231 protein-coding genes, 1 tRNA gene and 5 pseudogenes are annotated in these 228,151 nt (G+C 38.7%); 113 read left to right on the forward strand and 124 right to left on the reverse strand.

Annotated elements, in window-relative coordinates; translation table 11 throughout:
- Window positions 1-220: 220 nt before the first annotated feature.
- The 9 genes from VB691_RS05330 to VB691_RS05370 all read right to left on the reverse strand — a co-directional run bounded on the left by VB691_RS05330 (window position 221) and on the right by VB691_RS05370 (window position 7,882).
- Complete coding sequence (locus VB691_RS05330) at window positions 221-1,165, reverse strand: F0F1 ATP synthase subunit gamma (RefSeq protein ID WP_323290436.1); 945 nt, start codon at window positions 1,163-1,165, stop codon at window positions 221-223.
- A gap of 71 nt (window positions 1,166-1,236) precedes the next feature.
- Entirely contained in the window at window positions 1,237-2,748 is a 1,512-nt protein-coding gene (gene atpA, locus VB691_RS05335; RefSeq protein ID WP_323290437.1) for a F0F1 ATP synthase subunit alpha, read from the reverse strand.
- A 45-nt stretch (window positions 2,749-2,793) separates the two neighbouring features.
- Window positions 2,794-3,351, reverse strand: a complete 558-nt coding sequence (atpH, locus tag VB691_RS05340) for an ATP synthase F1 subunit delta (RefSeq protein ID WP_323290438.1) — start codon at window positions 3,349-3,351, stop codon at window positions 2,794-2,796.
- 2 nt (window positions 3,352-3,353) lie between these two features.
- Window positions 3,354-3,890 (reverse strand): F0F1 ATP synthase subunit B, encoded by a 537-nt coding sequence (locus VB691_RS05345; RefSeq protein WP_323290439.1) that lies wholly within the window; start codon window positions 3,888-3,890, stop codon window positions 3,354-3,356.
- Between the two features lie 29 nt (window positions 3,891-3,919).
- Entirely contained in the window at window positions 3,920-4,351 is a 432-nt protein-coding gene (locus VB691_RS05350) for a F0F1 ATP synthase subunit B' (protein WP_323290440.1), read from the reverse strand.
- Between the two features lie 84 nt (window positions 4,352-4,435).
- A complete protein-coding gene (gene atpE / locus VB691_RS05355) occupies window positions 4,436-4,681 on the reverse strand; it encodes an ATP synthase F0 subunit C (RefSeq protein WP_323290441.1) in 246 nt (81 codons plus the stop codon).
- A gap of 256 nt (window positions 4,682-4,937) precedes the next feature.
- The gene (gene atpB, locus VB691_RS05360) at window positions 4,938-5,696 is read right to left on the reverse strand and encodes a F0F1 ATP synthase subunit A (RefSeq protein ID WP_323290442.1); all 759 of its coding nucleotides are present in this window, start codon (window positions 5,694-5,696) and stop codon (window positions 4,938-4,940) included.
- 51 nt (window positions 5,697-5,747) lie between these two features.
- Window positions 5,748-6,167, reverse strand: a complete 420-nt coding sequence (locus tag VB691_RS05365) for an ATP synthase subunit I (protein WP_323290443.1) — start codon at window positions 6,165-6,167, stop codon at window positions 5,748-5,750.
- A 461-nt stretch (window positions 6,168-6,628) separates the two neighbouring features.
- Window positions 6,629-7,882, reverse strand: a complete 1,254-nt coding sequence (locus VB691_RS05370) for a DNA (cytosine-5-)-methyltransferase (protein ID WP_323290444.1) — start codon at window positions 7,880-7,882, stop codon at window positions 6,629-6,631.
- A gap of 504 nt (window positions 7,883-8,386) precedes the next feature.
- On the opposite strand from VB691_RS05370, the gene VB691_RS05375 reads away from it, so the two are divergent.
- The 8 genes from VB691_RS05375 to VB691_RS05410 all read left to right on the forward strand — a co-directional run bounded on the left by VB691_RS05375 (window position 8,387) and on the right by VB691_RS05410 (window position 15,816).
- Complete coding sequence (locus VB691_RS05375) at window positions 8,387-9,010, forward strand: type I restriction endonuclease (protein WP_323290445.1); 624 nt, start codon at window positions 8,387-8,389, stop codon at window positions 9,008-9,010.
- A gap of 292 nt (window positions 9,011-9,302) precedes the next feature.
- Window positions 9,303-10,694 (forward strand): malic enzyme-like NAD(P)-binding protein, encoded by a 1,392-nt coding sequence (locus VB691_RS05380; protein WP_323290446.1) that lies wholly within the window; start codon window positions 9,303-9,305, stop codon window positions 10,692-10,694.
- A gap of 37 nt (window positions 10,695-10,731) precedes the next feature.
- Window positions 10,732-11,514: a M15 family metallopeptidase gene (locus tag VB691_RS05385; RefSeq protein ID WP_323290447.1), complete on the forward strand. Its 783-nt coding sequence runs from the start codon at window positions 10,732-10,734 to the stop codon at window positions 11,512-11,514.
- A 1-nt stretch (window position 11,515) separates the two neighbouring features.
- The gene (locus VB691_RS05390; protein ID WP_323290448.1) at window positions 11,516-12,385 is read left to right on the forward strand and encodes an SWIM zinc finger family protein; all 870 of its coding nucleotides are present in this window, start codon (window positions 11,516-11,518) and stop codon (window positions 12,383-12,385) included.
- 28 nt (window positions 12,386-12,413) lie between these two features.
- Entirely contained in the window at window positions 12,414-12,914 is a 501-nt protein-coding gene (locus VB691_RS05395; protein WP_323290449.1) for a DUF29 domain-containing protein, read from the forward strand.
- 20 nt (window positions 12,915-12,934) lie between these two features.
- Window positions 12,935-13,459 carry a hypothetical protein gene (locus tag VB691_RS05400; RefSeq protein WP_323290450.1) on the forward strand — a complete coding sequence of 175 codons (525 nt, stop codon included), beginning with the start codon at window positions 12,935-12,937 and terminating at the stop codon, window positions 13,457-13,459.
- A gap of 229 nt (window positions 13,460-13,688) precedes the next feature.
- Window positions 13,689-14,567, forward strand: a complete 879-nt coding sequence (locus tag VB691_RS05405; protein ID WP_323290451.1) for a tetratricopeptide repeat protein — start codon at window positions 13,689-13,691, stop codon at window positions 14,565-14,567.
- A gap of 436 nt (window positions 14,568-15,003) precedes the next feature.
- Window positions 15,004-15,816, forward strand: a complete 813-nt coding sequence (locus tag VB691_RS05410; protein ID WP_323290452.1) for a phytoene/squalene synthase family protein — start codon at window positions 15,004-15,006, stop codon at window positions 15,814-15,816.
- 69 nt (window positions 15,817-15,885) lie between these two features.
- Here the strand turns inward: VB691_RS05410 and VB691_RS05415 are convergent, their stop codons facing one another.
- From VB691_RS05415 to hflX, 3 genes are all read right to left on the reverse strand, one after another.
- Window positions 15,886-16,113 carry a DUF167 domain-containing protein gene (locus VB691_RS05415; RefSeq protein WP_323290664.1) on the reverse strand — a complete coding sequence of 76 codons (228 nt, stop codon included), beginning with the start codon at window positions 16,111-16,113 and terminating at the stop codon, window positions 15,886-15,888.
- 128 nt (window positions 16,114-16,241) lie between these two features.
- Window positions 16,242-16,679, reverse strand: a complete 438-nt coding sequence (locus tag VB691_RS05420) for a pentapeptide repeat-containing protein (RefSeq protein ID WP_323290453.1) — start codon at window positions 16,677-16,679, stop codon at window positions 16,242-16,244.
- A 195-nt stretch (window positions 16,680-16,874) separates the two neighbouring features.
- Window positions 16,875-18,578, reverse strand: a complete 1,704-nt coding sequence (gene hflX / locus VB691_RS05425) for a GTPase HflX (RefSeq protein ID WP_323290665.1) — start codon at window positions 18,576-18,578, stop codon at window positions 16,875-16,877.
- Window positions 18,579-18,736: 158 nt separating this feature from the next.
- Between hflX and dnaB the strand changes: the two genes are divergently transcribed.
- Window positions 18,737-20,068 carry a replicative DNA helicase gene (dnaB, locus tag VB691_RS05430; protein WP_323290454.1) on the forward strand — a complete coding sequence of 444 codons (1,332 nt, stop codon included), beginning with the start codon at window positions 18,737-18,739 and terminating at the stop codon, window positions 20,066-20,068.
- A complete protein-coding gene (locus VB691_RS05435; protein ID WP_323290455.1) occupies window positions 20,037-20,801 on the forward strand; it encodes a hypothetical protein in 765 nt (254 codons plus the stop codon). The genes dnaB and VB691_RS05435 overlap by 32 nt, the downstream gene beginning before the upstream one ends.
- On the opposite strand, the gene VB691_RS05440 is transcribed toward VB691_RS05435, so the two are convergent.
- Window positions 20,798-23,014, reverse strand: a complete 2,217-nt coding sequence (locus VB691_RS05440; protein WP_323290456.1) for a glycosyltransferase — start codon at window positions 23,012-23,014, stop codon at window positions 20,798-20,800. The genes VB691_RS05435 and VB691_RS05440 overlap by 4 nt on opposite strands.
- Before the next feature lie 611 nt (window positions 23,015-23,625).
- Here VB691_RS05440 and VB691_RS05445 point away from each other — a divergent pair.
- The gene (locus tag VB691_RS05445) at window positions 23,626-24,399 is read left to right on the forward strand and encodes a carbonic anhydrase family protein (RefSeq protein WP_323290457.1); all 774 of its coding nucleotides are present in this window, start codon (window positions 23,626-23,628) and stop codon (window positions 24,397-24,399) included.
- A 30-nt stretch (window positions 24,400-24,429) separates the two neighbouring features.
- Here VB691_RS05445 and VB691_RS05450 read toward each other — a convergent pair whose 3' ends face one another.
- The gene (locus VB691_RS05450; protein WP_323290458.1) at window positions 24,430-25,782 is read right to left on the reverse strand and encodes a CmpA/NrtA family ABC transporter substrate-binding protein; all 1,353 of its coding nucleotides are present in this window, start codon (window positions 25,780-25,782) and stop codon (window positions 24,430-24,432) included.
- 99 nt (window positions 25,783-25,881) lie between these two features.
- Here VB691_RS05450 and VB691_RS05455 point away from each other — a divergent pair, with 99 nt between their 5' ends.
- From VB691_RS05455 to VB691_RS05470, 4 genes are all read left to right on the forward strand, one after another.
- Window positions 25,882-26,103 (forward strand): type II toxin-antitoxin system HicA family toxin, encoded by a 222-nt coding sequence (locus tag VB691_RS05455; RefSeq protein WP_323290459.1) that lies wholly within the window; start codon window positions 25,882-25,884, stop codon window positions 26,101-26,103.
- Window positions 26,103-26,312, forward strand: a complete 210-nt coding sequence (locus tag VB691_RS05460; protein ID WP_323290460.1) for a type II toxin-antitoxin system HicB family antitoxin — start codon at window positions 26,103-26,105, stop codon at window positions 26,310-26,312. The genes VB691_RS05455 and VB691_RS05460 overlap by 1 nt, the downstream gene beginning before the upstream one ends.
- Window positions 26,313-26,494: 182 nt before the next feature.
- Entirely contained in the window at window positions 26,495-26,824 is a 330-nt protein-coding gene (locus tag VB691_RS05465; protein WP_323290461.1) for a hypothetical protein, read from the forward strand.
- Window positions 26,825-26,843: 19 nt separating this feature from the next.
- A complete protein-coding gene (locus tag VB691_RS05470; RefSeq protein WP_323290462.1) occupies window positions 26,844-27,275 on the forward strand; it encodes a hypothetical protein in 432 nt (143 codons plus the stop codon).
- A 37-nt stretch (window positions 27,276-27,312) separates the two neighbouring features.
- Here the strand turns inward: VB691_RS05470 and VB691_RS05475 are convergent, their stop codons facing one another.
- Complete coding sequence (locus tag VB691_RS05475; RefSeq protein WP_323290463.1) at window positions 27,313-29,967, reverse strand: chloride channel protein; 2,655 nt, start codon at window positions 29,965-29,967, stop codon at window positions 27,313-27,315.
- Between the two features lie 306 nt (window positions 29,968-30,273).
- Between VB691_RS05475 and VB691_RS05480 the strand changes: the two genes are divergently transcribed.
- Window positions 30,274-30,492 (forward strand): DUF2949 domain-containing protein, encoded by a 219-nt coding sequence (locus tag VB691_RS05480; RefSeq protein WP_323290464.1) that lies wholly within the window; start codon window positions 30,274-30,276, stop codon window positions 30,490-30,492.
- 81 nt (window positions 30,493-30,573) lie between these two features.
- Entirely contained in the window at window positions 30,574-30,906 is a 333-nt protein-coding gene (locus VB691_RS05485) for a hypothetical protein (RefSeq protein WP_323290465.1), read from the forward strand.
- Between the two features lie 18 nt (window positions 30,907-30,924).
- Here VB691_RS05485 and VB691_RS05490 read toward each other — a convergent pair whose 3' ends face one another.
- The 3 genes from VB691_RS05490 to gcvT all read right to left on the reverse strand — a co-directional run bounded on the left by VB691_RS05490 (window position 30,925) and on the right by gcvT (window position 34,785).
- On the reverse strand, window positions 30,925-31,875 hold the full coding sequence (locus VB691_RS05490) for a lysylphosphatidylglycerol synthase transmembrane domain-containing protein (RefSeq protein WP_323290466.1): 951 nt from the start codon (window positions 31,873-31,875) through the stop codon (window positions 30,925-30,927).
- A 172-nt stretch (window positions 31,876-32,047) separates the two neighbouring features.
- Complete coding sequence (locus tag VB691_RS05495) at window positions 32,048-33,454, reverse strand: DUF2079 domain-containing protein (protein WP_323290467.1); 1,407 nt, start codon at window positions 33,452-33,454, stop codon at window positions 32,048-32,050.
- Window positions 33,455-33,675: 221 nt separating this feature from the next.
- The gene (gene gcvT / locus VB691_RS05500; protein WP_323290468.1) at window positions 33,676-34,785 is read right to left on the reverse strand and encodes a glycine cleavage system aminomethyltransferase GcvT; all 1,110 of its coding nucleotides are present in this window, start codon (window positions 34,783-34,785) and stop codon (window positions 33,676-33,678) included.
- Window positions 34,786-34,827: 42 nt separating this feature from the next.
- On the opposite strand from gcvT, the gene VB691_RS05505 reads away from it, so the two are divergent.
- Complete coding sequence (locus tag VB691_RS05505) at window positions 34,828-35,280, forward strand: nitrate reductase associated protein (RefSeq protein ID WP_323290469.1); 453 nt, start codon at window positions 34,828-34,830, stop codon at window positions 35,278-35,280.
- A 125-nt stretch (window positions 35,281-35,405) separates the two neighbouring features.
- Here the strand turns inward: VB691_RS05505 and VB691_RS05510 are convergent, their stop codons facing one another.
- The 10 genes and pseudogenes from VB691_RS05510 to VB691_RS05555 all read right to left on the reverse strand — a co-directional run.
- Window positions 35,406-35,702 (reverse strand): shikimate dehydrogenase, encoded by a 297-nt coding sequence (locus tag VB691_RS05510; RefSeq protein WP_323290470.1) that lies wholly within the window; start codon window positions 35,700-35,702, stop codon window positions 35,406-35,408.
- A 67-nt stretch (window positions 35,703-35,769) separates the two neighbouring features.
- The gene (locus tag VB691_RS05515) at window positions 35,770-36,075 is read right to left on the reverse strand and encodes a shikimate dehydrogenase (RefSeq protein ID WP_323290471.1); all 306 of its coding nucleotides are present in this window, start codon (window positions 36,073-36,075) and stop codon (window positions 35,770-35,772) included.
- Window positions 36,076-36,234: 159 nt separating this feature from the next.
- Entirely contained in the window at window positions 36,235-37,077 is an 843-nt protein-coding gene (locus VB691_RS05520) for a formylglycine-generating enzyme family protein (protein WP_323290472.1), read from the reverse strand.
- 71 nt (window positions 37,078-37,148) lie between these two features.
- Window positions 37,149-38,045, reverse strand: coding sequence for a cytosolic protein (locus VB691_RS05525; RefSeq protein ID WP_323290473.1), 897 nt, complete (start codon window positions 38,043-38,045; stop codon window positions 37,149-37,151).
- A gap of 147 nt (window positions 38,046-38,192) precedes the next feature.
- Complete coding sequence (locus VB691_RS05530) at window positions 38,193-40,127, reverse strand: serine/threonine phosphatase (RefSeq protein ID WP_323290474.1); 1,935 nt, start codon at window positions 40,125-40,127, stop codon at window positions 38,193-38,195.
- 109 nt (window positions 40,128-40,236) lie between these two features.
- A complete protein-coding gene (locus VB691_RS05535; RefSeq protein ID WP_323290475.1) occupies window positions 40,237-41,649 on the reverse strand; it encodes an alanine/glycine:cation symporter family protein in 1,413 nt (470 codons plus the stop codon).
- A 4-nt stretch (window positions 41,650-41,653) separates the two neighbouring features.
- Window positions 41,654-42,274, reverse strand: coding sequence for a CPP1-like family protein (locus VB691_RS05540; RefSeq protein ID WP_323290476.1), 621 nt, complete (start codon window positions 42,272-42,274; stop codon window positions 41,654-41,656).
- A 201-nt stretch (window positions 42,275-42,475) separates the two neighbouring features.
- The gene (locus tag VB691_RS05545; RefSeq protein WP_323290477.1) at window positions 42,476-42,757 is read right to left on the reverse strand and encodes a TatA/E family twin arginine-targeting protein translocase; all 282 of its coding nucleotides are present in this window, start codon (window positions 42,755-42,757) and stop codon (window positions 42,476-42,478) included.
- A 193-nt stretch (window positions 42,758-42,950) separates the two neighbouring features.
- Entirely contained in the window at window positions 42,951-43,145 is a 195-nt protein-coding gene (psbH, locus tag VB691_RS05550; protein WP_323290478.1) for a photosystem II reaction center phosphoprotein PsbH, read from the reverse strand.
- Between the two features lie 134 nt (window positions 43,146-43,279).
- A pseudogene (locus VB691_RS05555) lies at window positions 43,280-44,161 on the reverse strand (RNA-guided endonuclease InsQ/TnpB family protein); the annotation flags it as partial.
- Window positions 44,162-44,165: 4 nt separating this feature from the next.
- On the opposite strand from VB691_RS05555, the pseudogene VB691_RS25810 reads away from it, so the two are divergent.
- Together VB691_RS25810 and psbN are read left to right on the forward strand one after the other, a co-directional pair.
- A pseudogene (locus VB691_RS25810) lies at window positions 44,166-44,255 on the forward strand (transposase); the annotation flags it as partial.
- 102 nt (window positions 44,256-44,357) lie between these two features.
- Window positions 44,358-44,489, forward strand: a complete 132-nt coding sequence (gene psbN, locus VB691_RS05565) for a photosystem II reaction center protein PsbN (RefSeq protein ID WP_323290479.1) — start codon at window positions 44,358-44,360, stop codon at window positions 44,487-44,489.
- 18 nt (window positions 44,490-44,507) lie between these two features.
- On the opposite strand, the gene VB691_RS05570 is transcribed toward psbN, so the two are convergent.
- From VB691_RS05570 to selD, 10 genes are all read right to left on the reverse strand, one after another.
- Window positions 44,508-45,854, reverse strand: coding sequence for an O-antigen ligase family protein (locus tag VB691_RS05570; protein WP_323290480.1), 1,347 nt, complete (start codon window positions 45,852-45,854; stop codon window positions 44,508-44,510).
- Window positions 45,855-45,981: 127 nt separating this feature from the next.
- Window positions 45,982-46,812, reverse strand: coding sequence for a hypothetical protein (locus VB691_RS05575; RefSeq protein ID WP_323290481.1), 831 nt, complete (start codon window positions 46,810-46,812; stop codon window positions 45,982-45,984).
- Between the two features lie 188 nt (window positions 46,813-47,000).
- Entirely contained in the window at window positions 47,001-47,564 is a 564-nt protein-coding gene (locus tag VB691_RS05580) for a DUF2808 domain-containing protein (protein ID WP_323290482.1), read from the reverse strand.
- A 219-nt stretch (window positions 47,565-47,783) separates the two neighbouring features.
- Window positions 47,784-48,722: a GDP-L-fucose synthase gene (locus VB691_RS05585; RefSeq protein WP_323290666.1), complete on the reverse strand. Its 939-nt coding sequence runs from the start codon at window positions 48,720-48,722 to the stop codon at window positions 47,784-47,786.
- Between the two features lie 88 nt (window positions 48,723-48,810).
- On the reverse strand, window positions 48,811-49,899 hold the full coding sequence (gene gmd / locus VB691_RS05590; RefSeq protein WP_323290483.1) for a GDP-mannose 4,6-dehydratase: 1,089 nt from the start codon (window positions 49,897-49,899) through the stop codon (window positions 48,811-48,813).
- A 258-nt stretch (window positions 49,900-50,157) separates the two neighbouring features.
- Window positions 50,158-50,892: a sugar transferase gene (locus VB691_RS05595; protein ID WP_323290484.1), complete on the reverse strand. Its 735-nt coding sequence runs from the start codon at window positions 50,890-50,892 to the stop codon at window positions 50,158-50,160.
- Window positions 50,893-50,967: 75 nt separating this feature from the next.
- Window positions 50,968-52,128, reverse strand: coding sequence for a glycosyltransferase (locus VB691_RS05600; RefSeq protein WP_323290485.1), 1,161 nt, complete (start codon window positions 52,126-52,128; stop codon window positions 50,968-50,970).
- Window positions 52,129-52,289: 161 nt separating this feature from the next.
- Window positions 52,290-53,720, reverse strand: a complete 1,431-nt coding sequence (locus tag VB691_RS05605; protein WP_323290486.1) for a glycosyltransferase family 2 protein — start codon at window positions 53,718-53,720, stop codon at window positions 52,290-52,292.
- Window positions 53,721-53,889: 169 nt separating this feature from the next.
- A complete protein-coding gene (locus VB691_RS05610) occupies window positions 53,890-54,528 on the reverse strand; it encodes a histidine phosphatase family protein (protein WP_323290487.1) in 639 nt (212 codons plus the stop codon).
- A complete protein-coding gene (gene selD / locus VB691_RS05615) occupies window positions 54,525-56,807 on the reverse strand; it encodes a selenide, water dikinase SelD (protein ID WP_323290488.1) in 2,283 nt (760 codons plus the stop codon). Before selD ends, VB691_RS05610 begins: the two co-directional genes overlap by 4 nt.
- Before the next feature lie 99 nt (window positions 56,808-56,906).
- On the opposite strand from selD, the gene VB691_RS05620 reads away from it, so the two are divergent.
- The 4 genes from VB691_RS05620 (at window position 56,907) to VB691_RS05635 (ending at window position 60,773) form a co-directional block, all read left to right on the forward strand.
- Window positions 56,907-57,233, forward strand: coding sequence for a hypothetical protein (locus tag VB691_RS05620; RefSeq protein WP_323290489.1), 327 nt, complete (start codon window positions 56,907-56,909; stop codon window positions 57,231-57,233).
- A gap of 11 nt (window positions 57,234-57,244) precedes the next feature.
- A complete protein-coding gene (locus VB691_RS05625; RefSeq protein WP_323290490.1) occupies window positions 57,245-57,967 on the forward strand; it encodes a 16S rRNA (uracil(1498)-N(3))-methyltransferase in 723 nt (240 codons plus the stop codon).
- A 15-nt stretch (window positions 57,968-57,982) separates the two neighbouring features.
- Window positions 57,983-59,065: a tetratricopeptide repeat protein gene (locus VB691_RS05630; RefSeq protein WP_323290491.1), complete on the forward strand. Its 1,083-nt coding sequence runs from the start codon at window positions 57,983-57,985 to the stop codon at window positions 59,063-59,065.
- Between the two features lie 457 nt (window positions 59,066-59,522).
- Window positions 59,523-60,773, forward strand: coding sequence for a DUF3747 domain-containing protein (locus VB691_RS05635; protein ID WP_323290492.1), 1,251 nt, complete (start codon window positions 59,523-59,525; stop codon window positions 60,771-60,773).
- A gap of 417 nt (window positions 60,774-61,190) precedes the next feature.
- On the opposite strand, the gene VB691_RS05640 is transcribed toward VB691_RS05635, so the two are convergent.
- On the reverse strand, window positions 61,191-61,358 hold the full coding sequence (locus VB691_RS05640; protein WP_323290493.1) for an EAL domain-containing protein: 168 nt from the start codon (window positions 61,356-61,358) through the stop codon (window positions 61,191-61,193).
- 135 nt (window positions 61,359-61,493) lie between these two features.
- On the opposite strand from VB691_RS05640, the gene VB691_RS05645 reads away from it, so the two are divergent.
- The 4 genes from VB691_RS05645 to accD are packed head-to-tail and all read left to right on the forward strand — an operon-like array spanning window position 61,494 to window position 63,771.
- On the forward strand, window positions 61,494-61,706 hold the full coding sequence (locus VB691_RS05645; RefSeq protein WP_323290494.1) for a hypothetical protein: 213 nt from the start codon (window positions 61,494-61,496) through the stop codon (window positions 61,704-61,706).
- Between the two features lie 7 nt (window positions 61,707-61,713).
- Entirely contained in the window at window positions 61,714-62,523 is an 810-nt protein-coding gene (locus VB691_RS05650) for a prepilin peptidase (protein WP_323290495.1), read from the forward strand.
- 32 nt (window positions 62,524-62,555) lie between these two features.
- Complete coding sequence (locus VB691_RS05655) at window positions 62,556-62,783, forward strand: hypothetical protein (RefSeq protein WP_323290496.1); 228 nt, start codon at window positions 62,556-62,558, stop codon at window positions 62,781-62,783.
- 43 nt (window positions 62,784-62,826) lie between these two features.
- Window positions 62,827-63,771, forward strand: a complete 945-nt coding sequence (gene accD, locus VB691_RS05660) for an acetyl-CoA carboxylase, carboxyltransferase subunit beta (protein ID WP_323290497.1) — start codon at window positions 62,827-62,829, stop codon at window positions 63,769-63,771.
- Between the two features lie 408 nt (window positions 63,772-64,179).
- On the opposite strand, the gene VB691_RS05665 is transcribed toward accD, so the two are convergent.
- The 4 genes from VB691_RS05665 to VB691_RS05680 all read right to left on the reverse strand — a co-directional run bounded on the left by VB691_RS05665 (window position 64,180) and on the right by VB691_RS05680 (window position 68,345).
- Entirely contained in the window at window positions 64,180-65,079 is a 900-nt protein-coding gene (locus VB691_RS05665; RefSeq protein ID WP_323290498.1) for a DMT family transporter, read from the reverse strand.
- A gap of 31 nt (window positions 65,080-65,110) precedes the next feature.
- Window positions 65,111-66,118 (reverse strand): DNA (cytosine-5-)-methyltransferase, encoded by a 1,008-nt coding sequence (locus VB691_RS05670; RefSeq protein ID WP_323290499.1) that lies wholly within the window; start codon window positions 66,116-66,118, stop codon window positions 65,111-65,113.
- Between the two features lie 45 nt (window positions 66,119-66,163).
- A complete protein-coding gene (locus VB691_RS05675) occupies window positions 66,164-66,985 on the reverse strand; it encodes a hypothetical protein (RefSeq protein WP_323290500.1) in 822 nt (273 codons plus the stop codon).
- Between the two features lie 433 nt (window positions 66,986-67,418).
- Complete coding sequence (locus VB691_RS05680; RefSeq protein ID WP_323290501.1) at window positions 67,419-68,345, reverse strand: Sll0314/Alr1548 family TPR repeat-containing protein; 927 nt, start codon at window positions 68,343-68,345, stop codon at window positions 67,419-67,421.
- A gap of 192 nt (window positions 68,346-68,537) precedes the next feature.
- On the opposite strand from VB691_RS05680, the gene VB691_RS05685 reads away from it, so the two are divergent.
- A complete protein-coding gene (locus VB691_RS05685) occupies window positions 68,538-69,167 on the forward strand; it encodes an ABC transporter ATP-binding protein (protein WP_323290502.1) in 630 nt (209 codons plus the stop codon).
- Window positions 69,168-69,245: 78 nt separating this feature from the next.
- On the opposite strand, the gene VB691_RS05690 is transcribed toward VB691_RS05685, so the two are convergent.
- Window positions 69,246-69,878: an ImmA/IrrE family metallo-endopeptidase gene (locus VB691_RS05690; protein ID WP_323290503.1), complete on the reverse strand. Its 633-nt coding sequence runs from the start codon at window positions 69,876-69,878 to the stop codon at window positions 69,246-69,248.
- Window positions 69,865-70,227, reverse strand: a complete 363-nt coding sequence (locus VB691_RS05695; protein ID WP_323290667.1) for a helix-turn-helix transcriptional regulator — start codon at window positions 70,225-70,227, stop codon at window positions 69,865-69,867. Before VB691_RS05695 ends, VB691_RS05690 begins: the two co-directional genes overlap by 14 nt.
- Window positions 70,228-70,391: 164 nt before the next feature.
- On the opposite strand from VB691_RS05695, the gene VB691_RS05700 reads away from it, so the two are divergent.
- From VB691_RS05700 to VB691_RS05710, 3 genes are all read left to right on the forward strand, one after another.
- Window positions 70,392-71,372: a hypothetical protein gene (locus tag VB691_RS05700; protein ID WP_323290504.1), complete on the forward strand. Its 981-nt coding sequence runs from the start codon at window positions 70,392-70,394 to the stop codon at window positions 71,370-71,372.
- 29 nt (window positions 71,373-71,401) lie between these two features.
- Window positions 71,402-72,499 (forward strand): hypothetical protein, encoded by a 1,098-nt coding sequence (locus VB691_RS05705; protein WP_323290505.1) that lies wholly within the window; start codon window positions 71,402-71,404, stop codon window positions 72,497-72,499.
- Between the two features lie 241 nt (window positions 72,500-72,740).
- Window positions 72,741-74,363, forward strand: coding sequence for a peptide chain release factor 3 (locus VB691_RS05710; protein ID WP_323290506.1), 1,623 nt, complete (start codon window positions 72,741-72,743; stop codon window positions 74,361-74,363).
- 105 nt (window positions 74,364-74,468) lie between these two features.
- On the opposite strand, the gene VB691_RS05715 is transcribed toward VB691_RS05710, so the two are convergent.
- The 4 genes from VB691_RS05715 to VB691_RS05730 all read right to left on the reverse strand — a co-directional run bounded on the left by VB691_RS05715 (window position 74,469) and on the right by VB691_RS05730 (window position 76,949).
- The gene (locus VB691_RS05715; protein WP_323290507.1) at window positions 74,469-74,867 is read right to left on the reverse strand and encodes a TIGR02588 family protein; all 399 of its coding nucleotides are present in this window, start codon (window positions 74,865-74,867) and stop codon (window positions 74,469-74,471) included.
- Window positions 74,864-75,757, reverse strand: coding sequence for a TIGR02587 family membrane protein (locus VB691_RS05720; RefSeq protein ID WP_323290508.1), 894 nt, complete (start codon window positions 75,755-75,757; stop codon window positions 74,864-74,866). Before VB691_RS05720 ends, VB691_RS05715 begins: the two co-directional genes overlap by 4 nt.
- An 81-nt stretch (window positions 75,758-75,838) precedes the next feature.
- Complete coding sequence (locus tag VB691_RS05725) at window positions 75,839-76,780, reverse strand: isoaspartyl peptidase/L-asparaginase (RefSeq protein WP_323290509.1); 942 nt, start codon at window positions 76,778-76,780, stop codon at window positions 75,839-75,841.
- A gap of 13 nt (window positions 76,781-76,793) precedes the next feature.
- A complete protein-coding gene (locus VB691_RS05730; protein WP_323290510.1) occupies window positions 76,794-76,949 on the reverse strand; it encodes a DUF2256 domain-containing protein in 156 nt (51 codons plus the stop codon).
- A gap of 92 nt (window positions 76,950-77,041) precedes the next feature.
- Here VB691_RS05730 and VB691_RS05735 point away from each other — a divergent pair, with 92 nt between their 5' ends.
- The gene (locus VB691_RS05735; protein WP_323290511.1) at window positions 77,042-77,362 is read left to right on the forward strand and encodes a metalloregulator ArsR/SmtB family transcription factor; all 321 of its coding nucleotides are present in this window, start codon (window positions 77,042-77,044) and stop codon (window positions 77,360-77,362) included.
- Window positions 77,363-77,621: 259 nt separating this feature from the next.
- Here VB691_RS05735 and VB691_RS05740 read toward each other — a convergent pair whose 3' ends face one another.
- Window positions 77,622-78,602 (reverse strand): PEP-CTERM sorting domain-containing protein, encoded by a 981-nt coding sequence (locus VB691_RS05740; protein WP_323290512.1) that lies wholly within the window; start codon window positions 78,600-78,602, stop codon window positions 77,622-77,624.
- Between the two features lie 291 nt (window positions 78,603-78,893).
- Between VB691_RS05740 and arsB the strand changes: the two genes are divergently transcribed.
- The 10 genes from arsB (at window position 78,894) to VB691_RS05790 (ending at window position 86,221) form a co-directional block, all read left to right on the forward strand.
- Window positions 78,894-80,039 (forward strand): ACR3 family arsenite efflux transporter, encoded by a 1,146-nt coding sequence (gene arsB / locus VB691_RS05745; RefSeq protein WP_323290513.1) that lies wholly within the window; start codon window positions 78,894-78,896, stop codon window positions 80,037-80,039.
- Window positions 80,040-80,057: 18 nt separating this feature from the next.
- Window positions 80,058-80,687 carry an arsenical resistance protein ArsH gene (gene arsH / locus VB691_RS05750; RefSeq protein WP_323290514.1) on the forward strand — a complete coding sequence of 210 codons (630 nt, stop codon included), beginning with the start codon at window positions 80,058-80,060 and terminating at the stop codon, window positions 80,685-80,687.
- The gene (gene arsC, locus VB691_RS05755) at window positions 80,684-81,082 is read left to right on the forward strand and encodes an arsenate reductase, glutathione/glutaredoxin type (protein ID WP_323290515.1); all 399 of its coding nucleotides are present in this window, start codon (window positions 80,684-80,686) and stop codon (window positions 81,080-81,082) included. Before arsH ends, arsC begins: the two co-directional genes overlap by 4 nt.
- A gap of 247 nt (window positions 81,083-81,329) precedes the next feature.
- A complete protein-coding gene (locus tag VB691_RS05760; RefSeq protein WP_323290516.1) occupies window positions 81,330-82,529 on the forward strand; it encodes a glutathione S-transferase family protein in 1,200 nt (399 codons plus the stop codon).
- 11 nt (window positions 82,530-82,540) lie between these two features.
- Window positions 82,541-82,879, forward strand: a complete 339-nt coding sequence (locus tag VB691_RS05765; protein WP_323290517.1) for a cupin domain-containing protein — start codon at window positions 82,541-82,543, stop codon at window positions 82,877-82,879.
- A gap of 190 nt (window positions 82,880-83,069) precedes the next feature.
- Window positions 83,070-83,465: a hypothetical protein gene (locus VB691_RS05770; RefSeq protein ID WP_323290518.1), complete on the forward strand. Its 396-nt coding sequence runs from the start codon at window positions 83,070-83,072 to the stop codon at window positions 83,463-83,465.
- Between the two features lie 3 nt (window positions 83,466-83,468).
- Complete coding sequence (hpsP, locus tag VB691_RS05775) at window positions 83,469-84,638, forward strand: hormogonium polysaccharide biosynthesis glycosyltransferase HpsP (protein ID WP_323290519.1); 1,170 nt, start codon at window positions 83,469-83,471, stop codon at window positions 84,636-84,638.
- A 115-nt stretch (window positions 84,639-84,753) separates the two neighbouring features.
- Window positions 84,754-85,578, forward strand: coding sequence for a metallophosphoesterase (locus VB691_RS05780; RefSeq protein ID WP_323290520.1), 825 nt, complete (start codon window positions 84,754-84,756; stop codon window positions 85,576-85,578).
- A 54-nt stretch (window positions 85,579-85,632) separates the two neighbouring features.
- Entirely contained in the window at window positions 85,633-85,917 is a 285-nt protein-coding gene (locus VB691_RS05785) for a hypothetical protein (RefSeq protein ID WP_323290521.1), read from the forward strand.
- A 172-nt stretch (window positions 85,918-86,089) separates the two neighbouring features.
- Window positions 86,090-86,221 carry a hypothetical protein gene (locus VB691_RS05790; RefSeq protein ID WP_323290522.1) on the forward strand — a complete coding sequence of 44 codons (132 nt, stop codon included), beginning with the start codon at window positions 86,090-86,092 and terminating at the stop codon, window positions 86,219-86,221.
- A gap of 66 nt (window positions 86,222-86,287) precedes the next feature.
- On the opposite strand, the gene VB691_RS05795 is transcribed toward VB691_RS05790, so the two are convergent.
- The 3 genes from VB691_RS05795 to pcrA all read right to left on the reverse strand — a co-directional run bounded on the left by VB691_RS05795 (window position 86,288) and on the right by pcrA (window position 90,443).
- On the reverse strand, window positions 86,288-87,517 hold the full coding sequence (locus VB691_RS05795) for a glycosyltransferase family 4 protein (RefSeq protein ID WP_323290523.1): 1,230 nt from the start codon (window positions 87,515-87,517) through the stop codon (window positions 86,288-86,290).
- Between the two features lie 47 nt (window positions 87,518-87,564).
- The gene (locus VB691_RS05800; RefSeq protein WP_323290524.1) at window positions 87,565-88,053 is read right to left on the reverse strand and encodes a thioesterase family protein; all 489 of its coding nucleotides are present in this window, start codon (window positions 88,051-88,053) and stop codon (window positions 87,565-87,567) included.
- Window positions 88,054-88,121: 68 nt separating this feature from the next.
- Window positions 88,122-90,443 (reverse strand): DNA helicase PcrA, encoded by a 2,322-nt coding sequence (pcrA, locus tag VB691_RS05805; RefSeq protein ID WP_323290525.1) that lies wholly within the window; start codon window positions 90,441-90,443, stop codon window positions 88,122-88,124.
- A 438-nt stretch (window positions 90,444-90,881) separates the two neighbouring features.
- Here pcrA and trxA point away from each other — a divergent pair, with 438 nt between their 5' ends.
- The 3 genes from trxA (at window position 90,882) to VB691_RS05820 (ending at window position 92,164) form a co-directional block, all read left to right on the forward strand.
- Window positions 90,882-91,205 carry a thioredoxin gene (gene trxA / locus VB691_RS05810; RefSeq protein ID WP_323290526.1) on the forward strand — a complete coding sequence of 108 codons (324 nt, stop codon included), beginning with the start codon at window positions 90,882-90,884 and terminating at the stop codon, window positions 91,203-91,205.
- A 181-nt stretch (window positions 91,206-91,386) separates the two neighbouring features.
- Complete coding sequence (locus VB691_RS05815) at window positions 91,387-91,755, forward strand: ferredoxin-thioredoxin reductase catalytic domain-containing protein (RefSeq protein ID WP_323290527.1); 369 nt, start codon at window positions 91,387-91,389, stop codon at window positions 91,753-91,755.
- A 7-nt stretch (window positions 91,756-91,762) separates the two neighbouring features.
- Window positions 91,763-92,164, forward strand: a complete 402-nt coding sequence (locus tag VB691_RS05820; protein ID WP_323290528.1) for a DUF309 domain-containing protein — start codon at window positions 91,763-91,765, stop codon at window positions 92,162-92,164.
- Between the two features lie 13 nt (window positions 92,165-92,177).
- Here the strand turns inward: VB691_RS05820 and VB691_RS05825 are convergent, their stop codons facing one another.
- Window positions 92,178-92,741 carry a Uma2 family endonuclease gene (locus tag VB691_RS05825; RefSeq protein WP_323290529.1) on the reverse strand — a complete coding sequence of 188 codons (564 nt, stop codon included), beginning with the start codon at window positions 92,739-92,741 and terminating at the stop codon, window positions 92,178-92,180.
- Between the two features lie 49 nt (window positions 92,742-92,790).
- Here VB691_RS05825 and VB691_RS05830 point away from each other — a divergent pair, with 49 nt between their 5' ends.
- Window positions 92,791-93,435 (forward strand): CatB-related O-acetyltransferase, encoded by a 645-nt coding sequence (locus VB691_RS05830; protein ID WP_323290530.1) that lies wholly within the window; start codon window positions 92,791-92,793, stop codon window positions 93,433-93,435.
- Window positions 93,436-93,531: 96 nt separating this feature from the next.
- On the opposite strand, the gene groL is transcribed toward VB691_RS05830, so the two are convergent.
- A complete protein-coding gene (gene groL / locus VB691_RS05835) occupies window positions 93,532-95,211 on the reverse strand; it encodes a chaperonin GroEL (RefSeq protein ID WP_323290531.1) in 1,680 nt (559 codons plus the stop codon).
- Between the two features lie 453 nt (window positions 95,212-95,664).
- On the opposite strand from groL, the gene VB691_RS05840 reads away from it, so the two are divergent.
- Window positions 95,665-96,156, forward strand: a complete 492-nt coding sequence (locus VB691_RS05840) for a Uma2 family endonuclease (protein WP_323290532.1) — start codon at window positions 95,665-95,667, stop codon at window positions 96,154-96,156.
- A gap of 29 nt (window positions 96,157-96,185) precedes the next feature.
- Entirely contained in the window at window positions 96,186-96,752 is a 567-nt protein-coding gene (locus VB691_RS05845) for an NUDIX hydrolase (RefSeq protein WP_323290533.1), read from the forward strand.
- On the opposite strand, the gene VB691_RS05850 is transcribed toward VB691_RS05845, so the two are convergent.
- On the reverse strand, window positions 96,739-97,308 hold the full coding sequence (locus tag VB691_RS05850) for a hypothetical protein (RefSeq protein WP_323290534.1): 570 nt from the start codon (window positions 97,306-97,308) through the stop codon (window positions 96,739-96,741). The two genes, VB691_RS05845 and VB691_RS05850, sit on opposite strands and share 14 nt — an antisense overlap.
- A gap of 79 nt (window positions 97,309-97,387) precedes the next feature.
- Between VB691_RS05850 and VB691_RS05855 the strand changes: the two genes are divergently transcribed.
- Entirely contained in the window at window positions 97,388-97,876 is a 489-nt protein-coding gene (locus VB691_RS05855) for a crossover junction endodeoxyribonuclease RuvC (protein ID WP_323290535.1), read from the forward strand.
- A gap of 18 nt (window positions 97,877-97,894) precedes the next feature.
- Here the strand turns inward: VB691_RS05855 and VB691_RS05860 are convergent, their stop codons facing one another.
- Entirely contained in the window at window positions 97,895-98,713 is an 819-nt protein-coding gene (locus VB691_RS05860; protein ID WP_323290536.1) for a carbon-nitrogen hydrolase family protein, read from the reverse strand.
- 177 nt (window positions 98,714-98,890) lie between these two features.
- Here VB691_RS05860 and VB691_RS05865 point away from each other — a divergent pair, with 177 nt between their 5' ends.
- The gene (locus VB691_RS05865) at window positions 98,891-99,175 is read left to right on the forward strand and encodes a peptidase (RefSeq protein ID WP_323290668.1); all 285 of its coding nucleotides are present in this window, start codon (window positions 98,891-98,893) and stop codon (window positions 99,173-99,175) included.
- On the opposite strand, the gene VB691_RS05870 is transcribed toward VB691_RS05865, so the two are convergent.
- From VB691_RS05870 to VB691_RS05895, 6 genes are all read right to left on the reverse strand, one after another.
- A complete protein-coding gene (locus tag VB691_RS05870; RefSeq protein WP_323290537.1) occupies window positions 99,172-102,546 on the reverse strand; it encodes a tubulin-like doman-containing protein in 3,375 nt (1,124 codons plus the stop codon). The genes VB691_RS05865 and VB691_RS05870 overlap by 4 nt on opposite strands.
- Window positions 102,547-102,680: 134 nt before the next feature.
- On the reverse strand, window positions 102,681-103,583 hold the full coding sequence (locus VB691_RS05875; RefSeq protein WP_323290538.1) for a VWA domain-containing protein: 903 nt from the start codon (window positions 103,581-103,583) through the stop codon (window positions 102,681-102,683).
- A gap of 144 nt (window positions 103,584-103,727) precedes the next feature.
- Complete coding sequence (locus VB691_RS05880; RefSeq protein WP_323290539.1) at window positions 103,728-105,323, reverse strand: ABC transporter substrate-binding protein; 1,596 nt, start codon at window positions 105,321-105,323, stop codon at window positions 103,728-103,730.
- A 162-nt stretch (window positions 105,324-105,485) separates the two neighbouring features.
- Window positions 105,486-106,415, reverse strand: coding sequence for an FTR1 family iron permease (locus tag VB691_RS05885; RefSeq protein ID WP_323290540.1), 930 nt, complete (start codon window positions 106,413-106,415; stop codon window positions 105,486-105,488).
- A 31-nt stretch (window positions 106,416-106,446) separates the two neighbouring features.
- The gene (locus VB691_RS05890; protein WP_323290541.1) at window positions 106,447-106,881 is read right to left on the reverse strand and encodes a ferritin-like domain-containing protein; all 435 of its coding nucleotides are present in this window, start codon (window positions 106,879-106,881) and stop codon (window positions 106,447-106,449) included.
- A gap of 296 nt (window positions 106,882-107,177) precedes the next feature.
- A complete protein-coding gene (locus VB691_RS05895) occupies window positions 107,178-107,378 on the reverse strand; it encodes a hypothetical protein (protein ID WP_323290542.1) in 201 nt (66 codons plus the stop codon).
- Window positions 107,379-107,544: 166 nt separating this feature from the next.
- Here VB691_RS05895 and tyrS point away from each other — a divergent pair, with 166 nt between their 5' ends.
- Entirely contained in the window at window positions 107,545-108,768 is a 1,224-nt protein-coding gene (gene tyrS / locus VB691_RS05900; RefSeq protein WP_323290543.1) for a tyrosine--tRNA ligase, read from the forward strand.
- 114 nt (window positions 108,769-108,882) lie between these two features.
- Here the strand turns inward: tyrS and VB691_RS05905 are convergent, their stop codons facing one another.
- On the reverse strand, window positions 108,883-109,173 hold the full coding sequence (locus VB691_RS05905; protein WP_323290544.1) for a nucleotidyltransferase family protein: 291 nt from the start codon (window positions 109,171-109,173) through the stop codon (window positions 108,883-108,885).
- Window positions 109,174-109,445: 272 nt separating this feature from the next.
- Complete coding sequence (locus VB691_RS05910) at window positions 109,446-109,910, reverse strand: DUF29 domain-containing protein (RefSeq protein ID WP_323290545.1); 465 nt, start codon at window positions 109,908-109,910, stop codon at window positions 109,446-109,448.
- A 342-nt stretch (window positions 109,911-110,252) separates the two neighbouring features.
- On the opposite strand from VB691_RS05910, the gene VB691_RS05915 reads away from it, so the two are divergent.
- The 3 genes from VB691_RS05915 to VB691_RS05925 all read left to right on the forward strand — a co-directional run bounded on the left by VB691_RS05915 (window position 110,253) and on the right by VB691_RS05925 (window position 112,427).
- On the forward strand, window positions 110,253-110,978 hold the full coding sequence (locus VB691_RS05915) for a PEP-CTERM sorting domain-containing protein (RefSeq protein ID WP_323290546.1): 726 nt from the start codon (window positions 110,253-110,255) through the stop codon (window positions 110,976-110,978).
- 139 nt (window positions 110,979-111,117) lie between these two features.
- A complete protein-coding gene (locus tag VB691_RS05920) occupies window positions 111,118-112,197 on the forward strand; it encodes an alpha-hydroxy acid oxidase (protein ID WP_323290547.1) in 1,080 nt (359 codons plus the stop codon).
- A gap of 20 nt (window positions 112,198-112,217) precedes the next feature.
- Window positions 112,218-112,427 carry a DUF29 family protein gene (locus VB691_RS05925; protein ID WP_323290548.1) on the forward strand — a complete coding sequence of 70 codons (210 nt, stop codon included), beginning with the start codon at window positions 112,218-112,220 and terminating at the stop codon, window positions 112,425-112,427.
- Window positions 112,428-112,456: 29 nt separating this feature from the next.
- Here the strand turns inward: VB691_RS05925 and VB691_RS05930 are convergent, their stop codons facing one another.
- Genes VB691_RS05930 through VB691_RS05940 form a run of 3 tightly spaced genes read right to left on the reverse strand, consistent with a single transcriptional unit; the run spans window position 112,457 to window position 115,239 of the window.
- Window positions 112,457-113,464 (reverse strand): M23 family metallopeptidase, encoded by a 1,008-nt coding sequence (locus tag VB691_RS05930; protein ID WP_323290549.1) that lies wholly within the window; start codon window positions 113,462-113,464, stop codon window positions 112,457-112,459.
- A gap of 44 nt (window positions 113,465-113,508) precedes the next feature.
- Window positions 113,509-114,636, reverse strand: coding sequence for a DNA-processing protein DprA (dprA, locus tag VB691_RS05935; RefSeq protein WP_323290550.1), 1,128 nt, complete (start codon window positions 114,634-114,636; stop codon window positions 113,509-113,511).
- A gap of 12 nt (window positions 114,637-114,648) precedes the next feature.
- A complete protein-coding gene (locus VB691_RS05940) occupies window positions 114,649-115,239 on the reverse strand; it encodes a tetratricopeptide repeat protein (protein WP_323290551.1) in 591 nt (196 codons plus the stop codon).
- 136 nt (window positions 115,240-115,375) lie between these two features.
- On the opposite strand from VB691_RS05940, the gene VB691_RS05945 reads away from it, so the two are divergent.
- The 5 genes from VB691_RS05945 to cobO all read left to right on the forward strand — a co-directional run bounded on the left by VB691_RS05945 (window position 115,376) and on the right by cobO (window position 119,790).
- Complete coding sequence (locus VB691_RS05945) at window positions 115,376-116,380, forward strand: 2-hydroxyacid dehydrogenase (RefSeq protein WP_323290552.1); 1,005 nt, start codon at window positions 115,376-115,378, stop codon at window positions 116,378-116,380.
- Window positions 116,381-116,397: 17 nt separating this feature from the next.
- Window positions 116,398-117,183 (forward strand): Rpn family recombination-promoting nuclease/putative transposase, encoded by a 786-nt coding sequence (locus tag VB691_RS05950; RefSeq protein ID WP_323290553.1) that lies wholly within the window; start codon window positions 116,398-116,400, stop codon window positions 117,181-117,183.
- A gap of 348 nt (window positions 117,184-117,531) precedes the next feature.
- On the forward strand, window positions 117,532-118,149 hold the full coding sequence (locus tag VB691_RS05955) for a nucleoside triphosphate pyrophosphatase (RefSeq protein WP_323290554.1): 618 nt from the start codon (window positions 117,532-117,534) through the stop codon (window positions 118,147-118,149).
- A gap of 30 nt (window positions 118,150-118,179) precedes the next feature.
- A complete protein-coding gene (locus VB691_RS05960; RefSeq protein WP_323290555.1) occupies window positions 118,180-119,043 on the forward strand; it encodes a DUF4231 domain-containing protein in 864 nt (287 codons plus the stop codon).
- Between the two features lie 129 nt (window positions 119,044-119,172).
- Complete coding sequence (gene cobO, locus VB691_RS05965) at window positions 119,173-119,790, forward strand: cob(I)yrinic acid a,c-diamide adenosyltransferase (protein ID WP_323290556.1); 618 nt, start codon at window positions 119,173-119,175, stop codon at window positions 119,788-119,790.
- Window positions 119,791-119,793: 3 nt separating this feature from the next.
- Here cobO and VB691_RS05970 read toward each other — a convergent pair whose 3' ends face one another.
- Together VB691_RS05970 and VB691_RS05975 are read right to left on the reverse strand one after the other, a co-directional pair.
- Window positions 119,794-120,315, reverse strand: coding sequence for a hypothetical protein (locus VB691_RS05970; RefSeq protein WP_323290557.1), 522 nt, complete (start codon window positions 120,313-120,315; stop codon window positions 119,794-119,796).
- Window positions 120,316-120,800: 485 nt separating this feature from the next.
- Window positions 120,801-121,286: a low molecular weight protein-tyrosine-phosphatase gene (locus VB691_RS05975; RefSeq protein ID WP_323290558.1), complete on the reverse strand. Its 486-nt coding sequence runs from the start codon at window positions 121,284-121,286 to the stop codon at window positions 120,801-120,803.
- A 147-nt stretch (window positions 121,287-121,433) separates the two neighbouring features.
- Here VB691_RS05975 and VB691_RS05980 point away from each other — a divergent pair, with 147 nt between their 5' ends.
- Entirely contained in the window at window positions 121,434-122,846 is a 1,413-nt protein-coding gene (locus VB691_RS05980; RefSeq protein WP_323290559.1) for an SGNH/GDSL hydrolase family protein, read from the forward strand.
- A gap of 122 nt (window positions 122,847-122,968) precedes the next feature.
- Window positions 122,969-123,889 carry an ROK family protein gene (locus VB691_RS05985; RefSeq protein ID WP_323290560.1) on the forward strand — a complete coding sequence of 307 codons (921 nt, stop codon included), beginning with the start codon at window positions 122,969-122,971 and terminating at the stop codon, window positions 123,887-123,889.
- A gap of 49 nt (window positions 123,890-123,938) precedes the next feature.
- Here VB691_RS05985 and VB691_RS05990 read toward each other — a convergent pair whose 3' ends face one another.
- Window positions 123,939-125,291, reverse strand: a complete 1,353-nt coding sequence (locus tag VB691_RS05990) for an AAA-like domain-containing protein (RefSeq protein WP_323290561.1) — start codon at window positions 125,289-125,291, stop codon at window positions 123,939-123,941.
- A 434-nt stretch (window positions 125,292-125,725) separates the two neighbouring features.
- On the opposite strand from VB691_RS05990, the gene VB691_RS05995 reads away from it, so the two are divergent.
- Complete coding sequence (locus VB691_RS05995) at window positions 125,726-126,355, forward strand: hypothetical protein (protein ID WP_323290562.1); 630 nt, start codon at window positions 125,726-125,728, stop codon at window positions 126,353-126,355.
- Here VB691_RS05995 and VB691_RS06000 read toward each other — a convergent pair.
- A complete protein-coding gene (locus tag VB691_RS06000) occupies window positions 126,290-127,075 on the reverse strand; it encodes a hypothetical protein (RefSeq protein ID WP_323290563.1) in 786 nt (261 codons plus the stop codon). The two genes, VB691_RS05995 and VB691_RS06000, sit on opposite strands and share 66 nt — an antisense overlap.
- A 301-nt stretch (window positions 127,076-127,376) precedes the next feature.
- Here VB691_RS06000 and VB691_RS06005 point away from each other — a divergent pair, with 301 nt between their 5' ends.
- Window positions 127,377-127,820 (forward strand): Hsp20/alpha crystallin family protein, encoded by a 444-nt coding sequence (locus VB691_RS06005; protein WP_323290564.1) that lies wholly within the window; start codon window positions 127,377-127,379, stop codon window positions 127,818-127,820.
- Between the two features lie 34 nt (window positions 127,821-127,854).
- Here the strand turns inward: VB691_RS06005 and VB691_RS06010 are convergent, their stop codons facing one another.
- The 3 genes from VB691_RS06010 to deoC form a co-directional block, all read right to left on the reverse strand.
- Window positions 127,855-129,474, reverse strand: coding sequence for a glycoside hydrolase family 3 N-terminal domain-containing protein (locus VB691_RS06010; RefSeq protein WP_416244759.1), 1,620 nt, complete (start codon window positions 129,472-129,474; stop codon window positions 127,855-127,857).
- Between the two features lie 14 nt (window positions 129,475-129,488).
- A complete protein-coding gene (gene rbfA, locus VB691_RS06015) occupies window positions 129,489-129,881 on the reverse strand; it encodes a 30S ribosome-binding factor RbfA (protein ID WP_323290565.1) in 393 nt (130 codons plus the stop codon).
- Between the two features lie 98 nt (window positions 129,882-129,979).
- A complete protein-coding gene (gene deoC, locus VB691_RS06020) occupies window positions 129,980-130,654 on the reverse strand; it encodes a deoxyribose-phosphate aldolase (protein WP_323290566.1) in 675 nt (224 codons plus the stop codon).
- A gap of 486 nt (window positions 130,655-131,140) precedes the next feature.
- Here deoC and VB691_RS06025 point away from each other — a divergent pair, with 486 nt between their 5' ends.
- From VB691_RS06025 to gloA, 7 genes are all read left to right on the forward strand, one after another.
- Entirely contained in the window at window positions 131,141-131,332 is a 192-nt protein-coding gene (locus VB691_RS06025) for a DUF3285 domain-containing protein (protein ID WP_323290567.1), read from the forward strand.
- Window positions 131,333-131,344: 12 nt separating this feature from the next.
- Window positions 131,345-131,902, forward strand: a complete 558-nt coding sequence (gene ybeY / locus VB691_RS06030; protein ID WP_323290568.1) for an rRNA maturation RNase YbeY — start codon at window positions 131,345-131,347, stop codon at window positions 131,900-131,902.
- A gap of 75 nt (window positions 131,903-131,977) precedes the next feature.
- A complete protein-coding gene (locus tag VB691_RS06035; protein WP_323290569.1) occupies window positions 131,978-132,490 on the forward strand; it encodes a diacylglycerol kinase family protein in 513 nt (170 codons plus the stop codon).
- Between the two features lie 45 nt (window positions 132,491-132,535).
- Window positions 132,536-133,132: an aminodeoxychorismate/anthranilate synthase component II gene (locus tag VB691_RS06040; RefSeq protein WP_323290570.1), complete on the forward strand. Its 597-nt coding sequence runs from the start codon at window positions 132,536-132,538 to the stop codon at window positions 133,130-133,132.
- Window positions 133,133-133,152: 20 nt separating this feature from the next.
- On the forward strand, window positions 133,153-133,941 hold the full coding sequence (locus tag VB691_RS06045; RefSeq protein WP_323290571.1) for an MBL fold metallo-hydrolase: 789 nt from the start codon (window positions 133,153-133,155) through the stop codon (window positions 133,939-133,941).
- A gap of 164 nt (window positions 133,942-134,105) precedes the next feature.
- Entirely contained in the window at window positions 134,106-135,776 is a 1,671-nt protein-coding gene (locus VB691_RS06050; protein ID WP_323290572.1) for a mechanosensitive ion channel family protein, read from the forward strand.
- Window positions 135,777-135,792: 16 nt separating this feature from the next.
- The gene (gene gloA, locus VB691_RS06055) at window positions 135,793-136,224 is read left to right on the forward strand and encodes a lactoylglutathione lyase (protein WP_323290573.1); all 432 of its coding nucleotides are present in this window, start codon (window positions 135,793-135,795) and stop codon (window positions 136,222-136,224) included.
- A gap of 66 nt (window positions 136,225-136,290) precedes the next feature.
- Here the strand turns inward: gloA and ppk1 are convergent, their stop codons facing one another.
- The 3 genes from ppk1 to VB691_RS06070 all read right to left on the reverse strand — a co-directional run bounded on the left by ppk1 (window position 136,291) and on the right by VB691_RS06070 (window position 139,893).
- On the reverse strand, window positions 136,291-138,462 hold the full coding sequence (gene ppk1 / locus VB691_RS06060; RefSeq protein ID WP_323290574.1) for a polyphosphate kinase 1: 2,172 nt from the start codon (window positions 138,460-138,462) through the stop codon (window positions 136,291-136,293).
- 107 nt (window positions 138,463-138,569) lie between these two features.
- Entirely contained in the window at window positions 138,570-139,295 is a 726-nt protein-coding gene (locus VB691_RS06065) for a peptidylprolyl isomerase (protein WP_323290575.1), read from the reverse strand.
- 31 nt (window positions 139,296-139,326) lie between these two features.
- Window positions 139,327-139,893 carry a photosystem I assembly protein Ycf4 gene (locus tag VB691_RS06070; RefSeq protein WP_323290576.1) on the reverse strand — a complete coding sequence of 189 codons (567 nt, stop codon included), beginning with the start codon at window positions 139,891-139,893 and terminating at the stop codon, window positions 139,327-139,329.
- 911 nt (window positions 139,894-140,804) lie between these two features.
- On the opposite strand from VB691_RS06070, the gene VB691_RS06075 reads away from it, so the two are divergent.
- Window positions 140,805-142,232, forward strand: coding sequence for a PEP-CTERM sorting domain-containing protein (locus VB691_RS06075; RefSeq protein WP_323290577.1), 1,428 nt, complete (start codon window positions 140,805-140,807; stop codon window positions 142,230-142,232).
- A 109-nt stretch (window positions 142,233-142,341) separates the two neighbouring features.
- Here the strand turns inward: VB691_RS06075 and pyk are convergent, their stop codons facing one another.
- Window positions 142,342-144,114, reverse strand: a complete 1,773-nt coding sequence (gene pyk / locus VB691_RS06080; RefSeq protein ID WP_323290578.1) for a pyruvate kinase — start codon at window positions 144,112-144,114, stop codon at window positions 142,342-142,344.
- 191 nt (window positions 144,115-144,305) lie between these two features.
- On the opposite strand from pyk, the gene VB691_RS06085 reads away from it, so the two are divergent.
- Window positions 144,306-145,007 carry a metallophosphoesterase family protein gene (locus VB691_RS06085; protein ID WP_323290579.1) on the forward strand — a complete coding sequence of 234 codons (702 nt, stop codon included), beginning with the start codon at window positions 144,306-144,308 and terminating at the stop codon, window positions 145,005-145,007.
- On the opposite strand, the gene VB691_RS06090 is transcribed toward VB691_RS06085, so the two are convergent.
- Window positions 145,004-147,064, reverse strand: a complete 2,061-nt coding sequence (locus tag VB691_RS06090; RefSeq protein WP_323290580.1) for a thioredoxin domain-containing protein — start codon at window positions 147,062-147,064, stop codon at window positions 145,004-145,006. The genes VB691_RS06085 and VB691_RS06090 overlap by 4 nt on opposite strands.
- A 208-nt stretch (window positions 147,065-147,272) precedes the next feature.
- On the opposite strand from VB691_RS06090, the gene VB691_RS06095 reads away from it, so the two are divergent.
- The 3 genes from VB691_RS06095 (at window position 147,273) to VB691_RS06105 (ending at window position 149,185) form a co-directional block, all read left to right on the forward strand.
- Window positions 147,273-147,980: a hypothetical protein gene (locus tag VB691_RS06095; protein WP_323290581.1), complete on the forward strand. Its 708-nt coding sequence runs from the start codon at window positions 147,273-147,275 to the stop codon at window positions 147,978-147,980.
- A 139-nt stretch (window positions 147,981-148,119) separates the two neighbouring features.
- Window positions 148,120-148,356, forward strand: coding sequence for a DNA-directed RNA polymerase subunit omega (locus VB691_RS06100; RefSeq protein ID WP_323290582.1), 237 nt, complete (start codon window positions 148,120-148,122; stop codon window positions 148,354-148,356).
- Between the two features lie 94 nt (window positions 148,357-148,450).
- Window positions 148,451-149,185, forward strand: coding sequence for a GUN4 N-terminal ARM-like repeat domain-containing protein (locus VB691_RS06105; RefSeq protein WP_323290583.1), 735 nt, complete (start codon window positions 148,451-148,453; stop codon window positions 149,183-149,185).
- 40 nt (window positions 149,186-149,225) lie between these two features.
- Here the strand turns inward: VB691_RS06105 and VB691_RS06110 are convergent, their stop codons facing one another.
- Together VB691_RS06110 and carA are read right to left on the reverse strand one after the other, a co-directional pair.
- Window positions 149,226-149,717, reverse strand: coding sequence for a DUF1622 domain-containing protein (locus VB691_RS06110; RefSeq protein ID WP_323290584.1), 492 nt, complete (start codon window positions 149,715-149,717; stop codon window positions 149,226-149,228).
- A 22-nt stretch (window positions 149,718-149,739) separates the two neighbouring features.
- Window positions 149,740-150,882 (reverse strand): glutamine-hydrolyzing carbamoyl-phosphate synthase small subunit, encoded by a 1,143-nt coding sequence (carA, locus tag VB691_RS06115; protein ID WP_323290585.1) that lies wholly within the window; start codon window positions 150,880-150,882, stop codon window positions 149,740-149,742.
- 194 nt (window positions 150,883-151,076) lie between these two features.
- Between carA and VB691_RS06120 the strand changes: the two genes are divergently transcribed.
- The 5 genes from VB691_RS06120 (at window position 151,077) to VB691_RS06140 (ending at window position 155,444) form a co-directional block, all read left to right on the forward strand.
- Entirely contained in the window at window positions 151,077-152,069 is a 993-nt protein-coding gene (locus VB691_RS06120; RefSeq protein WP_323290586.1) for a transposase, read from the forward strand.
- 369 nt (window positions 152,070-152,438) lie between these two features.
- The gene (locus VB691_RS06125) at window positions 152,439-153,326 is read left to right on the forward strand and encodes a pentapeptide repeat-containing protein (RefSeq protein WP_323290587.1); all 888 of its coding nucleotides are present in this window, start codon (window positions 152,439-152,441) and stop codon (window positions 153,324-153,326) included.
- A 217-nt stretch (window positions 153,327-153,543) separates the two neighbouring features.
- Window positions 153,544-153,624, forward strand: a tRNA-Leu gene (locus tag VB691_RS06130).
- Window positions 153,625-153,796: 172 nt separating this feature from the next.
- Window positions 153,797-154,120: a hypothetical protein gene (locus VB691_RS06135; RefSeq protein ID WP_323290588.1), complete on the forward strand. Its 324-nt coding sequence runs from the start codon at window positions 153,797-153,799 to the stop codon at window positions 154,118-154,120.
- Between the two features lie 121 nt (window positions 154,121-154,241).
- A complete protein-coding gene (locus VB691_RS06140) occupies window positions 154,242-155,444 on the forward strand; it encodes an SGNH/GDSL hydrolase family protein (protein WP_323290589.1) in 1,203 nt (400 codons plus the stop codon).
- Window positions 155,445-155,631: 187 nt separating this feature from the next.
- On the opposite strand, the gene tilS is transcribed toward VB691_RS06140, so the two are convergent.
- On the reverse strand, window positions 155,632-156,597 hold the full coding sequence (gene tilS, locus VB691_RS06145) for a tRNA lysidine(34) synthetase TilS (RefSeq protein WP_323290590.1): 966 nt from the start codon (window positions 156,595-156,597) through the stop codon (window positions 155,632-155,634).
- A gap of 107 nt (window positions 156,598-156,704) precedes the next feature.
- Here tilS and VB691_RS06150 point away from each other — a divergent pair, with 107 nt between their 5' ends.
- From VB691_RS06150 to VB691_RS06165, 4 genes are all read left to right on the forward strand, one after another.
- Window positions 156,705-158,846 carry an HAD family hydrolase gene (locus tag VB691_RS06150; protein ID WP_323290591.1) on the forward strand — a complete coding sequence of 714 codons (2,142 nt, stop codon included), beginning with the start codon at window positions 156,705-156,707 and terminating at the stop codon, window positions 158,844-158,846.
- A 27-nt stretch (window positions 158,847-158,873) separates the two neighbouring features.
- Window positions 158,874-159,740, forward strand: coding sequence for an HAD-IIB family hydrolase (locus VB691_RS06155; protein ID WP_323290592.1), 867 nt, complete (start codon window positions 158,874-158,876; stop codon window positions 159,738-159,740).
- The gene (locus VB691_RS06160; RefSeq protein ID WP_323290593.1) at window positions 159,737-160,639 is read left to right on the forward strand and encodes a carbohydrate kinase; all 903 of its coding nucleotides are present in this window, start codon (window positions 159,737-159,739) and stop codon (window positions 160,637-160,639) included. Before VB691_RS06155 ends, VB691_RS06160 begins: the two co-directional genes overlap by 4 nt.
- Window positions 160,640-160,857: 218 nt before the next feature.
- On the forward strand, window positions 160,858-162,834 hold the full coding sequence (locus VB691_RS06165) for an alpha-amylase family protein (protein WP_323290594.1): 1,977 nt from the start codon (window positions 160,858-160,860) through the stop codon (window positions 162,832-162,834).
- 46 nt (window positions 162,835-162,880) lie between these two features.
- On the opposite strand, the gene dusA is transcribed toward VB691_RS06165, so the two are convergent.
- Both dusA and VB691_RS06175 read right to left on the reverse strand, forming a co-directional pair.
- On the reverse strand, window positions 162,881-163,864 hold the full coding sequence (dusA, locus tag VB691_RS06170; protein WP_323290595.1) for a tRNA dihydrouridine(20/20a) synthase DusA: 984 nt from the start codon (window positions 163,862-163,864) through the stop codon (window positions 162,881-162,883).
- A gap of 10 nt (window positions 163,865-163,874) precedes the next feature.
- Entirely contained in the window at window positions 163,875-164,573 is a 699-nt protein-coding gene (locus tag VB691_RS06175) for a Uma2 family endonuclease (RefSeq protein WP_323290596.1), read from the reverse strand.
- Between the two features lie 205 nt (window positions 164,574-164,778).
- Here VB691_RS06175 and VB691_RS06180 point away from each other — a divergent pair, with 205 nt between their 5' ends.
- The 10 genes from VB691_RS06180 to VB691_RS06220 all read left to right on the forward strand — a co-directional run bounded on the left by VB691_RS06180 (window position 164,779) and on the right by VB691_RS06220 (window position 174,092).
- Entirely contained in the window at window positions 164,779-164,937 is a 159-nt protein-coding gene (locus VB691_RS06180; RefSeq protein WP_323290597.1) for a hypothetical protein, read from the forward strand.
- 179 nt (window positions 164,938-165,116) lie between these two features.
- Entirely contained in the window at window positions 165,117-165,503 is a 387-nt protein-coding gene (ebsA, locus tag VB691_RS06185) for a type IV pilus biogenesis protein EbsA (protein ID WP_323290598.1), read from the forward strand.
- Between the two features lie 26 nt (window positions 165,504-165,529).
- A complete protein-coding gene (locus VB691_RS06190; protein WP_323290599.1) occupies window positions 165,530-166,591 on the forward strand; it encodes a phosphotransacetylase family protein in 1,062 nt (353 codons plus the stop codon).
- Between the two features lie 163 nt (window positions 166,592-166,754).
- Window positions 166,755-167,852, forward strand: coding sequence for a hypothetical protein (locus VB691_RS06195; protein WP_323290600.1), 1,098 nt, complete (start codon window positions 166,755-166,757; stop codon window positions 167,850-167,852).
- Between the two features lie 18 nt (window positions 167,853-167,870).
- Window positions 167,871-168,149, forward strand: a complete 279-nt coding sequence (locus tag VB691_RS06200; protein ID WP_323290601.1) for a hypothetical protein — start codon at window positions 167,871-167,873, stop codon at window positions 168,147-168,149.
- A gap of 290 nt (window positions 168,150-168,439) precedes the next feature.
- Window positions 168,440-171,364: a tetratricopeptide repeat protein gene (locus tag VB691_RS06205; RefSeq protein ID WP_323290602.1), complete on the forward strand. Its 2,925-nt coding sequence runs from the start codon at window positions 168,440-168,442 to the stop codon at window positions 171,362-171,364.
- Between the two features lie 22 nt (window positions 171,365-171,386).
- Complete coding sequence (locus tag VB691_RS25815) at window positions 171,387-171,632, forward strand: DUF4160 domain-containing protein (RefSeq protein ID WP_416244772.1); 246 nt, start codon at window positions 171,387-171,389, stop codon at window positions 171,630-171,632.
- Window positions 171,616-171,897 (forward strand): DUF2442 domain-containing protein, encoded by a 282-nt coding sequence (locus VB691_RS06210; RefSeq protein ID WP_323290603.1) that lies wholly within the window; start codon window positions 171,616-171,618, stop codon window positions 171,895-171,897. Before VB691_RS25815 ends, VB691_RS06210 begins: the two co-directional genes overlap by 17 nt.
- Window positions 171,898-171,993: 96 nt before the next feature.
- Window positions 171,994-172,161 carry a hypothetical protein gene (locus VB691_RS06215; RefSeq protein WP_323290604.1) on the forward strand — a complete coding sequence of 56 codons (168 nt, stop codon included), beginning with the start codon at window positions 171,994-171,996 and terminating at the stop codon, window positions 172,159-172,161.
- Between the two features lie 296 nt (window positions 172,162-172,457).
- Complete coding sequence (locus tag VB691_RS06220) at window positions 172,458-174,092, forward strand: alpha-D-glucose phosphate-specific phosphoglucomutase (RefSeq protein ID WP_323290605.1); 1,635 nt, start codon at window positions 172,458-172,460, stop codon at window positions 174,090-174,092.
- 106 nt (window positions 174,093-174,198) lie between these two features.
- Here VB691_RS06220 and VB691_RS06225 read toward each other — a convergent pair whose 3' ends face one another.
- Together VB691_RS06225 and VB691_RS06230 are read right to left on the reverse strand one after the other, a co-directional pair.
- Window positions 174,199-175,590 carry a DUF697 domain-containing protein gene (locus tag VB691_RS06225; RefSeq protein WP_323290606.1) on the reverse strand — a complete coding sequence of 464 codons (1,392 nt, stop codon included), beginning with the start codon at window positions 175,588-175,590 and terminating at the stop codon, window positions 174,199-174,201.
- Between the two features lie 75 nt (window positions 175,591-175,665).
- Window positions 175,666-176,163: a 2TM domain-containing protein gene (locus tag VB691_RS06230; RefSeq protein WP_323290607.1), complete on the reverse strand. Its 498-nt coding sequence runs from the start codon at window positions 176,161-176,163 to the stop codon at window positions 175,666-175,668.
- Window positions 176,164-176,493: 330 nt separating this feature from the next.
- Between VB691_RS06230 and VB691_RS06235 the strand changes: the two genes are divergently transcribed.
- From VB691_RS06235 to VB691_RS06255, 5 genes are all read left to right on the forward strand, one after another.
- Window positions 176,494-177,006 (forward strand): inorganic diphosphatase, encoded by a 513-nt coding sequence (locus VB691_RS06235; protein WP_323290608.1) that lies wholly within the window; start codon window positions 176,494-176,496, stop codon window positions 177,004-177,006.
- A gap of 535 nt (window positions 177,007-177,541) precedes the next feature.
- On the forward strand, window positions 177,542-177,901 hold the full coding sequence (locus VB691_RS06240; RefSeq protein ID WP_323290609.1) for an NAD(P)H-quinone oxidoreductase subunit M: 360 nt from the start codon (window positions 177,542-177,544) through the stop codon (window positions 177,899-177,901).
- A gap of 5 nt (window positions 177,902-177,906) precedes the next feature.
- Complete coding sequence (locus VB691_RS06245; protein WP_323290610.1) at window positions 177,907-178,140, forward strand: DUF6737 family protein; 234 nt, start codon at window positions 177,907-177,909, stop codon at window positions 178,138-178,140.
- A gap of 124 nt (window positions 178,141-178,264) precedes the next feature.
- Complete coding sequence (locus VB691_RS06250; RefSeq protein ID WP_323290611.1) at window positions 178,265-178,684, forward strand: BlaI/MecI/CopY family transcriptional regulator; 420 nt, start codon at window positions 178,265-178,267, stop codon at window positions 178,682-178,684.
- Window positions 178,685-178,686: 2 nt separating this feature from the next.
- Window positions 178,687-179,541, forward strand: coding sequence for a M56 family metallopeptidase (locus VB691_RS06255; protein ID WP_323290612.1), 855 nt, complete (start codon window positions 178,687-178,689; stop codon window positions 179,539-179,541).
- Between the two features lie 81 nt (window positions 179,542-179,622).
- Here VB691_RS06255 and VB691_RS06260 read toward each other — a convergent pair whose 3' ends face one another.
- Both VB691_RS06260 and VB691_RS06265 read right to left on the reverse strand, forming a co-directional pair.
- Window positions 179,623-180,213 carry a M23 family metallopeptidase gene (locus VB691_RS06260; protein WP_323290613.1) on the reverse strand — a complete coding sequence of 197 codons (591 nt, stop codon included), beginning with the start codon at window positions 180,211-180,213 and terminating at the stop codon, window positions 179,623-179,625.
- 203 nt (window positions 180,214-180,416) lie between these two features.
- On the reverse strand, window positions 180,417-181,241 hold the full coding sequence (locus VB691_RS06265) for an acyl-CoA desaturase (RefSeq protein ID WP_323290614.1): 825 nt from the start codon (window positions 181,239-181,241) through the stop codon (window positions 180,417-180,419).
- Between the two features lie 241 nt (window positions 181,242-181,482).
- Between VB691_RS06265 and VB691_RS06270 the strand changes: the two genes are divergently transcribed.
- Window positions 181,483-182,718: a methionine gamma-lyase family protein gene (locus VB691_RS06270; RefSeq protein WP_323290615.1), complete on the forward strand. Its 1,236-nt coding sequence runs from the start codon at window positions 181,483-181,485 to the stop codon at window positions 182,716-182,718.
- A gap of 98 nt (window positions 182,719-182,816) precedes the next feature.
- Here the strand turns inward: VB691_RS06270 and recA are convergent, their stop codons facing one another.
- From recA to VB691_RS06290, 4 genes are all read right to left on the reverse strand, one after another.
- Window positions 182,817-183,860: a recombinase RecA gene (gene recA, locus VB691_RS06275; protein WP_323290616.1), complete on the reverse strand. Its 1,044-nt coding sequence runs from the start codon at window positions 183,858-183,860 to the stop codon at window positions 182,817-182,819.
- Window positions 183,861-184,067: 207 nt separating this feature from the next.
- Window positions 184,068-184,520: a DNA-binding protein gene (locus tag VB691_RS06280; protein ID WP_323290617.1), complete on the reverse strand. Its 453-nt coding sequence runs from the start codon at window positions 184,518-184,520 to the stop codon at window positions 184,068-184,070.
- Window positions 184,521-184,777: 257 nt separating this feature from the next.
- Complete coding sequence (locus VB691_RS06285; protein ID WP_323290618.1) at window positions 184,778-185,908, reverse strand: HetZ-related protein 2; 1,131 nt, start codon at window positions 185,906-185,908, stop codon at window positions 184,778-184,780.
- A 405-nt stretch (window positions 185,909-186,313) separates the two neighbouring features.
- Window positions 186,314-186,832: a PadR family transcriptional regulator gene (locus VB691_RS06290; protein WP_323290619.1), complete on the reverse strand. Its 519-nt coding sequence runs from the start codon at window positions 186,830-186,832 to the stop codon at window positions 186,314-186,316.
- A 162-nt stretch (window positions 186,833-186,994) separates the two neighbouring features.
- On the opposite strand from VB691_RS06290, the gene VB691_RS06295 reads away from it, so the two are divergent.
- Both VB691_RS06295 and VB691_RS06300 read left to right on the forward strand, forming a co-directional pair.
- The gene (locus VB691_RS06295; protein WP_323290620.1) at window positions 186,995-188,458 is read left to right on the forward strand and encodes an efflux RND transporter periplasmic adaptor subunit; all 1,464 of its coding nucleotides are present in this window, start codon (window positions 186,995-186,997) and stop codon (window positions 188,456-188,458) included.
- Between the two features lie 51 nt (window positions 188,459-188,509).
- Window positions 188,510-191,632, forward strand: a complete 3,123-nt coding sequence (locus VB691_RS06300; RefSeq protein ID WP_323290621.1) for an efflux RND transporter permease subunit — start codon at window positions 188,510-188,512, stop codon at window positions 191,630-191,632.
- Between the two features lie 21 nt (window positions 191,633-191,653).
- Here VB691_RS06300 and VB691_RS06305 read toward each other — a convergent pair whose 3' ends face one another.
- Window positions 191,654-191,806, reverse strand: a complete 153-nt coding sequence (locus tag VB691_RS06305; RefSeq protein WP_323290622.1) for a hypothetical protein — start codon at window positions 191,804-191,806, stop codon at window positions 191,654-191,656.
- A gap of 109 nt (window positions 191,807-191,915) precedes the next feature.
- On the opposite strand from VB691_RS06305, the gene VB691_RS06310 reads away from it, so the two are divergent.
- Both VB691_RS06310 and VB691_RS06315 read left to right on the forward strand, forming a co-directional pair.
- Window positions 191,916-192,197, forward strand: coding sequence for a hypothetical protein (locus tag VB691_RS06310; protein WP_323290623.1), 282 nt, complete (start codon window positions 191,916-191,918; stop codon window positions 192,195-192,197).
- Window positions 192,198-192,278: 81 nt separating this feature from the next.
- Window positions 192,279-193,772 carry a UDP-N-acetylmuramoyl-L-alanyl-D-glutamate--2,6-diaminopimelate ligase gene (locus VB691_RS06315; protein ID WP_323290624.1) on the forward strand — a complete coding sequence of 498 codons (1,494 nt, stop codon included), beginning with the start codon at window positions 192,279-192,281 and terminating at the stop codon, window positions 193,770-193,772.
- 72 nt (window positions 193,773-193,844) lie between these two features.
- Here VB691_RS06315 and VB691_RS06320 read toward each other — a convergent pair whose 3' ends face one another.
- Window positions 193,845-194,765, reverse strand: a complete 921-nt coding sequence (locus VB691_RS06320; protein WP_323290625.1) for a c-type heme family protein — start codon at window positions 194,763-194,765, stop codon at window positions 193,845-193,847.
- A gap of 312 nt (window positions 194,766-195,077) precedes the next feature.
- On the opposite strand from VB691_RS06320, the gene VB691_RS06325 reads away from it, so the two are divergent.
- A complete protein-coding gene (locus tag VB691_RS06325) occupies window positions 195,078-195,962 on the forward strand; it encodes a phosphate/phosphite/phosphonate ABC transporter substrate-binding protein (protein ID WP_323290626.1) in 885 nt (294 codons plus the stop codon).
- Between the two features lie 3 nt (window positions 195,963-195,965).
- On the opposite strand, the gene hisD is transcribed toward VB691_RS06325, so the two are convergent.
- Window positions 195,966-197,267 carry a histidinol dehydrogenase gene (gene hisD, locus VB691_RS06330; protein ID WP_323290627.1) on the reverse strand — a complete coding sequence of 434 codons (1,302 nt, stop codon included), beginning with the start codon at window positions 197,265-197,267 and terminating at the stop codon, window positions 195,966-195,968.
- Window positions 197,268-197,631: 364 nt separating this feature from the next.
- Here hisD and VB691_RS06335 point away from each other — a divergent pair, with 364 nt between their 5' ends.
- Window positions 197,632-198,687: a hypothetical protein gene (locus VB691_RS06335; RefSeq protein ID WP_323290628.1), complete on the forward strand. Its 1,056-nt coding sequence runs from the start codon at window positions 197,632-197,634 to the stop codon at window positions 198,685-198,687.
- Here the strand turns inward: VB691_RS06335 and rnc are convergent, their stop codons facing one another.
- The 5 genes from rnc to VB691_RS06360 all read right to left on the reverse strand — a co-directional run bounded on the left by rnc (window position 198,688) and on the right by VB691_RS06360 (window position 202,091).
- Window positions 198,688-199,398 carry a ribonuclease III gene (rnc, locus tag VB691_RS06340; protein ID WP_323290629.1) on the reverse strand — a complete coding sequence of 237 codons (711 nt, stop codon included), beginning with the start codon at window positions 199,396-199,398 and terminating at the stop codon, window positions 198,688-198,690.
- Between the two features lie 79 nt (window positions 199,399-199,477).
- Window positions 199,478-199,960 carry a DUF29 domain-containing protein gene (locus VB691_RS06345; RefSeq protein WP_323290630.1) on the reverse strand — a complete coding sequence of 161 codons (483 nt, stop codon included), beginning with the start codon at window positions 199,958-199,960 and terminating at the stop codon, window positions 199,478-199,480.
- A gap of 38 nt (window positions 199,961-199,998) precedes the next feature.
- On the reverse strand, window positions 199,999-201,468 hold the full coding sequence (locus tag VB691_RS06350; protein WP_323290631.1) for a TldD/PmbA family protein: 1,470 nt from the start codon (window positions 201,466-201,468) through the stop codon (window positions 199,999-200,001).
- Between the two features lie 129 nt (window positions 201,469-201,597).
- Window positions 201,598-201,855: a Txe/YoeB family addiction module toxin gene (locus VB691_RS06355; protein ID WP_323290632.1), complete on the reverse strand. Its 258-nt coding sequence runs from the start codon at window positions 201,853-201,855 to the stop codon at window positions 201,598-201,600.
- Window positions 201,852-202,091, reverse strand: coding sequence for a hypothetical protein (locus VB691_RS06360; RefSeq protein ID WP_323290633.1), 240 nt, complete (start codon window positions 202,089-202,091; stop codon window positions 201,852-201,854). The genes VB691_RS06355 and VB691_RS06360 overlap by 4 nt, the downstream gene beginning before the upstream one ends.
- A gap of 212 nt (window positions 202,092-202,303) precedes the next feature.
- Here VB691_RS06360 and VB691_RS06365 point away from each other — a divergent pair, with 212 nt between their 5' ends.
- The gene (locus VB691_RS06365) at window positions 202,304-202,612 is read left to right on the forward strand and encodes a carbon dioxide-concentrating mechanism protein CcmK (RefSeq protein WP_323290634.1); all 309 of its coding nucleotides are present in this window, start codon (window positions 202,304-202,306) and stop codon (window positions 202,610-202,612) included.
- A 79-nt stretch (window positions 202,613-202,691) separates the two neighbouring features.
- On the forward strand, window positions 202,692-203,048 hold the full coding sequence (locus VB691_RS06370; RefSeq protein WP_323290635.1) for a BMC domain-containing protein: 357 nt from the start codon (window positions 202,692-202,694) through the stop codon (window positions 203,046-203,048).
- A gap of 18 nt (window positions 203,049-203,066) precedes the next feature.
- Here VB691_RS06370 and VB691_RS06375 read toward each other — a convergent pair whose 3' ends face one another.
- Together VB691_RS06375 and VB691_RS06380 are read right to left on the reverse strand one after the other, a co-directional pair.
- Window positions 203,067-204,245, reverse strand: coding sequence for a CIA30 family protein (locus VB691_RS06375; protein ID WP_323290636.1), 1,179 nt, complete (start codon window positions 204,243-204,245; stop codon window positions 203,067-203,069).
- Between the two features lie 120 nt (window positions 204,246-204,365).
- Window positions 204,366-204,704, reverse strand: a complete 339-nt coding sequence (locus VB691_RS06380) for a thioredoxin family protein (RefSeq protein WP_323290637.1) — start codon at window positions 204,702-204,704, stop codon at window positions 204,366-204,368.
- 269 nt (window positions 204,705-204,973) lie between these two features.
- On the opposite strand from VB691_RS06380, the gene VB691_RS06385 reads away from it, so the two are divergent.
- Window positions 204,974-206,236, forward strand: a complete 1,263-nt coding sequence (locus tag VB691_RS06385) for a transposase (RefSeq protein WP_323290638.1) — start codon at window positions 204,974-204,976, stop codon at window positions 206,234-206,236.
- A gap of 262 nt (window positions 206,237-206,498) precedes the next feature.
- Here the strand turns inward: VB691_RS06385 and VB691_RS06390 are convergent, their stop codons facing one another.
- Window positions 206,499-207,215, reverse strand: coding sequence for an NnrU family protein (locus VB691_RS06390; protein WP_323290639.1), 717 nt, complete (start codon window positions 207,213-207,215; stop codon window positions 206,499-206,501).
- Between the two features lie 149 nt (window positions 207,216-207,364).
- Between VB691_RS06390 and VB691_RS06395 the strand changes: the two genes are divergently transcribed.
- On the forward strand, window positions 207,365-208,366 hold the full coding sequence (locus tag VB691_RS06395) for a LysR family transcriptional regulator (RefSeq protein WP_323290640.1): 1,002 nt from the start codon (window positions 207,365-207,367) through the stop codon (window positions 208,364-208,366).
- Between the two features lie 35 nt (window positions 208,367-208,401).
- On the opposite strand, the gene VB691_RS06400 is transcribed toward VB691_RS06395, so the two are convergent.
- From VB691_RS06400 to gap, 6 genes are all read right to left on the reverse strand, one after another.
- A complete protein-coding gene (locus VB691_RS06400; RefSeq protein ID WP_323290641.1) occupies window positions 208,402-209,619 on the reverse strand; it encodes an ATP phosphoribosyltransferase regulatory subunit in 1,218 nt (405 codons plus the stop codon).
- Between the two features lie 71 nt (window positions 209,620-209,690).
- Window positions 209,691-210,476: a biotin--[acetyl-CoA-carboxylase] ligase gene (locus tag VB691_RS06405; RefSeq protein WP_323290642.1), complete on the reverse strand. Its 786-nt coding sequence runs from the start codon at window positions 210,474-210,476 to the stop codon at window positions 209,691-209,693.
- A 5-nt stretch (window positions 210,477-210,481) separates the two neighbouring features.
- Window positions 210,482-211,384: a hypothetical protein gene (locus VB691_RS06410; RefSeq protein WP_323290643.1), complete on the reverse strand. Its 903-nt coding sequence runs from the start codon at window positions 211,382-211,384 to the stop codon at window positions 210,482-210,484.
- Window positions 211,385-211,522: 138 nt separating this feature from the next.
- Complete coding sequence (locus tag VB691_RS06415; protein WP_323290644.1) at window positions 211,523-212,791, reverse strand: lipid-A-disaccharide synthase; 1,269 nt, start codon at window positions 212,789-212,791, stop codon at window positions 211,523-211,525.
- An 18-nt stretch (window positions 212,792-212,809) separates the two neighbouring features.
- On the reverse strand, window positions 212,810-213,295 hold the full coding sequence (locus VB691_RS06420) for a Bdr protein (RefSeq protein WP_323290645.1): 486 nt from the start codon (window positions 213,293-213,295) through the stop codon (window positions 212,810-212,812).
- 100 nt (window positions 213,296-213,395) lie between these two features.
- Entirely contained in the window at window positions 213,396-214,433 is a 1,038-nt protein-coding gene (gene gap, locus VB691_RS06425) for a type I glyceraldehyde-3-phosphate dehydrogenase (protein WP_323290646.1), read from the reverse strand.
- 307 nt (window positions 214,434-214,740) lie between these two features.
- On the opposite strand from gap, the gene VB691_RS06430 reads away from it, so the two are divergent.
- The gene (locus VB691_RS06430) at window positions 214,741-215,361 is read left to right on the forward strand and encodes a Uma2 family endonuclease (protein WP_323290670.1); all 621 of its coding nucleotides are present in this window, start codon (window positions 214,741-214,743) and stop codon (window positions 215,359-215,361) included.
- A gap of 92 nt (window positions 215,362-215,453) precedes the next feature.
- On the opposite strand, the gene VB691_RS06435 is transcribed toward VB691_RS06430, so the two are convergent.
- The 6 genes from VB691_RS06435 to VB691_RS06460 all read right to left on the reverse strand — a co-directional run bounded on the left by VB691_RS06435 (window position 215,454) and on the right by VB691_RS06460 (window position 223,083).
- Window positions 215,454-215,981, reverse strand: coding sequence for a tetratricopeptide repeat protein (locus tag VB691_RS06435; RefSeq protein WP_323290647.1), 528 nt, complete (start codon window positions 215,979-215,981; stop codon window positions 215,454-215,456).
- A gap of 27 nt (window positions 215,982-216,008) precedes the next feature.
- On the reverse strand, window positions 216,009-216,782 hold the full coding sequence (locus VB691_RS06440) for a transporter substrate-binding domain-containing protein (RefSeq protein ID WP_323290648.1): 774 nt from the start codon (window positions 216,780-216,782) through the stop codon (window positions 216,009-216,011).
- Window positions 216,779-217,768, reverse strand: a complete 990-nt coding sequence (locus VB691_RS06445; RefSeq protein ID WP_323290649.1) for a diguanylate cyclase — start codon at window positions 217,766-217,768, stop codon at window positions 216,779-216,781. The genes VB691_RS06440 and VB691_RS06445 overlap by 4 nt, the downstream gene beginning before the upstream one ends.
- A gap of 49 nt (window positions 217,769-217,817) precedes the next feature.
- Window positions 217,818-221,411: a response regulator gene (locus VB691_RS06450; protein ID WP_323290650.1), complete on the reverse strand. Its 3,594-nt coding sequence runs from the start codon at window positions 221,409-221,411 to the stop codon at window positions 217,818-217,820.
- Window positions 221,412-221,473: 62 nt separating this feature from the next.
- Window positions 221,474-221,854: a hypothetical protein gene (locus VB691_RS06455; RefSeq protein WP_323290651.1), complete on the reverse strand. Its 381-nt coding sequence runs from the start codon at window positions 221,852-221,854 to the stop codon at window positions 221,474-221,476.
- A 143-nt stretch (window positions 221,855-221,997) separates the two neighbouring features.
- A complete protein-coding gene (locus tag VB691_RS06460) occupies window positions 221,998-223,083 on the reverse strand; it encodes a pentapeptide repeat-containing protein (protein WP_323290652.1) in 1,086 nt (361 codons plus the stop codon).
- A gap of 270 nt (window positions 223,084-223,353) precedes the next feature.
- Here VB691_RS06460 and hisIE point away from each other — a divergent pair, with 270 nt between their 5' ends.
- Window positions 223,354-224,010 carry a bifunctional phosphoribosyl-AMP cyclohydrolase/phosphoribosyl-ATP diphosphatase HisIE gene (gene hisIE, locus VB691_RS06465; protein ID WP_323290653.1) on the forward strand — a complete coding sequence of 219 codons (657 nt, stop codon included), beginning with the start codon at window positions 223,354-223,356 and terminating at the stop codon, window positions 224,008-224,010.
- A 184-nt stretch (window positions 224,011-224,194) separates the two neighbouring features.
- Here the strand turns inward: hisIE and VB691_RS06470 are convergent, their stop codons facing one another.
- The 8 genes and pseudogenes from VB691_RS06470 to VB691_RS06505 form a co-directional block, all read right to left on the reverse strand.
- The gene (locus VB691_RS06470; protein WP_323290671.1) at window positions 224,195-224,404 is read right to left on the reverse strand and encodes a nucleotidyltransferase domain-containing protein; all 210 of its coding nucleotides are present in this window, start codon (window positions 224,402-224,404) and stop codon (window positions 224,195-224,197) included.
- A gap of 9 nt (window positions 224,405-224,413) precedes the next feature.
- Complete coding sequence (locus VB691_RS06475; RefSeq protein ID WP_323290654.1) at window positions 224,414-224,551, reverse strand: hypothetical protein; 138 nt, start codon at window positions 224,549-224,551, stop codon at window positions 224,414-224,416.
- A 10-nt stretch (window positions 224,552-224,561) separates the two neighbouring features.
- Complete coding sequence (locus VB691_RS06480; protein ID WP_323290655.1) at window positions 224,562-225,050, reverse strand: ureidoglycolate lyase; 489 nt, start codon at window positions 225,048-225,050, stop codon at window positions 224,562-224,564.
- A gap of 22 nt (window positions 225,051-225,072) precedes the next feature.
- Complete coding sequence (locus VB691_RS06485) at window positions 225,073-225,960, reverse strand: alpha/beta hydrolase (RefSeq protein WP_323290656.1); 888 nt, start codon at window positions 225,958-225,960, stop codon at window positions 225,073-225,075.
- 103 nt (window positions 225,961-226,063) lie between these two features.
- Window positions 226,064-227,173 (reverse strand): ATP-binding protein, encoded by a 1,110-nt coding sequence (locus VB691_RS06490; RefSeq protein ID WP_323290657.1) that lies wholly within the window; start codon window positions 227,171-227,173, stop codon window positions 226,064-226,066.
- Between the two features lie 11 nt (window positions 227,174-227,184).
- Window positions 227,185-227,310, reverse strand: a pseudogene (locus VB691_RS06495) (PIN domain nuclease); the annotation flags it as partial.
- A gap of 92 nt (window positions 227,311-227,402) precedes the next feature.
- A pseudogene (locus tag VB691_RS06500) lies at window positions 227,403-227,534 on the reverse strand (nucleotidyltransferase family protein); the annotation flags it as partial.
- A 30-nt stretch (window positions 227,535-227,564) separates the two neighbouring features.
- Window positions 227,565-228,151, reverse strand: a pseudogene (locus VB691_RS06505) (WD40 repeat domain-containing protein); the annotation flags it as partial.

Raw genomic sequence — 228,151 nt, forward strand, 5'->3', positions numbered from 1 at the left:
TAAGGCTTTAGCCTGTATTCATTTATTAATTTTACATGGCAAGTTCGGTAGAACCGTTTTTTCTAATTCTCTGATCATTTTATAACAAATATCCAAAGATGAATAAATCTTGTTTTATCAAGCTTAGTTTATAAATCTTATTGATAGTAATAATGAATAAAAAAGCGTCTAGAATGACATCTAAACGCTGATAATTCTTGACAAAAATTACCTCGAAATCTTACAAGGCGTTCGCACCAGCAACCACTTCCATTAACTGTTGGGTAATGGCAGCCTGACGCGCTTTGTTATAAGATAAGGTCAAAGTTCCAATGAGTTGACCTGCATTCTCACTGGCATTACTCATGGCAGTCATCCGCGCAGCTAATTCACTAGCGGCCGATTCTTGTAAAGCTCTGAGTAATTGGTTATTGATATATAAAGGTAACAAAGAATCCAGAATTTGCACCGGATCTTGTTCAAAAATCATGTCCTGGGAAAAGGTACTCATTGTCTGGGTGACGGTTTGCCTTTCTACCTGTAATTTACCTTCACGGGTAATCAAGCGGAACATTTCATCATCTTCCACTTCTAACCCTTGCATAGTCAAAGGTAACAAAGTTTGTATCACAGGACGGGAACTAATTAGGGAGACAAAACGAGTATAAATTAACTCTACCCGATCTACCGTTTCCGATAAAAACAAGGATAGCAATTCATCCGCAATGCTTCCCGCCTCATCTGCTGTGGGAATTTGGTTCAACCCAGTATATTTTTTCTCAATGGGGGCTTCCCGACGAGAAAAATATTGAGTTGCTTTCCGTCCCACCGTGACTAAACGGTAACTAATTCCTTGACTCTCTAACTCCTTAATCCGCTGTTCAGCACGACGGATGATGTAATTATTGTAGCCTCCACATAAACCGCGATCGCCAGAAACCACCACAAGGGCCACTGTTTTGACGGTTCTTTGTTGTAATAAGGCTAGATTAACATCCCCGAATTGTAAACGGGTCAGCAAATTATAGAGAACGTTGGCCAAGGCATCAGCAAAAGGCCGAGTAGAGATAACTTGTTCTTGGGCGCGACGCACCTTAGCGGCTGCCACAAGACGCATAGCTTCAGTAATTTTCTTGGTATTTTTGACCGACTGAATGCGATCGCGGATAGCTTTAAGATTGGCCATAATATTCCAGTGATCGATTATCCGTTATTCTTTTATGCTGTAGGGGCGAAAGGTTATTCGCCCCCAGTTAATTAAGCAGCAAAAGCCTGTTTGTACTCCTTAATGGCTTCTTTGAGCAAGGTTTCTGCTTCATCGGTGAGTTTCTTCTCACTGTTGACGATTTCAGCATATTTGGGCTTGCTGGTTTTGATATATTCCCGAAGTCCAGAGGCAAAGTCAGTGGCTTTATTAACAGGAATCTCATCAATATAGCCATTGAGTCCCGCATAAGTAATTGCCACCTGTTCCCACACCGCTAGGGGTGAGTTTTCGGGCTGTTTGAGAATTTGACGTAATCGCTGACCCCGTGCTAACTGCGCTTGGGTAGCAGCATCTAAGTCAGAAGCAAATTGAGAGAAAGCTTCTAATTCAGCAAACTGAGCTAATTCTAGCTTTAACTTACCAGCCACCTGTTTCATGGCTTTAGTTTGGGCCGCTGAACCCACCCGACTCACAGAGATACCTGCGTTAATGGCAGGACGGAAACCAGAGTTAAACAAGTCACTGGACAAGAAAATTTGTCCGTCTGTGATAGAAATAACGTTAGTGGGAATGTAGGCTGATACGTCACCCGCTTGGGTTTCAATCACAGGTAAAGCCGTCATGCTACCACCACCAAGCTTATCACTCAGTTTAGCCGCCCGTTCCAATAAACGAGAGTGGATGTAGAATACATCTCCAGGATAAGCTTCCCGACCTGGAGGACGTTTCAACAACAAAGATAATTGACGGTAGGCTTGAGCTTGCTTAGATAGGTCATCATAGATAACCAGGGTAGCCTTCCCTTTATACATGAAATATTCTGCTAAGCTGGCTCCGGTATAGGGGGCCAAATATTGAAGGGTTGCGGGGTCATTGGCGTTAGCAGCAACCACAATGGTATAGGCCATAGCACCTTTTTCTTCCAGGACACCAATTACCTGAGCCACAGTAGAAGCCTTTTGACCAATCGCCACATAAACACAGATTACGTCTTCTGACTTCTGGTTAATGATGGTATCAATGGCGATCGCAGTTTTACCCGTTTTCCGGTCACCAATAATTAATTCCCGTTGTCCTCTGCCAATAGGAATCATAGCATCGATAGCCGTAATCCCTGTTTGCATCGGTTCACAAACGGATTTACGAGCAATAATACCAGGAGCAGGAGATTCAATTAAGCGAGTTTCTGAGGTATTGATATCCCCTTTGCCATCTAAGGGACGACCCAAAGAGTCAACCACCCGACCAATCATTGCGTCCCCTACGGGAACCTGAGCAATTTTTCCGGTAGCTTTAACGGTACTGCCTTCTTGAATATCTAAGCCTGTCCCCATTAAAACGGCCCCTACATTGTCCTCTTCTAAGTTAAGAGCAATGCCGATGGTTCCGTCTTCAAATTCTAGGAGTTCACCAGCCATAGCCTGTTCTAAGCCATAAATGCGGGCGGTTCCATCTCCAACTTGCAGAACAGTTCCCACGCTGGAAACTTGAACGCTTTGGTCATAGGACTCAATTTGCTGGCGAATAATGCTGCTGATTTCGTCGGGTCTGATACTAACCATAGTGAGATCTTTTCAGAAATTAAATGGATTACAATGAGAAACAGTTTAAGAAGCACCGCCAAGAGTGAGGCCGATGCGGCGTAGTTGTCCACGAAGGCTGGCATCAAAGACTTGGGAGCCTACCTTGATGATGACACCCCCAATTAAATCAGGGTCAGCATAGGTCTTCATTTCAACGGAACGGGCCCCCGTTAAGACTTTAATTTTATCGCTGACAGCCCGACGTTGATCGTCGTTTAATTCTGTTGATGCTGTCACCTCAGCTAAGACAGTATTGGTCAATTTTCTGAGTAGGGCCAGATATTGCTGACAAATATCTTCTAGGAAGGTAATTCGTCGCTTATCAACCAAAAGCATGACAAAGTTCCGCAAATAATGATGGATATCCCGTCCGAGTATCCGAGTTAATACGGCTCTTTTATCCTCTTCTTTAATGATGGGAGAGCTAACAAATGCCCGTAAATCTGAGGAATCTTCCAACATTTCCAAAATCGCGCGACAGTCTTCGCCGATAGACTCCGTAATGTGGTGAGACTCAGCAAGGGACATGAGGGCTTGAGCATAAGGCTCAGCAATTTCCCGACTTAACAGTGATCCTTTCACAATTAACCTCCTAACTGAGCGATACTGCGATCAATAAGGCGTTGTTGTGCGTCATAATTAACCCGTTCTTTGAGCAGACTTTCCGCTTTCATTACTGCCTCTTCCGCAATTTGCTTTTTCAACTGAGCGATCACCCGTTCTTGTTCAGAGGAAAGATCAGACTCGGCTGTTTCTTGAAGACGAGCGATATCTCGTTCACATTGGGCAGCAATTTCTGTGGCCATGACTTTGGCTCTTTCTTGGGCCTCTTGGCGAATACGTTCCCCTTCTGCTTGTGCTTGGGTTAATTTTTTCTGTTCTGAGGCTAAGGCAGTAACAGCTTTACGTTGTCTTTCTTCCACCTCTTGAATGGCCTGGGCAATTTGGTTACGGCGATCGCTGAGAATTTTTCCTACAGCTTTACGGCCATAAAAAAACAAAACGCCCACCAGAATGGCCAGGTTAAAGATGTTGCTTTCTAAGAAGTCGAAGTGAAATCCGATTAAGGCTTCGCCTTCTGCGTGACTTTCTGTGGCTAATAATAAAAAAGAATCGATCATACCGGTTTATCACTCAACAGACGGCATCGTTAATTTACAAATTCAGACCCTAGGAGTTTTTCTAGAATTTGACGGCTTAAGGCATCAACTTGTTGTTCTAGATTCCTTAGAGCATCTTGGCGTTGCTGCTCAATTTCTTGGGCAACAGCTTCTTTCTTGGCCTGGGCTTGTTTTTGGGCAGCGGCCATGGCATCAGTCGCAATTTTTTTGGCATCAGCCTGAGCCGTCCCAATAATCTCTTGAGACTGCTTACGAGCGTCTGCCAGTTGTTGCTCGTATTCTTGAGCAAGCTTTTTAGCTTTAGTCAGCTTTTCTTGCTCATCCGTCTCTTGTTTACGGATATAGTCAGCCCGTTCATCTAACACCTTATTTAAAGGCTTGTAAAAAATTGCGTTGAGGATAATCGCCAACACAACAAATTGCAATGCCATCATCGGCAAGGTTGCATCAAAATCAAACATGGTTCACCCATCCACTTCCAATCTAGTTCTAGCTTTTTTGACGTAGAGACAGCCTCAAAGCCGTCTCTACTACCCGATTAAGTTCTAAATGAAGGGGTTAGCAAATAAAAGAACGAGAGAAATAACCAGACCATAGATGGTGAGGGATTCCATGAACGCTAAAGTTAACAATAAGGTTCCGCGAATTTTACCTTCAGCTTCGGGCTGGCGAGCAATACCAGAAACAGCCTGACCGGATGCGTTTCCTTGACCAATACCAGGGCCGATAGCAGCTAAACCTACAGCTAGAGCAGCAGCGATAACAGAAGCAGCAGCAACAGTTGGATTCATGTTAATTCTTCCTCGATTTTATTGATAGAACAAATTGCAAGCTAGTTGTCAGCTTAAGAATTTAGGAGCGCGAAGTTTCCAAGCAAGACTGCGGATACAGCAGACTGATTTGTGTTCTGTGGTAACTTAGTCGTCGATGGAAATTGTTAGAATTAACTTCCTCTCGGACTTCTCTGTTATTGTCTTACGTTTTGGGCATTTTTGTGCAACAGAATCTTGATTCGTGATACATTGTCTGCCTTTGATGATTTTTCCCTTACCCGTGTTCTTCTTCTTCTTCCGACTCAATGGCCTCATGAATATAGGCCCCGGCTAAGGTGGCAAACACTAGGGCTTGAATGGCGCTGGTAAATAATCCTAAGGCCATTAGGGGTAATGGCACCAATAAGGGGACTAAAAATACAAGAACGCCCACCACCAGTTCATCAGCTAAGATGTTACCAAACAGACGGAAGCTTAGGGAGAGGGGCTTGGTGAAATCTTCTAAAATTTTAATGGGCAGGAGAATGGGAATGGGTTGGATATAGTTGGCAAAATATCCTAATCCTTTCTTACTCAAACCAGCGTAAAAGTACGCTAGAGAGGTGAGCAGCGCAAGAGCAACAGTTGTATTAATGTCATTAGTCGGTGCTGCTAATTCCCCTTCAGGAATTTCAATCAGTTTCCAAGGAATCAGGGCCCCTGACCAGTTAGAGACAAAAATAAACAAAAATAGCGTCCCGATAAAGGGCAACCATTGCCGATAGTGCTTTTCTCCCAGTTGGTTTTTCGCCAAGTCCCGCAAAAATTCCAGGACATATTCCATGAAATTTTGCATTCCACCTGGAACCATTTGACCTTCTTTCGGCTTGGCAGCAAGGGAGGCGATGACTAACAGGGCAATGACAAACCAGGAGGCGAGAAATACCTGCCCGTGTAATTTTAAGTTGCCAATTTCCCAGTACCAGTGCTTACCTACTTCTAAGGCAGCTAGGGGTAAGGTATCTAAAATGCGTGAACCATCTAACATTGTCATTGGGTAAATTTTACCGATTCTGGTGACGGAAATCGTTGATTTCCTCTTGTTTTACTCGCTTTTTGGCTCTGGAGCCATAACACTTTGTATTGTGTAGGCGATGATGGCGACTTTATAGGTCAAAAATCCCAGGAAAACTGGGACGATGTGCAGTTCTTGCCATTGACTGGCTACAATGATCATGGCGGCGACTAAAGCAAGTCCTTTACCGCCAACCCTTTGACCTGATGTGCCGATTTTTTCTACTTCTCCAGCCAGCAATTTTAAGTAAATAATGCCGACACAAGCCCCCAAAAGGTAATTAAGGGCTAAATTGAGAGAATAGAAGATCCAGACGCAAATAAAAATAATTCCGGTGAAAACCAAGCTCAACAGCAACAAAGTGCGTTGTAGCTGATAGTAGTCTTTCATGGAATCAGTATCGTCTGAAACCGTTGCGGCTATTTCGGTTGGGGATTCAGTCAATGGCATACAGTCACAGGGTTCGATTAGACTAGGTTATCCTTGATTCAGGTTCTGACTAATCAAGTTATTTGGCTGACATTGACACTCGTTAACTCAGCCGAAGGTATAATATCACGTTGAGGCGACAAGATGAACAGTCGGCGGTTGAGTTCCCGTCAAGGACTTCAGATAATTTTAGGGGTTTAGGGGTTCAAATGTTTAAATAGTATCTTTGTCAAATAGAATTAGGTCAATAAAAATACTAATTTTAGGTAGCCTATAATTTAGAAAAATATCATCAACTAATGGATCTGGAAAATGGATATTCACCACAGAGGATGTTACAAATCCTGCGTGATAGGTGTGAATATGTTATTAATAGAGGCTCTACATTAAATAATCCACATATACCAGCATCATATTTTAATGGTTGGGAGAAAATTATAGATAATCATGCAAGCAAACTAAGAAAATTATTAGATAAATATTTAGATTAATGCGTTTAATAATTCCTTGGCAACATGATAGGCCATAGGAGGAGCAACGGAATTGCCTATTTGACCAAGTATCATATAAACTGCGCCATTAAATACCCAAGATTTGGGAAAACCTTGCATAATGCCACAATCTTGAACAGACAACCTAAAGTGTCCATTTTTTGTGACAAATTGATTAGCACTTAAACGATCTTTTGCAACACCATTCGGCCATATTTCAAGCTTTTCCCATTGTTTTTGTGCAGAAACACTACTTAATATTGAAGTTGTATGTCTAGGGCCAGTTAAACCACTTCTTATTGTAGGGGATAAAGCATCATACCCAATATTAGGTAAACCGAGTGCTTCACGAACACCCATACATTTTAAAAGACTATCATCTGAAATAAGCTCATCAAATAAAGATAATTGTTGTGGGTTCTGATGGTTTTTATTTGATAATAAGTGAGAAAAATCATGAGTTGATTTTGGGATAACAAACTTTTTCGATATTTTATCTTTCCTCAAACCAACCAAAAATACTCTGTCCCTTTTTTGCGGAACTCCAAATGAAGCTGCACTTAATTCAAACATAAAAATCTTATAATCTTGAGATAAGGGTGATATAATTCTTTGATTTAGATAGGTTTCAAATTTTTTATTGGTTAAAGCTTTGACATTTTCAGCAACAAAAGCTTTGGGTTTAATTTCTAAAATAGCTCGAATAAACTCAGGAAATAAATCTCTATCATCTTCACTTCCCCTTTGATATCCGGCCAGAGAAAAGGGTTGACAAGGTGGCCCACCATGAATCACATCAATTTTATCTTTTAATAATTTCCAATTTTTATTTCTAACATTACCATCCTCACCGTAAAAAACATTCCACTTAGGACGATTTTGAACAATGGTTACTGCTGCATCTCTCATGATTTCATAAGATTCGTAATGTTGAAAACCGGCATGATCAAACCCTAAATCTAAACCACCGCCTCCACTAAATAGCGAAAGAACCTTAAGATGATTTTGTTTGAGTTTTGGCATTAAATCTTCAGGATTTAATTTAGGGACATTAATTTTATGTATTGGGGGAGGGCCATCACCATTTAAAGCTTTAATTTTAGCTTGATGGGATGCAATAGAGCGTTGTCTAAACACTTCTCTTTCTTCATCAGTTAAATTGCGGCCTATATACCAGTTAGCATCAGTTCCTTCAAAATAATGACCAATGTGTTTGTTGGTTTTTCTCTGTTCTATTTCTTTCATTTCTCGATATTTAGTTTATGATTATTTGGTTATCTCATTATTTTAAGTTTAGCCCTCTCTATTGACAAATACACACTTTGCGTATTTTGTCAAATTTAGTTTTTTTGCTGTAACAAAAATATACAAAAAGCTCCCTGATTTTCGGGCATTTTAGCGGTGATTTTTTGAGTTGAGGGGACGCTTCAATAATTTTTTTAACGAAGTAATCAGGGTTTGAAGGTGTTTTTTCCAAAAAATAGATATAAAAACCCATCATGAAAATTAGACTATAGCGCAAAAATGGCGGAAAGTCGTTCACAAATAAAAATTATTCTCAATAAAATATTAAGTTTTATTACAAGTAACGGAATGTAAATTAGGAATTTTAAAAGCAATAGGGGGTAAATGAAAAGTTTTGCTTATCAAACCTGAGTTTTCTGTCGAACATTTGAGGAGTTCAAAAATTCTCATTGAGAAAGAGAACTACAATAGAACAAAATTGTCATTTTATTTGTTATTTAAAATATGTCCACTGCCATCACAGAAGCCATAACAACCTTAGCAGAAGCAGAGAAACGATTTAATTTACATCGTGTTGAAAATGAGCAGTTTTTTGAAGAATGGCGCATAAATTTACCGGAGTTAACAGATACAGAAAAGATAGCTTTGAATGATTTACGGAGACGTTATATTTATCAAAGATCCGAAGGACATTTATTAGAAGGAACTGTAACCTTATTATTGGCTTCTCCTTTGTTAATGATTGCGGGGTTTTATGATCCACCATTTAAGATTAAAGCCGAACAATCTGTGCAAATTAGGCTTAAGGATGAAGAAGAAGTGTTACAAGGAAGAATTGATGTCTTAGTGCTTCATGATCAACTTTGGATCATTATTTTAGAATCAAAAAAAACAACCATTTCTGTGTGGTCAGCTTTACCTCAAACCCTCGCTTATTTAATGGCAAACCCTCAAAAAGAACATCCCAGTTATGCCATGATGAGTAATGGTGATGAGATTATTTTTGTTAAGTTGATGCAAAAAGACTCGACTCAATATGCTCTCTCCAGAGTCTTTGCTTTGTTTACCTCAAACCAGGAACTTTACCAGGTGTTACAAATTTTAAAAAAATTAGCAAATATTTTGTAACAAGTCTCCCAAATCATAGATTTTTTACAAGGAATTGACGAAATATTTGTCCGTCAATTCCTTATAGCCCCTCAAAACGTTCTCAGAAAGAGCGTCTCCTAGACGAATCTTGAAACAAATGGGAAGTCTGAGGCAATAAGGATAAGGTTTAGGTTTAATGGTAATGATGACGACTTTTGTAGTCATCATTCACGCATCAGCACTGCCTGTAGAGTCAATTCATGAATTGACCCTAGGAAAACACTCAAGTTAATAAGTATTGATTTATCTTCATCCGAAGCTCAGGAGTTAAATGGCCAATCTCAACCCAAATGCAAGTTATAGCCTCGCGTTAAGCATTGAATTACCCAATATTGCTGGAACCCTCTCCAATGTTACCCAAGCGATCGCCGGAGCAGGAGGCAGTTTAGGGCAAATTTCTCTAATTGAACATACCCTAAAAATTACCCGCAGAGAAATCACGGTAGATGCTTCGAGCGAAGAACACGCCGAGAAAATTGTCTCAGCAGTCCGAGAAATTCCCAATGTCAAAGTGATCAAGGTTTCTGACCGTACCTTTGAACTCCATCGTCAGGGAAAAATCACCGTTAACAGTCGCCTTCCCTTGTCCTCCCAGTCTGATCTGGCCATGGCCTATACTCCAGGAGTAGGACGAATTTGTACAGCGATCGCCCGTGAACCATCCAAGGTCTATGAACTCACCATTAAACATAACACCGTTGCCGTGGTAACTGATGGCAGTGCGGTGTTAGGCTTAGGAAACTTAGGCCCAGAAGCTGCTTTACCTGTGATGGAAGGAAAAGCCATGTTATTCAAAGAATTTGGCGGTATTGATGCCTTTCCTATCTGTTTAGCTACCCAAGACACAGAAGAAATCATCGAAACCGTCAAACGCATTGCTCCTGTGTTTGGAGGTGTTAATCTCGAAGATATTTCCGCCCCCCGTTGCTTTGAAATTGAACGAAGACTAAAGCAAGAATTAGATATTCCCGTTTTCCATGATGACCAACATGGGACAGCCATTGTCACCCTGGCGGCCCTATTTAATGCCCTGAAATTAGTCCAGAAGTCCCTAGAATCGGTGCGAATTGTAATTAATGGGGCGGGGGCTGCTGGAGTGGCCATTGCCTCTTTATTACGGGCTGCGGGGGCAACCACCATCTGGTTATGTGACTCCAAAGGCATTCTTTCCAACTCTCGCACCGACTTAAACCCCCAAAAACAAGCCTATGCAGTCAATGCCAGTGGCTCTTTAGCGGATGCGATGAAGGGATCTGATATATTTTTAGGAGTGAGTGCGCCTGGAGTTGTCACACCAGAGATGGTACGTTCGATGAACAAAGATCCCATTGTCTTTGCTATGGCTAACCCTATCCCTGAAATTCAGCCTGAATTGGTCACAGATGACGTAGCAGTGATGGCAACGGGGCGTAGTGACTATCCCAATCAAATCAACAATGTGTTAGCCTTTCCTGGGGTATTTCGTGGGGCTTTAGACTGTCGGGCCAAAACGATTACCGAGCATATGTGTTTAGAAGCGGCCAAAGCGATCGCCTCTTTGGTAACATCAAATAACTTAGATCGGGAACATATTATTCCTTCGGTGTTTGATGATCGGGTTTCCCCTGCGGTGGCCAGTGCGGTGAAATTAGCTGCCCGTCAAGATGGGGTAGCGACTCAGTAAACTATTAAGAGGGGACGCGGAGAGGGACTAAATATCAATGAAAAATGAACAAAAAACCATCGGGCAACCAAACTCCATCGATGATATTCCTGAAGCTTTAAGAGATACCCCAACTCATCAATCTCTATCGCAACCAAAATTAAGGTTAATTATTGCAGGAATAATCGGATTTGGGGTGGTGGTATTGGGCGGTTTATTGATGTTACGTCCTTCCTCCCAACCTTCAATCACTTCTTCCCCCACTTCCCCTATTAAAGTGAGTCCCTCCCCTGATGCGATCGAAAATATTCTCGGACATTTACCCTATGAAGAAGCGAACCCATCAGCATTAAAAGCCATTACCACTGATGGACGAATTAAACTGAGAATTAATGCGGCTGAAAGTTTTCGGAAAATGCAGCGAGACGCGAGAGCAAAGGGTATTATTTTAACCCCTATTTCTGGGTTTAGAACTGTTGCTGAGCAAGAATATTTATTTTTTGAAGTGAAACGTCAACGCAACCAAGAAACTCGCAAACGGGCGGAAGTGAGTGCGCCACCAAAATATAGTGAACATCATACAGGGTATGCCATTGATATTGGAGATGGCAATGTTCCGGCCAGCAATCTTAGTCCGAGTTTTGAACAAACGGCGGCCTTTCGTTGGTTAGAAAATAATGGGGCAAAATATAGTTTTGAACTCTCTTTTCCTAAAAATAATGCTCAAGGAATTAGTTATGAACCTTGGCACTGGCGATATGTAGGTGATCCTGATAGTTTAGAAACATTTTATAAGGCGAGAAATTTACCAGCAAAATCTTCTACTCAGGGAGCTAATTAAAATGACAAGAGCAGATTTATTAAATAATCAAGATCCGAATTTACTGCAACAAGAATGGTGGGTACAACGTTGGTTAGAATTATTAGATTCTTATCGGTTTAAAAAACGGTTGGAAAGGGCGAGAATTTATGCTAGAGAAGGCAATGTTTTAAGTATTGAGTTTGAGGGAGGGCAAGTTTTAGCTAAGGTGCAAGGAAGCGAAGTTGAACCCTATCAAGTGTCTCTTTCTCTTGATCCTTTTACTGATGAAGACTGGAATTATGTGATGCAAACCCTATCAGAAAAAGCTGTTTTTTCTGCTCAACTTTTAGCGGGAGAAATGCCGAATAATATTGAAAGGGTTTTTACCCAAAATGGCTTAAGTATTTTTCCGTTTCAGTTATCTGATGTTAGATCTTATTGTAGTTGTCCCGATAAAGCAAACCCCTGTAAACATATTGGGGCAATTTATTATCAATTAGCTGATCGTTTTAGTGAAGATCCTTTTGTTATATTTCAATTAAGAGGCAGATCAAAAGCGCAAATTTTAGAAGGTTTACGGGAATTACGTTGTCGTCAGATTGAAGAAAATGGAAGCAAAATAGAAGAAAACCAGCAAAAAGAAGCTAAGAAAAGCAACAAAAAGACTAAAATTTCTGAGCCATCTAATGAGTTAGATTTAACAGCATTTTGGCAGTATGATCAACCTTTAGATCCCTCTTTAGTGGTTATTGTTCCGCCTTCAGATGGTCAAACAGTTTTAGATGTTTTAGGGCGAATTCCTTTAGCTCATGAAGAAGCAAAAATCGTTAAAGATCATTTACAACAAGTCTATCAAACTGTTAGTCAACAGGCAATGATAGCAGCTTTAAATGTTAATAGTGATCATTAAAAAGCAAGAGACAAGAGGTAAATTAAATATGACTTTATCAAACAAATTAGAGCTTCAAGATCAGGCAAAATTATTGTATGATACTGAACTACAATTATGGATTAATAAAACTATTAATCAACTAGAAAACAGACAATTTGAGCAACTTGATATTGAACATTTAATTGAGGAGTTAAGAGACTTGGGGAAATCAGATAAAACCAGTCTTATTAGTAATTTAAAGATTTTAATCGCTCATTTACTAAAACTTAAGGTTCAATTTGATGCACCGGAAACCATTAAATATAGTTGGTATAATTCAGTTGATGAACATCGGGAACGTATTCAAGATTGTCTCAATGATAACCCATCTTTTAATAATTTTCTACCAGAAGCCATTGAAAAAGCCTATCCTAATGCTCGTAAACTAGCAATTAAAGAAGGTAAACGAGCAACCAGGGGAATTCGCATTCCTCAAGAGAATGATTATTTAATCAGTTGTCCTTTTACAATTAAACATCTTTTAGATGAAAATTTTTATGGTATTTAATTAAATTTAGGTGATGACTATTGTATTTAATTTGTCCTGGTATTCATGAGCAAGAATTAACCAATCAATTTATTAAAAATGCTCTTAATAAATCTGATAATTTATTGGTATTTCCCACAGATAAATATCCGGCTTATTCTGGGTTTCATATTTTACAATTTATCCAAGAAAACTGTAAAAATACCTCTCAGGAATTAATGATAATTAGTTTTAGTGCGGGGGTAGTTGGTGCCATTAATGCCGCTTGGGGATGGCAATTAAAAGGAGGTACAATTAAGGGGTTAATTGCCTTTGATGGGTGGGGTGTTCCTTTAATCGGTAAGTTTCCCATTTATCGCGTCAGTCATGATGAATTTACCCATTGGAGTTCTGAAATTTTAGGCACAGGAAACCTGAGTTTTTATGCTGATCCATCCGTTGAACATTTAGACTTATGGAGATTTCCCCACAGGGTGAAAGGTTGGATGGTAGAAATAAATTCTCATGGGAAAAAGTTCTTATCTGCGATGTCTTTAATTGAGTTTTTGTCCTTAATTCTGTTTTAGTAGGGGCTTAATATGATTAACTCAGATCTTGCACCAACACCGAAAAGCTAAAAAAATCCGATTTTTAAACCGTTAAACCCTGATTCTTTGGTTGAAATTTAGGCAAAAAATCGGATTTTTGGTTCAGTGCAAGATCAGGGTTTAACGGTGTTAAACCCCTACGGAAGATGGCGGGGCAGTCAATCCTAAACTAAGCTATGGTTGTTGAAAATGCTAGGATCTTTCTCGGTTGACGAAAAATCCTCAATTTACCCCCCGCGCAATCATGTTCCGTCGTCTCGTCCCTATTCTCCTAACTGTCTCTCTCTTAGCAACGCCCCAAATAGGGGTGACACAAACCATTGATCAATTATTTGATCAAGCAAATACAGCCTATGATCAGGGCAAATATACAGAAGCAGAACGCATTTTTAGGCAAGTAATACAAATTGATCCGAATAATGCTGATGCTTACACCAAATTATGCAATGTTTTAGATGATCTAGATAAATTGGATGAAGCCATTGCAGCCTGTCGTCAAGGGATTAAACTCAATCAAGAGAACAGTTATGCTTATTTTTTAATGGGCTTTGTTTTAGCAAAACAAAATAAATTAGATGAGGCGATCGCCGCTTACCAACAAGCGATAAAACTGAACCCTGACGATGCTACTGCTTACAACAACCTGGGCATTGCGCTGTCAGATCAAGGGAAATTAGATGAGGCGATCGCCGCTTACAGTAAAGTGTTAGGTTTACCGGATCAAAAAGGAAAGGTTGCTAATACTCACACCCTTGGTCACAATAATTTAGGTTTCGTTTTCCAACAACAAGGGAAATATCAAAAAGCCATTGCTGAGTATGAAAAAGCCATCAAACTAGATCCTAACTATGCTACTGCTCAAAATAACCTCAAAGAAGCCCAACGTCTCTTAGCAATAGCGAATGTTCCTATCCCTCCTAATAATAATGAAACAATTAATCTTAGTTTGCTTTCTCCTCATCAATTATTTATGAATTTACCTAAACTTGAAAAAAACAACAAATCAGCAGACTGGTTTAGAAAAGATCTTGATGTCAAAAATGTACAATTTACTCGCTATGAAACCACAGGAACAGTTACCGATTAAATAAAAAATTCTACCATTTTAAAAGGAGAAATTCGTTTAGGGAAAGAAAAACTAGAACTACAAAATGAGCAATTTTTAATTATTAACTCACCAAAATCAGGCATTAAAAAGATTAGATCCCTAAAAGACAAAATCTTGAGGATCTGCTAAATTCAGAAAAACTGTATAACAAGTTACAATATTTTAGCCAATGAGTCAGGAGTAAATCAAAACCTATCTATTCCCCTGACTCACCAAAGGAAAATGAATAATTGCGGCAAATTTTGGCGAACCATAATACAATGGACACCATCTTTATTAAAATCGCGTCCTAATCTCTAACTCGCATGGTAAAATCCAAAATTTCCGTATGTCAGGAACTTCACAATAGTTTAGTGGGATCTCACAAATAAGTAAGTGTATGCTAAAGCTTAAGTTGGCGTGAGGAGTTAAATGAATGAATTTACGAAATAATGCCCTGAAGACCCTTAAAGAAACGAGTCGAACCTTCTATATCCCGATTAGCCGTCTTCCAGATAGCTTACAGGATGCCGTTGCTTCTGCCTATCTGTGTATGCGTGCTATTGATGAAGTGGAAGATCACCCTGACCTCAATAACTTTACCAAAGCTAAAATCCTGCGCCAAATGAGCCTTAATTTACAGGCAGCGAGGGAAAACTCTGGAGTAGAGGATTTTTCGGCGGGATTGATGCCTTATAGTCATTGTCTACCAGATGTGACGCTACGGTTAGGACAATGGGCTTTACTAGCCCCAGATTCTATCGCCCCTCGGATTTGGGATGCTACGGCGGCCATGGCCGATCGCATGGCCTACTGGGCCGAAAATAACTGGACAATTCGCACAGAAGCCCATTTAGACCAATATACTTTTAGTGTGGCCGGGTCTGTTGGACTGCTGTTATCGGACTTGTGGGCATGGTACGATGGCACCCAAACCAACCGAAGCTATGCTATTGGGTTTGGTCGAGGATTACAGGCTATTAACATTATCCGTAATCATCGGGAAGATTTACGCCGTGGTGTTAATTTTATCCCCCAAGGATGGCGCATTGAAGATGTTCACCAATACGCCCGTTATAACCTCAAATTAGCCGATCTCTATGCCAAATCTTTACCCTCTGGCCCGGCCTTAGATTTCTGTAAAATTCCTTTAGCTTTGGCCTATGGAACCCTGGAAGTCATGGCATTAGGGAAAGAAAAACTCAGTCGAAGCGATGTAATGGCCTTGGTACAGCAAGTTACTCGCTAATTATTCCCAATACTGATTGTTTTGTTAAGTCTCTCTTCGGAGAGATTATTTTTTTTTAGTTAAATCCCTTCAGTCAGCTTTCTCAATATAAATCAATTTATAACGGGAAGATGTACCAGATTTAATCAAAATTTGGGATTTAGGCACATCAAACCGTTTGGCTAAGATTTCGATTAATTCACGATTCGCTTTACCATCAACGGGGGGAGATTTTAAAGAAATGATTAAACTGCCGTCACCAGATTCTTCTATTTTTTGCTGTTTGGCGTTGGGTTTAACTTTAACTTGGAGTTTCATCATAATTGGGCCCAAAATCCCGCCTTATGAGGACGAAACGCTTTTAAGGCAAGGCTTAAATCCCCAAATACCCGTTACTTTCAACAACTTCTAACTGGCTACTGAGCGAAGTCGAAGTGCTGACTTCGTTATGGTTCTTCTCCTCCAATACCAATCCCTGTATTGTAGATTTGGGCATTGGTAATATTAAGATTTTCCATTGATGCTCCTGTAACATCGGCATCATAGATCATGGCTTGAGTAAAGTTAACATTATCCAGATTAGCGTCATTAAGGCTGGCATTCGTTAACATAGCACCCGTTAAATCAGCCCCTTTTAAGTTAGCACCCGTTAAATCAGCCCCTTCTAGGTTAGCTTCTGTCAGGTTAGCCCCCTTCAGGTTAGCATCTCTTAAGTCCGCCCCAATTAAATGAGCATATCTTAAATCTTCATTAGACAGATCACAGGCTTTACATTGCCCTGTTTCTAGCAATTGTTGCACCTGGACTGGATTGCCCGCCATCACTGGACTAGCTAATATAAGGGGAGTGACGATTAATAATGTGCTTAAAATGTTGCGTTTCATGGTTGATCCTCCTCGCATCCCTTGTTCTCTCTATTCCCAATGTACTCAACTAAAAGGGGAATACCCTCCCCCTATCGGGTTATTTTTTTTGTTCCAGTTTTGAAAGCCCATCTTAGATTAGTGAGTGACATCCTCCCACGCACGTCGCTTTGCTTTGTGCGGGGAACCTCCCTAACTCACGATAGGGCATTCCTGTTAACTAACCGCCGCATAGTTCACCAATTGACCCAATTTTTGCCGTAAGGTTTCTAACCCCAACCGTTGACTGGCAGAAATAAACACCCCTAGGGGATACTCTTCTTGGGCCAGTCTCAGAGTATCACTCTCTGCTGTATCAATTTTATTAAACGCCAGGAGAATAGGCCCAGGAACTAAAGGCATCTCTTGTAAAATCTTCATCACCGATTGAATATGATGTTGCCAGGCCGGATGAGATAAGTCAACCAGGTGCAACAGTGCATCTGCTTCTGTTACTTCCTCCAAGGTAGCGCGAAAGGCATCTACTAAGGAGGGGGGCAATTCATGAATAAATCCCACCGTATCCGTTAACAGGATAGTATAGGGTTCTCCTGTGGTGCTATCCATACCCGAAAGACGACGAGTAGTAGGGTCAAGGGTAGCAAATAATTGATCTGCGGTGTAAACTTCCGCATTGGTTAAAGCATTAATCAGGGTAGACTTACCCGCATTGGTATAACCTACAATAGCCACGCTAGGAATTTCCTGTTTCTGTCTCTGTAGACGGAGACGGGAACGGTGGGCCTGAAGTTGGTCAACTTCTTGCTGTAAACGGGAAATACGCCTTTGAATAGCCCGACGTTCCGTTTCTAATTTCGTTTCCCCAGGGCCTCTTGTTCCAATACCACCCCCTAACCGGGACATGGCTTGACCGCGACCCACCAATCGGGGCAACATATACTCTAATTGGGCTAATTCTACCTGTAATTTACCGGCCCGTGATTGGGCCCGTTGAGCAAAAATATCTAAAATAACTTCAGTGCGATCAACTACGCGAACCCCTAATTGAGATTCTAGGTTACGGACTTGGGCCGGGGAAAGATCCCGATCAAATACCACTAAATTTGCCCCCAAAGTTTGCACGCGCAGGGCAATTTCTTGGACTTTTCCCGTTCCTACAACAGTTTGAGGATGGGGTTTATTCCTTTTCTGCCGCAAGGTTTCCACCACTTCGCCCCCTGCGGTGTCTACCAGTCGTGCAACTTCTGCTACGGTTTCCTCAAAGGCATGATCGCTCATTTTGTCGGTTTGCAGGCCCACGATCATCACCCTTTCGGAGTCTCCTTCAACCTGTTGGGCCGTGTATTCTCGCCGAAATTCTGCTTCTAACCCTTCCACTAAACCCCAAAAATCTTGTTCTGTTAGGGTTTCTAGGGTCATGGCCGCAGAAACCGTCCAATAGTATTCCTGGTTGGGGTTGAGGTCTGAGGCGGGCAATAAATGGGCAATGTAGGCCTCTTTTACATAGCCTGTAGCCCCCCCACCCTGTCGCATTTTTCCTTCTCCTGTCACCGGAAGCATAACTAAAGCATCGAGTCGTTGTAAGACCATCGCTGTTAAGCTAGACTCGTTGGGAGGTTCTGCTTTCAGTTTGGTGGCAATACAACGAATGCCGCACAGTCTTTCTACACCGTAACGGGGCAATTCTAAGGGGGGTATTTGGGTTTGTCGCGGAGTTCCTACCCCGATCCGAATGACTTGGCCACGACGGTTAATATAAGCACAAACGGGTTGACCTAGATCTGAACTGACGGCGGCCAGTCGTTGGGCAAATTCTGGGGTGGTTAGGCGATCGCCGGCCAACTTTTGATGATAGAGTCGTTTTAATTGCTTAATCTGACTGGGTTTCAACCCTTGCAGATTTCCATAGATGGTATCGATAGGCGCACCTCTTAGAATTATTGCTATAACTTTTTATTGTAGTACGGTTTTTTAAGAGAGTGCAGAGAATTGTTAATTTTAGATTATTTTTATTTTTTTTGACATCTCAAGTCTCATGCTATAGTACATAATTATCTAAAGAATCTTTATTGTTGTCTATGGTTATTAATAAAACCCTTCCTCCCCAAAATATTGAAGCAGAAGAGTCCATTCTGGGTGGTATTTTAGTCGATCCCGAAGCCATGGGACGGGTGGTGGATTTAATCAATATAAAAGCCTTTTATGTGAAAGCCCATCAAGAGATTTATGAGGCAGCATTAAAGCTTTATAGTCAAGGACAACCAACAGATGTTATGACGGTTAAAAGTACCCTTGAGGATCATTATTTATTAGAACAAGTTGGGGGAATTGATAAGTTAATGCAGTTGGTTGATCGCACTGTTTCTGCCGTAAATATTGATCGCTATGCGGTGTTAGTCATGGATAAATATTTACGCCGTCAGTTAATTGTTGCGGGCCATGAAATTGTGGATTTAGGATTTGAGACAACCCAAGAATTAGATCTGGTTTTAGATGAGTCGGAAAAGAAGATTTTTAGTTTGACACAAAAGCGACCTCAAGAGGGGTTAATTCCTATTTCTGATACCATTATTAAAACCTTTAATGAGTTAGTAAAACTTCAGGAACAAACGTCACTTCCTGGCATTGAAACTGAGTTTTATGAATTAGATGGTATCACAGGAGGACTACAAAGATCGGATTTAATTATTATTGCCGGTCGGCCTTCGATGGGAAAGACAGCTTTCGGATTAGGTTTAGCAGCAAATATTGCTAAAAAGCATGATTTACCTGTGGCAATTTTTAGTTTAGAAATGTCGAAAGAGCAGCTTTCTCAGCGTTTATTAGCGTCAGAAGCTGGTATAGAAAGTAACCGTTTACGCTCAGGAAGATTTGCACAAAATGATTATGAAAAAATCAGTATTGCTATGGGAACTTTATCCAATTTACCCATTTATATTGATGATGCTGCTAATATTACTGTGATGCAAATTCGTTCCCAAGTTCGCCGTTTATTAGCAGAAAAAAAGGGAGAATTAGGCTTAGTTTTGATCGATTATTTACAATTAATGGAAGGTGGGAGCGATAATAGAGTACAAGAACTATCAAAAATTACCCGTTCTCTTAAAGGGTTGGCCCGTGAAGTTAAGGCCCCTGTTATTGCTTTATCTCAGTTAAGTCGGGCTGTTGAATCGAGGAATAATAAACGTCCAATGATGTCAGATTTACGAGAAAGTGGTTCTATTGAACAAGATGCGGATTTAATTATGATGTTATATCGTGATGAATATTATAATCCTGATACAGTTGATCGAGGGGTTGCTGAAATTATTGTCACTAAACATCGTAACGGGCCAACGGGAACAATTAAGCTGTTATTTCAAGCCGAATTAACTAAGTTTGTCAATATGCACAGAAACACCAATTATTAATACTTATGAAATCAAAAAATCTCTTATATTCTTACGTCTTTTTTTTGATGTGGGATGGGAATTTGAAACATTTTGGACTTATTTAATCATTATATTTTGTTTGATTTTAGTGCTTTATTCTCTTTATTTTATGTATAAAAAAACAGTTTTAAAATCTTGGTTATTTGTCTTTTGTTTAGTTTTTATTCAAATATTTTTTTTACTAGGGCCAGATTTATTATGGGGAGGAATTAGATCTCTTTCTCCTCGTTATCTCATTCCTTTTTACCTGGGAATTAATCTTTCTGTTGCTTATTTGTTAGGAATTAAATTGATTACGTCAAGCAAAATAATGACTAAAATTTGGTCTATTATTACGATTATTATCCTTTCTTTAGGAATTATTTCCTGTGTGATTAATTCACCAAAAGAAACTGCTTGGACAAAGGTAATTAGCTACAGTTTACCTCAAGTTGCTCAGATTATCAATAAAACGGACTCTCCCTTACTCATTAGTAACGATCAAGGTTATCATCCTGGTAATATTATGGCATTAAGTTATTTACTGAACCAAGAAGTTAAATTTCAGTTACTTTCACAAGAGAAAGGATATCATCTTCCTAAAGGTTTTCAATCAATATTTTTGCTAAGTCCAACGGATGAATTTAAACTTAATTTGGAAAGAGAAACCAAAGTGAAAGCAAAATTAATGTTTAGTGATACTTATCTTAAGTTATGGAAAATTGAGGTTTAAATTAAACGTTTAAAGATCGAGGTTAAACCTTTATATCTGAGAAGTAATTTCAGCATTAATACAAGGGAAACAAATTCACCTGGGGCTTTTTTATATTCTTGGAATTGCCAACGATTGGGAGTACAATATAATAGGTATATCAGTTTTTTTTGTTGTTCTAAAGTTAAGTCTAAGAAGTAAATTTTGATCTCATTTTGATGATTTGTAATTTTTTTCTCAATCATTTCGCTAGGAAGTTTTAAGCCTTCAATCTCTAACAAAAATTGCTCCGGTAAATTACAATTACTATTTAATACTAAAGTTGCTCCTTCTTCTGATATTGTTTTAGTTTTTCCTTCTAAAATGGAATTTTTGTTAATGATTTTAACTCGTTTAGATAGGGAAAAATTTTGAAACAAACTTGATTGAGGTTTCTCATAAAAAGCTAATAAAGCAACCCCAATAGTAATAACATTATACAAACTCCAATAAAAACCTGGATTAATTCCAGCAGTTGATATAATTGTTTTCTGTAAACTCATTCCTAAACTAATTAAGTTCATACCCAAAAAAATAATTACGGGAACTGCTAATTTCCATTGATAAACATAACGCTTTCGAGAAACCCCTTTTGGAGTTACAGAAAACTTATTATCAAAGGGACGAAGCATCACTTTAATTGTATTAATGGCCGTTGGGAAACAGTGGGTTAAGTTATAAACATCTGAAAATAATACCGAACGCGCTTTTAAACTTAACCAATATAATACCGTAAAACTGACAGTATAATAAGGCAAAAACATATAAATAAACTCATCAGAAGTGACTTGTATAAATGAAATATTAAATACAGAATAAAGAAAAGGACAAATTAAAAAGAAACAACGAGATAGAGGACTAAACCAAAATAATAATCCTTCAAAATTAACTAATCTTTGAACAAAAGTTAAATTAGGAATAATCAGGGGATTTTCTTTAATAAAAAATGCTTGTAATGTTCCCCTACCCCATCTTAATCTTTGAGAAATATGAGATGAAATACTTTCTGCTGCTAAACCAGCACTTAACTTTTCATTGAGATATAAAACATCATATTTGTTTGCTAAAAGGCGTATTCCAGTAAAATAATCTTCACTAATAGATTCAGTAACAAACCCCCCAACTTCTTCTAAAGCACTACGTCTAACGACGAAGGAAGTTCCTGCACAAAGAACGCTATTTACACCATCTCTCATTAACTGAATTTGACGATAAAATACTTCTTCTTCTGCATTTAAAGCCTGATCTAACCCCAAATTTCTGGCAATTGGATCAGGATTATAAAAATGTTGGGGGGTTTGAAGTAAGGCAGTTTTCCCATTCTGAAAAAAACCAATTGTTCTGACAAGAAAGTTAGTCGTCGGCACAAAATCAGCATCAAAAATAGCAATTAACTCTCCATTTGTTTTTGTTAAAGCATGATTTAAGTTACCTGCTTTTGCATATAAATTATCTGGTCTAGTGACATAATAACACCCTAATTCTTTGGCTAATTGTTCAATTTCTGGTCGATTTGTATCATCTAAAACATAAATTTTTTTGTGTTGATAATCTAAAGCTTGACAACCAATAATCGTCCGCTTCAAAATAAAACTAGGTTCATTATAAGTAGGAATAAAAACATCAACAGAAGGGCAATATTCTTGATTGATAACTGCCTGACTGTAATCATTTGCTTCTTGTTTACGTTCTTTACTTGTAAACATAAATATTAATTGGATAAATCCCCCCAAAATTGCAATAAATTCTAGTAAAAATAATCCTAGACTAAACATCCCATTGACAGGATCATTAAAGTTGAGGGTAGAAAGCGATCGCCAACTAAAATAACGGAGAATTAAAATTAATAGAATTGTGACAATAATTCCCCTTGACCAAGGTTTAGGAAAAGGAGATAATTTCATGATTATCTGTACAAAAATAAATAAAATTATTGTTGGTAAATACAAATAAAAACCATGAATAAATTCGGGGACTTGTACCCAAACTGGCGGATTTTCTTGCCAATAATTTAACTGGTTAAATAGTTGCATAATATGAGATTCCCCTAACAACCATGCAACGGCGATCACAGCTAAAGATAGCCAGATTCCTAGGAATATAAGTGTTGCTGTATATCGAGGGAAAATAATCCGAAAAGAAACAGGACTTTTCAATGTTTTACCTTGACTTGAAATGAATTTATTATTTGCCATAATGACTTACTATCCTGAATGTTAGGAGATTAAATAACCAAAATTTTCTGTTATTGAAGATTAATAATATCATATTTAATATTATCTAGGTTTTTATCGTGGCAAACAACCGTATACTTACGCCATTTCCAGATACAATCAATCTCATAGATACTCAATTTATTGGCGTTTTTTAGGTGATGAATATCGGGAAAAATTAGGTAATTTATTCCTGATCATTAGTTTAACTAAAACTCTGATTATTCTTTGTATGATTAGATACTTTTTTCCTGAAAGTATTCTTTCCATGAGAAGAAAAAATCACGAAACTTTAACATCTTGATAAGAGGGTTAAGGTAGATAGTAAAATTAGGTAATCATAGAGTATTTTAATCATAATCTTTTCATTATTAGCTCTGATTCTCAGTTATTATTAAATCAGTAAAAGGTTAAATTTTGGTGAGAAATAGATGAGAATTGACCCTAAAATTTTGTTGACATCAGGATAAACCTATGCTGTGGGGTAATATCAAAGGTTGATAACAATAGCTGAGTGATGTACTTGGTGATATCAAAAGATTATGCTATTGTTAAGGATAAGGATTTTCTCATAAAAAAATAGGAGCTAATCTATGAAGCGGCGTACCTTCGTCAAAGCAATTCCGCTAGGTTTAGCAGGGGCAACATTTAGCCTCAATTTTCCGTCTTTAATAGCTGCTGTTGCTGGTGAAAAGCATACAGATTGGAGTTATGATGATCCTGAAAGTTGGGGATATTTATCTCAAGATTATCAAGTGTGCAGTCTTGGAAATCAACAGTCTCCCATTGATTTGCAATCACCCATTTCGTCTGAATTACAACCTATCGAGATTGTTTATCAGGACATTCCCCTAAAACTTCTTAATAATAGCCATACCATTCAAGTTAATAGTAATTCAGACAATTATATTATTATTGACGGTGAAAAATTTGACCTCTTGCAGTTTCATTTTCATCATCCCAGTGAGCATACAGTGACGGGAAAAACTTACCCCATGGAAGTACATTTTGTTCACAAAAATAAAGAAGGTTCTCTGGCGGTTTTAGGAGTATTTCTGCAAGAAGGCCAAGAAAATGCTATTCTTAAATCAATTTGGGAAGCTATGCCATCTCATAAAAGTGAAGAAAAACTGATTGAAGGAGTCAAAATTTCTCTAGCTCAACTGTTACCAAATGATCAGACAATGTATCGCTATTTTGGTTCTTTAACCACACCTCCATGTTCAGAAATAGTTCATTGGATAGTGTTTCAAAATCCTCTAGAGATTTCCTCAACACAAATTCATAAATTTAAGCAAATTTTCCCCTTAAATGCTCGTCCTATTCAACCATTAAACCGCCGTTTTCTGTTATCTTATTCGGAATAATGTAAGGGAAAAAATACGTTTGCCCCTAACTTAAACAAAGCCAAAAAATTGAGGACGACTCGCACGAATAGGAAACTGATTCAAATAGGCCACAGGTTGACTAGGATCAAATGCTCTGCCATCAATAAAAGCCGTGGCTGGTTCCTGTTTCATTGTATCACTCGGCAGGGCAATATTTAACCCTTTGGCTACTTCTTCATAGAAAGTGACAGGATAAATTTTATCTAACAATTTATCCGCATCTTTGGGATAATCAGAACTATCTAATTGATGCCAACGAACCATTTGAGTTAACATCCAAACAGCATGGGAACGCCAAGGATAATTAGCATTATCTTTGTCCTTGAGATAGGTAGCCTCTCGATGATTAAAAATCGTAAAATCAGGAATAGTTTGTTGATATTTCTCTGACACTTCACTACTATAAGAATACTTGCCTTCTAAAGTCGGTTTAATTAGGGTAGCATCCAAGTTTAAATAGTTAGGTTTAGCTAAAATTTCGGAAATTTCTGTATAATTATTAGAGCGATCGCAATATTGACAAGCCTCAATTAAAGCTGCCATTAATGCCTTTGTAGTCGTGGGATTTTTTCTAGTCCAACCATCCATAGTGGCTAAGATTTTGTTAGGATGTCCCTGCCAAATATCCCGACTAATATGAGTAATAAATCCCGCCTTATTTAAGACCGTTTGTTGATTCCAAGGGGCAGAAACACTATCACCATCAATCATACCCGCTTGTAGTTTATAAACCATCTGAGAAGCCGGAAATTCTACTAATTCTACTTCAGAATCAGGCATTAATCCCAACGCAGACAGCCAATAACGGGTTAAATAGGCATCCATCGAAAATTTAGAATCTACGGCAAACTTAGCAGATTTTTCCCGATTTCTGAGATAGTTTCTCATTCCTACTTCAAAATCAGCAAAATTAAAATAATCCACCGAGGGACGAATTCCCGCTTCCCAAGCTTTTTGGGTTAAAGCGATCGCACTCCCATTAAGGTTAAGATTCATCAAGGAGATTAAGGGGGCTTGCTTTTCCCCTAACTGTGCCATCATGGGGAAAGAATAGGGGAGTTGTGCCGCATCAGAACGCCATTCTAAGAGGTCTTTTTCCACCGCTTCCCAGGTATCATAACGTTTCAGGGTGACAGTCAAGCCATAACGCTCAAAAAGCCCCTTTTCCTGGGCGATAATTAGGGGGGCAGCATCTTGAGTTGGGACAAATCCGAGAATTAGGTTAGGCTTTTCTAAGGAACCGAGATCAAGGTTTTTTTGTTGGTTGTTGGGGGAAAATATATCAAGGTTGCTGCAAGCGGTGAACCCTAAACCTGCGAGGCCTAAGCTGGTGTATTTAAGAAAGTTACGGCGTTTCATCATATTGGGCAAGAAAATTATAAGTTTTTTATTAAAGGTAGCAGTTATTATCAAGTTATGGTTGTTGAGTCAGACCATAGGATAGAGTATCATAGAATACCCATGCCCAGGAAAATTCGAGAGTTCAAAACTCAGATTGCACGGTTCGGCTTTATTTATTTACCCAAGCGTGGGAAAGGGAGTCATGAACGTTGGCGACATCCTCTGTTGAGGAAAACATTAACCATTTCAGGTAAAGATGGAGATGATGTACCACCTTATCTGGAAAAACAGCTAACAGCATTATTAGCTAAATTAGAAGAAATAAGGAAGGATAACAATTAATGAGTCAATATAGTATGATCATTCAGTGGTCTGATGAAGATCAGCTTTTTCTAGTAACAATTCCAGAGTTTTCTGAGCGTGTTTTCATGCCTTGTACTCATGGTAAAACTCGTGAGGAGGCAATTCACAATGGCGAAGAAGTAATCGAAATGTATTTAGAAGCTTGGCAAATTGAAGGAGAATCTATTCCTAAAGTTAGTCGATTGTAAATCATATAATTAGTGATGCTTTTTTAATAGATAAACCTCCCAATAGCAAACATCCTTGATCAATTAATAATTAATAATTAATAATTATTAATTATTAATTGATAATTGATTATTGATTATTATTCATTTCTCTCGACTGAGGCTATAATATAAGTGAAACAAGATCTAGAAGGTTTAGAGTTATGGAAAATCCCAATCAAGCTGAAAATAGTATTAGACTAAACGATACTTCTCAAATGAAGGTTTATGGTATTTCACAAGGCGAAAATGTTATCAGACAATTGAAAAATGTTGAGGTTAGTGTCAATAAATCTATAAGCACTGTTATAATTGACAAAGAAGTTGAAAATCTTCTCAACTGGCTTGCAGAGCAGCAGGGTATTAGTCCTGAAATTGCTTTAAAAAAAGCCGTAGTAACCGCAGCTTATCTTCATGATCTTACAACCAGCGAAGGCGGTGAATTGCTAGTTAAACGTAAAGATAATTCTGTTGGCAAAATTGTCTTAAAGTAGAGATTTGTGAATTGTTTAAATGATGTCAATGGAATCTGAAGAACAAAAAGTATCTCCTTCTGAATCTTCCTCTGAGAAAAATCGCACCTCTGCCTTTCCAAATAGTGAATTGATTAAAAGTTATGTTCAAACTCAAGATTTTGATCTTAAAAACTTATTCCCTTCTCAAGTAGAGACAGGTATCAAACTTGAGGAGAGACAAGAGACAACCCGTTCACAATTAGCCACTTTCTTAATCAAAATACTTGCCGGGACATTAATTGCCAGTTTTTTGCTAATTATTATTTTGATAATTATGTCTGGTTTTATAGATGAGAAAAAGATAACATCATTTGAGAAAACCAGTGCTTTAGTCAAAGATTTGATAACATTTATATTGACTGCTCAGACAGGTTTAATTGGTACAGCCCTTGGCTTCTATTTCGGTTCTAGAGGTAGTAATTCAGATTAATTATTGAAGATGAAAAAACAAAATAAAAGGCTATTATTTAAGGAGATTGTTCTAATGATCCCCGTACTAAAATAACTGTACTTTCAACTTTTTGAGCAATCATTTTAGGAATATTGCCATGAATAACCTGTTCTAAAAGTCCCTCTCGACTCACCCCTAACATCACCACATCACAACTTTCTGCGCTGGCCAAATGTACCACCGCATCAGCAACAGATTGAGAACGAATCGGTAAAGGAATTACAGGACGATCAATCTGTTCTTTTAACCCTTTGGCTATTGCTTCTAAATGTTGATAATTCGGGGCAGATTTAGCGGGGGAAAAAACTTGACATAACCAAATAATGGGGGAACGAGAACGAGTATATAAATGAGTTAATCCAGGTAATAATTCTAGGGCCCTTTTGGAATTTGGCCCACCAGCAATAGGAATTAACCAAGTTGCATCCTTATCTAATTCTTGAGGATAAGCATCCTTTCGTTTCCCCAACTTAACTAAGACTAATTCACAAGAGGCCTTGCGGATCAAAATATCCACCACATGACCAAAAACAGCCCCAGGAGTGCGAGTATTGCCCTTCCATTCCAAGATCATTAAATTGATGTGTCGTTCTCGAATCGTGTCTAAAATCGTTTGGGCAATATCATGGGCCACACGGATTTGCGTATGTACCGGAATCTGATGATGACGGCCTAATCGTTCGGCCCTCTGTAATAATTGACGACTATGTTGAGTAATTACAGAGGTTTGGGCGGGATCACTGTGTTTTGGCACTTTAATCACCTGTAAACATTCTATTTCTTGATTTTGTTGAGTAGCGATCGCCGCCCCAATTCTAAATAAAGATGTAGCCGTATCTGGGTTAACTAAAGGCAATAAAATCCGACCATCACCCGCCAAAGGGGCGCGAGTTTGATAAGCGATGTAAGAGGGTTCTGGCATAGCCTCATTGAGATCCCCATCATTCCCCTCTAACTGGTTAGCCTCGATGCGAATAATATCCGTGCGGGTAATAATTCCCACCAGTTTACTGCCTTCCGTCACAGGAAGACGGGATAATTGATAGCGGTTTAGCAAATAGAGAACATCACTTAAAAATGCCTCTGCTTGTACCGTAATAGGACGGGGTGTCATAAATTCCCGTAAGGCAGTTTGGCCTGAATGTTGGGCCAAATTAGCCAGATCACTTTGAGTCACAATCCCCACTAACTTACCATTTTCCATGACAGGAAAGCCCCGATGACTCGATGTAGACATGGCCTGTAACACCTCATCCAAAGTGAGATTACTGGGTAAAGTTTCTACATTAGATTGCATCACCCTAGCGGCCGTTAAGGTTGAGAGAAAATCCTGTGCCGTAGGAGTTGCATTAATAAAAATTCCCTGATCCCCTAGCATCCTTTCATATAAAGACCCCCGTGACATACTTTCCGCCACGATATAGGAAACGGCGCAACTCAGCATCAGGGGCAGAACAATATTAAAATCTGTATTTAATTCAAAAACAATGACAATAGCTGTTACCGGAACCCTAACTACGGCGGTGAAAAACGCTCCCATTCCCGCCAAAGCATAGGCAGATTGTACCCCATTTCCCGTCACCAAATGTTCAAAATCTCCCACTAAATAGCCCAAAGCAGCCCCTAAAACTAAAGCAGGGGCGAACAAACCCCCTGGTGCATTGGAACTATAGGCCAACATAGTGAGGAAGAAATGAGCAATAAAGGCTAATAAAATGGTGCGTCCATTCAACTCACCCATCACTAAAAAGCCTTGTAACCCCGCATTATCGAGAAAAAATGGGGGTAAAAACGAGACAATGACACCAGAAATCATGCCCACTAGGCCAATGCGCCAAGATAAAGGCAACTTGAGGCGACGCTGTATTTGTAGGCTAAACAGTAGCCCCCGATTAAAAAACGCTCCCAAAACCCCGGCTAAAATACCTAACAGGAGATAAAACGGAATATCAGATACAGCAAAACTTATATCAGGAAGATCGAGTAAAGATGAAGGAAATTTGAGATTAGTCGATTGCAGCACCAGGGAAACCACTGCCCCGGTAAATGAGGCGACAATAGCGGTTTCTAGGGTTAACCCAGACACATCCCGCATCAATTCTTCAATCACAAATAATACCCCGGCAATGGGGGTACTAAAGCCCGCAGCTAGTCCAGCGGCTGCCCCTGCTGCAATCATTTGTCGTCGATGTTCCGGGGAAGTAGGAACCCAACTACTAAGTTGGGCCGCTAAGGCGGCCCCAATATGGACGGTAGGGGCCCGACGGCCAAGGGTTAAGCCGGCCCCTAAGACTAAGATAGTGCCAATCATCTTAACGACAGCAACCCGTAGGGAGAGGGGAACGGAATATCTGGCTAAAGCCCCTTTAACTTGGGTAATTCCCCCTCCTGCTGCGGTGGGAGAAGTTTGTTCAATTAACCACCCGGCTAAGTAGCCAAAACTTAACCCTACCAGGGGTAATACCCAGATGGCCCCAAATTGATTAGCTAGGGCGACACGCCACCCTCCTAGCCATCCGATGCCCTCTTTTAAAATTAGGGCAGCGACGGCGGACAGAAATCCGATAATACAAGCTTCTACCAAGGCATAGCGGGGATCAGTGGCACTCATCCCGAAGTGTCTCGATTTTACCCATTGGTAGAGGCGTTGGGGAATTAAATGAGGCTGCATGGATTACCCGGATTGCGCCAGTCTCTTTTATCATAAGGGATTATTTTCCGCTTGTTTGATTATTGCTGACATTTATCTAATCCCTGTTTTAGTTTACAGCATTAATACGGAATGATTCGGTTGTTTATCACCTAGAGAAAAAATTACTTAATCAATCATCAACAAATTACTGAGTGAGACTACGGAAACCTTGATTATACGGGGAATTAAAGCCGTGTTTTTTCGGCTGTATTCCCTGGGTTATTTCTCTACAATCGAATTTAGAAATTGAAATTAACCAGATGATTGATATCAAGAGAAAAAAAGATGATTAATGACTCTCAATCCCAACTTATCGAATTTTTACGCAATAAACTGGCTATTCCAACTGAATCTTTAAAAATGGCCGTCCGTTTTACGGAATCTTCTGTTGGATCTCTCCCTATGATTCTTTGGCAATATGGGTTAATTGATTTAAACCAATTAGATCAAGTTTTTGATTGGATAGAAAAAACCGAACAACGTGAGTTGGATTTTGGATTTTAGATGAATGTCTAATCTACTATATTGCTTTATTAATTAGATTTTTCCGATTGTTACTAACCTTAATTAGCGAGGACTTATCTGATGTATCAACCTTGTCTTCCACCCGATGATTTACCTTCTTTAGATCCCAGTTATCGTCAACTTTCTTGGGAATTAGAAGAAGTTGCTGGCGAACTTTTTTATAAGTATTGTGATCCCATTACCCAAGATTTATTATCTCGATGTGGGTGGGATGTTACCACCGCAGGGAAAGGATTAACTCTAGTGATTCTTTGTCCTAATTCTGATCTAAACTGGCAAGTTTTACAATCTATTCCTTTGTTAGCTGAGAGTTTACAAGAACTTAGTCCTTGGGCAAAAATTCGGATTTATCCCCCGGCAGGAATGGGTAGCGCGATGGAAGTTATGATTTAAAATACAACATTTTAAATCTTATTTTTTCGCGGAAATTTTGCCCATTGCTCCCATCATTTGTCCCAAAAAAGGGAGTCCAATAATGGCAGGAAGAAAATACCGAGACGTACATAATAATCCTAATGCTGCTCCCGTTGCAGCATCAAAATAAGGCTGATAAAAGAATATTAAAGCTGCGTCACGGGTTCCCACACCCGCAAATGTTAGGGGTAATAATCCGGCTAAAATTGCTAAGGGAGATAGGGCTAAATTGACCCAAAATGGGGTAAATGCTCTTAGTGCTAGAATGAATAACCAGATTTGTAATAGATGTAAAAACCAAATAAAAATGGAGGTACTGGCAATTTTGAAAAGTTGTTGTTTGTCTCCCCAAAAATAATTGTGCATTTCTTCCCAAGATGCTTGTAAATTCTGGAGTTTTTGCTTAATCTTTTTTGGGGCTATTTTTTGACTCAAGATAAAAAATATTTGGGCAAATTTACGGGAACCTAATAAGAGTAACCCAAAGATTAAACCACTGGCAACCGCAGCAGTCATGATCCAAAATAAACTATTTTTATCTGAATAAATAACTAAGCCAAAGACACACCAAAGTAATAATGAAAGCATATCAGAGGTTTTTTCAAATATTACTAAAGATAGGGATAAAGATCCGCTTAAATGACCTCTTTCTCGCAAAAAGTAAGCTTTGGCAATATCTCCCATTTTTGAGGGTAACACCATATTAAGTACACTCGCCCCTAAAATCAGACGGTTTGCTTCTAAAAAGCCTAAACTCGTCCCTTTTGGCATTAATTGCTGTAATCTCCATGAGGTAAACATCGTAATGGGAAAAACCATGCCTAAACTAATAAACATTAGGAAAGGATCGCAATTTTTGAAGACGTTAATTAATCCCTGAAAATCAATCTTTGAGTAGATAATTAATAAGATGGTTACACTGACAGCAATGGAAATAAATCGTTTCATATTTTGGGTTTCTCTATGGGCTTGATTATTATTATTAAAGTATTGCTTTATGGACAGTTTTGTGAAATAATAAAAATAGATGCTTCATAATGGAGATCTAAGTGCGTATACTTAAGTGTCAATATTTCCCATTATGATATAGTGTATCATAAAAGTTGTCTCTATGGATCATTTATTTTAAATTTTGGGAATTTTTTTGATTAATTTTATTAAATAAAACAACACCATCTCTGTCATATTGTAACTTAAAGTTTGAATTGTTCTGTAGTTGAACTACTAAATTATTAACTGTATCTTGAGAGTTTTCCCAGCCTGGATAACGAGTATTAAGTAAGATAGAATCAAATTCTTGTATATTAATTGGTTCTCGATCTTTGATAGCTAATTTAATAATAGAACGATGAGTTAAATGAGGAGAAATTTGAGGAGAGGTTAATACTTTAACATTATTAGGGACTAATGTAACAGCTTCTTTCATAGCTGATAATGTTTCTATTTGTTCTAAATACCGAGAGGTAAAATAACTATATTTTCCTAATGCTAAAAAGGTAATTAATAACCAAAGTATTATAAATTTAGGACGGCGAATTAATCCTTTTCCTGCGGCTAAAGTTGCTATAACTGATAACAATAAAAAGGGCAAAATAGGAATTGAATATTGATGAACTAAATCTTTTTGAGGTTGATAGTCAGTTAATAAATTTAAGGTAAAAGCTGGAACTGCTGCCACTAAGGGAGTTAAATAACGAGGAGATAAACCCCAAATAACCGGAAGGAATAATAAGATTAAATATTCTAGATTTGCTTTGGTAAAAATACGACTTAAAATAATATTTGGCTGCAATAATAAGTTAGTAATAATTTCAGTTACAGAGTCTCCCAAGAATGAATAACGCCCCACAGCAGCAACTTCATCTCCACTAAATTGAGGAATAATTAACTGTGTGGTAATAATAAACCAAAACACTCCTAAACCTAAAGCTAAACTTCCACATAACTTTTTTTTCTCAAACCATAATAACCAAATTCCCATCGCAGCAACAGTTAAAGACAAAACTGCTTTACAACTTAAAATAATGATAATGCTTAATAAAAAGAGCCGAAAACAATTTAATCTAGCGGCTAATACGGCCCAAAAAAAAGCAGGTAAAGCGATGATTTCTGAATGAAAATCAAATAAGTTAACATTAAATATTAAAGGATATAATAAATAAACTCCAACTATTGTTAAAGCTAAATTATCCGTTAAGTTTGCTTGTTTGCCTAATTGCCATAACGGTAAAGCTGCGATAGATAAAGCCAAAGCTTGCACTAAAAACAACCAATGAACATTAGGATAAATAACATAAAATAAAGCTAAAGGATAGAAAATAAAAGCCGCATGATCCCCTAAAATATGATCATCAGAAAAAGAAACAATAGGAGGTTGTCCCTGACTAATTAAATAAAGAGCTTGATCAAACCAACCTAAATCTAACGCATTAGATTGAAAAAGCCAATGACGTAAACTAGCAAAACTGAATAAAATTAAGGTGCTAATACTAATAATTAGCCAAAGTAACCGAGGAATTTTTATCATATAGGTAAACCTGTATACAGGCTAAAGCCTGATACTATAAAAACAAAGGCTGTCTACACAGCCTAATCATTTTATACCTTAGTCGTTGCGTAGGGTGGGTTAGGTGGCGATAGGTTATGCAGCTAAGTTGTTAATTGATTATCCACCGTAACCCACCATCAAGAAGATTTACTTGATAAAATATTTTAGAGAAATAGAAAATATTTGTCTATTCCCCATTTTCAACGATTTACTGATTTATAAAAGGGCTTTTTAACAACTTTAGCCGGATAAAGTTTACCTCTTATTTCTACCTCAACCTTTTTACCTATTTTACTTAACTCTGTGGGAACATAAGCAAGGGCGATCGCTTTTCCTACGGTTGGGGCCAAAGTACCGCTAGTGACTTCCCCCACAATTTCGCCCTCTGAGACGATGGGATAGCCATGACGTGCTATATGTCGTCCTTCCATTTGTAAGCCCACTAAACGGCGTTTAACCCCTGCTGTGGCCTGTTTTTCTAATACTTCTCGTCCGATAAAGTCCCCTTTACTCTCCAAATGCACCAACCACTTTAAACCCGCTTCTAAGGGACTGGTATGATCGTCAATATCTTGCCCATAAAGACACATGGCAGCCTCTAAACGTAGGGTATCTCGCGCACCTAAACCGCAAGGCGTAACGCCATTTACAGCCAGCGATCGCCATAATTCCTGCCCAACTTCGGGAGCAACCATGACCTCAAACCCATCTTCTCCAGTGTAGCCTGTACGCGCAATAAACGCGGGTTTCCCTAGTACCTTTGTTTTCAGGTGGCCAAAGAATTGCAGTTGACTGAGATCATCATCAACAAAAGGCTGAAGTTTGGTCAAACTTTCGGGCCCTTGAACTGCTAATAATACTTGTTCTTCGGATAAATCTGTTAAAGTAATAGGAGTGGTTGCTAAGTGAGATAAAATCCAAGTTTTATCCTTGTCTTTAGTCCCTGCATTAACAATAATCATGGCTTCTTGTTCACTTTGATAGTAAACAATGATGTCATCAATAATGCCACCTTCAGGGTTAAGAAGTACGGTATATTGAGCTTGTCCCGATGTTAATTTTGTTAAGTCTGAGGGAACAAGAGACTGTAAGGAAGCAATTAAATCTTGTCCTTGTAAGGAAAATTTGCCCATGTGAGAAATATCAAACATTCCCACATTGTTTCTAACAGCTTCATGTTCTAGTTTAAGGCCAGTAAATTGAACGGGCATTTCCCAACCAGAAAATTCGGTCATTCTGGCTTTTTGTTCAATAATTAGATCGTATAAAGGGGTACGGGAGAGAGTATCGGAGATGTTAGAATTAGCCACGGGTTTTATTTATAATAGTAAGGGATTTATATTTTAAGTGATATGAGTGTTTTTTTTCAATTTGAAAGTGAATTTGTTGATGCTTTACATTGTATTCCGATGATTGTGCGTTTTAAATTAGATACCTGTGGAGTCAAGTTAAAGCTTGTCCATTGGAATCAGTTTACCCCAGAAGAACGAAAAGTTTTAGTAGTTATGCCTTGTGAAACCCCGAAAGAGAGTCAGGAATATAAAGACTTTCTCCAAGCATTAATTACCGATAAAACAGGCAGTCCCGCCGGAGAGTTACCTATTGATTCTAACCCGTTTTGGTTAGATGATAAGACTATTCCTGACCAAGTGCAAGAAAAAGCGGCTGAATTTGAGATTAATCTTAGTTTAGAACAGTGGGAAAAGTTAACACCTATTCAACGATTTGCTTTAATTAAATTAAGTCGTTCCAGTCATGAAAACCGTAATTTTTATCCCGCTTTACAAGAGTTTCAGTTAATATAAACATAAGGCGATGCACTGCCCTATTAGTTATCAAAGAGCGTCGGGCGCAAGCATTTCGCCCCTACAAGCGGATAAATTGGGACGTAGGGGCGCAATGCTTGCGCCCTCTGGCTTGCGCCCTTTTTTTAAGGGGAGAAAGTAGGAACAAGACGAAAAAGCAAAGTTAACAAAGCAGTTGCTACAGCCACAACAATTGGTACAATTAAAGAACGGAAGCCTTGTAAGTCAGAAATAGCTTTAACCATCGTTGCTTGTTCACTTTCTACCCTTTCCAGTCGCTTATCCATACCGCCAACTTTCTCGGTTAAGGTTGCCTGTCCTACTTTTAAATCTGTAACATCTTTTTGAAGGGTTTCTAATTTGTTCTCAATGCGTTTAAGAACTTCCTCTAACGAGTAAGTGACTGTTACTTGTTCACTCATGGGTTAAACTCCTATTAGTTATTGATTTTTTTGTTTTACCTTTTGTCTTTCCCATAGCAATAATTAATTAATGGGGGAAGTTTGGAACAAGACGAAAAAGCAAAGTTAACAAAGCGGTTGAGACAGCCACAACAATTGGTAGAATTAAAGAACGAAAACCTTGCAAGTCAGAAATAGCTTTAACCATCGTTCCTTGTTCACTTTCTACCTTTTCCAGTCGCTTATCCATACCGCCAACTTTCTCGGTTAATTTTGCTATCTCTACCTCAATGGTGTTGAGTTTATCTAGTTTGGTGTTTACATCTTTAATCTCTTGCTTAAGCTCTTTTAAAACTTCCTCTAACGAGTAAGTTACTGTTACTTGCTCACTCATGGGTTAAACTCCTAATTAGTTATTGATTTTTCTCTTGTCCTCTAGTTGTCTCTAGGGGACTTACTTTATTTTATGCTCAGTCGATTGTTAAGAAATGTAACAATGGCAAAAAAAAATTCGCCGGAAGGGTAAAGGGCAATAGAGGAAAAGTGTAAAGGGTTAAAGAAGTCTCCCGAATACGCATACTACCCGAAAACCGTTATTGACGTTGAGGACGTCGCGGCGGTTGATGTCGCTGCAAAACGCGGAACGGCAGTAAAATGGATAGTTGAGCCAGGAACCGCCCCGCACTACACAATATTGCTCATCTGTCAATAGTTTTTTATAATTCTTTACAATATATTCGTCATTATTTGTTGTCAGACTCTGCTCATCCCACACACTGCCGTCATTCGGTGCGTCATTATAGTTATTATGCCAAGGATCTAAGCACCATTCCCGCACATTCCCGTGCATATCGTATAAACCAAAAGCATTGGGAGGAAATTGAGCTACAGGGGTTGTTTCTCCTATATATTTCCCTTTTAATTCAGAAAAATAAACCCTGAAACCATAATTAGCTAAATCTGTTGTGATGGTTTCCCCAAAGTAAAATGGCGTTGTTGTTTCCGCACGACAGGCATATTCCCATTCTGCTTCTGAGGGTAGCCTATAATCCTTTCCTGTCCACTTTGACAACCGTTTACAGAACTCCACACATTCATACCAGTTTACACGCTCTACAGGACGTTTAACGCCTTTAAATCTTGATGGCTCTGGGTTAAGATCAATATCTACTTTTAATGAAGTCTCTTGCGCGATCTCAAACCATTGTTCTTGAGTTACGGGATATTTTCCCATGCAGAAGGGTTGAACCCTCACTAAATGACTTGGACTTTCGCATTTAAAATATTCAACCTTAAATTTCTCACACAGGGCATTTATTTCACCTTCTTCTGTTCCCATATAAAACCTACCACGAGGAACTTCTACCATTTCTAGTGGTACATCTTCTGGCAACATTTCAGTGATGTATTGGACTTGCTTCTTTTCTCTCGATATAATTACTCCTTTGTTATTAACTTTGACGATTTCTATTGAATCTTTTTTTCTGAATCTACTTTCTGACTTCCAAACTGATAATCAATTGCCCTAATTAACTTATCAAACCCGTTAGGTTTACCATAGTCCAACCATTGAATATCCCGCAAATTTAACCCATACTCCGACTGTCTGAGATCTGGTATTTGGCAATCATCAAACTTCAAACGCATTTGTCGTTCCTCCTCTAATTGATAAACTTCTTGCCAAAATTGGATTTCTAAAGGTTTTGGCAAATTCATTACCCAGTCAATAAACTTGAATAACTTAATAATATCTTCTTTCTTATATCTTTGATCATACAACACCTTAATTAAAGCTATTTTCCAGCGTAATCTCTCATTTTTATCTTTTTTGGTCTTATTCGCTTTCAGATGTGCCATTACCACCACAGCGAAGGGGTTATGACTGTTTTCTAATGCCTCCCAATCTTGCCCTAAGTCTAACAGTTTCACTACAGGAAATTCAAAAGTAATTTTTGAGCCAAATAATTCATAATTAAACTCACAAGGTCGCCAATTTTTGCTTTCATCTCCTAAGATAGCTAAACTGCCTACTTTCTTATCATAGCGGTCAAAGATTCGATAATGATAGGTAAACATTCGTTTAGCAAAATCTACTTCATATTGTGACTGTATTTCGATATGAAGTAAGACCCAAACTTCTTGACCTTGTTGATATAATTTAACTAATTTATCAACATATCGTTTTCCTAATTCTGCTTCTTTAACAACTTGACGCAATTCTTGATCCAAAAATTCAAACCCTAAATTCCAATCAATTTCTGTATAAACTTGGGGGAAGAAAAAGGCAATAAATTGAGGTAAATAATCTTCTAGGATGTCTTTCCAAGGAGAATCAAATTCTGTTGTTTCTATTTGTTCGTTCATTTGATTTAGTTCAGAAAATTTTGCTATGATTTAAAAATAACAAAACCCCGATTTTAAAAGACTAAAATTAAGCATAACTTCGTTACTATTTAGTAAAAAATCTGGGTTTTAAAACTAGGTGCAGGATCTCATTATAACAAAAACAAATTACCAATTATTAAAAGTAATTTTAGGACGAACTTTGAGCCTTACTAAAACCGCCGTAATATTATCATGACCATTATAGCTATTGGTAAACTCAATTAACTTATTGAGTCCTTTTTCTAAAGATTGAGTTGAATTTAATAAAGGTAAAAGGTAGGTTTCCCAATAATCTTCTACTAAATCATTATCACATAAACCATCAGAACATAATAGAAACAAAGTATCTTCATATACTTCTAAAAATTGAATATCTGGCAGCACATAATTATTATCATGAGGCCCCAAAGCTTGGGTTAATTGATAAGCATCTGGTCGAGAATAAGCAATTTTCGGATCAATGCCATTTTGAATCGCTCGTTGTCCCACTTCATGATCAACAGTAAGTTGTTCAATTCCCCCTTTGCGACTGAGACGATAAACCCGACTATCTCCCACATGAGCAACCGCAACTTTTGTATTTTCAACTAACATTAAAACTAGGGTTGTTCCCATGCGTCCACTGCCAGAACTCGAATTATTTTGATTAACATCATAAAGTTTTTTATTAGCCAATAAAATTCCCTGTACAATTGTTTCATTATCAGGAAATTCCTCTTGCCAATGTTCTTTAAAAAAGTCTTGTAACGTTTCAACGGCCATTTTACTGGCAACTTCACCCGCCGCATGACCCCCCATTCCATCACAAACAATATATAAACCACGGCCTTTAAGAGTTGTTCCTTGATTACTTTGTTGACGATGAATATTGGTATTCATGCCAAAATAATCTTCATTATGATGTCGTTGTCGTCCCCTATCTGTGCATCCTAATTGACTAAAACTAGCCAATTCCATTGGTAAAACTGCTGTGGCCAAATCATTCCCTACATCTGTAGCGGTGGGGGTTTCTTCTAGGCTACCGCTAAGTAATTCATCGGCAAATTCTGGGGGAGTTTCTTCGGAAAATGATGACTCATTTTGGCTTGGGGAATCATTTTCAGGCATTATCTGTTGCTCACTGGCTAAATCTTGAAGTTCTAATCTTAATTCGGTTACATTTTCAATCTCTCCACTAGCTACCCCTCGAATTAAGATCGCTAATTTTGTGGCAGAAGGATAACCACCTTTTTCAAACCATTTTTGCCACAATTGTCCTAGAGCTTGCAATGATGGAGGATTTTCAGAAGCATCAGGATATAATTGTCCTAACCCAAAACTTTGATCTTCATCAATTCGCAAATTTTCTTCAATCAACAGACTTTGACAACAGTTAACAGTTGATAATCTACTCCAAAGGATGACAATTTGATTAAGCCAGTAAATAATTTGTAAGGTGAGCAGAGATTCATTGATCAGTAAGTCTGAAATGGGTTGCCAATGACGGCGATCGGGTAATAAAATTACCTCAATATCATTTTCGAGCCAACCGTCATGGACTTCAGGCAAAGTAGGCGAAAGGTCTTTGAGGGTAAAGTAAGGAAAGGCTAGAGTAGGAATTCCCATCTGTTCCCATAGGGGGGTAAAGATGAGGGTAGGATCATCAGATTTAGTGTCACTCAGAAGATCTGACGCTTGACTAAATAAGACTTGTAAAGCAGGTTTTTGTAAGGGTTGACAATCAATAACTTGAGCTTGATAAAGGGTATGGGTGGCTGTTGTGGCGATCGCCGTGAAGGGGGTTTCTCCTTCTCCATACCAAAGCTGATAACGTTGTCCAAAATCCAAATATTTGCCTGAAGGGGTAAAGGGGGTTTGTTCCCCATTGCTGGCCAAAGGTTGGGCTAAAATAGCTTGCCAAACTGTCCCAATAAAAGCCCCACATTCATTACAAGTCGCCTCATTTAAGGGAACCTTGTTGTGACAGTGGGAACAAGATTTATGAGTTAATGAGGTGCCACATTGCTGACAAACTTGATGATTATTGGGGTTTTCTGACTGACATTGGGGACAAACAAGCATGGTTGATGAAATAGGGGTTAGGTGATAGGGGTTAGGTGATAGGCAATAAAGGCACACTATATATCTTTTCTGATGCCGTTCTTAAATCCTTGAGTCAATCGAGACACAACTAAAAAATCGCTAATTTTTGCCAATAATCTCGTAATGCTTCGGCCACCTTTCCTGATAACAGCATACACCCCAAAAGATTAGGAATGGCTAGGGTTAGTAACATCATGTCACTAAAATTAACCACTGAGCCTAAATTAACCACTGAGCCGATAAATATACAAGCTAAAAATAAGATTTTAAAGACAATTGAGCTAGGTTTCCCAAACACATAAGCCCAACATTGTTCCCCATAATAACACCAGGTAATCATGGTAGAAAATCCAAATAAGCAGATAATTCCCACTAAAATGAAGGGAAACCAATCAATCACTTGAGCAAAGGCCATGGTGGCCAAGGTTGAACCACTAATATTTTCTCCCACTCTATCCCCATATATTCCCGTCGTCACAATCACTAAAGCTGTTAAATTACAAATCAGAATGGTGTCAATAAATGGCTCTAAAATCGCCACAATGCCCTCTCGGATTGGTTCTTTGGTTTTAGCGACGGCATGGGCGATCGCCGCTGAACCCAACCCGGCCCCATTAGAAAAGGCACTGCGTCGAATTCCCTGAACTAAAATCCCAATCATGCCCCCTTCTACTCCTGAAGGGAAAAAAGCTCCCTGACATATTAACCCAAAGGCGGCCGGAATTGCTGTTATATTGACCCCTAAGACCCACAAACAGGCTAAAAGGTAAATTCCTATCATCAAGGGAACCAACTTGCTTGTGACCACCCCAATGCGGCTAATTCCCCCAATAGTTACCAACCCAACCAACAGCGCAACAGTCAAACCAAAAGCCCAATCATAATCTTTCATCCCAGGCACAACCGCCGCTAAAGCAGCAAAAGATTGATTGGCCTGAAACATATTCCCTCCTCCCACTGCTGAGCCTAAACCAGCGAGACTGTAAAAAATGGCCAGGCCTTGACCAAGTTTGGCTTGTCCTAATTCTTGTAACCCTTGGGAGAGATAATACATAGGGCCGCCAATGATCGTACCATCGGGGTAAACGATGCGATATTTAACCCCTAGGGTACATTCCACAAATTTACTGGACATTCCCAAAAATCCGGCCACCGTCATCCAAAATACTGCCCCTGGGCCCCCTAATTGAATGGCAATGGCAACTCCGGCAATATTTCCCAATCCTACACTGGCCGATAGGGCTGTGGCCAAAGCCTGAAAGGAAGTCACTTCCCCCTGCCCTTCCTCTTGAGTTTGCTCGTACTTACCAAAGGCAATATCTAGGGCGTGTTTAAACCCTCGAATATTAATTAACCCCATGCGTAGGGTAAAAAAAATTCCCCCACCTAGCAACCACAGGATAATCAGGGGAAAGCCACCAATATCGAAAAAAAGCACCTGTTCGATCAGGTTAACAAGACTAGAAAACAGGCGATCAATATTATCAAGAAATTGATTCACAGGGTTAACGAAGGAAGTTACTGCTCAACCAAAAGACAAAAAATACAATAATGCCAATCAAAGATTGATGGGTTCCACCGATTAGATTAGACCCCTGTAATAATTGAGTGATTGCCAGGCCTAATCCTACTCCCAATAGTAAACCCGCCAGGGTAATTAAGAGAGCGCGACCGAATTTATTTTCTTTGCGGTTCAGAAAGTAAATATTTGTAAAGACTCCGAATGCAAGCAGTAGGGGTAACAAAGAGGCCTGATCTGAGGAAAACCCTGCTAAGAGAGCCAACACCAGAAAGATACCTGTAGGCCAAAGAAGTTCCTGAGAAGAAGGGGTATCAATAAACCTTTGTAACCAAGGAGGGGAATTATTGAGAGAAAGGGAGGGGGGACTGGGGGCAACTTCTACCTTGCGCTCTGGAAAACGAATGCGATCAGGTACTTTAATTCTACCTTCTTGGCGCATTTTGAGCCGTTCCATAATGATCGAATCATAAGCTGACTCAATACTTTCCACGGCCTTAACGTCGTCCCGATACTCTTGACTTAAACGATTTTTGGCCTCCTGGATCTCCTCAAAGGAAGCTGTCTCAGTGATGCCCAGTTTTTCGTAGGGAGTTTGCTCGCTCATCTAAAACCTCCTTCCATATTTCCCTCGTCAAATGACTGGCTAATTAATCGGTTAATGAATTTTAAGGGGATTTACCAAAATTCTCAATCCTTGGCTTATCTTTGTGCTTGAGTTCGTCAACCGAAATAGTGATTTTGACCTCGATTATAGCCTTACTCCAGTTAGTTTAGCTTGAGAACTACAAAAGATTTCAGAATGCCCTTATCCTTGTTGAGAACTGTTAATTTTTGTCTTGTCTACATTTTGAGAGGAAGCCTCGGCCCCTTTATTCTCTTCCAGTTCTGCTTTCATTGTGACAGATTCTTCCAGTTGTTGGGTTTCCCGTTTAAATTCATTCTCGAACTCTTTCGACGCATCTTGAAAGCCGCGAATAGCTTTACCGAGACTGCGACCAATTTCTGGCAGTTTTTTGGGGCCAAACACTAAGAGGGCAATCACCAAAATTAAGGCCATTTCAGGCAATCCAATGCCAAAAACATTCATAATTGCTCCTGATATCGATTAATAATCCTATTTATTGGAGTTTTGTGCCGATGAGGGCTAAAAAAACCCGGATAAACCGGGGTCAATCTAATTTTTTGTCTTTTTTAGGTAAGGTCATCAATTATCATGATCATGGTATTCCTGATACAACCAGACCATACCAAAACCTGACAACTGATGACAGACAAGGGTATTAACCACCCCAACCAACACTAAACCCATCGAGTAACAGGGAAGAGTTGTAAATTTGCAGAATGATTAACAGAAAGACCAAAAATAATCCCATGAAAACTGCCATCAGAGGAGTGGTTCCCCATCCAGGGACGACCTTTCCGTACTCAGAGTTCAGAGGTCTGAGTAAATCTCCTAACCCAGTGCGTTGTGCCATAAGTTTGTAATTGTTTTCTCTAAATTAGATGCTTTGACAGCAATATTATCACAAAATACGGGAGCGCGAAAACTCCTATGGAGATAATAACCATCTCTTGACATCCTCCGCGCCGTAAACGGACGTGGATTCCCTTAAAACAAGCTTAATTGCTTATATGTAAGGGCGGTTGACGCTTCACAGGATACTGCTACTATAGAAGTAGTCTTCTGCCTTCCTCCACGTCCGTTTAACGTCTCAGAATGCCCTTCCGCGACGGCTTTTAAAATATTCTTCGATGCGTTTATATCTCTGTCGTGGATAGTATTACAAAAAAGGCAAGTCCATTCCCTAACAGAAAGTTCTTTTTTGCCTCCTTTCTCTCCACAGCAGGAGCATTTTTGGCTAGTCGGTTCCCATCTATCAATTACTCGCAAATCTCTACCATAAATTTCAGCTTTAGCTTCTAGCATAGTACGAAAACTACGCCACCCTAAATCAGAAATTGCGCGAGACAATTTACGGTTTCTAGATAATCCACTAACGTTTAAATCTTCCAAAGCAATGAGTTGGTTTTCCTTAATTACTTTAGTTGATAATTTATGAAGAAAATCAGTTCTAGTGTCTTTAATTTTGGCGTATAATTTAGCTACCTTTTTCCTGACAACTTCGCACCGTTTACTCCCTTTCTGTTTTCTAGAAAAGTTTCTCTGAAGCTTTCTTAATCGCTTCAACTTCTTTTTTAAAGGTTTCGGGGCTTTAACTTTTTCGCCATTATCAAAAGTAGCAAAATCGATAATTCCTAAATCAATCCCACAGTTTTTATCAGTTTTAGGTAATTGTTGAGGGTTAATTTCAACAACAAAACTCATAAAATATCTATCAGCACTATCTTTAATAATAGTAATTGAAGATGGTTCCGATGGTAAAGGACGACTCCACTTAATCTTAATTTTGCCAATCTTAGCCAACGAAATAGTATGTTGATTGACTTTAAAGCCACCAATTCTAAATCTAGCTGATTGACTCGACTTACGTCATTTATGGAGTCCATCTTATTTTGCTAGTTCTGTTGGGGGCGCACCTATCGAAGTTCTTAAACAGTATATTAATCGACACAGTGCGCCGTAAACGGCGGGGAGCCTGCACCCCTACTTTTTTGGTCAGGGATATGTTATAACCAAAGTTACATAAAATGCCGATCGCTTATCGGTATCATATTCAAAAAATACTATGGAACCTGCAACTGTTTTAAGCATTGCTATTGGCTCAATTCTCCTTTTAATCACGGGTTTCGCTGTTTATACGGCTTTTGGCCCTCCTTCTGCTCAATTGAGTGATCCCTTTGAAGATCACGAAGATTAAGGGAGTGTGATCGTATCATTAGACTTTTGGGCGTTGGGTTGTACTTTTGATTAACCCATTGCCTTTTATCAGTCCTGCGATCGCCGCTAATAAAATCCATCCAGGAAGATTTACCCTGACATCAAAAATACTGACATCAAAACAATTAAAAATAATACACAAACTAAAACCAACAACATAGGTAAATAGTAGTAAATATTGTCGCTCTTTTCGTTGATATAATCTAAATTCTTCCTGTTTTTTGGCCAATTTTTGCTCTTCAGACCAGCCTCTTAATAATTGCACTGCCTGAAACAAAATGCTTCCCACAATCCCACTTAATAATAACGTACCTGGAATCCCAATTTCAGCTAATAACATCAAGAATAAATTATGAGGGTGTCCCATCCAAACATTCATTTCTGTTTGGTAAACAGGGGTAAAATTTCGCAGTCCCCACCCCAACCAAGGTCTTTGTAACATCATCTCCCAAGCTACACCCCATTGGGTAGTGCGTAGGGCCGTTACATAGCGATCGCTGTATAAATCATCGGTCAGTCTAGCCCAAAAATAAGAGGGGACAAGATGACGCATCATCTCCTGACCAAAGGGGCCCCAAGCAGCCCAAAAAACGGCTAAAATTGCGATTATTACCCCACTAATGACCCAATACCAACGTAAGTACACAGCAAAGGCCATTAACCCCAATAAGGCCAGTCCCCAAGCACTGCGAGAATTGGTTAAAATCAATCCCATACTATTACTTAAAATAGCAATAATTATAATTCCTAATTGCCAGTTAAGTTGGGGATTTTTTTGTTGTTGCCAACGGCGATAAGTATCAATTCCTAAACCAATAGATAAGGTAAAAGTAATTAACAAATAAAAAGCCAAGGTATTCGCATACATTAATAAGGAAGACATCCGCCCATCAGGGTTGCCATAGGCAATTAATTTAATTCCCATTACTCTTAAAAATAGGGGGCTTTCCCATCCAGCAATTAATTGCATTAACCCTAAAAAACACAGAGGAATAGAGGTTAAAACTAACCACCAAGCAAGTTGATATAAGCGAGAAACCTTATAAAAAAAAACGGGAAAAGCGGCTAAGAGTAAAAAACAGGGCAAAAAATTGCCTAATCCCTCTAAACTAAAAATAGGTTTAAAGGCAAAGATTGAGGTTAAAATTAACCAAAGACTTAATAACCCTAAAGTCCAATTGAGACGATGGGCGACAATTTGATGATATTGTTGTTTCCATAACCCAAACAGGGCAAAAACTAAAGCAGTCGCCCCGAAATCAGCAGAAAAGGGTAAAAGAAATACCCCGAACTTCAGACAAATTCCGGGCCATCGAGAATTATTGATTTTTAATTTAGATTTCATTTGTTTTCCCACACCTCCCACTCTTTATCGCTTCGCTCGAAGTCAGAAATAGGAAGTCAGAAGTCAGAAGTTTTTCAAGAATAATTTTACAATTTGACTTAATATTTATTACTTCTGACTTCATGAATTAAGCAGGTTCCCAACATTCCGTACGAGTTAAACGAATTTGGGCTAAAGCAAAAATAACGGGAATAATACGGCCATAATTCGTGGCGATCGCCCGCCAACCCAAATCCGCTAAAAACCAACCCCATAGTACCGGCCCCACAAAGGCAAATACGCTTCTCACAGCACCATAACGGGCTGCTGTCATCGCCATTCCCCGTCTTGCGCTATTTACCGCCACCTGGTTGGCCAGAGCCGTTCCTCCCTTAATTAAAGCTTGCTGAGCCACTTGATAGCGAGCAACATGGAGCGCAAACTGTTGGGCAATTTGTTTGAGTAACCAGGGTTTAACCACGGAACTTACTGCTAAGGCACTGCTACCCTTAAGTAGAAGATTGACGGGGTTATGTTGTAATTGAACAGGTAAAGCATCACGGAGATGGGACTGAGCTAGAGATTGCTGAATTTGTCCCATCAGACTGGTTTGTTCAGCTTCGGGCAGATTTTTCCAAGCTTTGCCCACTAAATTCAGAAAAATGTCAGCCTCAATATCCGTGGTAGACATTCGGTTAGAATAGGGAATTTTTAGATAATGACAAACACGGATCAGGGTTTGACGATAGCTAAACCCTTGAGTCTTTCTCTGTAAAACCGTTAAACCATCGGCGGCCAAATAACGAAATCGTTGTTCTATGGCATCTAACCAAGTTTCCCAGTCTTGACTTTGTATGTCTATGGGATCTGGGGTTTGTAAATAATCAAGGGGATTAAATTTACGAGAAAACAGAATTTGTGTTAAATTTCGTAATTCATCTTCCGTAGCGAGTTCTAGTGCTGATCGCAGTTCGTCCAACGTCCTGCCCTCCACCAAGGGTATTTTGGGTTAAATGTCTCAACTATTTTAATACTAGCGTTGAGTTATGTCTTTCTTTCACAGAATAGGACTTACGCAACGCCGACCTGATTTATGCTCTTTGTCGGGGCAATTTATGAATTACCCCTACAGGTAGGGTCTGTGGTAAGTCCTGAGATAAATACACACTAATTTGTGATCGAAAAGGATAAAATCCAGGTGCCGATGTAGATTCTTAAGGGAATTTGGCCTGAAGTCAAAACATCACAGATGAAATAATATGTTCCCGAACTAGGATTTTTGACGTTGGAAAAGACGATTTCCGCTTTTTTTCCGGGTTCAATCGGTTCTTTTAGGTCAATTTCTATGACCCGACTTTCTTTATCCCAATAGACATTTCGAATCTCAACGGATTCTTTATCGACACGAACATCTACAGAGTCAGTATCAAGTTTACCGTCAAATTCGGGGTTTTTGAGGTAGGAAATATAGAACTTACTCACTCCTTGTGTTAGCTTCTTGGAGGGAACTCGAAGTTTCATCCGCTCCCCGTAGAAATCTGGCCGTCCATTAAAGTCTAATTTGTAGTCCAGGATGTCGTTACGGTTTTCAACTCCGCTAAAAATGGTTAATCCAGGATTACTCTGGGCCCAGGATAGGGTTTGTACTCCTGTTAATAAACACCCCGACAAGGCTAAGGTTGCCATTAAACGTTTCGATAGGACTGTTACTAAAGATTTATGGTTATTCATCAGAAAAGTTGTGTCTCAATGTGGTAGTCTCTACTTGCGTTGCCCAAATTGGTCTAAGCAAGCCCCGTCCCTTTTAGGGCGGGGTTAGTGACGTTGGTCTTAGAAGCAGATTTTGTCAATATGGAGTGATGAATTTTCAATGTCCACTCTCGCTGGTCAGTATAACAAAAGAAAGGCTAGGACGGTTAGCCATGACTGACCAGATTTTGAATTGTCAGATTAGTCAGCATTTGCTCGATACCAATCAATGGTATGTTTTAAACCCTGTCTAAAGTCCATTTCGGCCACAAATCCAAAGGCTTCTTTGGCCCGTTGGGTATCTAAACAACGGCGGGGTTGTCCATTTGGTTGATCGGTTTCCCAAACAATTTCCCCTTGAAATTCCATTAATTCACAAATTAACTCAACGAGATCAAGAATGGAAATTTCGTAATTTGTTCCCAAATTAACAGGCTCAGGATCATTATAAAATTGAGTCGCCATGACAATGCCACGGGCCGCATCTGTTGAATACAAAAACTCCCTGGTTGGGGAACCATCACCCCAGACAAACAGCTTTTTCTCTCCCTTTTGTTGTGCTTCATAAACTTTACGAATTAAAGCAGGAATTACATGGGAACTATTAGGATTAAAATTATCTTCTGGCCCGTATAAATTCACCGGAAGCAGATAAACGCCATTAAATCCATACTGTTGACGATAGGATTCTAACTGTACCAATAAAGCTTTTTTGGCAATGCCATAGGGCGCATTAGTTTCTTCAGGATACCCAGACCAAAGGTCATCTTCTTTGAAGGGAACAGGGGTAAACTTAGGATAAGCACAAATAGTTCCCACACAAACAAACTTTTCAATGCCCACTTCATAAGCGGCGTGGATCAGTTGCGCCCCCATCATTAAATTATCGTAGAATAACTCCGCAGGTTTTTCTCGATTTAACCCAATTCCCCCCACATGGGCCGCCAGATGAATCACAATATCTTGTTGATCGACGGCCCGTTGACAATGCTCCAGTTGTCGCAGATCACAATCACGGGAACGAGGAATAGCAATTTTTTCTGGTTTTGCGCCCGCCTGTATGAGTTGCTCGACCACTTGCTTACCCAGAAAGCCGGCCCCTCCTGTGACGACAATTCGTTTATCACTCAAATCTAACATTGTTGTTACTCCCTGATCCCTTAGTCCAGTCAACAATTGATCTTTATTGGCGATCAGGGCGAGTCCCTGATCGCTGATTCTTAATAAATTAGTCCACCATGACACTCATGGGCTGACGAACATAAGCATTATCCTTGAAGAGTAACACTTTGTCACCTGTTGTCTCATTGGGAGAAGATAGTCCCAACGCCCCTAAATCTGCTTCTACCATTAAATGTACTAATTCTTCAAAGGTAACAGAGGGTTCCCAATCGAGTTGGGTTTTGGCCTTAGTGGGATCACCAATCAATAAATCGACTTCAGCGGGACGGAGATAACGTGGATCAAAGTCTACAAAGTCTTGCCAATTGAGATTAACATACTCAAACGCGATTGTGAGGAATTCTTTGATGGAATGGGTTTCTCCTGTCGCTACCACATAATCATCGGCGATGTCTTGTTGTAACATTAACCACATGGCTTTGACGTAATCTTTGGCATAGCCCCAATCCCGTTTAGAGTCAAGATTACCTAGATATAATTTTTTCTGGGTTCCGGCCACAATGCGGGCGATCGCTCTGGTAATTTTGCGGGTGACAAAGGTTTCTCCACGACGAGGAGATTCATGGTTAAACAAAATGCCGTTACAGGCAAATAAATTATAGGATTCCCGATAATTGATGGTTTGCCAATGGGCGTAAACTTTGGCGCAAGCGTAGGGACTGCGGGGATAAAATGGGGTGGTTTCTTTTTGGGGAATGTCTTGCACTTTACCAAACATTTCTGAAGATCCGGCTTGGTAAAAGCGAACTTCAATCCCTGTGCGTTGTTGATAATCTCGAATCGCTTCTAAGAGACGTAAAGTCCCCATACCGACAGCATCAACTGTATATTCGGGTGAATCAAAACTAACCCGCACATGGGATTGCGCCCCTAAATTATAAATTTCAAAGGGTTTAACCTCCTCTAAAATTCGTCTCAGGGTAGTTCCATCGGTTAAGTCACCGTAATGCAGGAACAATTTTGCATCAGTTTGGTGGGGATCGACATACATATGGTCAATGCGATCGGTATTAAAGGTTGAAGTTCGACGAATGATCCCATGAACTTCATATCCTTTCTCTAATAATAATTCACTGAGATAAGAACCATCTTGGCCTGTAATACCAGTAATCAGAGCGCGTTTGAGTTGGGTCATCGGTTAGTTATCCTATCTTTAAAAAGATTAATTAAGTTTTAAGATCATCTTGAGCTTTAATAACATACTTTACTTTAAAATGACAAGTTTTGAACGGATCAGGTTCGGGAGCATTGGGAGATATCCTGTACATTATGCCCCAAAAATGAAAGCTTCCCGAAATCATCAATGATCCAGGAAGCTTTTTACATCAGTTATGAATTATTTAGAGTTTCAGTTTCTCACCACAAGCAAAAGACCCAGATTCACTGTTTACAGTTAATAGGCACCATTGTTTTTCGGAAAAACCACCACCCCGATAGTTTTGAACATGATCCAAATATCCATCAACCAATTACGGTAATTGACGTAATAAACATCGATCTGGACTCGTTGAGGATAGGGAATGTCATTGCGTCCTGAAACTTGCCATAATCCTGTGATTCCAGGGCGAATGGTTAAAACTTTTTCAATTTTATTACCATATTTACAGAGTTCTTCAGGAACTAAAGGACGAGGGCCCACGACACTCATATCCCCTTTGAGAACGTTCCAGAATTGGGGAAACTCGTCTAAGCTGGTTAGACGCAAAAATTTTCCAATCCAAGTAATTCGGGGATCATCTCTGAGTTTAAAATTATCTTCAAACTCAGCCCGCATTTGAGGCGAATTCGCCATCATACTTGCTAAAACTTCATCCGCATTCTGTACCATAGTGCGGAACTTGATGCACTTAAACTTTTTGAAGTTTTTCCCTGCTCTCTCTTGGGCATAAAAAATGGGGCCGGGGGAACTAATGGCAATTAACAACCCTAGTATTAAATACAGGGGAGAAAAAATAATCAGCACCGACAGGGAAAAGACAATATCAAAAGTTCGTTTGGCAACTGTTCCATCTAATATCGCCTGTGACCAGGGTTTTTGATATCCTCTTTGGGAGAACGAGGGAGGAAAACCCCGTCTCATCAAAGCTTGTAGAGCTTTGACGGAGATAAATTGGCTATTAGCAGTCATCTTACTCCTTCACATCACATCACACCACACATTTGTGATCATAAAGCTAGAAGACGTAAATCATCGCAATTGTGATCACATAAATCGAAAATTTGTTATCGAACTTTTTTGCTTAAAGTCCTGACAACACTGCTCTAAGAACGTCAAATAGGACGTTTCAAAGATTTTTGGAGTAAATTTTGCCGCTTGTTGACGACAACTCTCTGGATCAATTTGATGCTGAAACTTTTGAAAAGTTTCAACGGCTTCTTCCAAAGCTTGATCTGTTTGGGGAGAAAATAAAATTCCTGTCCCCTTGTCTAAGTTTTGACGAATATCGATTACAGTTTCTAGCGCACCACCACCTCCATAAGCAATGACAGGGGTTCCACAGGCTTGAGCCTCCACCAGCGCAATACCAAAGTCTTCACAGGCAGCATAAACAAAGGCTTTAGCTTGAGTCATATATTGCTCAACCACTGAATCATCTTGCGCTCCTAGGACTTTGATATTAGACTGGGCCATTTGGCGAATTTTTGGGAGATCAGGCCCATCACCAATAATAATTAAAGGATAACCTAATTGATTAAAAGCCCGCACGATTAAAGCAATTTTTTTATAACTGACCAATCGGGAAACTGTCACATAAAAGTCTTCTTTCTGGGGAGTGAAGGGAAAGCGTTCTAAATTAACGGGCGGATAAATCACTTGCGCTTGACGACGGTAACAACGCCAAATGCGGCGGGCGGTATGATGGGAATTGGCGATAAAGTAGTCAACACGGTTGGCTGAAATGACATCCCATTGACGCAGACGGTGTAGGAGATAGCGGGTCAAAATGCCTGGAATACCCTTACCTGCCTGAGAATTCTGCAAATAATCAAAGGTTAAGTCCCAGGCGTAGCGCATGGGAGTATGACAGTAACAGATATGAGGTTGATGGGGACTGGTAAGGACTCCTTTAGCCACCGCATGGGAAGAAGACAGAATGACATCATAGTCTCTGAGATCTAATTGTTCGATCGCCATTGGTAAGAAGGGCAAGTATTTTTGTACGCCATTGCGAGCTAAAGGAAAATTTTGTAAAAAGGTACTGCCAATCACACGACCATAAAGATAGCTCTGAGGGTTGGTAGACTCAAAATCAATCAGCGCATATAAATCCGCTTCCACGTGCTTTAAAATCTCTTTAACCACCAATTCTGACCCTCCTGTGGCTTTTGGGGTCAACCACTCATGGACTAAAGCATATTTCATTACATTTATTCGTTATTAGTTTTATCCAAAAGTCCAAAAACCCCGATTTTTAGAGGAACCGAACCCGATTAATTTTGTTGTCGTTTAGGAAAAAATCGGGTTTTCAACATCAGGTGCCAGATCTGAGTTTAAGGGACGCGATCGCATCCCCACCCCATCTCTTAAAATTCAAAACTTTCTTCTGCTGTCCCTTCATGAACAGTTTTAACCCATTTTAACCGTTTGGGACGAATTGACATCCGCGTGGTGACACAGGGCATAATAATTAACCAGTGCATCAGATACAACATTCCTCGTAAACTTTGCCACCATAATTGAAAAATCTCAAAAATGTTGAGTTTTTCGCTTTTTTGGCTACGACGTAACCCCGTAAACATTCCCCACAAAGACAGGGATAACATTAAAGCTGTCAAAGGACTTAAGATCGGTAAACGATGACGGGTTATGGCCATAATGAAATCGGGAACCGCCGCAGTGGGTAAAAGATACTGCATCAAAATAAATGAGATCAGATCTAATTTTTTTCGCCATCCCATGGGCTGATTAATAATAAATCGCCAATAATCTAAATAGCGTTGATAACCCCCTTCTGCCCAACGGTTTCGTTGATGCCACAGGGCTTTGGCTGTCGTTACTCCTTCTTCCTCTACGGTAGGATCGGTTAAAAAGCCAATTTTCCAATGATCCAGATGTAAACGCATGGTTAAATCTAAATCATCGGTAATGGTTTGTTCATTCCATCCTCCACACTGAATTAAGGCACTACGGCGCACAAATTGACCATTACCCCGTAATTCCCCAATGCCTCCTAGGGCAATGCGCTGTTGCTGAAAAAAACCGTCTAAAGCCATTTCTGCTGCTTGTCCTTTTGTCCAAAAATTCAGGGAACTGTTGGCAATGCTTTTTCGCACTTGTACGGCCCCCATTTCTTTGGTTTCAAAAAGGGGAACAACCCGTCTTAACAAGTCTTTAGAGACTTTGGCATCAGCATCAAACACAGCGATGATGTCGCCTTGGGTTTTGGCAAATACTTCATTTAAGGCCCCTGACTTACCTCCTTCTGCTCCCCCAGGACGATGAATAATATTTAATTGGGGATATTGTTGGGCAAGTTGGTCAAGAATTTCTGGGGTTTGATCGGTACTATTGTCATCAATCACCCAAAGATCGTATTTTTCGGTGGGATAGTCTAAACTACATAATTGGGTCACTAATTGGCGGATGACTGCTTCTTCATTTTTAGCGGCAACTAACAAGGAGACAGAGGGGGCTGAGGCTAAACCTTCATCTGATAAGGGTTCGGCTATGGGGTCGGGTTTGGCGAAGATTAGACGGGAAGCTTGAAGGCTAAATAGGCAGATTAACCCCAAAACCAGCCAAGTTCCCCAGGTAACTACATTAATTCCTAGGGTAACGCCCCAAATAGCCATCAGAACAAAGGCTGCTTTTTGCCGTCTTCCTGATAACCCTTGGAAAAAGTCGCTTCTAAATTCTTCTTCTTCTTCTTCAGGATCTGACCATTCGGATAATAGTGAACTGATGGGATCTAACTCTGACTCTGGGTCGTTGTCTATCCAATATTTTTTTGGCATAATTCAATTGGCTTAATTCGTCATTTTTTCAATGTTAACAACAGTAGGCAGTAGGGGCTTAATAATATTAAGCCCCTACAGAAGTTACTTCTGCTATATTTGTCCTACCATGCTGTTATTATTTCGGTTATTTATCAATATTCTAGCTAAGAATGTCCATTTTTGATGATTAGGTTCCGCGACGATCGCGTAATTCTTCTCTCAGATGGGAGCGATCGCCCATAATATGAATTAAGGGGCCATGATCAGCCATTTCTACGATACTCACCCCCGCCACTGTCATGGCAATGCGATCGCGGTATCGTCCAATATCAATCCCCAATAAGGAACATAACATAATACGGATGGTGGCTTTGTGGGAAACAACCAAGACATTCCCACTCTTGTGACTATATTCAATTTCTTCGAGAACTTCGGAGCTACGACGGGCAATATCAATGCCTTTTTCCCCACCATTGGGACTATTCCACCCAGGATCTGCTAACCAGCGTACATAATCATCATGAAATTCTTGGTTAACTTGATCTGGGGTTTTCCCTTCCCATTCTCCATAATATATTTCTTTGAGTCCAGGGCGAAGCTGCATTTTAATTCCGAGTTGATCACAGAGGGGTTTTGCTGTCGTGATCGCTCGTTTTAATGGACTACAATAAACAGCTTTCCAGGCAAGATCTTGATAGGTTTTAGCAAAGTCTTCGGCCATTTTTTCCCCCGCTTCCGTGAGGTCAATATCAAGTCTGCCGCAATAGGTTCCGGTTTGACTGGCGGTGGTTTCACCATGTCTGAGAAAGTAAAGTTTTAGGCTCATTCGTTAAATTCACGTAAAGTTAAGGTTAACAAAGGTTCAGAACTTTTGTCTAAAATTTTTCCTATTATACTACTTTCATTATACCCTAAATTAATAAGTTTGTGCAAGCATTTTTCAGCATTTTCTTGAGGAATAGAGGCCAGAAGTCCTCCAGATGTTTGTGGGTCAAATAATAAGGGGTATTTGGGGAATTTTATTGCTTTTTCTCGATTACTAATATAAGTTGCTGCGGCTAAATTTTGGGGATGTAAGGAACTAAAAATTCCCTGTTGAATGGTGTCTATTGCACCAAGTAAAATAGGGATCTTTTCTAAGTCTAATTTTACTGATACTTGAGAGGCTTTCATCATTTCTGATAAATGACCTAATAATCCAAATCCTGTGATATCTGTACAAGCAGTTGCCCCAAATTCTAACAAAATTTCTGACGCTTTTTGATTGGAAATTAACATAGATTCAATGGCTTTATCTATCCAGCTTCCTTTCGCTTGATAAATCATCTCAGCAGCAAATAATGTTCCTGTACCAATGGCTTTTGTTAAGATTAAAAGATCACCTGATTTCATGCCACTTTTTCTTAATAAATTTTCAGGTGAAACCAAACCATTACAAGATAAACCAAACCCTAATTCTGGGCCTTGTAATGTATGACCTCCTATTAAAGAAACTTGAGCATTATTGATAACTTTTAGGCAACCTTGTAAAAGTTGATATAAGATTTCTTCGACAATTTTATCATCACCATAAGGCAAAGTAACAACGGCTAAAACACTATGAGCAGTTGCTCCCATTGCCCATAAATCACTTAAACAATGATTGGCTGTAATTTGACCAAATATAAAGGGATCGCTGACTAAACTCGGAAATAAATCAATGGTTTGCACTAATAATTTTTCACTGTTTAATTTGATTACTGCCCCATCATCAGGAGACTTTAACCCGATCACGATTTCTGGATTTTGAATAAAATTTAATCTGTTTAAAGTTCTTTCTAAAATTTGACTCCCAACTTTGGAAGCACAACCAGCACAAGCTGAAAATTCTTGCTTATTTTCTGTTTTTAACTGTGTCTTTTGAGAAGAATTTAACTCTGATGACATCACAGGTAAATCCTTGAATTGATTCATAAATTTACGATCAATATAATCTTTCCAATGCCATAAACAAGATGACTCTAAACCGAAAGCTCCCCAAGAGGCGATCGCCTTTTTATTTCCTGTTCCAATTAAACTTAAATAATATTTTTGAGGATGATAAGCTTTTAAAGATTCACCTAAAATAATGCGCTGTAAATTCTCAAATAAAGGTTTTCCTTGACGCACAGCAAAAACACCAGCTTTCGGACGTATATAATGTTCCATTGTCGCTATATCTCCGGCAGCAAATATATGAGAATGAGAGACAGACTGTAAATAATCATTGACTAACATAAACCCCTTTTCATCAGTTTTTATGCCTGATTCTTTGATCCATTTGGGGGAAGATGCTTGAGTAACCCAAAAGATGATATCACAAGTTACATTTAAACCAGATTCACAGAAAACTTGATAATTATTTTCAGATATTTTCTCTAGTTTAGATACCTTTGTATTCAGATGAATATTTATCCCTCTACTTGATAAAATATGTTCTAATCGACCACTCACCCAAGAATTATGTCCTGTCAATAAAGTTTGACCTTGATGAAATATATGAATTATTAAATTGCTTAAAGGTTGCTGAGCTTTTTCTAAAATTGCTTGTAGATGTGTCTGCATATTTAAGGCTAATTCTACCCCACCTGCACCTCCACCAACAATAGTGATTTTATAGATATTTTTAGGATTATTCTCTACAGTTTCAATAAGCTGATTCCAAGCAGCTAAAAATTGAGGAACTGGTTTAGCAGGAATGCTATATTGAGATGCACCTGTTATATTATTATTGTTGGGTGTACTGCCAATATCAATGGATAAATAATCAAAGGAAATAGGCGGATGATTGGCACAAATAACTTGATTATTGTCTAAGTTTAAACCAATGGCTTGATCAAGATAAAATTGTGCTTGAGAAAACCGAGCAAGACGACGTAAATCTATATGTGTTTCTTCAAAGGTATAGAAACCTGCTACATGACCTGGTAACATACCAGAATAAGGAGTGTGAGACGTATCACTAATTAAGGTTAAATATACCCCAGGAATAGGATTCATACCCCATCTTTTTAAGAGAATAGCATGACTATGGCCACCTCCAATTAAAACTAAATTATGAGTCAAAGGAATTGGTTTAGATAGCATTGACACTTTTTTGATTATTGATTAATGATGAATGTTATATATGATAAACTAATCAGGAATCAATTTTAAACCTAGATATCCCCAACTACAATTATATTTATGACTTCTGACTGGTTAAACTTGCTCTCTCTTAAGGTGAAACTGCTAAAACTCTTATTGATTCTTATTCTATCATTGATGATTATATGTCCAGCTAATGCAGCATTATGTCATCAGACAGATCATCATACTATTTGTATCTTAAAGATCAAACGGAGCGCCAAGAATTATTGGGAATATCGCGCTGCTGTTAAAATTGATCAAGAAGTTAGACCAATGGAGATCTATAATTGTCGAGAACAACACCGCATTACTAAAGAGGGAAATATTATACCCTTTGAGTCTGATGGTGCCGGAGCCTATCTTTGTCGTATATTAAAGAGGTAAGTAAGTATAAATTGGTTTACAGAATTGTTATTACTCCAACACAAGATCAAGGGGGAGTTATTCACCTCAACCCTGAGCAAAGACATTATTTGAAAAATGTTCTACGCTTAAAAGATAAGAATAATTTTATTGCTATAGACGGGACAGGAAAGACTTATTTAGCGAAATTAATTGGTGACAATGCCCAAATCATTGAAAACCTAAAAGAGTCAACAGAATTACCCATTCCTATCACTTTAATGATATCCCTCCCCAAAGGCAACGGTTTTGATGACATTATCCGCAGTTGCACAGAATTAGGGGTAAACACATTTATTCCAGTGATCAGTCAACGAACCCTTCTTAAACCTAGTAGTCATAAACTAGAACGCTGGCGAAAAATTGCTACAGAAGCCACTGAACAATCAGAACGCCAAATTGTTCCCCAAATTTTTGACCCCGTTTCTTTCTCCGAAGTGTTAATAAATGTAGACAAAACGAATAGTGATTGCTATATTTGTGTTACACGTAGAAAAGCTGCTCATTTGCTCACCTATTTGTCTAACTCATGCACTGCTCCCATTACTATTGCGACGGGATGTGAGGGCGGTTGGACAGAGCAAGAAGTAAACGAGGCGATCGCCGCAGGATTTGTTCCTGTTAGTCTTGGCTCTCGTATTCTTCGAGGGATAACGGCCCCTATTGTTGCCTTATCCTTAGTCACCTCTTTCGTTGAAAAAAAGTCTTTACCTTGAACCTGTTTTCTTTCTATGTTTGAGCCAATCATTGAGGCAATAAATACCCAAGACTACCCCACAGCATACCAACTTCTTGCACAGTGTAAACAGCAAGAGCCGGATAACCTTTGGGTACCCTTTTATGAAGCAAGCTTAGAAGAAGCACAAGGGAATTTAAGCACTGCGAATGAACATTATAGGCAATTATTACCTCAAGTGGTTAATGCCAAGCTCATGGCTCAAATTCGTCAGGGTATTCAACGTATAGCTAAACTGGAAGAAACTCAACGAAAAAATGCCCTCTCTCTAGTCATGGAAGAAGCAGGGAGTTTGGAGATGGGAATGTTAGTCTTAGAAGCTATTCCCAATGAATTAAAACAAATGGCGGCGCAAAATTTTGGCAAAATTATGGAGATTGATGCCTATACGGCACGCCTCCAATTACCCAGTCGCTCTTGGCGATTATATCGTACCGGAGCTATTGGTAAACTGCGATTTTATGAGCAGCAGTTGAATCAAGGGCAAATTCCCTGTTTTACAGCTTTAACACGGGATATTAGCGCGTTGAAGGTTCATCAAGTCTTGTATATTGAGTCCGTTGAGCCTAAAATAACTGTAGTCTATCAACCCAAAAAAGGACAGCGAGACATCTTTACTTTTGATTGCTCAGAAGTCGGACAACGGGTGGAAGGGTTATTGCCTTTGTTTGAGGAATGTGTTGATGTGGGTTTAAGAGGGAAATTAGAACGGAAAACCAAAACTTCTGACTACGCCAAATTCTGTGATCTACATCTACCCCAACACAAGATGATTATTCGTCTCTGTGATCAAACCTATCGTTTTCTAGAAGGTGTTGCCTTTTCTGAGGTGCAAAAAGCAACTGATGGGAGAGCCACAGCTAGGGATAGTTGGCATCATATTCTACAGTTTATCAAGGAAAAAACCCCAGATATCCCCGTTAGGGCTGAATTTACTCCTTTTGGAGAATCAGCTATTGATTTTCAAGAATTACTCAAATTAATTAATCCCCGCATTGACTTATTGCGTCGGGAAGATACCCCCTGGGATGCTGCGTTTCACCTTTACAGTGGGTTGGCCTTTTTGAAGACATTTTGAACTCCCGCCAAGACACTACAGGCAGACACAGATTTCCCAATCTATCATCCTATTACCCTTTCAGGATACAAAAAATACTACAGTTTGTCAATGCTTCGACTCCGCTCAGCATTGACCCTGAGAGAAGCCGAAGGGTCAACCCCCATTACTGCGTTAATTATTGAAAATTATTCTTGATAAATAAGTAACTTTTAATACATTTTTTCTAGATTTAGTAGCAAAAGATACAAGATTTTTCAAATTAGGCAAAATTTTGGAAGATAAAAAATACAAATATATTACAAAAAAGTCAATCAATTAATCGTCACCCTAATAGGCCAAAAATTTGTTAACTTTGTGGTACTTCTAGAGAGAGTGGAACTCGATATCTCCTGAAGTGGTCAAAAGAACTCGATCAGTGCGAGAATCTTTCGCTATTATTCAATAAACCCACAACGATAACCTTATACTTCAAGCCATGAAAATATCTACCCTACCTTTAAAATTAGCCACTCTAGCAACTGTCACCTTAAGCAGTCTCATCCCTTTTAATAGTGCTGTTAAAGCCTCTACCTTTAGCGAAACCGAGGTGGAGCAAACTCAAGTCATTGCCATTGCCAGACCTTATGGAGAAGGTAAATATGACCTTTTAGTCATTGAGCAAATCCCAGGAAAACAGGCTTGTTGGGCTGAAAATGGAGCTAGTCCGGTGTTAGTTGATCCCTTACTGCTCAAATTTGACTTTACGGGAATTTGCCGACGCTCAACAGACAGTAATGGCTATTCTATCCGTGTTGATGGTAACGACTTAGGTTTAGATTATTTATTGCGTTTAGTTCCCCGTGATGGAGAATTAGTCTTAGTGGGGACTCCCAGAAGTGGCAACTACAGCGAAATCGTCTTAGGTAGTACCCAAGGTCTGGCCTCTGGATTTATGAAAGTTCAACTCTATTCAGGCTGGAAATTTACCAAGCGGACATTTCAAGACAAGATACTGGGCCACTTCTATTTTAGCGGTTCTCAGGCGGCGATCGCAGGTGGGGGTGCAATGCCGGAAAATCCTCCCGCAACAGCAACCCCTGTCGCTACCAACAATACCAGTCGTGGTTTCGTTGATATGAGTGGCAACATCTATCAACCTCAGATAGAGAAAGCCGTACAAATGGGTTTAGTTGCTGGCTTTGACGATAACACCTTCCGTCCTGAACAAGCTATAACCCGTGAACAATTAATCTCCATGGCCGTTGATGCTATTGGGACGGTTTATAAAGTCGATTTAGAGGCCCCCCCTCAACGGGATGTGATTTCGTTCAAAGATGTGGATAGTTCCCGTTGGAGTGCCAAGAAGATAAAATGGGCCCAGTCGAATTTTCTGAACATTGGTAATCCTAACAATACCTTACAGCCAACAGAATCTATTACCCGCGCTGAGTTAATTGATACCATGCGTCGTATGGCCATTCATCTGAGAAATAAGCTTAATCTTCCCGAAGAACTGCCACAAACTCAAGAACCCGTGGCCTTTTCTGACATTTCCAATAATTGGGCCGAAGGTACCATTACTCAAATGTCAGGATACTGTGGCATTGCCTCACCGATAGGAGAAAAGGGAATGAAGTTTGCCCCTGATAGCAAAGCAACCCGCGACTATACTACCTCTGTTATGGTAAGGGTTTTAGAATGTGTGCAGTCAGAAGCACAACAAGCAAATCAGCAGAGTCAAAGGTAAGTTAAATTAGGGGCAATGTGTTGATATCGCAACTGCTAGGACGGTTAGGACAGAACTTTTTTCTTTAAACTCTTGTATACACAGAGTTTAACTTCTGACTTCTGACTTCTGCTATGTTTGCCCCGAAATAACTTGGTTGAAAGATAAATTTTGACTTGCCAGAATAGCTTCTACTGTTTCACCATTTAGGGGTTTATCGAAAAATCATGGGTCTAAAACCCCGCCCTTCAGGGCATAATTGTGCTACAATGGAATTGTAGCGTTAACGGCTACCTACTGGGGGTCCCCCAGGAAGTGACGACTAACCCTGAATTGGCAGGGTGTCTGGAAACAGATGGATGTATGACCTAGTAAGGTAAGTACCAGTCAGCCTAGTAAACCTCACAAGAGAGTAGGTTTCAACAAGTAATTGTTGAATCAGAATCCCCTCGCCTTTAGGCAGTGGAGTATGTCAAAGCCAAGGTTTTGCAGTTCTTCGAGTTGTTGATGAGTTTCAATGCCTTCAGCGATCGCAATTAATTCTAATTGATGACTGAGGGTCATAATTGTTTCGACAATCTGATAATTTTTTTTGTTATTTGACATTTCTCTGATTTTAGAGAAAAAACAAGTTCGCGTCATTTTATTGCCCTTAATTCTGGCATTAGGCAACCTCTTGAGTTACATTTAGGTCAACACCATCAAGAATGTTTCCTTCAATTTAACAAATAAGCAGTTTAAATGCACAACAGCTTAGGCCGGGATTTGTGGGAAAGTCACGAAGGTATTAAAAGTATTTTAGGATTTCTATTAGAAGTTTATTTAGTTGAAAAATTCCTGCCGTTACTTCATCAATATCTGTTAAAGTTTGAACTCGAATCAGCAGGGAAAGGCGATAATGTAGTTTTAGTATGTCAACCACTTATCTTAACAGTTGAAGAAAACCAAGGTTAACACAAATATGGACTTACTCATTGCTAGTATCACCCTCCCCTTTGTTTTCGCCTTCGGTGCTTGTATTGGTAGCTTTCTTAACGTCGTTATCTATCGCTTACCTGCGGGACTTTCCCTAATTCACCCCCCTTCCCGTTGTCCTAAATGTGAACATCGTCTCGGAAAAACCGAAAATGTCCCCGTATTGGGGTGGTTATGGTTGCGGGGCCGTTGTCGTTGGTGTCACGCCCCCATTTCTATACGCTATCCTTTAGTAGAAGCAGCAACGGGCCTTCTATTTTGTCAGGTATTTTGGCAATTCCAATTTAACCTAGTCACTCTCGGTTATTGGGTGTTAGTTAGTTGGTTAGTTGCCCTCTCCATGATTGATTTTGATACCATGACCTTACCTGGAAGTTTAACTAAATCTGGGTTAATTTTAGGGTTAATCTTTCAAGGGGCGATCGGTTGGCAAATGTCTCACACAGCAGATTACTTGATGACGGGTATTGGTAGCGCAGTTTTGGGAATTTGGTTATTTGATTTGATTGGATTTAGTGGCACGATTATTTTAGGACAAGACGCATTAGGGGGTGGTGACTCCAAATTAGCGGCCATGCTTGGGGCCTGGTTAGGCTGGAAATATTTATTAGTTACCAGTTTTTTGGCCTGTGGTATCGGGGCCCTATTTGGGGGTGGGGCAATGTTACTCAGAAGACTAGATCGCGGACATCCTTTTCCCTTTGGCCCATTTTTAGCTTTGGGGGCAATTTTAACCCTATTTTGGGGGCAAACCATTGTATCCACTTATATCAGAATTTTCTTCCCCCTGATCTAAGCAGATGCCTTAATCTTATGAATAACTTCTGAATGACTGATAAAATGAATGCTGTAGCTTGGATTACCGTAAAAACAACAAGGGCCCGTTGGGAAGCTGAATTAATGCAGCAACTCCTAGCCGCTTATGATATTCCTAGCCGTGTCATTGATATTGGTGTTGGGATTTATTGTGGTCAAGGATCTCAGGCAGCCCTGCAAGTTTGTTCGCCTGATCAGTGGACGGCATTGTTATTATTAAGTGCGCCGGAAGAAGATTAACAAAATCCTCCCTCAAAATTATCGTTAATATTGTTATCTATCTATGTCTATATTTGATTGGTTTGCTAAACAAGAAAAGTCAGAACCTCCCATTCAACAACAACAGCAGGAACGGGAAATTGCCGATGGCCTATGGACAAAGTGCGAAGCTTGTACTGCTTTAACTTATACCAAAGACCTCAAAATAAATCAATTGGTTTGTACGGAATGTGGCCATCATTTTCGGGTAGAAAGTGATGAACGCATTGCCCAGTTAATTGATGATAAGACCTGGAAACCTCTGAATACTCATCTAGAACCCACTGATCCCCTAAAATTCTATGATCGCAAATCCTACAGCGATCGCATTAAAGATACCCAAGAAAAAACAGGTCTAATTGATGCAGTAGAAACAGGAACGGGTTTAATTGATGGTTTACCCTTGGCCCTAGGGGTGATGGACTTCCGCTTTATGGGGGGCAGTATGGGGTCTGTAGTGGGGGAAAAACTCTGTCGTCTCATTGAACAGGCAACGGAGGAACGCATACCTGTGGTGATTATTTGTGCTTCTGGTGGGGCGCGAATGCAGGAAGGAATGTTAAGTTTGATGCAGATGGCGAAAATTTCAGGGGCCCTAGAACGTCATCGCAATAGAAAATTACTTTATATTCCGGTGTTAACCCACCCCACAACGGGCGGAGTAACGGCAAGTTTTGCCATGTTAGGAGATATTATTATTGCGGAACCAAATGCGACGATTGGATTTGCAGGACGACGGGTAATTGAACAAACCTTACGAGAAAAGTTACCTGAAGGGTTCCAAACCTCGGAATATTTATTAAAACATGGCTTCGTGGATGCAATCGTTCCTCGTACTCAGTTGAAGAAGACCTTAGCCTCTTTAATTAGTTTACATCAGCCCTTTTTCCCTGTGCTTCAACCCTTGAATGTTCATGTTAAACATCAAGAGGAGGAGGTTTTGTTGAAATTGGATGGTCAACAAGGCTAATTTTAATGTAAGAGTGTCAATGTGTGAAGGGAGAAGGAGTTTTCTGCTTCTTTTTAACTTTATATAGGCTTAACTTATGTTTTTGTGGTTTTTGTTTGAAAATATCAATCACTTAATCTTTCTTCATATTCTCAAAATATGAGAATTACTCTCAATAAGTAACGAGGTTACGCCTTTGTGGTATGATTGATAAATATTAAACATCTACAGTACGTCTGTCTTGTCCTAAAATAAGGTCTGTAAGTCTTATTCTTTCGTCCCATCAATCGAGTTTTTCTTGAGTCACGTGTTTATTTCCTGCTTTTTCGGAACTTATTTTGAGCGAATGTACTAAAATGAGACAGAGTATAATTACTCATGGGTTGACAAAAACATCAAAGTATGTATCAAGACTAAATAGTATTCTTTTTATTGAGTAAATAATAGCCCAATTCCTGCTAAAGCGACTAATACTCCTAAAAATGCTCTCAAACTAATTTTCTGGCCCATTGCTAAGGCAAATGGTAACACAAATAAAGGGCTAGTTGCTAATAGAGTTTGGGCAATTCCTGCGGGGGCAAATTTTAGGGAAGTTTGTTGTAACCAAATCCCTAAATAAGTGCTACCAAAGGCGGCAAGGCTAATAATTCCAATCAGTCGTAAAGATAATTTTAACGGCTGATTGGCTTTTTGGTTTCGGGGAATCAATAATAAAATACCAATAATTATCATCCCTCCAATTAACCGTAATAGGGTACTTTCTAAGGAAGATAAATTAGAATTAACCAGAGCAAAACGCGCTAAAACGACTCCAGTTGCTTGAGAAAATGCTGCTAAAATGCCCCACAATATCCCTCTGATGGGATGGGAATGATTAATGACTGATTCAGTTGTTCTTTCTGTAATTACCCAAGCCACTCCTAATAGGGTTAAAATAATTCCTAAACAGGACTGTAAACTAAGGGTTTCTGATAAAAAAATAAAGGCAAACATAGCAGACATCGGAGTAGCTAAGGTTTCCATTAATAGGGTACGTCTTGCCCCCAAATAGTTTAATGTAGTAAAATAAGCGGTATCCCCTAAACCAATGCCAATGGCTCCACTAATTAACAATATAATAACTGGTAAAGGGGTTAATGTCGGGAGAGAATTATGGGTTAACAATAAAGTTAAAATAATTAAGAAAGTGGCAACAATTCCTTTGAGTAAGTTAAGTTGTAAAGGAGGAATTTTTTGTCCAAGAAAAGCATAAACTATAGATGAAGCTGCCCATAAAAAGGCTGCCCCTAATGCAGCAAATTCTCCAATAAATTGATTATTTGTTGTCACAATAATGAAATATTATTACAGTTAATTTTTTCTATATTTTAGCATATAATTTATTAAATTGATTTTTTGTAACTGCATCAAACAAAGAATTAAGAATGGAGACAACACAGGGAACTGCCACCGAATTTCCTACTAATTTTCTGGCAGTAGAATAAGAACCCACAAGCTTAAAAGAATCAGGAAACCCCTGTAAACGTAACATCTCACGTTCGGTTAAGCGTCGCTTGCCATTGACTAATAAATAATTATAAGATGCACCTGCTCTCATTGCACAGGAATAAGGATAAGCACTAATATGGCCCCCTTTGTTTTCATGCCAAATTGTAATTTTATGTTGATTATTTCCCCTGTATTTAGCTAAACGGTTCATTTGTATTTGTTCAGAAGCATGATAAGATTTAGAAACAGATTTTTCAATAATTTCTGTTAAAGACTTCATGACTATATTAGGCTTTTTCCATGTAAAGTTAAGGGGTTCACGAAATCCAACAATAAAGATTCTTTCTCGTTTTTGAGGTAAACCAAACTCTAAAGCATTTAAAATTTTATACTCTAAATAATAACCTAAATCAGATAAAATACCTAAGATAGTGTTTAGGGTTTTACCTTGATTATGTCCTAATAATTGTTTGACATTTTCTAAAATAAAAGCATAGGGTTTATGATAATCAAGAATTCGAGCAATATCAAAAAATAAAGTTCCTCTGGTATCTTCAAAACCCTGTAGTTTACCACAAATACTAAAGGGTTGACAGGGAAAACCAGCAAATAAGATATCATGTTTAGGGATTAAGTCTGCTGATATTTTTGTAATATCACCTTGCGGTTTGTCTCCAAAATTAGCCTCATAATTTTTCTGAGCATCAGCATCAATATCCGAGGAGAAAACACAAACAGGAGTTAATTGTTTTTGATTTACCTTATATTGATTACAAACCATGTCTAAGGCAATGCGAAAGCCCCCAATTCCACAAAATAAGTCAATATAATTTATAGTAAACTCATGATTATCACCATGCAAATCATCTTCTAAAAACATATTTAAAAAGTTCTAATATTCAGAATCTTATTAATGAATGATAAATTAACGGTGCATAAATACCCCAACTCCAATGAGAATAATACCTAACAATTTTTGTTCCTGAATATTTTCTTTGAGGATGAATTTAGCCCCTGACATACTGATAACGTAAGTTAATGCTGTTGCGGGACGGACAAAACTAATATCAGCCCAACTTAACACAGAAATGAAGCTAAAAAAGGCAATTGACTGACAAATAATTCCACTAATAATCATCGGGTTGGTCACAATTTTAATCACCATCTTAACCAGGTTGCGCCAGTTCATATTCTCAGTTTGGCCAATCCTTTTCATCCCCAAAGCCAACAATAAATCTCCACTCGCATCAGAAATAGAACTAATAAAAATGGCTAACCAAGTCTTAGAAACAACCGCACTCAAAGGAAGAAGAAACAAAGGCACATTCCGAGACTTAATATTGCCTCGATATTGTCCCGAAAGCTGAGAAGTTTGGCTATCACTTAAGCCAACAGATAACACTCCAAAGGCAATAATAAACGTGCTAACCCATCGCATTCCTGAAATATGTTCCCCTAAAAACGCCCAAGCAAATAACCCATTAAGAACATAGCTTGAGGCATGAATGGGCAAAACATAACTTAAATCCAACTTAGAAATTGCCGTTAGATAAAGACTTAAAGAAATCACCAGGACACAGAGTCCCATCAAGATCCAATAATTCGTTAGAATGTAAGCAATTAAATACAAAATAATCGTTGGACTCGAAAAATCAAACCCCACAAAGTCTTTCATTCCCCGACTCAGCAGTATATCGCCTAATACCTGAGTGATTGCTAAAGATGCTAATAAAAGAAAATTTTTCACAGTACCTAATGATTACTCACTAATTGTTGCTACTATGCTCAATTGTCCCTGTTCTCCAAGTCATGTTTCTATTAATTATTTATTAAACCTTTAAATTAATCACAGACTATAGTACAGAGATTGAGCATTTTAGAAGTTTAGTCTATCATAATAGCGATCGATACCCCATCGCCAGAAAACAGTAGAATTGCGAACAGGCTATTAAGCTTTGACTGGTTCGTGGCGAATTTTGATTCATTGAGATCAGAAATTATAATAATGGAACCAAATACTTGAGGGAGAGTCAAGAAGATTCAATGACAAGACTTGTGCCGAAGGCGAAAAGGTTCCCCGATGACAAAAATTGGGGAGTTACGCTATCTTATAAAGTTACCCATTTTCGGGACAGATTATCCTGGTGGATGAGGGGACAACGGCCGTTGACCCCTCATAATTAATTAGGATTCGACGCTAATTGAGCAATTTCATCTTGAACAACCCGATAATCGTGCCGTAATGGTATTTGAAGACCATCAGGCAACTGATCAACCTTGATCATCGCTTTCTCAAAATAAGTATAAGCCTCTTTCAGTAATACCAGATCTTGCGGTTTGCCATCTTTAGTTCTCCCTTTTTTACGGAGGAGTTGCCCTTTGAGATACTGTATTTCAGGGTTATCAGGACTATCTTTCAACGCCTGATCAATATATTTCATAGCAGTATCATACTGTTTTAAATCTCGATAAGCAGCAGCTAAAGCGCGGTTAACCATATAATCTGGGGCTGCATATTTCTCAAACCGAGAAATAGCATCTTCTGGACTCGAAAAGGGTAAATTGACCGATAAAATTAAGTCTAAATAACCTTTGAGTAAATTTAGTTCTGGATCACTTGGCGAAACTTTTTCAGCTAATTCCAGATAATCAAAGACTTTTTGTAATTTATCAACTGCCCCTAGGGGCCCTTTAGTTTTAAAAGTATAAGCCCCCTCTAAAAAATGACCCACCGCTTGATAAAGATTACCGCGCAAGGGGTCTTTTGGGGTGAGTTTTTCCGCCGCTGATAGGGTTTTACCTGCATAGACTCTCATGGTTTCAAAATCGCCTTCAGCATAGGCCAAAGAAGCTTTCATCGCATGGGCCAAGGGTTCATCCCCTTCGGTTGCGATCGCTTGTTGTAAATACTTTTCTGCTTCTATATAGTTTCCCTTATGAAAAACTGCCTCAAAAGCAGCCTCTGTTTTATCCCCAATCGGACGAGGGTTACTGCTGCGGAAAGGATCGCCGGCCCATGAGGGACTTCCCCACATACTCAAGGCCACCGTACACACCACAGACAAAGAGAAGGAAGCTGTTTGAGATTTAATCAACCGGTCAATCATGGCTTTCTCCAAGCAATATTCAGATAAAACATTTATCTTCAAACAATAATGAAGATAAATGTTAGATTTTAGACGCTAGGAATAGGGTTTTAGGTTTCCCCAAACAGTCCCTCATCTTCCTAACTGACTATGTTGATCTTGATGTTAGCAAAAATCTCTTAAAATGAAAGAACATTTCTTAACTAATGATTAATGCTTTATCTCAAAGATGTGATGTACCATCCCCCCGCCACAGAAACCCCTATTTTAAGCGGGACAACCTTAGAATTGGGTTCCCAAGAGTTGGGTTTGGTGGTTGGCCCCAGTGGTTCAGGAAAAACCACCTTATTAGAAATTCTCGCAGGGTTAGCGGAACAAACTAAGGGCAAGATTTTTTGGCGAGATCAAGAACTAACTTCTTTGGAGTTACAACAATTGGGGGGTTTAGTGTTTCAGTTCCCTGAACGACATTTTTGTGGCAGTAATATTTTAGAGGAATTGCGCTTAGGCCATCCCGAAATTACTACAGAACGGATTAAAATGGCTTTAGAAGAAGTGGGGTTACAAGATATTCCTCTTAATGCTTCTCCCCACCGTTTAAGTGGGGGACAACAAAGACGGTTAGCGTTAGCAGTTCAATTAATTCGTCAACCAAATTTATTATTATTAGATGAACCTACGGCGGGTTTAGATTGGTCTATGCGTCTTCAGTTAGCTAAATTATTATCTAAATTGAAAGAACATTGGACTTTGTTAATTGTTTCTCATGATCCTGATGAATTATTAGCGATCGCTGATCGTTGTTGGAAAATTGATCACGGAAAATTAGAATTGGTTCGCTAATAATTAATTAATTAAACTTCTGGAGTTAAGAAGAAGCCTTTAAATATTTGGAATCAATTCAAAATAAAAATGTGGATATTAGAATTTTATAACTTCAATTTCACGGGAATTTTCTGTTAATTCAATCCATCCTACGTCTTTTAAGCGATGAATTAAGTTAGAAATTGTCACCCCTAATTCTGAGGCAATATGATAAAGTTCTCGCCATTGTTTTAAATTGCGCCCTTGACACACTTCTTTTAACTTAAATTGGGGCATTAATAAACAACTGGAAAAATACTGTGCCTGCCATTCAATACCACTTAAATTAAGTTCATTTCGACATAATAATGGTTCAACTTTAATATTTTTTTTGTGCTTACCTGGCAACATTAAATAGTTTTCTACCACCTTTTGATTAATATGTAATACCCAATGCCCCACTTCATGGGCAATAGTTGATTCTCCAAAACCTCCCCTTAATTTGGGAATCATTTCATTGATTTCAATTAACTTTTCTAGGGGTAAAATTCGCGCTGCTATCATCCCTTTTTCGTCATCAGGAATGCTATCCCAAACCACATCTAAACCCAAAAATTCTGCCACGCGACTCGCATCTAAGGGAAATTTTAATTGATAGTTAGGAGTCTTGGCCATCTGTTGCAAAATTGCTGTGGCTTGTTTTTCGATTCTTTTTTTGGGAATAAAGCAAAAAGATTTAAAAATCTGCATTTTGACCTCTTTTTTCTTCTTTAATTGCTTCTTGGAAGATTTTATGAGCAAATTTAGGGTTTTCTCTCATTCTCCGAAACAACGTCGGCATGGTTTTATAGTGTTGCTTAACAAAGTCTTCATCTCCCTCTGGTAGTCTCCCTGAGAGAAAAATTAACTCCTCTGCGTCTAATTCTAGATGGGAAGCTAATTGCCTAATTTTGTTTTCTTTAGGCGAATAATTAGCTCTATCGTTTTCTAGCTTCGATAAATAGGTAAAATCTATCCCTAACTCGTTTGCTAACTCTCTTTGACTATATCCCTTCTTCTTTCTCGCTTGACGAATCAATTGACCAAAACTTTGTGTCACGGTTTCTCCTTGGGTAAATTTTTTGTAACTAGGACTTGACGAAAAAATCAACATAGGATTATTATAGCAGTATTGACTAAAAAATCAACTCGCGGAGATCCTATCAAAAAGGTTCCCAAAATTTTCAGCATTTTATCACTTTACATCAAGGAAAAATTAAGATTATGACGGAAGGAACATTGGCAGAAAGTAAAGGGCAAATTATGTCTAACTTTGCTCAATTTTTAAATCAATATGATCGAGAAGAATCGAGAGTTTTGAGTAAAGAGGAAGAATTAGAGAAGGAAAAGAATAAGCAATTATTAGAGAAAGCTGCCGAATATACGGTGGATAATATTGTTAATAATATGGCTTCTCTCCAATTAGATTTTGGGCGCATTATTCAGGGTTTATCCCAGAATCTTACCACAGAATCAACTAAATTAGATGAACTGAAAAAAGCTATTACTGTTAAACAAGAGCAACTCAAAGAATTGCGTCAAGTGCGTTTAATTGCTGATGCGCTTTACATTTTAAGACAGGAACATCAAGAGAAACTAAGACAGTTAGAAGAAAAGACAAATCAACAAAGAGAAGCTTTAGAAAAAGAGCAGGAAAAAACTAGAGAAGCTTGGGAAAAAGAACAACAGGAATTTGACATTAGAATTGAGGAAGAAACTGAAATTATCACCAAACAAAGGGAACAAGAAACCGCTAATTATCAGTATGATAGAGAACGGTTAAGAACCATAGAGCAAGACGATTATCAAGAGAAAAAACGTCAACAGGAAAGAGAACTAACTTTGAGTAATTTGGAAAAAGAAAAAGCATGGAAAGAACGAGAAAACCTATTAACTCAACAAACAACAGAGTATCAAGAAAACCAGAAAAAAATAGATGAATTAGAGGAAAACATTAAGCAAGAATACAATAAGGCTAAAGGAGAAGCCATTAAAGATGCAGAAAGGGAAGCCAAAGTCAGAGTTGATTTAATTGAGAAAGAATGGGAGTTAACAAAACAAGGATATGAGTTAAAAATTCAATCCTTAGAATCAACAATAAACCGAAATAATGAACAAATTGCAGAATTGATGACACAATTACAGAACACAACGACTCAAGCTCAAAACTTAGCTTTAAGAGCTTTTCAAACCAATAATAATTAAGAAAAAATTACCAACAAAAGGAAAAAGTCATGACTCAAAATCTTAATTCTAAAAGTACAAAAGCTCAAATCATGGAAGCTTATGAAGAACTTTTGCAAGCAAAAACAGCCCTAGAAAATCAAGTCAAAAAACTGAATCAAAATCCACCCGTTAAACAAGAATCTCCAAAAACAATAAACCAACCTCAACCCCAACCCAGTCAACCCATGAAACCTACTGTTGAAATGACTAACAATAATATTATCCTTACCATTCAAAATCTTGAGAAACTGCAAAACAATTTTGGCAGTGCAGTCAGTCATTTATCAGAACATTTAATAACCGAAGCTTCCCTATTAGCTGACTTAAATAAAATTGCCACAGAAGAATTAGAACAACTTGAGGAATTACACGAAATAGAAACCATTGAAGATGAAACATTATCTAACTTAATTCAAAGTTATCAAGATAATGCCAAGACTTATCAAGAAGAATTAACCCAACAACAAGAAACTGTTGCCAAAGAACTCGAAGAACTGCAAAAAAATTGGCATAAAGAGAAACAAAATTATAACAGAGAAATTCGAGAAAGAGATCAAACATATTTAACTACTAAACAGCGAGATGAGGAACAATATGTCTATAATTTAGATTTAGAAAGGAAAATTGATGAAGAACAATATGAAGCACAAAAACAGGCTTTATATCAAGAATTAAAAGAGACAAAAGAAGTACAAGAAAAACAATGGAAAGAACGGGAAGAAACTATCGCTAAACAGGAAAAAGATCAGGCAGATGCTAAAGCAAAAGTTGAACAATTAGAACAAGAATTAGAACAGAAAATTAAGCAAGGGAAAGAAGAAGGTAAAGGAATTGGTCACTATCAAGCAAAAATCAAATCTGATTTACGCATTAAAGAAATAGAAGGAGAAAAACAGAACTATCAACTGAGAATTACTGCCTTAGAAGAAGCCATCAAAAATCAAGAAATTCGCCATCAAAGTTTGAGTCAACAACTAGAATCATCCCTCAAACAAGTACAAGATTTAGCCGTTAAAGCGATTGAGGGAAGCTCTAACCGCAATTCTTTTGAAGCGATGAAAGAAATTGCTTTAGAACAGGCAAAAAATCAACCTAAAAGTAAATAATTGTAAATTGTAAAGGGTGGTACTGTGTCATCCTTAATAATAGAGTTTAGCTGCGATCGTTTCCCGTAATGTACTCCAGAATGACATTAAATTTATTATTCATTTCCATCATCAACAGTTTCATCTGTAGAGGTAATTCATGAATTACCCCTACAAATTTTTAATAAAAATTGACTAATGATTTACGTTACTATAGAAAAAGCAGTTAGCATGAAAGAGAAACACCTAATTCCTCCCCAGTATGACCAACGAAATAGAAAGAGAAATTCAAGAAGCAGTCCAAAGACGACGTAATTTTGCCATTATTTCCCACCCCGACGCGGGAAAAACCACCCTCACCGAAAAACTGTTACTCTATGGAGGAGCGATCCACCAAGCAGGGGCAGTCAAAGCCAGAGGAGATCAGCGTAAAGCGACTTCTGACTGGATGGAAATGGAAAAACAGAGGGGCATTTCCATTACTTCCACCGTTCTACAATTTGAGTATAGAGACTTTCAAATTAACCTCTTAGATACCCCTGGACACCAAGACTTTAGTGAAGATACCTATCGAACCCTAGCTGCTGCTGATAATGCGGTAATGTTGATCGATGCTGCGAAAGGTTTAGAACCCCAAACTAGGAAACTTTTTGAAGTGTGTCGAATGCGGGGACTACCTATTTTTACCTTCATCAATAAAATGGATCGTCCGGGTCGGGAACCCTTAGAATTATTAGATCAAATTGAACAGGAATTAGGTCTGAAAACTTATGCTGTAAACTGGCCCATTGGTATGGGCGATCGCTTTAAAGGTGTTTATAGTCGTCGTCAAAAGTCTATACACCTGTTTAAACGTCGCGCCCACGGTAGTCAACAAGCGCAGGAACAGACGATTAAGCTAGGCGACCCCAAAATTGAGGAATATCTCGAAAAAGAGCTTTATTATCAATTTAAGGAAGACTTGGAAATTCTCGAAGAATTAGGGGGCGATCTCGACTTAGAAGCCATTCACGCCGGACAATTAACCCCTATTTTCTTTGGGTCTGCTATGACTAATTTTGGGGTGCAATTATTCTTAGAAGCGTTTCTCGACTACGCCTTAAAACCTGAGGGGCGTAATTCTTCTGTCGGGGTGGTTGAGCCAACCTATCCTGAATTTACGGGATTTGTCTTCAAATTACAAGCCAATATGGACCCTAAACACCGCGATCGCGTGGCCTTTGTGCGGGTGTGTACGGGCAAATTTGAAAAAGACATGACGGTTAATCATGCGAGAACAGGCAAAATTGTTCGTTTATCCCGTCCTCAGAAATTATTTGCCCAAGATCGGGCTTCCATTGAAGAAGCTTATGGGGGAGATGTGATCGGGTTAAATAATCCTGGGGTTTTTGCGATCGGCGATACCATTTATAATGGCAAAAAATTAGAATATGAAGGCATTCCCTGCTTTTCCCCTGAGATGTTTTCCTATTTAAAAAATCCCAATCCTTCTAAATTTAAGCAATTTCAAAAAGGAATTCAAGAATTAAGAGAAGAAGGGGCAATTCAAATTATGTATTCTACCGATGACTTTAAACGTGACCCGATTTTAGCCGCAGTAGGACAATTACAATTTGAAGTTGTACAGTTTCGGATGTTAAGTGAATATGGAGTAGAAACCACCTTAGAAGCTTTGCCTTATAGTTTAGCCCGTTGGGTGACAGGAGGATGGAAAGCTTTAGAAAAAGCGGGGCGAATTTTTAACACAATTACCGTTAAAGATAATTGGGGTCGTCCCGTTTTATTGTTAAAAAATGAGTGGAATTTACAACAAATTAAATCGGATCATCCCGATTTAGGATTAGATTCTATTGCCCCTGTCGGTGCAGGAATTCAACCCAATTAATCCTAGGGTGGGCAATGCCCACCTTACAAACTGGCGATAAACTTACTCTCCCCAGACTATTTTTATCAAAGCATTATCTGAAAGATATAGACAACGAAAGAATTATTAAGGTTTTTGATAACTAGCAACGCGCAAAATTAACTTGCCGTTCTGGGGATTGCGGCTAAACAAAAATACTCCCTCCTCTGCTTCTCCTCCGGACAAGAAATCAATCTGCTGTTCGCCGCTTTCTTCCACTTCTCCATTGATGCGTAGCTCAGCAGTTACTTGAACGGCATCGGCAGTTTCTCCACCCTTGTTAGTTAGGGTAAAGGGGACATAGAAATTTCCCTCTACTTGACGTATATTACCGCTACGCTCGATCACTAAAATAGGGGGATGCTCTCCCACTTTCAGCCAACTATAACACACTAGCCCAACAATACCAGCTAGAATGAGCGATGAGATGCTAAAGGTTATCCATTCAGCAGACGATCGCTTCCGTTTTGGCTCTGGTTGACTCATACTACTATCCGTCCTGCTGCACCCCCAATCGTGGCTGGCAGTCCGAGTACAATAGCATGGCTTAACCATACTGTCCAGGGATCTTCAGGACTGAGTTGATGAAAAAACCAGAGCATTAATGCCGCAGCCATTAATGAGACTAGATAGGCTATCACAGTTTCACTCATAGGTTGCTGAAATAGACCTTCATGCTGGTAACGCTTAGCTTGATTCGTTAAACCAGACACAAAAACAATCCCGTAGGAAATTAAGAGAGAAGCAGCTATCGTGGCTAAAAGCCAGGGGGGAGTCATCGCTGACACCAACATGGGAACTTCCTCCGTGGGTGCAATAGTAAACGCAATAAAAAGAGAACCAATCAGGGTTGCTCCAATGTCTGCTAGGGTTGCGTTAATTTCTGCCTTTGTAGACTGAGAAGATGAATGGTTTTGTCCGTTAGTTCCTTGGTTGCGATCGCCGCTTAACACTGAATTGGCAACAGCTACCCCTAGAGAAAATGGGGCGCTCTCAAAAACAATTTTGCCCACTGCTTCATTGATTGATGTCGTCAGAGTAATCTCGCGCAATAGAACTAAAACTAAGGCAGTACATACCGCTCCTATTGCCAAAGTTTTAACACTGTCCATCAAGGCATCGAGCAACTTAGCATTGACCGTTGTTCTAAAGCCTTCAGTCCGAATGAGTAAGAAGACAACGACAAAGTTAGTCAGTAACGATACAAGCATTTGTGACGGTTCTGCGAAAGAACCAATCCACCAAACTTCCATTGTGTATAGTAATGGAATCCCAAACAAAAAACCACCTGATGCCCCTCGGATCAAGTTACTAATTTCCTGTTTCCAAGCTTTTCGAGCCGAATGAGATGGCGTTCGCCTAGTATGGCTTCTCATAATAATACGCCAATGCTTTTTTCAATCATTTTTTATAGGCTTCAGTGTGAAATTTGGTGGGCATTGCCCACCCTACCAATTCTAGCAAAAGCCCATTAATTCCTCAGTTTGCCACTCTAAAGTGTCCCCAATGGTAGACCCATTATGATAAGCTGCCAGTAAGATTTCGCTGGTTTTGCCCCAACTAATCACCCCACTGTGATCAAGAGCGATCGCACCTAAATCTCGTTCCCGTTTGTGGCATTCTGCCATGGATTTTTGCATGGCATTAGGCAAAGATAACCCATCTCCCACCCGAATCACTACCCGCGCGGCAAAACATTCATTAACGATATCTTCCCCTATTCCTGTACAACTAACCCCTGCATCAGCGGTAGCATAGTTACCTGCGGGCATGACTGAATCACTGACCCGGCCGATTCTTTCTAACCCTTTCCCTCCCGTCGAGGTTCCAGCGGCAATTCTTCCCTGACTATCTAAGGCCACAACTCCAATGGTTCCCCGTCGTGCTTCAGAAGACTCTGTATGGGCAAATAAACGCCCCATTTTGCCCTGAAAATCATCTTTCCACTCTGCAATCCATTCTCGGGCCCGAAACTCGGTTAAGGGGTTATAAATGGGGATTTGTAGTTCTCTCGCTAATTCTATTGCACCCAAATCTGATAAGATGCGATCGCTTTCTGTTTGTAGGTATTTGGCCAAATCAATGGGGTTTTTGACACGGGAAACATTGATCACCCCGCTGAAGGTTTGGGTTAACCCTTCCATCAAAGATGCGCTCATGCGAATTTGTCCATCTGATTGTAAGACAGAACCTGTACCAGCATTGAAACTAGGGTCATTTTCCAGCAGTTGACACCCTTTTACCACTGCATCAATAGCAGTTTCCCCATCGATCAATAATTGATAAACTTCGGTGACGATGCTATGCAGGGATGTGCGAACTTTTTGCAAACCTCCTTTATCGTCTACTAGGGAACTGGCCCCTCCATGAATGATCAGTTTAGGTTGTCGGGTGGTCATCAATAATTATCCTTTATTCTTGTGTTTGGGAACGTCTTTTGCGGCAACGTTCGGAGCAATATTTTACATCATCCCAACATTTGGCCCACTTTTTTCGCCATGTAAAGGAAAGGCCACAAACAACACATATTTTTGTCGGTAAATCAGCTTTTGAAGGTTGACGGGCCATGGTTTGGGTGTGGGGGTAAATCTAGGTATGAACGGCTGTTTGCTCCGTCGGAAATAGTATACTATAAATAAATATATTACAATTTCATACTTATGGTAACAACGACTTCTACCAATTTATCTACTATTTTATCGGGGTTTCGGGCTTTATCTGATCCCATTCGTCTACAAGTTTTAGAATTATTACAAACGCAAGAATTATGTGTCTGTGAACTCTGTGAAAAACTCGATATTAGTCAGTCTAAATTATCTTTTCATCTGAAAACTCTTAAAGACGCTGAATTATTGCGATCGCGTCAAGAGGGGCGATGGATTTATTATCGTTTGAATTTGTCTCAATTTATTGTTTTAGAAGAATATTTATCTGAGTATCGACAATTTAGTGAGATTTTACCTGCTAAGTCTTGTAAATAAACGTAGGGGGTAATTCATGAATTACCCCTACTAATAAAAAATTATCAATTATCCATTGTTCATTTCTCAATTGTTGAAACGAACATAAAATAACTTTAAGTGTAAATTTAGGATACAGACAGGGGGCAACATACAATAGTAAAAAGTTAAGTGTAAACTTAGAAAACAGGTAGTGGGCAACATACAACAGCAAAAAGTTTTAGCTTTTTGGGGAATAATTCCTCTGTTTCTAGCTTTCAGACTTTGATAGTAAAGTGCTTTAAGCGCGTTTGCCTCTTGCAAAAACCAAGCCTAACAAACCAAGACCGACTAGACCTGCTGTGGTAGAGGGTTCAGGTACAGTCACAGCAGCTGGGTCAGCAGTTGAAGCTGGTGAAACACCTGCAGGAGCTGTCTCACCGACAAACCAACCCCCACTAAAAGCATAGCGATCAGAATTACCAGTACCAGTGAAGGAGAAGTCAATTTGCACATTTTTACAACCCAGGACTCCGCACTCTTGGTCAAAAAGATTGCTGTTGAAGGCCCCATAAGTATAAGTTCCGCCCGCACCATTCCCAGTACCAAAAAAGGTATCACCAAGGGCTATGCTTGCTATTTGTTCGTTATTATTATTGATGAGCTTAGCGACCATTGTTTTAGTCTGGTTCCCAGCATTAATACCTATACCATCAGATCCTCCATCAGTGAGACTCGCTCCTATACTAGCTGAAAAGTATACTGAGTCACCGAAGACAGATGGGTTGAAGGCAGGAAAATTCAATGTGCTACTAAAGGTGCTTGGGGTTCCAAAATCCCTAAAAGTAAAGCCAAAAGTACCCAATGGATCTAAAACAGTAGAGAACTCATCGAACTGTAAATAGTCAAATTGAGCGTCTTCGGGAGCAACTCCTAGAACCTGTTGGTTAGTCTGAAGGTTTATATAGAAGACCTGCCCTAGATTGTAAATATAATCAATTTTGCTGCCACTGCCGCCTTCGCCAGATGCGGTGCTAAGATCCTCTATCAGTATTTGATCGCCTTTCTTTAATTCAAATGATATCCCTTCTACATCGGCATGAACAATATCGGGCCGCTCTTCGTCTGTATATTGTTGCGCTTGTGCTGCGGTTCCAGAGAGCAAGATGGCGGCAATGGAGCTATAAACTATGGCTTTAGTGTTTATCATTAGTTTTGTTTGTGTAATAGGGTGACTATACTTAAATAATATGCAGTATGTTTTTATTTTTGGCAAGGTCATTTCAGTATTATTTCGTAAGTAAGTAGTCGGACATCATTTAAGTCAGATGTCAAAAGTCAGTGGTTCGGCTGAGTGGGGCAATTGAGCGAAGTCAAAATTCAACAATCAGTCATTCCTTTCTTTTTGTAACGGAGATTTAGTCCTCGCGCTCACAATATTTCGCCTTAAAAAGCGACGTATTAGAGCAAATTGTTCGATAAAGAACAAAAATTGACAATATCACTAGCATAGCTTGACATATCAAGTTTGGTTGATGTATGTTTAATATATCAACTAAACTTGATATATCCTATGAACAGTCGTATTAACCCCAAAGCTGTTAAAGCAGGGGGAAGCCTTAATGTTTTTGAAAAATACCTAACTATTTGGGTAATTTTGTGTATTTTGGTTGGTATTTTCCTAGGGAGAATCTTTCCTGTTCTAGCAGAAACCCTAGATTCAATGAGTATCTATAATGTTTCAATTCCTATTGCTATTTGCTTGTTTTTCATGATGTATCCAATCATGGTAAAAATAGATTTTTCTCAAGCAGTGCAAGCGGCAAAAGCCCCAAAACCAGTTATCTTAACTTTGGTGATTAATTGGTTAATTAAACCTTTTACTATGGTGGCATTTGCTCAATTTTTCTTAGGGTGGTTATTTCTGCCATTACTAAATTCAACTGAGGTTATTCGAGGGCAAGAAGTTACTCTAGCTAATTCCTATATTGCGGGTTGTATTTTATTGGGAATTGCTCCCTGTACCGCTATGGTGTTGATGTGGGGCTATCTTTCCTATAGTAATCAAGGACATACTTTAGTCATGGTTGCTGTTAATTCTTTGGCCATGTTATTTCTCTATGCCCCATTAGGAAAATGGCTACTTTCTGCTAATCATTTAGTAGTTCCTTGGCAAACCATTGTCTTATCAGTGTTCATTTATGTTGGTCTACCTTTAGCCGCAGGAATTTATAGCCGTTACTGGATATTTAAACATAAAGGTAAGGAGTGGTTTGAAAGGCAATTTTTACATTATCTATCACCAATTGCCATCTTTGCTTTATTGTTAACTTTGGTGTTATTGTTTGCCTTCAAAGGAGAATTAATTGTTAATAATCCTCTGCATATTATCCTAATTGCTGTTCCCCTGTTCATTCAAACTAACTTTATCTTTTTGATTACCTATTTTGCCGGATTAAAGCTAAACTTAACTTATGAAGATGCGGCCCCTGCTGCGTTAATTGGGGCCAGCAATCATTTTGAGGTTGCGATCGCCACATCTGTGATGTTATTCGGTTTAAATTCTGGGGCAGCATTAGCAACAGTGGTCGGAGTATTAATTGAAGTTCCGGTAATGTTAATGTTAGTAGAAGTCTGTAAAAAAACAGCTTTTTGGTTTCCCAGAAATCCCGAAAAAGCAACCTTATTAGATCCTCGTTGTGTTAATTCTTTGAAATAGGAATAAACGAATAATACTATGACCAATTTTGAACATCCTCCCCGTATTTTATTCCTTTATGGATCATTAAGAGAGCGTTCTTATAGTCGTTTATTAGCAGAAGAAGCGGCTATAATTATTGAAAAAATGGGGGCAGAAGTTAAATTTTTTCATCCCCATGAATTACCTTTACGGGGACAAGTGGACGAGTCCCATTCAAAAGTACAAGAACTGAGACAATTAAGTCAATGGTCAGAAGGACAAGTTTGGTCATCTCCTGAAATGCACGGCAATGTTACAGGTATTTTAAAGAACCAAATTGACTGGATACCATTAAACATTGGTTCGGTTCGTCCCACCCAAGGAAAAACCCTAGCAGTGATGCAAGTTAGTGGGGGTTCTCAATCTTTTAATGCGGTGAATACCCTGCGACTTTTAGGTCGATGGATGCGAATGTTTACTATCCCTAATCAATCTTCTGTGGCTAAAGCTTATCAAGAATTTCATGAAGATGGAACCATGAAAGACTCAGCTTATCGTGACAGAGTAGTTGATGTTATGGAAGAACTTTATAAGTTCACTTTGTTGCTACGGGATAAGGTTGATTATTTGACAGATAGACACAGCGAACGGAAAGAAAAACAACTAAAATTAGAGGAAAAATCATGAAAAAAGTGATGTTTGTTTGTAAGCGTAATTCCTGTCGTTCCCAAATGGCAGAAGGGTTCGCCAAAACATTAGGAAAAGGCAAAATTGAAGTAACAAGTTCTGGGTTAGAAGCAAGTCGGGTTCATCCCACAGCAATACAAGTAATGGAGGAAACTGGTATTAATATTACTGACCAAACATCTGATCCCTTAAGTGATTTTAAAGCAGAAGATTATGATGCAGTAATTTCTTTATGTGGGTGTGGAGTTAACTTACCTCAAGAATGGGTATTAAGGGATATTTTTGAAGATTGGCAATTAGATGATCCCGACGGACAACCGTTAGAAACTTTTCATCGGGTAAGGGATGAAATCAAGGAAAGGGTGACATTATTGATTGAAAAATTAGGGGTTTAATGTTTAAGGTAGAGGTAATTCATGAATTACCCCTACAGAGAATTACAGCAGTTTGCAACTTTTTGAAATACACCGTTAATTTATAGGGGCATGGCAATAATAAGTTGATGGTCTAAGAGTAAGCTTACTAATGCCATGCCCCTACCTTTTATATATCATACTGACTCGCAATTTGATCTGATTAAAGATCCTTCATGTCTAAAACCGATAAAATATTAACATTGAAATCCTAACCATAACCACCCTTATGATCACCATTCCTCTCAGTTGGACAGAACTCGAAAAATTAACCGATTTTGACAAAGATACCATTAACGGCCCCACCAACGCCCAAGCCTGTTTACGCCTATTTGGGGCAAAAGAATCAGACATTCGCGTCACCCTCTACCGTGATAACCATGCTTGGTGTCCCTATTGCCAAAAAGTCTGGCTGTGGTTAGAAGAAAAACAAATTCCTTACCGCATCAAAAAAGTCACCATGTTCTGTTATGGACAAAAAGAGAATTGGTATAAGCGCATTGTACCATCAGGAATGCTGCCCGCCCTGGAATTAGATGGACGCATTATTACCGAAAGTGACGACATTTTAATCGCCTTAGAAAGCGTTTTTGGCCCCTTAACTCAAAGCATGAAAGACCCCGAAGTTATGCCCCTAAGACAGTTAGAAAGGTTATTATTTCGGGCCTGGTGTTCCTGGTTATGCTATCGTACCCGTTCCCCGCAACAAGAGCAACAAAACCGCGACAAATTTACCGCAGTCGTAGCTATGGTAGAAGATGCCTTAAGTCGTGAGTCTGGCCCTTACTTTTTAGCCGAATTTGGCACCGTTGATGTTATTTTTACCCCTTATGTCGAGCGCATGAATGCCAGCCTATACTATTACAAAGGGTATTCTCTACGGGAAGAAAATCCCCGTTTTGAGGCTTGGTTTGACGCAATGGAAAGCCGTCCAACCTATAGAGGGACACAAAGCGATTTTCACACCCATTCCCATGACTTACCCCCACAGATGGGCGGTTGCTATTCAAACGAAACAGACCAAGCTAAAATTAATCAAAATCGGGTAGATAATGGCCCTTGGTTTGGGTTGCCTGATGTCACTTATTCAGAACCCGAAACCTCCCGCGCAGAAGCCCTACAACGGGTGATTAAACACCATCAGAACATTATTCAGGTTAATCCAGCAGATGACCAGTTATTTGATGAAGCATTGCGTTGTGCGTTGACGTTGATGATGACAGGGGAAACCTGTAAGCCACCAGCAGGATCTGATGAGGCTTTACGCTATTTACGGGATAGAATTAATGTACCGAGGGATATGTCAATTTATGCCGCGAAACGGTTAAGAGAAGCCTTAGAGACAACTGCGAGTTTAATCGGCGATCGCCAGGGGCCAGCCATTCCCTTGAACCATCGACGGGATCAAGATCCGGTTAATTTTATCTAGAATGAATGAGTATGAAGCAATCAGCAATAATCTCCAATATTTTTGAGTTACCTTTTCAATTACCTCTTGAAGAATTATTTGAACCTTTGCTATCTACAAAAGATTTGTTGATAGAGCGAATTATTTCTACTGGACAAACTACACCATCAGGGGAATGGTATGACCAAGAGAGAGATGAATGGGTAATTTTGTTACAAGGAGAAGCCAAATTAACCTATGAAACAGGGGAAACCTATCAACTTATTGCTGGAGATTATCTGCTAATTCCTGCCCATCAAAGGCATCGGGTTAATTATACTTCTTCTGAGCCGCCCTGTATTTGGTTAGCAATTCATGGTGATTTAAGCTAAATTAATAATTAATAACGCCGCTAAAGCCTGATTCTACAAAAACGAGCGTCCGCCTTCCCAGACTAAACCCTAGGTTGGGTAGGCAACCTTTTTTTGTATAGCCTAACTCTTTAGAGTTAAAGTCTATTATTTGTGATAATTTAACATAACATATACCGAAGAACCTTAAAATACTGAATTAACCAAGCTCATGAGCGATCGCGATCCTAGTCTCATCCGTCAAATTGAACGATTATATGAATTTAATCTCTATCGTCGTTGGTTATTTGTGATGATCTGCTGGCTAACCCTTGGTCAGTTTGCTTTATGGCAATTACGGGGAGAATTCACCCTCTGGCGAGAAAATTTTACTTGGGTAGCAGTACGCTATGGACTAGCTTTTAATCTCATCCCTGCTTTTAGTTTATTTTTCTGTATTGGTGTCACAGGGGCGGTTTTAGTGTGGCAAAGTCTTCATATTCTCAATGGTTTATCCCCAAGGGAAAAAATGCGTCTCGAAAATCAAGTCAGACACATTCGCCAGTCTGGGCCGGGCCATCCTCTCTGGAAATGGGTTTGTGAGACTTCTCAACGTCATTCGAGTTAATTTATGAAAATTCTCCAAATTGTGCCGTCAATATCCCTGGTTTATGGGGGCCCTAGTCAAATGGTGTTGGGATTATCTGCTGCTTTGGCCCAACAGGGAATTGAAGTAACTATCCTCACAACAAATACCAATGGAGATGCGGGACAACCGCCTTTAGATGTTCCGTTAGGGGTTCCCATTCCCCAACAAGGCTATCACATTATTTATTTTGCTTGTTCGCCCTTTCGTCGTTATAAATTCTCTTTAAGCTTATTACAGTGGTTAGGATCTCACAGCCCTAATTATGATCTGGCCCATATTCATGCTCTATTTTCCCCTATTAGTACGGCTGCTGCAACGGTGGCCCGTTATCGAAATTTACCTTATATTCTCCGTCCATTAGGAACCCTAGATCCGGCAGATTTACAAAAAAAACGGGTTTTAAAACAACTTTATGGCAATTTATTAGAACGTCCCAATTTAGCAGGGGCCGCGGGGGTTCATTTTACAACAGATCAAGAGGCGAAAATTTCTCATCGTTATGGGGTAAAAACTCATGATTTGGTGATTCCTTTAGGGGTAAATTTACCGGATAAATTACCGCCTTTGGGACAAACAAGAAAAGCATTAGGTATTCCTGATAATTTGCCTTTGGTCTTATTTATGTCCCGAATTGATCCCAAAAAAGGTTTAAATTTTTTATTAGCAGCAGGAGAAAATTTAATCAATCAAGGGATAAAATTTCATTTAGTTATTGCAGGATCAAATCCTCAAGATCCAGTTTATGAAGCCCAAATTAAGCAACAAATTGCCGATTCTAGTTTAGCGTCTCAGACAACCATTACCGGATTTGTTCAAGGTCAGATCAAGTTAGGATTATTACAAGATGCAGATTTATTCCTGTTGCCTTCTTATTATGAAAATTTTGGTATAGCTGTGGCCGAAGCAATGGCCGTGGGAACTCCTGTGGTGATTTCTGAGGGGGTTTATATTTGGCCTGATGTTCAACAAGCTTCAGCAGGTTGGGTGACAGGGTTAGATGTGGAAGGGTTAACCCATGCTTTAGAGAAGGCGATCGCCGATCCCTCAGAACGACAAAAACGGGGAGAAAATGCCCGTAAATTGGTGTTAAATCAATATAGTTGGTCAGCCATTGCTCAACAAATGATTATGACTTATCAATCCTTAATCTAGGTTAAATGTAGGTTAATTTTGGCCAAATCTTATAAAAATACCATAAATTTTTATACAGTCTCAGATCCTCCGCTATCTTGAAAATTGATGGGATAAAAAAACTGCTGAGGTGATTATGGTATCAATTCGACTTGAACCCTTGAAGGTAGAACGAATTACCGTAGCGATCGCGGATTTACCTCCCGATTTAATGGGGACAAAATTGATCCAACTGTCCGATCTTCATTATGATGGTTTACGATTATCTGAAGAATTATTAACCCAGGCGATCGCAGTTAGTAATCGGGAAAATCCCGATTTAATTTTACTGACAGGGGACTATATTACCCATCAACCTGATCCCATTGACGAGTTAGTAATGCGGTTACAAGATTTAAAAAGTCGTCTGGGAATTTATGCGGTTTTGGGCAATCATGATTATGGTTATCATGATGCTAAAGTTAGAGTAATTAATGCCTTAAATAGCATTGGAATTAAGGTTTTATGGAATGAAATTGCGACCCCATTTGGCTCAGATTTTCCCATTGTTGGATTAGCAGATTTTTGGTCATCAGAATTTAATCCTGCTGCGGTAATGACTCAGCTTTCTCCTCATATTCCTCGTTTAGTTTTATCTCATAATCCTGATACGGCAGAGATTTTACAACAATGGCGTGTTGATCTACAATTATCAGGTCATACTCATGGGGGACAAGTTATTATTCCAGGGTTAGGGGCCGCAGCTTTGATTATTCAACAGATTCATCGCTATACCCCCAAAATATTACACCCTTGGATTCCTTTTGTTAATGAATGCTCTAGAGTGGTGAAACATTGGCAATGGGCCCAAGGATGGCATCAAGTTCATCATAACCAACTTTATGTCAATCGTGGCTTAGGAACCTATTTTCCGGGGCGGTTCTTTTGTCCTCCCGAAATAACTGTGATTACGTTAAACTAATGGATTATAATAAGCCAATGGTCTAATGTTTTTTTGTAGCAATTCTAACTGGAGATGAAATTCACTAACTTAATCAATCCTGGCTATATCTATCAACGAAGGGATCGTATTGTTCCCAAATTAAAGGAATTGCAAGAGGAATCTATTGAAAGTATCTGCAATAAACTAGCATTTTCTGGGTATCCTATTACTTCTAATGATCGGCATTTGGTGAGCCTGAAAAACATCCACCATCGCTTTGTTCTTTATGGTGTCGATCACGATTATAAATTTGTTTCCAATCAACAATCTGAAGATCGGGAGCGTGTCACTTTTGCGACTAAGTATATATACTCATAGCCAAAAGCCCTTGCTGGACTTGATTTGTAGAGCTATCTTTCCGTTGCAAAAATTGTGCATTCGCAAAAGTGACACGCTCCCTGAAGATCTTTGGCACAGCGCTCAAGGAGAAGGGAATCATTTTATTAAAAACTACCGTTCAGAAAAACCCTGGTGTCCACCACAAACGAAAATGATCGAAAAATCCTTTCAAGCTTGCGATCTCTTTTTGCGCTCTCAGGGAGGATGGCTGAAAAATGCCACGAGAGGAGGAAAATTAGAAGTTCTAGAAAGAATCGATTTTGATTTAGCTATTAACATTTAGATCTAGTAAAAATCCCTAAGTTTAAATTTATGGCTCAAACTTTGATATGAGAAGTTAATAATTAATTTAAGAAAAAATCGCTTTAATTGCTTGTTCTATGCGCTGATAATTTGCCTCCCATGAATATTTTTCTTGGACAATTTTATAGGCATTATCAGCTAATTTAGCAGCTAAAGAAGGCTGTGACCAAAGTTGTTCTATACCCTCAACAATTTCATCGATAGTATTTCTAATTAATAACGCTTCTCCATCTTTTGCTTGAATTCCTTCCACTCCTTTAGCGGTACTAATAACCGGACAACCAGCAGCAAAAGCTTCTAAAATTTTTAACCTTGTACCCCCACCATGTAATAAAGGAACCACCATCACACTTGCTAAGGACAAATAAGGTTCTACATTAGGAACAGTTCCAGTAACAATAATATCAGGATCTTGTTGCGCTGCTTCTAGCATTTTTTGATTGGGAACTCGTCCTACTAATAATAAGCGACAGTCTGGATACTTTTGTTTGATTTTAGGATAAATTTCATCAATCAGTAATTCAGCAGCAACAGTATTAGGATAATAGGATAATTGCCCTGAATAAAAAATAATATGTTCAGTTTTTTCTAAATCTTGAGGCGGAGGACATTGACCTGATCTGATAGTTTTATAATTATCTATATTAACGCCATTGGGAACAACATAAATAGGGGTATCTTTTCCATACATTTCTCCTAATAAATGAGCATCTTCTTGACTACAAACCCAAACTTGATCGCTTTGACGAGTTAATTCACCTTCTATTTGTTTGAGATGGGCTAATTGTAAATTAGCTTTTAATTTCGCTGTGAGAGGTTCTTTTGAACGATCAGGTTGAGCAAATAAATGGGCTTCAACATTATGATTGTCAAAAATAATATGACAAGGATAATTTTTAACGATTGGTAAATAACGAAATAACCAAACTTGTTCAAAGATAACAATATCTGGCTTAAATTTAGTCATTAACTCTGCTAATTTTTGAGCCGCTAATCGAGAATAGGGCCAGTCAGCATCAGGATGACCCGAAGGCCGTAACCACCAGAACCGTCTTTCCCCTTGTTCCCAAGGAGAGCGTTGTTCTTCCACATTATAATGTTCCCAAAGAGTAATTCCTGATAGGGAATTAGGGGTAAGACTCCAATTGGCGGCGGAAAAGATAGCAACTGGGCCAAAATTCATCATAATATTGATATTTTGCCAGTTACGAATACGAACCCCCCCAAAAATCGGATAGGGAGCTTCTCTGGTAATAAACAAGGTTTTAATGTTCATAGTTTAAATAATAAACTATTTAATCCCTCCAATAATTGGAGAAATTTCTATAATGATTTTACTAAGGCATCTTGAACCGCAGGAGGAAGTTGCCGCATAATTTTTCCTTTTTCGGGGTCAATGGCCACAATGGTAATTTTTGCCGTCACACAGAGTTCTTGTTTTTCTGATGATTCAATCCGACAGTCCCAATACATTTTTACCCCTGTCATTTCGTCCATGCGGGTTTTAATGATCGCCATTTCTCCAAGTCGGAGAGCGCGATGATAACGGATGGATAATTCGACAACGGGTAAATCACAGCCTAATTTCACTAATTCTGCAAAATCTATGCCAATTGACCGTAAATATTCAACCCTAGCGGTTTCCATCCAAGTCAGATAAGTTCCATGCCAAACTGCCCCTGCATAGTCAGTATGATGGGGTTGTACCCTGACGGAATACTCAAACCATTTTTCAGTGGTCGCTTTTAGTCCAGTTTTTGCTGCGATCGCTGTGGTTGGGGGAAGTTGGGGAGACTCTGATGATGAAGACAACTTTATTAACTCAGGTGATCAGTACAACTGTTAACAATTTTATCCTGTAGATGTTCAAAAATCATAGATTAATCTAGTTTCGTAATTGAGTTAGTTTTAGGATCAATAATTTTACGGCCTAACCCAGCAAATTGAATCGCTAAATTAGTTTTTTGACCTGATCCCAAAATATGGGTAATTTCTCCTTCACCAAAACTATGATGAATGATGCGATCGCCCACCGACCATTGATTATTATTGACCTTAGATGTTGAAGTTTTTTTGTGGGTTACTTTTCTCACAGTTGGCCGCACATTACTATTCATTAAATCTTGGGGAATTTCTTTTAAAAATTGTGAAGGGAGTTTAGATTCTTTGGAACCCCAAACAAATCTTTCTCTAGCATAGGTAATAAATAATTGTTCTTGGGCGCGGGTAATACCAACATAACATAATCTTCGTTCTTCTTCTAAGGATAAGGGATCGCTTAAACTGCGAACATGGGGCAAAATTCCTTGTTCTAATCCTACTAAAAAGACAATGGGGAATTCTAGTCCTTTCGAGGAATGGAGGGTCATTAATGAGACTTTTTCCTGTTCTTCTTGTAGGTTATCTAAATCAGAAGCAAGAGAGGCATTAGTTAAATAACCTTGTAAGCTTTTGTCTTCATTATCTTCTTGATATTGAGCGATCGCACTATATAATTCATAGATATTTTCCACTCGATTATCTGCTTCTTCGGTTCCTTTTTGTTTTAAATCATCAATATAACCAGATTGTTCCATTACTTGATCTAAAATTTCTGTGGCTGACAGTTGGGTTAATTGAGTTTGAAAAGATTGAATCATTTTAGCAAATTTATTAACTGCTTTTGCTGCCCTTCCTGCTAAGGTATTAACTGAGGTTTCATCACTAATAATTTCCCAGAAAGGAATCTCTAATTCTTGGGAAGCTTTTAAGAGGGCATCCATCGAAGTTTTACCAATACCACGACGGGGAGAATTAATAATTCTGAGCAAACTAACAGTATCAGCAGGATTAACAATTAACCGTAAATAGGCGAGAGAATCTTTGATTTCTTGGCGGTCATAAAATTTGAATCCACCGACAATTGTATAAGGAATATTACTCTGAATTAGAATATCTTCAAAAGGTCGAGATTGGGCATTGATGCGATAAAGTATGGCAAAATCTCCCCAATTTAATTCAGGGTTTGTGTTAATTAATTCTTGGATTGTCTGCATAACAAATTGAGCTTCTATTCGTTCATCATCAGCTTTATAACAATAGATTTGTTCCCCTTCGCCTCTAGTTGGTTTAAGAATTTTATCAATACGTTGGCTATTATTTTCAATTAAGTTATTAGCCGCCAGTAAAATATTTTCTCTAGAGCGATAATTTTGTTCCAATTTAACCATAGTTCGGGTATCTTCATCAGGTAAACCGTCCCCAAAGTCTGATTGAAAGTTAAGAAGAATAGTAAAATCTGCCATGCGAAAACTATAAATAGATTGATCCGCATCACCGACAACAAAGATAGAGCGATTTTGCCAATTCCATTCACTTTTTTTTGTTTCCCCATTGGTGGAAAGTAAGCGAATTAAATCATATTGAATGCGGTTAGTATCTTGGTATTCATCGACTAAAATATGTTTAAATTGATGATGCCAATAGCCTAAAACAGATTCATTTTGTTGAAAAAGCTGCACAGGGACTAAAATTAAATCATCAAAGTCTAAGGCATTATTAGCTGCCAATTGCGTTTGATATTCATTATAAACTTCGGCAATAACTCGACCTTTATAATCAGAATTTTCTTGCAAATAGTCTTCAGGGGAAAGCCCTAAATTTTTGGCATTACTAATTTCATAACGAACAGAACGAGGATTAAACTTCTTTTCATCTAAATTAAGTTGTTTAGTTGTAATGTTTTTGACTAAACTTTGAGCATCCGATTCATCAAAAATAGAAAAATTACGTTCCCATTGCCGATTTTTTTTGTCCTGGTATTTATTAATATCATACCGTAAAATTCTGGCACATAAACTATGAAAAGTCCCGATCCAAAGTCGTTTGGTCGTTTTTTTATAAACCTGGGAAAGTAACTTTTTTTGCTCGTATTCAGCCAAAGAATCAAAGGGTTTGTTATAATTTTTAAAGGCCATTTCTTGAGCAAAAAGTCGCTCAATTCTTTCCTTCATTTCCCTAGCAGCCTTATTGGTAAAGGTTACTGCTAAAATCGATTCAGGATCAACCTGATGATGACTAATAAGGTGAGCAATACGATAAGTGAGGGCCCTCGTTTTACCTGACCCCGCCCCCGCCACCACTAATAAAGGGCCACAAAAATGCTCAACGGCAATACGTTGGGAGGGATTGAGTTGAGAAAGAAAATCAGAGGAAATGGTCATGGAGATTCAAAATTAGGGTAACATATCGTCACCCTTGATTGTATCGTGAATCGCTAAACTCAATGGTGATCGCCGTTTCTCACTTCCGGCAAAGATACCTAGCCTAACATATTAAGGAAAAAAAAATTTTCTAATCATGACACAATAAGTTCATCAAAATGGGAATTGTCCCTTACAATAGAGATAGCGGAGGCGAAAGTCTCTGTTCACTCCTCACACCACACTCCGCCTGGGCATTTTCATGTTCGGGCGGTTTCTTTTTGCAGGTTAACAAAAGTTAAGCTTGCCTTAAGCTCAAAGCATTAGGGGGGTTATCAAGCCATAACTCAAATAATTCGTGAAGTTGTGAGGAAAATGGGTTAAAATCTAGAGACTTTTCCTTGTGGTAGAATTCTAGAGTATTCTAGAGAAACGTGAGCAATCAAAGGAATTCTCGGTATGTCAGCTACACCCCAAGTTACAGACGATAAATTTAAACAAGAGGTTTTAGAGAGCGACATTCCTGTTCTGGTTGATTTTTGGGCGCCTTGGTGTGGCCCCTGTCGTATGGTAGCTCCAGTTGTGGACGAAATTGCTGAACAATACGCAGGCCAAATCAAAGTGCTGAAACTGAATACGGATGAAAATCCGAATACAGCTAGCCAGTATGGAATTCGCAGTATCCCCACCCTCATGATTTTCAAGGGAGGCCAAAGAGTAGATATGGTTGTGGGAGCCGTTCCCAAAACAACCTTAGCTAACACTCTCGAAAAATATCTTTAGTTTCTAGCCCAAAGCTAGAATTGAGTTTAGGGGTAAGCCTTCATTGACTTACCCCTATTTTGTCTAAAAAAATCCACTCAGCCCAATGGCCTAACTCAAGTGGATCGGCCCAAACAGCCGAGAATATGTAACAATGTTAACCTAAATCCAATTGATGTAAACGACCCATCAGCTTAAATCTATGACTTCAGTAAACAAGGATATTAACCAGCAGGATAAAGTGCTAGAGGCAATGAAAAATTTTGCTGAACAGTACGCTAAACGAACAGATACTTATTTTTGTAGTGAACCCTCTGTCACCGCCGTAGTGATCGAAGGGTTAGCTAAACATAAAGAAGAATTAGGCTCTCCCCTGTGTCCCTGTCGTCATTACGAAGACAAAGAAGCGGAAGTCAAAAATACCTATTGGAACTGTCCTTGTGTCCCCATGAGAGAACGCAAAGATTGTCATTGTATGTTATTCATCACCCCAGACAATGAATTTGCGGGCAAGGAACAGGAAATTGACATAGAGTATATCAAAGAAATTAGAGAAACTATGTCTGCGTGAAAAAATCATGGCATCAGACGCATTTTTGCAGGGAATTAAACAGTTTAATCAGGGGGAATTCTACGCCTGTCATGACACCTTAGAAGCGATTTGGCTTGAAGCGGCAGAGTTGGATAAACGTTTTTATCAAGGTGTTTTACAGGTGGCTGTGGGTTGTTATCATCTCGAAAACCATAATTGGCGTGGGGCAGTGATTTTATTGGGAGAAGGGGTGAGAAGACTCGTTGACTATCAACCAGAATATGAAACTATTGATGTCACAAAGTTGTTAGAAGAAAGTCAGGCATTACTGCTTTATCTTCAACAAACTGACCCTGAAAAGATTGTTGAAGTTGCTAAAACCCTCAAAGAATCCTCTGAGAATGCCCCTTGTTCTTTGCCTCATATTGTCATTTTACAAACACTGTAGCGGCTATTTCAATCTACTCAAAAATCTGAGCGACAGGAGTGCTGAACCCAGGTAGCAAAGGTGAAGTGAGAGTATCAGCAACCAGGAGTGTGCTGACGAGTTGTAACTGAGCATCTTTTCTGCGGTAAATTTCTATGGTTTTCAGTTGCCAACTGACGATCCAATATTCTTGAACCCCTTTCAGAGAATAGAGTTTCAGTTTTACTTCTTTGTCTCGTTGTTCGTTGCGTTCACCAGGGGAGAGAATCTCAACGATCAGTTCAGGGGCGACAGTTAGATGTCCTGCTTCATCAATGCCGTTGTTTAGGCGATCGCGGCTAATCCAAATAACATCAGGAATGACCGCATCAATGGGACTAAAAATGATACCTGGTGTTTGAAACGGTTTACCGAGTTGGGTTTGTCTAGACCAAATGGCTAGTTCAACATGAATGTTGCCACCTGCATCTTGATGGCGAATGTGGGGAGCGCGAGTCACGTACAGTTCTCCATCAATTATCTCATAGCGTTTCCATCCGCCATCGTCGGGCATGACATCAAGATCTCGAATTGTCCAGAGGAGTGAGTTGGCCACCATTCGGATTTACAATTGAACTTATTTTTATTTTATAATAGCGATTAAAACAATGACAACTTATCCCAATCCAAATAATCCCTATCCTTTAGAGAATTATAAACGGTTATGTTTCCTCAAAAATATTATTACGAATCCTAATATTATTGTAGGGGATTTTACCTATTATGATGATTTTGAAAATCCCCAAAACTTTGAAAAAAATGTGCTTTATCACTTCGATTTTATTGGTGATAAGTTAATAATTGGGAAGTTTTGCGCGATCGCAAGTGATGTTAAATTTATGATGAATGGGGGAAACCACCCCGTTCATTATTTTACAACTTATCCCTTTACAATTTTTGGTCATGCTTGGGAAAATACTCTGTCGGTTACTGATATTTCCAAGAGGGATATGATCAAGGGAGATACAATTATCGGTAATGATGTTTGGTTTGGTTATAATGCTTTAATTATGCCAGGGGTTAAGGTAGGAAATGGAGCGATTATTGCGGCTAATTCAGTTGTGACAAAAGAGGTACAACCTTATACCATTGTGGGTGGCAATCCAGCTAAATTAATTAGAAAGCGGTTTGAAGATGAGGTAATTGAGTTATTGTTAAAACTCCAATGGTGGGATTGGCCAATTGAAAAAATAACTCAAAATATTGAGATACTTTGTAGTAATAATTTAGCTTCATTAAAACAATTATATTAATAAAATTTAACTTAAGTTCGGGGTAACAAAAAGCGAGAGAGACGCTATTCTTAACGTCTCTCCTAATATCAAGTATGGAAATATGAAAACGACGACTTAGAAGCCCATGCCGCCCATACCCATGCCGCCCATACCGCCCATGCCGCCCATACCGCCCATACCGCCCATGTCGGGGGCTGCGGGGGGTTCGGGTTCGGGTTTTTCTACCACTAATGCTTCTGTGGTTAAGACCATACCAGCGATCGACCCGGCATTTTGCAGAGCAGAGCGCACTACTTTCGCAGGGTCAATAATTCCTGCGGCGATCATGTCTTCAAACTTACCTGTAACGGCGTTGTAACCGATATTAAACTCGGTTTCTTTGACCCGTTCCACAATAACGTAACCTTCTGCCCCAGCATTATCGGCTAACTGACGCAAAGGAGCTTCTAAGGCTTTGGCAACAATATCAGCGGCCACCTGTTCTTCGGGGTTGGTGAGGGTATGTTTGAACTCAGCAACTTTACCCGCTAAGTAAATTAGGGTTGTTCCCCCACCAGGAACGATCCCTTCTTCTATGGCTGCTTTGGTGGCGTTAAGAGCATCTTCAATGCGAAGTTTGCGATCTTTTAATTCGGTTTCAGTCGCTGCCCCAACTTTAATGACAGCCACACCTCCGGCTAATTTAGCGATCCGTTCTTGCAATTTTTCAATGTCGTAGCTTAAGTCAGTTGCGGCCAGTTGTTTGCGGAGTTGTTCAATGCGTTTTTGTACGGCTGCCTTGGTTCTATCATCAGTGGTAGCGACAATAGTAGTGTTGTCTTTGACAATATTAACTTTGGTCGCTTGTCCCAACATATCGAGGGAAACTGAATCTAAGGTTAAGCCAACTTCTTCAGAAATGACACTGCCTCCGGTAAGAATAGCAATATCCTGTAAAACAGCTTTGCGTCTTTCCCCAAAACCAGGAGACTTGATCGCTGCTACATTTAACACCCCTCTGGCTTTGTTGACGACTAGGGTGGCTAAGGCTTCTCCGTCTACATCTTCTGCAATGATTAAGAGGGGTCTACCGGCCCGGGCCACGCTTTCGAGAATGGGGACTAAATCGGCGATCGTACTGACTTTTTTGTCGGTGATCAATAAGAAGGCATTATCAAATTCAACTTGTTGTCTTTCTTGATCTGTGATGAAGTAGGGAGAGAGATAACCCCGATCAATTTGCATCCCTTCTACCACTTCTAACTCAGTGGTGAGAGATTTAGACTCTTCAACGGTAATAACCCCGTCTGTGGTCACTTTATCCATGGCCAGGGCGATCATATCACCGACTTCTTGATCGTTCCCTGATGATACGGTGGCTACTTGGGCGATCGCATCTCCCTCAACAGGTTTCGCAATGGCTGCAATTTCTTCCACCAGGTAAGCGATGGTTTTTTCGATGCCACGACGCAAAGACACAGGGTTGGCCCCAGCGATCACATTTTTTAAGCCTTCCCGAATTAAGGCTTGACCAATGATGGTGGCGGTTGTAGTTCCGTCTCCGGCTATTTCCTTGGTTTTGGACGCAATTTCTTGCATCAGTCTGGCCCCAGTATTTTCCAAGGGATTTTCTAATTCAATTTCTTTAGCAACGGTGATCCCGTCGTTAACAATTTGGGGGGCCCCAAATTTCTTTTCTAATAATACATTCCGTCCTCTGGGGCCGAGGGTGATTTTTACAGCATCAGCAAGAGCATTCACCCCTTGTTCTAATGCCCGTCTTGATTTATCGCCGAATGATACAATTTTTGCCATATTTGTCTCGTTACTCCTGTGACTCTTTGCAATCAGACATTTTCCAATGATTAGGAAAAATGCTTGCGTTTCGGGCTGATGTCACCCTACTTATGTTAATTTAGCACTCTTGTGCTGTGAGTGCTAATCTTTGGGGTCAAAAAATGGGGTAATTTTTCTCAAGGGAAGGGGTGGGGTGTGGAAAGTTGGGCAAAAAAGGTGAGGATATCTCGAAAGTTTGAGGGTTCATCAATGAATGATGAATAATGAATAATTATTTCTTCTTGAAAGGAGAGGTTGGTTGGTGCATACTTCGACAAGACTTCGGCGTGAGGCTTCGACAGTGAGATCAGCCGAACCATCAACCAAATTAAACAATTATTAATTATCAATTATTAATTATTAATTATTCATTGATAAATTCGCCCTATCCTGTGTCATTATTAGTCTTAGAGAAGTTAGGGAGTTAAACTAATGATGACATGGCAAGATGTCTGTAATAACAAACAATTACAAGATTTACCTTTTAAAATTGAGTTGAATAAATGGGGACAAATCATCATGAGTCCAGCTAAGGTTAAACATTCTTTTTTTCAAGGTATTATTGCTGATTTATTAAACTCTTTTTTGACAACTGGTTTGGCTTTTCCTGAATGTGCGATCGAGACTTCTGATAATACTAAGATTGCGGATGTGGTTTGGGCTTCTGATCAAATATTAGCTATCATTGAAAATGAAACTTCTGCTTCTATTGCTCCAGAAATTTGTGTCGAAATTATTTCAGCTAGTAATACCCTTGAAGAAATGAAAACGAAACGAGATTTATATTTAGAAGCGAAAGCTGAGGAAGTCTGGTTATGTGATGAAGCTGGTAATCTTAGCTTTTATAATAAGCAAGGAAAGTTAGATAAATCATTATTGGTTCCTCAATTTCCTCAACAAGTTAAACGCCGAGAAAATCATTAAATTAGTTTTAGGTAGATTAAGGGATACTAATGAGTCTTAAAAAGTGGAAAATTCTTCAATCTGAGTTTGTTATTAATAACCAATGGTGTCAAGTTCGACAGGATAAGGTTGAGTTACCTAATGGGACGATTATTGATGATTATTTTGTTAATATTCGTCCTGAAATTGCTTTAGTTTTACCTATTACTCCTCAAAATGAAATTGTTTTTGTCCGTCAATATCGTCATGGAGTACAAGAGATTTTATTAGAACTTCCCGCCGGAGCATTTAATCCAGAAAAAGAGGCAAGTATAACGGCAGCTAAGCGAGAATTAGAGGAAGAAACAGGTTATATTGCCCAAGAATTAATCTTGATGAAAACCATTTATGATAATCCGGTAAAAGATGATAACAAGATTCATATTTTTCTGGGTTTAAATGTGCAAAGAACAGGACAAATTAATTTAGATGTTACTGAAGAAATCGAAGTATTTTTAGTGCCTATAAAAGATGTAATTGATAAAATTATGTCCGGTGAAATTTGTGTGGCAGGAACTATTGCTACAATTTTTATGGGATTAGAATTCATGAAACAATTTCAATCTAGATTTGTTTAGCTAATTCTACCCAATGGTTAATTCCTTTTTTGGTGGGTTGTCTGGTAGGGGTAAATGTCCAAATATCTCGTTTATGTTGTTCTCCATAACTAATATGAATTGGTCTATATTTACCATAAAAATAAAGGGAATCAAAGGGCAATTTTTGAGTTAAAATCCAGTCAACTAATTCATCACTATTAAGATTAATAATACAAAAATCACAAGCGGCTCCTAATCGATTACAATAATAGTTATCTTTGGCATTAATTTCATGGCCCATATGTTGATCTCTTGCTGGATCAATGCGACCATTTTTAATACCTGTAACGGGATCTTTTTGATTTAAGTAGCGTTTGAGATCGGGGGAACAAAAGCCATAAGTCAGTTTAAATCTATCAATACCAAAATTATCAATGATGGGGTCGATAATTATTTGATTTAACTGTTTAAATGCTGTAATTGTTTCTTCATTTTTAGGATAGGGAGCAATTTTTTCCGAGTATTTATGATAGGTTTGACTACAGGTACAAAAATCTTCTAAGGTCAAATATTTGCCCAAATATGTTATATTCATAAACTTAAAGCTTGAGGGAAACAATAGTAGGGGCAATTCATGAATTACCCCTACGGTATTCTACCAAAATCATGATAAAATGTCTCAAAAAAATTGGCTAGGAATTGATCCGGGACTCGCTATTATTGGATGGGCAATTTTACAAGAAACTGACGCACCACTTCCCTTAATCATTGACTATGGAATCATCAAAACCGAAAAAACCCTATCAACCCCCCAAAGATTGTTAGAAATTGAGCAAGACTTAGAAGAATTAGTCCAAGAATTTAAGCCTGATGGTATTGCCATTGAAATGCCCTTTTTTAGCCGAACTATTAAAGCAGCAGGAGGCGTTTTACAAGCATTAGGGGTAATCAATTTAGTCTGCTATCGCAACACCAAAATCGAGCCAATTTTTTTACATCAAGCTAGTTGGAAATGTCATTTAGGGGATGGTAGAGCAGATAAAAAAGAAGTAGCACAAATGGTCGGAAATCTCTTTGATTTAGACTCCTTACCCATTGATGATAGTGTAGATGCGATCGCCATTGCCTATGCGGGTTTATGTGGCCTAACAAATAATATTTGATAGGCCAAAAAATCCAACTTAAAAAAACACCCGATGTTGTAAAGACGGCATTTGTTGGCGCACCTGTTTAATACGAGTCGGGTTAATTTCTGCGATCGCCATGCCTGGTTGTTGGCCTGCGTCATCTAAAATCATCCCCCAAGGGTCAATAATCATCGCGTGACCATGGGTAAAACGCCTAGCATAGTGATTTCCCGTTTGAGCAGGAGCAATCACATAACAGGTATTTTCAATGGCCCTAGCTTGTAATAAAACCTGCCAGTGATCCTTACCCGTAAATGCTGTAAACGCTGCGGGAACAAACAAAATATCAACTCCTTGACGGGATAAATGGCGGTACAACTCAGGAAAGCGGACATCATAACAAATCGAGAGTCCCAAATTTCCCAAGTCCCCAGAGGCATAAATATCAGGCAAGCGTTGTCCGGCCATCACTGTGCTAGACTCCTGATAAGTATTACCGTCAGGCACATCCACATCGAACAGATGCACTTTTTGATAGCGAGCGACTTCTGTTCCGGTGGGATCGACCAAAATGGCGGTATTATAAGCTTTCGTCCCATCACCTTCAACGGGGACAGGAAAGCCACCCCCCAGAATGGTAATCTGGAAACGTTGCGCCATTGTTTTTAAGAACTTTTCCGCTTTTTGAGCAATTTCTTGGGCTTTCCCCAGTTTATCTTCTTCTTTACCGAGAAAAGCAAAGTTTTCTGGCAAGCCAATTAACTCAGCCCCACGACGGACAGCGAGTTCGATCAGTTCCTCAGCCTCAACCAAATTTTTTTCTAGGTTAGGCTTGCTTGTCATTTGAATGGCAGCAGCGAGATAAGGTTTCATCAGTTCCTTATTATAAAAAAATCTATTTCAATGATAAACCTCTATGGGATCATGGGGTTATGGGATAGGGTAAAATACCGTAATGGGACAAAATCAACCCGATTTCTTTACCTTTTTTCTTTAAAGTAGGGATCAATGATCGAATTATGCCGATCGCTGATTGTTAGAGGAAACCCCATGATTCGTCTTTTTCGCAAATATCATCGCTTTTTAGCGATCGCTGTATGTTTACCTTTAATTTTAACGGTGATTAGTGGTGTGGGTTATACAATTTTTGATGAGTGGTTTGAGCAAGATGAGATTGCCCATTTTTTGATAAAAATTCATACCATGAAACTCCTGGGATTAGAAGGTATTTATCCTTTACTTAATGGGTTAGGATTAATTGGGTTGTTAGTAACAGGATTGAGTATGACGAGTTTATTTAAAAAACGTCATTCTTCTCCCAGAAGTCCTAGTTAGAAAAGAGTTCCTAACTCCGGGATGTCTGATGCTGATTTCCAACCCTCCATTCCTGCACACCAAACATAAGTTTGAGGGGTTAAACCCTGATTTAAGAGTTGTTCTGCTGAAAATGGCCCCGTTTGTTGACCATCTTTATAAAGATACCATTTTCCTTGGCTTGGGGGTTGGGGTGGTGTTTCAACTGCTTGATTTTCGACTGTATTTTGTTGAACGGAAGCAGTTTTTAAGGGTTGATTTATATGATCAGAATTAGCCGCTTCATAGAGTTTATAATCATTAATCACCTGCTTAATAATTTCGGCTTCTCGTTTGTATTCTGGGCTATCTTTTCCTCCTTGTTTTTCTAAGTCTAGGGAGCGATTTTCTAGATAAGTTGTAAATTGTTGATAAAGTTGTTGTTTTTGTTGGGGGGTTTCTGCTTTGGTTAATTGTTGGGTAATTTGTCGTTGAATTTCTTCTCGATCAGAACGACAGGCCCGCACTTCTAAGATTTGTGATGCTTCTTCCCAACTTGAGGCAATGTCAACATTTTCTTTACCTATATTGGTTGGACGAGTATAACGAATTGTATTTTCTCTGGTTGCCTGATTTTCTGATAGATATAAAATGTTTAATGCTCTTGCTTGAATCACTAATTGAAAGATTTTAGGATCTTCGGGAAAGATATCCCAAAATGGGGGTTCTTTTTGAATGTGTACAGGAATGGGCAAGTCTCTGGGTTCTCCTCGTAATTGGGCGCGTTTTGCTTCAATACTGTCCCCTTTCCAGTCTTGATAGGATTGTCTTAATTCTTTCATACCATCAATACATCGTAGAGAAAATCCCCCTGTTTCTTGTACAAATACCAAGCGATGACGTTCCGGATCTCCTAAAGGTTTAATAGAATTTTCTCCAATATCATTGAATTGTTGTAGCAGAGGAATGATTTTTTGCGCCGCAGGATCGGCGGTATTTCGGCCACCTAAAAGGGCAACATTAATATTTGTAGCGGGAGTAAATCCTGCATCTTTTCCAGATAAAACAGCTTTATCCATCAAGATTAATGGTTTAGATTTATTGTAGGCAATGCGAATATTATTGACTATTTCACTCTCATCATTAAACATTTTGAAAAGGCGATCGCAAGCAGCCATCTCGGTATAAAGATGACTATTTTTTGGAGTTCTCTCCACAACAATTATTTTACTATCATGATAGATAAGTTCTTCTAAATCATCTTGGTTAACTTCAGGAATTTGGGTAACATCAAATAAGCGCATATATTCATCAGCGCGACGGTTTTTCTTCCATAAGGGACTCGCTTCTTTAAGAATATCTTCTGAGAGGGTACTACATACTCTATCTAACCCAATTTCAAACCGACTTTTGCTTCCTTGAGTATCGGCCCCTAATTGTTCAATTAAGTCTTGATATAGTTCGTTGAGTTTATCACGTTCATATAGTTTAATACCATTAATACTTAAGACATCCCCGCTTTCTGCTTGATGATCTGCTTCTTGTGAGAAATGATCTCTTGTCTGTATTAAACGCTGTTGAAAACGGTTTAAACGACGTTCTATTTTATCTAATTCTTCTTTTAAACGATCAATTACAATTAAAGAAGCAGCGCGAGTTTTGCGCTGAATAGTTGCGACTAAACTACCCTCAAGATTCGTTAAAATATTATCACAACAGACTTCCATTCTGTCTTGTTTAGTAATACCATACTTTGATTTAATTTCACTAAATTCTCTTAATGCTTGTTGATATTGTTCCTGTCTTTCTGTTTCTCTTTTACCCCAAACTTGATCTTGTTGTTGACTAAATCTTTGTCTAATATCATCAAAGATTTGTCGCACAATTGTGATAAATGTCTGGGCAAATTTAGTCCCATAATTACGATCTTCTAAAATTCGATAAAGTTCCGTTTCTAGGCTAGTTCTTCCTTGGCTAATGATGCGATCGCGGTTATCATAAATACGTTGAAAATAGTCCCCATGTAACCGTTCATCAGGACTCAATTCCCGAAAATGATCTTGGCGATAAGTATTAACTTCTTCTTGTATAAATTGCTCTAGTTCTTTAATTTTTCCTTGTTCTTTCCCAAATATATTAATTCCCTTGGCTGTACATTGTAGATAATTTTCTTGGTTAATAGTTTGCCGCAGTTTATTAATCCATTGTGACACCTCCTCTAAATAGGATTTATCTTGTGCCGCCCCTAAGTCAGTTAATAATTCAACATCATTTAAACGCATCCTTTTAAGAATATCATTTTTGATTAATTCCATCGAATCTGCTGGTAATTTTGCATCTTCATTTAACCACCAATTTACTAAATCTTTAGCAAGTCGATAACATAAGGAATTCCGAATCTGAGAAATTGGGATTTCTATGGTAGATAGACCAAAACTCATGAAATTCTTGGGATAACCTCTACCGCCAGGATCTGCCTGGGCCCAAGCAGATTTAATATTATCTCGAATAGATCGCTTATGGGGTGAAAAATCTGAGGTCAAATCTAAGAAAATATTTTGAGCAATCATTTCCCGAATTTGCTCAAGTTTAAAGTCACTTTCTCCGTTTTTTGTTCCTACTAAATATGTAAAATCAAAAGGGGCGCGATTGCTACGAACTTCATCAGCTAAATTCTTACTAAATTGACTATGATATTCTGTCCGATAGTCAGAAAAGTAACTTAATTCCATCATGGCCGCGTAGCCATTTGCTAAGACGCGATCGCCTACTTTTATTCCCGCAAAAGCTTGAGGCATAGGCACAATTGCTGTTACTAAAGGACTACCTTCCCCTTCTAACCATTTACGCACACAATAGCCCATATCAATGAGCATTCCGCTACCTGTTCCCCCAGAAAGTGACCCGGTAATAAACACATTAATTGCATTGGTACTTACTTTAATACCATAGTTATTTAACATGAAATTTTCCCTGCCTTTAACTCGGTTTGTCGCGGCTAAAAACTTATCTCGAATATCATGATAATTACAAAATAAGGCAAATCTTCCACAGGCGCGAATTTGTCCTGCTCCTGCTTCTAAGGAGGTGATATTTCTTTCTAATTCCCTGGGAAACCAACTATCAATCCAAGGATATTGTTCCATACTAGAAACCATTGAACTCACTTGTTTACCACTCACACTGGCCCAATGTTTTTCATGGTCTTTAAAAGGACTTCCCCCTGCTTCGGGGTTATTAATTTTATAATCTTTATCCGTATCAACGACCAAAAAACTTAGGATCGGAAAATTTTCTAAACTGCCGTATGTTTCTTCTACTAACCTTCTGATTCTAGATAAGATTTCTGCCCCGGTTCCTCCCACACCTACTAAGATAGTAGGAACCATGCTTTTTTCTTCAACTGCTGCCATTTTGTCCTCCTTATTCCAATTATTATTTTATGGTTTGTTTTTAATGATCAGGCAGGGCGGGTTTATGTAACATATTTGTGAGAAGCCTAGAATTTGAGCAAAACCCGCCCCTACAAATTGTGGGTCATTTATTATTAACAAGCAGAGATAAAAGGTAAACCTGCTGCTATGATCAAGGCTGTCATCACCATTGTACCAATAAAAGCTATTCCTAAAGAAATTTTACCTGATGCGTCCATAGACATTTTAAAAAGTCCTTGAAATACCCAACGATCTAGGGGTAAAACCAACAACCAAAGAAAAGCAATAACCGCACATCCTAGCCAAAAATTTATCCATTTCCAGTTACCATTAAAATGACTAAAAAAGTCTCTTAAAAATAATTGTTCAAGATAGGTTCCTCCTGTATTAGATAAGTTAATATTATCACGATAAATTCCTCCAGTTTGTCTAGCTGCGGCTTTTAAATTGTTAACATCACCCTCTCCAAAAACGAGAGAATTAATCTTAATCTTTTGGCCTGTTGCTTGAGTAACAGCAGATTGTGTTAAACTCACACCTGTATCAGTTACTATTAACAATTCACGACAATGATTTTCCTGTTCTCGTAAAACTTCTGTGGTTTCCTTAATAACAATATCTAGGTCATCTTGTGGCGGTTCAGGAATTAATTGATAGGGTAAATTAGGATCGCTTAACCTTCTACTTAATTCATCAGTAACAACTCCTTGTTGAGACTCCATTGTTGAGGTTAATTTTGGGGCTTTTCCGCCGCCAATGCCAAAAATTTGCACCTTATTAGGCACAGCTAATTTAGAATTTTCTTCGAGATAAGCATTCACCGCTTTAACCTCTTGATCCATAATAGAATTGGGAGAATTAAAGGTTTGGGGTTGATAAGTGCTACTACTTAAATCTAAGGCGATCGCTACAGCAACGGGGGGTTTTCCTAAACGAAGTAACCCAAATAATAAGGCCAATGCTAAAAAGATACCTACCAATATTAAAGGGGTATAAAATAGCGGGTTTTCTATCACTTTGCGTCGGTACTTTAACAATGAAGTTTCTCCAATTAATAATTAATAATGAATAATGAATAATGAATAATGAATAATTGATGATTAACAGCTTATTCATTGATAATTTTGGAACAAATTAGCAGAAAAAACAACTGAAAACGGCTATTTAAGGGGGTCAAATTGATAGTTTGACCCTTTTGGCCCTTGATTGCCTTTAACGGCTTTTACTAGGGGAACTTCATCAAATAGATTAAAATTTGTGGTACTATCTGTTAGGATAACACCTTGATTAAATGCTTGAGCAATTGCGGCTCGTTCTGGGGTTTTACTAACTGTATCTATCAAGGCTTTTGTGGCATCATAAGCGGTGGCAGTGCGCCAACTTACTCGACCTTTCCAACTATTAATGGCATCTTTTGCAAAGGGATCATTAGCACTAAAACTCCAAGGAACAGCTAATATTATCCCTGCGATCGCATCTCCTCCTTTAACTAAAATATCAGCATTATATAGTTCATCTCCCCCCATTAAAATTAAGGGAGAACCACTATTTTTATTAGCTTTAGCAATTTCTACAGCTTGGTTAACTTTATTTTTACTGAGGGCTAGAATAGCAATTTTTGCTCCCTTTTGTTGTGCATTAGCGATGGCATCGCTTGGGTTAAAATTAGGTGACGTAACATCAATTTGCTCCACAATTGTACCTTTGACTGCGGATAAACTATTAATAATTTCTTGTTGGAGTTGTTGACTGTAAGGACTATCAGGATTAGAAAAAAGAACAATGGCTGGTGAGGGTTGCTTTTTACTAGCATATTGGGTTAAGGTTTTCCCCACTGCTTGTAAATAATTCACCAATAACTCATCTCCTTTTTCTTCCACAGAAATTGTTTTTAGGGTTGATTCGCCCCCAGTCTGATTAAAGCTACTGGTAAGGGGAGATAAGACAGCAATTCCTGCGCTTTCATACTGTTTTAAAGCGGCTTGACTACCTGGATCAATACCATAACCCACAATGCCTAAAATATCAGGGCTATCAATAATTTCTTGGGCAATATTGGGGGCTTTCATGGGATCGCTACTATCAATAATTGCTACTTCTAAAAGCCTTCCAGAAGGGGGTGAGGACTGATTATATTCTGCCTGATATTTTGCTACTCCTCGCAAAATTTCCGCCGCAGAATCTGCACTAATGGTAGTAGGTACAGCAACCGCAATGGTGATAGGATTTTCGGCTTTTTGGGCCTTGGCATTATTGAGATAAATAAGTCCTTCAGGATCATTGGCATCTTGAGTAACAGCAGTTTGATATTTGGCGATCGCATCTGGCCAGTTTTTTTGTTCAAAGGCCTTGGCCCCTGCTTCTTTGGTGGGAGTTGTTTTGAGTAATAATTGTTCTCCTCGACTGACATTTTCTCCCTGAGTAGGGGTAATAGTTGTGTCTGTGGGAGAAGGGGAGGGAATGGGTTTAATCGCAGTTTCGTTGGGTTTGAATAACAGATATAAACCGATACCTCCTCCAATTAAGAGGACAGCAAGGGCAATAATAGTAGGTGCTAACCAGGAAGGAGTACCCTGACTAGATGATCCCACAACCACTGTTTTACCCGGTTTTTGTTGTTTTCCTAGCTGCATTGCTTCTTGAGGTAAGCCGCAAATAATACAGTCAGGGCTGGTATTTACTTGGGGAGTGTGGGAAGATGCCCCAGGATACTGCTTCCCGTCTTTGGGGACTCCATCACAAGTCCATGAACTCATCTGCTATTGTTCTCCTAATCACCATCTCAATTAGTAACGATTTTTTGGTAGAAAGATCTAACTTCCTGTAATTTTTTCGTTATAGGGTAAGCTTAACAATTTTTTGGCAAATTGTCTCAGTAGATGTTAAGAAATTTAACTGAATTTCCCCTAATTAAGATTTTACACAGATTTTTGAGGAATTGTTTTGAGGGTTGATGATGGGGATAGACTTTTGAAATATAATGTTCCCACACTGAAAAGGAAGATAAGATAAATAATAATTTGTCCGAGGTACAAGTTTTGTCGATAACCAAACAGAGATTTTAAGATAATTCCTGGGAATTTGCTATCAGGTAAAATTGCTGAACCGTCCCAAACTAATGGCCCTAAAATACAAGAATCTCCAGGAAAAATACACCAATTAGCAAAACTGGGATCAAGTTGAGAGAGTAAAAGAATGACCAGGTTAAGATGTTTTAATACTCCAATAACTAAACCTCCTACTACTAATAATAGGAAAATTCCCATCACTTTAAAAAAGAGACGAATATTAATTTTAACACCGAGTTGAAATAACAGAAATCCTAAAATTGCAGCCGTTGTTAATCCAGTTATTGCCCCAATAGTAGAAGCTTGCCATCCTGCTTGAAATTTGGCAACAATAAATAAAACTGTTTCAAATCCTTCTCTTAAAACCGCAATAAACACTAACAAAAATATTCCTTTTTCGGCTCCATTTTTTTGGATTAAGGCTGCTTCAATACCTTGTTCGACTTCTGCTTTTAAGAACTTACCTTGTTGAGTCATCCAAATCAACATCCAACTTAACATCAAGATAGCAACTAAGCCAAACATAGCAGCTAAACATTCTTTAATGACTGGGGTGTAGGGACTCTGATAGGTGTTAACACCTTGGAGAATTCCTCCTAATAAGAATCCCACCATTACACTAGCAACAATACCGCCGCCAATGCCTTGATATACCCAGCGATTAAGTTGAGTTTGTTGGACTTTCTTTAAACAAGCTAAGACAATTCCGACCACTAGAGAGGCTTCAAATCCCTCTCTTAAGGTAACAACAAAGGTAGGTAAAGCAGCACTTAAATCCATGATTTTATGGGCTTACTTGATTACTTCTCCATTATACATAATCTCGTAACATTTTCTTGAGTTCAATGTTATGAACTTCTTCTTGACCAATCATTCCCCGTGCAAATTCTTCGATGTAGATACTCGCATCTTGTACTGCTGTTAAAAGCACTTTATACAAGTCTAAAGCTTTCTTTTCATGATTAAGACTTTCGGTCAAAATTGTGTGTAAGCTATGCTCATGACTTTCTTCCATAGGAGCAATTTTTAAGCTAGGATGTCCTTCTAACCCTGTTAATATTTCTCCCACTTGTTGAGCATGAAGCAGGGATTCTGTGGCTTGTTGTTGGAAAAATTGTACAATAGGAATACGATTGGGGCCTGTTACCATTAAGGAATAATGAGTGTAGCGCACCACCCCGGCCAGTTCATACTCCATGATGGTGTTGAGAATTTCAATGGTTTTTTCGCGTTCGAGTTCTCTCATTTTTGTCCTTACTTAAAGAGAAAGATTCATGTTTAATGACAACATTTTTAACTTAATCCCTGTTAAGGATAATAGGTTAGCTGTCAAGAGCATACTATCCTATTCTAAAGCAAGTTGTATCTATATTTTCAGCAAACAATTTACTTAATTGAAGATAAATTGATCTGAAGCCGCTTAATCATTGGCTTTGAGTTTTTTCTAAAATAAATATTAAATTTTGCGTGGATTAATTGTTATTTTAATCACAGTTAATTCCTATTAGTTATGTTAGGTTTTCCTGTTGAAGATAATTTTACTTACTCCGATGACTGTCTGAGGTTAGTTTTTTCTTGAGTCGTTGTATTTCTGATGGGCGATCTTTCTTTATTAGTTAGAACCATTATTAATAAAAAGAAGACAATAAAACCAATAAACATCCATAAATATTGGTTGTTTTTTTGTTGGCGTTGCTGCTTTATTCTTCTTTGGGACTCTTGATATTCTCTTTCAGTTGTCATGATTTTTCTGTTTTTTCAGGTTTTTTGCTGGTTAAAAAACAGGAGAATTCCTGAATCACATTATAGCAACTAGTAGCCCAAATTATAAATGATTGGGCTAATCGTTCCTAGATGCTGGTAAAATAAATAAGAAATCATCAATAATATTAACGATTACTAACTGCAAATGCCCCCTGTACCTGTTTCTAAATCCCTAAATTGGTTATACCGAGGAACCAATGAAATTTTTCCTAATCAACCAGACTCGGAACACCCCGAAGAAAATCTAGTTAAACTGATAGAAAAATGCGATCGTCCCTTAAGAGTTAAACTAGGAATTGACCCCACAGGGACAGATATTCATTTAGGCCATAGTATCCCTTTTCGGAAGTTACGCGCTTTTCAAGATGCAGGCCATACAGCAGTGGTTATTATTGGAGATTTTACCGCACAAATTGGCGACCCCACAGGTAAATCAGAAGTCCGTAAACAATTAACCCCCCAACAAGTTAAAGATAACGCAAAAAGTTACTTAGATCAACTCCGTCCTATCTTAGATTTTGATACCCCAGGACGGTTAGAAATTCGCTATAATTCTGAATGGTTAACTGACTTGAATTTAGCTAAAATTCAAGAATTGTTAGCCACAATGACTGTGGGTCAAATGTTAGCTAAAGAAGGATTTTCCGAACGGTATAAACAAGAAAATCCGATCTTCCTTCATGAATTTTTATACCCTTTAATGCAAGGTTATGATTCAGTGATGATTGATGCTGATGTGGAGTTGGGAGGAACGGATCAAAAGTTTAATATTGCTGTTGGTCGAGACTTACAAAGACACTTTGGTAAAAAGCCTCAATTTGGTTTATTATTACCGATTTTAATTGGCACTGATGGCACACAAAAGATGTCAAAATCTCTCAATAATTATGTGGGTTTACGAGAAGATGCTTTATCCATGTATTCCAAATTAGAAAAGACTCCTGATGCTTTGATAAAGGATTATTTTGAACTATTGACTAATTTATCTTTAGAAATATTACCAGAAAATCCGAGGGAATGTCAAAAGCAATTAGCTATCGAAATTGTCTCTCAATTTCATGGGAAAGAAGCAGCATTAATGGCACAAAAAACGGCTGAAGATTTAGTTAAAAATAAAAGTACCACGTCAACAGATTCAGTTCCCGAATATGAATTATCAAACATTGAATTTCCTGCCAAATTATTCTACATTTTAAGTGCTAGTGGACTCTGTGGTAGTAGTGGAGAAGGGAGACGACAAATGCAAGGGGGTGCAGTGCGTTTAGATGGGGAAAAAGTGACAGAGGTTAATCTCAGTTTTGACAGTCCTGAACAACTTAAAAATCAAGTCTTACAAGTAGGTAAGAAAAAATTTATTAAGTTAGTTTGATTCAATGTTATATCCATCACCTCAGTTATTCTTCTGACTGAGGACTTGTTCTTCTAAATATAAGGTCAATCTGCTCAATCAGTGGAAAAACTTTATTCTCTATATAACTGAAGACTACGAGACATAAAGTGCTTCTTTCTCAACGGTTGGGCGAATTTGAGGTTTAAGCATTTTTAGGGTGACAAGATCAACTTTCATTGTGAGGCAATCTTCAAAATAGAATTTTAAGTCCATGTAGCGATCAAAAGTAACTTTTCCTTCAAATTCAACGAGCAAATCCACATCACTCTCTGATGTAGCTTCATCTCTGGCAACTGAACCGAAAACAGCCAAAGATATAACTCCAAAGTCTTGAATTTCTGCTCGATGTTGTCGCAGTATTGTTAGGATATCTTCCCTTTGCATAATTTACAGGATTTTATAACTGAGATTTAAGTTAGTTTGATTCAATTTTATCTCATTTATAGGATAGTTGAAGGTAGCTGCTTGAACTGGATTGATTGCCAAGGTACTGACAGCAAAGATAGAGGAAGCAAGAGCTATTTTAGATAAGTTACACTTCCCCCCCTCAAACTTCATTAGTTTTGCTAATCTCATAGGATAAAACCCTTAGAAAACTGTCTTTTGCTCCGATCCTAAAATATATTCAAAGAAACCGATAACTATGTTACAAAATTTTAATCTTCAGGTAGAAACTCAAAATCTAGAATTTGTTCTGATGTAAAAGGACATTCTTTAGGGAAAGTTGACGAAGGTAAACCCGTTTTCTGAATCGCCCTTAAACGAGCTTTTTGATAAATATTATCTAACTCTTGTTGATAATATTTATAGAGAATTTTTGAATCGAATAAATCTTCTAATTCATCTCGAAAATTTTCAATTTCATCTCGCCAACCTTTAGCACATCTTTCTTTTTCTGCAAGCCAGTAACGATAGAGGAGTAGATGAATAAAAAGTTGCTTAAGATAACTTCTTACTTTTCGTCTCTGCTCATTTCCCAATGATTCTATCTCCTCAATCAAATGTTCCCAGTCTAAATCTACTAAAGCTCGATCTTTAAGTTGTTTAACTGTCTCATCGATCCAAAAAACAAAATCTTCATTGTAAAGCTCTTTTAAGGATCTGTCTATATCAGTTTTCATAATTTTTATCTCCCTTAGTTTCTGAAAGGATACAGATATCTAGGCTATTATATCATCAATTGCTTATTCCTCACAAAATTCAAACAATAAAAGTAAGAGATTATTGTGAGCATTCCCTACAATACTCAAAACTTAACACAGTGCTATTTAATTATGTCCGACTACTTATATCTAAGGTTTTTGTGAGAGTCAAAAGACATATTGTCAAACTTTAAGATGTGTAAAATATTAAAATAATATAATTTTTTGCAGTTATATATTGACTAAACTTTTACAGCTTGTCTTTTGACTAACTTAAAAAGCAATGTTAGTTTTAAATCGTAATTTACTAATAGTTATCCTATGAACAATCGATTAACTAACTTTTCTGGTATGACTAAGAATCTTAGCAATATCAGTCTTAGCTGTTTGACTGTTTTCACTTTACTTCTGGGAATCAGTAAACAAGCAGATGCAGGTGTCATTAACTTTGATGCTAATACTTATGCTTTTGCTAATCCGAATACTTGTACACCACAACTGGCACCCGGTAATAAATGTTTTGTCGAAGATGGAATTAATGTAGAAGCATTTTCCAGCCGAAATACAGGAAGCACAGGAAGTGATCCGGGACATTTTCACGAGGGAGGACATTTTCACGCGAGTAATTCCTATGAAGCACAACATTTTAGTCAAGCTGATAGACTATTAGGAGTATATTTAACCCTTGTCAATGGCCGTAATTTTTCCCTGACACAATTGGCTTATCAACTTAGAGATATTACAAATGTTATTGATGGGTTTACAGCGGATGATACCAAAATTTTAATCTCCACAGAATTCGAGCCAACCCAACCCGTTGCTGGACAATTTACTGAGATTTCTCTTGGTAATGATATTAACTTACCTTTTCAAACTTTAGAACTTTCAGGGTTTGAAAACATTAGTCAAGTCTATATTGCCAGTTCTGCGGGGGTAAACTTTGATAATATTAACGTAGTGCCTATTCCAGAAGGAAATTCTGTGTTAGGGTTATTAGCCTTGGGAACTGTCGGTTTTCTGTCTAAGATGAAATTCAAAGATAGTTGATGAAAGCATGACATTTTGAGGAAAATAAAAAGCTTTGCTACACAAGGCTTTTTATTTTTTTAAAATTAATTTTATTAGATGTTAACAATAAGTTAAGCTATAATGTAAATATAAGCTGAATTTTCTATCTTTACGCTTTATGACTCAACCCATTAACCTGTTTGAATACGAATCCTTAGCCAAAGAAAAGCTTTCAGGAATGGCATGGGATTATTATCGTAGTGGTGCATTAGATGAAATTACTCTCAGAAAAAATAGAACGGTTTTTGAACAATATGAACTCTATCCTAAAATGTTAGTTGATGTTAGCAATATTGACTTATCAACTAACATTTTAGGGCAAACTTTATCAATGCCTCTTGGGGTTGCTCCTATGGCTTTTCAATGTTTAGCTCATCCTGACGGAGAAAAAGCCACAGCAAAAGTGCTTTCTGATTTAAAAACTTTATTGATTTTAAGCACTTTATCAACTACCAGTTTAGAAGATGTTGCCGCTTGTCAATCTCATAATTTAAGATGGTTTCAATTGTATATTCATCGAGATAAAGGATTAACTAAAGCTTTAGTTGAAAGGGCAGAAAAAGCTGGTTATACTGCCTTATGTGTGACGGTAGATGCTCCCATGATGGGCCGTAGAGAAGCGGATGTTAGGAATCAATTTACTCTACCTTCTCATTTACAATTAGCCAATTTAGTTAGTCTGACAGATTTAGCCATTCCCTCAACCATTGGTGAGTCAGGATTATTTGCTTATTTTCAACAACAAATTGATCCAAGTATCACCTGGAAAGATTTAGAATGGTTACAATCTATCACTAATCTTCCAATTGTTTTAAAAGGAATTTTAAGAGCAGATGATGCCATTTTAGCGGTTAAAAATGGAGTCAAAGGAATTATTATTTCTAATCATGGAGGACGACAATTAGATGGTGTGATCGCTTCTTTAGATGCCTTACCAAACATTGTTAACGCAGTGGGTGATAAAATTGATATCCTAATGGATGGAGGAATTCGGCGAGGCACTGATATTTTTAAAGCCTTAGCATTAGGAGCAAAAGCCGTATTAATTGGTCGTCCGATTTTATGGGGTTTAGCTGTTAATGGAGAAGCAGGAGTCAACCATATTTTACAACTCTTAAAAGATGAGTTGATTTTAGCAATGGCTTTAAGTGGTTGCCCGAATATTCGGAAAATTAATGATAGTTTTTTGATTAAATAATGAAGTAGGATATAACATTTATGATCAATATTTATGAAACGGATTACACCTTATGGAAACAAAGGCAAATTGATGCTTTATCCCGTAAAAATTGGGATGAAGTAGATGTTAAACATTTAATTGAAGATTTAGAAATGGGAGATCCCAGAAAAGAATTAAGAAGCAATTTAATTATTTTAATTGCTCATTTAATTAAACGGTATCCCGCAACAGAAACAATTGATGATTAAAGTTGTTTTTCATTTTTTCTATGAACATTTCAGATTATTTCTACTTCTTGACTCACTTCAAGAATAACTTTATCATTTTTTGTAAGTTGATATTTACCTCGCCAAATTCCTGATATTATAGGATTATCTGGGGTATTTTTTTTGCCAACATAAGTTACCCAATTACGATAAGATCTTTTCACGGGTTTATTTTGTTCTATAATTACTTTTCCCTTGGGATCAATCAGAGTAAATGATTCGATATCACCTTGAATAATGCCATAGAGATGTACCCAAAACACTAAAGCGGATGAGTTTTTAGAAAGTTTTTGATCTAAGAATTTCCCTTCCCATAACTCAACAGATTTAGGGGGTTGTGGCGCAAATCCTGCATTAATTAAGCCTGTAGGTTGATAATCAATTTTCGCTTCCCAGAGAGGTTTTTTATCAGTTTTACAGCCGGAAATAGCTTCTTTTCCCATAAAGGGATCAATCACTTTATTTTCATGGCGAACCGTTAAATGTACATGAGGAAATGAAGCAAGTCCTGATGCTCCAACTAATCCTAAAGGGGTTCCTTTTTCTACTTGGGTATCAGGTTTTACTAAAACACTTCCCTGTTTTAAATGACAGTATTGTGTTTCCCAACCTCCCCCATGATCAATGACAATACCATTACCACATTCTCGATCTGTGACTTCATCTTTATCTGTTTGATCCACAATTAATTTATCAATTATGCCATCCCGAACACGCTTAACTTTTCCTGGGGCAACCGCAACAACCTTAACCCCTTTTTCCATAGCTTTGAGGTTAGTAATGCCGAAATCTGTTCCCGTATGATCATTATAAGTTTGTCGCCCACAATTAAAATCTATCGCTTCAGAACTTGGTTCAGTATCTACATAGTGGAATATAAAACAATCTTTTCCTAACTTACAGTCAATGGGCAAAGAAATTAAAAAATCCGACTGAGATCTCCCAAAACTGACACAGCCTAAAAAAGTTAAGATACTCAGAGTTAAACAGAGAATTAAACAATGCTTACGAATGCTCATGGCTTGGCTTAAATATGGATATAAATTAAGGAATTAGAAGACTACTAGGATGTTCGTTGATAACGCATTCCTGGTAACTGAGTAATTAACCCTTCTAATTCTAATTGTAACAATCCTCCAGAAACTTGTGGGGTATTTAAACCAGTTTCTTGAACAATTGTATCAAAGGATTTCCCTTCATTAGTAATTGCTTGAAATATCTTTAACAAATCAGGTTCTAACTTTGGTAAAGATTGAGGAGTTGGTGATTCAAATAGAGATAATTGTTGAGGTTCATTGAGGTTAGGAATTGCGCCTAACATCTCTAATAATTCTTCTTCTGTGAGAATCATTTCTGCCCCATGATGAATCAATCTTAAACAACCTTGTGCCTGGATAACATCAGGAGAATTGGGCAAAGTATAAACATCTCGACAAAATTCATTAGCATAACGAGCAGTAATTAAGGCCCCAGATTTTTCTGGTGCTTCCATTACTAAAACTGCCCGACTTAACCCCGCAATAATGCGATTTCTGGCCGGAAAATGACGGCGATCGCCTGGGGTTCCTGCGGGATATTCACTGATAATTAACCCTTTTTGTTGAATAGTTTTATGTAATTGTTGATGACTACTTGGATAAACCACATCTACCCCTGTTCCTAACACAGCAATGGTTCTTCCTCCTGCGTCTAAACAACTTTTATGGGCCACTCCGTCAATTCCTGCGGCCATCCCTGAAACCACCGTAAACCCATGTTTAACCAAGGCCAGAGTAATTTTATGAGTCCACCGACGACCATGTTCTGTGGGGTAACGAGTGCCAACAATGCCAATTAGAGGCGTATTTCCTTGATTTTCAGCTAAATCTACCTGTCCCTGATAATATAATAGGGGTGGTGGACTAGGCGTTTCTAACAAAAGACGGGGATAATTTGGGTCAGCAGGTGTCCAAAATTGCGGATTTTTTTGTTGATGTTGTTGTAATAATTGTGCGGGGTTTAATTGCGATCGCTGTTGTTTAATAGTATTAATTAATTTACCTCCCAAACCTTCAACTTTTCCTAAGCTTTCAGGAGAAGTTTCCCAGGCATTTTTTAAGGTTCCAAACTGTTGCCAGATTCGTTTAATTAATACTGGCCCCACTCCAGAAACTTGTGACCAAGCTAACCAGTAAGCATTGTCTTCTTGCAATTTTATCTCCTGCTAATTAATTATATTTTGCTGATGCGTAATTTCTGATTTTTTCTTGCCTGTTTCTAAGTCTTGAATCAAGTCTAAAGCTTGCTGATAAGAAAGAGAGTCTCCTTGTTCTTGGGATAGGGTTGCCCCTTGACGAAAATCAGCAATTGCTGCTGCTTTATCACCTAATTCTAAGTAAACATAAGCTCGATTATAATAGGCGATCGCTAAGGTTTGATCAAGGGTGATCGCTTGTTGATAATCTTCTAATGCGTTTTGATACTGTTGCAACCAAAAATAAGCCGTCCCTCGATAATTATAAACCTCTGCGTTAGGTTTTAGAGCAATAACATGGGTAAAATCTGCAATTGCTCCTGGAAAATCTTCTTGAGAGTGACTACGAATTAAACCCCGTTTTAAATAAGCATCTGCATTATTTGGATCAGTTTGAATTGCTTTGTCAACTGCTTCTAATTCATCGAGATCATAATGAGCGATAATTAAGGAATTAATCGGCTCTTGTTTAACATGAATTTGGGCGTTTGCTGATAATATTCCCAAACCAAAGCAGTTAACCAAGATGATTAAACCTTGTCCGATGATTCTAAGTTTCATAAGATTGATAGGAGTCAATAGGAATGATAAACTAATATTAACAAAAATAAGTAATCTCCAATACATCAATGATTCAATTATATAATATTTGAGTTACTCTAGAAGGGTTAGATTTAACATTACCCAGGAACTCTCGATGAAAGTAGCCGTATTTAGTACCGAACCCCATGATCGTCATTTTCTTGACCTAGCAAATCAGTCTATGAATACTAATCACGAATTAGTTTATTTTGATACTCGCTTAGAACCCAAAACGGCCTCTTTAGCTGAGGGTTTTCCTGCTATTTGCGCTTTTGTTAATGATGATCTTGGTCAAGAAACTTTGAACAATTTGGCATCTCATGGGATAAAATTAATTGCCTTACGGTGTACAGGATTTAATAATGTAGACTTAAAAACGGCTGCTGCATTAGGAATAAAAGTAGTTCGGGTTACGGCTTATTCTCCTTATTCTGTGGCAGAATTGGCTATAGGATTAATTTTAATGTTAAATCGTAAGCTTTATAAAGCTTATAATCGAGTTCGTGATGATAATTTCTCCTTAAATGGGTTATTAGGATTTGATCTTCATGGTCGAACAGTGGGTATTATTGGAACGGGTAAAATTGGCGTGATTTTTGCAAAAATTATGCAAGGATTTGGTTGTCATTTACTAGGATATGATCCCTATCCTAATCCTCAATTTAAAGCCATTGAAAATGCTCATTATGTTGATTTACCTGAATTATTGGCCAATTCAGATATTATTTCCTTACACTGTCCTTTAACCCCTGAAAACCATCATTTAATTAATGAAACAACTATCAATCAGATGAGAGATGGCATGATGTTAATTAATACCAGTCGTGGTCAATTAATTGACACAAAAGCTGTGATAACTGGCATTAAATCAGGAAAAATTGGTTACTTAGGAATTGACGTTTATGAGCAAGAAGATGACATTTTTTTTAAAGATTTATCTGATACTATTATTCAGGATGATACATTTCAATTACTCCAATCTTTCCCCAATGTAGTAATTACTTCTCATCAGGGTTATTTTACTGAAAATGCCCTTAATGACATTACAACAACTACCATTACCAGTTTAACAGAATTTGAGGAAGGAAAACCCCTGAGCAATGAAGTCAAGAATAATTAAATATAAAACTATCTCAAATGTATGACAATACCTGTAAATTTATTGCAGAAACCTTTCCTGATGCGATCGCAACTTGGTTACTGGGTTCCCCTATTCAACTAACCCAATTAAGTCCCACTGAATTATCGAATGAACCCATTAGAGCAGATGCTTTAATCTTAAAACAGTCTGATAACTTGGTACTTCATGCAGAATTTCAAACCTCACCAAAGGACGATATTCCGTTTCGTATGGCAGATTATCGGTTGCGGGTTTATCGTCGTTTTCCTGGTAAAAAGATGGTGCAGGTTGTGATTTATTTACGTCCCACAGATTCCGCCTTAGTGTATCAGGATAGTTTTAATTTAGAGGAAACTAATCATAGATTTCGGATTATTCGTTTATGGGAACAAACAACAGAAACATTCTTAACTTTACCAGGATTATTGCCTTTTGCTGTTTTGAGTAAAACTGATAACCCTAAACAAGTGTTAAACCAAGTTGCACAAATTGTTAACAATATTAGTGAAAAACGAACACAAAGTAATTTAGCCGCAGCCAGTGGGATTCTCGCTGGGTTAGTATTAAAGCAGGAGACAATTCATCAAATTCTGAGGAGGGATATTATGAGAGAATCAGTGATTTATCAGGAAATTTTACAAGAAGGAGAACAAAGAGGGGAACAAAGAGGGAGAGAAGAAGCAAAAGCTGAAATTGCTTTAAATTTACTCAGAGAAGGGATGACTATTGAACAAATAGTTAAAGTAACCGGTTTATCTCTAGAATTTGTTCAAAATCTTGCTAGGGATGTTAATAATAATTAATTCCATAGTCTGGTGAAGCCCTTTAACAGTAAAAACTAGATCAAAAGAACTCTAAGTTAAAAAGGGATATTTGTAAGGGCATGGCACCAATACGCTTTGTCTATATTCCCGAAATTTGATCTATGCCATGCCCCTACGTCATGTCTTAGGATTATTCGGTGCGATCGCAGCTATGATAGATATGGCTTTAACCGTTGCCATTGTGAAAATGCTGCCCTTACCTTTCCCTTAATTATTAACGGGTTTCTTAGCAATATTTGGGGCTATAAGGGCTTTAAGCTTGTAGAGGCTTTGTGTGTCGCGTCTTGACTATTTTTAACCTTTTAAATTGATTATTTGTGTAAAAAAATGCAACTATTTCCCTCATTTGTTCTTGCTTCTGCTTCCCCGGCCCGTCTGAAACTACTACAAACAGTTGGCATTAATCCTATTGTCTGTCATAGTAATTTTGATGAATCCCAAATTCAAGAAAATAACCCTCAAGAATTAGTCCAAACCTTAGCTAATTGTAAAGCAAAAGTTGTCGCTCAAAAGTACCCAGACTCTCTCATTTTAGGATGTGATTCTTTGTTAGTTGTAGATGGAGAAGTTTATGGTAAACCAAACTCTCCTGATGAAGCGATCGCCCGTTGGCAAAAAATGCGAGGTAGTCACGGAATACTATATACTGGTCATGCTATTATTGATAGAAAACAACAAAAAAACTTAATTGATTGTGGGATAACAAAAGTCCATTTTGCTAATATTAATGATAGAACCATTGAAGCCTATGTTAATACGGGAGAACCCCTAAAATGTGCGGGATGTTTTGCCTTAGAAGGAAAGGGAGGGTTATTTGTGGAAAAGATAGAAGGCTGTCACAGTAATATAATTGGTTTGAGTCTGCCTTTGTTAAGAAAAATGTTACAAGAATTGGGCTATAATGTCCAAGATGTTTGGGAGTCTGGTAAAATAAATCCTGTATAGTCATTAATGCCACTCATACCTATAGTTGACATGACAACAGCAGACTCTCCCCCACTAAATCAAGAATTTGAGGAACCTAGTTCCACTCTTGAACTTCGTCGCTTTTTAAAAGTCTTAGAATACCTCTGCTTAGACGGTTTTTGTGCAACGATTATTCTCACCTTGTTCTTTCGAGATAATCAGGTTTTGCTGGTCTTAGATGCAGCTTTTTTATCTGGTTTTGTGTTTCTATTTCTCTTTAATTGGCAATATTTTTCCTACCGTGATCAAGTTGAGCGAGAGCAGAAATATGAACAGTTAATTCAGCCATTACCAGCCTCAGAAAACCGCATTCAATTAGAAAAAGAGAATGCCTTACGTTACTGTCAAGAATTAGTTGAAGATTACACAAAAACGAGAGAAAATGCCAGAAATGGTTATTATTTCTTTCAAATCTCAACCATTATTTTCTCTGGGGTTACTCCAGTTTTAGTCTTAGTTGATAAGTTAGATACCGGCCCCAGTTGGTTAACTTGGCTTCCTGTTATTTTTCCTGCTATTGCTTCTATTGTTGCCAGTATCTCCACATCTTTTCCTTTAGAAACTATCTGGAAAGATGCTAATAGTATTGTTGAAAATTTAGAAGCCGAACAAGAAAAATTCATCTTGGGTATAACCAGTGAGGCAATGTTAGATATAGTTGCCACGGATGTCTCAGAAGGGGAACAAACGGAAGAAGAAAAACAAAAAATTGCTCAACAAGTCCAACAACAAGAAAGACGGGCGAAACTAGCCATTATCGACTTTATTAATAAGGTGAATGATATTCATCTTAATCAAGTAAAAACTCAAGTTCAAACAGTGCAAAACTTCTCAGAAATACCCCCAGAAAAAGTCGAGGAGGAAGCTGCATAATTTTTAAAATTAACCGCAATTGGAGTCAATGAGTTATAATCATCTTACTCTAACAAATTATTGACTCCATTCAATTCCCAAAAAATCAGTTTTTTTGAGATAAATTTAGGCAAAATTTAAGTAATGACAATGAATAATAATACAAGTTTATCCACCGAAGACTATCAACAAAAAATGCAGCGACGTAAAGAAATTCAGGAAAAACGAGTCGCTGAAGCATCCACAGAAAAAGGCTTAATTATTATTAATACGGGAAATGGCAAAGGCAAAACCACCGCAGCATTAGGCATGGTAATGCGATCGCTGGGCCACGGTTTCCGAGTTGCTATTATTCAGTTTATCAAAGGAGCTTGGGAACCTGCTGAAAAAGCTGTCCTCAGTCATTGGGATAAACAATTAGAATTTTATGCCATGGGTGAGGGGTTTACCTGGGAAACCCAAGATAGAGAGAGGGATATGCAAAAAGCTGGTGAAGGTTGGGAAAAAGGACTTTCTTTTATTCGTAACCCAGACTATCAATTAGTCTTACTCGACGAAATTAATGTCGCCCTCAAACTAGGGTATCTCGATGTCCAAACCGTATTAAATGGACTGTCAGAAAAACCCGAATATACCCATGTTATTTTAACCGGACGTGGTGCGCCCTCAGAATTAATTGAAGTCGCTGACTTAGTGACTGAAATGAAATTAATCAAACATCCTTTTAAAGAACAAGGAGTGAAAGCTCAAGCAGGGATCGAATTCTAACCCTTATTGTTGTAAACAAGTGCTGAGAATGCGATGATCATTGTCACTAATACTGTTAAGACGATGATAGCCTTCTAAATTAATTTCTGAGAGTTGAGCATTGCTGGCCATAGGGGAAGAACCTTCCAAAGCAATAGAATAAGCATACTTACTGCCGTCATAAGGATCAATAATTGACAAATTCATCTGACCGCCTTTAACTGTCCCCGAAAAACAGCTAAACTCAGATTGTGGCAGATAAACCGCCCCTTTAATTTCCCCTTTTTCTATGCGAAAGACCATGTATTCTTGTCCAATTTCTTCCGGTTGAGGAGAACGGCCATAAAGATAGACCTGATTGGCCGGCAAATGAGAGGAAGATGTTTGTGCTAATAAGGGTTGAGTTACCCTATTCTGTGGGTTAGAAACCTCTTTCTGTGCGGCTACCGCAGGCAAACTGTTGAGGGTTCCTAAACCGAGAATAAGACTAATAGATAAGAACGAAAGATGTGTGAGTGAAGGTAAAAACGATTTGCGAAATAACATTGTGTGTGTGTCTCTTATGAAGATTTTGACCGAAAGTCTCTATATGTCAACCATACCCAGACAAAAAGGAGGTTAACTCACCCAACAAGGTGACTCTTTTCCATACAAGAGAATGATTTGATTTCCAGAAATACTGGAATTATGTCAGTGGTTACTTAATTGACCACTTTTGTCCTGGTTTAAAACTTAGACAGGAGCAATTTGTATCACATACCCAGTACAGGTATTTGTGTTTAACACAGGCTCCGAAAACTTCCCACAAAAATTAAATGTGGTATGGACTTAGCCCGCGCGAAAATGTTCCTCACAACCAACTTTATTGTGCAATCACTTCCCGTCATGGGTCAATTTTTTTCTTAAGTTTTAATAAGTTGCCCCTCTGTGTGGGGTAATGGGGTAATGGGCAAATTTTCTGATAAGGGCAGGTTTAGCGAGTATACTTGTTATAAAGAGAGAATTTTGCTCAAAAACCAGCCCCTACATCTTCACTCCCTGACTCCCTCAGTCTCCATTATTTCCTCTAATAATCCAGCACAGGCATCTAACAATAAATCGATCACCCGCTCAAATCCTTCTTGCCCTCCATAATAAGGATCAGGGACTTCCTTTTCGGGAGATTGAGTCGCAAAATCACAGATCAAACGCACCTTGTCCCGATAGCGATTTTGTCCATCTAAAGCTAAGATATCCTGATAATTTTGTCGATCCATTGCTAAAATCAAGTCAAACTTTTCAAAGTCAGATACATCAAGTTGTCTGGCACTGCCCAAAAGTTCAATTCCTCGACGGGCCGCCGTTGCCCGCATTCGCCGATCAGGAGAAGCCCCAACATGATAACTTGATGTCCCTGCCGAATCGCAGACGATCAAATGTTCTAACCCTTGCTGTTTGAGCAAATAGTTCATAATATTCTCGGCTGAGGGAGAACGGCAAATGTTACCAAGACAGACAAACAACAATTTATAAGCCATAAATCTTCGCCAAAGACGCTCAAATCAGAGATGATAGGAAAATTATGGGGTTAGATCTCCAAGTCAATACCTAGATCCCTAACCCAATTCAATGCTAAGGTTCAATCATTAATTTTGTAAACCTATTTTTACAGAGGCAACCACTTAATGCTGAAATTACCAAAAAAAACCCGATCTTATGGCTCTTATTACAATAGTTCTTACTATAACAAAGGGAAAAATCGCCCCAAAATCTCCTTGTTATGGCTAATTATCTCTATTCCGGTCTTAATTATCCTATCAGAACTCTTAGCACAAGCTTATCTAGGCATTACGGGTCAAGGTAACAATATTAATGGGAAGTCTCCCCTAGTTCAAGCCTATAAACTGAAATTTTTAACGGCAACGGAAAAACCCATCGAAGGTTTGATCGATCAAGGTAAATTAGTGGTCAAACGTAGTTCCAGCACTGGTTATGAATTAGTCAGTAAACAAAAGAGTGAATTCTTGAAAATTAATGACCAAGGGTTACGGGATAATGATCCCCTCCCTTTAGCTAAACCAAAGAACGAAATTCGCATTTTTGTGTTAGGGGGTTCCACTGCTTTTGGACAATTAAACCCTAATAATGATGCCACCATTAGTCATCGATTAGAAACCCGTCTTAAACAGCGGGTGAGTCAACAAAAAAATTCTCCGGCGAAATATCGTCCTGATGTTTTTCCCTTTTTTGTGCCAACTAGACAACAATTAATGAAACTGCCACCGAAAATTAGAGAAGGGAATTATCGGGTGATTAATGCTGCAGTTCCTGGTTATACTTCTGGCAATGAATTAGCACAATTAGCCCTAAAAATTCTACCTTATCAACCCGATTTAATTGTGGTTTTAGATGGTTATGGGGATGTCATGTTATCCAGTAATTCCCCTCAAACTGATATTCCCCATATTGATGAATTTTTAGCTGATGCTAAGGGACATTTTCAGAATTCTTTGAATTTTTCCTTTGATCAATGGTTACAAAATACTGGGTTAGTTAAACTGATTAATTCCTGGACAGGTTCTACTAAAACTACCTTACCCGTGGCCCAAACAAGTCTAGTGGTGAATAATGATGGCAAACCTTTAAAACATTTTTTACCGAATAATAAAGAAGAATTAAAACAACGGGTTGATCGTTATCGAGAAAACCATCAACGATTAATTCAGATGTCTTCTCGCTTAGGTATTCCAGTGGTTTTGGCAATTCAACCGGAAATTACAGGTCGTCCTGTTGAGAAACTTTCTGCTGATGAAAAAGCTATCCGCGATCGCATTGGTAATGAATATGTTGAAAAATTCCCCAAAGCTTATGGAGAGTTTGCTAAGACAACACAACAGTTAGCGAAAGCTTATCCTAAAAATGTGAAAGTTGTGAATTTCTATAACAGTAATTCTAATTTTCCGACTCCGATGTTTGCTGATACGGTTCACCTTACAGATAAAGCAAATACTGTGTTAGCTGAAAACCTTTATCATGCCATCACTGCTTGGGAAAAAATTCAAATTATTCCCCAGAATTATTATCTCAAGAACAATTAATTAGTAATAGGGAATTAGTAATAGGGAATAGGGAATAGGTTTTAGTGTTAAAATCCCCCTATTCTTCGGACTTCTTTTAGTTATTACTTATATTTTCAAGAAAGGGATTGTACATTTAATATATGCAAAAAAAATCATCCGTCATTGGTCTTGATCTCGGTGGAACTGCGATTAAATTAGGACGTTTTCTTGAAGATGGCACTTGTTTAAACTCCCTAACAGTTGCCACTCCTCAACCTGCCACCCCAAAAGCAGTTTTAGGGACAATGATAACGGCAATTCGGGAACTTAATCAAGATCAAGATTGTCTCGCATTAGGAGTGGGAACCCCAGGGCCAGTCGATGGAACGGGGAGAATTGCTAAAGTAGCCATTAACCTCTCAGGATGGCAAGATGTCCCCCTAGCTGACTGGTTAGAGGAAGCAACCGGACTACCCACCACTATCGCTAATGATGCTAACTGTGCGGGTTTAGGAGAAGCTTGGTTAGGGGCGGGAAAATCCTTTAAAAACCTGATTTTATTAACCCTCGGTACGGGAGTCGGTGGGGCAATTATTCTTAATGGTCATCTGTTTACCGGACATTTGGGGGCAGCCGGGGAATTAGGGTTAATTACCTTAAATTTTGATGGCCCCCCCTGTAATAGTGGCAACCAAGGGTCATTGGAACAGTATGCCTCTATTCAAGCGATTCGTCGCATGACAGGTAAAGAACCAGCAGAATTGGGTCAATTAGCTCAAAAAGGCAACCGAGAAGCCTTAGAATTTTGGGAAGGTTATGGTCGCTTATTAGGGGCCGGTTTAGCCAGTTTAATCTATGTTTTAACCCCAGAAGCCGTTATTATTGGGGGTGGAGTCAGTGGCAGTACAACCTTCTTCTTTCCGGCTACCCTGGAGGAAATAGAAAGACGGGTTTTACTTAGTTCTCGACAAGATTTACAGTTATTGACGGCAAAATTAGGTAATCAAGCAGGAATGATTGGTGCAGCTAAATTAGCCTGGGAATTAGTGGTTAGTCAAAGGCTAAATTTTTCAAGTAATTAGGGGAATAAAACCATAATTCGAGGAGGAAACCTCAAACCTTAAAATTAAATTACTTATTGCTTTGAAAATATTGTCGAAAATATTCCTGATATAAACGACAACTGGGCATAACTTCATTACCCTTAAGATTGACTAATCCAAAACTCTGTAACTTGATAGCATTTAATAAATCTAGCTCAATTGCTTCTGGAGCAAATACCACTTTTTCTAAGGTTTCTAGTAACTCAGAATCTTGTCTTTGTATGTTGTATAATTGCCGTTGGAGATGGTCACTATAAATATGATTAGGTGACTGAACATCCGTCTTTAAAATACATTCTAATTTGACATCTTTGCGCCAAATATGATATAATGCCAAACGTATTAAATAAGGATGTCCCCCTACCAAATCCGTCAATTGTTTAACTTTTTCTAATGACAAAGTTACCTCGTAACGTTTAGCTAAATCCTGTACTTGTTTCGGCGTTAACATCGGTAATTCAATAGAAATTCCTACATTAAAGGGGGAGTGATTCACATTGAGAGGAATATAAACCTCAGAAGAATGTGCAACAACTAACCGTAGTTTTTTCCAAATATCTCGGTTTTTTCCTTCTTCATGCCAAGCTCTTAATAAAGCAAAAAAATCATCCGCTAGATCGGGATATTGAAAGAGACGATCAACATCATCTAAAGCTAAAACTAAGGGAGTTTTAAGATTGGCTAAAATATACTGTTCAAAATAAATTTTACAACTAATTTTACTACCAAATAAATCATCCCAATAATCAGCAATCTTGTTAGGAAGCTGTAAACTAAGACTGATATTTGCACAAAACCATTGAAGAAACTTATCTAAATCTTGAAATAAATTTTTATCTGCCAACTGTAAACTTAAAGAAACAGCAGAACAATCATTATTTATCCCATAATCAGCAATTCTCGCTAACAGAGAACTTTTTCCCATGCGTCTTGCTGCTTTCAACCGAATTAAGGCCCCAGGCTGTAAAATAGCCTTATAACAATCTGATTCGACTGGCGATCGCTCAACATAAAATTGTGAATTTAGGGGAACTTGGCCTTCGGGTAATTCTGGTTCAAGGGAAATGGGTTGCTCTACCTCTGTGCTGGATAATTCAGGACGATAAAAGTCTTCAGAGGTTAAAGTGAGATTAAAGGCTTTAAAACAGGTTTTCAGAGTTTGTTTATCAACCCCTGATTCACAGGCAAACACTTTCATGAGGGTATCAACCGCCAACTCCGTTTTAGCACTTAACGCTTCTAAAGTGTAGCGATTTCCGTGATTGTCTAGATATTCAGCATCAGATTTAGCATTTTGGAGTTTTTCTAATCCTTGTTGAGTCAGAATTACTCCCCGTCTACGTCTGCCTTTAGTTGACTTTGACTGCGCCATAACTGCCATATAGATTCCTCGGACGCTCTCTCAAAGATGGTATTACAGGATGTTAAATTTATTCAAGGGTTTTGAGCAAAATTCCCGAAAAAAACCGTCTTTTGTTAAGATTAATTTCCTCATTTTAGCTAATAAGTAGCTTAAATGCACAACAGTTCACCAGATTTCTGTCTAATTTCCTAAGTTAAGCAGACCAAGATCCGATCTTAAGACTTTAAATAATTTAACTGAGTTGGAAAATGAAGGCTTCAACCCCTTGAAACGACAAGCATTTGGCCTTTATGGAATTAAATGCCTTAAGTTATTACTTAAATGCCAAAACTTTGGTTGTCTTTTGGGACTGGTAGAGGCAAACTGATGGTTAGATAACAAAGCGTGTTGAGTAATCTCAAAGCTTAGCCGCCCTACTTTTCAAATCAATTTAAACTCAGGGGGTTACACTGATGGCAAAACAAACACAACAGTTAAAATCAGCTTGGGGTAAGCGTTTAGTTAAAGAATTGCCTCAGTACAACAGAAACCAACGTCACAGTATTGTTAACTGGTTAATTAATTATAACCAATCCTTCACAACAACCCAAGAATTAAGTGTTGATGAATTAACCACACTTAACAAAAAAGTAGAATATCGCTATAGTCTTTTACGGAAACGCTATTTAACGGTTAATTATACGGAAGGATATCGGACTTTAATCAGTCGTTTAAGTTCAGTTACAGCAAAATACTGCTCAGTTTGGCGGATGAAATACTGTCAACAATCTCAACGGGAAATTGTTAACTTAATTCAACAAGTGATTCAAACATTGATGAATAATGATCCTTATTTAAAAGGACAGTTTGAGCAAATTTCTCAAGAGATTTCAGATCGTCAGTTGCGTGAAGCCTTAGTTTTAGCTACGGTGGAAGAATATTGTTTACATTCTGTTAAAAATAAACCTTTCTTCCTTCATTATTTACGTCAGCATCTCAGTCAAAAATCTTTAACATTATCTGAGAAATCAATGAATTTACGCTGTCTTAATGAAGCGAATAATTTCTCTTACTTGACGGAGAAAGTTACTGTCTTCGGTTAATTGAGAGATTCCGTTTTTTGCCTCTTGTGCAATTGCTTCATGTTCAATTTTATTTTTCGCTTCAAATTTGTCTAACTTAACGGTAATTAGGGCAACCTCTTGTGAGGTTGCTTTCCATTTATTTTGTTGTTGATTAAGCCAAGATTCTTCCTTACTTAAATCTAATTTGTCCTCAATTTGTTTGATACTATTTACTAATTGATTAACCTGATTTCGTAACTCTAGGATATCTTCGCGGGGATATTTTATTTGTTCTCGAATGGCAGAAAGACGATAAGCTAAGTATTGATATGCTCTGATAGCAGGACGTAAAGCAGTTAATAATAAGGTCGCAATAGAACTAATATAACCCACTGGACTAATGCCTAGGACAGCAAGTTCATAGAGTCCTAATGCTGAGAAAAGATGTAGGGCGATCGCAGTTAATAAAGCCCCTCGACTTACTGTTTTAACATAATTCAATTGTTTGTTGTCAACAGGAATGCTTTTATCTTGAGATGTTGCTGCTTCTGAAATGACTTCTTTTGCATCAAAATAAACATTCCAAGGAATGGTAATAATGACCATTAACCACCAAAAACTTCCTACCCCAATTACCCAATCAATTAAATTTCCGGCGGGAATTTGTAACCATTGTAAAACAAAAAAAGCCACTAAAATCAAGAAGCCAAACCCCGCACTAAAACTAAAATATCCATAGTAACGATAGGAATTAGCCATAATTTTACTTCCCGCCTCTTTTGTAATCCTATTCCTAGTTTGACAGCTTTCTTTTTAGATTAGGCTTGGTTTGTGACGCTTTTTTAACTGTTCTAGATCAAAGGCAAAACAAAGGTATTAATAGGTAAAACCGAACTTATATTTATGGTTTTCCGCAATCTTTTTTTTACCTAAATTTAAGGGTGTAAATCACGCCATTCTCAGGGGAAAAACCGTATTGTCTGATAAATTTATTGAAGTTAAGATAAAGTCAACAAGCAAAAACAAGGTAACAACGCAGATCACAAAGGAGATAACTATTATGGCACTGGTTCGTTATAACCCTTGGAAAGAAATGAACTCCTTACAACGTCAAATCAATCAACTATTTGATGATGGTGTATTAACTAATTTAGGACGAGAATTAAAAGAGTTAAGTTTTTCACCTTCTGCGGAACTTTCTGAGACTGATGAGGCAATTTTCCTTAAATTAGAACTCCCTGGAATTAAAGCAGAAGATGTGGATATTCAGGTAACAAAAGAAGCGGTTTATATTACCGGAGAACGCAAAGAAACCGCAAAATCTGAGGAAAATGGTGTAACTCGTAGTGAGTTCCGTTATGGTAAGTTTTCCCGTGCGATCGCTTTACCTACCCTCATTAATAATACCAATGTTACCGCAGAATATAAGGATGGAATTCTACATCTAACTTTACCTAAAGCTGAAGATGAAAAGAACAAAGTGGTTAAAGTTAGTTTAGGTTAGGTACTTGTAGGGGTCAACGGCCGTTGACCCCTACTTAAATAAAAACATCTCCTAAACTTTGAGATATATTCCCTAATTCTGATGCTGATAAATTAAATAATATTTGACAAGCGATCGCCTGACTTTCTGCCATCTGTCCATAAGCAAATACCCAAGATAATTCATCATTAATCTGGGTTTTAAACCAGTCTAAAATATAAGGACTTCCATAAATAATTAAGCCATGAACTGTTGACTTTTTAAGCAAATTATGGTAAAACTTCTTTGAGTTTTCATTAAATCCTGCACTGCCCCGAAATGGATTACCCCGCAGGAAAATTTGTAATAATGTTGAACGATTATCTTCTAAAACATTATCTAATGTATTCTGATCAACTAATTGCAAATCATAGCCTAAATATTTAGGAATTATTACCCCTGGCATTTGTCTATCTAAAAAGTCAGCATTGAGTAAATCATCAACAACAATTAAATTACGTTTTGGGGTATTATATGCAGCTTTTTCAATTGTTTTATTATTGGTTTTTAGAGAATATTTGAGGATATTTTTAACTGTTTGTCTTGCTGTTGGTTGAGATAATTGATAAATAGATAAATCTGGTTTTTCCTGATTAAAAATCTTTTGTTTGGCTTGCCAAATACGATTAACAGAAGCTTCAATTCTTTCTCTTGTTAATCTTCCTGACTCCACAGCATCATAAACAGCATTAATCGCTTTTTCTGGATTATCTGGCATCAATAAAACATCTGCTCCTGCTTCCACTGCCTTAACTGCTACTTCTTCAGCATCAGCAAAATTTGCCACACCTCCCATGACTAAAGCATCAGTAACAATTAATCCCTCAAAGCCTAACTTTTCTCTTAATTTACCTGTTAAAATTGCCTTAGATAAAGTAGCAGGATTTTCATTATCCCAAGCATTAATTAATAAATGAGCCGTCATCACACTATCAACATTTGCTTCAATTGCTGCTTTAAACGGCATTAATTCTAAGCTTTCTAATCGCTCATTATCATGATTAATTATCGGTAAATTAAGATGAGAATCACTAACGGTATCTCCATGGCCAGGAAAATGTTTAGCAGTAGTTAAAGCAGGATAACTTTTTGCCCCTTCAATAAATGCCGTTACTAACGGACTAACAATATTTGGACTATCCCCAAAAGAGCGAATATTAATCACAGGGTTATCAGGATTATTATTAACATCAACTACCGGAGTTAAGATCCAATTAATGCCAATAGATAAAGCTTCTTGGGCGGTAACTTTCCCCATTTCATAAGCATAACTAATACCTAAGTCTAAATCATTTTTAGCAATTTCTCCTAAGGCCATAGGTGGAGGAAACCAAGTAGCCCCAGAAAACCTTTGTCCGACCCCTTCTTCAATATCCGCAGCGATGAATAAGGGTGTTTGTGACCATTCTTGTAACTGTTGAGTTCTTAATAATAATTCCCCGGCACTTCCCCCTAATAAAATTACCCCGCCTAGGTTTAAAGTGTCTAACCAATGATGTAAAATTGGGTTAGACACTTCCCAGACAGGGTAACGAATTTGATGATCAAACAAATAACCAGACGCACGAACGACGATCATTTGTCCGATCTGTTCTTTTAGGGTAAATTGAGTCCAATCAGGTAATAAATTAGCCACAGATATTAATGAAATTATTCTTCTTCTGAATAATAGGACTCATCATCTAAGGGAGTAGTTTCCTTAATTTTGTTAAGGAGGTTCAGCATTTTATCACCCCTTTCAATGGCAAGATCTTCGAGAAATACCACTTCTGGGGCGCGTCTGAGTCGCATTCGTTGCGCTAACTCTCGCCGCACATAACCTTCTGATGATTTTAACCCCTGCATGGTTTCTTTTTTAGCTTCTTCCGTGCCATAGATGCTGACAAAGATTTGAGCGTGTTGCAAGTCCCCAGAGACATTTACATCGGTTACGCTGACCATACCAGCCCCTACACGGTCATCTTTGATATCAAAGAGAAGCATTTGAGAGACTTCGCGTTTTATTAATGAGGAAACGCGAGAAACCCGACGACTGTTAGCCATATTCGCCCCCTTTATTCTTCTACTGTGGGCAATGTTTAGGGGTAAAATCCCCCTTTGAAGTTTAACGCTGATAGTAGTCGATTATCAACTTTTTATCATTATTTTTCCAGAGATTTCTGTTGTTTCACTAAATCTACCCCGCGAGACGTACCTAAACGGTTGGCCCCTGCTTCAATGAGGGCGATCGCTTGATCATAGGTACGAATGCCTCCAGAGGCTTTAATTCGTACTTGCCCTTTAGACACTTGTTTAAGATAAAGCACATCCGCAATAGTTGCCCCGCCAAACCATCCGGTGCTAGTTTTCAGATAATCTGCCCCGGCATCCATACAAATTTCAGCAGCGAGACGTTTTTCCGTTTCTGTTAATAAAGATGTTTCTAAAATAACTTTGATGATTTGTCCTGTGGCTTCACAAATGGCAGAAATTTCGTGATAAATTGCCTCTGATTGTCCGGCTTTGACATATCCCAAGTTAATCATAACATCGAGTTCTGTCGCCCCATTTTCGGTCGCTTCTTGGGCCTCATAAAGTTTAACGGCGGAAGTAGTTGCCCCTGTGGGAAAACCAATGACGGTACACACAGCAATTTTTTTCCCATGAAGTAATTTAGCCGCTTGATTTACCGCACTCGGATAAACACAAACCGTCGGAAACCCATATCGTTGCGCTTCTTCACAACATTGTTCAACTTCTTGGGGGGTAGCTGTTGGGTTAAGTAGAGAATGATCAATATAGGTAGCAATGTCAATATTTGAACCTTTTACTGTCATAATTTGCCTCTCCAAAGGATTTCCGTTTTCATTGTGACAGATTTTACTCAACCCACCCTAAATCAAATACTCTCACGGGGTGACAACAAGGTTTACATGGAGGCAGGGGTTGGGGGATAGGGGTTAGGGTTGGGAAAATTTTCCCCCCGAAATTTAAGTTGATGACCATCTCTATTACAAACAGAGTCGGTTTTACCGTTATCAAACCTCAACATCATCTTCAATTTATCCCCAACCCCTAACCCCTAAAACCTAACCCCCATCTTCACTTTGGCCGAATTGTCACCCCGTCAGTCAAATACTACTAAGGCGCAATAGTTAGAACTCAAACGATAACATTAGGACGCAATGAGGGAACTCTATAAATAGATAAGTAGAGTGAAATTCTGGGGAGTGATCAGAATTGTTGCATTATTGCAACAAACTGTTACATTAGAGAACAGTTTACCTTAGCCGTTACGAACAAATTTGATGGTTGATAGTTCTATGAGTAACACACCCCCATCTCCCCCAGCAGAAAACGTCCCAGAAACCCCATCAACGGAACCCCAACCCAGTTACGTAAAACTCGCCATGCGTAACATGGTGCGTAAGCGGGGAATCTCTCTCAAACATTTTTTCTTAACCACTGCAGGGCTACTCGGTTTTTTCATTGTAATTTCCTATTTAACCCGCTAGGATAGCAGCGTGATGATATTTACTGAAGCCTCTAGTATGGTTATTGAAGTCAATCTTCAGAATCTCTGTGACACCGAGTCAGGGGATAAACACAGTGATCTCAATATCACCCCTGAAACTTGGCAACAGTGGTTTCAAGCCTGGGGAGAAGCCCTAATCTCATTTTTGCCTCCCTCATCTAATTATGAACTCAGTCTCAGATTAACGGGGGATGGGGAGATTGAAAGTCTTAACGCTCAATATCGTCAAAAGGCTCAACCGACAGACGTTTTAGCTTTTGCCGCCCTAGAAGTAGACTTTCCGATCCCTAATGATGAAATTTCTGGGCAAGAACCGCTATATTTAGGAGATATTGTCATCTCAATCGAAACTGCTAACCGACAAGCTCAACAACAAAATCATTCTTTAAACCTAGAAGTCGCTTGGTTAGCAGCTCACGGCTTCCTACACCTCTTGGGGTGGGATCATCCTGATGACCAAACCCTTGAAGAAATGCTACAACAGCAGGAAACTTTGTTAAAAATTGTCGGTCTTGATGCACAACAGGACTACGCTGTATGTTCTAATTGAACAGAATCTGTAAAAATAATTAACTATTCTGTACCAAACTTACCAAAACTTTAGATTATGAAAGCCGATTTTAAGATGAGCCAACCCACATCCCCCCATTTCTCTCCCGTTACCCTCCTGTCGGCGACTTCCGCCTTGAGAAACAGTCGCGTACCTCAAACCGCCCCAAACTCACCGGAAATCAATTTCAGCCTCAAAAGAGAGTCCGCTTGGCAAATTGCCCCTAACCTCTTTCTCAGCTTTAAATATGCTTGGGCGGGCATAAGTTACGCCTTTATGACTCAACGAAATTTCCGAATTCATACCACAATGACAGCAACGGCCATTAGTTTGGGAATTTTCTTACACATTAATGGTGTCGGAATGGCCATTGTTTCCCTAACCTGTGCCTTAGTCATGGTTTTGGAATTATTAAATACTGCTTTAGAATCTGTGGTTGATTTAACCGTCGGCCAGTCCTATCATGAATTAGCTAAAATTGCCAAAGATTGTGCGGCCGGGGCGGTTATGATTTCTGCGATCGCAGCTTTATTAGTGGCCGGATTTATCATCGCCCCTCCCTTGGCCGCAATGGTTCTTCCCTTATAATATTCAAGTTGATCGTCATTCTGACCATCAGTGAGGAGATAAGCATTGATTCTTGTTATCGATAACTACGATAGTTTTACCTATAATTTGGTGCAGTATTTGGGAGAATTAGGGGCCAAATTGCCCGTTGCTTCTGAAATCCAAGTTTACCGCAATGATCAAATCGATCTCCCCACAATTCGTCACTTAAACCCTGATGGGGTAGTAATTTCACCTGGCCCGGGCCGCCCCGAAGATGCGGGCATCTCCTTAGATTTAATTAAAGAATTAGGCCCCACCCTTCCCATTTTAGGGGTTTGTTTAGGGCATCAGAGTATGGGACAAGTTTTTGGGGGCAACGTCATTTCTGCCCCCGTTTTAATGCACGGAAAAACCTCTCCTATTTACCATCAAGGGGTGGGAGTATTTGCTGGATTAGAGAATCCTTTTAATGCGACGCGTTATCATAGTTTAGTAGTTGAGCGAGACAGTCTTCCTGATGTGCTAGAAATTACCGCTTGGGTAGAAGATGGCACAATCATGGGTCTTCAACATAAAGACTATCCGCACCTTCAAGGGGTACAATTTCATCCAGAAAGTATCCTAACTGATTCAGGAAAAGACCTATTGCGGAACTTTCTGACTTCATTAAAATCTCCTTAATTAAACCCAATTTTTGATATATGAAACGGCGACAATTAATCCGTTATGCAGGGGCCGGTGCGATCGCAGCGACTGGACTCTCTTTCACCTCTCGTTGGCCATCAATGGCGGCCCCAGGAAAAGATTCTTTATTGATTCAATATCTGGGCCATACTGCCTTTTTGTTTACGGGAGGGGGGTTGCGGATTTTGGCTAATCCTTTTCGGGCGATCGGCTGTACTGCTGGTTATCGTCTCCCCAAAATTCCCGCCGATCTGGTGATTATTAGTAGTCAAATGTGGGATGAGGGGGCCGCGGAAAATTTGCCAGGAAATCCTAAAGTTTTATATGAACCAGGGGTCTACGAAATTAATGGCCTGAGAATTCAAGGGGTGGGCATTGCCCATGATCGATATGGGGGTAAACGTTTTGGCACAAATGTGGCTTGGCGTTGGTCACAAGGCGGTATTCGTGTCGTTCATTTAGGGGGAGCCGCGGGCCCAATTGATATTGATCAAAAAATTCTCTTAGGCAGTCCTGATGTGGCTTTAATTCCTGTTGGTGGTGGGCCAAAAGCCTATAACCCCGCAGAGGCAAAAAAAGCGATGGAAATTTTGCGGCCAAAAGTCATGATTCCTACTCATTATCTCACTTCGGCGGCCGATCAAAAATCTTGTGATATTGCTCCATTAACGGACTTTTTAGAGCTAGTAAAAGGCATGAATATTAAAGAAGTTAATCATGATCAACTTCGCTTGAAATTTGAAGATTTGCCCAAGGAAGGTACTTTAATCCGTATTTTAAATTATAAACCTGCCTTGAAGAAATAAAATCAATAACTCTATCGGAAATGATGGACTAACAGGGAACTTTTGAGGATTCCCTAAAATCCCTCTAGGGGGAATCTTCTGTTATAATACAATTAGTAATTCAATTCTCAATTATTTGGAGGATAAATCAGTCATTTCACTTGTCTGGGTTTATGTTGATACTAATGAAAAATAAACAAAAATCAGCTAATTTTCTGAAACAGCTTATTCGTCAAAAATGGATCAACATAATTTTCATTTTTCTGGCTACTTATTCAACTGCATTACCTGTTAAAGCTCAATCGCAAATCATTCCTTTTTTACCTGATTTAAGTGATAAGAATAGTTGGTTATTAAATAAGTCGGGAGATATTAATATCACGGCCTGTGTTCGACTTGATGGTCGTTGTCTATTTAATATTACTTATCCAAAAACCAAAATCAATGAAAGAATAGAGATAATTGAAAAACGTTTAAAGCGCATCAGTGAGCTTTATTTTTCTCAAGAAAACTCAGAATTAAAAATTGAACAAAGGGGAGAAACTAATCCTAAAATTTATGTCATAATTGATGAGCAAACCACCCAATTAATGACAGTTGGTAATTTAGATATTGAGAATGAGGGAATTGATGCTGATACGAAAGCATCTCTTATTGTTGAACAATTAGAAGGCGGATTAAAACAAGCCAAACAAGAAAGACAACTCGAATATTTAATGATTCAGGGTTTAATTTCTTTGGGTATTATGGGCGGATCTCTAATAATTAATACTCTCATTCGTCATCAAATCAATCGCTTAAAGTTTTCTCAAGAAAAAGTAGCAGAAGTAAGAACTGATCAGCCCATTTCTATGTTGTTAACTCATCGACAACAGTGGAATATTAAAGAGGTTCAGTATCGTCTTTTACAGTTAGCCCAGACAGTAACTTGGTTAGGAGGAAGCCTACTAATTTTAGGGCTATTTCCCTATACAAGAATTGCTCAATTTTGGTTGATTACACTGTTTAAAATTCCCGCAAGATTAGTAACTGTTGGAGTGGGAACTTATGTAATTATTCGCCTAAGTTATGCGTTAATTGCTCAAACAACTTCTGCTTTAATGATGCGTGAATTGATTGATTTTCGTGAAAATCAACGATTAGAATTAAGGGTAACAACTATTTCTCTAGTCGCTCGTAGCATCATTACTGTTATTTGGACAGGAACGGGAATTATTATCGGATTATCTGTTATTGGGATTAATGTAACCCCTTTATTAACAGGTTTAGGGATTTTAGGAGTTGGGGTTTCTTTAGCTTCTCAAAATTTGATTCGAGATGGAATTAATGGCTTTTTTATTATCCTTGAAGATCAATATGCTGTGGGAGATGTCATTCAAGTAGGTAGCTTTGGGGGACTTGTTGAAAACATCAATTTACGCATTACACAATTGCGAGATTCAGAAGGAAGATTGATTACAATTCCTAATAGTGAAGTCAAAATTGTTGCTAATCTTTCCAGTAAATGGTCAAGGGCCGATTTGAATATTCCTATTTCCTATGATACGGATCTTGAGCAAGCCTTAAGCATCATTAAAAATGTAGCAGAAACGATGGGTAAAGATAGAATTTGGCGGCAAGATATTCTAGAAAATCCTGAAATTTTAGGAGTAGATAATTTTGAGGAAAGGGGATTAATGATTCGGGTTTGGATTAAAACTAAACCCCTCAAACAATGGGATGTCTCCAGAGAATTTCGTCGTCGCTTAAAAGTTGAATTTGATCATCAAGGTTTACCTTTACCCGTTCCCCAACAAAAAGTTTGGTTCACGGATGATAAGATAAATGGTAATGGTCAAGAACAACCCATAAATTAAGGAGGAAATATTACTCATGCGTCTTTTACATACCATGTTACGAGTTAATAATCTTGAAGAATCCCTACAATTTTATTGTGATATCTTAGGAATGAAATTAATTCGTCAAAAAGACTATCCAGGAGGCAAATTTACCCTTGCTTTTGTGGGATATGGCGATGAATCTGACACCGCAGTTATTGAATTAACCTATAATTGGGGTGTGGATTCCTACGAATTAGGAAACGCCTATGGACATATCGCCATTGGGGTTGATGATATCTATGGAACCTGTGAAAAAATTCGGGAGCAAGGTGGTAATATTAGCAGAGAGCCTGGCCCAATGAAACATGGTTCAACAGTCATTGCTTTTGTTGAAGATCCTAATGGGTATAAAGTAGAATTAATTCAGTTAAAAACCCAAGGATTGCCCGAAAAAGAAACAGCAGCCGCAGGGGCTAATTCCTGATTCTTTAATGAGCAAAAGCCGAATTATGTTGGTAGAGACATTATCTAAAATGTCTCTACTACTCAGTTAAACTGATTCTCCGGCTAATTTTAACGCCATCTCCATAAAGATTTTTTGGGAACTTTGTTCTTGTTTATCATTCTCCGGTTTGCGTTGAATGTAACTGCCATTCGGTTGTAAATCCCAAGCTTGACGGTTATCAGCTAACATAATTCCTAGGATTTCTTGTAACTCTTTGGCAATCTCAGGATCATCAACGGGGGTAATAGCTTCTACCCGACGAGAAAGATTACGAGTCATCCAATCTGCACTACCGATATAAATCTCTTCATCTCCACCATTATGGAAGTAAAATATCCGTGAATGTTCTAAGAAACGGCCTACAATACTAATAACATGAATCTTATCACTTACCCCGTCAATGCCTGGCCGTAAACAACAAATTCCCCGCACAATTAAATCAATTTTCACTCCCGCTTGAGAAGCTTCATAAAGACTCGTAATCATTTGAGGATCAACTAAAGCGTTCATTTTTGCCACAATACGACCACTTCCTCCATTGCGACAATGTTCCGCTTCCCGACGAATCATTCCTATCATGCGATCGCGCATATTCACGGGAGCAACTAACAGTTTACGATAGGATTTTTGGCGAGAATATCCTGTTAAGAAATTAAATAAATCCGTCAAATCTGCGCCTAATTCTTCTCGACAACTTAATAACCCTAAATCTGTATATAATTTAGCAGTTTTTGGATTATAATTTCCCGTTCCAATATGCACATAACGACGAATTTTATTGCCTTCTCGACGTACAACTAAAATAACTTTTGTGTGGGTTTTTAGTCCCACTAAACCATAAACTACATGAACCCCTGATTGTTCTAAACGACGGGCCCAAATAATATTATTTTCCTCATCAAACCTCGCTTTTAATTCAACTAATGCAGCCACTTGTTTACCATTTTCTGCCGCCGTAATTAAAGCATTAACAATAGGTGAATCACCCGAAGTCCGATATAAAGTCATTTTAATTGCTAAAACATCAGGATCATAGGCCGCTTGAGTAATAAATTGTTGAACCGATGCACTAAAAGATTGATAAGGATGATGCACTAATAAATCTCCTTGACGAATCAAAGAAAAAATATCCTCTCCCTCTTGAGAAATTTTGCTCTCATCGTTACTATCCATCACATCTTTAATGCGTTGTAAAGCGGGGGAAATAACTGCACTCCAAGGTTCATCTTTTAGATCGGGACGAGGAATAGATAAGAAGTAAAATAAATCTTTTAGACCTAATAATCCATCGATATTATAAACATCAATTTCTTCTAAGCCTAAATCTTCCATCAATTGTTGTCTAATGGGTTCAGGAGTAGCAGCATGAATTTCTAAACGCACCGCAGATTTACCAATATGACGCTTTCTTAACTCTTGTTCAATGGCCAAAAGTAGATCATCTGCTTCGTCTTCTTCTACGGATAAATCGGCATTTCTAGTCACACGAAAAGGATGACATTCTTGAACAATCATTCCAGGAAATAAGGCCTCAAGATTATGGGCGATTACTTGTTCTAAGGGAACCCCTGTCCAAATCGCAGTTTGATCGTCTTCTTGGTGTCGTAATTCTTTGGGTAGTGCCACAAAACGAGGCAACACTCCTGGCACTTTTACCCTGGCAAAATGTTCTTCCTCCGTATCAGGATCACGCACCACAACCCCTAAATTTAAACTAAGGTTAGAAATGTAGGGAAAAGGATGAGACGGATCAACCGCTAAAGGTGTTAAAACAGGAAAGATATGATCGTCAAAATATTGATGAAGATAGGCCCGTTGTTCTTGATCGAGATCAACATAATTAATCAAATAAATTCCTTGAGCAATTAAGAGGTTTCTTAGGGTATATTCAAAGAGATGATCTTGCTCTTTTACTAAACCCCGAAGACGCTCACTTAATACCGTTAATTGTTCAGAAGGAGCCAACCCATCAGGGGTCAATTTCGTTACTCCTGCCTCAACTTGTTGCTTTAACCCCGCAACCCTTACCATAAAAAATTCATCTAGGTTAGAGCTAAAAATAGCGGCAAATTTAAGCCTTTCTAAGAGGGGAGTACGTTCGTCTAAAGCTTCATTTAAGACACGAGAATTAAATTCTAACCAACTTAATTCTCGGTTTAAGTAATATTTAGGATCTTGAAGATTAATTGTCGTGTTTGCGGTTTTTGCCTGTGTCATAATCTGAACGCTTAATAAGTTAGGGTTATCTATAAAAGTAATTGCTCTCGATTTTAGCGTGATTTGCGATCGAGAGCGTTATTATTGGGTTAAGAAAAGGATTTAGGTTACTTTTTCAGATTTTCTAAGCCTGCAGTCACTTTGGCCGACTCAATGCGATCGCCTTGTTTAATGCTATCAACCACCTCCATGCCTTTCGTCACTTTGCCAAATACAGCATAGTCACCATCGAGAAATTCTAAATCTGATAGGGCAAAATAGAATTGAGAGGAAGCAGAATCAGGCATTCCCGAACGGGCCATGGCCAACGCACCCCGTTCATGTTTCAAGGCAACGGGTTGAGACACCGCTGAACCTTGTCTTCCCAAAGCTTGACTATAGGTAGGTTTTTCATCACCTTCTAGCTTAATTTCTAGGGGAATGCGGCGTTCTTGTTTGGTTTTGGGATCAATAAACCCTCCGGTGCCATTGCCTTTAGGATCTCCCCCTTGAGCGACAAAGGGTTGAGGATCTTTGACTACACGATGGAAGACCAACCCATTATAAACACCACGTTCCACCAAATCCACAAAATTTCCGGCGGTAATGGGCGCATCTTTTCCTTCTACTTCAATAGTGACAGGAGAACCCTTGATGATCATTTCCACCGTTGCGTTTCCATCTAATCTTGGTACATAATTATCCATGTTTACTTGGCTCTCTTGTTTAGTTTCCGTAATGCCGACTTGAGTATTTGATTCATTCGAGGCGTTAGAACAACCAGTGAGGAGTAACCCACAGATTAATACAACACAGAGGACATTTTTTAACCAATGCGGTCTAAAGTTTCCCATATCTACTCTTGAATGCTAATGTGTGTAAGGATTACAACCCTTCTAAGGGAACCCCTAAAAAACTGGCTAATTCGGCCCCTTGGTTTTCTAAGTCTGAGAGGGAAATGGGTTGTCCAACGCGGGTTAAAGGAACATCTCGTCTTTGTTTAACTTTGATGTAGAGTTTCCGTTTTGTGTTTAACCCTTCTTGAATTTCGGCCCGCACTGCTTGAACATCTTCTAAAGGACAGGTAAATTCGATCTGGCGATTTTTACCAGGAAACCCCCAACGAAAAATACTGACATGATTTGTCTCTTTATTAAATTCGTTGTAGCCTCCCCCAATATTCAAAGCAATCATAAACCATTGATATAGTGCCACAAGGGAACCTGCTACCCCATAAAACAGTAGGGCAACCCCTTGGGGAATAAAAATGAGATCTGACGTATCGCTGACAATGAGTAGATTCGTGTGTAAATAGCTCGAAAGTCCGGCTAAAAGGAAGCCAACGCCTCCCATTGAGGCAATAATCGCCCACCAGTAGTTACTGAAGCGACGAGAGCCGAGAACGTCTTGACGAAAAATGAGGTGATCGCTTGTCATGGCCGCTGCATTCATTGGAAATTTGGGTAGAAACCCCGTCCCTTCGGCAAGCTCCCTTCGGCTTGGCTCCCTTCGGCTTGGCTCAGGGCAAGCAGGGCAAGCCTTTTAGGACGGCTTTATATTTGTACCATTACCGCCTTGGAGTTGCTTGATTCGGTGTACTTTTGTATTGCACTTTCAACGGGACAGTTACCATTTCAAATTTCACAACTCTGTACGCATAATGTTTGGATTTGCATCCCTCCCTTGCGGGGTTAAGTTAGCTTCGCCAAAGTTTTAAGAGCTTTTTCGACTTGCAGCACTGTTTTAGTGACCTTAAAACTGTTTAACTGCAAATGACAGGGCAGGGAACTAGCTTCGCATTCCGGGGTGTCGTGACTCAAAAAACGTAGTCAGTTAAGACTTAGGCTGGTCAGAATGGCTTGTTAGATTTCTCTTTCAAGCCTCACCCCTTTAGGGCTGAGGTTCCTGACTCCATTCTACTTGAAGATGACTTCTAGCATTTTACCGAAAAGGGGAACCTCTGCCTATCTAAAATGAATCACCCAAGAACAAACTATCAAGGGCAAAGTAGGGGTGATTGTATTCTATCCGACACACTGAGGCACAAAAAAATTTCCCCTATGTGTTAATTGAAACTATTTTTATGGGAATCATAAAAATAGTTTCGCTTTTTAAGGCTTAAAACAAGATGCTCAACTCCCACAGCCAAGAAAGTAACATAACGATGGCTATTATAGTCAATCGCCAATAAACAACAATGTATTAAGAAATATTAACAAGGACAAAACTCTTGTCCGCCCACTTAGTTACCGTTAAACTTAAACAGAAAATGAAAACTTTGATCAGATTTGTCCAATTGTTTGTTTTAACCGCTAAATTGTAAACAGTTTAGACCCAGAATTTTTGTGTAAGGCCTAATACAAATGAAAAACTTTCTATCTTCTTCGATAATAATGGCAACCGCCAGTGCCAGTTTAGGGCTTACAATTTTGCCTCTGAAACCAGCACAAGCTGTGACCGTATCTTATGCAGCAACGGCTGATACTTTTATCGACTCCAACAACCCTAATACCAGCTATGGTACGTCTAGCAGCTTGGTTCTGGGGGAAGTCCTTCAAGCTCCCATGGAGCAGAATATACTATTGCGGTTTGATAATCTTATTCCAACAGCCCCTGGACAATATGCTATCAATGTCAAAGCCACTTTAACCATGCAAGCGATCCATAATCAGATCGATGTGGCCTTAGCGGGAGGCTTTGCTGTTCGTAATTCGATTCCGAATCCTACCCCTACTTACCTACAACCAATAATACCCTGGCAAGATACAACCAGTCCCACCTATAATATGGCTAATGACTGGATTGATACGGAAACACCACTATTTACCGGCCCGATCACACGCCTCAATAATGGATTAACGACTTTTCAGGGAGATGGGTTAAATAATTTAGTGCAACAGTGGTTAAATGGCAACATCAATAATGGATTAGCAATTGAAGCTTTAATCACTAGAATACCAGGTACTTTAGGTAATTTTGACGAATTTGCCAGTCGCAACCAGTTAACCCGTACCGTTCCTACCCTTAATATTACCTACGATCTCGTGCAAGTAATGCCTTTCCAGGTTGAAATACGAACTGGTGGCGGTGGCCAAGGCAAGCCCCCTGGTGACTGGGAAGTTGCCCTGCAAACTCCAGGCAGTAATACACCCCTACCAGGAACACAGATTTCTAATTTAGTCTGGCAGAATGGGGTCAATAAAAACTGGGAATTAGTTTGGGATCGTGTTAATAACGACTTAACATTCACCATTGGTGGCATCACAAAAAAATACACAGAATTCTCTGAACCCTTGGATGACTTTCTGCGAGGGTTACGGGTTTTAATCAAATCTGAAACGGATGAAACCGATAGCCGTTGTATCGTGGCACCAGGAACGGGTATAAATTTTCAAGTTAATCAATACAGACAACAAAACTCAGCTAATTTCACTACTCTGTCCACTCCCTGGACTGCCTCAGCTATTTCTCCCGATCCCAACACCTTTGACTTTTTGTTGGATAGAAGACTCAACGATCGTAACTTTGCTCTCAATAACTTACTCCGACCCATTGAAGCTTTTAAAGGCACTGTAGGCCTGTCCTGGGAGGATGAAAATTGTAATCCTCAGTTGGCCAATGGCAGAAGCCGTACAGAGGTAATTATTCAAGGGTTAGGTCGTCTCCGGTCTACTTCCGCAACCTTACCCACCAATGATGCTCAGTCCATTCCCGAACCAACATCGGCGATCGGGTTGTTAGGGTTAGGCATTTTGGGGCTACTCCGTCTCCGTCGATCGACTTCTAAGTAGTCGGACATAAACAAACGCGGCAACTTCAAATAATTAGTTGATTAAAAGACCTAAATTCTTTGTATTGAGGGGCGCTGCGGCCGCAGCGCCCGTACTACTTCTGACTTCATTAAGCGGCACCATGGTGACTGGCAATAATACCGGAATAAACCAATCCTTTTTGAGCATCTAGGGTAATAATTGCCCCTTCTCGCATCATTTTCGTGGCATCTTTAAAGCCAACAATCACGGGAACCCCTAAGCGTAACCCAATGACGGCCGCATGGCTGGTTAAACTGGCTTCTTCCGTAATAATGCCGGAAGCTTTCCGCATCATCTCCACAAACTCCGCATTGGTTCCAGGAACCACTAAAATGTCTCCGGGGTCAAAATCTCCTAATTCCCTGGCGTGATGGGCAACTCTCGCCCGTCCACTGGCTGAACCCTGACCAACCCCAACCCCTTTCCCTAAGATGGCTTTGACCATTTCTACCTTAATCAGATCTGTTGATCCTGCAATCCCTTGTAAGGTTCCGGCCGTCATGACAACTAAATCCCCATCTTTGAGTAAATCATTCTCTTGGGCTACATTAATCGCTGATTGAAAGGTTTGGGTTGCTGAGGGTAAATCAAGGACTAACAAGGGTTTAACCCCCCAAACTAATTGTAATTGTCGGGCTACATCTACATGGGGTGTCACGGCTAAAATCGGGATTTGGGGACGGAATTTTGAGACATTACGGGCCGTTGATCCGGTTTTGGTTAAGGACATGATCGCTGCTGCGTTGAGTTGTTCAGCAATTTGACTCACGGCCGCTGAAATGGCATTAGTGACAGACTGTTTACCTTGAGAGGAAATTTTTAAGGCCGTGGGTTCCCTTTCTATCCTTTCTGCAATAGTGGCCATGGTGGCCACCGATTCAATGGGATATTTACCCACGGCGGTTTCGTTGGATAACATCACCGCATCGGTTCCATCTAAAATGGCATTGGCCACATCAGAAACCTCTGCGCGGGTGGGCCGAGGATTACTGGCCATACTATCTAACATTTGTGTGGCCGTAATGACGGGAATGCCTAATTTATTCGCTGTGGCAATTAAACGTTTTTGTAAAATGGGGACATCTTCAGCCGGTAATTCTACCCCTAAATCTCCCCGTGCCACCATTACGCCATTACACAAAGAAAGAATTTCTTCCATTTCTTCGATCGCCTCATGTTTTTCAATCTTGGCGATGACGGGAACATTTTTCCCTGCACTAGCGATTAATTCTTTAATTTCTAAGATATCTTGGGGATTACGGACAAAACTCAAGGCAACCCAGTCTACTCCTTGATCTAAGCCAAACATCAAATCTTCTTTATCTTTGTCTGTTAGGGCTTTAACAGATAAATAAACTCCTGGAAAATTCACCCCTTTGCTATTAGATAGCACCCCACCGACAACCACCCGACAATGTAAGTCTTTTTTGTCATAATCAATGCGTTCGACAAGCATTTCTACTTTGCCATCATCCATGAGAATTCTCGCATTTTCTGGCACTTCATCGGCGAGATATTCATAAGTGACATAGCTAATATCTTGATTACATTCCACTACCCGACTGGTAAGAATGAAGGGATCACCAGGTTTAAGGGTAATTGCTCCGTTAACAAATTTTCCTAGACGAATTTTGGGCCCCTGTAAATCTTGAAGAATGCCCACGGGTTGATTTAATTCAAAGGCCGTTTGACGAATGAGACGAATACTATGTTGATGATACTCATGATCGCCATGGGAAAAATTAAGCCGAAGGGTAGTGGCCCCCGCTAGAATTAATTGACGTAGAACCTCTTTATTTTGGGTGGCAGGGCCAATGGTGGCAACAATTTTGGTTCGACGAAACATAGTACGGGGTTCCATGGCGATATTTAAAGATTAGGGGAATATCTATAATATAAGGTTATAAGGGGCGATCTATTTCCCTAGCCTCTCATGAATGCTTTCCCTCTGTCTCAAATCTCCGTATTTTTTTAGGGATCACTGTGCCTTAATCTTAAATTAATCTTTTTGGGGTGTAATAGAAACAAGAGAAACCCATTGAGGATTAAGCTATGCGAACCTTAGCAGTGGGGGATATTCACGGATGTTCTACGGCGTTTGATTGTCTTTTGGACGCGGTGCAGTTGCAACCGGAAGATAAATTGATTACTTTGGGCGACTATGTAGATAAAGGTCCCAACAGTAATGAAGTTTTAAACCGTTTACTAGAGCTTTATCAAAACCATCAATTAATTCCCCTCAAAGGTAATCATGAAATGGCCATGTTAGCGGCCCGTCAGGAAGGGAGATCACAGGATTTTTGGTTGGCGATCGGAGGAAAAGAAACGTTAGAATCCTATCATAAACAGGGTAATCTTCCTAGCCTAGCTCATATTCCTGATGAGCATTGGGATTTTATTGATCGCCATTGTTTAGACTGGTATGAAACGGATGATCATATCTTTGTTCATGCTAATCTTGATCCTGATCTTCCCCTAAAAAAACAGTCTGAACATGACTTATTTTGGCAGAAACTTTATCCCCGTGATCCTCATTATTCAGGGAAAACTGTTATTTGTGGTCATACCAGTCAAAAAGATGGGCAACCTGTTAATTTAGGGCATCAAATTTGTCTTGATACTTGGGCCTGTGGTGATGGGTGGTTAAGTTGTTTAGATGTAGATACAGGAAAGCTTTGGCAAACAAATCAAAAAGGGCAAGTTCGGACTACTTCTATTGATAAATTTTGCAATGTCCCTTCAATTATCAATTAACCCTGACTAATTTCTCTCATTTGTCTCAATAATTGATCTTTGGTTTTAGCAGGTTCTAAACATGATAATCCTTGACATACTAAACCAATCACATTATGGGGTAATTTCTCATCTAACCGATAAACTGTAGTTGGAAAATATTGAGGAATTACCTTTGCTAATATCTCCTGATTTGTCCTAACTAAACTACCAAAATAATACCAATCTAAAGCACTAAATAAACTCGGACAAGCGCGGGGAGATTGTGTTAGAATCTGAGCAAAGGCTTGTAATACTTGTTCAGCTTGATGGAGATAATCTAAATTATCAGTTAAGCGGGCCAAACGGACTAAATTACCTAAAGCAATGCCATTCGCTGAAGGAGTTGCATTATCAATATAACTCCTTTCTCTTACTAATAAATCTCCACTATTATCCGCCGCATTATTATAATAACCCCCCATTTCTACACTCCAAAATAATTCATCAAATTCCTCTTGTACTGCCATCGCTTTTTCTAACCATTTGGTTTCTTGAGGTATTGCTGATTGTAAATCTAACAAAGCTTTAATCAAAAAAGCATAGTCTTCTGACTGGGCCAATACTGATACTTTCCCCTCATAATTAAGCCGATATAATCGCCCATTTATCCACTGTTTATTAACAATAAATTCAGCCGCATTGGTCGCTAATTCCCAATATAAAGGTTCTTGAAAAACCCCATAGGCCCTGGCCAACCCAGAAATCATTAAACTATTCCAAGCCACAATCATTTTAGTATCTGTTACCGGAGGAATACGCCCTGGCCAATTATTTGTTTTTGCCGCTTGATTATTTCTCGCAGGTTCAAAGGTTTCTAAACTGTCTCTAGAACTTCCATACCGCTTCATAAATAACTTATCTAAAATACTTTCTATACTATCTGAAAGCTGTCCCCCCTGACGACGTTGTAAAACATTTTTACCTTCAAAATTTCCCTCTGGAGTAAAAGTAAATACTTCCGTTAATTCCTGTAATTCTGCGGGGGTTAATTCCTGTTCCAGTTGTTGATATTCCCAGACATAAAACGCCCCTTCTTCGGGTTCTTTTTCCTCAGCAGACGTAAAATTATCCGCATCTTGGGACGCATAAAAATAACCTTGAGGGGCCGTCATTTCCCGTTTTAACCATTCTACGGTACGATTAATCCCTCTTTGAAAGGCTGCTTCTTCTTGGCCACAACTCCACAAATTAGCCAAATATTCGACAATTTGCCCATTATCATAGAGCATTTTTTCAAAGTGAGGCACTGTCCAGGTACAGTCTACAGTATAACGATGAAATCCCCCACCCACATGATCAAAAATGCCCCCTAACGCCAAATCTTGCCCCCTTTGACTGCTTAATTCAATCCTTTGATTTTGATCGCCAAAAGGTAAACGGGTTCCTTGTAAGACCAAATTACTATAAGGAATCATCGGAAAACAAGGACGACCAAAATCATCCGAACTAACCTGAATTACCTGGGTATTGATATCAATGCCATGATAAAGCAGTTGGGGATCATTTAATTCTGTATTATTAATGGGAACAATAGCAGAGTTTTGTAAACCCTTGAGGATTTCTCTTTTAAACCCCTGAAGTTTTTCTTTTTCCGTATCATAAAAACGGCGAATTGATTGTAAAACTTGTAAAAAACCAGGCCGGCCATAACGGGGTTCAATGGGGAAATAAGTTCCCCCATAAAATGGCACTAAATCTTCTGGAGTTAGGAAAACATTGAGGGGCCAACCTCCTTGTATCCCCATCATTTGTACCGAACTCATGTAAATACTATCAAGATCTGGTCTTTCTTCCCGATCAACTTTGATGGGGAGAAAATTTTCATTAAGATAAGTGGCGATCGCCAAATCAGAAAAAGCTTCCCCTTCCATCACCGTACACCAGTGACAACTAGAATAACCAATAGAGAGAAAAATGGGCTTATTTTGGGCTTTTGCGCTTTCTAAGGCTTCTTTGTCCCAATACCACCAATCAATGGGGTTATCAGCGTGTTTCCGTAGGTAGAGACTTTGGGTATTGGCCAGACGATTCGGCATAATATAATGTTTGATGGGGTAAATTTAACAGTTTTTTGACTTTAATTCGGGGTCGGATAACAAAATATTGTGATAACCAGGAAGATAGAAGCCCTGACAATTTAGCGATCTTAGCAGATCCTTATCAAACTAATCCCTAATTGATCGAAATTTTTTTGACTCAAACCAGTATAATTTTTGATTGAATCAGCAAGTCATGGGGTAGATTATGGAATTGCAAAGAGAATTTTTTCCCAGTGTCCGCAAAACGATTATGCCTCGGCCCTATTTTGTCCAGGAAACGGATATTCTGGGGCAAAGTGGCACTGCTTGGGCGGTGGATGCCTCGGTTTATGGAGATAACTACTATATTAATCGAGAACAGGGTTTAGTGGAAATCTATGAAGGGGGCCCGGCCCTCAGTTTTTATCATCTCATTCCTCGTAGAAATAAATACGAAAAAGAAGGGCTTTATCTGCGGTTAAAATTAGCTTACCGAACCACTGAAAATGCTAACGTCAATATTCGTAATTTTTCAGGTAATCATGTTACTTTACCCAATAGTTTTTATGGGGATATGTATGATGATCCCAATACTTATTGGTGGGTAACAGATGATTTAACCATCAATATTAACTCGATTTTTTCTGGAGAAAAATTCTGGATTCAACGAGTTGATTGGGAATGGATGAGCAAAGAAGTCGTTTATGAAGATGAAATCCAGGACAAAAACACCCTATTAAATCGATCTTTTGAAGAAATAGAAAAGTTATATGCAGCTAAAGCCATTACTAACGATTCTGTGAAAAACTTCTTAATGGAACATATCAAAAAAGATGATAACTTTGCCAAACGTTGTCTATTGCTTTTACGTCAAGATCAGTTAATGGGTGAAGATCTCAATAAACTGTTTGAAGATAGTGGCATCGAATTATAAAGCATTCTGTGTAGAGGCAATTCATGAATTGTCTCTAACTTCGCCACTTAATGTGATCCTATCCTGCTCTTTAGGCTTTCTTTACACAGCCCTGGTATAGTGAAGGGGCAAGTGCGATCGCTTAGGGAGCAAAAAATCCATGGCCCGACATTTTTCTATCAATAGCACCGATATCGTATATCGGGCTGATAAATTGATGAGTGCTGCCTCAAATCGCTACCGAATTGTGGTACAAGTCTCGAAAAGAGCTAAACGCTGTCGTTATGAAGACAGAGATATGATGGATACTCCTATGATGAAACCCGTTCTCCGTGCTATTTTAGAGATGTCTGACGAATTTACAGAACCCGAAATTTTAGGGGGTGAGCTTAATTAATCAAGGTTTTCACTCCTGATCATGCCGCTTTTTGGGATAATATAAATAACGGAGAGTGGGGCATCATTCCCCTTAAGCGTCAACGGATGGTTTTATGACTGACCAGCAATCCGCTATACTCAATAATACAAACGATCAGCTTTCGTCATTGACGAATCAATGGGTTAATGGGTCAGTAAAAGACCAACTTCCGCTAATTCCCCAATTAATTGCTCTGGGTGAACCAGGTTTAGATTTTTTAATCACCTTTTTGCAATCTTCCGAGTTAAACAGACTCAATGTGGTTCGCGGGAAGATTTATCAAGGCCTTTATGAAGTTAAATCCCCTAAAACGCAAGAATTTATTCAAACCTATGGTTCCGAAGGCATTATACCTCTAAAATCTGAACGAAATGTTGATTATAGACCCCTCAATCAGTTATTAATAGAACAAAATTTTCAAGAAGCAGATACTTTGACCAGATATCTCCTTTGTGAGTTAGGGGGAGAAGGGGCCGTCCAACGTAAATGGGTTTATTTTACGGAAGTTGAACAGTTTCCCGTCACGGACTTATATACCATCAATTCTTTATGGTGGGTTTATTCAGAAGGCAAATTTGGCTTTTCTGTACAACGAAAATTATGGTTATCTGTGGGGAAAGATTTTAATAAATTGTGGCCAAAAATTGGCTGGAAAAAAGATAATAACTGGACTCAATTCCCAAATCAGTTTACCTGGGATTTAAGTGCGCCTGTGGGCCATTTGCCTCTCTTAAATCAACTGCGAGGCGTTAGAGTCGCAGCGGCCTTATTTGCTCATCCTGTTTGGACTGAAAATAATTGGGAATAATTTAACAAAAATTTGCCTAGGGGTCAACGGCCATAAAACCCTATTGACTTAAGCCTTGATTGTTAGTGGTTTGGGAATTATGCTGCAAATCAGGCTCTTTTTGTAAATTGGATGTCGAAATTGCTTGAGTCAGCAGATAATTGAGAATAGTTCGTACAGCAATAATAACAATAAGTCGGGCAATATCATCCCAACGACTAGAGATCATTGTTTTTAAAATACTGGCCCCGACTAAAAAACTTAACCCCAAAGAAAAAGAATAACCCATTGCTAAACGGCCACGTTGAAACCCTTCCGTTGTTTGGGGTTTAAATAGAAAATCTTTGAGGACAATAATTAATGCCCTCATTACACCAGAAAAAATGACAAATATTGCCAATAATTGACAAAAACTGGTTAAAATTTCATTGCCAACTCTGACAAATAAAGCAAGCTCTGAACTAATTAATTGGATGCTCATCTCTCTATAGTTTAGGGGAATAATTAAAGTTGTAGGGGTCAACGGCCGTTGACCCCTACTTTTATCTTTCACCTAGCAGTATTTCTTCTCAGAATTACGCTTTACTTTCTCGCATTAACTTAACAAACTTCTCAAATAAATAATCAGCATCATGAGGGCCAGGACTTGCTTCAGGATGATATTGAACTGAGAAGAAAGGTAGAGTTTTATGGGATAAACCAGCCACAGTTCCGTCATTCAAATTGAGATGAGTAATTTCTACATCAGCCTCTAAAGACTTTTCTGTGACAGCAAAACCGTGATTTTGACTGGTAATTTCTACCTGTTGACGTAACCCACAAGGTTGATTTAAGCCCCGATGACCAAACTTTAACTTAAAGGTTTCAGCCCCTAAAGATAGCCCTAAAATTTGGTGTCCCATACAGATTCCAAAAGTTGGTTTGCCCTCTTTAATTAAGGCTTTAGCCGTGCTAATTCCTTCCGTAACTGCCGCCGGATCACCAGGGCCATTTGATAAGAAAATCCCATCAGGATTATACTTTAAAATATCTTCAGGCGGTGTATTAGCAGGTACCACAATTACCCGACAACCATAACTCGTTAACCGTCGTAAAATATTGCGTTTAATGCCAAAATCAACGGCAACAACGGTTAAAGGAACTTCTGTCGAATCAAGATTTTTCGAGTTAAATTCCCAATGAGAATCTGTGGGAGTTGACCACTCATAAATCTCTTTGGTGGTAACTTCTTTAACCAAATTTAATCCAGCCATAGAAGGGGCTAATTGAACTTGACGCAACAATTCACCTGGATCTAAGATCTCTGTAGAAATCATGCCATTCATTGCCCCAGATGAGCGAATTTTGCGGGTTAAGGCCCTCGTATCTAAGCCATAAATTCCCACAATATTATGACGCACTAAATAATCAGGGAGAGATTCCGTAGACCGCCAATTACTGGGACGATAAGTAATATTGCGAGCAATTACCCCTTTCACCTGGGGCCCTGCTGACTCCTCATCTTCGGGGTTGACTCCCGTATTACCCAATTCAGGATAGGTAAATGTCACCATTTGACCACAATAACTGGGATCAGTTAAAACTTCCTGATATCCCGTCATTCCCGTATTAAATACTACTTCTCCTACGGTCGTTCCTTTTGCGCCAAAAGATAAACCCTCAAAAGATGTCCCGTCAGCTAACACTAATAAAGCGGGTGTTGCCTTTGCCATTACCATAATCGTTAAGTTTTTGATACTGAAAAGAGATAAAACCTCACGGGGAGCGATAGACTAGATCAGGCAACTAATTAATCCTGATGCTCTAGCCATCTGTTGAGACAGATCTACCCCTAGGTTACTGGGGATTATCTTATCAGATGCTTCTAGGGGTGTTAAGGTAGAGTCGAACTGCCAAAAAGGTAGGTATAACTATGAGTCCCAAGAAATTAACCGACGACGACAAGCAAGAAATTCTTAAGCTTTATCGTCAAACGCCAGAAACTACCTCTACCTTAGCTGACCGTTATGGGGTCAGTAGTTCTACTATTAGCCGCTTTCTCAAAAATACTCTCTCGGATATGGAGTATGAGGAATTAATTCAGAAAAAACGTTTGGCCCGTACCCATAAATCAGTATCGGTAGCAGAATTAGTATTAGAACTAGACCTAAAACCAGTACCAGTATTAGAACTAGACCTAAAACCAGAACCAGAACCAGAACCAGAACCAGAACCAGAACCAGTAAAAGTAACAGTAACAGTAACAGAAGACATCCCTCAACCAAAAGAAAAAGTAATAGAAGTCAAAGAGGCTAAAAAGTCCCCAATTCTCATTAAAAAAGAGTCTCCGGTAGCTGTAGCAGAAACCCCTCCCATTACCTCCCAGAAAGCCTCCTTTACTATCGAGAAACCTTCTATGAAGTTTTCAGTCGAAGAAGATGAGGATGAGGATGAGGATGACTTAGAAAACGTGGATGTTATCGCCCTCGGAGAAATGTTAGGGGAAGACATTGAGGATGAAGATGACGACTGGGATGAGGAAGATGACGATGACGATGATGATGAGTCTGACTATAATCAATCTTTCTCTGCAGATGGAGATGTTCAAGTCTTACCCTTATCAGAAGCCACTTTTCCGAGAACTTGCTATTTAGTGATCGATCGCATGGCGGAATTAATTGTGCGGCCGTTGAAAGAATTTGCTCATTTAGGCCAAATTCCTGCTGATGAACTGCAACAAAAAACCTTACCCGTGTTTGATAATCATCGGGTTGCTCGTCGGTTTTCTAACCGTTCTCAGCGCGTGATTAAGGTGCCTGATGGCAGTCTATTGTATAAAACTTGTTCTTATCTGCAAGCTAAAGGAATTACCCGTCTTCTGATGGATGGTCAGATTTACTCCCTAGCTAACCACTCAGAAAATTAACTGTCAGGATTTAATGATGATATTTTTTAACTCTAAAAAAATGAGACTTGCGTAATTTCTAGGAAATAAAATAGAGATTTTTTAAGAATCAGACTCCGATCCTCAAGATCGGATAAAATTTTTCATGGAATAATCTGAATGAAGTTAAAGAACAAATAAGTTTTTTAACAAAAGTCTGTGAATGGTATCATAATTATTCGCTTGTGGGTAATATGATAATAATCAAAAGATTTTGCTTATCTCAAGCAACCTTTAGCGGTAGGTCTTCAGCCCTAACACCTGGACATAATTTTGTCTAGATTGGCTTAAATATAATCTGGTTTGCCGCGATTAGTTCAGCCACTATTTTTGGGAGTATCTAACCCTAAGATGAATACTAGCCAACTACTTAGACTCTACGAACAAGGCATTCGAGACTTCCCTCAAATTGATCTCAGAGGAGTCGATTTGTCAAGAGTAATGCTGATCTCCGTAGATTTAACCGCAGCAAACTTGATGGGAATTAATCTAAGTCGCGGGTTTTTAACTAAATCGAATTTAAGCCATGCTAGTTTAAACTGGGCTGATTTAACTTATGCCAAAATGAGTCAAGCACAACTGATTGAAACCGATCTCACTAAAGCCAATTTGAGTGGGGCATTTATGGTTAAATCATCTTTAGTAAGGGCCAAAATGAGTGGGGCTAATTTATCCCATACTAATCTCCGCTCTGCTGATTTATCCTATGCTAATTGTTGTGGAGCAAATCTCGAACGCATTAACCTCCGAGAAGCCAATTTAAGAGGGGTTAATTTTACTTGGGCTAATCTGAAAGAAGCTCGTTTAAGTGGGGCTAATTTACAAGAAGTTTCCTTTTTTGGAGCTAATTTAAGTCGTAGTTTTCTCAAAGATGTAGATTTAAGTCATGCTGATTTAGAATGGGTAAATTTGAGTGAAGCGCGAATAGGATATAGTAATTTAGAAGCAGCAAATTTAAAAGGGGCCAATCTTCAAGGGGCCCGGTTACGTTATGCTAATTTACGGAATGCCAACCTATTAGGCGCAAATTTAGCTGATGCGGATTTAGAAGGGACAGATTTAACGGGCGCAATCTTAGAAAAAGCTAATTTACAGAACACGAATTTTGGTCAAACCAATGGAATCACAACTTATTTAGAAACCAAGGCCGAAAAATCCGCTTTAGCTACCTCAAATCTTGAAAATTCTCAGAATTATGAGACTTCTTTTTCTTTTTTCCAGCGAGAATTTGCTGTTTAAAATAATAAACTTTGGTAAGCTAGAGGGCGCAAGCATTGCGCCCCTACAAGTGGACAAATTGGGACGTAGGGGCCTATGGCATACGCCCTCCCTCTCTTTGATAACTAATGGTTTCGCATAATATGTCCTGAAGAACCAGATTTATTGGTTTTCCCGTTAGCTTCAAAAATCTTGCCCAAATCAATTAACTTGTGCTATGATTATAAACTGGACATAAGCGGACGTGGCGGAATTGGTAGACGCGCTAGATTTAGGTTCTAGTGTCTTTGGCGTGAGAGTTCGAGTCTCTCCGTCCGCATTAATCAGCAGAGGGGGCAGAGGAGGCAGAGGGGGCAGAGGAGGCAGAGGAGGCAGAGGAGGCAGAGGGGGCAGAGGGGGCAGAGGGGGCAGAGGGGGCAGAGGGGGCAGAGGGGGCAGAGGGGGCAGAGGAAGATTAACGTTAAAATTCACTCTTAATAGGAGTTTAAATCATGAGTCAAACCCCCATAACAATCACTTACTCGTTAGAAGAAATTTTAAAACAGATTAACGGTAAGTTAGAAAAGATTGATGATAGGTTTGATGAACTTCAAAAAGATGTTAATAAATTTAGAACCGAGACTAAAACCGACATTGAATCCTTAAAAGGAGAAATAAAAACCCTTGAGGTTGAAGTTAAAGGATTTAAAGAAGATATTAAAGAATTAAAGGGTTCAACCAAGGCACAAATTTGGACACTAATCGGTATTTTGGTAACAGTAATTGGGGGATTTTTAGTGGCTGTAGCTCGATTTGTTGTCTCAGGAAACCCTTAAAGCTTTACTATACATTTTTTCAAAGAACTATTTACTTTGGAACATCCTGTTCATTAACTCGGTCAATAAGTAATATATAGCGACTTAGTATAGATTTATAATAAAAATATAGACAATCTTTATGCCGCAACTTAAACAAATTGGAATTAATTTACTTGTTGGATTAGGTGGGATTATTTTTGCTTTGGGAATTGGGGAAATTGGGTTAAGAATTGTCGGTATTTCTTATCCAAGTTTTTATCAAGCGGATGCAAATCGAGGTCATGCTTTAATTCCAGGAATATCAGGATGGTGGACTCATGAAGGGAAAGGATGGGTTTCTGTTAGTAAACAGGGATTAAGAGACAAAGATTATACTTTAGAAAAACCACAAAATACTTTTAGAATTGCTGTTTTAGGAGATTCTTTTGCGGAAGCAATTCAAGTTAATGCTGAGGATACTTTTTGGTCATTTATTGAAAATAAATTGCCTCAATGTCAAGCATTTAAGGGAGAAAAAATTGAGGTTATTAATTTTGGAGTGGGTGATTATGGAACAGCACAAGAATTAATGACACTCAAAAATAATGTGGTTAAATATTCCCCTGATTTAGTAATTTTAGCTGTGTTTACGGGTAATGATATTATTAATAATTCAAAAGTTTTAAGTCCACCGGATCGCTTTAGTCCATTTTTAATTAAAAAAGACGGAAAATATGTTCTTGATACATCTTTTAAGGAAACAGAAACCTATCAATGGCGTAATAGTTGGCCGAGACGATTGATTTTTTCTATCGTTAATAATTCTCGTATTCTTCAGGTGATTAATGAAGCAAGAGTTGCCATGAAAAATCAGCGTACTATGTTAGGAAATGAGGGAAAAATTGAGAATAAGTATATTGTGAACTATCTTGATTTTACTCCTGAACTTTATCTTAACTCTGACAAAAATTGGCAAGATGCTTGGGACATTACAGAGGAACTAATTACCTTAATTAGAGATGAAACAAAAGCCCTTAATTCTGATTTTTTAGTGGTAACATTAAGTAACCCTGCTCAAGTTTATCCTGATCCATCTTTACGAGAAAAATATTTTAATCAAGCACAGATTAAGAATGAATTTTATCCTGATCAACGCATTGCTAAGTTAGGAGAAAAAGAACAATTTAATGTGTTAACATTAGCTCCTTTATTGCAAGATTATGCTGACAAAAATAAACAATTTTTACATGGTTTTGATAATACGGTTATGGGTAGCGGACATTGGAACAAATTAGGACATCAATTAGCAGGTAAATTGATTACCGAAAAGGTTTGTTCTCAACAAGAAATCAACAAAAATTGAAGTATTTCTCAGAGCTTGAAGCAACACCAAAAAGCTAAAAAAATCCGATTTTCAAGCAGTTAAACCCTAATTATTTCGTTGAAATTTAGGCAAAAAATCGGATTTTTGGTTCAGGTGAAAGATCTGAGTATTTTAGGAAGTAGAGGCAATTCATGAATTGCCTCTACAAAAAATTAATTATATAATTCTATAATTGTCTAATAATAATCCATTCTTCTTGAACTTCAGCGATGATATTACCAGGTAGAGAAGAAGTCCGCGATCGCCTAGGTGCATCAATTAAATTAACCATAGCTTCTATTTGTTCAAAATCGGGTTTTCTGCTGCTAATTTGTTGCAAAAATTGACGAATTACTCGCCGTTGTAAAGCTAAGGGAATTGTGCGTAGAATTAGACGATTTAATTGAGTTTTATCAGGAGAAATTACCCGATCTAAAACTGTCTTTGCTTCCCTTTCTAAATAATCAGATTCTGCTTTTAATATCTCGGCTGTTTGGGATAAATTTCTTTCAATATTAGGGTTAAAATAATTTTTTAGATAAGGCAATAATTGCTGACGAATACGGTTACGGGCATAGTCAATATTAGCATTAACAGCATCTTCCCAAATTGGAATTTTAAACTGTTGACAAAATGCCAAAGTTTCAGCGCGGGAAACATTTAATAAAGGACGAACTAAATTAATATTAGAAGTTAGAGGACGTTTCCAAGTTAAGGCACCAAGTCCCGTCGTTCCCGAACCTCTTATTAAATTATAGAGTAAAGTTTCAGCGCGATCGCTTAAAGTATGACCTGTAACAATTTCTGTAAACTCATTTTCTTGAGCAATTTCTATTAATGATTGATATCGCCATTCTCTTGCTGCTGCTTCCGTTTCTTCCATCATTATGGCAACTTTTAAATAAAAAGGAACGCCCCAATTTTTTGCTAATTCTTCTACATGATCAGCCATTCCAATATCAGAGGACCAACCGTGATCGCAGTGAGCAATGGCTATTTGCCAAGACCATTTTGATTGTAAATCATTTAAAAGTTTAAGTAAACAAAGAGAATCTTGTCCCCCCGATACGGCAATTAAGAGATGCTTCTTTTTGGGCAATAAGTCACTGTCTTTTAGGGTTTGATGGAGTCTAGCATGAAGTTGTGTCCACATAAAAAACCTGCTTAAGATGAATAAATTAGGGATCTGGCATTTTCAAGAAAATGAGGCAGTATATGATATAGTAGATATTGTATTATGAAAAAACGTATATCACTAAAATGATGAAACCTAATCAAAAATACATATTGCTGATCAGCATTCATGGTCTAATTAGAGGAAACAATCTTGAATTAGGGAGAGATGCTGATACAGGGGGACAAACTAAATATGTATTAGAGTTAGCCGAAGTATTATCAAAACATGAGGAGATTAAACGAGTTGATTTGATGACAAAACTGTTAATTGATCCTCAAGTGAGTGAAGATTATAGTCAACCCCTTGAACCGATCAACGAAAAAGCCAATATTATTCGCATTTCTTCAGGTGTAGATGAATATATCCCCAAGGAACAATTATGGGATTATTTAGATAATTTTGCTGATAATGCGCTCGCTTATCTCAAAAGTCAACCTAAAATGCCTGATGTAATTCATACCCATTATGCTGATGCGGGATATGTGGGAGCAAGGTTATCTCATCAATTAGAAATACCATTAATACATACAGGACATTCTTTAGGCCGTAGTAAGCGAAAAAGACTCTTAGCAAGTGGTGTTAAAAGAGAAGTTATTGAAGAACAATATAACATGACTCGCCGTATCAATGGGGAAGAAGAAACCCTAAGTTCAGCAGAAAGAGTGATCACCAGTACGAATCAAGAAATTAATGAACAGTATGCCCAATATGATTATTATGAACCGCAACAAATGCGGGTTATACCGCCAGGTACTGATTTAGAAATATTTTATCCCCCACAGGGTAATGAATGGGACAGTGATGTATTTACAACAATCGCCCGATTTTTAAAAGAGCCTCGTAAACCCATCGTTTTAGCCGTTTCTCGCTTAGATCAACGTAAAAATATACAGGCACTCATTGAAGCCTTTGGACAGTGCCAGGAACTGCAAAAAAAAGCAAATCTGGTGATCTTTGCAGGAATGAGAGATGATGTTAAAGACTTAGATGACAGTTTGCAAGATATATTTACCGACTTATTATTAACAATTGATCGCTATGATTTATATGGTAAAGTAGCCTATCCTAAGACATTATCATCGGAAGATATTGGGGTTATTTATCGTTTAGCAGCCCTTTCTGGGGGAGTATTTGTTAACCCCGCATTAACTGAACCCTTTGGCTTAACTTTAATTGAGGGGGCAGCTAGTGGTTTACCTGTTGTGGCGACTCAAGACGGTGGGCCAGTTGACATCATCAAAAACTGTCAAAATGGTTATTTAATTGATCCCCTAGATCCAGAAAACATTGCCGATACAATCTTAAAAGTCCTTACAGATAAAGAAGATTGGCAGAGGTTAGCGGAAAATGGCATCAAAAAAGTTAAACAATATTATACATGGGAATCTCATGTAGAAACCTATTTAAAAATGCTACAGCCAATAATTGATAAAACAGAACCCCTGCAAAGATTTGTCGGACAGCGTAGGCCGATGATGTTTCATAACGGGGCAATTATAACCAGTATTGAGCAAAACTTACTCGGTGATTCTGAATCCTTACAAGAATTAGTTAAGCTCTTAACTGAAAAACGGAAAAATATTAGTTTTTGTCTGGCCACAGGTAGACGTTTAGACTCCGCCTTAAAAATCTTACGTCAAAACAATATTCCGCAACCTGATGTTTTAATTACCAGTATGGGTACAGAAATTTATTATTATCCAGATCTGACTAAAGATGATGCTTGGACAACTCACATTAATCACTTATGGAATCGACAAAGGATTATACAGCTTTTAAATGGATTACCTGGATTAACATTGCAACCAAAAGAGCAACAAAGCAGTTATAAGATTAGTTATTTCTATGATGCGGCCCTTGCGCCAACACTAGAAGGAATCAAGAGTATCTTGCATCAAAATGAACAAACAGTTAACGTGATCTTTTCCTTTGGTCAATTCATAGATATTGTCCCAATCAGAGCATCAAAAGGCTATGCTGTACGGTGGTTTGCTCAACAATGGGATATACCTTTAACCCGTATTTTAACGGTGGGAGGTTCAGGGGGTGATGAAGATATGATGCGCGGCAATACTTTATCGGTAGTTGTTGCTAATCGTCATCAGGAAGAACTTTCTGACTTAGCAGATATTGAACCGATTTTCTTCTCTGAAAAACAATATGCTGCGGGTATTATTGACGGAATCAATCATTATGATTTTATTTCCTTGTGTGAAAATGCTTAACTTTAGAAAATAATTTTGGTGTAATTTATGATTGACCAACTATTAATTTGTACGGATTTAGATCGAACCCTAATTCCTAATGGAAACCATCCTGAATCAAGCCATGCTAGACCTTGTTTTACTCAATTAGTATCCCATGAGAAAGTGACATTAGCCTATGTTACAGGTAGGGATCAAAAATTAGTTAAACAAGCAATCATAGATTATCAACTCCCCTTACCTAATTTCGTAATTGCTGATGTAGGTGCCAGTATTTATCAGATTAGTCATCAACAATGGTTAAGAATTGAAGCTTGGGATCAGAAAATATCTGGAGATTGGCAAGACAAAAGTTATGATGATTTAATCCCCATCTTTGCCGACTTAAAACAATGTCATTTACAGGAAAAAGAAAAGCAGAGTTTACATAAATTAAGTTATTATGTTGCTCTCACTGCCGATATTGATAAGCTCATTTCTGAAATTAGGTCAAGATTAGAAAATCAACAAATACGATCTAATTTGATTTGGAGTATCGATGAGGAAAAAAATGTCGGTTTATTAGATATTTTGCCTCAAAGTGCTAATAAATATCAGGCGATCGCCTATGTTATGGAACATCATAACTTTACTCTTGAAAATACGGTTTTTTCGGGAGATAGTGGCAATGATTTAGATGTATTAATTAGTCCGATTAAATCTATCTTAGTGGCCAATGCTCACGGAGAAGTCAAAGACAAAGTAAAATCAAAAATAGCTCAAACAAATTTGACCAACTCAGTCTATATTGCCCAAGGGGGATATTTAACCATGAATGGCAATTATAGCAGTGGAATTTTAGAAGGAATTGCCCATTATTTTCCGAATTTTGCTCCCTTAAACCAAGAGATAATCAACCAGATCACAAAAGAATGATGAATCAAACAATTATTATTTTTGGCGAAGTTTTATTCGATTGTTTCCCCGACGGAAATAATGTTTTAGGGGGCGCACCTTTTAACGTAGCATGGCATTTACAAGCCTTTGGCATATCACCCTTATTTATTTCCCGTGTCGGTAATGATAGTTATGGGGAAAGCATTAAAAAAGCCATGAAAGATTGGGGAATGAATCTTGATTATTTACAAACTGATTCCCATAATTCTACAGGAATTGTTTCAGTAAACTTAATAGATAATGAACCCCATTATGATATCGTTGAAAGTAGTGCTTATGATTTTATTGAATTTTCAAATATTCCCGATTTACCCCAAAATAGCATTCTTTATCATGGGACATTAGCCAGAAGAAATACTAATTCAGCCATCACTCTTGAGCAAATCAAAAAATCAATTTCACCCTCAATTTTTTTTGATGTTAACCTCAGATCACCTTATTGGGATTTAAACACCATTGAATCTCTCTTAAAAAATACTTCATGGTTAAAACTAAACGAGGAAGAATTATCCTTAATTGTCCCTCACGAAAGCAATATTAATAACCGTATTAACTACTTATTCTCTGTTTTTCCCCTTAACCAGATCATCCTAACTCAAGGCAAGGCAGGGGCAACTTTATTTACATCTGATAACATAAATCAGCACATTTCCCCATCCCAAACCACTACAATAGTAGACACGGTTGGTGCAGGGGATGCTTTTTGTAGCGTTTTACTACTAGGTATTCTCAAAAATTGGGATGTATCTACCACTTTAACCCGCGCTCAACAATTTGCCAGTGCTATTGTGGGGATACAAGGGGCTACTTCCGATGATCGTTCTTTTTATCAAGGTTTCCTGAAACAATGGGAAATTTCAACAATGGATAATGGATAATGGATAATGGATAATGGATAATGGATAATGGATAATGACCTCTCCTCGAAATAAGGAGGATTGAAAGCAATGAACATGAGTGCTTTTTTCTCCTTGAAAGGAGAGGTTTGTTGGTGAGCAAAGTCTAACCATAAACCGAATTAATTAATTATCAATTGTCAATTGTCAATTATCCATTGATAACAATCTCTACTCCCTAACAATTATTAATTATTCTTATGTACGAACAATTGTCCCATTCCATTCTCAATGAAATTTTAGATCAACTTAAACCAGAAATTACAGAAAAAGAACTTAGTTATTTTTATACTCGATTAGGAGCTAATTTTTATAGCCTTTTCTCTCTTTTTCAGCAACTTTATGGTAAACGCTACGATTTTAAACCTCAATTATTAAAATTAGTAGAAGTTATGGCGCGTCAATATATTTTGCGATCGCCAGAATTGAAAAAAATAGATTTAGCAAGGGAAAAAGATTTTAATTGGTTTCTGAGTCAAAAATGGGTAGGAATGACCTTATATGCGGATGGTTTTGCCGAAAATTTACCAGATTTAGCCAAAAAAATTGACTATTTTTCGGAATTAGGTGTAAATTTAGTTCATATTATGCCCATTTTAGAATGCCCAAAAAATGCGAGTGATGGCGGTTATGCGGTGAGTAACTATCGTAAAATTGATGAAAAAGTTGGAGATTTAACTGATATTCAAACCATCGCTGCTGAGATGAAAAAAAGAGATATTTTATTGGTTTTGGATATTGTGGTTAATCATACCTCAAATGAACATGAATGGGCCGAAAAAGCCCGTTATGGCAATCAAAAATATCAAGATTATTACTATATATTTAATAATCGGGAAATTCCCGATATGTTTGAACAAACCCTCCCCGAAGTATTCCCCCAAACAGCACCAGGTAACTTTACTTGGGATACACAAATGGCTAAATGGGTGATGACAGTATTTAATAACTATCAATGGGATTTGAATTATCAAAATCCTAGTGTTTTTATTGAAATGTTAGATATTCTATTATTTTGGGCCAATCAAGGTATTGATATATTACGCCTTGATGCTGTTGCTTTTTTATGGAAAAAAATTGGCGGTAGTAGTCAAAATGAACATGAAGCCCATATCTTATTACAACTATTTAAAGATTGTTGTCAAGTCACTGCACCCGGTACATTATTTATTGCTGAAGCTATTGTTGCACCCTTAGAAATAGTCAAATATTTTGGGGAAGATGCCATCAACGCTAAAGAATGTGAAATTGCCTATAATGCTACTTTTATGGCTTTATTATGGGATGCAGTAGCGACTAAAAACGCCAAATTAGTTAGACAAGGTGTTAAAAATTTACCCGATAAATTAGAAAGAGCAACCTGGTTAAATTATATTAGATGTCACGATGATATCGGCTTAGGTTTTACTGATGATGATATTATACAGGCAGGTTATGAACCCAGATCTCACCGTCAATTTTTACTGGACTATTTTTCGGGAAAATTTGAAAATACTGCGGCTAAGGGCTTGTTATTTGGACAAAATCCCAAAAATAATGATGCCCGTATATCGGGGACGTTAACCTCTTTAATTGGTTTAGAAAGTGCTTTAGAAGAAGGAAATCAAAGCAAAGTAGATCTGACGATTAAACATATTTTATTACTGCATAGTATGATTTTTTCCTTTGGGGGTATTCCACTGATTTACTATGGTGATGAAATCGGTACCCTTAACGATTATTCTTATATGGGAAATCTCAGTAAAGCTAATGATAGTAGATGGGCCCATCGTCCAAAAATAGACTGGCAAAAAGCAAAATTACGTCACAAAAATGGCACGATTCAGCATACTATTTTTACCGCTTTACAACGAATGATTAAAATTAGAAAAGAAATCTCTGCCTTTGGGGATTTTAATAATCGAGATTTAATTGACCTTAGTAATGACAATTTATTGGCTTTCTTAAGGATTGATATTTTGCAGGATAATAATGTAGTCGTTATTGGTAATTTTGATGCTAGTTATCAATATTTAAACTTAGGGGAAATCGCAAGTAATAGATTTATAATTAATGATTACAGTGAGATTATTGATTTATATTCAGGGGAATCTCCTACCCTGTTTAAAGAGCAATTAGTGTTATCACCATTTCGATTTTATTGGTTATGTCATAAACTTCGAGATTCCTATAATTAAAAAGGTGATTTTTGTCAAGAAAATTAAGGCTATTTGTAACATAAATTTAGCGAAAAACTTTTGTCAAAGCATCAGCAATCACTTGAGCATCTGCACTAGATAAACAAGCATTTTCACTAATATGACGTTTCCAAGCTTTTGTCCCTGGAATACCTGAAAAAATAGCTAATAAATGACGACTAATGCTATGAAGTTTTAAGCCACGACTTACCCAATAATCAATATAAGGAAACATCCTTTCTATAACCTCATGACGAGTCGGAGGTATGACATTTTGCTGATAAATATCTCGATCTACTGTAGCAAATAAATAAGGGTTATCATAAGCTGCTCTACCAATCATAACCCCATCAACAAACTGTAAATGATCTCTTACTTGTTTAAGATTAATAATACCTCCATTAATCTCAATAAAAAGCTGAGGAAACTCCTCTTTAAGACGATAAACATCCTCATATCTTAAAGGGGGAATATTACGATTTTCTTTTGGACTTAAACCCTTTAACCATGCTTTTCTTGCGTGTACCGTAAACCTTTGACATCCTACTTTGGAAACTACCCGCACAAAATGAGCCATATCTTCATAATTGTCCTGCTCATCAATGCCAATTCTATGCTTAATTGTAACGGGAATATTAACCCCTTGCTGCATTTTTTCAACAGCTTGGGCCACTAATTCAGGGTTAGCCATTAAACAAGCCCCAAAATTGCCACTTTGCACGCGATCGCTTGGACAACCTACATTCAAATTTACTTCATCATAGCCCCAATCTTCGGCAATTATGGCACATTCTGCTAAGTCTTGGGGGTTATCTCCTCCTAACTGCAAGGATAAGGGTTTTTCTTCGGGGGAAAAGTCCAGAAGTTTCGGGCGATCGCCATGTTTAATAGCTGCGGTGACAATCATTTCCGTGTAAAGTAGGGTATGACGGGTAATTTGACGCATGAAATAGCGAAAATGACGATCTGTGTAGTCCATCATGGGTGCTACACTTAAAGGGTTAATCTGGCAATTTTGATTGTTGTTCATAAATTCAATTTTATAATTGATCAGGATCAACCCCTAAACTTCTCAGTTTTTCTTCTAATTTTTTAGTTCTTTCTTGTGCTTTCAAAGCTTCTTGTTGTGCGTTTACAGCCCTTTCTTCTGGGGTTAAATAGCGTTTTCTATCTTGATCATACCAATATAACCATTCTCGTTCAATGCCTTGATAAATGCCTTTTTCTTTACCTATTCCTAAATTTAATTCTGATAACCAAATTATTTCCCCTTCTAATAATTCATAATTGCCCTTGTTTAATTGATACACTTCTAATCTAGGTTTACGCTTCCGTAATGGGTTATAAATTACATAATATAAAATCCCCATTTCTGCATAAAAATCTTTCTTTTTTGTATATTCTTTACGTCTTTTCTGAGAAACCACTTCTAAAGCTAAAATAGGGACTTTTTGTTCCTCCCATAACACATAAGATAAGCGTAAATCTTCATCAATAATGCGGGGAACACCAACACTTAAAAACCCATCAGGAACAATAGCAGATTCGTAGGGATCATAATAAATACCCATATCAACCCCAAAATACCAATCTTGTCTTTGGGACCAAATTAAGGCGAGAGTAGCTTCTAAAAGTACGGAAATTAAGTGTTGTAGTTGATTATCCACAGGAGTATCATCAGAGTCGGGTAAATCTTCAGCAGAAGGCAGACAATGGCGAGGATTATAGTTTAATAGCATCTTATTAATTTAACTCACTCAGAAGGATTGAAGTTAGTTAGACAATCTTGGGTTTTAGGACTTTCTTAACTTAATTATAGGAACAACAGCAACATCTTGATGAATTTTAACTCTCAGACAAACTGTAACTAAAGCGCAATAGTAAAATCTTGATGGATTTCAACTCTCAGACAAACTGTAACTATAGCGCAATAGTAAAATCTTGATGGATTTCAACTCTCAGGCAAACTGTAACTATAGCGCAATAGTTATTAGTCATCAATTTGATTTTGGTTCAGCAACTACTCTTGAAAGCTTAGGTTTATGGAATTTTTCTGCTTATTATTTAATTAACTCAAAAAGATTAAAATTAGTCAGACAATGATTGAAAATTTGTGCTAAACTCAGTGAAGCCCACGCACCCAAGTGTGCCTAGAGAGGCAGAATTGGTGATTCTCGCTCCTATAAAATGTCCGACCAAAAAGAAATACCTGATAACAGGGGCGGCATTGTTTATCAGAGAATTGGGTTTAAAACCCCGTCCTTTTAAGGTTCAGACCCGTTATGACTACCATCGATCAAATCCCACCTGCGGCCAAAGCTGAGGTAATGATCTATCAACCTTACTATCACAAAGATAAACATAAAATTCTGCCCTATGCTATATCTTTGTACTCCCAAGGTCATCTCGAAGGACAACGACGCATTGAAGGAGGCCAAGGCATTCCTTTTGTCGCCTCCTGGTATGTTTCTAAGCTACCCTCTGAATTAACCCGCTGTCGAATGCAGTTTGATGGACAAGCAGAATTAAGCTATGAAATCACCATTCTCAATGCAGAATTCATCGATTATCTGATTGATGTCCTGAAAACTTTTCAAGCAGCCAACTCAGTAGATTTTCCTCAAGGATTCTATCGCAAGTTGCTACACTGTGAAGAATCAGCCTCGTGACCCATTAAACGATAAGGAGTAACAGGGTGGCACAGTCAGCCAAATATTTATTAGTCGGGTCAATAGAAGCCTATAGTGGTAAATCAGGAACCATTCTAGGACTCGCCCATCAATTTCAAGCTAAGGGACTATCCCTCGCTTATTGTAAACCCGTCGGTACTTGCTTGAAGGATAGTCAAACCGAGGCCGATGTACAGTTTATCTCTGAGGCTTTAGGTTTACCAGAGGAACAAGTGCGATCGCCTTTGATCTCCCTAGAAGACAAGACCGTTGAAAAACGCCTGACGGGAGAAGATACAACGGATTATAGACAATTATTACAGCAACAATTATCCGATCTTTCGGTTGATGTGGTGATTTTAGAAGGCACAGGGACACTCTGGGAAGGGAGTTTATTTGGACTATCTCTTGCGGATATGGCCCAAACCCTAGACGCGGCTATTTTATTAGTTGCCCGCTATCATTCCCCCTTAGTCGTTGATAGTATTTTAAAAGCTAAAGCAGAATTAGGCTCTCATCTAATTGGGGTGTTAATTAATGATATTCCCCATGAAGCCCTAGAAGCCACTCGCACTTTGGTCAAACCCTATCTAGAACATCAGGGAATTGCCGTTTTAGGGTTGCTGCCATCGAGTCGTTTACTGCGGAGTGTCAGCGTCAGAGAAATCGCTCACCAATTAAACGCCCAGGTTTTATGCCGTAGCGATCGCCTAGATTTAATGGTAGAAAGTCTTACCATTGGGGCGATGAATGTTAATTCCGCCTTAGAATATTTCCGTCAAGGACAAAACAAAGCAGTTGTCACAGGAGGTGATCGCACAGATTTACAACTGGCCGCCCTAGAAACCTCTACAAGTTGTCTGATCCTCACGGGACACATGGCCCCTCAACCTTTAATTATCAGTCGGGCCGAAGATTTAGAAGTTCCCATTCTTTCCGTCAATCTTGATACCCTAGGAACGGTTGAAATAGTCGATCAAACCTTTGGGAAAGTACGACTGCAAGAAAAAATTAAGGTTAGCTGCATTCAGGAATTAATGGGGGATACTTTTGAAATCTCTCAATTAATGGATAAATTGGGACTTTAGCTTTATGGGGAAAACCTCTTGACAACTCCCCTACCTAAAGGTGATCTGATAAATAATGAGGAAAATCAGTAATTTTCCGCCTTTTTGTGGCCAGTCCCCCCAGAGAAATCAGGCTAATATTGTAAAGTAGTAGTCTGAAGACTCTTTTTTGAAAAAACTAACCATGAAAAAATTATCCTTAGTCCTACTGATGAGCTATCTAGCTCTGACATTAGGGGGATGTGGCTTGTTCCAAAAATCTGAGGAACCCTCAGAAGAACCTCCCGTTGCTAAATCTCCGAGTGAAACCCCTAAAAAGTCGGAAAAAACCGATGAGATCGCTGTTACTCCGACCGCACCTCCTACAAGTAACTTGATTCCCTCCACTGATCCCAATACCCGCCGCAACGAAATCAAAAAACCACAAGATAAAAATAACCCTTTTGCTTTTCTACCCTTGGCACCAGTTGTTAAAGCGCAAACTGAGACTAGCGGTGTGACTAATACTAAGCCTGGTGCTAAGCCTGGGCCAAGTCGTGGTGGTGCGACTAATGTGGCCGCGACTGGTAGTGGTGGGAGTCGTGGTGGGGTAACTAATGCGGTGGCTGCGGAAAATCTCTGTCTGGCCGAATCTTCCTCTGCGTCTTCCGTTCCAGCACCGAGCTTACCCATTCCCAATGAAGCCAGAGGGGTAGTTGTATCAGGTATTGTTAAGTTTAATGGAACACCAGTGGCGATAGTTAAAGCTCCCAATGAAAATGTAGCCCGTCAGGTAACAGAAGGAGCCGCCCTCTCCAATGGACAAATACGGGTTAAATCGATTAATGCTAGTAGTCTCAAACCTTATATTGTCTTGGAGCAATATGGGTTAGATGTATCCCGTGCTGTGGGAGAACCAGCAGAAGAACCTGTGGAAGCCCCGACTCCTCCTATTACTCCCCCAGAAGCAAGTGGCTATGGCACAGTCAATAACCTCGTTTTGCAACAAGTCGAGATTAAAGAGGAAAATTCAGCTAATCCACTCGTTAACGGAACAATGTGTAATTCAGGAGATAAAACTCTGCAAGTTTCGACTCTGACTTTGCAAATTTCAGAGAAAGGAACCAAAAAAATTATTAGCAGTATGAGAGTTGAATTACCAACTAGTTACACCATTGAACCTGGAATACAGGCTGACTTTGATGGTCGAATCGGCTCTAATGACAATTCACAAAAATCTGAGAGTGGTCTTCGAGGTCGTCAAAAAGGAGATGTAACAATTACCTTAAAAGAATGGTCTTAAAAACAAATCATTAACACCATGAAACAACAGGTAGAACAAATCACTTATCCAAATTTACCCTTAGCCATCTATCGAGAATTAGCGGCTCATTTACGCCAAATTGAAGGGATAATAACTGATTTAATTCCTCAACAATCTCAACAATTTGATTATGCTCAAAGTCAGGTGGATCATTTACAAATTCACTATCCCCTTAATCTCCCATCTGGTGCTAAACAACAGATAGATGCAATTCTGGATTATTATGCTCAAAAATATGGACATTACGAGCGTAAAACCCTAACCACTCTCTCCTGAATGTCTGTTCTAACTCCTCACATTTTTATATAATCAGTATTTATAGTTTTAAGAGATAAGTTGATATGGTTAAATTATAGGTTGTAGGTTGGGTTGAGGCACGAAACCCAACAAAACGCCAATTCTCGTACACAAAATTAGCTGTGTCAGTGACCTTAACTCTAAAGAGTTAAGCTAGATAAACAAAGGTTGCCCACTTTCGTAGAATTTAGTCCGCGAAGGCGGACTTAGTTCTTGTAGAATTAGGCTTTAGCCTATTATTAATTATAACCAAATTGCAGGTTTATTATATGCCTGAATCCCCAGAGCATCCTGAAAAGCAAACAGTAGAAACAGTTCAACAAACAACGGAAACATTATCTAAGTTTGTGCAATGGATAGCTGAATTAATTCGTAGACGAAATTGGTTTACTTTACTGTTATTGATTAATGTTGTCCTAATTTTATTTTGTACACCAGGGGGAATAGTTCCTCAATTTTTGAATAGTGCATTTAGTTTTCAACTTCCAGAATTTTATTCTTCAATTTTTTGGGTAGTTGTAGGAGTGATTTTTTTAGCGGCGATCGCTGTTGCTGTGATTACCATGCCTCCTTTATCTAAGGATACAGCACAAACTCCTGTTGAACGTCAGGCAATTAAAGGTTTATTGTCTTTTACTGCAACAGATGCTGAGATTTTTAGTCAGTTGGAACGGAATCAAGATATAAAAAATTGTCTAAGAATTCTCAATGATGCTAACTTTAGAATTGGGATTTTATGGGGTGAGTCGGGATGTGGAAAAACTTCTTTTTTGCAAGCGGGTTTAATTCCTGAATTGACTAAAATAGATAGGGATCAAGGAATTTATATTCAGTTTAGTGATAAAGATCCTTTAATAACTATCAAAAAGACTTTAAATAGAGAGTTAAACTTGAATTTATCTATTGAAGAAATTGAGCAATTAGATTTGATCGATGTTTTCAATGAAAGTATTAGAATTGCTGAAAAATCTTTAATTCTATTTTTCGATCAATTTGAGCAGTTTTTCGTTCATTATCAATCAGCAGATGCTCGTCATCCTTTTATTAATGCTTTAAAAAATTGGTATCAAAATGAGGAAATTCCTGTCAAGATTTTAATGAGTTTTCGCTCAGATTTGTTTTATCAACAATATGAAATTCAGCAATTTTTAGATTATTCTCTCGATTCTAAGAATAATATTAAGTTAAAGAAATTCTCTGTGGAACAGGCAACTAATGTTTTAGAAGTGATTGCTAATACGGAAAATATAGAATTTGAGCGCAAGGATATTCAATCATTTGTTGAACAAGAATTAATTGATCAAGGCAAAGATAAATCAGATGAGCCGATTTCTCCTGTAGATATACAAATTCTCTCTTTAGTTATTGGCAATCAAAAAACCACTGAAAACCGCAAATTTGACAAAATTGCTCTCAATAAAATTGGCAGATTTGAAGGCTTATTGTATCAATATTTAGAGGAACGGTTAACCCTGCGAGAACAATCAGCCACCGCAGCCCAAAAAGAAGCGATTATGAAGCTACTTTTAGAGTTAATAGACTCCAATGGATTGACAAGATCGGGTTCATTTACTCTGGTTCAATTGCAGGAAAAACTAGGCACAATGGGGACAAAAGAGGTTAAAGATGCCATCCGTTGGCTAGAACAAGAACGTTTAATTATGCCCCTAAGACATGAGGATGAAACGGTTTATCAATTAGCTCATGAGCGCATGATTCCGGCTGTTCTTAAACTATCAGGAAAGATTTTACCCAAGGCATATAAAGCCAATGAATTACTCAATAAACAAGTGAAAATCTGGATAGATAGTAATTATAATCCCCGTTATTTATTGAATTTACGGGAGTTGTGGTTAATTGAACAGCAGAAATCCTATTTAATGTGGGGAGACAGGCAGCCACAAAAAGAAAGACTTATCCAAAAGAGTAAGCGGCGCATTTATCGGAATTTTGGAATTTTTGGGGCTATTGTTGTTTTAGTCATGGGAATTTGGGGATGGTTTAACCATACGACTACGGGACAATTAACTCAAATTCGCTGGAAGTTGGCTAATACCACTCAACAAAGCAGTGCTAACTCTCAAGCGCAAGCGGTGGCAGCCTTTGCTAAGGATCGACAATTTGACAAAGCGACTAAATTTGCTAACTCCATTCAAAATTCATCTTCTAAAGCTAGTGCCTTAAGTGCGATCGCGGTCGCTATAGGCAAGTTAAACCAATTACCAGATGCTCAAAAGCTTCTCGGACAAGCTTTAAAGGCGGCTGAGTCCCTTGAAGATTCATCTTATAAAGCTAGTGCCTTAACTGCGATCGCGGTCGCATATGGCAAGTTAAATCAATTACCAGATGCTCAAAAGCTTCTCGGACAAGCTTTAAAGGCGGCTGAGTCCATTATTCAAGATTCATCTTCTAAAGCTAGTGCCTTAACTGCGATCGCCGAAGCTATAGGCAAATTAAACCAATTACCAGAGGCTCAAAACCTTCTCCAACAAGCTTTAATGGCTGCTGAGTCCCTTGAAAATTCATATTTTAAAGCTGATGCCTTAAGGGCGATCGCGGTCGCATATGGCAAGTTAAACCAATTACCAGAGGCTCAAAACCTTCTCCAACAAGCTTTAATGGCTGCTAACTCCATTCAAAATTTATCTGATAAAGCTTATGCCTTAAGGGCGATCGCGGTCGCATATGGCAAGTTAAACCAATTACCAGAGGCTCAAAAGCTTCTCGGACAAGCTTTAATGGCTGCTAACTCCATTCAAAATTCATCTGATAAAGCTTATGCCTTAAGGGAGATCGCGGTCGCTTATGGCAAGTTGAACCAATTACCAGAGGCTCAAAAGCTTCTCGGACAAGCTTTAATGGCTGCTAACTCCATTCAAAATTCATCTGATAAAGCTTATGCCTTAAGGGAGATCGCGGTCGCATATGGCAAGTTAAACCAATTACCAGATGCTCAAAAGCTTCTCGGACAAGCTTTAATGGCTGCTGAGTCCCTTGAAGATTCAGATTCTAAAGCTAATGCCTTAATTGCGATCGCAGAGGCTGAGGCCAACCTAAAAAATTGGGGACAAGCACTCAAAGCGACTCAAAAATGTCCGAGTAAAGATTGTGAGGTGGAGTCGTTGGCCAAGGTTTTAACGGTTTATGCAGAACAAGTGCATCCTGAGTTGAAGGAGGAGGAGAAAGAGGAGTAATATTAAAGAAAACTTGTAATCATTGATAATTCAATGCCAAGCATCAAAAATATTCCCGGCCCTTACCGCTTTTTTTTACAGTTTTGACTGTGGAGAACCTAAGCACGTTCATATTCAACAAGAAAAACTAATCTGTAAATTTTGGCTAGAACCAATTTCTTTAAGCAAAAATCATGGCTTCTCATCCCAAGAATTAAACATCATTCGACGAATAATTAAATCCAATCTTACTAAAATTCTGGAGGCATGGAATGAACACTGTAGTTAATGTCATAGAACCACGCTTATTAAACGTTCAAATTACCGACGATGAAATTATTGCTATTCTAGTAGATGGAAGAACTATTAGTGTACCTTTAGTCTGGTCATGGCGTTTATCAGAAGCATCCCCTGAACAACGACAGAATTTTGAAATTCTTGGTGATGGAGAAGGGATACATTGGCCTGATATAGATGAGGATATTAGTGTCTCAGGAATGTTAACAGGTTCGCCAGCACATCGTCCCAATAAGAAAACAACTGTAGCTGCTTAAGTTCTATAGTAAAGATTGTGAAGTCAAGATGACGAACACTGTAGTTAATGTAATAGAAGCGATTTTTAAAGCCAAATTAACCCAAGAGAACAAGGAATGACTGAACTTTCATTAGACAAAAATCTGCTCAAAGAAACCCTAAAAACAGCAATCCTAGAAATCAAATGTTACATTTGGGCCCACGCAATGCGCCCCTACCATTGGGGAAATAATATTATTGTAGGGGCGAATTGCATTCGCCCTCTTTTAATAACCTCTGTTTAAGTTCTATCCTTTTGCGACTCCCAACAAGGGGTTATAGGCGTAAGGCTTCTCCATTATCTATATAATATCATGTCAAGTCAAGTTTGACAAGGGGTTTTGTTACGGCAAAATTAATTTAATGGTGGGATTCTATAACTTACTGATGCCATGCCCCTACAGAGTTTTTGGACAGACATATCTTTATTAACCCATGATGACAACGATTTTTAAAGCTAAATAAAGGTAAAGTAATTATAAATCATGCCCCAAACCATTTAAGGGTATAGAAAAATACTGTTTTCAGGTCTAATGGCACTATGACAATTCGTACTATTGCGACAACGCCTTTTGACGATCAAAAACCAGGAACCTCTGGACTCCGTAAAGCCGTTCCTGTCTTCCAAAAGCCCCATTATTTAGAGAATTTTATTCAGTCTATCTTTGATAGTTTAGACGGTGTTGAAGGATCAACCCTTGTAGTGGGAGGTGATGGCCGTTATTATAACCGCCAAGCCATTCAAGTTATCCTAAAAATGGCTGCAGCCAACAATATTGGACGCATTTTAGTGGGATGTGCTGGCATTTTCTCGACCCCGGCCGCCTCTACTGTTATTCGCAAATATAACGCCTTGGGGGGCATTATTCTCTCCGCGAGTCATAACCCTGGTGGCCCTAATGGGGATTTTGGGGTTAAGTACAATGTGAGCAATGGTGGCCCTGCCCCAGAAAAGGTCACAGATGCCATTTATGACCGCACTAAAGCTATTACAGAATACAAAATACTCGAAGCGGCAGACATTAATCTTGATCGCCCTGGTTCCTTTAAATTAGGGACGATGGATGTGGAAGTCCTTGACTCTGTGGTTCCCTATGTGGAGTTAATGCAAACATTGTTTGATTTTGACAAAATTAAGGCTCTCCTGAGTTCTGGCAAGTTTAGAATGTGTATGGACTCTCTCCATGCTGTCACCGGCCCTTATGCTCATGCTTTGTTTGAGAAACATTTAGGGGCCCCCATAGGAACGGTACAAAACGGCACACCTTTAGAAGATTTTGGGGGAGGACATCCTGATCCTAACTTAGTTTATGCTCATGATCTTGTTGAAATCATGTTCGGAGATGATGCTCCAGACTTTGGGGCCGCGTCTGACGGAGACGGCGATCGCAATATGATTTTAGGGCGCAATTTCTTTGTTACCCCTAGCGATAGTCTGGCAGTCTTAACCGCTAATGCTACCCTAGTGCCTGGTTATAAGGATGGTTTAGTAGGGGTGGCCCGATCTATGCCTACCAGTGCCGCAGCAGATCGAGTGGCAGAAAAATTAGGCATTGACTGTTATGAAACGCCGACGGGTTGGAAATTCTTTGGTAATTTATTAGATGCGGGTAAAGTCACCCTTTGTGGTGAGGAAAGTTTCGGGACGGGATCAAATCATATTCGAGAAAAAGATGGTCTGTGGGCAGTACTTTTCTGGCTCAATATTTTGGCGGTTAAGGGTGAGTCCGTTGAAAAAATTGTGCGAGATCATTGGCAAGAATATGGACGCAATTTTTATTCTCGCCATGATTATGAAGAAGTGGAGTCCGGCCCCGCTAATGAATTAATGAAGCTTCTCAGATCTATGGTTCAAGATATGACAGGAAAGTCTTACGGTGGCTATAAAGTAGCTTATGCTGATGACTTTTCTTATACTGATCCGGTTGATGGCAGTATCAGTCAAAAACAAGGCATTCGGATCGGGTTTACCGATGGTTCTCGGATTATTTTCCGTTTATCAGGAACAGGGACAAAAGGGGCAACTTTACGGGTTTATGTCGAAAGTTATGAACCTGATGCCAGCAAGCATGATGTGGATACCCAAGCCGCTTTATCTCCCTTAATTCAATTAGCGGAAGAAATTGCCCAAATTAAGAAGTTTACGGGACGGGATAAACCCACAGTAATCACTTAATTAATTATACAAAAGATTGTAGGGGCGGGTTTTTTACAGTAGTTATGATACTCACAAATAAGTTAGATAAACCCGCCCTGGCTGTGTAATTAATAGTATTGAGAATTTATGTTAATTTAGGAATGGCCTGTTTAACTAAGTTTTGCAGTAATTCTGTTCGCTTGGTTTGCTCAAAGACTTGTTTTAATTTTTGGGATAATTTTTCTAAATCTATTTTTTGATTCCCAGATGTATTAATGTCTTGTTCTTGAAAATATTCAACTAAACTTAAGCCAGCTAGACGGGTTAAATAAGCTGCACTAATGCCTTGGGTTACTCCCCCTGCAACATAAGTGACTGCATTGCTTTTTAATAACCCACTAATGGCATGGGTAGACAATTCAACTACTCCTAATTGTACCATTACTTTAGCAATTTTTGCAGAAACTGTTTGTCCTTGAGCTAGGGAGAATTTTAGGTTATAAATATTACTTAAATCAAGAACCATTTGCGTATTAATTGCCGCCGTTACTAATAAATCTAAAGCTGCAACTGGGTTCGCAAAAGCAGTTCCCGCAGCTATCCACTGATATTGTTCTATTAAAGGAAGGGCGAGATCACGTCGAATTTGATTGAGTATTTCTTTAGCTTCTTGTTTAATTTCTACTGCTTCACGCCAAATATTTCCCCAGATTAATTGTTGTCTTTCTTCTTCTAAAATAACTTTAATTCGTTTAACTAATGGCTCAATTTTGGGCGGCTGATTTTCTATCCATTCTTGCTGTGATCCATCGGTTTGATATTGCCGAACTTTTAATTCAGTTTGAATGCAATTAATAGAAATAACATCTTCTGCTGGAATAATTGATTTTACCCGTTGCTGTAATTGTTGTAAAATCAATAGTCTTTCTTCAGGAATATATTGATCCTGTTTATTGAAAACAATTAAACAGCGTTGATGATTTTGCTGTAATTGTTGAATTATTTGCCATTCAGATTCTGTTAAATCTCCTGTGGTTAAAAATAAAATAAAATCCGAAATAATTGGCTTATTTTTGTCATCTATTAGTAAGGATTCAATTTCAATAAAATCAAGATTAATATCTATATTTTGAGCATTTAATAATGATTTTATGGTCGTTTTTCCTGTGTTTTTTACCCCAACTAAACCAAGAGAAACAACTGATTGATTAAATCTGCTCGGTAATCGGCTTAATTTTTGTTGTAGACTAGAGATGTTAGAATTGGGGCATTCTTTAACTATATAATCTAATAGAGTTTGTGTCTTAGCGATCGCCTGATTTGCATCTTCTAAAGTTAAGGGAGAAATTGGCTTAAGAGTTGGCAATTCTTGTGTTTTTTGTTGCCACCACCAGACTCCACTTCCCAGGGCCATTAACCCCAAGAGTCCCCATTCTCCGAATGCTAAAATCTCTTGATGAAGACTTTCCCCAAGCCATAACAAAAAGGAAAGACCAACACCAGCAACCAAAATCGGTTTGTTTAGTTTAACCGCCATTTTTTCACCTATAATCACCCTTATTTTGATTGTACTCCCCCCAGGACTGATCTTCAATCAATCTCAAGGGAATGATTAAGACAGCCAAGCTTTCTTAATCTTATTCCAAACACTAGAAACGGATTCTTTGATCTCCTTCTTAAAATACCATTGTTGAAAAGCTTGTTCATAGGCTTCCCCTTCAGTTTGCCAAGTTTTCCAAGTATCTAAGGCTAAGGGTAATCCTAACAATAATAATAGGTATAATGACCAAGATAACGTGCCAGCACCCAAGAAATTAATCAGCATCAAAAAAGCATTAATAATCGTATATCTGACGGTTTTTTGCTTTAATTGTTCCCGTCGATACCGATCAAACTCTATTCGTTTGTGTTGACGTTGTTTTTGGGATAACCAATCTTGTTCAGCAATTTGTAGAGATTCTGGATCAATCTCTAATTCTGCCGCAATTTCCCAAAGTTGGGTACGAGATAACTCCTCTCCCTCAGTTTTGCGGGCGATCGCCAAGTGCAGAATTTCTTGAATATCTTCCTTGCGATAGGATTCGGGGGGTTGTACGTCAGAAGCAGACATAATGATACTAAGATTGGCTAAGTCTTCCTTAATTTTATATGATCAACTCATCCGTGGGTTTATTCAGTAGTAAACAAAAAAAAGGGGCTATTTACTGCTAAAACAATAAATAACCTTTGCTGTTGTATGCACCCGCTTTTTGAATCCTGTATACATTATGTCTGCTTAATCCCTTAGCCTCAATGGGGAAGATCACCCTCAAGGTGTGATTATTATCATCGCTAAGTTAAAGATAAGTTCTCGAAAATGAGCAGCCCCATTGTAAAATAAGCAGCTAGGGATAAAATCGTCCCTAATTAAGCTAATCTTGTAAAGCATTCGGAGAGAGTTGTGGACTTAACGCGCATTCCGGCCCAACCGAAACCTGGTTTAATCAATGTATTAATTGAAATTCCTGCAGGGAGTAAGAATAAATACGAATTTGACAAAGATCTTAATGCCTTTGCCTTAGATCGGGTACTCTATGCTTCAGTACAGTATCCCTATGACTATGGGTTTATCCCTAATACCTTAGCGGATGATGGAGATCCCTTAGATGGTATGGTATTGATGGATCAACCTACTTTTCCTGGCTGTGTAATTACGGCCCGTCCCATTGGAATGTTAGAAATGATTGATGGTGGCGATCGGGATGAAAAAGTTCTCTGTGTTCCCGATAAAGATCCTCGTTATGTTGGAGTCAAGTCTCTCAAAGATATTGCACCTCACCGCTTAGACGAAATTGCCGAGTTTTTCCGTACTTATAAAAACCTGGAAAAAAAGGTGACAGAAATTCTTGGTTGGAAAGATGTTGAGGCCGTACTTCCCTTGGTTGAACAATGTGTGAAAGCAGGAAGTAAGTAGATTTTTAGCGGAGGGGAAACATTATCATCGAAAATTTGGGTAGAAACCCCGTCCTATAAGGACGGCTTTATATTTTTTATGATATAGTTGAACTGCCGAAAAGCGAAAACTAAGCAGTAGGCAATGCACCTTGAAAACTAGGGTTAGGGGGTTCTGTACAGAAATGCTTGTACAGGTAAAAACCTTAAGCAACAAGTACAAAAGCGCGAAAGTGCGGTCTTGGGGGTTTCCCCTACGAAGCACCTTTCGTAAGAAAGCTTAAGCTGAAACCGTACCGATGGGCTATCGGGATCGGATCTCTGAAATGGGATAAAAGTCTGTGGACTCTGTGTAAGACGGTACATGGTTTTTAACTGTGGAATGCAACGGTGAATGAATCAGAAACCTAAATCGTGAGGTTTCGGAATCACCGCCCTTTTAGGGCGCGTGAGGATGTCAAGTCATTATCCCCTCATTTATTGAGAATGGTTTAATTGCTCTTTTTTTCAGAAACCATTACCATCTCAATAGAAGTCTCTATTCATTTCTGACACCTATGTTAGTCAAGTCTACCACTCGTCATGTTCGTATCTATACTGCTGAAATTCAAAACAATGAATTAGTTCCCAATGATAATATGCTCACCTTAGATGTTGATCCTGATAATGAGTTTAATTGGAATGAAGATGCCTTACAAAAATTGTATCGTAAATTTGATGAATTAGTAGAAGCTTGTAGTGGGGAAGAACTAACAGACTATAATTTGCGTCGTATTGGCTCAGATTTAGAACATTTTATTCGATCGCTTCTACAAAAAGGCGAAATTAGTTACAATCTTAAAAGCCGTGTGCTTAACTATAGTATGGGACTTCCAAAACTGGAAAGCCCAGAAACCGAAGGCAAATATAATCTATAAGTTAGATGACAGAATTTTCTGATCCTAAATCTACAAATATTTGGGACTATAAACCTTGGTGGTGTCAACCTTGGTCAATTATTTTGACGGGTATACTGTTAATTGTTGGCCTTTGGTTGATCACCAAATTTCTCTGGTTAACCCTAGGTTTAGCCTTGGTTATTATGGTTTGGTGGGGATATTTTTTGCTCATTTATCCCCGAATGTTTAAAGAGTATGTAGAAAACCAAACCCAATAAATTCCCAAAAATCCCTAGGGGCGGGTTTTTATAAAAATTTATGATTCAAAAAGGAGAGAAAACAGTAAAATAAAAGCAATCATCAGTGTAACAATTTTTATCCAATTTTTGTCAGAGCTAAACTATGGCCCCTTTACCAGAATATCGCCCCAAAAAACTCTCATTAGGTTCTCTAGAAACAGAAATTTTAGAAATTATTTGGGAGTTAGGGACTGCCACGGTTAAACAAATTCATGATCGCATTTTAGCTGATCCCGAACGAGAATTGGCTTATGCGTCTGTCACTACTGTATTAAACCGTCTCACCCAAAAAGGATGGTTAAAATGCTTCAAACAAAATCGGGCCTTTTCCTGGCAACCTTTAGTCTCCCGTGAACAAGCAAAATCGATCCAAGCTTATGAACAACTTCAACAATTTCTTGCCATCAGTAACCCAGATCTGGTAGCCTCATTTGCAGAGAGTTTGGATACGGCAAGCTTAGAACAATTAGACGCGATCGCCACTCGTTTACAAGCCATTCGTCGTCAACGGGAGAAACCATAGCCATGCACTCACTGATGATTTTAATGGCCTTAGTTTTAGCTTGGGGAATACGCTTAAGTTTCCCCTTATCTCTGTTTCCTTGGATCAACCGTTGGCAGCGATCTCTGGTTTATTTTCTAATTCCACCATTATTATTATTAATGACAGCTATTGCCGTTATTTTAATGGGCTATCATGGGGAAATGTTAGGCTGGCCAGCCAGTCGGTTTAGTTATTTATTATCAATTATTTTTGTCAGTTTCGCCTTAATTAAATGGATACAATTAACCTATCAAGGTTGGTATTCTACGCAACAGATTCAAAACTATCCCCAAAAAATAATTAAAGGTTATACCGCAAGAATTCTTGATACAACCTTTCCCTACAGCGCACAAATTGGCTTTTGGCAACCAGAATTAGTCGTAAGTCAAGGACTTTTAGATACCCTAGATAATGCTCATTTAAACGCTGTTATAGCCCATGAACAAGCCCATGCTAATTATCATGACACCTTTTGGTTTTTTTGGTTAGGCTGGTTAGGACGGATCACTTTTTGGTTGCCCTATACAGAAACTTTGTGGCAAGACTTATTATTATTAAGAGAAATTCGAGCAGATCACCAGGCAACCCAAGAGGTTGATCCTTTGATTTTAGCAGAATCTTTGTTAATAGTTGCTCAAGAAATTAATAAAATATCAACCTTAAATCCACTGGGAGTAGTTGAGGCCGCTTTTCATGATATCAATACAGCAAACCGACTCAATGAAAGAATTGAAGCATTATTTGATGAGTCGGATAACTTAGGGTTTGATAATTTTGATGGGCGTTTTATGTTGTTAACTTTACTTCCTCTATTTTCTATTCCGTTTCATTGTTAAAAGAGGGAACAGGAAACAGGCAACAGAAAAAATAAATAATGTTAAATAAAGCCGCCCTAATCGCTGTTAGGAAATAATTCCTTAATACTCTTGAACTTCAGTAATTTCTCTATTTTGAGAACGACTAATAGGGGGGTTTTCCGTGGGTAAAAAAGCCCTGGGATTAACCGCCACTCCACCTTGGGGGCGAATTTCAAAGTGTAAATGGGGGCCGGTACTGTTTCCTGTACTGCCCATCTCCGCAATTTGTTCGCCTTGCTTAATCTGTTGTCCTTGACTGACTAATATACGGGAATTGTGACCATACAGACTTAAACTGCCGTCAGGGTGGCGCAATGTCACCAAATTACCATATCCTTCGGGACTCCATCCCGTGAAGACGACAACCCCCGTAGCTGCCGCAAAAATCGGGGTTCCGATCGGGCCTGCAATATCAACTCCTGTGTGCATTTTATTAAACCGTTTGCCAAAACCCGAAGTTACAACCCCTTGGACTGGCCAAATATACCCCGTCAAGCGTTGCGGTGTTTGGGGTAGATAATGTTCAGAGTTATTCGGTAATCGCTTGAGATGAGAATCATTTTCACCGGAAGCAAAGACTATATTATGACAAAAGAGGGAAATTCCCAGACTCACACCAGTGATAATTAATCGATTCGATAAAAATTTCATAAATTTACGGGTATTTAAGCATTTATCCCTTCACAATTTTAAAAAAAGTTAAAGAGTTGTTACACACTGTAGCGGAAAGATGACGTTTGGTAAAGTCAAGCTCACTTACTATCTTCTCCAGAATAGGGTATATCTAGGGAAAATTAGGCAAAAAAAGCCCCTCTTTTGAGAAGAAGGGCAAAATTATTGATAGATTTGAAAAGTTAATGACTCTCATTAGTTGGTGCTAACTTAACATTTTTAGCTAGTCCCAAGATTTGTAAAAAGCGAATCGTCATCCAGGTAATATCAATTTCCCACCAAGCCAAACCATGACGAGCAGAATATTGATAAGCATGATGATTATTGTGCCATCCTTCCCCAAAGGTAAGTAAAGCTACCCACCAACAATTACGAGAATTATCATTAGATTCATGACTCTGATAGCCAAATTTATGAGTGGCACTATTGACAAACCAAGTAAAGTGAAAAACGAGAACCAAACGTACAAAAATTCCCCAGATTATAAAGGGCCATCCTCCTAAGAAATAGAGAAACAGTCCTAAAACAATTTGAATGGGAACCATATAGGTTTGGCAAAACTTAAAAAAGGAATCTTCATAGATATCTTGAGTGTAGCGAGGGATATCCTTATCAGCCGGAATTTGATGTAACATCCATCCCACATGACTCCACCAAAATCCTAGGTTAGAATCATGGGGATCTGGTGATGTGTCTGAGTATTTATGGTGCATACGATGTAACCCAACCCACTGAATCACTCCCCCTTGACAAGCTAAGGTTCCACAAAAAACTAACAAGTATTCTAACCATTTAGGGGCTTGAAAACTGCGATGAGAAATCAAACGATGAAACCCTAATGTGATACCTAAAGCTCCTGTTATCCAGTAGAGAAGAAAGGTGACACCAATCGCTTCCCAGCTAAAATTACCAGGTAAAAAGGCTAACAAAGCAACTAGGTGAATCGAAGCCATGTAGAAAATAACAGACCATTCAAGGGGAAGTTTTTGAGATGTGGCAACAGTCATGTAGTAACCTGAATTTGAAAGTAATGGAACAAAATTAATCAGCTAAAACTTTAAACGTCTTAGTCCTTCAGTTAATACCTGACTCAATCATCAATTTTGAGTTTTTTGGGTGATGTAAATGGTGGAAATTAACGATAATTTGGTATAACTTAATGGAAGTAGATAAAGTCATAAGACTTAAAGATAACAACTTAATTGTTAAATCGGTGATTATGAACGAGATTTTGTTTGGGGTTGACAAATGAACAATTTAATGCTAATTAGGGAAGCAGAAACTGCCCTTACCCCTATTTTTTCGGAAATTGACAATAAGGTCAAGCAAAATCTCAAAAAAACCTTAGAAGCATTCCGTGAGCATCGTCTTGGGGTTCATCATTTCACCAGTGTGACTGGTTATGGTCATGATGACTTGGGGAGAGAAACTCTAGATGAGATTTTTGCCCAAGTTATGGGAGCAGAAGCCGCAATTGTTCGGGTACAATTTGTCTCCGGAACTCATGCGATCGCCTGTGCCTTGTTCGGGGTACTTCGTCCAGGGGACGAAATGTTAGCCGTTGCGGGCCCTCCCTATGACACCCTAGAAGAAGTCATCGGTTTACGGGGAAATTGTCAAGGTTCCCTTATGGATTTTAACATTAATTACCGAGTATTGGGGTTAACTGATCAAGGAACTATCGATTGGGAAGGGTTAAAAACTGCCATCAGCGATCGCACTCGTTTAGCTCTAATTCAGCGTTCTTGTGGTTATTCCTGGCGACAAAGTTTATCAATTTCAGATATTGAAAAAATCATTAAAATTGTTAAGCAACAAAATCCTCAGACGGTTTGCTTTGTGGATAATTGTTATGGAGAATTTATTGAAAACCTAGAACCGACGGCAGTTGGGGCGGATTTAATGGCGGGTTCTCTGATTAAAAATCCAGGGGGAACTATCGTCACTGCGGGGGGATATTTGGCGGGTAAAAAAGTTTTCGTAGAGGCTGCTGCTTGTCGGTTAACAGCCCCAGGAATAGGTAGTGAAGGGGGGGCAACCTTTGATCAAAATCGTTTGTTATTTCAAGGGTTATTTTTAGCCCCGCAAATGGTGGGAGAGGCGCTCAAGGGTAGTCATTTAATTGCCTATGTTTTTGATAAATTAGGCTATCCGGTCAATCCTTTACCTTTGGTTCCCCGTCGGGATATCATTCAGGGGATTAAGTTGGGTTCTCCTGAGAAGTTAATGGCCTTTTGTCGTGCCATTCAAAGGCAGTCTCCTGTGGGATCTTATCTAGACCCCGTTCCCGCTACTATGCCAGGGTATGAAAGTCAATTAGTGATGGCTGGAGGCACGTTTATTGATGGCAGTACCTCGGAATTTTCAGCAGATGGGCCGTTAAGAGAACCTTATATTGTTTTTTGTCAGGGGGGAACCCATTGGACTCATATTTCTTTGGCTTTAGAAGCTGCGATCGAAGCGATTAATCAGACCATTTCTTAATTCTTCACCTTCCAAAGTAATAACAGATAGGTTTGACAAAAAAAGGATGAATAAAAAAACTTATCCATCCTCATTGATTTACCTTAAATGTAGTTGTTTTATTCTTCTTCATCTACTTGAGAAATGGGAAAAGTCAAGGCCCCTAATTCCAATTTTTCCCTGACCTGTTGTTCAATAGTTTCGGCAACTTTGGGGTTATCTTCGAGATATTTAACGGCGTTATCTCGCCCTTGGGAAATGTTATCGCCATTGTAACTATACCAAGCCCCTTTACGGTTAACTACATCGGTTTGTTCTGCTAAATCTAACATACAACCCATTTGGGAAATTCCTTTGCCAAAAATGATGTCAAATTCTGCAATACGAAAGGGAGGCGCAACTTTATTTTTAGCGACTTTTACCTTAGCCCGAATTCCATATTCTCCTTCACTGCCTTTTTTGAGGGTTTGAATGCGACGAATATCTAAACGTACTGAGGCGTAGAATTTTAGGGCATTTCCTCCTGTTGTTACTTCAGGACTGCCATAAGTTACCCCAATTTTTTGCCGTAATTGGTTGAGAAAAATGACTACACAGCCAGATTTTCCGATATTTCCGGCAACTTTCCGCAAAGCTTTACTCATCAATCGGGCTTGTAACCCGACTTGAGTATCCCCCATTTCTCCCTCAATTTCGGCCCGGGGAACTAAGGCAGCTACGGAGTCGATCACGATCACATCAACGGCGGCTGATCGCACTAATTGATCAACAATTTCTAAGGCAGATTCTCCCGTATCGGGTTGGGCTACTAATAAGTTATTAATATCAACCCCTAAAGCCGCTGAATAGGTGGGATCTAAAGCGTGTTCCGCATCGACAAAGGCCGCCACTCCTCCCGCTTTCTGCACTTCTGCCAGGGCATGAAGGGCTAAAGTCGTTTTACCGGAACTTTCTGGGCCATAAATCTCAATAACTCGTCCTTTTGGTAGTCCTCCTCCCAAGGCCAGATCTAGGGTCAATGCACCAGTGGAAATGGTTTCTACCTTCATTCGCGCCGCATCGCCAAGACGCATAATTGAGCCTTTGCCGAAATTTCGCTCAATTTGATTCAGAACTAAGCCTAGAGCCTTCTCTTTGTCGGGATTGTTTGTAATAGCAGCCATTAACGCCTCAATGTGTCTTTAAACAACTAAATTATAGTACAAGAGTATTTGTATATTGTAGCTCTTTTTGCTGACAACTACAGCAAGTATATCAAGTTTGTTATAATCTCCTTCGTCTAGAGTAGCATCCGGGCGAAGGTTTTGCTTTCAGGGATTTTACTGAAAAGTTTAGAGCCAAGTGGATTATTTCCGACTAGATTGGCAATTTTAGGCCATATTGCCCTTGATGATATCAACAGAAGACAGGGTTTCAATCCAAACTGTCGCGCCAAAACATTTAGGGGCGTTGGGACGATAAGTAATGCGACAGGGGCCATTAATCGCTATCTCATGACCATAAGTATTTTGTTGACGATGCTTAACCGCAATCACAGGTTCAAGATCTGTTCTGTTTTTGTCTTGTTTAAGCAAATCACTGTTTTTTTTTATCACATCTCGGTTGACATGGATAATGCTCTTGGCTGGAACTCGTTTGGTTGTCCATCGGGGTTTAGGGCCGCGAGTACGTTTCGTAATTACAGGAACCCCATTATATAGGGGAATAATCCAAATTTTCCCCGATTTATAAGCTCCTTCAACTCTCCCTTCCTTGAGTAGTACCCGCAATCTTGTACCAGAAATTCCAAGGCGTTCCGCTGCTTCTGTTGTCCCAACAAACATGATTATGACTCCTGATTTGTTACTATTGCGATAACATAATAATAAACTAAATTATAGGCATTAAACAGAATTTTATTAGTCATCTGGATTATATTAATTTTAGTTTATGACCACCATTTATGATGAATATTGTTGTTGATAATAGGTTTCTATCTGACCTACGGCCGTTAATAAAGGAGAATCTAAAGACTCAACCCAATCAGCAACTTCACGAGATAATCCCAATGAAGAAAAATAATTAAGATTATTAAAGTTATTTAAACACCTCGTAATGATTGGGCTTTTAAATAAACTGTGCGCCATTCATTCATCACTTGAGTTTTTTTCAACTTGAGAGATTGACCAATATCGTCTAAGGATTTATTCTCTTTAAGACCATTAATAATTGTTTGTTGATCTGGGGTTAATTTTGTCCAAAATGTTGTCCATTGTTGAGGTGTTAAGCCTAAATTATGTTCTTGAGGAGAGATTTCTAACCAATTAGCTACTAATTCAGGATTTCCCTTCAAAGCAAACACTTGGATCGCATGATATCCTACCTTTTCCCGTAGTCGATAAATGGTTTTAATGGGAACATTTAATTCCTGGGCGATCATTTCTTGGGTGTGACCTTGTAAATACAATTTAAGCCATTCTACGGCTTCTTGACCTAATTTTTCCCTGAGATAAGTAGCAAATTCCTCTTGTACTTTTTGGCGCATTAATTGTTTTTCTTCCCACTCCTGCATTTCTTCATAATCATTCACCGCTTGAACATCAAGTAAACTAATGGAATTATCGCCCTCATCTACATTAATTTCCTCAGAAATCAGGCGAATATTTTGTTGTTGAGGCACTTGAGTCATTCCCCCTCGCTGAGAACGCCGTAAATAGTTGACAAAACGATACACTAATAAGGGTTGATTACGGACGGGGCGAAGACAGTATTCTTCTAAAGTCGTAATCAATAAACTGTTGCGTAACCTTTCATCAGAGGTACATTCAGCGATCCAAGCAATCTGACTTTGAATATAGCGATCGCTGTTTAACATCTCTTGGATAATTTCTTGTAATACATCCGTCACCAACCGTTGGCGATCGCGGCTTAAGGATACCCAAGTTTGAATTTTATTCCGCAATACAGTCACTGACCCTAAGCGTTTCATGAGGTTACGATAAGCTAAGGTGGGACTTTTCCCTAAATATCGTTGTTGTAGGATACGATAGCGATAGTCTCTGCCCTGTTGTGCGATCGCCCGTTTTTCTGAGGCCAGGTTATCCCATTCCGTGAGGTTTTCTCCAAGTAACCAACGAATGATACTATCCCGCGTTTCTTGAGTTAAGGTTGTCTCCTCTTGTTCTAAACGGGTTTGCCAGGTTTTTTCTAACTGTGTTGCGACTTGGATCATGAGTTAAGATGAGCGTTCCGTTGTTGGTCGTGATCTCTGAATCTATAAATGGTGACTCGCTTAGCTTAATTATCAATTATGAGATTAATCTGAGATTAATATTATCCTACAGATTGGGGTGAAGATCTTAAAAATTCAGCAATTTCTCTGTTAAGCTTAGATCAATTACAAAAAAAACCTCAAATCCGATACAATTTAGACATTTTGATCTAATTCAAAAGCAACATCAAATGTTAACTTAACAGAATTCATTAGTATAAAAACCAGTATAGTTTAATCTTTAGTTTTCGTTGGAGAATTTAATATCTAATCAAAGAGAGGGCGTAGGCCATACGCCCCTACGTCCCAATTTTTTCGCTGGTAGGGGCCCAATGCTTGCGCCCTCTGGCTTGCTTTAAATAACCATTAAACTAATTTTTTTTGTTCTAACAAAATTTGTTCACTTAGCCAACTAATTTCAGTTTCAATTACCAATTTAAACCTTTGCCAAGCAGCCGCTTGATAGGGATCATCCGGCAATTCTTCCATATCCTTATCTGCGAGTCTTGATTGACATTTTATTAAACGATTTTCTAATAATTTTAAGCGTTCTGCTGATTCCAAATAACTAAAAAAGAAAAATTTAATCATAAAGCGGGAACGGGCATGAACCCAACTTTCCTGGGGCTGTTCCATCATTTTTTGATGCCATCGGGCTTTTCCTGTGGCGGTAATACGATAGATTTTGCCCGATGCCCCATGCTTACTCTCTGGGTCGATTATGACACAAATTAATCCTTTCTGTTCCAATCGCCGCATTAATGGGTAAATTGCGCCATAATTCGCACTAATACAGCCACTCATAAATAATTCTAATTGTTGTTTAAGGCGATAGCCATTTAACGGTTCTCCTTGTAATAGCCCTAAAGTTGCAAGTTCAAGCATTGATGTATCAAACTGATATATATAGTTGTTATATTAAGAATTAATAAGGCAGCTTAGCAAAAAAATTGAGACAATTATCATTAGGTATCTAAAAATATGCTCCCTACCCAATATAAACCACCTATAATCTCACCTGACACTGTTCAAAAGGAATCCACACCTATGTCCAACTTACAACGAAGACGTTGGCCTTTTATCCTGGGTTTACTGTTGCTCGTTGTGGGGGCAGGTTTGGGGGGGAATTTCTGGTTAAATAGTCAAAAAAATGCGGCCACTTCAGGGGCGTTTGCCCAAAAAACGCCGCCCACCTCAGTCAAATTAGCCAGTCTCAAACCAGACATCATTAAAAATACCTCCGATGTGGTGGGAACAATTGAAGCCAGTAGTGCGGTAATTCTCAAGCCAGAAATTGAAGGCAGAATCGAGCAAATTTTGGTCAAAGAAGGCGATCGCGTGAGCAAAGGGCAAGTTATCATCAAACTGGACAACGGCGACTGGCAAGCCCAATTACTGCAAGCTCAGGCTAAATTAGCTAGTACCCAGGCCAAACTCGCTGAATTACAAGCAGGAAGCCGCCCTGAAGACATTGACGAAGCCCAAGCCAGTTTACAGGAAGCGAAAGCTCGGTTAGATAACGCTCAAGGGGGAAGTCGCCCTGAAGAAGTTGCCCAAGCAGAGGCTCAAGTGAACTCAGCCCAAGCAGAAGCAGAATTAGCTCAACAAAGGGTGGCCCGTTATGAAAATCTGAAGGAAGAGGGGGCCGTTTCTGCGGATCAATATCAAGAATATTCAACTCAGTCTCGCAGTGCCACCGCAGCTTTAGAACAGGCAAAACGGCGTTTATCCCAACTACAAAAAAGTCGTCGCTCTGATGTGACAGAATTAGCGGCAGCAGTGGAAAGGGAAGCCCAAAACCTGAGACGCTTGCAAAACGGCCCCCGATCTGAAGTTATTGCCCAAGCTAAAGCAGATGTGGCTGAAGCGATCGCTCAAGTTCGTATGGCAGAAGTTAACGCCAACAAAACCCAAGTAATGGCGGCCATTTCAGGCATAGTAGGGGATATTCCTGTTGAAATTGGGGATTATGTGAGAGAAGGGGATACTTTAACCACCTTAACGGAAAATAATCTGCTGGAACTTAATTTGTCTATTCCCTTAGAAAAAGCCCCTCAACTGCGATTAGGTTTACCCGTAGAAATTTTAGACCTTCAAGGAAAAGCGATCGCCTCTGGGCAAATTAGTTTTATTTCTCCCAATGTTACCGCAGATTCTCAATTAATCTTGGCGAAAGCGACTTTTAATAATGGGAATCGAGATTTATTGAACCGCCAATTTATTCAAGCTAAAGTGATTTGGGAACAACGTCCTGGGATTTTAATTCCTGCTACTGCCGTATCTCGTTTAGGGGGACAAACTTTTGTTTTTGTGGCTAAACCTCATGAGTCTGCTAAAAAGGATGAACCTAAATTGATGGCTCAACAAAGACAAGTAGAATTAGGAGATTTACAAGGGAATAATTATCAAGTTATTAGCGGTTTGGAAGTGGGGGAAAAAATTGTCACTGCTGGTATTCTTCAACTTAAAGATGGTGCGCCCATTCAACCCCTTGAATCAAGTCAGAAGTAATAATTAATAAGGGTTTGCCTTGTGTAACTAAAAAATTACTCCCTAAACATCATGAATTTTGTTGATTTCTTTATCAAACGGCCTGTTTTTTCAACAGTTTGCGCCCTCTTAATTTTATTAGTAGGATTGATTAGTTTATTAAACCTACCTGTGGATCGTTTTCCTGATATTAGTCCGACGAATGTTCAAGTTAGGGCAACTTATAGCGGGGCCAGTGCAGAAGTAGTCGAAAATGCCGTAACTAACATCTTAGAAAGGCAAATTAATGGGGTTGAAGGACTCAGATATATTAGTTCTACCAGTAGTAATAGTGGTACAAGTAGTATTACTGTTACCTTTGATTCGTCACGAGATCAAGATTTAGCGGCTGTTGATGTACAAAATCAAGTGGCAATTGTACAATCTCAATTGCCTGATGATGTTCAACGCACGGGAGTACAAGTCAGTCGAGAATCTAATAATTTACTGTTAGGAATTGGTTTATTTAGTGACAATGATCGCTATGATAATATTTTCTTGAGTAACTATGCAGATCAATATTTAATTGATGCTTTAAAACGTATTGATGGAGTTGGAAATGTTCGGATTTTTGGGGAACGTCGTTATGCTATGCGTCTTTGGTTAGATCCAAATCGTTTGGCAAGTCGAGGCCTAACAACCCAAGATGTGGTTAGGGCTTTATCGGAACAAAATCTACAGGTTGGGGCGGGAAAAATTGGGGCTGAACCCGCAGTTAAAGGGCAAGAATATCAATTTGATTTACGGGCAATTAGTCAATTAAAAGATCCTAAAGAGTTTGATAATCTCTTATTAAAAACCGATGAAAATGGCTCATTAATTTATTTTAGAGATGTGGGGAGAGCAGAATTAGGGGCAGAAGATTATAGTTCTTTTTTACGATTTAGAGGACAAGAAGCCGTTGGTATTGGGGTTTATCAAAGAACGGGATCAAATGCTTTAGATGTAGCCAAAAAAGTGAAAGCAGAAATGGAAAGATTAGAGGGTTTCTTTCCCCCTGATTTACAATATGCAGTGGCTTTTGATACCACTCAATTTGTAGAAGAATCTTTATCTGAAGTGGTCAAAACTTTAATTATGTCTGTGGGATTAGTGATTTTAGTGATCTTGATTTTTCTACAGAATTGGCGAACCACTTTAATTCCTGCTTTAACGATTCCTTTGGCTTTAATTGGTACTTTTGCCTTTATTAAGGTCTTTGATTTTTCTATTAATAGTTTGACTTTATTTGGCCTAACCTTAGCAACAGGAATGGTTGTGGATGATGCCATTATTGTTGTAGAACAAATTAGTCGTTATATCGAAGATGGAGATATGTCTCCTCAAGAAGCTGCTAGTAAAGCGATGGGGGAATTATTTGGGGCAGTTATTGCCACATCTTTAGTCTTAATGGCCGTTTTTGTTCCTGTGGCATTCTTTCCAGGAACAACAGGAGCATTGTATCGACAATTTGCCCTAACTATTGCTTTTTCTATTGCTATTTCTACCTTTCTGGCTGTTACTTTAACCCCGTCTTTATGTGCCTTAATCTTGGAAAAGGGTCAAAAACTTCCAGGGTGGATCGGTGTGATTTTTGCCTATTTTAATCATTTCTTAGACTGGATAACAGAACAATATCGGCGATCGCTTAATACCTTGGCCCATTTTCGAGGGGTTGTTGTCGCAATTTTTACCTTACTTTTAGGGGTAACAGTTTGGTTATATATCAACGTCCCCACCGCTTTTATGCCAGAAGAAGATCAGGGCTACTTTATAACTATTATTCAAGCCCCTCAAGGAGTCTCTTTACAATACACCAGTGATGTTATCCGAAAGGTCGAAAAGGCAATTTTAGAAGAACCAGATGTACAGGGAACCTTTGCGGTGGGAGGGTTTTCCTTTAGTGGAAATAGTGCCAACCAAGGGATTATTTTTAGCCCCCTTAAACCTTTTAAAGAACGTCGTGGCCCTCAACATTCGGCCCAAGCTGTTATTGGTAAACTATGGGGGAAATTTAGCCAAATTCCTGAAGCCCAAATTTTTCCCGTTAACCCCCCAAGTATTCGAGGATTAGGGAATTTTGGCGGTTTTGCCTATCAATTACAAGATCGACAAGGAACGGGAGATATTAATAATTTAGTGCAGGTGATGGGGTCATTATTGGGAGCCGCCAATCAAAATCAGGCTCTAAGCCGGGTTTTTAGCAGCTTCTCAGCTAATACACCTCAATTTTTGATTGAAGTGAACCGTAATAAGGCCCAAGCCCTTCAGGTGTCTATTAATGACATTTTTAGTACCCTACAAACGGCTTTAGGGTCGCGCTATGTTAATGATTTTACCTTACAACAACGCACCTATCGGGTTTATGTGCAAGCTGATAGTCAATTCCGTGCCAACCCTGATGACGTGAAAAAATTATATGTGCGATCGGCAACGGGTCAGATGATTCCTTTATCAAATTTAGTCACGATGACTGCAACAACGGGGCCCCAAACTATTTCTCACTATAATCTATTTCGTGCTGTGGAAATTAATGGTTCTCCTGCTCCTGGTGTGGGTTCGAGTAATGCTATTAAAGCGATGGAAACCCTCTCAAAACAGCTATTACCACCAGGGTTTGGTTATGAATGGTCGGGGACTTCTTTAGAGGAGATAGAATCAGGAGGATTAGCTCCTATTATTTTCGGGTTAGGGTTATTATTTGTGTTCTTGGTATTAGCAGCCCAATACGAAAATTATGTTGATCCTTTCATCATTATTATTGCGGTTCCCTTAGCTATTTTAGGAGCATTAACAGCCCAATCATTAAGGGGATTTCCTAATGATGTTTATTGTCAAATTGGTTTGGTTATGTTGATTGGTTTATCCAGTAAAAATGCGATCTTAATTGTGGAATTTGCTAACCAATTACGAGAGGAAGGTTTACCCTTAGTTAAAGCAGCAGTAGAAGCAGCACAAGAACGCTTAAGACCGATTTTAATGACGGCAATTTCTACCCTATTAGGGATTTTTCCTTTGGTAGTAGCAACGGGGGCCGGTGCAGGAAGTCGTCAGTCCTTGGGAACGGCTGTTTTTGGAGGAATGTTAATTGCTTCTTTCTTGAGTTTATTTGTCGTACCAATTTTGTATATTGTGATTAAAATGGCAACGGAAAAATTGTTACCGAAGAAATCTTAAAGTATCTTGTTTACTCTTTAGCTAACATTCCATATCAATCGAAGGTAATCCAGAATTGGCAACTGTTCTCAAGGTAGTGCAAGCACTTGGGTTACGCTTGCGGGCTACTCCAATATGAAATACGGCGATCGCCGACGAGCGTAGGTTGGGTTGAGGAACGAAACCCAACATCATATTTATGTTCCTTGTTATCTGACATTATCTTCCCCCATTTTTTAAGCTTGATGTGTTGGGTTTCACTCCGTTCAACCCAACCTACAAGAGTAGCGATCGCAGTTACAATATGAACAATATTTCAATTGATGAACTTGAACAAAAAATTGAAGCAGGGGAAGAAATCATTGATCGCTATTTTGATGATTCGACAACGCGAGTAGGAACCCCTCATGAAATGATACCAAGAAGAAAGCAAAATTTTATAATAACGAATATTGATCTTCCTCAATCTATGGTAAACGAACTTGATACAATGGCAACAGAATTAAAGATTAATCGTGAAGCAGTTATTAAAATGATGTTGAGACGTAGCCTTGATGAACATTATATTGCTAAAAATAGATTATAAGCATTCCTAGTTTGTACAATATGAGGAACTTAGAAGACTGTTTAATAATCTACAGCTAAAAACCCTCTACCAACAATGATTATGATGAAACTCCGTGAATTATTAACTAAAGTTCCCACAATTGGGCAAAGTCCCGATCATTCTGCCTTAGAACGAGATATTAAAGGAATTTCTACTAATTCCCATGCTTGTCAACTGGGAGACTTATTTATTGGAATGCCAGGAACCCGTGTAGATGGTGGTGAATTTTGGCAAAGTGCGATAGAAGTTGGTGCAGTAGCCGCCGTTATTAGTCCCCAAGCCGCCGCTAAATTTCCTCCAACCTCTGATCATTGTGTGATCATTGTCGAAGATTTGATCACCGTAGCGGCTGACTTAGCGGCTGCATTTTATAATTATCCTACCCAACAATTAAAAATGATTGGGGTAACAGGAACTAATGGGAAAACAACTACCACCCATTTAATTGAATATTTTCTCACTCAATGTCAATATCCGACAGCGTTATTAGGGACTTTATATACTCGTTGGCCAGGATTTCAACAAACAGCAATTCACACTACACCCTTTGCTACAGAATTACAAGCACAACTGGCCCAAGCAGTGGCAGCTAATAATCAATATTGTGTCATGGAAGTTAGTTCCCATGCCTTGGCCCAAGGTCGAGTTAAAGGGTGTGATTTTGCGGTTAGTGTGTTTACGAATTTGACCCAAGATCACTTAGATTTTCATAAAAATATGGAAGATTATTTTGGGGCAAAACAGTTATTATTTACCCCTGAATATTTACAGGGACGAGCAATTATTAATTTAGATGATTCCTATGGAAAACGACTCATGGAAACTTTAGATTCGGGGTCAGTTTGGAGTTATAGTGTCAATGAGACAAAGGCTGATTTTTATACCAGTGATCTCAATTATCAAGCGACAGGGGTAGGGGGAACATTACACACACCAAAAGGCAGCATTGCTTTTAATTCTCCCTTGGTCGGACAATTTAATTTATCTAATTTATTGGCCGCCGTAGCAACTGTCTTACAATTTGGGTTAGATTTAACGACAATTATCGAAAAATTGCCCCAGTTTTTAGGAGTTCCCGGACGTATGGAACGGGTACAAATTAGCGAAGAACAAGATATTAGTGTGATTGTTGATTATGCCCATACCCCTGATAGTTTAGAGAATTTACTTAAGGCTGCTCGTCCTTTTATTGGGGGTAAAATGATATGTGTCTTTGGCTGTGGTGGTGATCGTGACCGCACTAAACGCCCTTTAATGGGGAAAATATCGGCTGAATTAGCAGATATTTCTGTAGTAACATCTGATAACCCTCGCACAGAAGATCCTCAAGTAATTTTAGCAGATATCTTAACAGGAATTCCTCAACCAGTAGAGCCGTTAGTTATTAGCGATCGCGGGGAGGCAATTTATACGGCTATTCAACAAGCGAAACCAGGAGATGGAGTTTTAATTGCCGGAAAAGGTCATGAAGATTATCAAATTTTAGGAACTGAAAAGATTCATTTTGATGATCGTGAGGAGGCAAAAAAAGCCTTAGAAATACGATTAGAATAGTTAATACTAAGTCACAAATAATTGAAGAAAATAGAGATGAAATTACTCTATTTTCTATTTCATAGCATCTGATTATTCTGTGTCAGAATTTAACATATCCATAGCAATTTCTAAGCTGACTTTCATCCGGTTTAGGGAAGCGGCTAACATCCCCATTTCATCATCAAACTGGTGTTCAAATTCTTGAGTTAAATCTCCCGTACTAATTCTTTGGGCTAACTGAGCCATTTTTTTCAACGGTTTTGTGACTGTTATCTTCAGAAAGAAGTTGATGATAATAATAGCAACTAACAAACAAACAACGAGAATACTGGTCACAGAAAATTGAAGTTTTTTGGCACTTTTTAAGATCTTATTCGCGGGAACTAAAATCATTTGTATACCGACAACTTCATGTAATTTCCAACCAAACCCATTATCTTTGCCATAGGTGACTAGCAAGCTTTTTGGAGCAACATTAGGGGTGCTATGACAGCGCAAACAGCTTTCTTTAGAAACATTAATTGGCCGAGCAATATAAAAGATATCGCCGCTATTAAATGAGCGGAAACCTGCTGTTTGTTTTAAATTAGAATCCTTGCGAAATGTTTCGACAATTTCCGTTTCAAATTGATCTGCTTTATCTCTTAAATTTGTCGGATTTAAGGTAGCTTCCTTGTAGAAGAAATCTTTATAACCACCTTGTTCTCTAAAATATTCAAACACTTCACGGGCTGCATATGCTGGCACAGTTTGGGGTAAAAATTGATTATCCGTCTCCAATCGAGAAGCTAATTCAGGATTAACTTTTGTGCTAGTATAATTACGAATAGCACTCATGGTTTCCATTAACACTAAAGCTTGATCCGTGACCACTTGTTCAGCATTATGGGAGAGAATCAGGGATAAAAATCCCCCACTAAGCAAGATGATGATAACCGAGATGGCGATCAGCAAAATATTAAGTTTTGTCGCAATCTTAAGATTTTTGAACAGTTTATTATCTTTGAGCATTGTTTCGTTCCTGAAAAACCATGAAGGAATCCTTAAAAAAGCTAAGGGTGAAGACTTTAGCTACTAAAAAATGTAAACTGAGATGAGAACGGCTAGTTTTAAGTTTGTTTACAATCAGTTAACATGAGAAGCCATTTCTCTCAAAAAATTGCGCCCTGAGAGAAGCCATCATGATGAAATTATTGTTGGCTAGAGTCATAATCTAGTATGCCCGTATATCCTTGAGAAGTTTCATGACCTAATCAACAAAATTTAATAATGCTGATGAATTAGCAAAAATCCGATGATTTTGTCTGTTGGCTTTGAAAAATAATGATTAAGATCTTACCAAGTTCACCTGGCTTCACCATCAAGATGTTATCCCGCACTTTATTACTGATTTCGGTTCTTATTGCCCTGTTTGGCTGTCAGTCAAGACAGTCTTTTCCAGAGCGAATTACCCTAGGGGTAGTGAGTTTTGGTGAAAGTGAAAAACTAGAGAAAAATTATGGAGAACTCAAAACTTATTTAGAGGATGAACTCAATAGCATTGTTGAGTTAGAACCCACCTACAATGAACGCCAAGCCATTAGTCAAATCAACGACAACGCCTGGGAGATTGTGGTTGCTTCTCCAGGCTTAGCAGCGATCGCTGTATCCAAGGGAAATTATCTCCCCATTTTGCCCTTAGAAGGAGGATTAAACAGCCGTTCCGTTTTTATTGTCCGCCAAGACAGTCCCCTCAAAAACTTAAACCAATTAAATGGGAAAGCTGTCGCCTTAGGGCAACCAGGCTCAGCGACAGGGTATTATTTGGCCTTGTATAATCTTCATGGACTAACCCTGTCAGAAGTCCGCTTAGCTTCCACCCCCAAACAAGCACTAGAATGGTTGGCCGATGGAGAAATTGCCGCCGCCGCGATGTCTTTAGAGCAATATAATACCTATCGGGCGCAAGTCTCCCAAAATGGTTTTCGGATGTTGTTTCAAGATCAACATCACGTTCCCAATGGAGCCATCCTAGTCTCAGAAAAACTGTCTCAAATTGAGCAAGAAGCCTTATATAAAGCTTTAAGCAATGCCCCCCCCATGATTCCAGCTTCAGCGGGCTATGTGGCTAATGGCCCTATTCCCGATTATAAAGATTTGATGGAAATTATTAAACAAGTGACCCCCATCACCCCAAATCTACAAAAAAAACCGGCCCCCTTATATTGAACATTAATCAGAAAACTCAGTTTCTCCTTGTAACCGGACTCGAATGGCTTCAGCACTAGCTGGAAAGCCCTCAGCCAAGGCTAAAAGTTCTAAGGTGTGGGCCAGTTTTTTTAGTGCCAGAGGAGAATATTCAATCAAATTGGAGGGCTTTAAAAATGTATCCACCCCCACCGTGGTAGCATAACGAATCAATCCAGCCGGGGGCAGAATTACCCCAGAACTTCCTAAATAATCCCCAATCGCTTTCGGGGTTGTCCCCCCCATCAAAACAGTGCCAACAGCGCGAATTTGTTCCACAAAATCCCAAGGTTCAGCAATGGCTAACATCAGGGTAGGGGGCGCAAACTGATTCGTAATAGCGATCGCCTGTCCGATGGAATCTACCACCCCAATTAAACCATAATGAGCGATCGCCTTGGACGCAAGAATCCCATGAGCATTATCTTGTAACTGTTCCCGAACCTTTTTTTGCACCATTTGGGCCAGAGGTAGATCCGGGGTGAGTAGAATCACTGCTGCACTAGGATCTTGTTCAACTTGAGCCAAAAAATCCGCAGCAATTTGGGGAGAATTTGCTTTGCGATCGGCAATAATGAATAATTCTGAGGCATCCAGGGGATGATCAAGGGTAACAGTACCATAGACCATTTTTTTTGCCAAGGTGACATCTAACCCACCCGTTCCCGTAATCACCTCAACTTTGGGCAAGGTTTGGGTGCCATAGGCCAAGGCCCCGATAGCAGTCGCCCCTCCTAAACGATAAATTTCCTGAATACCGACGATCTGAGCCGCGACTAAAATATCAGGATGAATTTTTCCTTGGGCATCGGAGGGAGTGACTAAAACAATCTCAGGCACTTGAGCCACTTTAGCAGGAATCCCTTGCATCAGTACCCGACTAAGGCGAGAGGCTTGCTCTCCTGCGACATAAAGGCCGGCCCGTTTAACCGGTGTATAGCGTCGGGCCACAACCACATCATCCGCCTCAAATTTTACCCAAGATTTAGGAAGTTGTTGGCGATGAAACCGCTCTAACTGTTGGGCCGCAAGGGAAATAGCATCTAGTAACTCTTTGGGGATCTGTTGATAAGCTGCATCCAACTCTGAACCGCTAACCTGTAGCTGTTTTGGGTTCAAGGGTCGCTGCAACGGGTCAAGTAGACCTAAATCGCCGTGATGTTTAATTCTTTCAAGAATTTCTGCCACAGCAATTTCTTTGCCCTGAATCTCATCGCTATAAGGGCGATCGCGGATTCTTTCTAGTTCCGTTTGTATCTCAGCAGACTGGGTGATAATTCGCAGCATGGAGTCGAAATACCCCTCTTGGCTACTACCAACTATGAGTCTAGTGCAGCCTGATGGAAATAACCAACAAGTGGCAAAATCTTCAAAGCCTTACTAATCAATACTTCCGATGCACTCGCGCCCCCAGAACTTCTGATTGGCTACTGAGCGAAGCCGAAGTGCTGATTGGCTACTGAGCGAAGCCGAAGTGCTGACTGGCTACTGAGCGAAGCCGAAGTGCTGATTGACCCGTAGCGGCACTAGTCACTCACCTATCTAGCTTAGCTTGGATTTCTCTTAGGTTGTGGGATTCCTTTGCGGAGATGAGTTAGATTGAAAAATCTAGGATAAACTTAAAAGGTAAGACCAGAGCTTCGTCCGTCCTATGAGTCAGCCTAAACCACCTTCATCTTCATTTCGTTATTTTATCGCAGGACTTAAGCCTTTAGGCAAAGTTACTGTTTTGGTTCCCCTCGGTATTGTTGCCGTAGTTGCTTTAAGTTTCTGGCAATATTCCCAACACCCTGAATGGTTAATTGATAGTCCCTCTGCCAACTTCGGGGAAACTGGTGATGAGGTGGGAAATAACCTGGATATTGGGGTTAATCTTCAAGATCTTCCTGCAACAACTGATCAACTCCCTCTTAATCCTAATGCCTTGAATCCCGACTCTCCTCAAGCCCCTGGGGAATTGCCCTTAAATAACCCCGTAGGTGTCCCTAATTCTGAAAATTTTCTGACCCCCAATGGCCTAATTAATCCCCTCAACCAACAACCGTCTGAGCAAACCGCCTCAGAGAATGCCAATCCGCAACAGTCACAGCAATTTCAACCGCTGATTCCTAGTTTGAAGAATCTCGGCTCCCTGTTTCCCTCCATGTCTCCCTCAAAAAGTTCGAGTCAACCGATCAAAATTCCCGACCTCGAACCGCTTAAGATCGGTACTAATCAAGATAATGCCTTGAAAAATGCCTTAGATGATGTCTTCTCCCAACAAGCTCCCGCCTCGGACTCAAATCCCGCCCCTAGATCGGTTGGTGATTCTATCCCAACCTTACCGAGACAACCACAACCAAGCTTTCCAACTCCCTCAACTATCAGAAGCTCGGAGCAACCCGCCGCCCCTCAACCCTATCGCAACCCCTACGCCAATTCTCCGGCCCCACCTTACCAAACCCCTTATAATCCTTCTTACTCTAACCCTCAAAGTCAACCCTATCAGTCACCCTATAATAACCCTTACTCTGTTTCTCCTCCTCAACCCTATAGCAACCCCTACGGGAATGGTATGGCACCGGCCCCCACTCCTGTCTATCCCCAACCTTCTCAGCCTGTAAATGGCTACAATCAGCCTAATTACCCTTTCCAACCTGAGCAAAGGCCTCAACAAAATAGGTACGGAATACAACAGCCTCAAGTTAGTGGTTCTGAAAATTACTAATTATTGTTGAACGACGGCAAAAAAAGCTTCTTTGGCCGCTGCTTGTTCTGCTAATTTTTTAGAACGTCCCTGACCTGTTCCTAGTTTACGGTTTTTTAACCAAACTTCTGCGAGAAAACGTTCCTGATACTCCCCACTTAAGGGTTGTTCTGTTATCCTATATTCTGGCAGCATTTTATATTGAGCTTGTGTCCATTCTTGTAGGGCATCTTTATAGTTTTGCATGGCGGGATCTTGACGAATTTCAGCCGCTTTTGTAATTAGAAGGGGATCTAACCAAGGACGCACAAAATTCATGGTGTGTGTGCTTAAATAAAGTGCGCCTAAAACCGCTTCAAAGGCATCTGCTAACCAAGATACACGGCCAATTTTGTCCTGGGCCGCACTTTCTGAGATGAGGAGGTAGCGATCTAACCCATAACTCTCAGCAAACTCGGCTAAGGTGCGATCGCTGACTAACATTGAGCGAATTGCAGCAAATTCCCCAACGAGAGCATTAGGATAGGTTTCTAGCAGTACCTCAGCAGCAACTAGTCTTACCACTGAGTCTCCCACAAATTCCAGTTGTTGATAATTCTTATCTCTGGAAATGGTGGGATGGGTTAGAGCTAAATCGAGTAATTCCCAGTTAACTGAAATGGTATCAGATAAACCGAGTTTTTGCATAAAGTTTCGCAGTTGTTTGTCTCGTCGGGAGTCTAAGAAAGCCATTATTTAGATCAGAAGTTGTACAGGGGAATAATCTTTATTAATATTATATTCTAATCTTATTGAAAAATTTTAAAGATAATTATGGCAACCATTCCTGACTAAGTAGCTGCTCAAGAGAGTAGGGACATTCTACAGGAAAGTTTACTGTATTTTGGGTCTTGATTTTAACAAAACCTAACGCATCTTCATAAATATTATTTAATTCTGATTCTAAATAATTACGCAAATTAGTGGTTATTTTTCGTCTTAATTGAACTCTAAATGTATAAATTTCTCCTTGCCAATGAATTATATTATATTCTCTTTCTTCTGTCCAGAATTGTGATAATAATAAATGACGAATTACCTGTTCTAATAAACTAGCAACAGCATTTTTCTTTTCCTTTCCCAAGTCCTCTAATTCCTCTATTAAATTCTCTAAATCTAAATCATTAAATTGCTTATTCTTGAGTAACTTCACTGTTTCTTCAAGCCATTGAGAATCATCAAGATCATAGATTTGTTTTAAATTGGTAACAACATAATTCATCATTAAACTTAAGCTAAAACGAAAAAGTACCATAGGGACAATTCATGAATTGTCCCTACAAATTGTGGATATTATCGACCACCAACGGTGATTTTATCTACTTTTAAATGGGGTTGACCAACGGTAACATAAATACTACCACTGACAGATCCACAGAACCCTGGAGCAAGTCCTAAATCTTGGGAACACATAGATATTTCATTCATAATATCTTTAGCTGTCCCGATCAAAGTTGCCCCTTTTAATGGTTTTGTTACCTGGCCATTTTCAATTAAATAAGCTTCAGAAACAGAGAAATTAAATTCACCTGTTGCACCAACACTTCCCCCTCCCATTTGCTTACAATAAATACCCTTATCTACCGAAGAAAATATATCATCAATGGAATAATTTCCAGGGGCAATATAAGTATTTCGCATCCGAGAAGCAGCAGCATAGGCATAACTTTGACGGCGGCCACTACCCGTGCGAGGATGACCTGTACGCAGTGATCCGGTGCGATCTGCTAAAAAGTTCTTAAGGATGCCATTTTCAATTAATAGAGTGCGTTGAGTGGGCATTCCTTCATCATCCATATCCACTGTACCAAAGGCTTTATCAGACCTTCCTTCATCCCAAGCTGTTAAATTTTCATGAGCAATTTTTTCGCCTTTTTTCTCCATAAAAGGTGTGGTTTTATGTTCAATTTGTGTTGTTTCTAAGAGATGTCCACAAGCTTCATGAAAAATCACCCCACCAAATTCATTGGCCATAACAATGGGATAATTGCCTGACTCAACAAAATCAGCATAAAGCATTTTTCCGGCTGATTCTGCGACACTTTCTGCGGCAGTTTCATAGTCCCATTGTTTTAAGAAATAAGGATTACTGGTATCCCCAAACCGTTTACTCATGGAAGCGCGATGAGTTCCATCTGCACAGAATAAAGAATAACCAACTGATTGAGTGAGACGGATATCTCTGGCAAATGTGCCATCACTCGAAGCGACTAAAATTTCCTGCCAGTCTCGAAAATACATGGCGCGACGGGACTGAATATGAGATGCTTTTTGGGCTAATTTATGGTTAGCATTTAACAAAATTTGACCCGTTTCTTCGATTGAACTACAGTTCGGCAACCAAAGTTCTTTATCTTTGGTTGTGGCATAATCTCGTAATAATTCTAAGTTAATTTCTGGGATATAAGCATTAGGAGAAGGTAAGGTTAAACCTAATATTGAGAGTCCTTTTTCTAGGGCTGTTTTTAACCCTATAAAAGAGACATCATTGGTGCTGACATAACAGTCTGCTTTGCCTTTAAATATTCTGATTCCTGCCCCTGTAGAAAGACGGGGAGAAATACTGGTAATGGCATCTTCTTCTGCTAAAGAACTGATATAATTAACCCGTTCTAGGAAGATTTCTAAAAAATCTGCCCCCGCAGCCCTTCCTAAGCCTAACAAAGTTGATAGGGGTGCTTGCCAGCTATTATCAAAGCGATCGCGGCTAGACTGATAGGTTAATTGAGGGATTTCTTTAGAGATTAACAGGGTGGGTGACATAGATGTTTTCCTTCGTTGGGTTTTGACAATAAACTTTGGGGATTTTATTGTTTTTTTGAGTCATCAAGCTTTAATTATAACAAACCTGTAGGGGTTTAACATTGTTAAACCCAAACCCCTTAATCATAATTAGTAATGAAATCGACAGGAAATAATAACAATATCTTCATCAGTAATATTATAAACTAAGCGATGTTCATTGGTAATACGTCGTGACCATAGACCTGATAAATCATATTTTAACGCTTCTGGTTTTCCTAAACCAGAAAAAGGATCTCGTTGAATATCTTTAATCAGGGTAACGATTTTATTATAAATTTTCTTGTCTTCTACTGCCCATTGATTAAACTCATCGAACCCTCGCGGTAAAAATGCAATTTTTCTCATAAGTTTGCAGGATCAATATAGATATATTTTTGAGGTTCTTTTAGTTCCTCTAATGCTTCCATCAAATTACGACGATTTGCTTCTGTGGACAATAAATATTCTGTTTCATCTACTTCTGATTCTGGTTTTTCATTAACTAATAAAATTGCCTCGACAATGGTTCCTTCTGGTAAATCTAAGGGAGGCAAATCAAGTTTACCGTTTTTAATTGTTACTTTGTATTTAAAAGCATTCATGATTTGAATTCACAATTGTTTACTCCTCAATTATACAATACATCCGTAATTGTTAATTTGTATTTTGTCACGACCAACATTATCACCATCCCCTTGATGATTTTGTTCGATTTCCCATGATTCTTGTTCTTCATTCATAACTTATAAAAAAAGCGGCATTGTCATGATATAATCAACCCTGAGAATTAAAATGCGTCCCCAAGAGAGCTAATATGCCCCAAGCCGTCGGTGTCATTCAAACCATAGGATTTCCTGCCGTTTTAGCCGCTGCTGATGCTATGGTTAAAGGTGGGAGAGTCACCATTGTCTATTTTGATAAGGCGGAACGAGGGGAATTTTTAGTCGCCATTCGTGGCCCCGTTTCCGAAGTTAAAGGATCAATGGAAGCAGGTAAAGAAGCCGCCAAAAAATCCTATGGTGGTGAAGTAGTCAGTCATTATATTGTTCCTAACCCCCCGGAAAACCTCCTCGCTGTTTTACCGTTAGATTACAGCGAAGAAGTCGAACAATTCCGCGTTTAAGCAGGATGCGTCACCATTTCGTCATAGAATTAAATTTATTGTTATTTACGCAATCATCTAGGATATAGGAGATACATTTATGCCAGCCCAACCTGCTGTCGGATCGATTGAATCAAAAGGCTTTCCAGGTATTTTAGCTGCGGCTGATGCGATGGTCAAGGCGGCCCGGATCACAATTGTGGGTTATATTAGAGCCGGAAGTGCGCGGTTTACCCTCAATGTTCGCGGTGACGTGCAAGAGGTGAAAACGGCAATGGCAGCAGGAATTGAAGCCATTGAACGTACAGAAGGCGCAACCTTAGAAACTTGGGTGATTATTGCCCGTCCCCATGATAACGTTGTCGGTGTTTTACCCATTGATTATAGTGAAGCTGTAGAACCCTTCAGAGCATCCGCTGAAGGTATTGCTCTGCCCGGTTTGGGTTCTAGTTCATAATTAGTATTAACGGGACTGTTAGGATAGGTTAGGAACCTGTCCTAGATCGCCAAAGGTTTTTTGACAAGCGGCGGGAGAGTTTAGCACTTGTAGACAAAAATCAGCGATCGCCTCTAAACTTTGACTAGGCGCAATAATACTATAATTCAGTCCACTTTGACGCACTAATTCTTCCCCAATAGAACCGATTAAAATAAATTCAGGGGTGTTAACTTTCGCCCCATAAGCTTTAATTGTGGTTAAATCTAAGCGAAATAAACCAGGGGAAAATGTCTGATTTAAACCCCCATCATATTCAAATTTACTTTGCATTAATTGCATTGAATAGACACAACTGGGATCAAATTTCCCCATTTCTGAGACAGTTTTGGCCCGAAAAACAGGAATGAGATCAGTAAAGGGAATGCGTACATTGGTGGGACAGTTATAAAAGGTATCAAAGGAATAACAATAACCCACACCATCCCATTTACCCTCACAACGGGTAATAAACTTATATCGTTTACCATCTCCTTGAACTCGTAATTCTATTCCTTCATAATTAGATAAATTTAAAGGTGGTTGTAAATTACGGGTTCTCACAGAAGCAAACCCCCCATTATTGGCGGTTGAAACATTACCAAAAAAGACGGCCCGATCTTGTTCTAAACGGATATTACTCTCACTGACACCTCCCATGACAACATCATCAATGGCCCCCCAAGTATTTTTTAAGTCTTCATTCGGGTTCGTAAAATCAAATAATAATTTTTCACTTGATCTGAGATATTTTTTAACGACTGAGAGTAAATTTTTCAGCCCTGCTTCTTCTGGGGAATTATCAAAGTTTTTCCCGCAATAAATCACTGCTGAAACATTTTCCAACAGTTTCGGTGTGAGGGTTTCGGGATGGTTAATATCTGCTTGAATGAGTTCTACTTCTGGGGCCAAAGAAGTTTTGGCGGTTTCTTTATCCCCTACTAAAGCACGAACCCGATAATTATTATGCAACAAACGACGTACAATAGTTTGGCCTAATTCTTCTGTGGTCCCAACAATTAAAATCATACTCATGGTGTTATTCTCTAGGTTAGGTAAAGTGCGATCGCTTGAATTAAACAGTTTTTGCAGATTGCTAAATAAAGGAATCAGATCAAAATAGTTTAGCGTGGCGAAAAGTCGCCCTATATCCCAGGTTTCACGCTTATTATTACTCATAATTATTATCTATTTTTTTGTTACTCTATTCTTAACTGTAACTAAGATTTTAATAATTGTGATTTTCTGGCTGGTTTGCTGTCCCCTAAAAGCGATTAGGGGACTAAGATTCTCATAAATTTAAGCGGATCGTGCCAAGGCGTTCAAACTTACTCGACGAAGGGTTTGTATCAGTTCATCTCTTCCCTGAAACCCTTCAATTCGATGAATGATGTGTCCCTCGTTAAAAAGAATCAGAGTGGGGAGATTTTTTAGCTGATAAGTATTGGCCAGTTTAAAATTCTCATCAGCGTTCACACTCACCACTTGTAACGGGCCTTCCCATTCTGTCTGCACTTTCGAGAGTAAAGGGTTAATTAACAGGCATAACCCACACCAAGGGGCCCAAAAGTGGACAAGGACAGGGTTAGGAGATTCTAAAACAGTTTGGGAAAAGGTTTGATTATTAACTGATAACATGAGCAATCAGGCTGAGTTTATCCATTTGTTATAAAAGTCTTGGGATTATGCTACATCCATTTGGGATCGTCTGACAAAAGGAATTTGACCACTGACCTGAGTTCGGTGTTAGGAGTTCGGAGGTCGGAGTTCTGATTTTTTCAACAGAATGTCGGCAGGAATCCCCGCACGGTTGAGTGCGTGGGAGGAATGCCGACCAATAAATAAACCGCAAAGCGTCCATATTTTAGAAACCTATGCTACAATAGTATCACCTTTTGAAAAAAGCAATGTCTGAAACCCTACCCATAACAGTTGCTTGCAAAATAGAAGTCAGTAGTAGTATCGCCAAAGAAATTGACGAAACAATGCTGGTTTTTGCGAGTGCTTGTGATTGGATTAATAGCAATACCCCCGAAAAGATGACTAACAAAACTGCTATGCAGTCTCTAGTTTATCATCAGGTAAGGCTTAATTTTGGGTTATCTTCTAACTTAGCAATTCAGGCAATTAGACGAGTATGTGCTAACCGAAAAACAGCTAAACAGAAGGGACGGAAAGTTAAAGCTTCGGCTCCGCTCAGCTTTAACGTCGAGCGTAGTCGAGACGTTAAAGAATTCAGTCCAACTTCTATTAGTTACGATGCCAGAATATTTAGCTTTAGAGAAGACGATTGGACAGTCAGCTTAAAACTATTAAACAGCCGCCAAAGATTTAAACTTCTAATTGGTGGCTATCAAATTGGTTTCTTGAAAGGGAAAGCCCCAACAGCGGCCACATTAGTTAAGCGAAAGAATGGTGACTATTACATTCATATTACTTTAGATGAACCAACTCAGCCAGAAACTAAAACAGATAGGGTTTTAGGGGTTGATTTAGGTAGAACTGATATAGCAACCACATCAGAAGGGGAATCATGGTCAGGGAAACAGATTACGGATAAAAGAAATCATTATGCGAAACTGAGAGCAGTTATTCAGAAGAAAGCCTCGAAAGGCACAAGGTCAACTAGGCGGCGTTGTCGTCAGTTACTGGCACGGTTGTCAGGCAAAGAAAAACGTTTTCAGAAGCATATTAATCATAAGATATCCCGTCAGTTGGTAAATAATGCTGTTACCAACAAACAAGCTATCGCCATTGAGGAATTAACAGGGATAAGAGAACGTACCAATAGAAAACCTAGAAGCAAAAAAGATAAGCGTTTGGGTAATAATTGGGCGTTCTATCAGTTACGGCAATTCTTGACTTACAAGTGTATCTTGTCCGGTGTAAAACTCATCTTGGTCAACCCTGCATATACGTCATTGAGTTGTCATAAATGTTTTGTTATTGGTGATAGAAGCGGGAAAAGATTTAGCTGTAATAACTGCGGTAATAAATGCGATGCAGATTATAACGGCGCACAAAATATAAAGGCATTGGGGGCGATTATAAACCGCCCTGGAGGTTCAGGTCTTTCTTGTAAGCTAAAAACTGAAGTTACTTATATTCAGCTTAGCTTATTTGAAGATCTAGGGCTACTGAAAACCCCATCCGCCTATGCGGTGGGGTAGTTTATCCAAACGATTATCCAACGGAATATCAAGAAGAAAAATCCCGAACCTGCTATCACCATTCATCGCGGTAGTCGTAGCATACAGTGTCATGAGGTTGATATTCGTGGAAATTGCAAAGTAATCTATGGAAACCCGAAAAACTGTGGTGCTAGAGTTTGGATAGAAGTCGAGCCATCGATAGAGGTGGTTGGAAAGGTATTTGCGGCGGCTTGAAGATCAGCAGGAAGTCTACCTCATCAGTTAATTAGTGCTTGGGGACTTACCAAGGTACTTGAGCCGTCACTTGCATCAACCAAGGATGACCCCACCACAGTAAAGCGATAAATCCCATAATACCTAAGTAGGCCGGTCGGATAAATTCTTGCCAGTTGAGGGTTTGACGACCCTGTAAGATGGCTAAAAAGGGAATTATAGAAGTTCGTTCCTTAACCTTGAGAAATGCGTCTCCGTAGCGTTTTTTGAGGCGATAATCTCCATGCCACACAGCAAAGAGATGATGAGCAATTAAACCCAAGGAAGTTAACAATGTAAATGTGGTTCCGATCCATAGGGTATGGGCAATACACCAGATTACTTGTCCCACCATTTGAGGATGACGGCAAATCCGCAAAATGCCTGTTTCATACAGATGGATTTGAGGTTTGGTAATGGCCGCAATTTCTAAAAGATTAAAGGTAGCAGGATAGAGGAAAAAGAAGGAAATGGCAGACATTCCCCAGACAAAGGGTTTAATCCCTGGAACCCCTTGAACTTGCCATAAACTGAGGCCATCATAACGATGATTAAAAAAGTAAATAATTAAACCCACAGCCAGAGGAATACTCACTAAGGCAAAAACTACCCGATAGAGTCTAGCCCCGATTTTACTTTCTCCCCAAGCACGGAGGGCCGCGAGTCCACTATGGGCGATCGCAAATCCGAATAATAGCCCTAACATAATCCCATGACTAGGAGTTAGCCAGGTGGATATTCCCATGATGTTGATGTTTCCTCTAAAATGAAGTGCAGTGTTTTTCTGCATTTACCATCCTAGAGTAAATTGATCCCCTGTTGTGCTACTGTCATCTTCAGTAGTGATCCTGGTTGCATTTCTATTAACTCCTTACATACTTTTTTGATTGACCTATGTCAGATATTCCTTTTACTTTAGATCAATTGCGTATCCTCAAAGCGATCGCTGCTGAGGGGAGTTTTAAGCGGGCCGCCGATACTTTATATGTGTCGCAACCTGCGGTGAGTCTCCAAGTGCAAAATTTAGAAAAACAGCTAAATGTACCATTATTTGATCGCGGGGGACGTAAGGCACAATTAACGGAAGCTGGCCATTTATTGTTGTCTTATGGAGAAAAAATTATTACTCTGTGTCAAGAAACTTGTCGGGCCCTGGAAGATTTACAAAATCTCCAAGGGGGAACTTTAATTGTTGGGGCATCTCAAACCACAGGAACTTATTTATTGCCCCGCATGATTGGTTTATTTCGACACAAATACCCTGATGTGGCGGTTCAATTACAGGTTCATTCTACCAGACGCACTTCTTGGGCAGTCGCTAATGGACAGGTTGATTTAGCAATTATTGGGGGAGAAGTTCCCGCAGAATTGCAAGAAATCTTAAGAATTATGCCCTATGCTGAGGATGAATTGGCTTTAATTTTACCGATAGATCATCCTTTAGCCAAAGCTTCGACCATTCAAAAAGATGATTTATATCGCCTCAATTTTATTACATTGGATTCTCAATCAACCATTCGTAAGGTGATTGATAAGGTTTTAACTCGCTGTGAAATTGATACAAAACGGCTCAAAATTGAAATGGAATTAAATTCAATTGAAGCGATCAAAAATGCAGTTCAAGCTGGTTTAGGGGCTGCATTTGTTTCAATTACAGCCATTGAAAAAGAGTTACAACTAGGAGGAATTTATGTGGCTAGTATTAAAGAAATAGAGGTCAGAAGAACTTTATCGGTAATTATTAATCCGAATCGTTATCGCTCTAAAGCGGCTGAAGCTTTTATTCAAGAGATTTTACCAGAGTTTTCAACCTACCCTGAATTATTAACCTTAGAACATTTTTCAAATACTGCTAATGAGTTGGGTGAGGTTGTTAGTAATATGGCTAAAACTTAAGGCTTTTCTTTTAGCCATATTTTCCGGGTACAATTTTACAACTTTTCAATGATTGGTTCTTGATTTTCTTCTATCCAAGCTAAGTTTTTAATCCCATTTTGTTGAGCATCATCTCGAATTTCCTGGGGTGATCTTCCCCCTAAATCAATAGCAACTCTAACAGATTCTTGCGTTTTTCGCAATGCTTGGGCATAATTCAAAGTTACTGCTTGATCTTGAGGGGTTTTAGCAATTACCAACCAATCAATTAAGGGCGGGTTTTGGGGTAAAATAGCAGTGGGTAATAAACAGGCCTGTAATTCTTCTAAATTGAGAGAAAACCCAATCCCTGGCGCGGATTTTTGTTGAGGATGATAAACTCCCAATAATTGATCGTAGCGTCCCCCTTGCCCTAAAATTCGGAGTTGATTGTCTGTTTGTCCAATGGCTTTAAAAACAATTCCTGTATAATAGTCAAAGGTTTGAATTAAACTTAAATCTAAGGTCAAAGATAAAGAACTAGAACAACTTTTATTAACTAATTCTATCAAAGATTTTAGATTATTAAGACTCTCTTTTCCCTCCTCATCTAAGGCTAAATCCACAACCTTTGATAACACTTCTTCGGGCTTTCCTCGTAAATTAAATAATAGTTTAGCCCGTTGCTCTAATTCTGAGTCGGGATAATCTAAATTTTCTAAGGTAACATAGTCTAATTGAGCAAGACAATGACGTACCTGCTGTCTGAGAGGAAGGGGAAACGGAGAAAGCAGCGATCGCGTTAATCCCGCTTCTCCTAGAATAATTTGCCCCTGGGGAATTTGTAACTGGTTGAGACAGTCAGCGACTAACAGGAGAATCTCCGCATCCGCTAAAACCCCTCCTGCAAAGAGCAATTCTACCCCTGCTTGATAAAATTCTAACTGTCGTCCATGGTGTCCCGTTGGTGGGTTGCGAAATACATTGGCTCGATAACAAAGCCGTTGAGGGTAGCTAGTTTCCGTCATGCGAGTAACAGCGGCCCGAGCAATGGAGGCAGTTAATTCAGGCCGCAGTCCCAATTGTCCACTGGCGTTATTCTGAAGTTGAATAACGGTAGAATGTTCGATCGCCCCTCCGGCCATCAAAGTGTCTAACCATTCAATGGTAGAGGTGACGATGCGTTGATAGCCCCATTGTCCAAAAACGGCTTGCAACTTATCATTAATCCAAGCTTTTTGAACTACTTCTAAAGGCAGTAAATCTCTAGCTCCTGCGGGCGGTTGATGAATCATAAAGTTAAGAATAATTACCCCTCATCTATCTTAAGCTCAAAGTGGTAAGCTGATGCACTGCCCACCCTACTTTATTGCTCATAACCCAAAGAAATACTGCCTGGCGGTAAGTGAATTTCTGTTTTTGCCCCTGGTGCTTTTAAAGAGACTTTTAATTCCCCTTGAGGAGTCACCCCTGTAATAATTCCTGTTGCCCCTTCAATCATCACTGTGCGCCCCAAACTCTCTAACATGGTTAAATAATCCTTCAATAACCACTCAATTCCCTGAGAACAATAATATTGATAACCCTCAAACAATCCCTGAATAGTCAAGCCAGCTAAAGCTTCTAAGGATGGAATAAGTGTCTTTTGTTGAGCTTTAAAAAAAGATTGTAAATTAATCCCTGTGTCTGGTACAGGATTATCCCAATTAATACCAATGCCAATAATTCCTTGATAAATTATGCCTTGTTGAATCCGAGTTTCACTTTTAATACCCCCTAATTTTCGTCCTTCCAGAATTAAATCATTGGGCCACTTTAACTTGATCGGTAAATTATGCTTATGTAAGGCCTTGGCAATGCCCCAAGCACTGAATAAGGTTAGATGAGAGGCATTGACAGCCCGAAGGTTTAAAGTCAGGGCCAGGGACAAATAGAGTCCTCCTGGGGGTGAATACCAGGAACGGCCCCATTGTCCTCTCCCGGCAGTTTGTTGGGCAGCGATCGCTACTAAAGGCGGTGTTTTTCCTGCGTCGAGTAACTCCCACAAAATTTGATTGGTAGAAGTCACTGTCTCAAAAACATGAATTCCTTGGGATTCTAAAGGCACAGAGGGGGAAAGATGGGTTGCAATTAGCTGCTGATTAAGCATCATCAGGCTTACAGAGTTCCTCGCCAAGGAGTAGAAGGAAGGCGGTTGCCAGGAAATACTTCCGATGGCATTGAGGGGAATTCAGTATCAATGGTCAGATCGAGACTGTCTTCCATTTGTTTAACCATTTCCGAGGGATTTGTCCGATAGATGGTTCGGAGAAAAGTATCAATATCCCCAATTTCCGTTTTAGGGAGAGAAGCAAAGAAAACGTCTACTTCTCCGTCTCCCCAATTTCCAGCTTGTACGCGGGTAATTGAAGGGGCATTGACTTGACTCAAGGGGGCAGCAAAACTCCGTAATGGCCTGCCAATTCCTTGAATTGGCCCCCCAAACTGAGGCAGGGATGAATCCCTTACTCTGGGGCCAGCAATCCCGATACTACTAGGGCCAGATGTCCTTACAACTCTATTGACAGGGGCAGCATCAGGGAGTGGGGGTAAAATGGCCGAATTGACGGGATTACTGAGTTCTTCGGCTGAGGTAGTCCCAAAATCATAAATCTCTTTGTAAATATCTGGTGCATCGACTTGGGGTAAAACGGGAACCTCTGAAACGGGTTTATCCTCTCTGGTGGCGTTTAAGTTGATTTGCGTCAGGGAGGACATAATCGAGTCAAAGGAGATGGTTGATTGACCTGAAACGGTTTGAGCAATTAAGCTATCGTTAATCTTGCTCTCGGACAAATCAGGGGTAGGTTTTTGGACAGCGAGGAATTCATAAAATAAATTATCACTCACCAAATTTTCAGGAGTGACTATGGGTAAAGCGGCGTTTTTTTCCACAAAGTCATTTTTAAACATCATAAAGGTCGCTCCAGTGGCTGTTTGGGTTAACCCATGAGCAAAACCTAATACAACGACAATGGTTAAAGCTGTTTTTACTGAGGGAAGAAAGTGTTGATTGATCATAAGGGGATACTGCAACTGCAGGTCAGTCAAAAGGCGAAAGGGGACTGGAATACATCTTTTTTATTTGATTTGACCAACATTCAATTGAAATGTACAAGAGTCTATCGCTTATTTCTATTAATAATTTTAAGCAAAATTTCAGTAATTACCCCTGAAATTTAATTGTTGTTGCACAATTATGGCAATTTTATTAGCGGCTCCAGCTTTGCCTCTCACTTGTAACAGACGGTCACGAATTTGATTAAGCTGAACTGGATGCTCTAACCAATTTAACACTAATTGCCCTATTTTGTCAGCCTCTAATTCCCCCACTAATTCGGGGACAATTTCTTCCTTGGCCCAAATATTCGGCCAGGCAAATAATCGGCCTTGTTTGACGATTCTGGCATTAATTAATTTGGCTAAGTTACTTCCAATAATGGGTAAGTTTGCTAAAACCCCAGGAATGCCATCCCAAGTCCTCATGGCATCTAGTTGTTGTGTGGGTAATAAAACCATCATGGGAAGGCCTAATGCCCCTAATTCAGCCGTATTTGCGCCCACAGTGGTCAAAGCGAGGCAACATTGACGCAGATAATCATGGGCGGGAAATTGAGTAATTAAGTCTATCTGTAAGCCTTTGGCTGTTTCTAAATAAGGATATTTATTGCTATCATCAGGGGGAATAATCAGTTTAGCACTGACCCCTCCTAGTTTCATGACAAAGGGATTTTCTTGGGGATCGGCAAAACGGGCCAGGGTTGACAGATCAATGGTTGGAGCTACAGGAAGCAGAAAACGAGTCTGGGGTTTATGTTCATAAATATGTTCTGCGATCGCCAAACATAAGGGGACACCTTGAGTCAGTTTACCTGGTTTTGACCCTGGTAAAATGCCGATGACGGGGGCTGTAGAGAGAGCTTGAAAATCTAAGTTAGTCGGGGCCACATCCGCCATTAAATCGCCGACGACGGTTAATTTAGCTTGATAAGGTTGGGGAATGGGATCACTGACTGATTGATTCATAATACCAAAATGATCGACCCAACGATACCAACGGGCTTCCCATTCGGCATAAATGACAGTGCGATAACCTAGGCGTTTCCCCAAAATCAGGGGATAAAATTGATCGCCCCCTAAAAATAAGACGACTCCTTGCTCTCGCCAGTCCCAATTATCGGCGGTTTTTCCCCATAATAGAAAAGAGAAAAAATTTTCGCTAGACTGTACCCGATCTACTTCAGGATAACGACGGGCGATCGCCGCTTCTTGGCCTGTGCCATGGGGACAAGGAGACAACATGACGGAAATTCTCACCAATGAGCGATCATCACCCAAAAGCTCACGCAAAGATTTAATCACGGGACGAACCCAAGTGGTAATTTCTCCTGGGCCATTGGAAAGAATGAGAATATCAACTGGTTTCATCTATTTTAAAATGAGAAATTATTGAGGAGGAATATTAGGAAAATATAACTTAATTACCCCTGCCACAAGCACTAAAATTAAGCCCGCTATCACTGAAAGATTAATATATTCTTGAGAGTCTAAACGTTTAGCGATCGCTTTTACTTCTGCATCAAGGGTTTTAATTTCTCCTTTTAGTGACGCTTCGAGGGTATCAACTTTTCCAGTTAAGTTGGTTTGCACTTTATCAACTTTTGCAGTTAACCCAGTTTCCAGTCTGTCTATTTTTACTGCTAACTCGGTTTCTAGCCTCTCCATTTTCACCGTTAACTCAGTTTCTAGTCTCTCCATTTTCAAGGTTAATTCGGTTTCCAGCCTCTCCATTTTTCCCATTAACTCTGCTTCGAGTCGGACTTGGCTGACTTTAATGTCTGTAATATCTTTTTGTAAAAGATCTAACTTCTGATTAATTCGACCTAAAACTTCTTCTAGGGAATAAGTAACGGTGACGGGGTTTTGACTCATGGGTTAACTTTTGAATAAAAAAAGAATATATTTTTATGATCTTCATTTTTTAGGAGTAGAGACGTTTCATGAAACGTCTCTACAATAATTTAGGTGCAAGTTAAACAGTCGCCATGACTTCAGCTTCTTTAGCTTGCATTACTTTCATCAGATCTAACATCCGACAAGAATAACCCCATTCATTGTCATACCAAGAAATAACTTTAAAGAAGTTAGAATTTAATTCTATACCTGCTTTGGCATCAAAAATACTTGAATGAGCATCCCCTTGAAAGTCCATAGAGACTACATCTTCGTCAGTGTAGCCTAAAATGCCCTTCATTTCTGCGGCTGCTGCGGCTTTCATCACGTCACAAATTTCTTGATAACTTGTTGCTTTGGTGGTTTTAAAGGTTAGATCAACCACGGAAACATCAGGAGTAGGAACCCGCAAAGCCATTCCGGTCAATTTTCCTTTTAATTCAGGAATCACTAATGTAACGGCTTTTGCTGCCCCTGTAGAGGCGGGAATGATGTTTTGGGCTGCACCCCGTCCCCCACGAAAATCTTTCTTGCTAGGCCCATCTACGGTGGGCTGAGTGGCTGTCATGGCGTGTACTGTGGTCATTAACCCTTCTGCTAGGCCAAAGTTATCGTTAATCACTTTAGCAATGGGGGCGAGACAGTTAGTAGTACAACTGGCATTAGAGACAATGTGATCTTTGGCGGGGTCATAGTCATTATGATTTACTCCAAGCACAAAAGTCCGAACCTTTTCAGGATCTTTGGTAGGGGCGGAAATAACGACTCGTTTGGCCCCGGCTTGGATATGTTTAATAGCGGTGTCATAGGTGGTAAATAACCCTGTGGACTCGACAACGTAGTCAACACCGCGCTCTCCCCAAGGTAATTCTTCTGGGTTACGAATGGAAAAGCAAGGGATAAATTTTCCGTTGACCACAATACCATCTTCTCTGGCTTCTACTGTGCCATTAAAACGCCCGTGGGTGGAATCATATTTAAGCAAATAGGCGATATTATCAGGGGGAACTAAATCATTAATTCCCAAAAACTCAAAGTCAGGGTTATTAATACCTGCCCGAAATACTAATCTTCCAATGCGGCCAAAACCGTTAATACCAACTTTTACCGTTGCCATGAGAGAAACTCCTTACAATGAACAATTCTGAATTTGAAGGGAAAGAAAAATCAGGTTTGTTTATACCATACTGTATCCTTTATCACCAATGCTATTGAGGGAAGATTAATTATTTACATCCTAGGATTATTTCTCGAAATTCTCTCAATATCAACAAAGTTTTTAGATTGTTTAACCTAGATTTCAAGCAAAATTTTTACGAGATTATACAACAAAATTAAAATAAAAAAATTAAAATAATATTAATTTTTCACTAATTGATAATTGAGAGGATTACAATAGATTTAATAATCTTTAATTTTCATCGATTATGTCTTTAATATTATTACCGCAATTAGCTAATTGGCAAGCCTCCCTTAACGACAGGGAAGAAAGGTTAATTCTCACAGGAATTACTTGGGAACAGTATGACAAATTATTGCAAGCATTTGGGGATAGTGCAACTTATCGAACCATCTATCTGGAAGGAATTTTAGAAATTATGTCTCCGAGTCGTCGTCATGAAGTTAGTAAAGAAAATATTGGAAGACTGCTTGATGTTTATTTAGAAGCAGCAGAGATTGATTTTTGGGGACTGGGTTCTACAACTTTTCGCGTGGAAGAAGGAGAAGCAGGAAAAGAACCAGATAAATGTTATTGTTTTGAAACAGAAAAAGAATTCCCAGATTTAGCCATTGAAGTTATTGTTACCAGTGGTAGTATTAAGATTCTCGAAGTTTATCAACGGTTAGGGGTTAAGGAAGTTTGGTTATGGAAAAATGAGCAATTAAACATTTATTACCTCGAAAATAATCAATATTCTCTCCAAGAAAAAAGTAAGCTGTTACCCGATCTTGATCTTAACTTACTTTGTGAATTTATTAACCATCCTAACCCTCGTTTAGCCATGAAGGAATTTAGACAACAATTACAGGCAAAAGATGGGTAAACAAGAATAATAGTTGACCCCGAAAACAATTCCTGTAGGGGTTTAACAATGTTAAACCCTCAGACATTAGACAATTATCGGCATTGTGTCAATTAAGATTTAACCAAACGCTTGCGTAAAGATTCAATGCGATTTTTAGCGGTTTTATTGTCAGATTCATATTTCAAGCTTTCTTCATAGGTTTCGATAGCTTGGGGAATCATTTGTTTACGTTCATAAGCATTGGCTAAATTATTGAGAGCAATCACATAATCAGGATAGAGTTTAATGGCATCTTTATAATGGCGAATTGCCACATCTAATTGCTCCTGAGAAAAATAAGCAAACCCTAGGGCATTATGCATTAAAGCTTTGTTTTCAGGCTCAATTTTTTCTCCAATTTTGAAGCCTTTTTGTAACAAACTAACCGCCTGTACATACAATTTTTTGTCGAGATATAAACTCCCCAATTCATAATACTCTTGCGCCGTACCTTTCTCATTTTGTAACTTCTTCTGAAGTTTATAAAATCGATTTTCAATGCGACGAGTTTTAATGATTTGAAAGAGGATAAAAATACCTAATCCTCCCAAAAAAATGACAATACCGGACAAATAAATAATAGGCAGGGTTTCATTCATAGTAGTTAACATCTCAAGTTGTAATTTCTAATACCAGGGCAGTCCCCAATATTGTGCGCGTTCTTCCAGCCATCCAGAGCGTTTCCAGCTAGTAATGGCTTGATTAACACGACCCCGTAGACTAGCATACTGCAAACCCTTGGGCATCACCACCCCTAATGCTTCTCCTGATAGACGCAGGGGTAATTGATAATATTGGGGATATTCCTGGGCCCATCCCGCTAAAATACTATTATCTGCCGCAAAAGCATCAACTTTTCCTGTTTCTAATAAAGTCAGGGCTTCTTGATAAGAATTAACCCCAATCAGTTGCGCTTGAGGAAGTTCACTCCTCATGATAGCAATGGTATTAGACACATTAAGAACAGCAATTTTAGCACGAGATAAATGGGATAAGGAACGAATTTGATAATTATTGGTAATAATTCCCGTCCCATCAAGATAATAATAGGGGCTAAAATTAACTAAGCGAGCGCGAGCATCATTAATTGTTATTCTGGCGATCGCTAAATCAACCTCACCATCAATCACTGTTTGTAATCGTGCTTGGTTGCTCACAGGTTGTAAAATAATTGCTTGAGGATCGCCTAATATTTCTTGAGCTAATTGTCGAGCGAGATCGATTTCTAATCCTTGTAACTTGTTATTTTCATCAACAAAACCCAAGGGACGAACATTATCTTTAACGGCAACAATTAGTTTACCTCGTTTCTGAATTTCCTCTAAATTAGCAGCGACAACCGCCGAGTTTTTCACCCCTAAGAGTAAGCTAATTATTAGCAGTGAGAGAAATTTTATCATTGATTGTGAATAACAGAGACTTGATTACGACCTTTTGCTTTGGCTTGATAGAGAGCTAAATCGGCCCGTTTGAGGACATCATCAATTCTGACATCATTCTGACTAAAAGTAGACACCCCAATACTCACTGTAATTGTAATGGTTTCATCCTGAATTTGCAAACTTTGTTGAGAAACCGCATGACAAACTCGCTCGGCGGCTAATATTGCTCCTTCGAGGGGGGTTTCTGGTAGAATGGCCACAAATTCTTCCCCACCTAGTCGGCCTAAGTGTCCCAAATTTTCTGAGGGTTCATCTTCTGTTTCTAGCCTACCTAAACAATCAACTTTACGCAAATATTGTAAGGTAGTATTAACTACCATTTTTAGGGCTTCATCTCCAATATCATGACCATAACTATCATTGATTTTTTTGAAATAATCAATGTCAATCATTAGTAAAGAGAAATGAGCCTGATATCGTTTACTACGTTCAAATTCCTGTTGTCCAATGTTAAAGATAGTCCGACGGTTAGCAATACCTGTTAACTCATCGGTAGAGGCGATTATTTTCATTTCTTCATAGGCGTTTTTTAGTTCATCTTTGGTGCGTTTTAATTCCAAATGTGTTTTAACTCTGGCCAAAAGTTCGGGGGACTTAAAGGGTTTCGTTACATAATCTACGGCCCCACATTCAAAGGCTTGTAATAGATGAGTATCTTCATTACTTGCTGTCAGAAAAATAATCGGAATATCTTGGGTTATTTCATTGCTTTTGATCATTTTACAAACTTCTAAACCGTTCATTTCTGGCATCATTAAATCTAGTAAAATTAAATCAGGTTTAGCTATTTTTACTCTTTCTAAAGCTTGAGTACCTGTCAAAGCAAAGGTAGTCCCATAACCAGATTGATCGAGAATTTCGATTAATAATTGTAAATTTTTACGCAGATCATCAACCACCAGTATTAAAAAGTCTTCGGGTTGAAAAGGTTTGAGAGGTTTCATAATTCTTAATAGGAAGTAAGGGAAATAAAAGATAATTAATTGAAGTTAATTAAAGCGATCGCCACATTTGAGGAAAGCTTTCTACGGTATTAGATAAATTCTCGCTATCAAATTCTTGAATTTGTATTTCGAGACGAGTAGCATAGTCTATAAGAGAGAGACATTGATACTCCTCTCCCCATTGTCGCAAACGTTGAGCAAATTGGCGCAAATCTTTCATAATCATAGTCTGATGGAGTTTATTCCAAATGGTTTCTTCTTCTTGACGTAGCTTTTCTAATAATTCCGGGGGTGCGGGTTTATTTTCTGATAGTAAAGGTTTTTCTTTTTCTACTAATAAAGTTGTCATTGGTTGATTTGGATCAGTGGGTAAAATTTTCTCTATAGCAGATAATAATTGAGCGCGACTAATGGGTTTAGACAAAAATCCTTGACATAAAGTTTCTAATATTTCTTGTTCTTTTTCTTGAGAAGAAGCAGTTAAAATCATAATAGGAATAGCTTGAGTAGTGGGATCATTTTTGATGATTTTACTCGCTTCATATCCATCCATATTAGGCATTCTTAAGTCCATTAAAATCAAATCAGGATGATATTGACGGGCCTTCTCAAGAGCTTCTTGTCCATCATTTGCCAGTAAAATTGTATGATGGGTTTCTTGGAAATACCCGATAATTAAGTCTCGGTTAGAAGCTACATCATCAACTACTAAAATTGTGGCTGGTAATAATTGATTAAAATTGACATTAACTTGCTCTTTAACCGGACAAATATCTCTTATTTCTCCTAGAGAAACTTGAGGAAAAATCAGGGTAAATATACTGCCTTTTTCTAATTCACTTTTTAATTCAATTCTTCCTCCTAAAATTTCGGTTAAGCGTCTGGTAATAGTTAATCCTAGCCCCGTCCCCCCATATTTTCGGGTACTTTGTCCTTCGCTTTGGGTAAAGACATCAAACACCAGTTCTTGTTGTTCTGAAGCGATGCCAATTCCGGTATCTTCTATGGCAATTTTTAACAACAAATAATTAGGATTAGTGGTTTGATCACTGCCTAATGATTCGCCTGTTACCTCAATTTTAACATAACCTTTTTCAGTAAATTTCAAAGCATTACCAACCACATTAAAAAGAATTTGCCTCAGTCTCACTTCATCAAAAATAATAACATCAGGAACCTGACCATTAATCTTGACCCATAAATTTAATTTTTTCTGAGCAGCAGTCTCTGAAAAAATTTGCTGTATTTCTGTAATTAATCCTCGTAAATCAATGGGTTCTTTATTAATTTGTAATTTTCCCGACTCAATTTTAGAAAGGTCAAGAATATCATTGATTAAGGCGAGTAAGACTTTGCCGCTTGAGGCAATAGAATCAAGATAAGAACGAGGGCGTTGCTCATTAATTATCCCCATAAGTAGGTCACAAAATCCGAGAATTGCATTCATAGGAGTGCGAATTTCATGACTCATATTAGCCAAAAATTCACTCTTGGCTTTATTGGCAATTTCTGCGGTTTCTTTGGCTGCTTTTAGTTCTTCTTCTGCTTGTTTTTTCTCAGTAATATTAGTAATTGTTCCCACTAAACGGTAAGGCATTCCCAGTTGATCTCGTAGACATTTTCCTTTGGCTTCTATCCAAAGATACTGACCATTTTTATGGCGAAGACGATGAATGTTTTCATACACTTCTGTTTGTCCTTCTAAATGATTATTAATATCTTGATAAGTACGATCAAGATCATCAGGATGTGCCTGATCTGACCAAGTAGATAAAAGATGGGGTAAGGGTTGATTTTCATGGCCTAAAATTTTCATCCAAACCGGAGAATAATAAACAGTATTATTACGCAAATCCCAATCCCAAATACCATCATTTGTGCCAGAAACTGCTAAATCATAGCGTCTTTCATTTTCTCTCAATTCTTCTTCTATTTGTTGTTTTTCAACAACTTTTAAGGAAAGATTTTGATTGAGTTCCTGTAATTCTTTTGTTCTTTCTTCAACTCGTTTCTCCAAGGTTTCTTTGGCTGTTTTAATCTCATAAAACTGCTGTTTTAAAACTTTAGTCATTGCTTGAAAATTGTCGCCAATAAGCGTTATTTCAGATATTCTTGTCTTAATAAAATTCTCATCTTGTATTTCAGTAAAACTATCATTTTCTGACTGATTTAAAATCTTATTTGGTAAATTACTGGTTGTTTGAGCTAAGGTTAAAAGTGGCGATGTTAAGGCGCGACTAATGCCATAAGAAAGGGATAATCCTACTAATGAAACAATTAGCATAATCGCCAAATTTTTGATATAAAGAGCTTGTAATTGAAGCAAATATGGTTCACTAGGCACCCGAATAATTAACTTCCAAGGAAGATTATTCTTTAAATCAATTTCTTTAATATAATAGGACTCTTTCCAACGACTCATCAGGGGTTTTCCTGGCTTAATTGGTAGCCATTGCATCAGATCATTTTGAATTTTATGAATCTCCCCTCCTGCTTGCCAATTAAAAATTTCTCCGGTTTTAAAATTGTCTGGACTATTAGTAATTATTGCATTATTTTGATCAACTAAAATAGTTTCAATGATAATTTTTTCTAGCTTAATTTCGATTGATTTTTGTAATTCTTTTAAGGTTAGATGACCATGAATAATTCCGCTAAAACGATTTTGCTCAGCTTCAATTATTGGCACTTGAATTGTCAAATAATGTAAATCAGAATACTGATTTTTGTGGAGTTCATATAGCCATGGTTTCTGTTGCTTTTTTATTTGATTCCATTGCCCTTGATCAAGAATATTTAAACTGAATAAAGAACGACCAATTTTTTCACGATTAGGATAAGCATTAGTGATAATTCCCTGGTCATTCGTCTGATAAATTTCATCAAAATCAGAGAAAGAATTTTGAATTAAAGCTAGGTTATTTTGATTGTCAGAAGTAGAGGCATATTGAGCTAAAGATTGCAAAGCATTGAGATTAGATTGATACCATCTTTCCACATTCTTAGTGATTGGATTAATGACAGTTTGTATTTCTATATTAATCTCAGATTCAATGGATTTAAGAATTTGATTGCCTTGGATAACTGTTATAATTAAGCTAGGAAATAGAATAAATGCCAATAAGAGATTAAATATAGTTTGTTGAAACGATAATTGACGAGTTAACTTACGTTTACCAATAATTCTGTCAAGAGGAATGTAAGTAATCATTAATTGAGCAACAAGTGCATTAATAATTCCATTAAGTCCTTGTTTTAAAATAATTACCCAGGTTGCTGATACTGTAGTGGGCAAAAATAACCCATAAAATAACCCAACCAAGGGCATTCCAATTACTACCCAAAAAATGCCATCTAGTAAGACAAAATTGTTATAGCGACGGGATAAAAGGGCGATAAATAAAGCTTCTAAAATGATTACCACCATCGCATAAGGATGACCCCAGAGATAAAAAGTAACGCCACCACTAATCAGGGCCGCGAGGGTTCCCCCAAAAATTCCGTAATAATAAATAACAATTAAAACCGCAATACTACCAAAAATAAACTTTATGTCAAAAAATAAAGAAAAACTGTAATAATTGCCCAAAAATGCGGCTGCCAGTAAACAACCAAAACTAAGATAATATCTAAGATTCCCCATCGATTAATGGCATCCCATTGAGATGCTTGCGCTTCTTCTACTATTATGAAGAATTTTGTGACTTAATGATGAGATTCGTGTAAATTATGTTGATTATCTTCTACTGTGGGTTGAAGGTGATTTTGATGATTATGGGGTTCGGACTTAATTTCAACGGGCCCCACTTGCCATCTCCCTAAATTGAATAAGGACATGGTTTCTACCCCAAAGGCAGCAATTCCCATCGTTACAATACCCGTAGCTACCGTTCCCATGGCCACTGCTCCAAAGGAAATCACCCCCATGGGAACAACCCCAATGGCAATAATGCCCATGGGGGCAATACCAATAGAAATAATCCCTGTGGGGGTAATGCCGATAGAAATGAGCTTTCTTTTCTGCTTGCTACATTCTCCGGTGGATTGAATCTCAATGAATTTCTGGGGTTCCAATTTTGACACCATGACTCGCTATTAGACAAGGTTTCTTAAGGTAATAATTGTACTAATAAGGGCAACACCCCGTCAAAAGACAGGCAGTCAAACTCAACTAAGATCCCAGCTATAATAGGGGCAATGTCCCCATGCTTGCCCCAAAACTGGATAATTTAGTCAATTAGATTGATTGCAGTACATCCCACCTGAGAAGTGGAACCATCGGGCATGATAGCACCACATAGATTAGCCTGATTCAAGTTAGAATCAACTAGCATCGCCCCTTGTAAATTAGCATGGTTGAAATCTACCTTTTGCATATCAATTTCTGTCAATTGTGCCGAGGTTAAATTAGCATTACTAAAATTAGCACCAACTAAATAGGATGAATTGAGATTAGCCTCTTGTAAGTTAGCATTACTTAAGTTGGCCCCTCCCATGTTAATTTCTGTTAGTTTTGCTGCGGTTAAATCGGCATTACTGAGATTCGTATTAACCAAATAGGCAAAGTGTAGGTTAGCATTTTGCAAGTTGGCATCTTGTAAGTTTGCTTCTTCCAAATTAATGTCTTGTAGGTTAGCATTTTGTAAGTTTGCACCCTCAAGATTGGCATAACTCACATCAGCATGGAGGGCAGAAACTTCAGGAATAACAAACTCACCAATTAACCCTAAAACTGCCCCAGGATAAATTAACGGAATGGGTGCTGTAGCTATATTTAAAGCCATTTTTGCTGTGGTATTATTGGGATAATCTAGGGAGAAATCTGTGGCGGAAAGATTGGCTCCTTGAAGGTTGGCTTCTTTAAGTTTAATACCTCGTAAATAAGCCCCAGTTAAATCAGAATTTTTGAGATTTGCCCCTTCTAAATTAGCTCTTTCTCCATCATGAAGGGTTAAGTCTGCCCCCCGGAGATTTGCTCCTTCTAAGTTAGCCTTTTTCATCAAAACTCCTCTCATTTGCGCCCCTTCTAAATTGGCATTACTTAAAATAACGCCATCCAGATCAGCATTCACAAGATTGGCACCTTTTAAGTTGGCACCACTCAAATTAACCCCCTGTAGTTTGGTATTAATTAAGTTGGCGTTTTCTAGGTTAACTCTCTCTAAATTTAGGTTCTGTAGATCCGCATCTTGTAAGTCACAACCAACACAAGCATTGGTATCTTTTAATTGTTGTAAATGAGTGGGATTTTCTGCTTTGGCCATTGGCATGACTAACAAAGACGCTAATAGAACAATTCCGGCGATCTCTTTCATAATCTTTCCTTCTCTTAAACTTTTGATTTTCGATTAAATTCATGCTAAAATTAATAGGCAAAACCTTTAAATCAAGGTCTTCCTCACCACCCTTAATTCTGTTAAATCTTCTACCCTCATTATCTCTTGATTAATGAACAAGTTTTGAGAAAATTTAAGAAACTTAGTAAATGTACATATTCCTTAAAGAAAAACTTAAGAAGTGACTGAGAATGAGGGTTTAAAAAGTATCATATTAATAGATAAACAGCGATTTTCTGGAGTTAATCCATGTCTTCTCTCTCCCCTGATTTTAATTTTACTGATGCGATTCCCCTAGATAAAATCCGCTATAATGAACAGGGATTAGTGCCAGCGATCGCCCAAGATTATTTGGATGGCACCGTCTTGATGATGGCCTGGATGAATCGAGAATCTCTCAAAAAAACCTTAGAGACGGGAGAAACTTGGTATTGGAGTCGTTCTCGTCAGGAATTATGGCATAAAGGGGCCACCTCTGGCCATATTCAAAAGGTCAAGGCAATTCGTTATGATTGTGATAGTGATGCGTTATTAATTACCATCGAACAAGTAGGGGATATTGCTTGTCATACAGGGGAAAGAAGCTGTTTTCATCAATTAGAAGATTCCCAAAAAGTTGCACCTCCTGCGGATGCTTTATCAGGGGTTTATGAGGTGATTTGTGAGCGTCGAGATCATCCGGTTGAGGGTTCTTATACTCGCACATTATTAGCGGGTGGAGATAATAAAATACTCAAAAAAATTGGGGAAGAATCTGCTGAGGTAGTCATGGCTTGTAAGGATGATGACAAAGAAGCGATCGCCTCAGAAGTTGCTGATTTATTCTATCATACTTTAGTGGCTTTATCCTATCATCATGTCCCCCTAAAAGATGTCTATCGTAAGTTACAAGAAAGAAGACGATAGAAAGGGGTTTATCTTACTCTAGATTAGAAATATTGTGCAGAAAATTTTCTAGATCTTTTTCTAAATTTGGTAGCAATTTAATGGCTTTGTCAAGATTGATTTTTAACTGCTCATATTCGTTCACCAATGAATAATGAATAATTATTCATTATTCATTGATAATTAATATCAGTTTTAATAATAATTAAAGTGTTTTCATCCATAAAATTCCTGTTTGAAGAATACGAGGGGCAAAGTGAAATTTATTGAGTATAACAATATCAACATCTCGACCTAAATAAGTAGATAATAAACTAATAGCAGAAAAATAATCTTCGGAGTTAATTTGTTCAACAGCAAGATCAATATCTGATTGTTGATGAAATTTTCCTGGATGAGTCACAGAACCAAAAATATAGGCTTTTTAAATGCCATATTTTTCGGCAAATTCATTGAGCCATTGTTGAGTTTTTTCAAACAAAGATTGACGTTCTTCTTCTAATTTTAGACGCTGTTTGCCTAAAGCTTCATTAAGTTTTGTTGTGGAAAAAGAGTTAGTCATAAAATCAAGATTAGGTAACAATTTCAAAGGTTAAATTATCTTCTTTTAAAAAGTTATAAGTAAAATGATCAACAACATTCGTATCACTTAATTCTAAGTTATAAAAATCAACTTCATCATGATCAAAATAGGGGCCTGCGTGCCAAGTTCCCACATTTAATTTAATAAAGCAATTTCCAGGAATTTTAAAGGCTTTTAATTGTGTCAAATCAGGGTAATTTTGCTCACTGGGAGGTGCAACGGCCATTAACCATTCTTTCCCTTCTAATGCTCCTAAACATTGGGTACATTGACAATGACGAGTAATACGATCAAACTGTCTACCTCGTTTTTTTAGTTGCATAATATAAAAGCGAGGAATACCATTTTTTAGGTTTAATTTTGCATCTGTTTGATCATAAAGTTTACCATCTTTTGAAGACGTAATCAACTGCCCATAAGCTTGAAAATTGTCTGATGTAATTGTCAGCGCAGGTAAATTTTTAATGGTGGTTAACATAATATTTACTCATTTATGTCATCTATTGATTAACAAATTCTCGAACTTTTGTCAAGTAAATTTCTGGGGCTTCTAACATGGGAAAATGAGCCGTTTTCTCAATTTCTACATATTCAATATTATCATTTAAACTAGCTGCCATACGCCCCATTGCTGCGGGAATAATAATGTCTTTTTCCCCTGCTATTAACAAGGTTGGGACAGAGATTTCTGCAAATATTTGAGGCATAATTTCCACTGCTTTCAAACTAACTGATGTATAAATTGTTCCTAAAGCGGCTTCATAATCTGCTAAAATAAAATCCTCTAAAAAAGCCATTCTTTCCTGTTTTTCAATGGGACGATGTAGAAACCTCGCCATAAATAAGCGATCAGCAAAAGGAAATTTTAAGAACCAATTATAACGAAATTTAACTACATAACCACCAAACTTATGAAAAGCAGCGAAAGCATTTTTATCATATTCAAAAATTCCGTTACAAGTGAGAATTAATCGTTCTATTTTTTCGGGGTACATCGTAGCAAATAAAGCCCCAACAGATGCACCCATTGAGTGACTATGGAGATAGAATTTGTCGATTTTTAAGGCTTCTAACAACTCTTTTAAATCTTCTGCATATTCTTCTAATTCATAGCTTAATTTTAATGGATTTTCTGGTAATTTAGAGCGTCCAAAACCTCGTAAATCATACAATAAACAATCATAATTATCACTCAAAAATGTTGCGGTACTGCGCCAATATCTCGCAGATCCTCCCCAACCATGAACAAATACCATAACAGGTTTCTGTATGGTTGCTGGTTGTCTTATCCACTCATAATAGTGATCGACACCGCGAATATTTACGGCTCCTATTTCTTGGGTGGTTAATGGGGGTTTTGGTTGAGTAAGGGATCGGTTACTTTCCATAATATTTATCCCTGGCTAAATATGGATTTATCTAATTTATCTTAACTCATATTGGTGTTAATGAAGCAATAAACTCTAAGAAAGTTTAATTATTTAGATTGATTTAAGTTAATTGTTGCTTTAACCAATTAGAAAAACTAGGATGATACAATCTATAGTAACTTTGTTCTTCTATTGTTTCTACATGGAAAAATTCCCGCCATTGCTCTAAAACAATCTGAATATCATACTGATCTTCGTCTAATGTTTCTGAAATTATTTCTAATGAAACTGATGATTCTTGTTGTAATAAAAATTGTAGAATTTGCGGGCTAATTGTTGGCCATTTGTCAATACTTATGGTCATTTTGTTTAAATGTTCTTGATAATATTTATGTAGATTTTGGGGTAGGGTTTCCTGGGGTAACTTTGGCTGTTTTAGGATTTCACTAACATACATAAAATTAGTTTCACTGGCATCAATTTTAGTCAATAATTGTTGATCATGAGGATAGTTTTCTAAATGTTGTTTGAGATATGTTTGTATGTCTAATTGGTTTTGTTCTGGGTAAATTGATAAGTCTAATGTTTGTGCTGGTGTTTCAATTAATAAACTTGATTTATCGCGGGGAAATGGACGACGAGTAAGAATAAAATAGATGTTTTGGGGGAGATAGCGGGGTAAACAAAGAAGATTTGCGCCTCTTTTGTATTGGTTTAAATCAAGTTTATGACAACTATCGATAATGATGACTAATGATTGTTTTTGGGGTAATTTATCACTAATTTTTTGTAGTAATAATGAGAATAAATTACTGTTATCATCTAATTCATTTTCAAGTTTATTGTTGTCTAAACTAGCTAAAATTTCGATTAATTGATAGTTGACTATTTCTAAGAAGTTTTCATAATCTCCTATTTCATTATTCTCACTCTTTACTAAGGGAAGTTTACCCACAATATCCTCCCCCCTTACTAAGGGGGGTTGGGGGGGATCAAAATTATAATAAACAACATTATCATTTTTGTTGGTATATTGAGCAACAATAGAACTTTTACCTATTCCTGGTTCCCCAATAATAGTGAAATAACCTCTATCATATTCTTGGATAAAGTTATTAATAGCAGAAAAGACAAAATCACGACCAACAAAATTACGACTTTTTTCGGTAATGATTGATTTAAAATATTCGGAATGTCCTCTAGTATGATTAATTGTTTTTATTTGAGACATTGTTTTCTGTTTTAACTAAAAGGGTTAATGATTTGTAATTTATCTGAAATAATTAGACCATTTTGCATATCTTCAGAATAAAGAATATTAGCATCAGCAAATAAGGCAGCAGCAACAATTACACTATCCCAAAAAGAGGGAGAGAGGGCGTATGCTATACGCCCCTACGTCCCAATTTTTCCGCTTGTAGGGGCGCAATGCTTGCGCCCTCCGGCTTGCACCCTCGGCAATCAATATCGTTGTTTTCATCTGCTTCTCCCCGTGCAACTGAACCAAAAATGCGGACATTATTTGCCCCATGTTGAGCAGCAATGATAATAATTTGTTCTCGTTTCTCTTGAACTAATTTGTTGATGTCCATAACTAATTTACTCTTTAAACCGATAACTGTTTACTGAAAATCTCCACATTCTAAGCGTAAAAAATGAATCCTTCCTGAACTATCTCCTGCGACAATGGTTAAACCATCAAAGGAAACTGTACAGCAAAACATAGAACTATCTCCTATAAACGTAGAAAGTTCTGACCCTGTTTCTAAATCCCACAACTTCAGGGTGTAGTCATAAGAAGCAGAAACGGCTTTTTTGCCATCTGGGGTGATAGCTACTGCTGTTACCGAGTGGTTATGACCCCTCAAAGTAGAAAGTTTTTTTCCTGTATCTAAATCCAATAACTTCAGGGTTTTGTCATGAGAAGCAGAAAGGGCTTTTTTGCCATCTGGGGTGATAGCTACTGCATTTACCGAGGAGTTATGACCCCTCAAAGTAGAAAGTTCTTTCCCTGTATCTAAATCCCACAATTTCAGGGTGTTGTCACCAGAAGCAGAAACCGCTTTTAACCCATCTGGGGTGATAGCTACTGCATTTACCGAGGAGTTATGACCCGTCAAAGTAGAAAGTTCTTTTTCTGTATCTAAATCCCACAATTTCAGGGTGTTGTCAGATGAAGCAGAAACCGCTTTTTTGCCATCTGGGGTGA

The sequence above is a fragment of the Crocosphaera sp. XPORK-15E genome, assembly GCF_034931425.1.
Taxonomy (GTDB): Bacteria; Cyanobacteriota; Cyanobacteriia; order Cyanobacteriales; family Microcystaceae; genus UHCC-0190.

Excerpts from the sequence above, each read along its gene's own strand:
- VB691_RS05330 (WP_323290436.1), bottom strand. The coding sequence starts at position 1,165 with ATGGCCAATCTTAAAGCTATCCGCGATCGCATTCAGTCGGTCAAAAAT.
- atpA (WP_323290437.1), bottom strand. The coding sequence starts at position 2,748 with ATGGTTAGTATCAGACCCGACGAAATCAGCAGCATTATTCGCCAGCAA.
- VB691_RS05345 (WP_323290439.1), bottom strand. The coding sequence starts at position 3,890 with ATGATCGATTCTTTTTTATTATTAGCCACAGAAAGTCACGCAGAAGGC.
- VB691_RS05350 (WP_323290440.1), bottom strand. The coding sequence starts at position 4,351 with ATGTTTGATTTTGATGCAACCTTGCCGATGATGGCATTGCAATTTGTT.
- atpE (WP_323290441.1), bottom strand. The coding sequence starts at position 4,681 with ATGAATCCAACTGTTGCTGCTGCTTCTGTTATCGCTGCTGCTCTAGCT.
- atpB (WP_323290442.1), bottom strand. The coding sequence starts at position 5,696 with ATGACAATGTTAGATGGTTCACGCATTTTAGATACCTTACCCCTAGCT.
- VB691_RS05365 (WP_323290443.1), bottom strand. The coding sequence starts at position 6,167 with ATGCCATTGACTGAATCCCCAACCGAAATAGCCGCAACGGTTTCAGAC.
- VB691_RS05370 (WP_323290444.1), bottom strand. The coding sequence starts at position 7,882 with ATGAAAGAAATAGAACAGAGAAAAACCAACAAACACATTGGTCATTAT.
- VB691_RS05375 (WP_323290445.1), top strand. The coding sequence starts at position 8,387 with ATGTCCACTGCCATCACAGAAGCCATAACAACCTTAGCAGAAGCAGAG.
- VB691_RS05380 (WP_323290446.1), top strand. The coding sequence starts at position 9,303 with ATGGCCAATCTCAACCCAAATGCAAGTTATAGCCTCGCGTTAAGCATT.
- VB691_RS05385 (WP_323290447.1), top strand. The coding sequence starts at position 10,732 with ATGAAAAATGAACAAAAAACCATCGGGCAACCAAACTCCATCGATGAT.
- VB691_RS05390 (WP_323290448.1), top strand. The coding sequence starts at position 11,516 with ATGACAAGAGCAGATTTATTAAATAATCAAGATCCGAATTTACTGCAA.
- VB691_RS05395 (WP_323290449.1), top strand. The coding sequence starts at position 12,414 with ATGACTTTATCAAACAAATTAGAGCTTCAAGATCAGGCAAAATTATTG.
- VB691_RS05410 (WP_323290452.1), top strand. The coding sequence starts at position 15,004 with ATGAATTTACGAAATAATGCCCTGAAGACCCTTAAAGAAACGAGTCGA.
- VB691_RS05415 (WP_323290664.1), bottom strand. The coding sequence starts at position 16,113 with ATGAAACTCCAAGTTAAAGTTAAACCCAACGCCAAACAGCAAAAAATA.
- VB691_RS05420 (WP_323290453.1), bottom strand. The coding sequence starts at position 16,679 with ATGAAACGCAACATTTTAAGCACATTATTAATCGTCACTCCCCTTATA.
- dnaB (WP_323290454.1), top strand. The coding sequence starts at position 18,737 with ATGGTTATTAATAAAACCCTTCCTCCCCAAAATATTGAAGCAGAAGAG.
- VB691_RS05440 (WP_323290456.1), bottom strand. The coding sequence starts at position 23,014 with ATGGCAAATAATAAATTCATTTCAAGTCAAGGTAAAACATTGAAAAGT.
- VB691_RS05445 (WP_323290457.1), top strand. The coding sequence starts at position 23,626 with ATGAAGCGGCGTACCTTCGTCAAAGCAATTCCGCTAGGTTTAGCAGGG.
- VB691_RS05450 (WP_323290458.1), bottom strand. The coding sequence starts at position 25,782 with ATGATGAAACGCCGTAACTTTCTTAAATACACCAGCTTAGGCCTCGCA.
- VB691_RS05455 (WP_323290459.1), top strand. The coding sequence starts at position 25,882 with ATGCCCAGGAAAATTCGAGAGTTCAAAACTCAGATTGCACGGTTCGGC.
- VB691_RS05460 (WP_323290460.1), top strand. The coding sequence starts at position 26,103 with ATGAGTCAATATAGTATGATCATTCAGTGGTCTGATGAAGATCAGCTT.
- VB691_RS05465 (WP_323290461.1), top strand. The coding sequence starts at position 26,495 with ATGGAAAATCCCAATCAAGCTGAAAATAGTATTAGACTAAACGATACT.
- VB691_RS05470 (WP_323290462.1), top strand. The coding sequence starts at position 26,844 with ATGATGTCAATGGAATCTGAAGAACAAAAAGTATCTCCTTCTGAATCT.
- VB691_RS05475 (WP_323290463.1), bottom strand. The coding sequence starts at position 29,967 with ATGCAGCCTCATTTAATTCCCCAACGCCTCTACCAATGGGTAAAATCG.
- VB691_RS05480 (WP_323290464.1), top strand. The coding sequence starts at position 30,274 with ATGATTAATGACTCTCAATCCCAACTTATCGAATTTTTACGCAATAAA.
- VB691_RS05485 (WP_323290465.1), top strand. The coding sequence starts at position 30,574 with ATGTATCAACCTTGTCTTCCACCCGATGATTTACCTTCTTTAGATCCC.
- VB691_RS05490 (WP_323290466.1), bottom strand. The coding sequence starts at position 31,875 with ATGAAACGATTTATTTCCATTGCTGTCAGTGTAACCATCTTATTAATT.
- VB691_RS05495 (WP_323290467.1), bottom strand. The coding sequence starts at position 33,454 with ATGATAAAAATTCCTCGGTTACTTTGGCTAATTATTAGTATTAGCACC.
- VB691_RS05505 (WP_323290469.1), top strand. The coding sequence starts at position 34,828 with ATGAGTGTTTTTTTTCAATTTGAAAGTGAATTTGTTGATGCTTTACAT.
- VB691_RS05510 (WP_323290470.1), bottom strand. The coding sequence starts at position 35,702 with ATGAGTGAACAAGTAACAGTCACTTACTCGTTAGAGGAAGTTCTTAAA.
- VB691_RS05515 (WP_323290471.1), bottom strand. The coding sequence starts at position 36,075 with ATGAGTGAGCAAGTAACAGTAACTTACTCGTTAGAGGAAGTTTTAAAA.
- VB691_RS05520 (WP_323290472.1), bottom strand. The coding sequence starts at position 37,077 with ATGTTGCCAGAAGATGTACCACTAGAAATGGTAGAAGTTCCTCGTGGT.
- VB691_RS05525 (WP_323290473.1), bottom strand. The coding sequence starts at position 38,045 with ATGAACGAACAAATAGAAACAACAGAATTTGATTCTCCTTGGAAAGAC.
- VB691_RS05530 (WP_323290474.1), bottom strand. The coding sequence starts at position 40,127 with ATGCTTGTTTGTCCCCAATGTCAGTCAGAAAACCCCAATAATCATCAA.
- VB691_RS05540 (WP_323290476.1), bottom strand. The coding sequence starts at position 42,274 with ATGAGCGAGCAAACTCCCTACGAAAAACTGGGCATCACTGAGACAGCT.
- VB691_RS05545 (WP_323290477.1), bottom strand. The coding sequence starts at position 42,757 with ATGAATGTTTTTGGCATTGGATTGCCTGAAATGGCCTTAATTTTGGTG.
- psbH (WP_323290478.1), bottom strand. The coding sequence starts at position 43,145 with ATGGCACAACGCACTGGGTTAGGAGATTTACTCAGACCTCTGAACTCT.
- psbN (WP_323290479.1), top strand. The coding sequence starts at position 44,358 with ATGGAACCTGCAACTGTTTTAAGCATTGCTATTGGCTCAATTCTCCTT.
- VB691_RS05570 (WP_323290480.1), bottom strand. The coding sequence starts at position 45,854 with ATGAAATCTAAATTAAAAATCAATAATTCTCGATGGCCCGGAATTTGT.
- VB691_RS05580 (WP_323290482.1), bottom strand. The coding sequence starts at position 47,564 with ATGAATAACCATAAATCTTTAGTAACAGTCCTATCGAAACGTTTAATG.
- VB691_RS05585 (WP_323290666.1), bottom strand. The coding sequence starts at position 48,722 with ATGTTAGATTTGAGTGATAAACGAATTGTCGTCACAGGAGGGGCCGGC.
- gmd (WP_323290483.1), bottom strand. The coding sequence starts at position 49,899 with ATGACCCAACTCAAACGCGCTCTGATTACTGGTATTACAGGCCAAGAT.
- VB691_RS05595 (WP_323290484.1), bottom strand. The coding sequence starts at position 50,892 with ATGACTGCTAATAGCCAATTTATCTCCGTCAAAGCTCTACAAGCTTTG.
- VB691_RS05600 (WP_323290485.1), bottom strand. The coding sequence starts at position 52,128 with ATGAAATATGCTTTAGTCCATGAGTGGTTGACCCCAAAAGCCACAGGA.
- VB691_RS05605 (WP_323290486.1), bottom strand. The coding sequence starts at position 53,720 with ATGCCAAAAAAATATTGGATAGACAACGACCCAGAGTCAGAGTTAGAT.
- VB691_RS05610 (WP_323290487.1), bottom strand. The coding sequence starts at position 54,528 with ATGAGCCTAAAACTTTACTTTCTCAGACATGGTGAAACCACCGCCAGT.
- selD (WP_323290488.1), bottom strand. The coding sequence starts at position 56,807 with ATGCTATCTAAACCAATTCCTTTGACTCATAATTTAGTTTTAATTGGA.
- VB691_RS05620 (WP_323290489.1), top strand. The coding sequence starts at position 56,907 with ATGACTTCTGACTGGTTAAACTTGCTCTCTCTTAAGGTGAAACTGCTA.
- VB691_RS05630 (WP_323290491.1), top strand. The coding sequence starts at position 57,983 with ATGTTTGAGCCAATCATTGAGGCAATAAATACCCAAGACTACCCCACA.
- VB691_RS05635 (WP_323290492.1), top strand. The coding sequence starts at position 59,523 with ATGAAAATATCTACCCTACCTTTAAAATTAGCCACTCTAGCAACTGTC.
- VB691_RS05640 (WP_323290493.1), bottom strand. The coding sequence starts at position 61,358 with ATGTCAAATAACAAAAAAAATTATCAGATTGTCGAAACAATTATGACC.
- VB691_RS05645 (WP_323290494.1), top strand. The coding sequence starts at position 61,494 with ATGCACAACAGCTTAGGCCGGGATTTGTGGGAAAGTCACGAAGGTATT.
- VB691_RS05650 (WP_323290495.1), top strand. The coding sequence starts at position 61,714 with ATGGACTTACTCATTGCTAGTATCACCCTCCCCTTTGTTTTCGCCTTC.
- VB691_RS05655 (WP_323290496.1), top strand. The coding sequence starts at position 62,556 with ATGACTGATAAAATGAATGCTGTAGCTTGGATTACCGTAAAAACAACA.
- accD (WP_323290497.1), top strand. The coding sequence starts at position 62,827 with ATGTCTATATTTGATTGGTTTGCTAAACAAGAAAAGTCAGAACCTCCC.
- VB691_RS05670 (WP_323290499.1), bottom strand. The coding sequence starts at position 66,118 with ATGTTTTTAGAAGATGATTTGCATGGTGATAATCATGAGTTTACTATA.
- VB691_RS05680 (WP_323290501.1), bottom strand. The coding sequence starts at position 68,345 with ATGATTGACCGGTTGATTAAATCTCAAACAGCTTCCTTCTCTTTGTCT.
- VB691_RS05685 (WP_323290502.1), top strand. The coding sequence starts at position 68,538 with ATGCTTTATCTCAAAGATGTGATGTACCATCCCCCCGCCACAGAAACC.
- VB691_RS05690 (WP_323290503.1), bottom strand. The coding sequence starts at position 69,878 with ATGCAGATTTTTAAATCTTTTTGCTTTATTCCCAAAAAAAGAATCGAA.
- VB691_RS05700 (WP_323290504.1), top strand. The coding sequence starts at position 70,392 with ATGACGGAAGGAACATTGGCAGAAAGTAAAGGGCAAATTATGTCTAAC.
- VB691_RS05705 (WP_323290505.1), top strand. The coding sequence starts at position 71,402 with ATGACTCAAAATCTTAATTCTAAAAGTACAAAAGCTCAAATCATGGAA.
- VB691_RS05710 (WP_323290506.1), top strand. The coding sequence starts at position 72,741 with ATGACCAACGAAATAGAAAGAGAAATTCAAGAAGCAGTCCAAAGACGA.
- VB691_RS05715 (WP_323290507.1), bottom strand. The coding sequence starts at position 74,867 with ATGAGTCAACCAGAGCCAAAACGGAAGCGATCGTCTGCTGAATGGATA.
- VB691_RS05720 (WP_323290508.1), bottom strand. The coding sequence starts at position 75,757 with ATGAGAAGCCATACTAGGCGAACGCCATCTCATTCGGCTCGAAAAGCT.
- VB691_RS05725 (WP_323290509.1), bottom strand. The coding sequence starts at position 76,780 with ATGACCACCCGACAACCTAAACTGATCATTCATGGAGGGGCCAGTTCC.
- VB691_RS05730 (WP_323290510.1), bottom strand. The coding sequence starts at position 76,949 with ATGGCCCGTCAACCTTCAAAAGCTGATTTACCGACAAAAATATGTGTT.
- VB691_RS05735 (WP_323290511.1), top strand. The coding sequence starts at position 77,042 with ATGGTAACAACGACTTCTACCAATTTATCTACTATTTTATCGGGGTTT.
- VB691_RS05740 (WP_323290512.1), bottom strand. The coding sequence starts at position 78,602 with ATGACCTTGCCAAAAATAAAAACATACTGCATATTATTTAAGTATAGT.
- arsB (WP_323290513.1), top strand. The coding sequence starts at position 78,894 with ATGAACAGTCGTATTAACCCCAAAGCTGTTAAAGCAGGGGGAAGCCTT.
- arsH (WP_323290514.1), top strand. The coding sequence starts at position 80,058 with ATGACCAATTTTGAACATCCTCCCCGTATTTTATTCCTTTATGGATCA.
- arsC (WP_323290515.1), top strand. The coding sequence starts at position 80,684 with ATGAAAAAAGTGATGTTTGTTTGTAAGCGTAATTCCTGTCGTTCCCAA.
- VB691_RS05760 (WP_323290516.1), top strand. The coding sequence starts at position 81,330 with ATGATCACCATTCCTCTCAGTTGGACAGAACTCGAAAAATTAACCGAT.
- VB691_RS05765 (WP_323290517.1), top strand. The coding sequence starts at position 82,541 with ATGAAGCAATCAGCAATAATCTCCAATATTTTTGAGTTACCTTTTCAA.
- VB691_RS05770 (WP_323290518.1), top strand. The coding sequence starts at position 83,070 with ATGAGCGATCGCGATCCTAGTCTCATCCGTCAAATTGAACGATTATAT.
- hpsP (WP_323290519.1), top strand. The coding sequence starts at position 83,469 with ATGAAAATTCTCCAAATTGTGCCGTCAATATCCCTGGTTTATGGGGGC.
- VB691_RS05780 (WP_323290520.1), top strand. The coding sequence starts at position 84,754 with ATGGTATCAATTCGACTTGAACCCTTGAAGGTAGAACGAATTACCGTA.
- VB691_RS05785 (WP_323290521.1), top strand. The coding sequence starts at position 85,633 with ATGAAATTCACTAACTTAATCAATCCTGGCTATATCTATCAACGAAGG.
- VB691_RS05790 (WP_323290522.1), top strand. The coding sequence starts at position 86,090 with ATGATCGAAAAATCCTTTCAAGCTTGCGATCTCTTTTTGCGCTCTCAG.
- VB691_RS05795 (WP_323290523.1), bottom strand. The coding sequence starts at position 87,517 with ATGAACATTAAAACCTTGTTTATTACCAGAGAAGCTCCCTATCCGATT.
- pcrA (WP_323290525.1), bottom strand. The coding sequence starts at position 90,443 with ATGACCATTTCCTCTGATTTTCTTTCTCAACTCAATCCCTCCCAACGT.
- trxA (WP_323290526.1), top strand. The coding sequence starts at position 90,882 with ATGTCAGCTACACCCCAAGTTACAGACGATAAATTTAAACAAGAGGTT.
- VB691_RS05815 (WP_323290527.1), top strand. The coding sequence starts at position 91,387 with ATGACTTCAGTAAACAAGGATATTAACCAGCAGGATAAAGTGCTAGAG.
- VB691_RS05820 (WP_323290528.1), top strand. The coding sequence starts at position 91,763 with ATGGCATCAGACGCATTTTTGCAGGGAATTAAACAGTTTAATCAGGGG.
- VB691_RS05825 (WP_323290529.1), bottom strand. The coding sequence starts at position 92,741 with ATGGTGGCCAACTCACTCCTCTGGACAATTCGAGATCTTGATGTCATG.
- VB691_RS05830 (WP_323290530.1), top strand. The coding sequence starts at position 92,791 with ATGACAACTTATCCCAATCCAAATAATCCCTATCCTTTAGAGAATTAT.
- groL (WP_323290531.1), bottom strand. The coding sequence starts at position 95,211 with ATGGCAAAAATTGTATCATTCGGCGATAAATCAAGACGGGCATTAGAA.
- VB691_RS05840 (WP_323290532.1), top strand. The coding sequence starts at position 95,665 with ATGATGACATGGCAAGATGTCTGTAATAACAAACAATTACAAGATTTA.
- VB691_RS05845 (WP_323290533.1), top strand. The coding sequence starts at position 96,186 with ATGAGTCTTAAAAAGTGGAAAATTCTTCAATCTGAGTTTGTTATTAAT.
- VB691_RS05850 (WP_323290534.1), bottom strand. The coding sequence starts at position 97,308 with ATGAATATAACATATTTGGGCAAATATTTGACCTTAGAAGATTTTTGT.
- VB691_RS05855 (WP_323290535.1), top strand. The coding sequence starts at position 97,388 with ATGTCTCAAAAAAATTGGCTAGGAATTGATCCGGGACTCGCTATTATT.
- VB691_RS05860 (WP_323290536.1), bottom strand. The coding sequence starts at position 98,713 with ATGAAACCTTATCTCGCTGCTGCCATTCAAATGACAAGCAAGCCTAAC.
- VB691_RS05865 (WP_323290668.1), top strand. The coding sequence starts at position 98,891 with ATGATTCGTCTTTTTCGCAAATATCATCGCTTTTTAGCGATCGCTGTA.
- VB691_RS05870 (WP_323290537.1), bottom strand. The coding sequence starts at position 102,546 with ATGGCAGCAGTTGAAGAAAAAAGCATGGTTCCTACTATCTTAGTAGGT.
- VB691_RS05880 (WP_323290539.1), bottom strand. The coding sequence starts at position 105,323 with ATGAGTTCATGGACTTGTGATGGAGTCCCCAAAGACGGGAAGCAGTAT.
- VB691_RS05885 (WP_323290540.1), bottom strand. The coding sequence starts at position 106,415 with ATGGATTTAAGTGCTGCTTTACCTACCTTTGTTGTTACCTTAAGAGAG.
- VB691_RS05890 (WP_323290541.1), bottom strand. The coding sequence starts at position 106,881 with ATGAGAGAACTCGAACGCGAAAAAACCATTGAAATTCTCAACACCATC.
- VB691_RS05895 (WP_323290542.1), bottom strand. The coding sequence starts at position 107,378 with ATGACAACTGAAAGAGAATATCAAGAGTCCCAAAGAAGAATAAAGCAG.
- tyrS (WP_323290543.1), top strand. The coding sequence starts at position 107,545 with ATGCCCCCTGTACCTGTTTCTAAATCCCTAAATTGGTTATACCGAGGA.
- VB691_RS05905 (WP_323290544.1), bottom strand. The coding sequence starts at position 109,173 with ATGCAAAGGGAAGATATCCTAACAATACTGCGACAACATCGAGCAGAA.
- VB691_RS05910 (WP_323290545.1), bottom strand. The coding sequence starts at position 109,910 with ATGAAAACTGATATAGACAGATCCTTAAAAGAGCTTTACAATGAAGAT.
- VB691_RS05915 (WP_323290546.1), top strand. The coding sequence starts at position 110,253 with ATGAACAATCGATTAACTAACTTTTCTGGTATGACTAAGAATCTTAGC.
- VB691_RS05920 (WP_323290547.1), top strand. The coding sequence starts at position 111,118 with ATGACTCAACCCATTAACCTGTTTGAATACGAATCCTTAGCCAAAGAA.
- VB691_RS05925 (WP_323290548.1), top strand. The coding sequence starts at position 112,218 with ATGATCAATATTTATGAAACGGATTACACCTTATGGAAACAAAGGCAA.
- VB691_RS05930 (WP_323290549.1), bottom strand. The coding sequence starts at position 113,464 with ATGAGCATTCGTAAGCATTGTTTAATTCTCTGTTTAACTCTGAGTATC.
- VB691_RS05940 (WP_323290551.1), bottom strand. The coding sequence starts at position 115,239 with ATGAAACTTAGAATCATCGGACAAGGTTTAATCATCTTGGTTAACTGC.
- VB691_RS05945 (WP_323290552.1), top strand. The coding sequence starts at position 115,376 with ATGAAAGTAGCCGTATTTAGTACCGAACCCCATGATCGTCATTTTCTT.
- VB691_RS05950 (WP_323290553.1), top strand. The coding sequence starts at position 116,398 with ATGTATGACAATACCTGTAAATTTATTGCAGAAACCTTTCCTGATGCG.
- VB691_RS05955 (WP_323290554.1), top strand. The coding sequence starts at position 117,532 with ATGCAACTATTTCCCTCATTTGTTCTTGCTTCTGCTTCCCCGGCCCGT.
- VB691_RS05960 (WP_323290555.1), top strand. The coding sequence starts at position 118,180 with ATGACAACAGCAGACTCTCCCCCACTAAATCAAGAATTTGAGGAACCT.
- cobO (WP_323290556.1), top strand. The coding sequence starts at position 119,173 with ATGAATAATAATACAAGTTTATCCACCGAAGACTATCAACAAAAAATG.
- VB691_RS05970 (WP_323290557.1), bottom strand. The coding sequence starts at position 120,315 with ATGTTATTTCGCAAATCGTTTTTACCTTCACTCACACATCTTTCGTTC.
- VB691_RS05975 (WP_323290558.1), bottom strand. The coding sequence starts at position 121,286 with ATGGCTTATAAATTGTTGTTTGTCTGTCTTGGTAACATTTGCCGTTCT.
- VB691_RS05980 (WP_323290559.1), top strand. The coding sequence starts at position 121,434 with ATGCTGAAATTACCAAAAAAAACCCGATCTTATGGCTCTTATTACAAT.
- VB691_RS05985 (WP_323290560.1), top strand. The coding sequence starts at position 122,969 with ATGCAAAAAAAATCATCCGTCATTGGTCTTGATCTCGGTGGAACTGCG.
- VB691_RS05990 (WP_323290561.1), bottom strand. The coding sequence starts at position 125,291 with ATGGCAGTTATGGCGCAGTCAAAGTCAACTAAAGGCAGACGTAGACGG.
- VB691_RS05995 (WP_323290562.1), top strand. The coding sequence starts at position 125,726 with ATGGCAAAACAAACACAACAGTTAAAATCAGCTTGGGGTAAGCGTTTA.
- VB691_RS06000 (WP_323290563.1), bottom strand. The coding sequence starts at position 127,075 with ATGGCTAATTCCTATCGTTACTATGGATATTTTAGTTTTAGTGCGGGG.
- VB691_RS06005 (WP_323290564.1), top strand. The coding sequence starts at position 127,377 with ATGGCACTGGTTCGTTATAACCCTTGGAAAGAAATGAACTCCTTACAA.
- rbfA (WP_323290565.1), bottom strand. The coding sequence starts at position 129,881 with ATGGCTAACAGTCGTCGGGTTTCTCGCGTTTCCTCATTAATAAAACGC.
- deoC (WP_323290566.1), bottom strand. The coding sequence starts at position 130,654 with ATGACAGTAAAAGGTTCAAATATTGACATTGCTACCTATATTGATCAT.
- VB691_RS06025 (WP_323290567.1), top strand. The coding sequence starts at position 131,141 with ATGAGTAACACACCCCCATCTCCCCCAGCAGAAAACGTCCCAGAAACC.
- ybeY (WP_323290568.1), top strand. The coding sequence starts at position 131,345 with ATGATATTTACTGAAGCCTCTAGTATGGTTATTGAAGTCAATCTTCAG.
- VB691_RS06035 (WP_323290569.1), top strand. The coding sequence starts at position 131,978 with ATGAGCCAACCCACATCCCCCCATTTCTCTCCCGTTACCCTCCTGTCG.
- VB691_RS06045 (WP_323290571.1), top strand. The coding sequence starts at position 133,153 with ATGAAACGGCGACAATTAATCCGTTATGCAGGGGCCGGTGCGATCGCA.
- VB691_RS06050 (WP_323290572.1), top strand. The coding sequence starts at position 134,106 with ATGAAAAATAAACAAAAATCAGCTAATTTTCTGAAACAGCTTATTCGT.
- gloA (WP_323290573.1), top strand. The coding sequence starts at position 135,793 with ATGCGTCTTTTACATACCATGTTACGAGTTAATAATCTTGAAGAATCC.
- ppk1 (WP_323290574.1), bottom strand. The coding sequence starts at position 138,462 with ATGACACAGGCAAAAACCGCAAACACGACAATTAATCTTCAAGATCCT.
- VB691_RS06065 (WP_323290575.1), bottom strand. The coding sequence starts at position 139,295 with ATGGGAAACTTTAGACCGCATTGGTTAAAAAATGTCCTCTGTGTTGTA.
- VB691_RS06070 (WP_323290576.1), bottom strand. The coding sequence starts at position 139,893 with ATGAATGCAGCGGCCATGACAAGCGATCACCTCATTTTTCGTCAAGAC.
- VB691_RS06075 (WP_323290577.1), top strand. The coding sequence starts at position 140,805 with ATGAAAAACTTTCTATCTTCTTCGATAATAATGGCAACCGCCAGTGCC.
- pyk (WP_323290578.1), bottom strand. The coding sequence starts at position 144,114 with ATGGAACCCCGTACTATGTTTCGTCGAACCAAAATTGTTGCCACCATT.
- VB691_RS06085 (WP_323290579.1), top strand. The coding sequence starts at position 144,306 with ATGCGAACCTTAGCAGTGGGGGATATTCACGGATGTTCTACGGCGTTT.
- VB691_RS06090 (WP_323290580.1), bottom strand. The coding sequence starts at position 147,064 with ATGCCGAATCGTCTGGCCAATACCCAAAGTCTCTACCTACGGAAACAC.
- VB691_RS06095 (WP_323290581.1), top strand. The coding sequence starts at position 147,273 with ATGGAATTGCAAAGAGAATTTTTTCCCAGTGTCCGCAAAACGATTATG.
- VB691_RS06100 (WP_323290582.1), top strand. The coding sequence starts at position 148,120 with ATGGCCCGACATTTTTCTATCAATAGCACCGATATCGTATATCGGGCT.
- VB691_RS06105 (WP_323290583.1), top strand. The coding sequence starts at position 148,451 with ATGACTGACCAGCAATCCGCTATACTCAATAATACAAACGATCAGCTT.
- carA (WP_323290585.1), bottom strand. The coding sequence starts at position 150,882 with ATGGTAATGGCAAAGGCAACACCCGCTTTATTAGTGTTAGCTGACGGG.
- VB691_RS06120 (WP_323290586.1), top strand. The coding sequence starts at position 151,077 with ATGAGTCCCAAGAAATTAACCGACGACGACAAGCAAGAAATTCTTAAG.
- VB691_RS06125 (WP_323290587.1), top strand. The coding sequence starts at position 152,439 with ATGAATACTAGCCAACTACTTAGACTCTACGAACAAGGCATTCGAGAC.
- VB691_RS06135 (WP_323290588.1), top strand. The coding sequence starts at position 153,797 with ATGAGTCAAACCCCCATAACAATCACTTACTCGTTAGAAGAAATTTTA.
- VB691_RS06140 (WP_323290589.1), top strand. The coding sequence starts at position 154,242 with ATGCCGCAACTTAAACAAATTGGAATTAATTTACTTGTTGGATTAGGT.
- tilS (WP_323290590.1), bottom strand. The coding sequence starts at position 156,597 with ATGTGGACACAACTTCATGCTAGACTCCATCAAACCCTAAAAGACAGT.
- VB691_RS06150 (WP_323290591.1), top strand. The coding sequence starts at position 156,705 with ATGATGAAACCTAATCAAAAATACATATTGCTGATCAGCATTCATGGT.
- VB691_RS06155 (WP_323290592.1), top strand. The coding sequence starts at position 158,874 with ATGATTGACCAACTATTAATTTGTACGGATTTAGATCGAACCCTAATT.
- VB691_RS06160 (WP_323290593.1), top strand. The coding sequence starts at position 159,737 with ATGATGAATCAAACAATTATTATTTTTGGCGAAGTTTTATTCGATTGT.
- VB691_RS06165 (WP_323290594.1), top strand. The coding sequence starts at position 160,858 with ATGTACGAACAATTGTCCCATTCCATTCTCAATGAAATTTTAGATCAA.
- dusA (WP_323290595.1), bottom strand. The coding sequence starts at position 163,864 with ATGAACAACAATCAAAATTGCCAGATTAACCCTTTAAGTGTAGCACCC.
- VB691_RS06175 (WP_323290596.1), bottom strand. The coding sequence starts at position 164,573 with ATGCTATTAAACTATAATCCTCGCCATTGTCTGCCTTCTGCTGAAGAT.
- VB691_RS06180 (WP_323290597.1), top strand. The coding sequence starts at position 164,779 with ATGGATTTCAACTCTCAGGCAAACTGTAACTATAGCGCAATAGTTATT.
- ebsA (WP_323290598.1), top strand. The coding sequence starts at position 165,117 with ATGACTACCATCGATCAAATCCCACCTGCGGCCAAAGCTGAGGTAATG.
- VB691_RS06195 (WP_323290600.1), top strand. The coding sequence starts at position 166,755 with ATGAAAAAATTATCCTTAGTCCTACTGATGAGCTATCTAGCTCTGACA.
- VB691_RS06200 (WP_323290601.1), top strand. The coding sequence starts at position 167,871 with ATGAAACAACAGGTAGAACAAATCACTTATCCAAATTTACCCTTAGCC.
- VB691_RS06205 (WP_323290602.1), top strand. The coding sequence starts at position 168,440 with ATGCCTGAATCCCCAGAGCATCCTGAAAAGCAAACAGTAGAAACAGTT.
- VB691_RS06210 (WP_323290603.1), top strand. The coding sequence starts at position 171,616 with ATGAACACTGTAGTTAATGTCATAGAACCACGCTTATTAAACGTTCAA.
- VB691_RS06215 (WP_323290604.1), top strand. The coding sequence starts at position 171,994 with ATGACTGAACTTTCATTAGACAAAAATCTGCTCAAAGAAACCCTAAAA.
- VB691_RS06220 (WP_323290605.1), top strand. The coding sequence starts at position 172,458 with ATGACAATTCGTACTATTGCGACAACGCCTTTTGACGATCAAAAACCA.
- VB691_RS06225 (WP_323290606.1), bottom strand. The coding sequence starts at position 175,590 with ATGGCGGTTAAACTAAACAAACCGATTTTGGTTGCTGGTGTTGGTCTT.
- VB691_RS06230 (WP_323290607.1), bottom strand. The coding sequence starts at position 176,163 with ATGTCTGCTTCTGACGTACAACCCCCCGAATCCTATCGCAAGGAAGAT.
- VB691_RS06240 (WP_323290609.1), top strand. The coding sequence starts at position 177,542 with ATGTTAGTCAAGTCTACCACTCGTCATGTTCGTATCTATACTGCTGAA.
- VB691_RS06245 (WP_323290610.1), top strand. The coding sequence starts at position 177,907 with ATGACAGAATTTTCTGATCCTAAATCTACAAATATTTGGGACTATAAA.
- VB691_RS06250 (WP_323290611.1), top strand. The coding sequence starts at position 178,265 with ATGGCCCCTTTACCAGAATATCGCCCCAAAAAACTCTCATTAGGTTCT.
- VB691_RS06255 (WP_323290612.1), top strand. The coding sequence starts at position 178,687 with ATGCACTCACTGATGATTTTAATGGCCTTAGTTTTAGCTTGGGGAATA.
- VB691_RS06260 (WP_323290613.1), bottom strand. The coding sequence starts at position 180,213 with ATGAAATTTTTATCGAATCGATTAATTATCACTGGTGTGAGTCTGGGA.
- VB691_RS06265 (WP_323290614.1), bottom strand. The coding sequence starts at position 181,241 with ATGACTGTTGCCACATCTCAAAAACTTCCCCTTGAATGGTCTGTTATT.
- VB691_RS06270 (WP_323290615.1), top strand. The coding sequence starts at position 181,483 with ATGAACAATTTAATGCTAATTAGGGAAGCAGAAACTGCCCTTACCCCT.
- recA (WP_323290616.1), bottom strand. The coding sequence starts at position 183,860 with ATGGCTGCTATTACAAACAATCCCGACAAAGAGAAGGCTCTAGGCTTA.
- VB691_RS06280 (WP_323290617.1), bottom strand. The coding sequence starts at position 184,520 with ATGTTTGTTGGGACAACAGAAGCAGCGGAACGCCTTGGAATTTCTGGT.
- VB691_RS06285 (WP_323290618.1), bottom strand. The coding sequence starts at position 185,908 with ATGATCCAAGTCGCAACACAGTTAGAAAAAACCTGGCAAACCCGTTTA.
- VB691_RS06290 (WP_323290619.1), bottom strand. The coding sequence starts at position 186,832 with ATGCTTGAACTTGCAACTTTAGGGCTATTACAAGGAGAACCGTTAAAT.
- VB691_RS06295 (WP_323290620.1), top strand. The coding sequence starts at position 186,995 with ATGTCCAACTTACAACGAAGACGTTGGCCTTTTATCCTGGGTTTACTG.
- VB691_RS06300 (WP_323290621.1), top strand. The coding sequence starts at position 188,510 with ATGAATTTTGTTGATTTCTTTATCAAACGGCCTGTTTTTTCAACAGTT.
- VB691_RS06305 (WP_323290622.1), bottom strand. The coding sequence starts at position 191,806 with ATGATGTTGGGTTTCGTTCCTCAACCCAACCTACGCTCGTCGGCGATC.
- VB691_RS06310 (WP_323290623.1), top strand. The coding sequence starts at position 191,916 with ATGAACAATATTTCAATTGATGAACTTGAACAAAAAATTGAAGCAGGG.
- VB691_RS06315 (WP_323290624.1), top strand. The coding sequence starts at position 192,279 with ATGATGAAACTCCGTGAATTATTAACTAAAGTTCCCACAATTGGGCAA.
- VB691_RS06320 (WP_323290625.1), bottom strand. The coding sequence starts at position 194,765 with ATGCTCAAAGATAATAAACTGTTCAAAAATCTTAAGATTGCGACAAAA.
- VB691_RS06325 (WP_323290626.1), top strand. The coding sequence starts at position 195,078 with ATGATTAAGATCTTACCAAGTTCACCTGGCTTCACCATCAAGATGTTA.
- hisD (WP_323290627.1), bottom strand. The coding sequence starts at position 197,267 with ATGCTGCGAATTATCACCCAGTCTGCTGAGATACAAACGGAACTAGAA.
- VB691_RS06335 (WP_323290628.1), top strand. The coding sequence starts at position 197,632 with ATGAGTCAGCCTAAACCACCTTCATCTTCATTTCGTTATTTTATCGCA.
- rnc (WP_323290629.1), bottom strand. The coding sequence starts at position 199,398 with ATGGCTTTCTTAGACTCCCGACGAGACAAACAACTGCGAAACTTTATG.
- VB691_RS06345 (WP_323290630.1), bottom strand. The coding sequence starts at position 199,960 with ATGGTACTTTTTCGTTTTAGCTTAAGTTTAATGATGAATTATGTTGTT.
- VB691_RS06350 (WP_323290631.1), bottom strand. The coding sequence starts at position 201,468 with ATGTCACCCACCCTGTTAATCTCTAAAGAAATCCCTCAATTAACCTAT.
- VB691_RS06355 (WP_323290632.1), bottom strand. The coding sequence starts at position 201,855 with ATGAGAAAAATTGCATTTTTACCGCGAGGGTTCGATGAGTTTAATCAA.
- VB691_RS06360 (WP_323290633.1), bottom strand. The coding sequence starts at position 202,091 with ATGAATGCTTTTAAATACAAAGTAACAATTAAAAACGGTAAACTTGAT.
- VB691_RS06365 (WP_323290634.1), top strand. The coding sequence starts at position 202,304 with ATGCCCCAAGCCGTCGGTGTCATTCAAACCATAGGATTTCCTGCCGTT.
- VB691_RS06370 (WP_323290635.1), top strand. The coding sequence starts at position 202,692 with ATGCCAGCCCAACCTGCTGTCGGATCGATTGAATCAAAAGGCTTTCCA.
- VB691_RS06375 (WP_323290636.1), bottom strand. The coding sequence starts at position 204,245 with ATGAGTAATAATAAGCGTGAAACCTGGGATATAGGGCGACTTTTCGCC.
- VB691_RS06380 (WP_323290637.1), bottom strand. The coding sequence starts at position 204,704 with ATGTTATCAGTTAATAATCAAACCTTTTCCCAAACTGTTTTAGAATCT.
- VB691_RS06385 (WP_323290638.1), top strand. The coding sequence starts at position 204,974 with ATGTCTGAAACCCTACCCATAACAGTTGCTTGCAAAATAGAAGTCAGT.
- VB691_RS06390 (WP_323290639.1), bottom strand. The coding sequence starts at position 207,215 with ATGGGAATATCCACCTGGCTAACTCCTAGTCATGGGATTATGTTAGGG.
- VB691_RS06395 (WP_323290640.1), top strand. The coding sequence starts at position 207,365 with ATGTCAGATATTCCTTTTACTTTAGATCAATTGCGTATCCTCAAAGCG.
- VB691_RS06400 (WP_323290641.1), bottom strand. The coding sequence starts at position 209,619 with ATGATTCATCAACCGCCCGCAGGAGCTAGAGATTTACTGCCTTTAGAA.
- VB691_RS06405 (WP_323290642.1), bottom strand. The coding sequence starts at position 210,476 with ATGATGCTTAATCAGCAGCTAATTGCAACCCATCTTTCCCCCTCTGTG.
- VB691_RS06410 (WP_323290643.1), bottom strand. The coding sequence starts at position 211,384 with ATGATCAATCAACACTTTCTTCCCTCAGTAAAAACAGCTTTAACCATT.
- VB691_RS06415 (WP_323290644.1), bottom strand. The coding sequence starts at position 212,791 with ATGAAACCAGTTGATATTCTCATTCTTTCCAATGGCCCAGGAGAAATT.
- VB691_RS06420 (WP_323290645.1), bottom strand. The coding sequence starts at position 213,295 with ATGAGTCAAAACCCCGTCACCGTTACTTATTCCCTAGAAGAAGTTTTA.
- gap (WP_323290646.1), bottom strand. The coding sequence starts at position 214,433 with ATGGCAACGGTAAAAGTTGGTATTAACGGTTTTGGCCGCATTGGAAGA.
- VB691_RS06435 (WP_323290647.1), bottom strand. The coding sequence starts at position 215,981 with ATGAATGAAACCCTGCCTATTATTTATTTGTCCGGTATTGTCATTTTT.
- VB691_RS06440 (WP_323290648.1), bottom strand. The coding sequence starts at position 216,782 with ATGATAAAATTTCTCTCACTGCTAATAATTAGCTTACTCTTAGGGGTG.
- VB691_RS06445 (WP_323290649.1), bottom strand. The coding sequence starts at position 217,768 with ATGAAACCTCTCAAACCTTTTCAACCCGAAGACTTTTTAATACTGGTG.
- VB691_RS06450 (WP_323290650.1), bottom strand. The coding sequence starts at position 221,411 with ATGGGGAATCTTAGATATTATCTTAGTTTTGGTTGTTTACTGGCAGCC.
- VB691_RS06455 (WP_323290651.1), bottom strand. The coding sequence starts at position 221,854 with ATGGTGTCAAAATTGGAACCCCAGAAATTCATTGAGATTCAATCCACC.
- VB691_RS06460 (WP_323290652.1), bottom strand. The coding sequence starts at position 223,083 with ATGAAAGAGATCGCCGGAATTGTTCTATTAGCGTCTTTGTTAGTCATG.
- hisIE (WP_323290653.1), top strand. The coding sequence starts at position 223,354 with ATGTCTTCTCTCTCCCCTGATTTTAATTTTACTGATGCGATTCCCCTA.
- VB691_RS06475 (WP_323290654.1), bottom strand. The coding sequence starts at position 224,551 with ATGACTAACTCTTTTTCCACAACAAAACTTAATGAAGCTTTAGGCAAA.
- VB691_RS06480 (WP_323290655.1), bottom strand. The coding sequence starts at position 225,050 with ATGTTAACCACCATTAAAAATTTACCTGCGCTGACAATTACATCAGAC.
- VB691_RS06485 (WP_323290656.1), bottom strand. The coding sequence starts at position 225,960 with ATGGAAAGTAACCGATCCCTTACTCAACCAAAACCCCCATTAACCACC.
- VB691_RS06490 (WP_323290657.1), bottom strand. The coding sequence starts at position 227,173 with ATGTCTCAAATAAAAACAATTAATCATACTAGAGGACATTCCGAATAT.